Source organism: Pseudovibrio exalbescens, from assembly GCF_028737195.1.
GTDB classification, from domain to species: domain Bacteria; phylum Pseudomonadota; class Alphaproteobacteria; order Rhizobiales; family Stappiaceae; genus Pseudovibrio; species Pseudovibrio zosterae.
Map to the genome: position 1 here is coordinate 1 of NZ_JAQZAJ010000001.1, position 230,091 is coordinate 230,091.

Consider the following 230,091-nt stretch of genomic DNA (forward strand, 5'->3'; position numbering starts at 1 on the left):
ACAATCACAAAAGCCCCCGACGCATCATGCGCGGGGGCTTTTTGCATTCCAAAACAAAAACAAAGACAATCAGCTTGAACGCGAAACCACGATGTGCGAGCGTTGCAACTCGACTTCCATCGATTTTAAAGCACTCTTTTCTATTTCCACGATCTGACAAATGATTATGCAAGCGCCCTTCAGACTTCGGCTAGACACACTCGAAATCCCTGTCAGCAATCTGGACCGGTCCCGCGACTGGTACGCCTCCGTTTTTGACCTGACGCCCACTTGGGCTGATGATCTCCATTGCCAGCTTTCTTCAAAAAATGATCTCGGGCTCCGGTTCCTACTGGTTGCAGCGGGGTGTGAAGACAGGCTTGCGTTCCAGAACGTTGCAACCGGTGTCGTTCACAGCTTTGCGGATCTGGAAGTTGATGATCTTGAAGGGTTCCACGCGGCTTTGCGGGCGAAGGGCATAACTGTGCCAGACCTCAGGGATCCAGAGTACGACTGGGCACCGAAGGGGTTTGCGCTGCAGGATCCTGATGGCAACCGTTTCGGCATCTTTTCATTGAAAAGCGATTGAGACCATAGGCAGCAGCTTTGGTTGCAAACCGACCGTGAGGCAGGAGCGTTTATGATGTGTTGGTGGGCATGCTAGCAACAATTAAAGTCTCCAGCATCAAGCAGAACAAACAGACACAAAAGCCCCCGACGCTTCCAGCGCGGGGGCTTTTTGCATTCCAAAACAAAAACAAACACCCAACAAAACATGCATGATATGCGCATTACATGAGCAGTCCAGCCATCAGGCTTGTGGGGCGGCTTTGGGCGCGCGCCGTGGTAGCCTTATCGCCGGGCCTAATCAGGCTGGCTGGGGCTTGTGCGGCCCGCGTGGGAGGATTTTGCTGGTAGCGGTTTGGTTCGTGTTGTTGTCCTTTCGACGAGCCGGCGGCCTACGTGGAAAGCGAACATTGCAAAGTCATTCGTCGTTTTATCTTGCAGCCTAACAACCAAGCTGGCGGGCAGGCCTAACCGAACTGGCACAAGATCTGATGGCGATTGCGTCGGATTTTTTTCGCCTCAACTACTGCTTCATGGAGGGGCTTGCCAAGTGGAAACAGGGTTCTCTCCATTGGAAGCTCGAGATGGTTTTGGCACTATTTTCTGTGCTGTGGCAGGGACCAGGTTCGAGCCCATCCTGTTGGTATTTAAGGGGGTAGGGCGCTTTGCTCACTGAAACAACTGTATGAGCGCCGAGTTCAGACCAGTTTGACGTGTTGAGATTCCTCATTCGCCATCGTCTGTCATCGCTTCTTCACAGGCTAATTGGCGTTTCCACAATGATTGCAAATATTCGCCTTGAAATCCGGCGCTTAGGTGGGTATCTACGCGGTCAAGGACACGTGGCCGAGTGGTCGAAGGCGCTCCCCTGCTAAGGGAGTAGGCCCGGAAGGGTCTCGAGGGTTCGAATCCCTCCGTGTCCGCCACTTGCCCCCGCGAAAGCGTTCTCCCGATCCGGCTGCGGCCGGATTTTTCAGTTGTATTCGGGGGTTATGCGGGAGGGGCTGAGCACTGGCCCCGGAGCCAGAAGCCTCGGAAGCGGTCTCTCCGGGCCGATATTCTCTGGACCTGATGACTGCGCCGATTTGGTGAATTTCTTATAAGTCCTTGTAAGAGAGAAAGAAAATCCAGCGTCGGAAATTGCTTGGATTGGGGTCGCGTTAGCGTCTGTTACGACCGGTTTCGGAATTTCTCAGGCCATGGCCCGTTCGAGCCTTTGCTTCCGACGCTCCCAATCGGGCATCACCTTGTCGAGAAGGTCAAAGAACGCCGCCCCGTGATGAGGCTCGGCCACATGGCAGAGTTCATGGGTGATCACGTAGTCAATGGCGTCGACAGGGGCCTGAACCAGACGACGATTGAGTAGCAAACGTCCGGCCGGTGACATGGACCCCCATCGCTGCCGGGTCTGGCGTACGATGAGACCCATCGGCCTGAATGCCTCGGGATCCGGGAACAGACCGAGACAGAGTTCGATCCGTTCCGGAAACTTGATGTGGGCCCGGTCCCGGTACCATGCCTCGACCAGTTCGCGTGTCACCTCCGGCCTGGTCGGTCGGTGAGTCTGCACGACGATGAAGCCGCGGATCAGCTTCACGCTTTCCTGAACATGCGGGACGACCTTCAGCCGGTATTGGCGCCCGAGGTAGAGATGAGTCTCCCCTGCGACGAACCTGCGCTCCGGCGTGCGCGGCAGGAACTGGGAGAAGTACCGCTGCTGCCTTGTCACCCATGCCGCGCGCTTCCGCAGCTTGGCTTCGATGGCGTCTAGTGTCGCGTCCTCCGGGGCCGCGATCACCACCGACGCATCCGGCTCGACGGCGATTTCCAGTGTCTTCCTCCTGCGCCGGACAATCTCGTACTGGATCTCCTGTTCGCCGTACCGCAGGCAGTGCAACTCCCGTGTCATGCCGCGAACCGGGCCCGCGCAAGATCCATAATCTTGAGTTCGAGATCGTCGAGCACTTCTACGGGCAGGTCGATGTCCTTCTCGTCGCGCAGGACATCGAAGAAGTAGTCATCAATGGCGTTGCGCAGATTGTTCTGGGCCACCTCATTCGACCAGATATCCACGATCAGGTGCGATTTGATGATGTCGATGATCTGTTGAGCGATCGCTGCGACCTCGACGCCGGTCACTGAATCATCGCCCTTGGTCTTGAGCTGACCATCTAGGACGCCGAAGAAGGCCTGCGCATCCTCATCGCCCCTAATGCTCTCCGGAACATCCCGCCCCCGATCCTTGCGGGCCACCTTGCTCGCGAGATCCACGACACTGTTGAGGTATTCGCGCTCGGAGAGCCGCTTTTCGCGGTAGGCCCGGATGGTCTCTTCGAGCAGCTCGGAGAACTGTTTGTAGAACGTCGGGTCCTCATCCATCTTCTCGGTGATTGCCCGCCGGGTCGCACTGGCGATGCGATCGGCCTTTGAGGCCTCGGAAACCCCCGTTTCCTCGATGACAGCCTTAAGCGCGTCGGGATCGTTGATGTTAACCACCTCGATGATGGTCTCCGCCGGCATTGCCACGACGTGGTCATCAAGGAGCTTCTGGATCTTCGGCTCGAACTCGCGGACATCGACCGTCTCCTGGTAGCGGAGCTGGACCGAGCGCTTGAGTTCGGAGAACTGTTTCCAGTCGCGTTTCAGGGAATCGATCTTGGCCTCGTCAAAGACGTCGAAGAGCTTGTCGGACGAGAGCAAGATGTGCAGGCACCGGCTGAAGGCTTTGAGGCGCGCGTAGAACTCGTGCCGTAGCGCCTCATCGGCGAGGTGCTGTTCGAACTGCTCCATGTCCTTCTTGTTCCGGACAGGCTTGAACAGGTCCCAGAGCTGGTCGTGCAGCTGGGGCAGCTTGCGGATTTCCTCGCGGACGTCATGAACCGTTCCGGCGAGGTCGGCCGCCTCGTAGCCTTCGAAGGCGCTGTATGTCGTCAGCGCACTGTCCAGCTCGCCCAGCAGCCCCTCATAGTCGACGATGAAGCCGAACTGCTTCTCAGTGCCGCCGTCTTCATACAGCCTGTTCACACGCGCAATTGCTTGCAGGAGGTTGTGCTCCTTCAAGGACTTGCAGACGTAAAGCACCGTGTTCCGAGGTGCGTCGAAGCCGGTGAGGAGCTTTGAGACGACGATCAGGATCTCCGGATCGCCGGAGCCCTTGAAGGCATCGATGATCTGTCGGTTGTACTCGTCCTCGGTCTTGTACCGCGCCATCATCTTTGACCAAAATTTCCGCACGAGATCCTTCGATTCTTGATCGACCTCCTCGTTGCCCTCGTTCTCGTCCGGCGGGGAGATGACAATGGCACTCGAGACGTGGCCGATCTCGTCGAGAACCTCCTTGAAGCGGACCGCCGCCGCCTTAGACGGGGCAACGAGCTGCGCCTTGAAGCCGGTCCCTTGCCAGTGCTGGCGATAGTGCTCGGAGATGTCGAAGGCCTTTGCTTGGATGGCCTGGTCGGTCTTGGCCAACGCGTCCATCCGAGAGAACTTGCGCTTCAGATCGCGCTTCTGGTTTTCGGTCAGCCCCTCGTTGATCTTGTCGAACCATCGGTCGATGACGGCACCCGAGACCTGCTGCTCGACAAGCCGCCCTTCGTAGAGCAGCGGCACGATGGCGCCGTCGGCGATCGCCTCGTCGATGGCGTAGCGGTGGATTAGCCGCCCGAAGGTCGACAGCGTGTTCTTCTCCTTCTTCAGCAGGGGCGTGCCGGTGAAGCCAAGGTAGCAGGCCTTAGGCAGAAGGCGTCGCATCTTGGCGGCGAACTGGCTGTGGCCGCCGTAGCGACCCGTCTGCGTCCTGTGGCTCTCGTCGATCAGCACGAAGATGTTCGGATCGCCGTCCGCCAGCTTGCTATGCTTCAGCGCAGTGTCGAACTTGTTGATGATCGTGGTGACCAGCGGAGCCTTGTTCTGGACAAGCTCCAGTAGGTGAGACCCGCTCGTAGCACGGACTGGCTCCAGATCGCAGGACTTGAAGGTGTCCTTGATCTGCTTGTCGAGATCGTCACGGTCCGTGACGATGATGATCCGCGGGTTTTCGATGCTGCGTTCGAGGGCGAGCGATCTCCCCAGCATGACCATTGTCAGCGACTTGCCTGAACCTTGGGTGTGCCAGATCACGCCGCCCTTGCGCGCGCCGCTGATATCGTGCTGCTTGACCGTCTCGACCGCGCGGCGGATTCCGAAGAACTGCTGGTGGCGCGCGACCTTGCGAATGCCGCCATCGAACACGGTGAAGCGGCGGATGAGATCGAGCAGCCGCGCGGGTCGGCACAGCGCGTACACCGTCCGATCTTGAACCGTGACCGCGCGGTCTCCTTCTGCCTCCATTGAGTCGAAGTAGACGCGCGCGCCGACGAAGTCGCCAGAAAAGATCGAGTCTTTTTCGGCCGCCGCAAGGACGCGGTTGGCGAAGGGCGCAATGGCCTCGTCGGTGTCTTCCTCGTCGCGCCATTCGGCCCAGAATTTAGACTTGGTCCCGACCGTCGCATAGCGCGCGCTGTTGCGGTTCATAGAGACCAGCAGCTGGGCGAAGTGGAAAAGCTGCGGGATGTTGTCTTCGTTCTGGTAGCCAATCAGCTGGCTGTCCGCCTTCTTCAGGCTTTCGGTCGGCCGCTTATTTTCGATCACCAGGATTGGAATACCATTCACGAAGGCAACGATGTCGCAGCGCTTGGTCTGGCTGGACGCGGTCCTCTCCACCGAAAACTCGGCAGTCACGTGGAAGACGTTGTTCTCAGGCTGGTCCCAGTCGATGTAGCGGAATGAGTAGCTCTTTGAGTCGCCGTCGATGGACTTCGTGATCGTCGTCCCGAGTACGAGCGTGTCGTAGATGTCCTGGTTCGTCCCACGGAGCCCCTTCAAACGGTCCGGCGTGGGTTTGAGCCGCCGCATCGCCTCGTGCGCGTCCTCAAGGTCAAAGCTGTATTCTCTTCCCCGATGCGTGAAGCGGTTGATGCGCATCAGCTGGTCGGCGAGCACGTCATCCAGCACCACGTTCCGCAGGCGCCCGCCGCGCAGGCGAAGCGCCTCCTCCTGCGACAGTGGGGTGAATCCAAGCGCAACCAGCAACTGAAGTGCTGGGACTTGAGATTGGTGTTTTTCGGCGGCGTTGAAGGTCATTTTCCGGTCACCACGAATTGCTTGAAGCCCGAGACGAGCTTTTCCGCCTGCTTCTGGGTGAGACCCCGTTTGCAGAACTGAGTGACACGCTGGGTATTGCCTGAGACCACATTGCGCTTGCTGCAGGTCACATCGAACTTCCCGCCTGCCACTGGCAAGATTGAGTGCGAGAATTCGTATGTCCCGCATTTGCCGACTTCGTTGCTGGATGCATCGACGGTCCAGTGCCCAGGGTAATCCAGCTTTTCGAGCGCGCGCCGCATCTCAAGAGCGCTGGTGTGCCGCTTGGCCGGATCGGGATGGACGGCCTTGAGGATGACGCGACGAACGGCTGCCGGGATGTGGCACCCGAAGTCCTTTGCCTGAAGCAGCTTCCCCGATGCGATGTCCTGTTCGTACTGCGTCGATCCGATGCTGGCGCGGACTGCTCGCAGGTGGTCCAGATGGATCAACAGCCTCGCCAGGGTCATCCCGACTTGGAAAATTTCCGAGCTGACGCCGATATTTCCTGTGGCCACGACCTCTGGTGCACGGTGAAGGACATAGGCGTTCGGGGCCGCAACCGGTGCGCCGTTGGACGAAACGCCAGTGATCCCGTAGTCGGACAGCATTGCCTGTTGCTGGGGCCCCAGCAGGATGTTCCCGGGCTTGATGTCGTTGTGATAGAAACTGCGGGCGTGGAGATACTCCAGCCCCTGCAGGATATCCCGCGCGATCCGCAGGACGGCAGGGAGAGGCAGATAACCAGACGGGTTCGCCAAGGTCTCGACCGAACCGTTAGGTTGGTAGTCCATGGCGAGGATAACGGCATGATCCCCGGCCACGGGAACAACATCGGCCTGGTGGATGTACACGAGGTTGTTGTGTTCAAGGCGGTTGCCGATCTGGGCTTCGCGCAGCCGCTCGTCGACCGACACCCCCGGCTGGAGGACTTTCACGGCATACTCACGCTGCACAGCGACGTCATGCGCGAGCCAGACCTCTCCGAAGCTGCCTGCACCGATCTTGCTGACCAGATGGTACTTGTAGAGGTTCATGCCGGGGCTGAGGGTTACGGGAACAAGCTGGTTCATGGGTGACGCAGCCCCCACCATGCTGCATTCACAGCGTCAGCCATCTTGGTGTCCCAATACTTTTCGGTCTTGCCGACACGGCTTTCTGCGTGCCGCTTGGTGTCTTTGCTGGTCGTCCCCATCGAGCCATAAATCTTGATTTCGACCGGGATGTCGCGATGGGCGCAGGCGAGGACGACAGCCGCGTCATTGTAGGCCGAACGGCGCTTTGCCTTCGTGTCCTGGCGAGTGAATTCGTTTTGCTTGATCATCACCTTGTTGATGCCCGGGTGCGCATCAAAGACCGCCAGAAGCTCGCGGTACATCCAGTCCAGCCGCTCGGCATCCGCATCCTCGGTGATTGATGCGGGGACAGATAGCTTGTTGTCGCTGGTGGCGTTCTCCAACACATAGGCCCCGCCAACCTCCGACACGACTGCGTACCGAGGGGCTTTAGGGTCGCCGCGAAATCCAAGAACCTTCATGCCAATTCCTTTTCTGAATTCACCCGCCACTCGCCCGTCAGCAGCTTTTGCATGAGGCCGCGTTTTTGCAGGGTGACCGCTTCAATCTCGCGCTCGGTCGCGGCGAGGTCGTCGCGTGCAGTGTTCAGGACGGCGGCGATGGCTTTCTGCTCGTCCAGCTCCGGCAATGGTAATTTCAGCGCGGCTAGGTCGTCGTAGTAGGTCCGTTGGCGCACGCTGCCGGAACCGCCGCTGTTGATGTAATGGGCCCACCAGGATGTTTTACGCAGGTGGTCGAGGTAATCGGGGTCGAGGCCATCGGCATTGCAGGCGAAGACGACATAGTCGGGGCTTACCAGCACCTCTTCATCGCGCTCGTTCATCGCGATGGAACCAACATTGATACGCATCGGATTGTAGGCGAAGGCGCGCGGGGGAAGGCGCTTGTAGCGGCTGATGTCACCGGCAATCGTCTGTTCGCGCATGGGTATGACGCCTTGGGCCTTGGTGACCCCCATTACGTAGTCGCGGCCGAGCCCCTTTGCCCCGTTTCGGGTGATCAGTTCATGTGTGACAGCGGCAAGGCGTGTCGGCACCCAATTGCGGCGCTGGTCGTCGAGGCGCAACACGCCGAAGAGCATCGCGTAGCGAAGTGCACCCAAGCGCTTGTCCTTCGCCGCGCGGAGAGTGGCGAGCTTTTCAAGCGCCTCGTCCCATGTCTTCAAGATTGCGGCAATCATGCGCTGTTCGGGCAGTGAAGGCAAAAGAACTTCCACATCTGAAAGGTCAGGCGCATGAATATGGACGACGGAATGACCTTTCCCGAAGCGAGCCTTTTGCCTGCATGCATGTTCAGAGTTTAGCGCGTGGGCGAGAAAAATTGGATCTTGGCCATGTTCGCGAAGAACTACAGTGTCACCACCTACGTAAGCTGGTTCCGGCCCAGTGTATGCAACAGCCTTGCCTATCTCGTGGAGTGTTTCCCCAGAAGCCGCAAAAACAATGTCTCCAGTTCTCAGGACCTGCGCTGCCGATGCGGCTTCGTGCAAAACCCGTGATTTGAGGCAGGCTGTCGTGTTGCCGTAAGTTGAGTAGATTTCTCCATAGCGCAGACACGGATAGCCATCTTCCGACAAGTCAGAACGGGAAATCCCCTTGCCTTTTAGGAATCTGCCAATCTGGCCGAGTCGAACCAACATCGTATTATCTGCCAATTGATCGTTGCCGTCATTGACGTCGTCGTCATGCATCAACACCGAGCTCCTTCAGGTATCCGGCCATTTTCACCCGGACGTCCGCCAGGTCGGCTTCGATCCGCAGGATGTCTTTCTGCACAGCCGCGACGTCGATTTCTTCCTCCGGCTCGAAGGTGTCGACGTAGCGGGGGATGTTGAGGTTGTAGCCGTTCTCGGCGATCTCCTCAGGTGCCGCCAGATGCGAATACCGCTCGACCTCGGCACGGGCGCCGTAGGTCTCCAGCACCTTGGCCACGTGTGCCTCGTCCATAACGTTCTGGGTCTTGCCCGGCGTGAACTCCTTGCTGGCGTCGATGAACAGCACATCGCGCCGCTCCGCGTTCGCACCGCCTTCTTCGCGGGAACGGTCGAAGATCAGGATGGCGACCGGGATCCCGGTGGTGGTGAACAGGTTGGCCGGCAATCCGACGACGGCGTCGAGCAGGTTCTCCTCGATCAACTGCTGACGGATGCGCCCCTCGGCCCCGGCCCGGAACAGCACGCCATGCGGCACGATCACCGCGACGCGGCCGGACTGGCGCTTGGCTATCTCGATCATGTGGGTGATGAAGGCGTAATCGCCCTTGGACTTGGGCGGCACACCGCGCCAGAAGCGGTTGTACTGGTCGCCGGCTGCGTCCTCCGCGCCCCATTTGTCGAGCGAGAACGGCGGATTGGCGAGCACTACGTCGAAGCGTTGGAGGTGGTCGGCCTCAACAAGCGCCGGGCTGTTGAGCGTGTCACACCATTCAATGCGGGCCGCGTCCGTTGCATGCAGGAACATGTTCATCCGGGCCAGCGCCAGTCAGCTGTGGATGACGCCGACGGCGCGCGATCACAAGGACGGGGCGACGACATTGGCGAACACGCCTGTGAACGGCCTGCTTGGCCGCCAGGTCCTGGCAACGCCGACGGTTGGGAGCGATATCTCCGAGCCGCGCCGGACGCTGAACCCAGCATTCGTCGAGGCTCTGATGGGCTGGCCCACCGGGTGGACCGCCTTCGGCTCTGCGGCAACGGCGTGGTCCCATTGGTTGCCGCGCATGCGCTCCGAACTCTCGCGGCTCAATTGCTGGCCGATGGATGAGGTGGCGACATGAAGCAATCGCGCCTCATGTCGCTGATCGAGTCCATCGCCAACGTTGCCGTCGGCTACGGCGTCGCGGTCATCACGCAGATCCTGATCTTCCCGGTGTTCGGGTTACAAACGACGCTCGCGCAGAACCTGAAAATGGGCGCGATCTTCACCGTCATATCGATAGCGCGGTCCTTCGCCCTGCGGCGGGTGTTCGAGGCGATACGAATGCGATGCGCCAAATGAGCAACCGCCGCCCCGGTGGGACGACGGTCATCTGTGTGTTGGACCGTGTGCGTCAGTCGCGGATAGCGTAGACGCGGCCTCGTCCGTCAACCTTTTCCGAGGTGATCGTCAGGCCGAGCTTCTTTTTCAGCGCGCCGGACATTGCCCCTCTCGCAGTGTGAGCTTGCCAATCGAGTGCCGCCATGATCTCTGCGATGGTTGCGCCGTTCGGCGCGCGCAGCATGGCGACGAGGGTGGCCTGCTTGGTGCCCTCGCGCGGCGTGCGGGTCTTGGGTGCTGTGTCCTCGGTCGGTTTGACCTGCGCGCTGTCAGTCTCGATGCCGATGGCGGCGAGGCCTGTGTCGGTGGCGATCAGCGTGATGCCGTGGCCGTCGCCGGTCTCGCGCCAGACATGCTCGCCTTTGCGCATGTTGGCATCGACCTCTTCGAGGAAGCCTTTTGCAAGCATCGCGCCGACCACCTTGGTGGCGGCCCCGCCGCGCAGGCTGTCGGGCAGCGGCAAGGCGATATGGCCGTCGCGTTGAGATGCGGCGCTGAGAATGATGGCTTGGGTGTCGGTGAGTTTGGTCATGTTTGCCTCCGGGTCTAAGCCGCGCGGGATGCGGGACTCTTCTACCGAGGCGAGCCCGCCGGTTGGCGGGCCGTAGGCGGCGAGTGGCGGCTCAGTCGTCGCGCGCGATCAGGGCAAGGAGGACGGCCGCCATGCCGCCGAGGTATTCACTGCGGCGAAACACGATCTCGTCGATCTCGCTCGCGGTGTTGATGGTTGGGTCGACCTGAAGGTCGCTGCCGATGTGCGGCATCAGGCGGGTGGCTTCGCGGTTGTAGCGCTCTGCAAGCGTGCTGGTCATCGGGTTCACTTCGCGAATTCGCCTTCGCCAAAGGCGCTGTCGGTGATGCGCTTCAAGAGGCTCGCGTAGTGCTCGAGGCTGCCAACGGTGGCCCAGCCGATCTCGTCGGGGTGGCAGTTGAAATGTTCGTCGCTGAAGCTCTGGAGCCGGGCGAGCATCTCGTCGATTTCGGTCTTCTTGCCGATGAAGGCATTCAAAGCCGCCTCTTTGTTGCGGCGTGCCTTCTCGGCGCGAAGCTGATGGCGGGGCGTTGTCTGCGGGTTCAGGCGGGTCATCGTGGCGGCTCCGTGGTGAGTTGCATCGTTTTCGTAGGACCACGTTCGCTCTGGTGCGGAGGCTTATCAACTACATAAGCACATGATTTTGAATGATAATCGGAGCGCGACATGGAGGGTCTGAGCGAGCGCCAGTATGCCGCCCGCGTCGGTCTCTCACGCGGAGCCATCCAGAAGGCCAAGGCAACGGGACGCGTGGTTCTGCATTCCGATGGCAGCATCGACGCGGAGGCCAGCGATGCGTTGCGTGCGCAGGCGACCGACCCGTCGAAAACCCGAAAGGCGCCGAAGGCGAAGCTCAAACCCGTGTCGGAGGCCGCAGTCTCGGCCGTGGGCGAAACGCTACGCGAGCAGGGAATGGCCGCACCGCAAGTCGGCAGCGGCACCACGTTCCTGCAGGCAAAGACGGCCAATGAGGTTCTGAAAGCGCAGGAACGCCGTCTGAGACTGCAGAAGTTGAAAGGCGAACTGATCGACCGGGCTCGCGCGCTGTCGCTGGTCTTCCGGCTGGCGCGGCAGGAGCGCGACGTTTGGGTCAACTGGCCCGCACGGGCGGCGGCTTTGATGGCGGCTGATCTGGGCGTCGAGCCCGCCGCGATGCAAAAGGTTCTGGAGAAACATGTCCGTGCCCAGCTCGACGATCTTGCCGAGGTCCAAGCCGATCTCCGGTGAGGACGACTTCGATGGCGCGGCCGAAATCCTGCGTGCCTGGAGTGAAGGCCTCACGCCGGATCCGGACCTGACGGTTTCGCAATGGGCGGATCGGCACCGGATGCTCTCAGGACGGGCATCGGCCGAGCCGGGGCGGTATCGCACCGCCCGCACGCCCTACATGGGCGAGATCATGGACCGGCTGTCGCCCGGCGATCCGACACAGCGGATTGTCTTCATGAAGGCCGCTCAGGTCGGGGCGACCGAAGCGGGTAACAACTGGATCGGCTTCGCGATCCACCAGGCACCAGGGCCGATGCTCGCCGTCCAGCCCACTGTGGAACTGGCGAAACGGAACTCGCGGCAGCGGATCGATCCGCTGATCGACGAAAGCCCGGAGCTGCGGGAGCGGGTCAAACCGGCGCGCTCGCGGGACGCGGGCAATACGATGTTGTCGAAGGAATTCGCGGGCGGCATCCTGATCATGACCGGGGCGAACTCGGCGGTAGGTCTCCGCTCGACCCCGGCGCGCTACATCTTTCTGGATGAGGTCGATGCCTATCCGGTCTCGGCCGACGAGGAAGGCGATCCGGTCACGCTGGCCGAAGCCCGGTCCCTGACTTTTGCCCACCGACGCAAGGTTTTCCTGGTTTCGACGCCAACCATTCGGGGACTGAGCCGGATCGAACGGGACTTTGATGCCAGCGATCAACGCCGGTTCTTCGTGCCTTGTCCGCATTGCGGTGCGATGCAGTGGCTGAAATTTGAACGGCTGCGCTGGCAGAATGGGCAGCCGGAAACAGCGGAATATCACTGCGAGGGCTGCGACACGCCCATTGACGAACATCACAAGACGGCCATGCTAGAGGCTGGCGAATGGCGGGCGACCGCCACGGCAGCGGATCCCAATACCGTCGGCTACCACCTCTCGGCGCTCTATTCGCCAATCGGCTGGCTCAGCTGGGAGCGGTTCGTGCGGGCCTGGGACGCGGCTCAAGGGTCGGACGAGGCGATCAAAGCATTCCGCAATACGATCCTTGGCGAGACCTGGGTTGAGACCGGAGAAGCGCCGGACTGGCAGCGGCTCTACGACCAGCGTGAGCGCTGGACATCCGGGATGGTGCCTGCGGGCGGGCTGTTCCTTACCGCTGGGGCCGACGTGCAGAAGGATCGGATCGAGGTCGATGTTTGGGCCTGGGGCCGTGGGCTCGAAAGCTGGATCGTCGATCACATCGTGATCGAGGGCGGGCCCGACCGGCATGAGGCCTGGGCCGACCTGACCGATCTGCTCAGACGGACATGGCCGCATGAACGCGGCGCGCATCTGAAGATCGCGCGGCTCGCCATCGACACGGGCTACGAGGCCCCGGCGGTTTATGGCTGGTCGCGGGCTCAAGGATTTGCACAAGTCTCGCCGGTCAAGGGCGTGGAAGGGTTCAATCGGGCAAGCCCGGTGTCGGGGCCGACCTATGTGGATGCGACCGAGGGCGGCAAACGTCTGCGTCGGGGCGCGCGCCTCTGGACCGTGGCGGTGTCGACCTTCAAGGCCGAGACCTATCGCTTCCTGCGGCTCGAACGGCCGACCGAGGAGGACATTGCCGCCGGGGCGGCGTTCTCGCCCGGCACGGTGCATCTGCCGCATTGGGTCGAAAACGAATGGCTGAAGCAGTTCGTGGCCGAGCAGCTGGTCACCGTGCGCACGAAGCGCGGCTTCGCAAGGCTTGAATGGCAGAAACTGCGCGAACGCAACGAGGCGCTGGACTGCCGCGTCTATGCCCGCGCCGCCGCCTGGATCGCGGGCGCGGATCGTTGGACCGACGAAAAATGGCGTGACCTCGAGGATCAGCTTGGGGTCGCCGACGTCTCTGCGGATCCCGCGGGACAGATCAACAGACAAGCACCGACATCGCAGGGCAAACGCAGATCTGACTGGCTCGGGCCGCGCGGAGGGTGATTTTGAACATGACGGACTGGACGGAATCCGAGCTTTCGGCGCTGCGCCGTGCCTACGCCAGCGGCACGACTCGGGTCAGCTATGACGGGAAATCCGTGGATTACGGCTCGGCCGAAGATCTTCTGGCCCGGATTCGCACCATCGAACGCGCTATCGCCGGGACGGCAAGACCACTGCCGATCGCCGGCCTCGCGAGCTTCTCGCGTGGAGACCGCTGATGTCGGCGAACTGGTTTGACCACGCCATAGCCTCGGTGGCACCGCGCACGGCGGCCCGTCGAGTCCTTGCCAGGCAGGCCTTCGAAACCCTTACGCGGGGATATGATGGCGCGGCCAAAGGGCGGCGGACCGAGGGCTGGCGCGCGCCGGGAACTTCCGCCGATACCGAGGTTGGCGTCGCCAAGGCGCTCTTGCGCGATCGCATGCGTGATCTGGTGCGCAACAATCCGCAAGCGGCGAAGGCCGTGGCGGTGCTGGTCAACAACATTGTCGGCGCGGGCATCATGCCGCGCGCCGCCAGCGGCAATGACAAACTGGATCGAAAGGTCGATGCGCTCTTCGCGCAATGGTCGGACACGGCCGATGCCGACGGCCAGCTCGACTTCTATGGTCTGCAGACGTTGATCTGCCGCGAAATGGTCGAGGCGGGCGAAGTGTTGGTGCGCCGACGTTTGCGGCGGGCGAGCGATGGTCCGCCAGTGCCGCTGCAAGTGCAGGTGCTGGAGGCCGACTTCCTTGACGCCACGAAATCCGGCGCGCTCGGCGCAGGACGGCTGGTGCAAGGGATTGAGTTCGACCCGGTCGGCAAGCGCCGGGCCTATTGGCTGCATGCCGAGCATCCCGGCGACGCCTATGGCGCATTGCAGAACGGGTTGAAGAGCCGTCCGGTCCCAGCGAGTGAGATCGCCCATGTGTATGAAAAGCAGCGCACGCAGGCACGCGGCGTTCCCTGGGGCGCGCCGGTGATCCGCAGCTTGCGCGATCTTGACGACTACGAAGTGGCCGAACTGGTCCGCAAGAAGACTGAGGCCTGCGTGACCGCCATCGTCTTCGGCGACGAGGAGGCGCAGCAGGGCATCGCGCCCGCGGTGGTCGACGCCGACGGCAACCGGGTCGAGCAGTTCGAGCCCGGGCTCATCGCCTATGCCCGCGGCGGCAAGGACATCCGATTCAACCAGCCCGCCGCCACTGGCGGCTACGGCGAGTACAAGCGGGCCAGCCTGCACACGATCTCGGCCGACTTCCGGGTGCCCTACGAGCTGCTGACCGGGGACCTGTCCCAGGTGAACTACTCCTCGATCCGCGCCGGGCTCGTGGAGTTCCGCCGAATGATCGATGCGGTCCAGTGGCAGCTCTTCATCCCGATGTTCTGCGCGCCGGTATGGCGCTGGTTCACGGAAGCCGCATGGGCGGCGGGGCGCATCCCGACGCCCGACGTGCCGGTGGAATGGTCGCCGCCGAAGTTCGAGGCGGTCGATCCGCAGAAGGACGCGATGGCGGACCTGCTCGCCATCCGCTCCGGCACGATGACGCTGGCCGAGGCCATTGCCCGGCAGGGCCGGAACCCCGACGCGGTGCTGGCCGAGATCGCGGCCACGAACGCCAAGCTCGACGAGCTTGGCCTCGTGCTCGACAGCGACCCGCGCCGCGTCACCAAGACCGGCAGTGCGCAAGCCAATGCGCCGGCGGACCCCGCGACCGGTCCGGACGACCAGGAAACGGACGCTGCCTGACGAGGATCCATCCATGGAGCAGACGATCGAACTGCCGGCGTTCCGCCGGTCGGCGGAGCTTGCGCCGAACAGCATCGACCCGGAGACGCGCAGCGTCGAGGTGATTTGGTCGACCGGCGCCCGCGTGCGGCGCGCCGCGCTCTTCGGCGAGCCGCATGACGAGGAGCTGAGCATGGCGCCCGGGCATGTGCGGCTCGAGCGGCTGAACGCGGGCTCAGACATATCGAAGGATTGAAACTCCGCTTTTTCGAACGTAGACTTCTTACAGCGCGAGAAAGGTGTTCAATATGGGTTTCCTCACGGATCACTGGCAGGTTATTTTCAGCGGAGTTGGAACTGCTTTTTTAGTTGCAATTGTTGGATACCTATTGAGACGAAGAAGACGTGACGAGCTGGCCGGCTCAAACCAAGATGCCAAAGCTGGCGCTGGCTCTCAAATCGTTCAGGCAGGCCGAGACGCCCAAGTCGGGGATTCTGGTAAAAAGGAGTAGCTTGATGTCGCAGTCAGCTAATGCCGGACATAGCAGCACAATCGTGCAGGCTGGCAGGGATGCAATTCTGGGTATCCCAAAGAGTCCTCCCAACATCCGACTAGTAAGGCTCGAGATCGATGATGATCAAACACACGGGACACTTCGGCAGAAACTAAATGTGATACTGAAGAACAATGGAGACTATTCTGCTTTCCTGCTTCGCGGGAGCCTGATCTGCTCTGGCAGCGCTACCATAAGGCTTTGTAACCAGATTGGAATGCAGTTCAGTTTGAGCAAGGCTGACTGGACATATGATGTTGACATAGATTCTGTTGATCCATCATTTGTAGGCCACCACTCCATAGAACCGAACGAAGTAGTGAATTTCAACGTAATGGTTGCTCGCGAGTCAGGTGGACATGAGCCAACCGTCTATCGAGCGCACCTAAAGTTTGATTTTGACGAGGGAGACAGCCTTGAGACGGATGATTTTCACCTAATGATATCTGGCCCTGTCGTCTGGCAGGGTGGCTTTCAGGCGAACGGACCATCGCCAGACGAGTGGGGAAATTGTCAAGCTGAAAATGTCCGCCGACTTCGTGAAATAGGTTTCGATTATCGCGATCATATTCATCCCGAATCCAGAAAGTACGTCGAAGCGGTTGCTCCGGGGATATTTGACGACGAATAGTCGATACCTACAGATAGTCCTTTGGATTTACTTTGGCGGCCAAAAAATCGCGCAAGCCCCCGCGGCCTCTCGCGCGACGAGGTGGCGACGCGGGCACTCCACTCGACCTCGGACTTCCCCGAGATCCTCGCCGCCGTCACCAACAAGACGCTGCGCCAGGGCGAGCCATTGTCCGCCATTGGTCCAAGGACAATGGCGAGCGAGGCCTATCCCCGGACCTTCATGCTGTTCTGCCGTCAGGTGCTTGCCACCGACTTCAAGGCGATGCACCGGGTCCAGCTTGGCGAGGCCCCGCAGCTGCTGGAGGTGAGCGAAAGCGGCGAGTTCAAGCGCGGGACGCTCGGCGAGAGCAGGGAGAGCTACAAGGTCAAGACCTATGGCCGGGTGGTCGCGATCACCCGTCAGACGCTGATCAACGACGACCTCGACGCCTTCACCCGGATCCCGGCGATGTACGGCAACTCCATCGCGCAGCTGGAGTCGGACGTTGTCTGGGGCATCATCACCGCAAACCCGGCAATGGCCGATGGCAACGCGCTCTTCCACAACAGCCACAAGAACCTCGCGGGCACCGGCGCAGCGCTCGACGTAAGCAGCGTCGGTGCGGCCCGCGCGGCGATGGCCAAGCAGACGGGGCTGGACAAGAAAACCGTCCTGAACGTCCGTCCCGCCTTCCTGATCGTGCCCGCGTCGCTCGAACTGAAGGCCGAGCAGCTGGTCGCGCAGAACCTCGTGCCCGCCGCGACCTCCAGCGTCGTGCCGCAGTTGATCCGCACGCTCGCGCCCATCAGCGAACCGCGCCTCGACGCGGCCAGCGAGACCGCCTGGTATCTGGCGGCCAGCCCGAACCAGATCGACACCATCGAGTACGCCTATCTCGAGGGTCAGCAGGGTGCCTATATCGAGACGCGCAACGGCTTCGATGTCGACGGCGTCGAGATCAAGTGCCGCCTCGACTTCGGCGCCAAGGCCATCGACTGGTGCGGTCTTTACAAGAACCCCGGTGCGTAACCGGTTCCCATGCTGAACCCTAACACGTTGGCGGTCCTGATGGGCCGCCCTTCGTCATTCCACGAGGGTCCCCATCATGAAAAACTACGTCCAGCCCGGCAGTACGATCTCCCTGACCGCACCCTATGCTGTGACCTCCGGCGATGGCTTGCTCGTCGGCTCCATTTTCGGCATCGCCGCCGGAGACGCCGCCCTGAACGATCCTGTCGAAGCCGCCCTGACCGGCGTGTTCGACCTCACCAAGGTTGGCTCGCAGGCCTAGACCGTGGGCGCGAAAGTCTATTGGGACGACACCAATAAGCGCACCACAAGCGTGGCCACATCGAACACATTGATCGGCGTTGCAACGGAGGCCGTGGCCGGCGGGGCCGGTGACACCATCGGCCGGGTGCGCCTGAACGCGAGCTTCTGATGACGGCGTTTTCCGCCATCGTTGATGCACTGTTCTCAGATCCCAACATCGGGCGTGAGGCGGTCTACACCTCCGATGGTGGTGCGCCCGTTCTGGTGCGCGTCGTCTCGCGGCAGGCTGATGCAATCACCGACTTCGGCGATGCGCGGCTCTGGTCCGAAACAACTCGGCTCGACCTAAGCGTGGCCGATGTCGCGAACCCGCGGCCCGGCGATCGGATCGAAATCGACGGTGATGCCTTCCTCATCCAAGGCGAGCCCGTTCGCGACCGCGAGCGGCTCGTCTGGACCGTGGACCTGCGCCCAGCATGAAGTTGAAACTCGACATCACGCCCGATCTCGTCGCTGCCATGGCAGCCGAGGTGAAGGCGGGCGAGAAAGCTGTCACCGCAGCGATGCGCGAGGCCGGGACCGGGTTGAAGTCTTCGTGGCGGACCCAGGTCACTGGCGCAGGTCTCGGGCGACGGCTCGCCAACTCGATCCGCAACCAGACGTTCCCGCGCACAGGCGAAAGCCTTGATGCCGCCGCGCTGGTCTGGTCCCAAGCTCCGACCATTGTCGGGGCCCACGACACTGGTCCGCTGATCCGCTCGAAAGATGGGTTCTACCTCGCGATCCCGACCGAAGCAGCAGGTCGAGGCCTGCGCGGTCGCCGGATCACCCCTGGCGAATGGGAGCGGCGGCGCGGCTTGCGCCTGCGCTTTGTCTATCGCCGCCGAGGTCCGAGCCTGTTGGTGGCAGACCGCGCCCGGATCAACAAACGTGGTCAGGCGGTGGCCTCGCGCTCGAAAACCGGCCGCAACCAGGTCACCGCGCCGATCTTCCTGCTGGTGCCGCAGGTCAAGCTGCCCAAGCGGCTGGATCTCGACCGCGATGCCGACAGGGCGCTCGACAGCGTGCCGGGGCTGATCGCGGCGAATTGGGTGGAGCCGAAGATCGTTTGAAGGAGGGCATCTCGGTGTTTCACCTCATTGGCGGGAAATGGACTTCAGCCCAAGAAGCACCGCCGCACCGATCATGAAGCTTCCGCCAATTCGCTCAATCCAGACCCGTGCACTGCCTTTGAACCGTCTGACGACCCATGTCGACCCGAGGCCATAGGCAGAAAGAAATAGTCCGTCCATGACGATGTACGTCGCGGACAAGATCAAGAACTGAGGCCAGAAAGGAATATCTGATACAATGAACTGGGGAAAGAGGGCGGCAAAGAAGACAACAGCTTTCGGATTTGCCGCAGAAGTGAGGAAGCCCTGAAGCCATAGGTTTTTGAGTGAAATCTCTTTCTGCGATCGCTGCGCGACAGTCTCATCTGGTTTAGCGCGTCGGATCATCCGCACACCCAACCAAATCAGATACGCAACCCCCGCCCATTTGATAACTGTGAGAGCTGTTGCGGATGCTGCAATAATCGCGGCAAGACCCAAGCCCGCCGCCAGCATCTGCAAGGCATTTGCCGAAAGATCACCTGTTGCCGTCGCAAGCGACCGGCGGAAGCCATGAACACCACTATTCGTTAGCATTAGCAGTTGACTTGGCCCCGGCGTGCTCATCAACGCGAGAACAGTGACCACGTATAATGTCCAAGTTTCAAATAGCATAAATCGGCTTCCCTTTTTGTTTTTGACTATTGATCTGAACAGCCGCCATTTCAATTCGTAAGCACGCTGCGCAGGCATTGTAAAGCTTCGCTGCGTCGAGTCAGTCTGAAAGGTATGGCCCACAGGCTGACGTCTTTCGTACCTGCAACATAGCGAAAGTCAAATGCCCACCCCACGCGAAACCATCCTCGCCGCGCTGCACGCGCGGCTCTCAGCGCTGCCTGCCACGGTCCTGCGCGGCGAGGTGCTGCCCGAGCGCGTGCCGACTGATGGCCTGCTAATCCTGCGCGATGGCGAGCCGGGAGAACCCGAGGTGACGCTCTCGCCCCTGCGCTACCACTACCAGCACCGCGCAGAGATCGAGGCGGTCATTCAGGGCACCGTCCGTGACGCCGCCTTCGACGTGCTGACCGCCAGCATCGGCACGAACATCGCCGCCGACCGCACGTTGGGCGGGTTCTGCGACTGGGTCGAAGCCGAGGCTCCGCGCCCCGTGGACTTACCCGTCGAGGGCGCGGCCAGCCTGAAGGCCGCGGTCATTCCGGTGGTCTTGCATTACTCAACTGACGACCCGCTTGGGTGAACCTGCGGCCAGCCTGAGGGCCGCGTTCGGCGGGACGACAGTCCACTGGACTGTCGTCTGATCCGCCTCACTCCCGGTGGTTCTGCACTATTCTACGGCTGACCCACTGGCCTGACCCAACCGATCAAAGGAGACGAATATGGCACGAGCCCAAGGGGCGCGGGCGCAGATGGCGCTTGCGTTCGAGACGACCTATGGAACACCGCCGGTGGGCGGTTTCACCAAGATGCCCTTTGCCAGCACCTCGCTGGGCGCAGAGCAACCGCTGCTGAACTCGGAGCTGTTGGGCTACGGCCGCGATCCGCTGGCGCCGATCAAGGACGCGGTGACGGCGGACGGCGATGTCGTCGTGCCGCTCGACGCCGAGGCCTTCGGGTTCTGGCTGAAAGCAGCCTTTGGCGATCCAACCACGTCCGGCACCGGCCCATGGACACACGAGTTCCAATCAGGCGCGTGGACGCTGCCCAGCATGTCCATCGAGACTGGCATGCCCGAGGTGCCGCGCTATGCGATGTATTCCGGCTGCGTGCTCGATCAGATCAACTGGCAGATGCAGCGGTCGGGACTGTTGACCGCGACCGCGCGGCTGGTGGCGCAGGGCGAGACGGTTGGAACGACGACCAGTGCAGGCACGCCTGCCGCTCTCGAATTGCAGCGCTTCGGCCATTTCAACGGGTCGATCACTCGGAACGGCTCCGCCCTCGGCAACGTCGTCTCGGCCGATATCACCTATGCCAACAACCTCGACCGCATCGAGACCATCCGGTCCGATGGCCGCATTGATGGGGCAGACCCCTCTATCGCCGCGCTGACCGGCTCCAACGAGGTCCGATTTGCCGATCAGACGCTGGTGACACAAGCGATCAATGGCGATCCCTGCGAGCTCGAGTTCGCCTATGTGCTGCCCTCTGGCGAGAGCTTTACCTTCACCGTCCACGCCGTCTACCTGCCGCGTCCGCGCATCGAGATTTCCGGGCCGCAGGGCGTGCAGGCGACCTTCGACTGGCAGGCCGCTCGCGACAGCGTTGTCGGCCGGATGTGCACGGCCACCCTCGTGAACGACGTGGAGACCTATTGATGCTGACGCTTGATCTGACGAACGCACCGCGCTGGCATCACCTCGCGCCCGGCGTCCGGGTGCAGCTGCGCCCGCTGACAACCGCCCTGATGGTGGCGACGCGGAGCGATCCCGCCGTGGAGGCAGTTCCGGAGGATGCCTCCGACGAAGAGCGGGCGGTCGCATTCGCCAAGGCGCTTGCCCGCCGCGCGGTGCTCGCCTGGGAGGGCATCGGCGACGCCGACGGCGACGCGATCGATCCGGGCCCCGAGACCATCGACGCGCTGCTCGACGTATGGCCGATCTTCGAGGCCTTCCAACTGACCTACGTCTCGAAGGGCCTGTTGCTGGAACAGGAAAAAAACGCCTCCGCGCTCTCGCCGAATGGTCCTTCGGCGGGGGCGAGCGATACTGCCAAGCCTGCGCGCAAGCGTGCGAAGACTGCCCGGCGCGGCTGAACCGGCCATTTACCCATGACGGCTGGCAGGTCTGGGATCTGGTCGGGCGTCTAGGCGGACAACTCCGCGTGTTGCCCGGCGCCGTCGTCGGCTGGGACATGTCCGCCGCGCTCGCGCTCGGTAGCGCCCTCGGCGTGCCGCCGCTCGCAATGGCCGAACTGCTTCCCGTCATCGAAGCGGTGATGGTGGCCAAACTCAACGAACAGATGGAACGTCCCGATGGCTGAAAAGCGTGTGTCCGTCCGCCTCGCCGCGGTCGGCGGGCGACAGGTGAGCGCCGAACTGGAAGGTGTCGGCGAGGCCGGCGCGCGCGGCTTCGGCCGTCTCAGTCGCGAGATGGAGGCGGCCAACGCCCGGCTCGCAGGTTTCGCACGGCGGGTGCGAGTTGCGGCAGCTGCTGCGGTGGCTGCGGCCACGGCGGCCGGCGTTGCAATGGTCCGCTCTGGCCTGCAGACGGTGGATGCGCAGGCCAAACTCGCCCAGTCGCTCGGGACCACCGTCGCCTCGATCCAGACGCTCGAGCGGGCGGGCGAGTTGGCGGGCGAGTTGGCGGGCGTGTCGATGTCCGGCATCGAGCAGGCGACGAAGGATCTGACGCGACGGCTGAGCCAGGCTGCCGCCGGGACCGGTCCCGCCGCCGACGCGCTCGACCGGCTGGGGCTCTCGGCGTCCGACCTGCTGGCCCTGCCGCTGGACGAGCGCGTCGGCGCGATCAACGCCGCAATCGAGGACTTCGTGCCCGCCGCCGAGCGTGCAGCCGTGGCAGGCCAGCTCTTCGGCGAGGAAGGCTCCATCGCCATCTCGCGGATCGACACGGCAACGTTGCGCCAGGCCACAGAGGACGTTCTCGCTTTCGGTGTCGTCGTGTCGGAGCAGGATGCCGACCAGATCGAGCGGAAGAACGATGCCATCTCAAGGTTGGGGCTGATCTGGCGGGGGCTGCGACCACGGCGATGTTCTTCGATTTGAAGGCCGATGCCGCCTCCGGCATGCAGAGCGCAATCGAGAGCGTGGTGGCTTTTGGCAACACGGCCGCGAACACTTTTGAGGGTGCCTATGAGGCAATCAAGGCGATCTGGGGAATGCTGCCCGCCGCCATCGGCGATCTCGCGTTTCAGGCGGCGAACAGCCTGATCGACGGTGTCGAAGCGATGCTGAACGGCGTTGTTTCTCGGATCAACGGCTTCATCGGCGGCATCAATCAGGGGCTGGAAGCGCTCGGGTCCGAACGACGGATCTCGATTATCCCGGATCTTGAGCTGGGCCAGATTGAGAACCGCTTCGAGGGTGCTGCGACTGCCGCGACAACTGCCGCGCAGACGGCGTTCGACCGGGCCTTCGAAGAGAACCCGCTCACAGCCCCCGATCTCGGGCTCACCGAGGTGGCCAATTCTGCACTGGCGACAGCCAACACGTATCGCGGTGCAGCGCGGGATTTGGCAGAAGGTGCGCGTGCGCCACTCGTCAGCTGGCAGGCGCTGCGCGATGCGGTGCGGGGCAGCGATGACGATGGCGCCGATGCGCTGACCGAAGCCACCGACGCGGCGGCGCGGTTCGAGACAGCCCTTGGCGATGCCGGACAGGCGGCCAAGGGTGCGGGCGCAGCGGTCGGGGCTGCAGCGGCCGCCGCCGAACCCAATACCGAAGCCGCCGTCACCGGCTGGCAAGCGGTCACCGCTGCACTTTCCGACTATGCCAGCAAGGCGCGTGAGATCGGCGGAGATATCGGACAGAGCCTCGTCAGCGCGTTCCAGTCGGCCGAGAATGCTGTCGGTGAGCTCGTGAAGACCGGCAAGCTGGATTTCCGCGATCTGGTTACCTCGCTGCTGGCCGATCTCGCCAAGCTTGCGGCGCGTCGGTTCATCCTGGGGCCGATCGCCAATGCGCTTTCCGGCGCGCTTGGCGGCGCGGGTGGTATCTTCGCGAACATCCTGCATGCGGGCGGCATGGTTGGATCGGGCGGGCCTTCGCGCATGGTCCCGGCCATGGCCTTCGCCGCCGCTCCTCGCATGCATTCAGGCGGCGTTGCCGGGCTGCGCCACGACGAGGTGCCCGCAATCCTGCAGCGTGGCGAACGCGTGCTGTCACGGCGTGAGGCGGAATCCTATGGCGGAGGCGGCGGTGTGAATGTCACGATCATGGCCCGTGACGCAGAGAGCTTCCGGCAATCGAGGACGCAGGTCGCGGCGGACATTGCCCGCGCCGTTTCCCTCGGGCGGAGGGGCATGTAATGGCGTTTCATGAGGTCCGGTTTCCCGACAATATCAGCCGGGGCGCACGCGGCGGGCCGGAACGCCGCACCCAGATCGTCGAACTCGCCTCGGGCGACGAGGAGCGCAACGCCAGTTGGGCCAACTCGCGACGCCGCTACGATGTCGCCTACGGCATCCGCCGCGCCGACGATCTGGCCGCGGTCGTTGCCTTCTTCGAGGCGCGCAACGGTCGCCTGCACGGGTTTCGCTTCAAGGACTGGGGCGATCACAAGTCCTGTCTGCCTTCAGGAACGCCATCGCTGACCGATCAGTCGATTGGCACCGGCGACGGCGCGACCACCGCCTTCCAGCTGGTGAAGCGCTACGCCTCGGGCAGCCAGATATGGACCAGAACGATCACCAAGCCCGTCGCTGGCACGGTGCGCGTCGCCCTCGATGGCGCCGAACAGTCGGGCGGCTGGTCCGTCGACACCAAGACCGGTGTTGTCACCTTCAGCGCCGCGCCGGGCTCCGGTGTCGCGATCACCGCAGGCTTCGCATTCGACGTGCCCGTCCGCTTCGACACCGACGCGCTCGATGTAACGCTGGATCTCGAGCGGCTCGGCTCGATCACCTCCATCCCGCTTCTGGAACTGCGCCGATGAAGACACTTGATCCCGCCCTGCAGGCCCATCTCGACGAGGGCACGACCACGCTCGCCTGGTGTTGGCGGATCAGTCGCGCCGATGGCGTCACCTTCGGCTTCACCGACCATGACCGGACGCTGACCTTCGATGGCACCGATTTCGAGCCCGAGAGCGGGCTGACGGCGTCCGAGGTGCGCTCGGGCTCCGACCTGTCGGTCGACGCGCAGGACGCCGAGGGCGTGCTGACCTCGGACCGGATCACCGAAACCGACATACTCGATGGCCGCTGGGACAACGCCGAGGTCGAAGTCTGGCGGGTAAACTGGGCCGACACCGGCCAGCGCGTATTGATGCGGCGCGGTGCCATTGGCCAGATCCGGCGTGGGCGGTTGGCCTTCGTCGCCGAGGTCCGCTCTCTCGCCCATGTGCTGGGCCAGACGGTCGGGCGGACCTTCCAGGCGACCTGCGATGCCGCGCTCGGCGATGCGCGCTGCGGCGTCGATCTCGAGGATCCGGCCTTCAAGGGGACGGGCGCCGTGATCGATCTCCTGCGCGACCGGGCCTTTACCGCGTCGGGGCTCGGCGTCTTCGAGGCCGGCTGGTTCACCTTCGGCACGGTCGAATGGACCGGCGGCGCAAACGCGGGACGGCGGTCTGAGATCATCGCACATGACCTGACTGACGGTATTGCGCTGCTGACGCTTCTGGAAGCGCCGGTCCGGTCCATCGGGGCCGGTGATGCTTTCACCATTCGTGCAGGCTGCGACAAGCGTATCGAGACCTGCGGCGCGAAGTTCGCCAACACCGTCAATTTCCGGGGCTTCCCGCATATCCCCGGCCAAGATGCGGTGCTGCGCTACGCCACGAAGGACGGCGGCCACGAGGGGGCCGTACTGTGAGCGCCGATTCCGAGCGCGTCATCGCCATCGCGCGCTCCTGGCTCGGCACGCCGTATCACGATCAGGCCAGCCTTCGGGGCGTGGGTTGTGACTGCCTCGGCCTCGCCCGGGGCGTCTGGCGCGAGGTGGTGGGGCCAGAGCCGTTCCCGATCCCGCCCTATAGCCGCGACTGGGGCGAAACCGGGCTGCGCGAGGTTCTGGCGGAAGGCGCGCGCTCCATGATGATCGAGGTGTCGCCCGCCGAGGCCGGTCCCGGCGCGCTGCTCCTGTTCCGGATGACGCCCCGCGCCATCGCCAAGCATGTCGGGATCCTGACCGGGCCCGCCACCTTCCTTCACGCCTACGAGCGGCTCGGCGTGATCGAGGAACCGCTCACCCGATCCTGGCGGCGACGTATCGCCTTCGCTTTCTTGTTCCCGCAACGCTGAGACCCCGACATGGCCACCCTCGTTCTCGGTGCCGCTGGCGCCGCCATTGGCGGTTCGATCGGCGGTGCAATCCTTGGCGTCAGCGCCGCCACAATCGGTGGCTTCATCGGCTCCACCATTGGCTCGGTTGTCGACAGTTGGATCATCTCGTCTCTGGCGCCGACCCAGCGGATCGAAGGTGCGCGGATGGACAATCTGCGCATCACCTCTGCCACCGAAGGGGCGGCGATCCCGCGGCTCTATGGCCGGATGCGGATCGGAGGCAACATCATCTGGGCGACGGCCTTTCGCGAGGAGACAAAGACCACCACACAGGGCGGCGGCAAGGGTGGTGGGGGTGGCGGCAAGGTCAAGACCACCGAATACTTCTACTATGCCTCGTTCGCCGTTGCGCTCTGCGAGGGGCCGATCACGGGCATTGGCCGCATCTGGGCCGACGGCAAGCTGCTGGACACCGCCGGGATCACCTGGCGCTGGTATCCGGGCGACGAAGGCCAGACGGCCGATCCGCTTATTTCGGCGAAGATGGGCGTGGACAACACGCCAGCATATCGCGGCATGGCCTATGTGGTCTTCGAGGAACTGCCGCTCGGCAACTACGGCAACCGCCTGCCGCAGCTCTCCTTTGAGGTTTTCCGCCCGCTCGCCGATCCCGACACCGCCGACATGGTTGTGGCGCTGGACCGGCTGCAGGCCATGGCGCCTGCGGTCGAGAGCGTCAGTCTCGTCGTGGCCTGGTTCGGCGACGACCTGCGCGCGGGATCCTGCAAGGTGCGGCCGGGCGTCGAGGTGTCGGCCAAATCTACCACACCGGTCAGTTGGTCGGTGAACGGCGTGAGCCGCGCCGGTGCCTTCCTCGTCAGCCGCGACGAGCAGGACCGCCCGGTCTATGGCGGCACGCCCGCCGACTTCGCTGTCGTGCAGGCGATCCAGGAGATGAAGGCGCGTGGCCTGCGCGTGACCTTCCATCCCTTCATCCTGATGGACGTGCCGCCGGGCAACACCCTGCCGAACCCGTATTCCGACAACGCCGCAGAGACCGGTCAGCCTGCGTTCCCCTGGCGGGGGCGGATCACCTGTTCGCCAGCGGCAGGGGAACGCAGGTCGCGGCGCTGTTCGGCGCGGCGACGCCTGCAAGCTTCAGCATCTCGGGTCAGTCGGTTTCGTGGATCGGGCCTGCGAGCGACTGGGGCCTGCGGCGCATGGTGCTGCACTACGCGCATCTCTGCGCGGCGGCGGGCGGGGTCGATGCCTTCCTGATCGGCACCGAGATGCCGGGGCTGACGACGATCCGCTCGGGGGCCAGCACCTATCCGGCGGTGCAGGCCTATCGGGATCTGCTCGCCGATGTCCGCTCGATCCTCGGAGCCGGGACGAAGATCGGCTATGCCGCCGACTGGTCGGAATATTTCGGGCACCAGCCGGGCGACGGCAGCGGCGACGTGTTCTTCCATCTCGATCCGCTCTGGGCCGATCCGGAGATCGATTTCGTCGGGATCGACAACTACATGCCGCTCTCCGACTGGCGCGACGGGTTCGAGCATGCGGACGCGGCGGAGGGCTGGCCCGCAATCTACGACCGGGCCTACCTGCAGGGGAATATCTCGGGCGGCGAGGGCTACGACTGGTTTTACGCCAGCGCGGCAGATCGGTCGGCGCAGGCCCGGACGCCGATCACCGATGGTGCGGCGGCCAAACCATGGGTCTTCCGCTACAAGGATCTCCGCGCCTGGTGGTCGAACGCGCATTACGACCGCCCGGGCGGCGTGGAGAGCGGGACGCCGACGGCATGGGTGCCGCAATCCAAGCCGATCTGGTTCACCGAGCTCGGATGCCCGGCCATCGACCGCGGCACGAACCAACCCAACGTCTTCTTCGACCCGAAATCCTCCGAGAGTTTCACGCCGCATTTCTCGCGCGGCTGGCGGGACGACGCGATCCAGCGGGCTTATCTTGAGGCGACCTATCTCTGGTGGGGCGATGCCGCGAACAACCCGCTGTCCTCGGTCTACGGCGGCCGCATGGTGCATGTGCCGGAATGCGCCGCCTGGACATGGGACGCGCGGCCCTATCCGTTCTTTCCGGCGCTGACCGATGTTTGGACCGACGGCGCGAATTGGCGGCTGGGCCACTGGCTGACGGGGCGGCTGGGCGCGGTGTCCCTCGCCGCACTCGTCCGACACCTCTGTCTGCGCGCCGGGCTGCCCGAGGCGCGGATCGATGTCTCCGGCCTCTGGGGCGCGGTCGAGGGCTACGCCATCGGCGCACTCGAGTCCCCGCGTGCGTCCATCACCACACTCGCGCGGCATTTCGGCTTCGATGCTGTGGAGACCGAGGGCGTGATCCGCTTCATCATGCGCGGTCGGGCCTCCGTCGCCACCCTCGCGCCAGACGATCTGGTGGCGGCCCGCGAGGCCGACGTGCTGGAACTTACCCGCGGCCAGGAGACCGAGCTGCCGCAGGCGCTGAAATGGCAGGTGGCGCGGGCGGATGAGGACTACGACGCCGCCCTCGTTGAGGCGCGCAGGATCACGGTGGATACGACGCGGATTGCCTCGGAGAGCTTTCCGATGGCGGTCCCGCCCGAGGAAGCCGAACGGCGCTGCCGCCGCGCGCTGATGCAAGCCTGGACCGGGCGCGAGACAACTGCATTCCGCCTGCCGCCCTCGCGGCTGGCATTGGATCCAGCAGACGTCGTGACGCTGGCACATGACGGGAGGCACATTCCGCTGCGGTTCGTCTCCATCGCCGACGCAGAGGCACGCGGGATCGAAGCGGTCCGCCAGGATCGCGAGGCCCACGACCTGCCGCCTGGATCGCCACGGCCCTCATCGCTTTCGCAAACCGTGGTGTTCGGCGCACCCGAGGTGGCGCTGCTGGACCTGCCGCAACTGACAGAGGATCAACCCGCGCATCGGCCCTTCGCCGCAGCGCACGCCGTTCCCTGGCCGGGCGAGATGGCGGTGTTCCGCAGTCCCTCTACCGATGGCTTCGAGCTGCTGACGACATTTGGCGTCCGTGCTCGGATCGGTACGCTGGTCTCGGATTTCTTCGCGGGCCCGACTTCGCGCTTCGATCTTGGCAATGCGCTGGTGATCGATCTGCACTCTGGCGCACTGGAAAGCGTTACCGACCTGACGCTGTTCGGCGGGGCCAATGCGCTGGCCATCGAGAGCGCACCCGGCACGTGGGAAATCGTGCAGGCCGGCGTGGCAGACCTGATTGCGCCGGGCCGTTATCGAATGATGCGCCTGCTTCGTGGCCAGCGCGGCACGGAAACGGCCATGGCTAATCCGGCTCTTGCAGGCGCTCGAGTGGTAGTGCTCGACGAGGCCCTTGCGTCCCTCCCGATCGCCGAGGCCGATCTCGGGCTACCGTGGAACTGGCGCATCGGTCCTGCAAGCCGGTCTGTCAGCGACGAGACATATGTCGCGGCCTCCTTCAACCCGGTTGGCGTGGGTCTGCGGCCGTTTTCAGTCGCCCATGTCGAGCAGCCATGGCGCAAACCACGTGCGACGGGCGATCTGACCATCCGCTGGACGCGCCGCTCGGCCCTGGCGGCACGCTCGACATCCGCATCTACCAGCTCTCCGCTCTCGTCGGGCGGGGCGCACCAAGAACCGTCACCCTCACGTTCTGAAAGCCATCCCATGTCCGACGCCACGACCAATCTCCTGCTGCCCTACATCCTCGCGGCGCAGGCCCAAAAGCACGTCACCCACAACGAGGCGCTGCGGGTCCTCGACGGGCTCGTGCAGCTCTCCGTCCTAGACCGGGACCTGACCACGCCGCCCGCCAGCCCCGCAGATGGCGAACGCTACATCGTCGGCTCTGGCGCGACGGGCGATTGGGCGGGCTGGGACCTGAACGTCGCGCTCTGGACGGACGGGGCATGGCTACGTTTGCCGCCGCGAACCGGCTGGCGGGCATGGGTCGAGGACGAAGGCATGCTGCTGGTCTACGATGGGTCCGGCTGGGTCGGGACAACCCCGGCATCGCTGCAGAACCTTGCGTTGCTTGGGGTCGGCACTACGGCGGACGCGTCGAATCCGTTCTCGGCCAAGCTGAACGCCGCGCTCTGGACGGCGAAGACCGTGGCCGAGGGCGGCACCGGCGATCTGTTCTACACCATGAATAAGGAGTCGTTCGGCGACGATCTCGGCCTGACCCTGCAGACCGGCTTCGTGACCAAGGCGCTGATTGGCCTCTTCGGCTCCGACCGCTTGCGTCTTGCGGTCTCGGCCGACGGCAGCACCTTCTTCGACGGGCTCAGCGTCGACAACGCGAACGGCATCGTCGATCAGCCGCAATTGCCGCGCTTCAAGGCGTACACCAACTACGACAACTATGTCGGCGTCGGGAGCTGGACGAAGATCGGCCTCAACAACACCGACTATAACGATCAGGGTGCCTTTGATGCCGGGACCAACCTGTTCACAGCGCCCGTGGACGGCACCTACCTCTTCGGCGCGACGCTGCTCTACAAGGTCAATTCCAGCACGGCGGCTCGGATGCGCGGGCGGCTCGTACTGAACGGCGCCACCGAAATCCGGGGCTCCTATGGTGAAATCAGCAGCGCGCATGTCTCGGAGGCCACGGTTCTACGGCTGCAGACGATGGTGCCGCTGACGGCGGGCGATAAGGTTGAGCTCCAGGGTTATTTTCGCGCACAGGATGGGTATTTCGCGTCGGAACACACATCATTCTGGGGAGCGAAAGTAGGCTAGGCGAAGGTTTGAGAAGACCGTCGCCGGAAAAGCCGTTGTCAGCCTTTTACATAAGGTTGCGTGCATAAAAGTGATTAGTATACTAGAAACTAGTGTAAAGTCCGTAGAGGGCAGCGGGTCTTTTGGGGCCAGGCGCAACTTTGCGGCGTTTAATGGGGTGATCAATCTTGGAGACCAAACGCGCACTTTGCTCCTCCTGTGACATCTACTGTCAGGTCGCGGTCGATGTGGAAGATGGTTCTGTCAAGCGGGTGCGCGCAACTGACCCGCGACCGCTCAAGGCCAACATCTGTATGAAGGGCGTGCACGCTCCCGCCGGTTTTCGCCATCCCGACCGGGTCTTGCATCCCTTGCGGCGGGTGGGCGCGCGTGGGTCTGGTCAATGGGAGCAGGTCACTTGGGACGCGGCGATGGACGACATCGCCGAGCGCCTCAAAGCCATAATCGACCATTATGGGCCCGAGGCGTTGGCCGTGTCCACCAGCCAATGGAACACCCAAACAGAAAGTGGCGCGGGACGCCGGTTCATGAACCTTTTGGGCACGCCCAATTGGATCTCAGGCGTGGCGTTGTGCGCAGGGAACACAGCCGCAATCAATCGCATGGTCTATGGCTGGTTTCCCTATCCGGACTATCCCAATACGCGCTGTATCGCATTGTTCGGGCATAATCCGCGCCAGCATTCCTGGACACCGGTTTACAACGCGATCCGGCGCGCGCAGCAAAAGGGGGCCAAGCTGATTGTGCTGGACCCCAGGCGATCCGAAAACGCCGAAGCCGCAGATATCTGGCTGCCCCTGCGCGCCGGGACAGACGCCGCGATGGCCTTTGGTTGGCTGAAGGTCATTCTGGACGAAGGTCTGTATGATCAGGATTTTGTTCGGACCTGGACAGTGGGTTTTGAGGCGTTCCGCGACCGGGTCGACACGTTTCCCTTGGACCGGGTTGCCGAGATCACCGGGGTGGAGGCAGAGCGCATCGCAGAGGCGGCGCGGATGTTTGCCACCAACACACCCGGTGTCATCCCTTGGACACCAATCACGGATCAACAGCGCAACTCCACCTCGGCCATTCGTCTGCACTGCGCGCTGCGCGCGCTGACGGGATCGCTCGACGTCCCCGGCGGCGAGGTCTTACACGGGTTTCACCCGCAGATCATCTCGGAAAGCGCGTTGGAACTGCATGAGGCACTGTCGCCCGAACAGAAAGCCAAACAGCTTGGGTCGCTCACCCATCCGGCCTTTACCTACCGGGGCACTGAGGCTTTGCGAGGGCCGACCAAACGTGTCTGGGGTCATGAATATGCGAACCTCGTGTCGGGCAGCTATATGGCCAACCCCACCGCTGTGTTTCGTGCGATGGAGGAAGGCGACCCGTATCCGGTCAAGGCGTTCATTACGCTGGGCAACAACACATTGATGAGCTTTGCCAACATGTCTCGGATCGCGCGGGCGCTGCAGAACCAAGACCTAATCGTCGCCGTAGAGCATATGAAAACACCGACAGCCGCGCTTGCTGACTATATTCTGCCGGGCGATGCCTGGACCGAACGTTCCTGCCTGTCAGATGGGTTTGGGTGGACCGCCATTCAGCGCCCAAGCCAAAAGTCGGTCGAGCCACCGGGCGAATGCCGATCGGTCTATGACTTCTGGCGCGAACTCGCGGTGCGGTTCGGGTTTGAGGCGCAGTTCCCATGGGCAACGAACGAAGCGATGCTGGATCATCGGGTTGCCGGCCTTGGCATGTCATTTGACGAATTTGCCGAGCAGCACGCCTACCACATGGCGCCGCCACAATTCCGAAAATACGAGACAACAGGGTTTGCCACACCATCGGGCAAGGTCGAACTGTGGTCGAGCGTGCTCGAGGATTTGGGCTTTGACCCGTTGCCCTATTGGCGCGATCCCCCGGCCCGACCGCAGGGATATCCACTGGACTTGTTTTTCGGGATGCGGGACGATCCCTTTTTCCAAACTGGGCATCGGCATGTGGCCGCCTTGCGTGAACGCGTGCCAGAGCCGCAAGCCTTTGTGACACCAGAAGATGCCGCAAAAGCGGGGTTGGACGCGGGCGACTGGGCCTATGTTGAAACGCCAGAGGGCCGCGTGCGGTTGCAAATCGCGCTGCGCGATGACTTGCCAAATGGGTTGGTACGGGTGCCCCATGGCTGGTGGAAGCCAGAGCGCCTTCCAACGGACGCTCTCAGTGGCGCCTGGGATCATGCGGATGCGCAGATCTGTCCCGACGATGAAGACAACCTCGACCAAGAACAAGGCATCCCGCATCTGAAGGGGTTGCCATGTCGATTGAAGAAAGCCGAGTAGCAACATGCCAGTGACACATGCAGATCTGCACCATGCCATCATAAACACCATCATCGAAAGGGGGTGGGCACCCTCGATAGATGAGTTGTCGACGCTGCTCGATGCCGACCGACAAGCCGTCGTCGTCGGGCTTCGCGCCCTGCAAGATTACCATGGTGTTGTCCTGCATCCCCACAACGACGAGGTATGGGTCGCACACCCATTCTCCACGGTTCCGACAGGTTTTCTGGTTCGCGCAAGGGGCAAGGAATGGTGGGGGAATTGTGCATGGTGCTCGCTCGGAGCGGCCGCACTGACCGGTCCGGACGTGACGATCACAACTGTACCGGGATTTGATCGGTCACAAGTTTCCCTGCGGATCGAAGGCAATACTCTGTTGGACACCAACTATGTCGTCCACTTTCCAACCCCGATGGTGCGGGCATGGGACAATGTGGTGTCGACATGCACGATGATGCTGCTTTTCGATGACGAACCCGCTGTCGACACGTGGTGCGCAAAGCACGGGAAACAGAAAGGCGACGTTCGACCGATCAACCAGATCTGGGAGTTTGCCCGCGAATGGTACGGACGGCACAACGACCCTGACTGGAAGAAGTGGACCCCCACAGAGGCTGCGGACATCTTTGCCCGCCATGGATTGGATGGTCCGATCTGGGAGCTTCCCCTGGAAGGCGAGCGGTTTTAGGCAGACGCCGTCATGTGAGAAGCATTCGCCATTTTTGCACGACAAGAGGCGCTTTTGAGTCCGCGTCGACTGTTTTGATGCTCATCAGCGCAAAACGCTTTCCACTCTTGGTCGTGATGACCTGATCGGTCGTTGCGATCGCTTGCAGTTTGGTGCCTGGCTTGATGGGTTCGAGTATGCGGATGTTTTCCAGCTCTGCACCGATCAGGGGGCGATCACCGAGTGGTTTGGCGTCAACCACGAGCCGCATGGTGAGGCTGAGCACCTGCCACCCGCTTGCGACAAGTGTTCCGAAAAAGCTCTCTTGTGCTGCTTTGGCATCCAGATGCATCGGCTGAGGGTCGTAGAGTTCAGCGAAGGTAACACAATCCTCGAAGGATAGTGTCGCAGTTGCTGTCCAGATCGGCTCTCCTACGGGGAAATCCTCGGCGGTCGCATTCACCTCAGCCATGCATCTTTGCTCCTTTTGTGATCTTGTCCACGATCTTCTTGTCGGCGCGCAGGGCGACGCCGACGGTATTGCTTTCTGAGGCGCCATGCTCGGAGAAAACGGCCCGATTTGCGTCGTCATGCCCAGTGGTAAACATCTCTTCTATGTACACAGCAGTCGGCACATCTCGATCATTTGCTCGGTTGCGGATGTTTGTGAGGACATTGGCAGCACCAGTCAAAACAATCACTGGCTGGATCGACAGCGCAAGATGGTCGCGTTGATCAGCATCGGTATACTTCTGCCCAATGATATCTGGATTTGCCCCTGCGATGCCGCTCGCAAGAAATGCAGTCACGTTGAGTTTTTGCCATGTTTGCAAATCATCACGGACGATAATGGCGATTTTTGTGTCGAACATTTGTGTTTCTTTCAAAGATTAACTCTGGAGATTTCGGACAGGCTGCCTCTCACGGTTTCTGCGGAGTCCCCAAGTGCCGCGTCCATCTCTTCATTCAGCTCGTCCATCGCCTGCTGAAGCTGCGGCAACAGGATTGTGCCAGCTTCACCGAGGTGGAGAAGATAGACCCGACGGTCTTCCGTTGATCGTTCCCGACGCACCAGGTCTAGCTTTTCCAAGCGATCAAGGACGCCGACGATTGTCGCGCTGTCGATCATCAAGGCTTCGCCGATATCTCTGGATGTGCTCTCGCTGCGCTCAAAGATTGCCTGCAGTACGGCAAACTGGATCGGCGTCACGCCAAAGGGGGCAAGTTTCTCACGAGTGTATTTGGCGATGGTTTTCGCCGCGGAGCTCGCGAGGAAGCTTATGCATGTTTGGATCATGTCCATATCATCACTTTGCTTGCATACTAGACATTTGCCAATTTGCCAGCAAGGTACTATTGGTTCTTTTGACATGCAAGACGCCCCTCTCGCGAACCAAGGAAAGTGACTGTTGTGGTGAAACTTCCGAACGAACAGACTACCAGATCGCTTTCTGATGACCCTCGGCCGGGCATCCTGATGATCGCCGGGTTTGGTGATAATTCATCCATGTATGATGCGCTGCACGGTACCGAGTTGGCGAAGGCGTACTGCCTGGTCCCATTTGACATGCCTGGTTTTGGAGCGCCGGCCTTGAGGGGCCGCACATCGCTGCACGCTCTGTCAGAATGTGTACTGATTGAGGCTCGGCGCAACCGCGCGCACATCATAATGGCGCATTCGGTTGCATCGGTTGTGGCTGCAAAGGCGGCGGCAGCGTCAAACGGAGACATAAGCTGCATATTGTCACTCGAAGGCAACCTCACGGCCGACGACGCCTATTTTTCGGGGACCGCCGCAGATTATGACGGCCCGGAAAAGTTTCGGTCTGCCTTTCTGTCACGGCTTGAGCTTATGGCAAAAGAGGACGCAATTCTTGCGAGGTACCGGCGCGAGGTCGAAAGCGCTGATCCGGTCGCTCTGTGGGAGCTCGGCTGTGATGCGCGCCGCTATTCTGAAGCGTGTGTTCCAGGTGAAGAGCTTCAATCGGCGGCGCTAGTACATTACTTCTACAACCCAGTTAACTGCCCCCAAACATCCATATCATGGTTGGAAAACAACGGGATGCCGCGATCCATACTGGCGGATGCATCGCATTGGGCCCCTATAGACCAGCCAGATCCTCTTGCGCGACAAGTGACCAATTCCTTGGAGCGGCTTCTCCATTGATGCGGGTCAGTAGGCCTGCGGCTCGCGCCACATGATCCAATATGTGCGACCTAGAAGCGGCTCATAGCACTCTGTGGCGTGATTGAACCCCATACGGCGATAGAACGGCAAGCTCTTGCTGTTGAAGGTCTCCAGGTAACATAGCCTGTTCTGCTGATCCGCGCTGGCAAGTGTCGGCTGCAAAAGCCGCGCAGCCATCCCTCGACCTTGAGCCTCCGGCTTCACCGCTAGGATCGACAGATACCAAGCCCGACTGAGCGTCGCGGGGACGCGCTCGTACATGGCTTTTGAGATCGCAGTGTATGTCGCTGCGCCATCGTTCCCCAAGGTGGCGTACAAATTCTTCTGGAAAGCTTCCTTTACGTGTGTAGTTCCTTCAAAGAGGGCCGGTTTTTTCCAAATCGCAGCGCCATTGCTTCCCTCGACGACGCACAGTGTCTCAGGATCCTTGGACGAGAGAGGGATGGTGAAGTAATTCGATAGTATCGCCGTGCGTTCGGCCTCATCCTTTGCCGATCGAACTATAGCGCAATAAAATGGGTCGTGCATGAAGGCACGTGCTAGCGCGGATGCAAGGTCACTTGTGTACACGAAGGTGGCTTTCTGCATTATGGTTTTGATGTCACTGGCGTACCAAGCACCGATTGGGAGCGCCACTGAACTTGGAGGCAATTGATCACGCCGGTATTGGACTGCCGTGGCAGGGCCAATCGCTCAAACGGCCACATATTTATTGGACCGAACGACTGCTCACAACAGAATAATCCTGCGCGACGTTTGACCTACTGAAATTGGGCTGTGCACCCGCGAAGCTTCGTCTGCACAGCCCGAAGATCAGATGAGCGGTAGACCAACGGCCTTGCGACCTTCGGCGTTCTTCAAGGAAAAGTCCCCGCCATCTTGCGCGCGCGCGGCATCCGTTGTCAGCCAGGCGACGGCTTGTCCGACCCATTCCGCAGGAATATGCGCCTCCCAATCGAGTTGGCTTACGGGGTTGATGCCCGAGGATTTGATGGACCGCTGCATGTCCGTCGCAACTGTTCCGGGGCTCAGGCCCACGACATTGACTCCCTTGGGCGACAATTCCTTGTGTGCCGTCCGCGTCAGACTCAAGAGCGCCGCCTTGGTGGAACAGTAGTGGGACCAACCCTCCAGTGCCGAGGTGGCTGCACCGGACGAGATGTTGATCACAAGGCCCGAGCCCTTTTCCACCATGCCGGGCACCACAGCACGCAACATGTGGAAGGCGCCCTTCACGTTGACATCCACCACCTTGCCCCAGGCAAGCGGGTCTGCGTCTTCGATCCGGGCAATCGGGTCAATCAGCCCTGCGTTGTTCAGCAGAATGTCGACGCCGCCAAATGCCTCCTTTGTGCGCGTCACAGCGGCAATGGCCTGGTGCCAGTCTGCAACATCGCAGGCTATCCCGATGGCCTGAGGTCCGATTTCGCCTGCAATACGGTCCACGGCGCCGCCTGAGCGGGCAGCCAATGCAACATTGGCTCCAAGGGATGCAAGGTGACGCGCGGTCGCCTCGCCAATGCCACGGCTTGCCCCGGTGATCAGGGCGGTTTTTCCTGTCAAGTCGATGTCTTGATTCATTTTCTTCTGTTCCTTTGCTTGTTTCAATCTTCTGCTGCCGCGACCACACGTGCCCTCAGCAGCACTTCGGCACCTACGGCATCCTGTCCGATGCCAACGTCATGGGTCAGCCGCAGGATCACCCCGGTGATGTCTGCCTCGCCGCGCCCGTCCGCGATGTTCAAGGTGCCGCTGAGGACAAGCGGCGCCGCTATGTCGCGCAGTGTCAGGGTGCCGTTCACGTCCAAGGCGCCGGTGTCGGGCGACCAGTCGAAACCGGTAGCCGCAAACACGGCTGTGGGATGATCCTCGACTGACAACCAGGTGGTATCGCCCAGGGCTTGTGCACGCGGGTCATCGACTGACACGCTCTGCATGTTGATCTCGACCCGCAGGCTGGCATTGCCCGGTATTGCAGGATCAAAATCGATCTCGGCGGTCCAATCGGCGAAGGCGCCGACAATTTCGGACCCGCCCAGGTCGATCACGAATTCAAGGGCGCTTTCATCCCGTTCCATGATCCAGAGCGGATCGGCTGCCGCCCCCGACAGGGTAGCGGCCGCGGCAAGGATCCCGATCAGCGTTTTGCGAATGCGCGTCATTGTCGTGTCTCCGGGTTTGGAAGGATGGGCAGCATCGCGTGCAGCGTGCCGTCACGATCCAGGAGGTGATGTTTCAGGGCGGCCAGCGCATGGAGCCCTGCAAGGCCAAGCAGTGCGTAGCCGCCCAGCCTGTGCAGGGTTGCCAACACCGCCTCCCGCTCCGCGCTCGGGCCGACCGGGTGGGGAATATTAACCAACCCGAACCACAAGGTCGGCAAGCCAAGCGGAGACGATGCCGCCAGCAGCCAACCTGTGATCGGCATCGACAACATCAGTACGTAAAGCACGACCTGCGCCGCACCTGCCGCCAGCTGAATGGGCAAGGGATGGTCGTGATCGGGGCCGGATACCCGCAGCGCAATCCGGAGCCCCAACCGCATCAGAATCAACGCGAACAACGTGATCCCGATCGACTTGTGAAGCTGATAGGCCTGATAAAGCGGCACGCCCAGCACCTTCACGGTGTAGTCGCCGGTTGCGGCGGCATGTTCTTCCGCCGCAACCATGAGCAAACCAGCCCCGACCATGACCACAAGCGCAAATGCGATCCCCCAATGCAGCGCAATCAGCCAGACCGGCCAGTTGTCATTTGCGGGGCGGCGGGTCATTCGCTTGGCCCTGTGAAGCCTTCGACGCGGCCCCAGTTGCAGGGGATGTTCGTGTCAGGTGCACCGTCGCATTGCACGAGGTCGAACCGCGCATCCAGCGTCACGACAAAGCCCGTGGGTGAGCCGAGAAACGCGATGAAATCCATCCCATGGTCCAGGCGCATGATCTCACCGGTGGCGTGAAAACCAACGACTTCGATCTCGTCGTAGTTGGGGATGAATTCAGGGTAATTGCGCCGGTTGACCATCTCGAAGTCCAGCTCAACAGGCGCTGTAACTCCAAGCATCTCAAGCTCGCCCTCAAGAATGCCGGTCGTGGGTGTCAGCATTTGAACTGCGCTGGAGGTGAAGGTGATCTCGGGATGTACGTCCACATTCAGGTAATCCTGATTGCGGATGTGATTGTCCCGGCCGATATGGTTACTGTCGACGGAGGCCGCATTGATGGTGAAGGTGATCTGCGAATTCGCTGGGTCGGCCTCATCAATCAAGAAGGTGCCGTCAAATTCGTTGAACCGTCCAACAGTGTTGGCCATGTTCATGTGATCGATTTCCCACCCGATGTAGGCGTGGCCAAGGTCGAGGGTCCAAGCGACGGGTTCGGCGTACGCAGTTGAAGCAAGCATTGCAGCGGCAGCTGCCGTAAGAGCAGTTTTGCGGATCATGTGATGTTCCTTTATATATGGGGTTATGCGGCGCGATCGGCCGGGTGGGTCCAGGCCAGAGGTTTGACCGGATCGTCGAGCTCGGTATGAGCGAGCGCGTTGGTGAAATTGCTCAGGAGTTTGGTGGCGAGACCTGTCAAGACTTCAAGCGCCTGCCGCTTGTCGAAACCGGCATCGAGGAAGACCTGAAGACGCTCGTCACCGATATGTCCGCGGCTTTCAATAAGCTCACGGGCGAAGGTGCGCAGGGCTTCCAGCTTTGTGTCGGAGATTGGCGTGCCCTCGCGCAGGGCTTCGATTACATCATCGGGCATCTTTGACATTTGCATCAGCATTGAGTGACCGGCGGTACAGTAGTGACAGCGGTTCTCGAAATTCGCCGTTTGCATCACCACCTGTTGTTCTAAGGGGCTAAGCGTCGTTTCTTCGGCAAAGATGCGAAAGGTTTCGAGATACGCGCGATAGGTGGCGGGGGCTTCTGCCATCACCTGATGGAGCTTCGGAAAGAAGCCGTAGGCCGCCATTGAGGCGTCGATGAGCGCCTGGCTTTCCGCAGGAGCAGTATCTTTGGAGTGATAGGTGAATTCGGTCGTCATGTTTTTATCTCCAGTGAGGGGGGTAGGTTTCTGCGACGCCAGGAAGGGCGCTCATGCGTTTCATCCAGGCCTTTAGCGATGGCCGGTCTTCAGAAAGCCGCGCAACGGGTTCTGGTGGCGAGGCGGATTTCACGACGCCGCGCGCGATCCAGTGGAGGGCCGGATAGAGCCAGATGTCATTGGCCATCGGTGCGTCTCCCCCAAGAAAATCGGTGCTCTCCAGGGTCTCTGCGATGTCATCTGCCGCCGACAGAAGCGCGTCGCGGTCCGCGTCGGGCAGCGGGCGATTGCGCAACAGCGATTGTGCGGTGCTCGTCACTGCCGGTCGGAGATCCACTTCCATCAGCATGACATCTTGCCAGACCCGTGCTGCGCTCTTGGTATCGTCGCCCCAGATCGGGCGGTCCGGAAAGGCGCGGTCCAGCCAGGCCAGGATGGCGAGGCTTTCCCGCAGCGCCACGTCACCCATGACCAGCGTCGGGACCTGTCCTTTCGGGTTCAGCGCAAGGTATTCAGGTGCCCGGTTCTCGCCATTTTGAACGTCCAGCAGGCGATGATCGAAAGGCACTCCTTTCAGCACCAGGGCCAGCATCACCCGCCAGGCAGGCGGGCTGCCCGAGATCCAGTAGAGCGTGAGGCGGCTCATCGTTCAGGCCGCGAATTGAGCGTCAACTTGGGCCAGTGCTTCGACCGCACTCGCGGATACGGCCGCGTCATCCGCAGTCGTGCCCTCAACAGAGAAACTGGTGACCGACGTCAGGCCAATGAAGTTCAGCAACAGTGTGAGGTAGGGGCGCATGAAGTCATAGCTTTCCAGCGGCCCGCCCTTGGCATAGCCCACCGCACCATAGGCATAGGCGACATAGACCGGCCGGTCGGCCACAAGCCCGCCGAACTGCCCATCTTCATAGGAAAAGGTCTGGTTGATCCGCACCACGTGATCCACCCAGGCCTTCAGCGCCGAGGGGACGGAGAAATTGTAGATGGGTGCCGAAATCACGATGGTATCGGCGGACTTGAGCTCTGAGATCAATTCATCCGAGAGGCTCAATGCAGCGCGCAGGTCGTCGGTCAGCTGTTCAGGCGGTGTATAGAACCCGGCAATGGTCTCGTTCGAGATATGCGGAAGGGGCGCGATGGCCAGATCGCGGATGACCACCTCGGCGTCCGGTTCCTGAGCTTTCAGGTTCTTGACGATCTGGTCGGCCAATTCGCGGCTGCGAGAGCCCCCATTGCCGGGCCGTGCAGAGCTGTCGATGCGAAGAATTCGGGTCATGTCGATGTCCTTTTTGACGTGTTGAGGCCGATATGGCCCATGCGCGACTTGCGAAAAACATGCCGAAGCGCCAATCTGTCGTGCGAGATCTGCATGAATGGTGACCTCATGGACGACCAACTTCTCCGGATAACCCTTCTGGTTGCGCGCACCGGTTCTTTCGCCGCGGCTGCGCGGGAGACGGGTGTCGATCCGTCCTCTGTCTCCCGCCAGGTTGCCGCGCTGGAGCAGGTACTTGGCATCCGGATTTTTGACCGCACCACGCGCCGTCTGGACTTGACCGAGGCCGGGAGCATCTACCTGGATCGCGCTTCGCCCGCCCTTGAGGCGATGGACGAGGCCGCCGACGCGGCACGCGATGTCATGTCGGAACCATCCGGGCTCTTGCGGGTTACGACCTCGGTCGCCTTTGGCGAGCGCTGGCTGTTGCCGCGGGTGGCCAGCTTTCGCACGGAATATCCGCGCATCGATCTGGACTTGGTCCTAACGGACGCTGTCACGGATCTTGCGCGCGAGGGGATCGACCTCGCGCTTCGTTTGGGCCGTCGCCCCGATACTGGCTCCATGGTTGCCGCCAAACTATTTGATACACGCTACCGCGTGGTAGCATCCCCGGACTACCTCGTTCGTGCTGGACATCCCGATACGCCTGAGGAGCTCGTCGGACATGATGGATTGCTGTTTCGTCTGCCAAGCTTTCGTACCGTGTGGCACTTCCGGAGCAGAACGCGTGATAACTCATATGATGCGTTGCCGCGCCCGACGCTCACAATATCGAACGCCCTGGCGCTGCGCAGGGCGGCGCAGGCAGGGTTGGGCGTGACATTGCTCGCGGACTGGACAATCGATGAAGACCTGAAACGAGGTCTCCTTGTCGATCTCTTTCCAGATTACGAGGTAAGTGCCGTCGGGTTCGATACCGCGGCTTGGCTTGTATACCTCTCGCGAGAGTATGTACCGGCCCGCCTACGGGTGTTCATTGACCATATCAAAAACAGTTCTGCGGTCGGGCAGGTCAACAACACCTCAGCCTGAAGTGTGCGAGGCGGAGCAGCCCGGCTAAGAAAACCGGGAAAACGCCTCTGCAATAGCGGACATGGTTGATTTGATCCGTGGCACGTTGCGAAGCTCTTCATGAGTCAACACCCAGGCTTGTTCGCTTGGCATGTTCCCGAGATTTCGAAGAGCCGACAGATCACCGCGCTGTTCGACATAGGCACAAGGTAGCCGCGCCACCCCCATACCCTCTGCAACGAATTTTGCCTGAGTGATCATGCTGTCCACGCGAGCGACAACACGGCCCTTGGGGTCGAAGTCGTCAATAATCCCGTCATTCGCCGTAAGACCTTTGGGCAGGTTCCAAGAAAGCCAGTCAAAACCGCTGGTTTGTTGCGCCCATTTTCCCGTGCCGTATACCGCCGTTCGAATGGGGCCCAACCGGCGCCCCACCAGCCCTTCGTTGGGCGCATCCACAAGCCGGACGGCGATGTCGGTCTCCCGTTTTTCGAGACTGAGATATGTGTTGCCTGGTCGCATATCGAGCTGCACTTTCGGCAACTCCGACAACATACCGGTCAGTTCCGGAGCAATGAGCTCAAAGGTGAAGTCGGTCGCTGACACCTTCACGACGCCGGAGATTTCGTCTTCTTCCGCCGCCCCTGCGAGAGCCTGGTTCACACCACCTTCCAACCGTCGCGCAAGGTCGACCAGATCGTCGGCCACCGGGGCCAGGACGACACCACCCTTGATGCGCTCGACCAGTTTGATCCCAAGCGTCTCCTCGAGCTTGCGTATGCGCCTTGGAACGGTGGTCGCATCCATCTTTAGCCGTTCGGCAGACTGATTGACGTAGCCGGTCTCGGCCAAGGCAAGGACCAGTTTCAGGTCGTCCCAGTTCAAAACATCGCTTGGTCTCATGCACTTAGTTCCATGCTGCGTAGATGCAGGTGAGCCTGCAGTATAGTGCGTTGCTGCATCTTTGGCTAGGTGAGAAGTTGATCACAGGCCAAGGACGGCCAGCAAGCAATCGAAAGGAAATCACCATGCCTGTCATTCGTGTCACCGTTCCAGGAAACGCCTGGAGCAAGGAAGAGAAAGCCGAAATCGCGTCGAAGCTGACCGATGGCCTCGCCAACGTGGCCGAGACCTCTGGCAAAGGCGACATCAAGCAATTCATCACCGTCCACATCCTGGAAGCCTCCGAAGGTGGCTACGCGATGGGCGGAAACGTTATCGGCTAAGCGGAAGCTCGGTTCATGAAAATCGCAAAAACCGTAACTGTGAACGCCTCGGCCGACCGTTTGTGGGAGATTCTCGGGACCGAGTACCTCCATGCAGGACGCTGGGCGAGTGCCGTTTATCACTCATCTGGCAAGGGTGACGCCCGCATCGAGGGCGCGCCCGCCGAAGGCCGCGTTTGCCAAACGAGCCTTGGTCCGTTCACCGAAACCATCGAAGAGTTCGATCCAGAGCAGCGTTTCGTCGCTTACTCGGCGACAGGCGACAAGATGCCTGGCTTCGTCAAAAACCTAACGAACTACTGGCGTGTGAATCCGCTGGGGCCAAATAAGTCCAGCGTTCAGATGGAGTTGACTGCGGACATCGCGTTCCCTTTCAACATCCTGATGGGGCCAATGATGAAGATGCAGTTCGGCTCGGTCGTCAAACATATCATCTCAGAACTTAAGCACTACGCCGAAACCGGAAAACCACACGCTCGTAAAGTTAAAGCCGACGGCTCCAAGAAAGCACGCCAAGCGCGCGCTGCGATGGCCTGAAGCCAGAAAGGAAGAACGACAATGACACTGTTCTCAAAAGAACTGATCCTGGCTCTCGCAATCAGTGCCGGTGCCGTCCTGAGTGCGCAAGCGCAGCAGATGCCGACCGTGGAAGCCGAGCGTATGGCGACCTTTGGCGCGTTGGCGGAGTTTACATCCTCGGATGCCGTGACCCATTACATGTATGACACGGGCTATGTGGGCGGCTTCGTCAATGCTCCCCTGCAGACCGTGCAGATGCTCCACTTCGAGGCTCCGGTCGACGACGTCTGGGAATGGGTCGTCAGCGGAAACGACGAATGGGCGATGGCCATCGAGACCCTGACCTGGGATCACAGCGGCTCGGCCTTGCCCGGGGAACTCGGCGTCGGCTCTGAACGCGTCTGTGAATTTGTCGGTGGCCAGGGCACCGCTTATGAGCGCGTCTTCGCGGTCGAAGAGAACCGCCTGTTCGCCTATGATCTCGATGCCGAACGCTCCACGGTCCCGCTTCCGATCCGCGACTTTTTCGTGATCTGGACCCTCGAGGAACAGGACGCAGGCGGCGTGCTCGTGACCTCGCGCATTTACTACCACGAGGCGCAGGATATGGGCGGAAACGCCGCTGCCGCGGTGGTCGGCGCGCTAACCAACGACTTCAAGAACTTCGCCAACATCTACGGTGGTACGTACATCACGATGTGAGGCACAAACGGCGCGGCGAAAACATCGCCGCGCCTCGCTCTTCGGGAGGTTCAGCATGCTCAAACTAGCCACAATTACGCTCTTGGTTGCGGTTCCGAATGCCGCTTTGGCCGAGAATTGGGTGATCGATTATTCCTCTTCGTCGATCGAGTTTTCGATAGAAACGAGCAGCGGTCTCGTGACTGGAGACGTACAAAACTGGACGGCCGACATCGAAGCAAGCGGCATGGAATTCGCATCCGCTCAGATCGACGCAGAACTTGACCTGACATCCATTCAGACGGACTTTCCGCTCGCTGACCCGATCTTGCGCTCTGAACCTTGGTTGAACTCGGAGGCATTCCCGAATGCGCGGTTCGTTTCGTTGTCCTTCACCGTTGGGAATGCTCCGACCGCAGGTCTTTTAACCGGAGAATTGACGATCAAAGGCGAGACCAGACCGTTTTCAGTGCACGTAAACTGGACGCTGGAGGGGCGGATGGTTGTGGCTGAATTGTCCGGCGAGTTGAATAGGCTGGCTTTTGGCATCGGGGACGAGGCAAGCGTTGCCCTTGCGGAGTCAGTTGTTTGGATCGAGGGGCACTTAGAAGCGGAGCGCCAGTGACAAAACCCATGCATACAAGCAATTAGTTGTATTAGATTTGGTTTCCCCAACCCTTTCCTGACGCCGAGTTCAGTTACCGCCCAAAATACATCGAGACATGCCAAACGGACTTTGGGCAATGCGCGTGCCCAAAGGGAATGAAAGCTCCAATCATCGGTACGGGGAAGGTCGCCTTTTGCCCGTTTTGATTAGCAATCGCTTGTTGCGCAATCGGCCAGCCGTAACCCCCATTATTTCAATGAAAGCAATGATTTAAAGTGGAGAGAAGGTTCGACACCAGTCCCTCTCTCTCCGCCATTTCCCAAACATCGATAGTCTTTTCGCAGCAGTGGTCCAACGCTAGCGCGTTTGGATGTTTATGGTGCCATTCCAACTGGTCGTGCAGCACCATTGACCCCCTTAGTTTTTCATAGTCTGACGACGCTGGCAGATTTTTTGATCGCTATGAGCTGCTCATGGCTGTTATGACCGCATGTTTGCTTGGACGGTTGGATACCCGTTTACGCCATTTTCGAAAACTTGATGGTTTCAAGCTTCGGCGCATGAGGACGATCACCTCTTTTTCGCTGAGGCCATGGGCGCGTTTGATGGCGTCAAATGGCACATCATCTTGCCATGCCATCTCGATGATTTCCGAATGGTAGGCGTCTTGATCCGCTTTTCTCATTGCGACTCCGTGTTCCTGCAGTTTCCCGTTGAGAAATAGGGGAGCGCGGCTGAGATTCCAGTCTTTCCTCTAATTTGCTGGTCACAGTGTATTTCTACGTCAAGGATAAAGAAAAGCGGGGCGCCAATCTCAATAGCCTGCTAAATTTGCATTACGTTAACGTAACTTAGAAAGCTTATTCTTGTAATATATTCATCGGTTCGCTACCATCATTTTGCCTTACTCAACGGTAATTTTGCCGCGCCGGTCAATCTTGGACTTGGTTGAGGTAAGACTTGGCTAAAAGGTGGGAAATCACGCAAATGGCGAGGGTGCCTTTGTCGAAGCAGTGGATACTGAGCCTACCAAGCTGCGCTCTGGCGCGGATACTTCATGGCTTTGGCATGCTCAATTGTTTCCAGCGCCATGTTGTGCTGTCGCGTGCCCTCTTGGTGGTGTGCTGCGCCTTGTTGGCAGGCTATGGGGCACCAACGCTCGCACAAACCGATGATAAGCCGCTACGGATCGTTACGCGCAACGGACCCAGCCTTGAAGGCCCTGCCATTCGGCATGGAGAAGTTTTTGAACGGGATACCGGAATGGCGACTCAGGTCGAGGGCATTCCGTTTCGTGAACTCTACAATGAAATCATGATGGGGTTCATCTCCGGCGTGAACGAGGCCGATGTCATGTTGGTTCCCGCGCCTTGGGTGCCCGATTTCGCGCCGTTTCTTGCAGATGTGCCCATGGACCTTATTGCGAGTAACGCCGTTCGCAGCATTCACCCTGCCTATCGCGAGGGCCTGATGCGCTGGAACCGGCGTTGGCTTGCCGTGACCATCGATGGCGACCTGCACATGGGGATTTATCGGCGCGATCTGTTTGAGGATCCAGAACATCGATTGGCTTTTCAGGGAGTACATGGGCGGCCACTGTCGCCGCCGGAAACCTGGACGGAGTATCTTGAAATCGCGCGGTTCTTTCATGGCAGAAAGGACCAGCAGGGCAACACGCTTGCCGGGTCTCTGGAGGCTTACTTGCAAGGTGGACAGCGTATTTGGTTCGTCATCAGCCACGCTGCGGCCTATGCCAGTCATCCGTCCTATTCGGGAACGCTGTTTTTCAATCCTCGCACGATGGAGCCAGCGATCAACTCGCCCGCATGGCAACGAGCGGTCTCGGAGTATGCCGAGTTGATGAGCCTTGGTCCGCCAGATCTGGCTTGGCTCGGGAGCGGGGATGTGCGCAAGCGGTTTTCTGAGGGTAAGGCGGCAATGGCTGTAGATTGGGCAGACATTGGCGTGATGGCGGCCACGCTAGAGGGCGGTGTTGGGTCTGAGAACATAGGTTTTTTTGAGCTGCCTGGGTCAACATCTGCATGGAACCCCATAACGGAACGGTGGGACACGCTGGCCTATCCCCGACAGGTGCCGTATCTCGCGTTCGGTGGCTGGGTTGCCGTCGTCCCAGAGACCTCCCAGAACAAGGAGGCGGCTTGGGATTATATCAGCCATTTCAACTCACAAGAAAACAGCATGAAGGACATGCTCGTTGGCGATTCCGGAATAAACCCATACAGGCGTGAACACATCGCGGATGAAACGGTCTGGTTCGATCTCATGGGAGAGCAGGCGGCTGAAGACTATCTGGATGTGCTGCGTTCGTCTCTGGACGCGCCACAGCTTGCGTTGGAGCTGCGCATTCCGGGATACCGTGCCTATATGCAGGCACTTGATCTGCAGATTGAGCGGGTGTTGCGCAGCGAAGCGACTGTTCAGGAGGCGTTGGATTTGGCTGCTGCGCAGTGGGATCAGATTACGGATCGCCTTGGCCGTGACAGTCAACGTCGTCACTACATATCAGCCATGGGGCTGACGGGGAGTTTTCCGTGAACCTCACCGGTATAAAAGCGCGACTTACCCTCATCATTGCCATTGCCAGCCTCGCGGTGCTGATCGCAAGTGGCACGGCGCTATGGACCATCGGTGACATTCAGGGTGAAGTCAGCGAGATTACCGAGAAAGAGTTTCCCCGTACCGCCAGCGCATTGACACTGGCACGCATTGGCGAGCGCCTTCAGCGCCACGGCGAAAGCCTCATGACAGCGGCTGGCTCTGATGACCGTGACACCATTCAAAACTTGATCGGCGCGGACCTTTCTGCCATGCGCAGCCAGCTTGTCTTGCTGCGGCAGTTGCTGCCGGATTTGCGAGGTGCGGAGGAGCAATTGGTTCTTCTGTCCTCTGACCTGGCATTCAACTTGACTTCCATGCGGCAGAACCTGGAGACACAGACTGAGCTGGAACTGAGTGTGCTTTACAAGCGCGCCCAATTGATGGACCAGAAGGAGGGGATCCTTCAAGTGCTGGGGCCCTCCGTTCTGGCGATCAATGCAATCGTGACTGCAACCGACGCGCAGAGCGCCGAGGTCCTGACAAAGGCGATTTCCAGTCAAGACGCGCTTTTGACTTCCGAGCGCCTTATCAACTCGCTGATGGTGCAGGTTCTGCTCGCCGAGCGGGCCACCAACGCTGAAGAGGTGCGCCAGCGCAGTTTGTCCTACCAGCGTACGCTTCAGCAGTTTCTGAATTCTGTTGGTAACCTGCCCAAGGGGCTGAAAGACCGGGTGCAGAGGCATCTTGGTGTGTTGGAGAGCCAAACCACTGACGGCAGTATCTTCGACATCAAGACACAGTTGCTCAGCACAGTGGCGCTCCTGCAGGCCACCATCGATCAAACGCGAGGCCTTGCCACCGCTTTGGACCAGGAGGTGGACATCCTTCTTGCCAATGATCAGCGGTCCATCATGGAAACATCGGGACGTATTTCGGATCTGTTTGTCACGCACACGGTTCAGTTTCTCATCAGCAGCCTGCTCATTGTGCTTTTGCTGGTTGTCTTGGCGTATTCCTTGATCGCCCGCCCGATCGTAAAGAACGCCATGGCACTGACCAGAGCGATGACACGCATTGCCAGTGGGGAGCCTGATGTAACCATCCCCGGTCTACAGCGCAAAGATGAGATGGGTGACATTGCGCGCGCTCTTTCGGTGATGAAAGACACGATCGCGCGCATACATGGGCTGGACAAGGAGCTGGCCGAGCAAAGCCAGCTTCTCATCACTACGCTCGACACCATGACGGATGGGTTCACCGTTTATGATGCCAATGCGGAGCTGGTGGCATGGAACCCGCGTTTTCTCTCGCTCTACAATCTGCAAAGCAACATGATTTCCGCCGGCACGCCCATTCGTCAGGTCCATGCCTCACTGGCACGGCAGGGAATACGGGTTTTCGAGCTGCACGGACCGGAGACGGACTATCCAACTGTTGCGCGTTCCCGCATGTTGGTGCCAAAGCAGTTTGAGCTTCGGGCCCCCAGCGGACGGATTATCGAAATGCGCAGCACCCCCATTCCCGATGGGGGGCATGTGACCATTCATTTGGATGTAACCGAGCAAAGGTCTGCAGAGGAGCGGGTGCGTCAGGCCCAGAAGATGGAAACCGTTGGCGAGTTGACCAGCGGTCTGGCCCATGAGTTCAACAATATCCTTGCGGTCATTGCAGGCAACCTGAACATCATTGAACGCGGGTTGAGTGATGATCCGCGCCTCAAAGAGCGGGCACACAAGGCCATGGGGGCCGTTGAGCGTGCAACCATGCAAGTTGAGCGCTTGGTGATGTTTTCCCGCCGGCAGAAGCTGTCTCCGGAGGATGTAGAGATCAATGAACTCATATCCGGACTGGTGCAGCTGTTCCAATACTCCTTGGGGCCAGACATTGAGGTGGAGACCGAGCTGGAAGCGGATCTTCCAATGATCAGGGTCGATCCTGTCCAGTTGGAAAACGCGCTGATGAGCCTTGCCGTCAACGCCAAGGATGCCATGGAGAAGGGGGGCACGCTCACCATTTCCACCGCCACGGGACCGGATAACTCGATTGAGATCACCGTCGCAGATACCGGAATCGGCATTTCTGAGGAAGCCCTTCAAAAAGTGATCAACCCGTTCTTTACCACCAAGCCCGCAGGCAAGGGCACGGGCCTTGGGTTGAGTATGGTCCATGGGTTCGTGAGCCAGTCTGGCGGCTCCATTGACATTACAAGCGAGCAGGGCAAGGGCACCAAGGTTCTGATGCGGTTTGGGGCCTCTCTTGAGCATGTGAGCCAGCCCGGCATTGATGTCCGCACACCACGCGGTCAGGGGGAACTGGTGCTCGTGGTCGACAATGATCTGGGCGTTCTGGATGTGACGGCAGCTCAGCTTGAAGCGCTTGGCTACAACGTGGATACCGCAACGGCTGGCGAAGAAGCATTGGCAAAGCTCAAGGCAAATCCGGAGTTTAAGCTGCTTTACAGCGAAGCCATGCTGCCGCGGCCATGGGATGGCGAAGCGCTGGCAAAGGGGGCAAAGGGCCTCAATTCTGATCTCGCCATCCTTCTGACCAGTGCAGAACTAGGGGCACTGGACCACGTTCCCCATGAGTGTTTGCAAAAGCCCGTTCCAGAGCGCGTGCTGGCCCGTGCGGTTCATGACCAAATCCGCAGGAAGGCGTCCCAGTCTTCTGCCCATCAGACCTGAAGCCGTTTTCCTTTAACGTTCCAGAGGTCATGGTCGTTTGTCTTGTTTTGGGACAGAATGGCCGCGTTCTGAGCCAACCGCCGTCTGGCTCCAGTCTCCTCTGCTGAATCGCGCGTGTGTTGTTGAAAAGGCCTTGATAACGCGAGGTCAGACCGCTTTAGTCCACTCTTCCTATGCGTGCAAAAACAGCGTTTGAAGACGGGTGCTTACTGGAAATTAAGGGGATTTGGTTATCTGGCAAAACGACAGCGCTCTCAGGCCATTAAAATTTTACTCGATTCAGAAAAACGCCGTTGGGCTCATGGTTTATGAGAAATTCTCCCTGTCATCGAAATGAAATTTTTCTCGATAAGTGCTTGTACGTGAGGGGCATATGGGATGACACAAATCTTACACGGCAAAATAGAAAAAACTCGTCATGAACCTGTAATAAATCTATGGCTTCTCGTGGCCTCAAGTTAATCACCGGTTAGGAAATTGTTGTGATCAAGTTTGAGGCCGTAAGAAAAGAATTCGGGAACCACGTTGCCGTACAGGGTGCGTCTTTTACTGTCGATAAGCCTCAGATGATAGGGATTATTGGACGCTCCGGTGCTGGCAAGTCTACGCTTCTGCGTATGATCAACCGCTTGACACCGGCCACATCCGGCCATGTCTACGTTGATGGTCGCGATGTTCTGGCTCTCAAAGGCAAAGAAAAACGCCGCTGGCAGCGCGATTGCGCCATGATCTTCCAGCAGTTCAACCTGGTGCCTCGTCTGGATGTTCTTACCAACGTGATGCTGGGTCGCCTCAACGACCACGGCACGATCGCAAGCTGTCTGAAGCTGTTCACCAAGGAAGAGCGCATGCAGGCACTGCTCAAGCTGGAGCGTCTGGGCATTGCGGAAACGGCCCTGAAACGCGCCGAGCACCTGTCCGGTGGTCAGCAGCAGCGTGTGGCCATTGCCCGTGCGTTGATGCAGAACCCGCAAATGCTTCTGGCCGATGAGCCGATCGCCTCCCTCGACCCGATGAATGCACAGGTCGTCATGGATGCGCTCAAGGCCATCAATACGGAAGACAAGCTGACGGTTATTTGCAACCTGCATACCCTCGATACCGCTCGGAAATACTGTGATCGCGTCATTGGGATGCTGCATGGCGAAATCGTCTTTGACGGCACGCCTGATGGCCTGACAACAGAAGTTGCACGGGAAATCTACGGCGCTGATGAGAGCTTTTCCGAAGCAACCACTTCTACTGCGCTGAATGTCGGTCCGACATCAGCCGTCGCCTGAGAATTGCCAGCCCGCAGGATCACTGCTTGCGGGTAGGGCACGCCTTTGCAGAGGCGTTACTGAACTCATATCGAGTAAACTTGGAGAGCTGTTCAATGAAATTCGCTGTTAAACTTGCTGCAGTTGCTGCTGTCAGCATCGCCGCTCTTGGTTCCACCGGTGCAATCGCCGCTGAGCCAATCACAGAATTCCGCATCGGTCTTCTGGGTGGTGAGAACGAAGCAGACCGTCTGCGCAACAACCAGTGTCTGGTTGACCGTTTTGAAGAGCTGCTGGGCGTTCCAGTCAAGCTGTTCCCAGCAGCGGACTACGCTGGCACCATCGAAGGCCTGAAGGGCGGCAACCTGGACTATGCTGAGCTGGGCGCATCCGGTTACGCAGCTATTTACCTGGCTGATCCGAAGGCTGTTGAGCCAGTTCTGACCACCCAGCAGGTTGATGGCGCAACTGGTTACCACTCCATCATGGTTTCCCGCGCAGACTCCGGCATCGAAACCCTGGAAGACATGAAGGGCAAGCGTCTGGGTTACGCTGATCCTAACTCCACTTCCGGTTATCTGGTTCCTTCCGTCGCTTTCGACCAGATGGGCCTGAACGCTGATGAGTACTTCGCGTCCGCTACGTTCTCTGGTGGTCACGAGCAGAACGTTCTGGCTGTTGTAAACGGCGACGTTGATGGCGGCGTTACCTGGTCTTCCGGCGTTGGCGAGTGGGAAGAAGGTCACACCTCCGGTAACCTGCGCAAGATGGTTGACAAGGGCATGATCGACATGACCGAGCTCAACGAAGTATGGCGCTCTCCGCTGATCCCTAATGGCCCGCTGGTTCTGCGCAGCTCCCTGCCACAGGACGTTAAGGACAAGGTCGTTGCTTCTTTGAAGGCAATGGTTCAGGACGACCCAGAGTGCTTCTACTCCGCACAGTCTGGTGAGTTCGCTGACTACGTAGAAGTTGACCACTCCTTCTACGAGACCATTGTTGAAGCACGTCGCCGCAAGATCGAAGCTGCGAAGGCTAACTAATCACAGTTTGGAGGGAGCGCCGCGTTTCTCGCGGCGCTCCTTTTGTATCTGGCCTTCGGGCCATTTTCTTTGTTCTCAGGAGGTTTCCGGTGGCTCTAGTCAATGCGTTCAACGCATCGCCCCACCTTGCCGAAATTGAAAAGGCCTACGAGCAGGTTGCTCGTCAGCGCACCACCTATACATTCCTGCTCTTGCTGGTTTGTCTCGTGTCAATCGTTGGTGGTTTTTACGTTGCAGAGGAGGCGAACTCCGGCAGCTTCTGGGGAGGGATTAGCAGTTTCGGGGATTATCCCTATGACATCCTCGCAGGTGCCTATGAGCGCGGCTGGGGTCTGTTTTCTCTCGTTGTAAAGTACTTCCCATTTCTGGTTGAAACGCTGAACATTGCGCTGGTCTCAACGCTGGTCGGCTTTTTCTTCAGCTCCATCCTGAGCTTCTTTGCAAGCCGCAATCTGATGACCAACAGGGGCGTCGTTTTTGTCGTACGCCGTGCACTCGACATTACCCGTGCGTTTCCTGAGCTGGTCATTGCATTGATGCTGGTTCTGATCTTCGGCCCATCTCCCATTGCTGCGATCATGGCTGTGACCTTCCACACCATTGGTGCGCTCGGCAAACTGTTTTCTGAAACCAATGAAAACGCGGATATGAAGGCCGTGGAGGGCTTGAAGTCTGTGGGCGCGAACTGGGTGCAGCAGATGCGCCTTGGTATCTTGCCACAGGTTCTGCCGAACTTTCTTTCCTATGCACTCCTTCGCCTTGAGATCAACGTTCGCGCCTCAGCCATTCTTGGCTTCGTAGGCGCTGGTGGTCTGGGTGCTGAGCTGAAAATGGTGGTGGACTGGAACTACGGCGCCGACATTTTCGTGATCATCGTCATGCTGGTCTGCGCGATTACCGCCATCGATTACTTCTCTGGCTGGTTGCGTCGCAAGCTTATCGGCACATCAGGTACGCTTTAAGGGCTTTTGAAAAATGACAACTGTATCTGGTTTCGAACAGGCCCGACTTGAAGAACAGTACCCGGGCGTAATTGAAAAGCCATGGTCCAAGCGCATCTTGGGGCCGGCCATCACCGTTGGCATCCTCGGCTATCTGGTCATTTGCTTCTTCGCGTTTGACGTGATGGGCGTCATGCAGAAGGCGCGCATGGACATGGCGCAGCTTTATGCGCTGGACTCCTATGCCCACAAGGACCATGCCAAGTTCACTTTCCGCAAGCCTGAAGAAGGCTTCGAGTTGTCTTTGGAGGGCACGCGCCGGGCACGTTATGAAACGCCGCCTGCGTGGTTCCAGTCAAACGGTGCGGAAAGCACCATTGATCTGGCAGAGGATGGTACCGTTTCTTTCGATGGTTCGTCCATTTTGACCTATTATCATCCAGAGTACGCCGAGCCATTCCGCTTCAAGGTTGGCAATAACGAATATCCGGTCTATCTGGGCAGTGAGGCTCCTGAGTGGCTCAAGGACAGCGGCAAACAGATTGACGCCCGTCCGAGCCTGCACAGCCGCATCTGGATTACGCGCAGCAAGCTGGAAATCCACCGCTATGAAGCAGGCTGGGAAGACTTCTGGTTCGGGTTTCATTCACCGCTCAAGGGAATGAGCCTCGGGCAGATTGTCTCCTTGTCCGTGTCTGGTGATCGCATTGATCCGGACATGTCGAACCTGAGCTTCATTGCCTCGGAATTCTGGTACAATCCGGACTGGCAGCACGGTGACATTTTCTACGCTCTGCTCCAGACCCTTGTCATGGCTGTGGTTGGCACCTTGGTCGCTGGCATCATTGCACTGCCTTTGGCTTTTGCAGCGGCGAACAACGTGAATCCGTTTGGGTCCATTCGCTTTGGGTTGCGGCGCATCTTCGACTTCTTGCGCGGTGTGGATACACTCATCTGGTCTTTGATCTTCATCCGCGCCTTTGGGCTTGGCCCTCTGTCCGGTACTTTTGCGATCATCTTTACGGACACCGGGACCTTCGGAAAGCTGTTCTCTGAAGCCATCGAGAACGCAGACCGTCGTCAGGCGGAGGGTATTCAAGCAACGGGTGCTTCGCCAGTTCAGAAGTATCGCTTTGGTGTCTTCCCGCAGATCCTGCCTCTCTTTGTTTCGCAGATGCTGTATTTCCTGGAGTCCAACACGCGTTCAGCAACCGTAATTGGTGCCTTGGGCGCTGGTGGTATTGGCCTCAAGTTGCTTGAGACCATGCGTACCCGCCAGGACTGGGAAAACACCGCCTACATCATTGTGCTGGTGATCGCACTGGTGATCTTGATGGACAACATGTCCGGCTGGCTGCGTCGCAAGCTTATCGGCGGCGCCGAGGGATAATCGTCTCAAACCAACCCTTTACGCAAAGCCCGCGGAAGTTCTCTTCTGCGGGCCTTTTGCATTTTAGGGAAGGGTTTAGGAGTTCGCCAACCAAGTTTCTATCGGAGTTGTTAAGGGGATCGTTGTTACGTTGCGTCAACGCGCAATCAGACCAGAAAAAGAGCGCGGTTCACAGGTGCCGCTCCAATATGGCTACAGACTGCTGTCCTCCAGATATTGAAAGCAAGAAACGCTTCAAGAAAAACGGCCTACTGCTGGGTATCGGCTTGGCCGTATTTGCAGCTGTCGTTCTTTTGCAAATAACAATGGTGGCTCTTGTCCAGGTCTATGCGCATGAACGGGCCTACAGAGCTTTGCTTGATACACTGCGCTCGGAGCTGGTCGTGGCTCTTCGTGTTGTTTCTGGAGAGGGGCGTCTCCAGTCTTTTCTGACCAGGCTGGATGAGCCCGGTGGCCTTTCGGTCAATGCACTGGATGGAGCTGTAACGATCAGGTCCTTCCCCTTAAGCTGGGAAGAACTCAGGGCAGGTGACAGCTTCGAGATCAACGGTTTGCTGTTCTCGCCATTCAATGAGTTTCACATGCACTCGTCATTGGATATCGAAACGTGGTTAGGGCATCACCATGAGGAAGACCCTTTTCACCACAGTGTTAGCGCAGGTTTTCTCCCGCCAGCCATGACGCCATCTGAAGTACTGCAGCGTCAGTTGGCAGAGCGGATTACAACCAGCCTACGCTTTGTTCAAAACGTCCAAACATTTGATGGCAATGCCCAACTCCTGGTCGCGGCCATTTTGCCTCTTGAAGAGCCCGTGGCAATCACAATCGAGGACAGTCTGGAGGCGGGGTTTATCTGGAATGAAGAGTTGCAGACGCTCTACATTCTTTTTGGCTTGTCCTATTTCCTTCTGTTCGTGTGTTGTCTGGTTTTGTTTAAGGCAAGGCTCACTCAGGAACAGATGGCCTTGGTCGATTTGAGTGCCGAGTGTGACACGAAAGGTGCCATGTTGCTCCAGCAAGCGGAGGATGCTCGGCTTCATGCATCCCAAGTGAACTCGGTGCTGAGCAGCGTTAGTGACGCAATCCTGACATTGGATCTTGAGGGCCGCATTGTCATGGCTAACCGGGCGGCTCTCCTGTTGTTTGAAACTGACAAGAATGAGATCGCCGGAACACAGATTGGTCAATGGATCAGCCCGAATAAGGTTGACCTCAGCGACCTGTTTGCCAATCGTTTGACAGAGGAGCAGGAGAAAGACCTGTTCGTTCATCCGCAGCAGATTGATCTGGAACAGTCGGACGGCGGCTTGAAACACATCGAAATGATCGTCAGTGACTTTTTCCAGCGAGACGGGCGCCACTTCTCATGCGTGCTGCGCGACGTCACTGAACGAGTGGAGGCTGAGCAAGAAGCCGCTGAGGCGCAAAACCGGCTATATCAGGCGATCAATCACCTTCCGGATGCCTTTGTGCTCTTCGATCAAGAAGATCGTCTCTTGATTTGCAATGATCGCTATAAGGAAATTTACCGCAGCAGCGCAGACCTTTTCGTCGCGGGTAATACCTTCGAACACATTGTGCGAACGGGGGCTGAACGGGGCCAATATGATCTGGATGGCATGAGCGTGGATCAGTGGGTCGAACAGCGCATGAAGGACCATCAACATGCAAAAAACGAGGTCATTCAGCGCTTGAATGACGGCTCTTGGGTGCGGGTCAGCGAGCGGAAAACGCCAGATGGGCTAACGGTCGGGTTCCGAAGCGACATCACGGAACTCAAGCGTCATGAGGAAGCTGTCCTTGCGCGTGAAGCAGAGTTGCGGTCCATTTTTACGTCGGCGCTTGATGCGATCATCGGCATCGATGAAAACGACCAGATCATCGAGTTCAACAAGGCTGCCGAGGTGTTGCTGGGCCACAAGCGGGAGGATGTTCTCGGGCTGGAGGCACATCGGCTGTTGTTTCCTCGTCAGGAGTGGCAGAACTACCTCATGGTGGTTAGTGCGCTGAAGCGTTTGCAGGGTGATATGACCTCTGGCAACAGGCGTGAAGCGACCGTTCTTGACCGTGATGGAAATGAAATTGCAGTAGAGCTTTCCATGAACGTGGCGCAGGTGCCATCTGGAAAGCGTTTTTACGCTTTTCTTCATGATGTGCGGGCACGAATACGCGCCATCGAGGAGCTCCAGCAAGCGAAAGAGGTTGCTGAGAATGCTACTCAGGCTAAAACTGCATTTTTGGCCATGATGAGCCACGAGATCCGGACACCGCTTAGCGCTGTCATTGGCTTCCTTCAGTTGTTGCAGGCGGACAAGCTTAGCGCGAAGCAAGCGGACTACGTAAACACCTGTGTGGAGTCTGCCGAAGCCCTGCTGAAAATTCTCAATGATATTTTGGACCTATCGAAGCTTGAAGCTGGGAAGCTGGAGTTCAAGGCAGAGCCTGTCGACATTGGTGAAGTGGTGGAGCAGGTGCAGGACTTGTTGCTGCCCCGTGCCCAAGAGCTTGGTTTGCAGCTGAATGTGGATGTGTCTGATGACGTGCCGCAGTTGGTTCTGACGGATCAGGGCAGGGTGCGCCAGCTCTTGATCAACCTCACGAATAACGCATTGAAGTTCACCCCGCAGGGGCATGTCACCATTCGCGCAGAAAGCCATCGACAGCCAAGCGATCCGAAGAACTGTTCCATACGGCTGTCAGTCATTGATACGGGCATTGGTATTCCCCGTGAGAAGCAGCAGAGCATCTTTCACCAGTTTGCGACCATCGATAGCGAGCAAGCCCGCAAGACGGATGGCGTCGGCTTGGGCCTTGCCATTTGCCGGGAGCTGGTGGAGGGCCTTGGTGGGCGCATCGGTTTGCAGTCGGTTCCGGATAAAGGGAGCGTTTTTTGGGTTGAACTTGACGTGCCGCTGTATGAAGGGGAAGCCGACCCGGTTTCGCCTCCGGCTGCTGAGCCCGCGTTGATCCCGCCGCCCCGACACACGGCGGAGCAGCTCATCCAGGGAAAGCACTTCTTGATCGCTGAGGACAGCGAACCAAATCGCATCGTGCTGGCCAAGCTGATTGAAGCCTTGGGAGCCCGCGTTGAGCAGGTCGAAAACGGCCAGCAGGCCATCGATGCGTTGGAGAACTCAATTGAAGATCCTTTCGATGCCGTTTTCATGGATGTTTCAATGCCGGTCCTTGATGGGATCGCGGCAACACGGGCCATTAGAGGGCGGCCGGATTTGTTGTCGTCCATACCTATCGTTGGGCTGACAGCCCACGCGGGGCAGGATGACCACAAGCTCATGTATGCAGCAGGTTTCACGACTGTCTTGACCAAGCCAATCAAGAAACAGGCCATTGAAGAGGCGCTACAGAAGCTGTTCATCAGCCAGATGGAAAGGGCGCGAGAACGGAAGCCCGGCCCGCCGCAACCCGTTACAGCGTTCAGTCTTCCGCAGCCGTTGCGCCGACCCACGACGCGGGGCGCAGACGATCCTGCGTTGCTGACGCCCGTGCAAACCAAGGAGGAATTGTCCCTCAGGTCGTTTGAGCGGCTCCTCAACTCCTTTGATGAGAGCATTCGCTTCAGTCGCAGTCTGCTGAACTCACCGCGGATCGACGTGGCAGAGGTGGAAACCCTGTGTGATAGCGTGGAGCAGCTTTCCGAAGCGACGCAGGCTGAAGGGCTCCATTTGCTGGCCAGCAAGCTCCACGAGCAGACGACTCAGGCCGCTTCCGGGGAACAGGAAGCTCTTTCGTCCGCAACGATGGATATCTGTCGCAATTCACTGTTTGCGCTCTCCATGGCCCTTGAGCAGGCGCGCAGCCGGCTCATCGGCAAAACCACCGAGCACCCGCCCACTGAAGAAAAGTTCAACGGTCCTCAGCAATCCATTGGCGAGCGCTAGGCTCTCTTTTCGTTAATCGACATTCGATCCAGGCTCTCATTGGAGTGGCCTTTCTGCTCTATAGACCTCCTGCAGACCCTGAGGCTTTCGAGCTTGTGGATCTTTACGATTTGGACAGGGTTGCGCTGGGGGAGTATTGCGCCCTCGGCGGGCAAGTCAAAATGGTTAATAGATGAAACAAATTTCTTTAACTTGTGGCCGCTGCACCCTCTGTGTTGTTTTGAGAGTGAAAGCACACTGCGGTTATTAGCCTCTCTGTTTTATCAGTGTAATTTAAACTCCCTCGGTTTATGAGCGGCTGTACCTTTGGCGAAAACTTCGGGTTTTCACAGGTGCCCCAGACAATACTTCAATTCACTTCAATAAAACTGAGTGGGTCAAACACCCTTCCAAACGCCTATGCGTGGTGGTCATGCAACCTGTGTCTTTCGCGCCACTCTTAAAATCCAGTTGCAAAAACTGCTGGTTCCGGTTCTTCCATTTCTCCATGACCGTCACTACACATAGGCTTGCAAGACGACCAGCGCATCCTTTGGTTGCGTCGGTGAAGAGGTGGGGACCTCGGAACTTAATGGGCAACTTGCACATCGAAAATCAAGACAAGCACATGCGCCTCATGGGCCATTGCATTGTCCTGCCTATTTGAAAGTTTGGAAGGTCGATATGAACTTCAAGGCACTTGCTCTTGCAACAGCCTCTGCTGCTGTTGTTACCTCCGCTTCTGCTGCGGATCTGCCAGTTGTGGCTGAGCCAGTAGACTACGTACAGGTTTGTGACGCATACGGCTCTGGCTTCTTCAAGCTGCCAGGCAAAGACACCTGCATCCGCGTTGGCGGTCGTGTTCGTGCGCAGTTTATCTCTGATAACCTGAACAATGACGCAAACTACGAAGACAACGATTCCTACGTTCGTGGTTACGTTCGTCTGACTTCCATGACCGACACCGAAATCGGTCTGATCAAGACCTACACAGAGATCTACTCTCAGTGGGATGAGGCAGGCGAAGGCGAACTGAAGACCGACGACGCTTACATCCAGTTCGGCACCCAGTACGGTGACCTTCTGATCGGTTACGCAGTTTCCAACTTCGACACCTTCACCGGTTCTACCGATATCGGCATTGTTGACCGCAACATTTCCGATACGGACACGCTGCAGATGACTTACACCAAGTCTCTCGGCAACGGTCTGACCGCTTCCCTCTCTCTGGAAGATTCTTCCTACCGTGAAGGTGGTGAGAACGAGTACGATGTTGTTGGTGGTCTGAAGATTTCTCAGGGTTGGGGCTTCGCACGTCTGGTTGGTGCATACCACCAGGTAAACGACGACATTGAAAACAACGGCGTTGGCGCTGTCGGCATCGTTGGTAACGAAAAAGACGGTTTCGCTATTGCGGGTACCGTTGGCATCAACCTGAACATGCTGGCTGAAGGCGATCAGCTCGTGTTTGCGGTTAGCTACGCAGATGCAGCTGGTCACTATGTCAACATCGACAGCGACTACCTGGACGGCACCAAGGATTCTTGGGATGCGAAGGGCTACGATGCGTTTTCTGTAGCGGCTGGTTTCACCCACTACTTCACACCTGAAGTTGCTGGTTCCATCGATGCGTCTTACCTGATGGTTGACGACGCTGATGATTACGAGCGCATTGCAACAACTGCTGCACTCGGTTGGTACCCAACCTCCGGTCTCGTGATCGCGGGTGAAGTTGGCTACGTCAATCAGGATGACGACAAGAACTCCTTCGATGCGAATGGCAACGACCACGACTACCGCGTTGGTACTCGCATCCAGTACACCTTCTAATCAGATCCTCAGATCCGATGAGAAAAAGGCGGCCTTCGGGTCGCCTTTTTTGTTGCGCTGTTGAGATGCAGGGAAGGGGAGCTATGAGGGCGAAGTGTGTGAACGCTTGCTCTGCGGGTTTTGGAGGCGGAGGCGGCGGTGCTTAGGCGCTGTATGGTGGCATTTCTACCAGTTGGAGATCATCATTGCTCGTAAGGCGCAGTAAAAGATGATTCAAATTCATTCGATGAAATGCGCATATCATTGGAGTTACCCAGCGGTGATTCCATCAAACTTCCCCGTAATATAAATCTAGAGTGTATTTATATAGTTGTGCTTTAATCGAATATTGTAATCTGAAGTTGAAAATCAAGTTGTTGTTCTTGTCAGTAATTATCGTGGGTTGAGCTTATCGGTTATCCATCAATTAACTATGTTGTTACTCTGCAACACTCATATCTGGCGTGCCAAATCTGCCTATAAATATTGAAGTGAGTGGTTGCCCTCAAAATGTGTGTGAGGCATCAATGTGTCTGCGAGGTGAAAATATCTAATCAATTGTGTGGGGGAAGGTTACTCACTCATTGATCTTTTTCGGGGACTCGCAGGGGCCATTCGGGGACACGCTCTTTTTAAATAGCGATGCGAAATGCGCCCTCTATTTGCAAACGGACTTATAGAGGTCAGGAATTATGAAATTGAAAGCTCTTCTGCTTGCGACTGCTGGTGTAGCTGTTGCAGGTTCCGCATCTGCTGCTGATCTGCCAGTCGTGGCTGAGCCAGTAGACTACGTACAGGTTTGTGACGCATACGGCGCAGGCTTCTTCAAGATCCCAGGTAAGGACACCTGCCTGAAGATCGGTGGTCGTGTTCGCGCTCAGTTCGTGACAGACAACCTGAACTCTGATGTCGATTACACAGACAACAGCTCCTACGTTCGCGGTTACCTGTACCTGACATCCATGACCGACACTGAAATCGGTCTGATCAAGACTGTGACCGAATTCCAGAGCGAGTGGGAACAGGATGCAAACGGCAACAGCAAGGTTGACGACGCTTACATCCAGTTCGCAACTCACTACGGTGACTTCCTGATCGGTCGCACGACCTCTCAGTTCGACACCTTCACTGGCGCAACTGATCTGGGCATCGTTACCCGTAACTTCTCTGATGCAAGCGTGCTTCAGGTTGCTTACAACAAGTCTCTGGGTAACGGTCTGACCGCTTCTCTGTCTCTGGAAGACTCTTCCTACCGTGCTGGTGGCGCCAACGAATATGACGTTGTTGGTGGTCTGAAGCTGTCTCAGGGCTGGGGCTTTGCTCGCGTTGTTGGTGCATACCACCAGATCGACGACATCGCTCCGACTGACGAGCAGGACGGCTACGCTGTTGCTGGTACTCTGGGCATCAACCTGGACATGCTGGCTGCAGGTGACAAGATCGTATTCGCTGCGACCTACGCAGACGCTGCTTCTTCCTACGTGAACGCGGAAAACGTCACTTGGGATCGTCTGGGTTACGACGCTTACTCTGTAGGTGCAGGTTTCACTCACTACTTCACGCCTGAGCTGGCTGCTTCTGTAGACGGTTCTTACCTCTCTGTAGAAGACGCAAGTGATTACACCCGCGCGGCTGTGACCACCTCTCTTGGTTGGTACCCAGTTTCTGGTCTCGTAATCGCTGGTGAATTCGGTTGGGCATCTGAAGATGATGACGTTGCAACCTACGATGACGAATACCTCCTCGGTACTCGCATTCAGTACACCTTCTAATCTGATCTTTCAGATTTGATTTGAGATGGGCGAGTCGGCTGACTCGCCCATTTTTTTGTTTTTTGTCCGCCAGCCCTTCTCTGTGCCTGTGGAACAATACCTTGGCTCGAACTCTTTTGATCGGGCCTCACGATTTCTCTTTCTAAAGAGCAGTAGACCCCTAAAAATACGTAGCTACACTTAACAATTGCTGCTTGGAGAGCTTATTGTGTGATATGGATCACACTTTATTATGGATTATCGATTATTTCTCCTTAAGTCTTTGAGAATAAACGATAAAATTGTGTGCTTCTTTCGCCACACTCCCCTTTGATAGTGTGGCTTCAGTGCCGCTCAAACGTGGAGGCGCGTTGCTCAGCGACGCGGATGGGAGCATTAAGAGTGCCACAAGCTGATTGCATGTATCTGCCCTATGGCCGCGAAGGTTGTGGCGGGCAGGTCGGGGGCGACGGCTTGAAGTAGGGCACTTGGGGAAACGCTCGTCCACACAGCGCATTCACCGGCCCTCTATCAGTAATTTGAGACTCATAGAGGTCAGGACACATGAAACTTAAAGCAATTTTGCTTGCAACTGCTGGTTTTGCTGTTGCAGGTTCCGCATCCGCTGCTGATCTGCCAGTAGTAGCTGAGCCAGTTGATTACGTACAGGTTTGCGACGCATACGGCGCAGGCTTCTTCAAGATCCCAGGTAAGGACACTTGCATTAAGATCGGTGGTCGTATCCGTACTCAGATCATCTCTGACAACCTGGACGACAACAACGATGAAACCAAGTACGAAGACTACGAAGCGCTTGCTCGTGGTTACCTGTACCTGACTTCCATGACCGACACTGAAATCGGCCTCATCAAGACTTTCACTGAACTTTATAGCCAGTGGGATGAAAACGGTGGTGAGCGCGCACGTGTTGGTGATGCTTACATTCAGATCGGTACTGACTTTGCAAACGTCTTCATCGGTCGTGATGCATCTCAGTTCGATGGTTTCACCGGTGCAGTAGATATCGGCGTTATCGATCGTAACTTCTCTGACCAGTCTACCCTACAGTTTGCTCTGACCAAGTCTCTGGGCAACGGCGTATCCGCAACTGTAGCAGTGGAAGATTCTTCTTACCGCAATGGTAGCGACAACTCTATCGACTTCGTTGGTAAGGTTGGCATCTCTCAGGGTTGGGGTTCTTTCGAAGTTGCTGGTGCAACCCACGCAATTGCTGACGAAGCATCCTTCAACGACAGTGATGGCGATGCTGTTGCGACTCTTCGCAAAGACGACAGCACTGGTTACGCAGTTCGCGGTACGGTGACCTTTAACCTGGACATGATTGCACCAGGCGATGCATTCGTATTCCAGGCAGCTTATGCTGATTCCGCTGCAAGCTATCTCAATGCTTCTCTGTCAGATGAAGCATTCGACAGAGCTGGCGCTATTCGTTCTGCCGATGCTGCTATGCTCGACGTACTCGGCGCAAAGGGCTACTCTCTGGTAGCGGCGTTCAGCCACTACTGGACTCCAGAAATTGCGACCACCATTGATGGTTCCTGGATGAGCCTCGAAGCTGACTACAACAACAACGGTTTTGACTTCGACGCTGACATGGATCGCTGGGCAATTGATGCTTCCATCGGTTGGTACCCAGTATCTGGCATGGTTGTAGCGCTGGACGCAGGTTTTGCGAGCACTGACTACGACGTCGAAGGCGAAGATCGTGACTTCGACGAAGCCAAGATCGGTGCACGTGTACAGTACACCTTCTAATCTGACTTAACGGTCTGATTTGAATGAGCGGAGGCGCATCAGCGTCTCCGCTTTTTTTGTTTTTGGGTCCGTTTTTCCCGTGCTGACTATCCACAGAGGTGTGACGGCGATCACATTGTCTGTGCTTTGTAATTGATTGGTTGTAGCGGCGTGGGGACGTCAGCTGAATGCTCACCTCTGGTATGTCATTCCTTCCCGAAATAATCGATAAAATAAATAATAATATCATAGTCTTAGGTGGAGGCGTGTTTAGGTTTGGTGTCATCCTGTTACGGTGATGTACTTAGGGTTGCGCACTCCAGGATTGTACGTTTTGAAGAGTTTGACTGGGGTGTGACAGGCGCGAAGGGGGCTGTTTAAGTTGTGTCGAAAAAGACACAGCCGAATATCACTGATTTCTAATTGAGTTCTTATTACGAGATACAACCTTGCGGCTCACAGCGCCGTGAGGCATCAACAGTGGCGTTGGCGCTAGACGAAGCGTTTGGATCATTTCACCGGGGGCGGTGAGGGGTTGATCCAAACCACCAGCGACAACAGGGGTAAGAGGAAGTGAAAGCCTGCTCCAAACAGTGCTTTCAAGAACTTCTTCAACACAAATTAGAGACTCTTTAGAGGTCAGGACACATGAAACTTAAAGCACTTCTGCTTGCAACTGCTGGTTTTGCTGTTGCAGGTTCCGCATCCGCTGCTGATCTGCCAGTAGTAGCTGAGCCAGTAGACTACGTACAGGTTTGCGACGCATACGGCGCAGGCTTCTTCAAGATCCCAGGTAAGGACACCTGCCTGAAGATCGGTGGTCGTATCCGTACTCAGTTTGTTACTGACAACCTGCAGGATAACGAAGGTGAAAAGTACGAAGATTACGACGCATACGTTCGTGGTTATCTGTACCTGACTTCCATGACCGACACTGAAATCGGCCTGATCAAGACGTACACCGAGTTCTACAGCGAGTGGGATGAAAAAGCTGCGGGCACTTCAAAGGTTGGTTCTGCATACGTTCAGATTGGTGCGTCTTTCGCTGATATCCTGATCGGTCGTACAACTTCTCAGTTTGACGGCTTCACCGGTGCTGTTGATGTTGGTGTAATTGGCCGTAACTGGTCTGATGAATCCACTCTCCAGATTGCTCTGACGAAGTCCTTCGGCAACGGCGTAACTGCTGCTATCTCTGCAGAAGATTCTTCCTACCGTGATGGCGACACCAACTCTGCTGACTACGTCGGTAAGATCGGTATCTCCCAGGGTTGGGGTGCATTCGAAGTTGCTGCTGCCCTGCACGACACTGTAAAGGGTGCTGAAGACAACTACGGTTACGCCATTCGTGGTACTGCAACCATCAACCTGGACATGATTGCTGCTGGCGATAAGTTCGTATTCCAGGCTGCATACGCAGATGCCGCTTCTTCTTACCTCGGCAAGTCCACTGCTGCATGGGATGCAGCTGGTCAGAGCGCTTGGGCACTGGGCGCTGGCTTCACCCACTACTGGACTTCAGAAGTTGCAACTTCTATCGACGGTTCCTACCTCACCAACGACGATGCTGACTATGACCGTTGGGCAATCGATGCTTCCATCGGTTGGTACCCAGTTTCCGGTATGGTTGTAGCTCTTGACGGTGGTTTTGCATCTGAAGATGCAGCTGGTGTAGACACCGACGAAGCCAAGATCGGTGCTCGTGTACAGTACACCTTCTAATTTGACTTAACCGTCATTTAGATCGGGAAGGGCAGGCCTTTGGTCTGCCCTTTTTGATTCCGGGTTGGACGGAAGCGACTGCAAGGCCGATGGATCAGGCCGCGCGGGGCCATCCCAAGGCAAGATCAACTCTGGTTAACGAAGTGTTAAGCCCTTGTTGCGCAGGACCTATCTGCGGTTCTTCGTTGACCGTTTTTCTTCAAGTTATTGATTTGAATGCGCAATTTTTCAGGGCGAGGGCGCTTTTGGAAGTCCCTAAGCAAATTGCACTGCATACTATTCGGGAATGGATTGCTCTCTACAGGGCAAATAAGCTGAGGGTGTGACGCTCGACACAGACCAACTACATGAAGTGGTCATATAACAGCGCATAAGATTTCTCTGATTGGAGTTTGGTGTCCTGACCTTCCAATCAGTCTCTGGCCCGGTGGTTCCAACCCACCGGGCTCCCCCTGACTACCCCTCAGGGGCCCTATAGGAGGCGCCTCATTCGCCTGGTGTTCGCGCCGGGCTTTGTCCGTTTTGTGCCTCCCAATGGCGCGCCTTGCCTCCCACACATGGTCTTGCTTGCCGGGCGCTAGGGCGTTTGCTCTGCGCTCCTGTTCCCTTTTGGGGGGCGGAGCGGGGAGCTGCACCGTGCCTTTGGTTGCCTCCGCTATTCCATTCCCTCAATTCTTGGTGCTGGTCTTGGGCAGTCTGAAACCTGCCCCCTTGCGTTTGATACTGTAAGGTCTCAGGGGCAACCGCTGGACAGCGCGCACCGCCCAATCCCGTGTCGGCGGCCATTTACCTCTTGAACCTTTTGGCAATTCAACCACCTACGCTCCCGGCCTTGTCTTGGCAGTACCGTTTCACCTTGAAAGAACGTGCCCTCAGTATCCATGGGCTGTTTCCGGTGGCTACGGAAAAGCCTCTAACAGATGGCCTCCCTTCATTTGCAGGTCCCGCGTATTTCAGCCCTCAATCTGCAGAATTGTTTGAATTGCCCATTGTCGCAATTGTCTAGCTGTTCGCTGCTGATCTTTTTCAGTCAGTCATTTTGCAATTGATTTTTTTCTCCGCCGCTTTCTCCTGAGCGCTTTTTACTGCTCTCAAGGGGAGTGAAAGCCGGAGAGGGTCTTCCAGAGAGGGCACTGGGATGTTTCGTGGAACGATTTTTTTGCCGCTAGCCGTTATTGGTTTGGGTTCACATGCGGACGCTGCAGATCTAGCGCCATTCCCGCCCGTTGTTGAGCCGATTTCATATGTTCAGGTTTGCGAGCGCTATGGTGCTGGCTATTTCGTCATTCCGGGAACCGAGACCTGCTTGCGCGTGGCGGGGCGCATTCGCACCGATGTCCAGTTTCAGGATTTTGGCAGCCGCCCCAGCAATTGGTCACAGCGCGATGAGAACGATGTTCGTTTTCGTGCAAGGGCTTATGTGTATCTTGATGCCTTTACAGAAACCGAGTTCGGCTTGTTGCGCGCCTACAGTGAAACAAGGTTCACCAGCGACAGCGATACAGTTCGCGATGATGACGAAGATGACACACTGGTCGATCTGGAGGTTGGCTACATTCAGTTCGGTGGGTTCACCTTTGGCCGCACGCAGTCTTTCTTCGATTTCTTCACGGGTGCCACCTACGGCGCGGTAGACCGGAACTTTTCCGATGACAAAACGTGGGTCGCAGCCTACACCGCCTCGATGGGCGGTCCGGTGTCCTTCTCAGTGTCTGTTGAGGACATTTCAGAGCGGGTGAACGGCACATTCGACGCCGTCACGGACCTTGATGGTTCCGGTGGTAACCGTTGGCCAGCTGGCGTTGTTGCGCTTCGCGGCGCGGACAGCTGGGGCTCTGCCCAGGTCTCCGCTGCCATTCAGGAGGCCCGGCCTCTTTCTGCTGCGGCAGACAGTGAAATGGGCCTTGCTTTCGGCGCAGGGGTGATCTTCAACTTGCCGATGCTTGCTCAAGGTGATGCGCTTGCCTTGCAGGTTCAGTACGCAGAGGCCGCCATGTCCTACATCGGCGCGACCGATGTCTTCGATAGTTACTACGACGGAACAAGAACCAGAAAAACAAAGGGTTTTGCCCTGTCAGGTGGCTTCACGCACTACTTCACACCGGAAGTGCGAACAGACTTTGACGCCAGCTATGCACAGGTAGATACGCCGCGCGGTGCCCCACAAAACGACTACACGCGGTATGCACTCGACTTTGATGTGGCGTGGACGCCGGTTCCAGGCCTGGAGTTCGGCGTGGACATTGGATACGCCAATATCGATCCCGACAATGAAAAAACCTCGGAAGAAGCGAGTGCCATTCTTCGTGCTCAAAGAACCTTTTAAGGTAATGCGTCTGGTTTCTTTGACCGAAGTTTGATGAGGGGGCTGGGCAACCAGCCCCTCTTTTCGTGCTTAAAGTTCTGCCAGAAAGCGTTCAATACGCTCTTGAACCGCCGCGCCCCAGAGCAAGGGGGCATGGCCTTCCTGTGCCACTGTGTGCATGTCCATTTCCGGGTGGCGCTCCTGCATGGCCTGCGCGGTGCGCTCGCTCAGGAGCGGCGAGTTGGAGCCCCTGATCAAGAGGTGAGGCAGGTCCTTCAAGCCGTCAAACAGCGCCCACAGGTCCACCTCTGGTGTGGCTTTGGCCGTATCCATGAGCGCGTCTTTCAAATGCGCGTCATAGGAAAGGCGCAGGCCTTCAGGCGTTTCCTCATAAAACTGACAGGCGGCGTCCAGCCAGTCCTGATCGGATAGGGCGGTAAAGCTCTGGGCATACAAAGATTTCAGCCGCGCTACAGCTTCCTCCCAATTGGGTTCGGTCATCTTCGAACCAACAGAGTTGACGATCCACTGCAAGGCGTTCTCGGGCAGTTCCGGACCAATGTCATTCAGGATTGCGCCTTTCAATCGGCCTTTGTGGCGGTAGCCAAACGACATCGCGTGCAGGCCGCCTCGGGACGTGCCAAGCAGCACATAATCCTCTATGCCTAAAGACGTGAGGCCAGCTTCAATGTCCTCTGCCTCTTGCGGAAGCGAGTAGCTGGTGTAATCCGCCGCATACTGGGACAAGCCCCGCCCGCGATAATCCATGGCCACCACGTAGTGGCCCTGATCGCTGAGATGTTTGGCAACACGGTAAAAATCGCGGGTGTTTCGGGTCAGTCCGGGCAAGCAGACCACGGGGAGTGTGCCCGGTTTTCTCTCGCCCCATGTGTGTGCGGAAAGCATCAAGCCGTCATTGGCGGTCCAGTTGTGATGACCGGCGCCTTCCAGCTTCAAAATGGAATGGTTTACCTGCAATTGGTCGCTCATCTCGCCTCCTATGCACACCAAGGGTGTGATCACGCCAGATTAGTCTAAAACCACTGCGTGCAGGCTAGATGACCTTTGGGTGGATGTCGCCTGAAAAAACTTAACGCGCTTAACCTCGCGTCAAGTCCATGGTGATGGCCAGAGGTTTGTTTTCCAGCTTCAGGCGGTACATTTGCAGGTTCTCGGTGATGCGCTGCACATAGCTGCGGGTCTCACCGTATGGAATGAACTCAACCCAGTCGACCGGGTCGACGCGAGGGTCACGGGGGTCGCCAAACCGTTCAATCCATTCATAAACCTTGCTTTTCCCAGCGTTGTAGGCAGCAAATGTGAGAATGTAGGAGCCGCCGAACTCTTCCACCAACTCGCCAAGATGGGCTGCGCCCAAAGTGGCGTTGTAGGCAGGATCGGAGGTCAAACGCGATGTGCTGTAGGAAAGGCCAATGTTGCGAGCGGTGGCCCGTGCAGTTCCAGGCATCAGCTGTAGCAAACCCAGCGCACCGGCGTGGCTCTTCGCCTTCGGGTTAAACGCGCTTTCCTGGCGGGCAATGGCGTAAACCATTGGCTTTTCAACGCCGTGCTTGATTTGTGTTTTTGCCGGGATCGCATTGGTCGGATAGGCGAGGGAGCTTGCAGAAGGGCGCGTATCGTAGGCGATCTTGCCCACCATCAGGGCCCACTGGTGCAGCTCCTTGGCTTCTGCCATTTCCGCCAGCAGGCGAACTTGCGTGTTGGTTGGTAGGTGTTCGGCCAAGTGCTTGTAAAGCAGCAGGGTATCGTTGTGGTGGCCTGCTGCGTCCATGCGGCGGATGGCGCGCACCATGTCATTGTTGTTGAAGGCAGCGCGTTCAGCAGCACTTATCTGCGGCACATTTTGCACTGGAATTTGGTTGATGCTGAGCTTTGCCAGCGCCAGTTGGCCATAATAAGCGGTATGGTAACTTCCCGCTTTCTGGTAGGTCGCAATGGCGCCAGTGCGGTCGCCTTCAGCTTCCTTGCAGCGCGCCATCCAGTAGTAGGCGCGAGAAAGCGTGATCGGCGTTTCAGCGACCTCTGTGATCTTGCGAAAATGCTTTTCCGCCCGGCGTGGGTCCTTCAAGAACTGCAGAGCATACCATCCGGCGTGCCATTCGGCCTCGGTAAACTCCAGCGCGGATTCGGCGGCGTGTTCGGCGGCAATCTCATAGGCCAGCTTCGGCTTGCCAGCTTCCACCATTTGTCGGGACACCACACGGCGGTGGTTCCACCAAGCATCCGGGTCATACAGCTCATCTGCATCCGTTGGGGCTTTTTGCAGCAGCTTTGCCGCTGTGTCATAGTCGCCCCGAGAGCGGGCAATGCTGATCTTGGCGTAAAGCGCACCGGCCTCATTGCGCATGGAGCGGGGCAGATTGGTCAACAGCCGTTCGGCGTTCTTTTCGCCGCGAATTTGAGCAACGCGGGCCTTCACATAGGCCTGCTCGTCGCGAGAAAGCTTGGACACGAAGCGCAGAGCACTGTTCGTGCGCTCCCGGTAGAGGAACATTTCAACGCGGGCGCGATAGTCTTCGCGGGTCAGCAGGCGGGCGAAAGTCGTGCCTATGTCCTTCTCCAAACCACCTTCAAGAAGCTCTTTGTGCCAAATGGGGCGGATCAACTGCCGAGCCGCGCCATTGTTGCCAACGGCCAGCTGCGCCTTCGCGAGAGCGATCTTGCCCAACATGCTCTCAGGTTGGGTGTTTCCGAATGCTGCGATGATGTCGCGGGGCGGCAGATTGGAAGCAGACAGAGAGGCTTCTGCGCGGGCGCGGGCAATCTTGGGTGATGGCCAGTGCGGCGCAGAGGCCGCAAAATTCGTGATGTACTGTGTTGGAACGCGCGGTCCACCGGCAACCATCAGTCGCCAGTCGATGATGCGGCGGTCCAGATTGTCTGGCATGCGGTTGCGGGCGTTTATGGCCTGTTCAATGCGGCCCTTTTTGATGTCGTCCAGAACGGCATCCAGCTGTGTGGCCGGTGTTGTGGCGTCGGGCACGTTCCACTGCTGGTTCTGCAAGATTACTTGAGACTGCAGTTGCTGCTGCGGGGTGGCTTGCGGGCGGATCTGATTCCGGTCGATCAACGCCATGGGCTCGGAAGCAGGGGAGGTGGCGGCACCAAATCCCGGCTTGGAGCGCGGTCCACCGTTCGCGGCATAGGCGGACACATAGGGCGAGCCCGCAGTGGTGCCTTGCGCTTGTGACACGGTTTGCTTGAAGGGGTTTGGTGCCGGTGTTTGGGAAACGTAGTGCTGCGAGGCTTCCACCGTTTGAATGGTGGCCGCACCCGCCAAAACGAAGGCAGCGGTGCTCACGCTTGCAAGAAAAACTCTAGTCATGGGCATCGGTGGTTGGCCTTATGGTCGCTGAACTCAAAACACTTGGACCCTTCTCCCCACAAAAAGGACCAATCTTCAATTCCCCTTTATAGAAAGCAAGTGCCATAAAAATGGTAAATGAAGGTTTAATTGTGGCTCGTTGCCGCTAGGTGTTTTTGCTTGTGTTCGAATAATAAAATAGCGGAGAACTAGGCAAACGAATCTTATAAGAGATTGCGTTGACCATTGATGAAGGTGTACGGGCTAAGTATGGTGGCTCGCCCAATATCAATCGTGGGTCACATTTGGGAATTTATTTGACTGCTATCCAACGAGGAACCTGAAATGTTTAAGGGATCAATCACCGCACTTGTCACTCCAATGAGGAATGGTGCCGTGGATGAGAAAGCTTTCATGGACTTTGTGGATTGGCAGATAAAACAGGGCACCCACGGCCTTGTGCCAGTGGGGACCACCGGTGAAAGCCCAACCCTGTCTCATGACGAGCACAAGCGCGTCATTGAGATGTGCATTGAAGCTGCAGCAGGGCGCGTGCCGGTGATGGCTGGTGCTGGTTCCAACAATCCGGTTGAAGCAATCGACTTTGCCAAGTTTGCCGAAGCAGCAGGTGCCGATGGCATTCTGTCCGTGACGCCATATTACAACAAGCCAAATCAGGCGGGTCTTAAGGCGCATTTCAAGGCAATTGCCGCTGAAACCAAGCTGCCGGTCTTCATCTACAACATTCCGGGGCGTTCGGTCATCGACATGACTGCCAACACCATGGCAGAGCTTTTCAAGGAAGTGCCGAACATTGTCGGGGTGAAGGATGCGACGGCGCATCTTGATCGCGTGTCCGAGCAACGTCATATGTGTGGTAAGGATTTCATCCAGCTGTCTGGCGAAGACATCACGGCTCTGGGCTTCAATGCTCATGGCGGTGTCGGCTGTATCTCCGTAACGTCCAACGTTGCGCCAAAGCTCTGCAGTGAGTTCCAAGAGGCAACGCTTGCTGGTGACTACGCCAAGGCGCTTGAGATCCAGGACCGCTTGGCACCTTTGCACCATGCGCTGTTCATCGAGCCAAATCCGACCGGCGTGAAGTACGCGCTGTCGCTGATTGGCAAGATGGAAAACGAACTGCGCATTCCGCTGGTTCCTGTTTCGGAAGAAACACAGGTCAAAATCCGCGCGGCGATGGTGCATGCAGGTCTGATCGACTAATGAATTCGGGCCGAGCCATGGTGTTCGGCCCAACACACTCAAGGAAGAAGAATGGCTGCCCAAAAAGGGGGGGCTCCCGGGCGCAAGGTTGTTGCTGAAAACCGGAAAGCCCGTTTCAACTACGAAATTGAAGAGGTATTCGAGGCCGGTCTCGAACTCAAAGGCACCGAAGTAAAGTCTCTGCGTCAGGGGAAAAGCAACGTGGCAGAAAGCTATGCGGCTGAGTACGGCGGAGAGATGTGGATTTACAACCTCTATATCCCTGAGTACACGCAGGGAAACCGCTTCAATCACGAACCGCGTCGTCCACGTCGCCTTCTCATGCATCGGCGCGAGATCAACAAGCTTGCAGGTGCTGTTCAGAAGGAAGGCAAGACCATCGTGCCGCTCAAAGTCTACTTCAACGAGACTGGGCGGGCAAAACTCGAGGTCGCTCTTGCCCGCGGTAAGAAGGTTCACGACAAGCGCGAAACCGAAAAGAAGCGCGACTGGAATCGTGAGAAGCAACGTTTGCTCAAGACAGGAGGATAACTCTCCGGCTTGCGAGAGTTATCCCCGTCTCGGCATTTCCCAGCGCTTTTGAGGATAGTGGGGCATAACATGGTCACGGTTGCGGTTGCTTCCAAAAACCCGGTCAAGGTTGGGGCAGTGGAAGAGGCCTTTCGGGCTATGATGCCCAAGGCCGAGCTGGAGTTCATCGCGCTGGATGTTGAGAGCGGTGTGCCGGACCAGCCCATTGGCGATGAGCAGACCCGTCTGGGTGCAGTGACGCGCGCAATAAATGCCAGTTTCATTCAAACCGACGCAAATTTTTGCGTTGGCCTTGAAGGCGGCATCGCGACCGTAGACGGGCAGGCCTACACCTTTGCCTGGATGGCAGTTCTGGCACAAAATCAAGAACTTGCGACCAGTCGCTCTGTTATGCTGCCGCTGCCGGCTTCTGTCATGGAAAAGGTGAACGCCGGCATTGAACTTGGTCATGCAATCGATGAAGTTTTTGGAACGACCAACATCAAGCACAAGGGCGGGGCGTTTGGAATCTTTACCGAAAACCGTCTGACGCGGCAGTCTGTTTACGTGGACACGCTGGTGTGTGCGTTGTTGCCCTTTACCAATCCGGCATTTTCCGTCAGATAAGCCTGATTGTTTTATTCCCGTTGGATTTAGGGGAGCGGGCTGAAGTATCCCCTTAACGGCTGTCAGCGCAAATTACCGTCAGTTGAGCGTATGAGTGGAACTGGCGGACGTGGAAGCACTTTTCCTGAAAGTTCTGAGTGTTGTCTTCCCGGTGGTGTTCGTTGGCGGGGCAGGGTTTTTCATTGCCAGACTGCGGATCCCCTTTGATGTGAAGGTGGTCAACAGCATCGTCTCAAACTTGGCAATGCCCTCGCTTGTCATGTCGCACCTTGCCGCACAACACATTTCGTTTGCTCAGTTTTCTCAGATGATGCTGGCGGCCTTGGTCGCCTTGTGCTGTTTCATGGGGCTGGGCTTCATCTTTCTGAAGGTGGTCGGGTTTCCGGTGCGCACCTACCTGAACGCGCTCACCTTTGCCAATGTGGGCAATGTGGGCCTTCCCATCGTCTACTTTGCATTTGGCAGCACGGGCCTTTCCTATGCGTTGGCATTCTGGGTCGTGGTCGTGCTTGGGTTATTCACGGTGGGCACATGGTTGCCGCAGCACTCTATCACCTTCAAGCGGGTGCTGACGGCGCCCAATATCTATGGTGTCATCATCGGCCTCACGTTCATGGCAATGGACTGGTCGTTCCCTGCGCCGCTGAACAGTGCTTTGACCCTTTTGGGTGGAGCATGCATTCCGCTCATGCTTTTGACCCTTGGCTTCAGCATTGCCAGTCTGAACTACGACATGCTGATCACAGGGGCTTTGATCGCAGTTTTCCATCTTGTGGTGGCCATTTTTCTGGCATCCGGACTTGTTCAGCTCTTCGGCTTCACCGGTGCTGCGAAAGGTGCCTTTGTCCTTGAAATGCTCATGCCGAGTTCGGTCTTCGCGTACCTCATGGCAGAACGTTATGCCCCTGAAACCGCTGGGCACGTTGCCAGTGTGGTTCTGTTTTCAACCCTGTTTGCAATGCTGTCTTTGCCCGTCGCCCTGGCTGTCTTGATGAGGTGAGTCCGGGTGCCGATGCGAAAAGAGCCCGGGGATACCGGGCTCCTTTGGCTTATAGATCGTTGCCGCCAAACTTGTTGCTTCGCGGGAAGCCGTTGGGCGGTAGGCGGCCCGCTTGTCCCCGGTCGCCGTACCAGTCCTGAAGCTCTTCAAGCGTTCTGCTGAAGGTCCGTCCGGAGCTGTCGAGCCAAGTCAACCCTTCGCCGCCTGGGAATGTCTTCGCGTCGGAAATGCCGCCATCACGATAGCGCTGCAAGCGCACGCCCCGGCCGCGTGTCATTTCCGCAATCTGGGCCAATGGGAACACCAGAAGTTTGCGGTTCATGCCGATCACTGCCACGTGGTCACCGTTTACAGGAACGCAGAGCTTGGCTTCACTCGGTGCCGTAACATTCAGAACCTGCTTACCTTTTCGGGTGTTGGCGATCACGTCTGCTTCTTTCACGATAAAGCCCCGTGCCTCATCGGTAGAGATCAGCAGTTTGCGTTCAGGTTTGTGGACGAAGAGGCTCAGGATGTCCTGCGCTTCGTCCATGTCCACCATCAAGCGCACCGGTTCGCCGTGGCCCCGGCCACCCGGCAACTTGTCCGCGCCAAGCGTAAAGAACTTGCCGCCGGTGGTGAACGCGAGCAGCTTGTCCGTGGTCTCGGCATGGAAGGAGAGCTTGAGGCTATCCCCCTGCTTGAAGGTGAGGGTAGAGACGTCTTGGACATGACCTTTCAGAGCCCGGATCCAGCCCTTTTCAGAGAGGACAACCGTAATTGGCTCCTTCTCGATCATGGCCTGCTGGATGTCTTCCAGATCGTGGTCATTGGCATTGCCGAAGTCGGTTCTGCGTTTGCCGAGTTCGGTTTCCGGACCGTAGGCCTTGCCAATTTCTCCCACAAGCTTGGAGACGCGGTTCCAGAGTTTCTTGTCGGAACCGAGCAATGAAATCAGGCCATCGCGTTCCTTGGAAAGCTTGTCGTGCTCCTTGCGGATTTCCATTTCTTCGAGCTTGCGCAGAGAGCGCAAACGCATGTTGAGGATGGCTTCGGCCTGAACTTCGGTCAGTTCGAAAGCCTTGATCAGTTCGGCCTTGGCGTCGTCCTCTTCGCGGATAATGCGGATAACTTCATCAAGGTTCAGGAACGCAATCAGATAACCATCAAGAACTTCAAGGCGATGGTTGATCTGACCAAGGCGATAGTTGGAGCGGCGAACGAGAACTTCTTTCTGGTGTTCCAACCATTCCTGCAGAACAGCCTTCAGGCTCATGACCTTCGGCACAACGCCCTTCGAGAGCACGTTCATGTTCAGGGAAAAGCGGTTTTCCAGATCTGTCAGCTTGAAGAGCGAGGCCATCAACAGTTCTGGATCCACATTCTTGTTCCGAGGGATCAGAACGAGGCGCACATCCTCAGCAGACTCGTCGCGAACATCTTCCAGAAGGGGCAGTTTGCGTGCCGTCAGAAGCTCCGCGATTTTTTCAATTAGTCGTGACTTTTGAACGAGATAGGGGATCTCTGTTACGACGACCTGATAGGTGCCGCGGGTGCCTTCTTCCTTGTACCACTTTGCACGCACACGGAAGCTGCCACGGCCCGTCTTGTAAGCCTCCAGAATGCTGCCTTTGTCGTTGACAATGGTGCCGCCCGTTGGGAAATCCGGGCCTTTCACAAACTGGAGGAGCTCTTCGGTTTCAGCTTCAGGCTTGTCGATGAGGAACCGACTGGCCTCGCACAGCTCGTAGACGTTGTGCGGTGGGATGGACGTCGCCATGCCCACGGCAATGCCGGTAGAGCCGTTTGCCAAGAGATTTGGGAAATTGCCTGGAAGAACAACGGGTTCCTTATCAAGGCCGTCATAAGTCTCCCGGAAATCGACTGCGTCGTCGTCAAGGCCATCCAGAACCCGCTTGGCCACATCGGTCATGCGTGCTTCGGTGTAACGCATCGCCGCAGCGCTGTCGCCGTCGATGTTGCCGAAGTTTCCCTGACCGTCGACCATTGGGTAGCGAACGGAGAAGTCCTGAGCCAAGCGAACCAGCGCGTCGTAGATCGCGGCGTCACCGTGCGGGTGATATTTACCCATCACATCACCGACCACGCGGGCGCACTTCTTGAAACCGGCTCCCGGATCAAGTTTCAAAAGGCGCATGCCATAAAGGATGCGGCGGTGAACGGGTTTGAGGCCGTCACGGACATCCGGAAGAGCGCGGTGCATGATCGTGGTCAGAGCGTAGGAAAGATAGCGCTCCTCAAGCGCGTCCTTCAACTCGATCTGTTCAGGGGCGTCGTCGCCAGTCAGTTCTTTTCCCATGGAAAATGGGTTAGCGCGTGTACCCTAAACTGGCAATGGTTCTGCTGCAGTGACCCACGGAAAACTGCAGGAATTGGGGATTTCTGGATGGAAACTACCTAGTGTGAGGCGGTGGTAGGCACCACCTTCAATCAGGAGGTGGCGCTGACTTGGCTTCGAGGGAGCTGACGAAGTTATCGCGGGCTACGGGCCAGGTGAGGCCGCGCGGTTCAAAAACCCACTTGAACAGGAAGTAGCCTGTCATTTTGAAGGCGCAGTTGATGTCTGCCGCCGAAAGATCCTGTGTGGATGCTGCACGCATCTCTGAGGCTTTCAGGAAGTCGGGAAGCGGGAAAAGCTTGTCGCGGTAAGGTTCTCCCGCGCTGCTGCACACCGCCCGGCCAGAGCGGGGCGAAACCCAAATCAGATCATCGGTTTGTCCCGTTGCGGCGCATTCCGTCAAATCAAGGCCAAAACCGAGTTCATTGAGGAGCAATAGCTCAAAGCGGGCGATCAGTGCGCCGGCGAGGATCGGATCTTCCAGATTGTCCAGCGTCACATCAAGAGCATGGAACAGCTGCGGATGCGGATCGCGTTCAGGCAGTAACCGGAGCAGGGCGCACATGGACTGCAGGGCATGTATCGACAGCGCCTCCTGCATCAGGTGAGCCGCGCGCAGGTGTATGGGTTCGGCGGAAAAATTGCCCAGATGCTCATCGAGCCGGGCCCGCCATGTGAGGGAGAGGTGGTTGCCCAACTGCAGGGCAGGCTGTTGGCGGCGGGAGCGCCCGCCGCGCACGAGACCAAGGCATCGTCCTCTATCCGGGGTCATGACCTCCAGAATGATGTTGGAGTCGCCATGTTTGCGTGCTCCGATAACGATGCCTTCTGCGGTCCATTGCATCTCGCAGGTGTTCCTTCCGGCTTAGTTGGAAGGAAAGTCGAGGCCCATGTTGCGATAGCGCTCTGGGTCATCCGCCCAGTTTTCACGGACTTTGACGAGCAGGAACAGGTGGATTGGCACCTCAAAAGCCTCGGCCATTTCCTGGCGGGCATTTTGCGAAATGGTCTTGATGGTCTGGCCACCTTTACCAAGCACGATGCTCTTCTGGCTGTCCCGTTCCACGAAGATGGTTTGCTCAATGCGCACGGAGCCATCGGGCTTTTCTTCCCAGCTGTCGGTTTCTACAGTTGAGATGTACGGCAGCTCCTGATGGAGGCGCAGGTAGAGCTTTTCGCGGGTGATTTCGGCTGCAAGCATGCGCAGTGGAATGTCAGAGGCCTGATCTTCCGGATAGAGCCATGGGCTTTCCGGCATCCGGTCGCCAAAGTACTTCAAGATATCGGTGGTGCCGCTGCCCTTGAGGGCCGATACCATGAACGTATCGTCGAAGATTGTGTACTCGTTGGCTTTTTTGGCGAGCTCAAGCAGCTTTTCACGCGGTGTCAGGTCGATCTTGTTAAGGATCAGCACCTTCGGCAAGCGGATGTTCTGGAGCTCTTCCAGTATCTTCTCAACGTCGCTGTCGATACCCCGTTTGGCATCGATGATGACCGCAACGATATCGGCATCACGAGCGCCGCCCCATGCGGTGTCGACCATCGCGCGTTCAAGGCGGCGCTTTGGGGTGAAGATACCCGGTGTGTCAACGAAAACGATCTGAGCCTCGTCTTGCATGGCGACACCGCGGATCATGGCGCGGGTGGTCTGCACCTTGTGTGTGACGATGGAGACCTTGGTGCCAACAAGCTGGTTAAGCAGTGTTGACTTGCCTGCGTTTGGAGCTCCGATCAGCGCCACGAAGCCTGCACGGGTATCGTTTTGCTGTTCGGAGAGGGCTTTGAAGACAAAGCCGTCGTCATTCGGATCGTTTTCGTTGTTCGTCATTGTGTCTCTTAAGAGTTCCAAACGCCTTCGCGGCGTAAGATCAATTCGGCAGCTGATTGTTCAGCAACACGTTTTGAGGCGCCGCACGCTTCACCCGGATCAACACCTTCCACGGTGACGCGGATGTTGAATACGGGGGCATGGTCCGGGCCTGAGCGGTCTACCACTTCATAGATCGGGGTAGGGCGTCCCTTGGACTGGGCCCATTCCTGCAAGGTGGTCTTTGCATCCCGCAATGGTCCTTTATAGGATAACATGCGCCCTGCAAAGTGAGTGTTTACAAACTTGTTTGCGGCTTCAAATCCGCTGTCCAGATAGATGGCAGCCAGAATGCTCTCACACATGTCAGCCAGAAGCGCTGTCTTGCCACGCCCGCCGCTTTGGCATTCGGAATCGCCAAGGCGCATGTGATCGCCAATCTTCAGCTCGCGCGCTACTTCAGCACAGGTCTCTTTCTTGACCAGCTGATTAAGCCGTCTTGCCAGCTCTCCTTCTTCCGCATGCGGGAAATGTTTTTCCAACATGGTGGCGACTGACAATCCAAGCACACGGTCGCCCAAGAACTCCAGACGTTGATAGCTCTTTAGCGGCGCGTCAGAAGCGGGAAGGGCGCTGGCATGCGACAGCGCCTTCTCCAACAGGGATTTGTCCTTAAAACTGTATTGGATCCGTTTTTCAAGAGCTTCGTCGGATACCTTTTTCTTTCTTGCGTTCATCGTTTGAACTCAGAGTCTCCAGTACGTCTGCGCACTGAACGCTAGAGCGTATCGCCCAAGCGGTCCCAGCGAACTGACCAAGGCCATTTCCAGACCATCCATGCGGGGGTTCCCTCCTCAATAGAGAAGAAGATGATCTCGGCGCGGCCAACAAAGTTTTCGTAGGGCACGTAACCAACTGCGTCCAAGACCCGGCTGTCCGCCGAATTGTCGCGATTGTCCCCCATCATGAAATAGTGACCCGCTGGTACTTTATAAATACCCGTGTTGTCGTTTGCGCCATTTTGCGTCAAATCCAGTGTTTGGTAGCTGACGCCATTTGGCAAAGTTTCGAGAAAACGCGGCACGCGGCGGGTGTTTCCGAAACGGTCTGTCTCGACGAAATCGTCCATACGCTCCCGTTTTACCGGGATGCCATTGATGTTCAGGACGCCGTCGATCATCTGGATCTCGTCGCCCGGTAGTCCAACTACCCGCTTGATGTAGTCGGTGGCGTTGTCTGTCGGCAGTTTGAACACGGCGACGTCGCCCAGCTTTGGCTCAGCGCTCCAAATGCGACCTGAGATTGGTGCCAGACCAAATGGGAAAGAATAGCGGCTGTAACCGTAGCTGTACTTGGAAACAAACAGATAGTCACCAATCAGCAGAGTGTCCTTCATGGAGCCGGACGGGATGTTGAATGGTTGAAACAGGAAGGTGCGGACAATCAACGCTAGCAGCAATGCCTGTGCAATCACTTTAATAGTCTCGTAAATGCCGCCGTCCTGGGCCTTTGTCTTGTTGGACACGCTCATTTCAATCCTTATTGCGGGAGGTATCACCAAGTTCAGAGTATCTTGGTGAGTCGATGCAAAACAATGACAGAATACTTGATGGCACTCTTAGCCTTTTGAAAGGCACTGTGCAATGTTCCCTCAACTTTTAACTGGGACTGGACGCGGCCAATCCAGTGGCCAAGCTGTCATGACAACAAAGGCTTGGGCGAGGGGATAGTCATCTGTGATGGTTAATTCGATGTGAGGCAGAAAACCTTCCGGAACCATGGCCTCAAGCCGCGCTTGCGCGCTGCCGACCAGCTCGATGGTGGGTTTGCCTGATGGGAGGTTGACGACACCCATCTCCCGCCAGTTGACGCCCATGCGAATGCCGGTGCCAAGGGCTTTGGAGCAGGCTTCCTTGGCTGCAAAGCGCTTGGCATAAGAGGCTGCCCGTTGGGCGCGTTTGTCTGACTTCTCGCGCTCTATTTCGGTAAATACGCGGTTTGTGAAGCGATCTCCAAAGCGTTCCAGTGTCTTTTCGATGCGGCGGATGTCGCAAAGGTCGCTGCCAATTCCAATAATCATGGGTCGAGGCTCCTCGATGGGCCAAAATGCATGTTCTATAAAAGGTAAGGGGCCGATAGGGTGGTTGCTAGTCCTGTTCTGTTTTCACAGCAGAGGCAGCCTTCTCGCGATGCAGCTTTGCAAAGGCGGCTGCTTTCTGGCGGAGTTGCAGACGGTGGCGACGCGTTTTCTGGTAGGCGGCCACGGAAAATCGAACAACCACATAACAGGTGACACCCGCTACGATGCCCAGAGGTATGCAGCCCACCAGCATTGGCTTGATCAATGGCCACAGGGCATCAAGAGAGTGTTCCAGAAACCCCTTGGACATGACAAGGGGGTGGTGAGACATGTGGGCGGGTTCCCCGTGCAGGACGAAGGTGCCCAGTTTGTAGGTGGAGGCCCAGATAAACGGGAAGGTGAGCGGGTTGCCCACTGACGTTCCCAAAGCTGAAGCCAGAATGTTGCCACCGATGATGAAGGCAATGGCTGCGGCGATGAGAAAGTGAAAGCCGATTAGCGGGGTGAAGGACGTGAAGGCGCCTGCCGCAAAGCCCAAAGCAATGGTGTGAGGGCTGGCGCTCAGGCGCAGCACCCGCTTCGAGAAGTACTTGACCGAACGCAACCAGCTGTGGCGCGGCCACACGGCAACGCGCAGTCGCTCCATATGGCTCGGGTTCTTTCGGCGTTTAAAGAGCATTCGTTTTACAGTCCAAAGCTTCGGTCTCGATCCTACCCTGACACCGGATTGCCGATGCTAATGGCGGGAATCGCTTGCAGCTGTGCTGGGATCCTGTCTGCAGGATATGCCGGAACAGTCAAATCTATCAGTGAAACCAAAGGCAAATCCAGATTGGCGTCCCCGGCGGACCTGTCGATCAAGCAGCACACACCTACAGCTTTCATTCCTAAGCTTTCTAAAGCGTGAATGGCCTCGCGACTTGAAGCGCCTGTGTTGACAACATCCTCAACAACCAACAGGCGTGCCCCTCGTGTCAGGTCCGATCCGATGAGCTTGGTCTGACCTCCATCCTTTTCCATCCAGGTGGAAATCAGATCAAGTTGTCGCGCCAGTTCGTATCCCAAGACCATGTTCGCCCGGCTGATGGATACGATATGGTCAAACGGTTCCACCGAACTGACGCGGAGCTTTCGCTCAAGCTCTTGACAGAGCCTTTGCAGATGACACGGGTACATGAAGAGGCGGGATCGATCAATCAGAGTAGGACTGCGTAACCCCGAGGGCAGGATGAAATGTCCTTCTGAAACTGCTCCGGTTGATCGCAGTGTATCGAGGACTTCATCCCGCGTCATTGTCATCCGACCCATCCTTCTTCTTGTTGTTATGCTAGCCGTTGACCCTCACTGCCTTTGAGACGTTGGGCTTGGACCGCAGATGATTAAGGATCCTGTTGAGGTGCTTCAGATCCCACACTTCCAGATCGATCAGCATCTCGTGGAAGTCCGAGGCCTGCCGGATCATCTTAAGATTATCGATGTTTCCTGAACAATCACTGATAACCTTGGTGATGGTGGCAAGGGAACCGGGCTCATTTACGGCGAACACGCTAATTTGAGCGGGGAACCGTTCTGGTGCATCAGGGTCGATGTCCCAGCGCACATCCAGCCAGCGATCCGGCTGATCATCAAACTCCTTCAGATCCGGCGACTGGATTGGATATATGGTAATTCCGACGTCCGGCGAGAGAATGCCCACAATTCGGTCACCCGGAACTGCGCCGCCGTTCGGAGCAAAGCGGACTGGAAGCGAGTTGGTCAGGCCGCGAATTGGCAGAGAGTTGGCGCTCTCATTGCCTGCCTCGGGGATCTTGAACTTGACGGAGGCACCTTCGCTGACTTCAAACCAGCCTTCTGAAGCGGAGCCGGCCGGCAGGACCTCAACAGCGCGTTCGGCAATGCCGTCCGTTTCCGCATCTGGGTAAAGCGTTGTCAGGACGCTTGAAGCGGAGACCTCACCGCGACCTACGGCGACGATCAGGTCCTGAGTGGTTTCCTTATCGAAGTGGGCAAGATAAGGCTCCAGCTCTGCTTCGACGAAGTGCTTTTCACAGCGCTCAAAGGCGCGTTCCAGAATGTGCTTTCCAAGGCCGCCATACTGCTTTTTCGCGGAGGCGCGTGTGGCTCTGCGAATGGCTGCACGCGCTTTGCCGGTAACGGCGATGTTCTCCCAAGCAGGAGGCGGGGTTTGGGCCTGAGAGCGCACAACCTCGACTTCGTCACCGTTGTTGAGTTCTGTTACCAGAGAAGTGATGTGACCATTGACTTTGCAGCCGACGCAGGTGTTGCCGATATCCGTATGAACGGCATAGGCAAAGTCGATAGGCGTTGCGCCTTTGGGGAGCGCGATTAAACGCCCCTTCGGCGTGAAGCAGAACACTTGATCGTGGAACAGTTCAAGCTTTGTGTGTTCCAAAAACTCTTCCGGCGTATCACCTTGCGAGAGCATGTCGATCGTAGAGCGTAACCAGGCATAGGCGCGGCTGTCTGTCGAAAGCTGCGAGATATCTCGGCCACCCGTGACGCCGTCCTTATAAAGCGCGTGGGCTGCAATGCCGTTTTCATTGATACGGTGCATGGCGTATGTGCGGACTTGAAGCTCCACACGTTGGCGCTTGGGGCCGACCACAGTTGTATGGATCGACCGATAGTCGTTCTGCTTTGGGGTTGAGATGTAGTCCTTGAAGCGACCGGGAACGCAGGGCCAAGCTGTATGGACGACACCCAGGACCCGGTAGCAAGCCTCAACCGTCGTTACGATGATCCGAAAGCCGTAGATGTCTGAGAGCTGTTCAAAGCCGAGTGACTTTTGCTGCATCTTGCGAAAGATGGAGTAGGGGCGCTTTTCGCGGCCACTGACCTCTGCCGTGATACCGCGTGCAGCCAGGCGTTCCTGAAGATCGGTTTCAATGTCTGCAATAAGGCTTTGGTTCTTCTCGCGAAGCTGGCCCAAGCGCTCTTTGATCGTTTCAAAGGCCTCAGGGTAGAGGGTCTCGAAAGAGATGTCCTCCAACTCCTCACGCACTTCCTGCATCCCCATACGGCCTGCAAGCGGAGCGTAGATCTCCATGGTCTCTTCTGCAATGCGGCCGCGTTTGTGCTCCGGCATGTGATGCAGGGTGCGCATGTTGTGAAGGCGGTCGGCAAGCTTCACCAGTAGCACGCGCACATCATCAGCGATCGCGAGCAAAAGTTTGCGGAAGTTTTCCGCTTGCTTGGCCTTGCGAGATTCAAGATCCAGTCGCTTGATCTTGGTCAGGCCGTCAACCAGCTTGCCGATCTCCTCGCCAAACAGCTTGTCGATCTCGGCTCGGGTGGCATCCGTGTCCTCAATGGTGTCATGAAGGAGCGCAACAGCGACTGTTGCGTCGTCCAACTTCATGTCGGTGAGGATCGCTGCGACTTCGAGTGGATGAGAAAAATAGGGGTCACCAGACGCACGGGTCTGGGAGCCATGCTTTTGCATGGCATACACATAGGCCTTGTTGAGGAGCGCTTCATCCGTGTTCGGATTGTAACGGCTTACGCGCTCAACAAGTTCGTACTGACGCATCATGTTGGGGCCGCTCAAAAAATTTCAAAAGCTTTGGCCGGCACCGGAAAGAAAAGGCGCCGACACTGCCGGCGCCGACATCAAGCTACTCTATAACTTAATAGTCGTCGGAACGCTCTGGTGGGACAAGACCTTCAAGGCCTTTCAGCAGATCTTCTTCCGTCATGCGGTCGAATTCCACTTCGTTGTCGTCAACAGCGTTGATCTGCACTGCCTGCGGGTTGGATGGAACCATTGGGGCAGTTTCGGCTTCAGGCTCATCCACTTCAACGAACTTCTGAAGGGAATGGATCAGGTCTTCTTTAAGGTCTTCGGGGCTGACGGTCTGTTCAGCAATCTCACGAAGCGCCACAACTGGGTTCTTATCGTTATCGCGGTCGATCGTCAGCGGGGAGCCGCTGGAAATCATCCGGGCGCGATGGCTGGCAAGCAGCACGAGCTCGAACCGGTTTTCGACCTTGTCGATGCAATCTTCGACGGTCACGCGCGCCATGCGAACACTCCATTTTTGAGGAAAATTAGTTGGCCACTCATAATTGGCTTTTTTCCGATACGCAAGACCTACAGGTAGTCTTTTGCCTAGAATGGCTAAAAATCATCATTACGTCAACGTATCCGCGCCTTTGTGAATGAGTGCGATATATGTGAAACTCACTGATCTAAATGGTTATTTGACGCAGGGTTTTGGAATTGAAGATGTAGGGCAGTGCTACTTGAGCGAGTTTCATCGATCCCAAGGTAAAGGTTGGCGGGATCAATCAGTAGAAATTAGGCAATTTTGAGATTTTTGGCTTGGGAAGCCACGGTTCCTGTTAATTTTAACGAGTATCGATCTATAAATTTTATTTAGCCTAGATTAGGGTCGACTTCATGAGTCGGAAGGCATTGGCCAAATTTTAACAGGTGCCGGATTATCTTCTGCAGCAAGTAAAACATGTGAAAGTGTGTGCGCAAGCTTTGTCTTGTTGTGGCGACGAAGATGAACGGTAACTGCGAGAGTTAAACTAAATATAATCCCATTTATTTCGGCAGTATTTTTGCTCGTAATTTTTGGGTAGTATGTGGTTATTCGTATTTTAAATTGTGGCAGTGGTTACTGTGCAGCGGAAAGGTTAAAAACAAAATGTTCGATCCCCGCGAGAAGGTTGCTTTATTTATTGATGGCGCAAATCTTTACTCGACTGCGAAGGCGATTGGGTTTGACATCGATTATAAGCGACTTTTGAAGGAATTTCAGGCTCAGGGCTATTTGCTCCGGGCTTACTACTATACTGCTCTCGTTGAAGAGCAGGAATACTCTTCTATACGTCCGCTGATCGATTGGCTTGACTACAACGGCTATAAAGTCATTACGAAGCCGGTCAAAGAATTCGTGGACTCCACCGGTCGCCGCAAGATCAAGGGCAACATGGACATCGAGCTGGCAGTAGATGCCATGCAGATGGTGGATCATGTAGATCACATTGTACTGTTCTCTGGCGATGGTGACTTCCGTTCGCTTGTTGAGGCGCTGCAGCGTAAAGGCCGTAAGGTATCTGTTGTTTCCACACTTCAGACCCAGCCGCCAATGATTGCAGACGACCTTCGCCGTCAGGCAGACCACTTCATCGAGCTGGCGTCCTTGATGCAGCGCGTCGGCCGCGATCCGAATGAGCGTCCTCCTCGGGTAGAGGAAGACGATATGGACGACGACTACTAGGACACGATCGAGGGTTGGGCTTCCCAATGACCCTTGAAAGGAATTACAAGGAGCCGCGTGCGGGATGTAGAGCCTGTACGCGGCTCTTTGCGTTTCGGCGGGAGGTCGCAGCGCAAAACCCAGAATGGTTCAATGCCCCTGTTCCGGATTACGGCGCCTCAAAGCCTCAGCTGATTGTGGTTGGGCTTGCGCCCGGCCTGAAAGGCGGGAACCGGACCGGGATCCCATTTCAAGGCGACTTTTCCGGGCTATTGCTTTCAAGAGCCTTGGTGGAGGCCGGACTTGCACGCTACCGTGATGAGGCTGCACCCGGGGGCGGCATATGGGCGGACCATGTACTCATCACCAATATCGTTCGATGTGTCCCGCCACAAAACAAGGTAACCGCGCAGGAGATCAAGAACTGTAACCCGTTTTTTGTGCGCATGCTGAAAGCCCATAGAAACGCCTCGGCATTGTTCGCGGTTGGTCGGCAGGCTCATGATGCGATCTTGCGTGCTTATGGGGTGCTGATTTCAGCTTGTCCGTTTGCGCATGATTGTGAGTGGGATTTGCCGGATGGCAAGCGGCTGTTCAGCAGTTACCACTGCTCGCGCTATAACATTCAAACTAAGCGTTTGTCTGAAGAAGAGTTCTGCAGGCAGCTGAAGAAAGTCGCGACCTATATAAGGGCGCAAGACACCGAATTCTAGTTTATTTGTCGTCGGGTGGGTCTACGCGCTGCCAGCCATAAGCGCCCAGATGTTCCTGGGGTTGGAAGCGTTCTTTGTACTTCATCTTTGGCGAGCCATCGACCCAATATCCCAGATAAACGTAGGGGAGGCCAAGTTGCTTGGCGCGGACAATGTGGTCGAGGATCATGAAGGTGCCCAAGCTGAGTGCAGTTTGCTCGGGATCGTAGAACGAATACACCATGGACAGGCCGTCGCACATGCGGTCTGTCAGGGCAACGCCCAAGAGCGGCCCTTCGCCTGCGCCAGTGATGAATGTGTCGGGCCCTCGGCGGCGATACTCAATGACGGCCGTGTTCACGTGGGTGTCTTCCACCATCATGGAATAGTCCATGACACTCATCTCGGCCATGCCACCGTCGTGATGGCGTGAGAGCAAGTAAGACCTGAAAAGGTCGTACTGTTCCGCGCTTGGGCCTGCGGGCAGTTCCGCGCCAACCAGGCACTGGTCGTTTTTCCAAAGGCGCTTGAAGGACTTGGTCCATTTGAAGTCATCCACGCACACGCGCACAGAAATGCAGGCTCTGCAGTCTTCGCAGGCCGGGCGATAGGCAATGTTCTGTGATCGGCGAAAGCCGCCTTGTGTCAGAATGTCATTCAATGAAGCCGCACTTGGGCCAACGAGATGCGTGAAGACCTTTCGCTCTTTGCGATCAGGTAGGTAAGGGCAATCTGAGGGAGCCGTCAGGTAGAACTGAGGGTTATCAAATGGCTGTCGTGTCACGCAACCGCTCCGGAGGCCAAGTATTCATTCACAGACTATAATACCATGGCGCGATTAATGAGAAGGTCAACCATATGATAACTGCAAGGGGTGTTCCAGCAATTATGAAGTCACTGAATCTATAGTGGCCCGGTCCCATAACAATCAGGTTGGTTTGATAGCCAATCGGCGTTGCAAAAGAACAGTTCGCCGCCATGATCAGGCAGACGATGAAGGGTTCTACAGGGGTGCCGGAACGATGGGCCATATCAATGGCAATGGGTGTAAAGAGCACCGCTGTTGCATTGTTGGACAGAAGATTGGTCAGCACAGCCACCACTGCAAAAAGCAGGGAAAGCAGGACTGCGGGCGAATAGCCGTCTGCCAATGTCACCAGATAGGCTGAGATGAGCGAGGCACCGCCTGTTGCCTCCAGTGCCAGCGACGATGCGATCGACGATCCAATCAGCATGAAAATACGGCTGTCGATGGTGCGAAGGGCCTGACGCACATTGAGGCAGCGTCCGGCAATCATGCCGAATGTTGCTGCAACGGCGGCAACAACAATCGGCACCATGCCCGTGACTGCAAGCGTAATCATGGCGGCGAAGATGCCAAGGGCGCGGCGGGCATATCGGCGTTGAGGCACTTCAACTGTCGACCAATCGAGAAGAAGGACGTCACGATTGCCGCGCAAGCGATTGATGTTTTCCCGGTTGCCGCCGATCAGCAGTACATCGCCCGACTCCATGCGGATGTCGCTCATGGGCATGCGCGGCATACGGCTGCGGCGCTGAAGGCCGGTAACCACACAACCGGTTTCTGCTCTAAAGCCAGCCTGAGAGATTGTACGGCCAATCAGACGGGAGCCCGGTGCCACCACTGCCTCAGCCAGAGCAAGGGTTCCGGTTGGAATGCTGCTCGTCTCCCGCTCGGGAGTGTCTTCATCTGCAGAGGTTGGCTTCAAGAGTGGCTGGCGGTCGCTCAGGGCGCGGGTGAGGGTGCTGCGCGTAGCTGCCACGATTACCGTGTCACCCGGGCTCAGAACCACGTTCTCGAATGGGGGAAGCAGAGGGCGCTCGCCGCGCTGAACGAGGCGGACAGTCATGTCCTTGAGTTCCGGGAAGAGACCTGCAACGGCTTTGCTGCCCACCAGAGGATGCCCAAAGATGATTGGAATTTGCGCAATGAACTGTTTGCCGCTTTGGCCTTGAAACTCTTCTGCCATGGTTTTGCGCGGTGTAAGGATGCGCGGCAGGATGAAAAGCACATAAATGGAGCCGACAGCAGCGAGCATGGCTCCCAGCTGCGTGAAGGTGAAAAACTCGATCTGTACTTCACCGGTCTGGTTGGCGACATTTGCGACGAGCAGGTTGGTGGACGAGCCAATCATGGTGGTCATGCCGCCGAGGATCGTGATGAACGACAGTGGCATCAAAATCCGCGCAGGCGAGGTGGCGTGCGCTGTTGCGATGGCCGTCAATATGGGCAGTACCATGACAACAACAGGCGTGTTGTTGAGAAAGGCGCTCATGGCTCCCACAAGGATCAGCAGCGGGCTGGCCGCCAGCCATTTGCGATGTCGCGTTACATCGAGAATGAACTGAGAAGGCTTTTCCAGAGCATCGGTCTGAAACAAGCCCTGACCTACGATCAACAGCGCGATCACTGTGATGAGCGCCGGGTTCGCAAAGCCTTGAAGGAAGTCCGAGACCTCGAGAGTCTTTCCTTGAAACTCTTGGGGGAAAATCAAAAAGAGAAGCATCAGGGCCACGACCTGGCCCAGTGCAATGATCTCAATGGAGAACCTTTCCGTGGCATACAGCACGATTGCTGTGCCAATGATCAGAAAGGTCAAGATCATCGGTATCTCAGAAAACCCCATTGCATCCCCGTGTTTCGAGTCATCGACCCCTATTCCTAGTTGGTAATGGGAGCGAGGTCACGAACCAAGTTTTATGAGATGGTCGAGGGTTTACCGTCTTTCCACTGAGGAATTTACAATCACGCTGCCAAGGATCATGTCATGCAGCAAGCGTTTGCGGTCACTGAACAGAGAAATCAGCAGGATCAACGGGGTGAGCAGGGCGACCGAAAACCAAAACAGAAGGGCATGGATGGCCGCGAAAAGCGGATAGGGCTTCATCCCGTTGGTAAGACGCATCTCAAGGCCCATGGCGCGCATGCCAGGGGTGGCTGCATTGGGCCCGCCCAATGTAAAGGCGGTGTAGCAAAGAGCGACTGCCTGCCAAATGATGGGCAACAAAAGCCATGCCAGACCCAGTGTGAAGATCCCGAGTAGGAACACAAAGACTGAGGCGATGGTGGTGAGGATCAAAATGGCAATGACATCAATAAAGAATCCAAACATCCGCCGGGTCCGAACGCCTGAAAACAGCGCTGGACTTGTATACGGATCGTATGATGGGTTGGCAAAAATGTCCTGGTTCATCCTGCGCTCTTAAAATCGATAATGCTGCCGTTACTGTCACAGGTAATGGACATGCGCCCCTTTTTCAACGTGAAGCGATGAGTAAATGCTGGCTCAACCCTTTAGTTTCTAAGGTCTGCGCTTGCGAGATGGGCAACGTTGATGCCGTTGTCTTCCAGCGCCTTGATGATTGTGGCCGCATGGGTGCTACCGCGGGTCTCGATTGTGACGTCTAGCGTAGCGCCTTTTGCAGGGACATCGAGAAACAGTCGGTGGTGGGAGACCTCCAGAATGTTGCCACCGAGGCCCCCAATAAGCGTCGAGATCTCGCCAAGGATGCCTGGACGATCCGGTATGGTGCAGCGGATCGAGATGATGTTGCCGCTGCGTACCAGCTCTCGGAGCATGATGGATGTGAGGAGGCGTGGATCAATGTTTCCGCCACACAAGACAAGCCCGACTTTCTTGCCTCTAAACCGCTCAGGCTGCGCCATGACGGCCGCAAGACCTGCCGCCCCAGCCCCCTCAGCGATGGTCTTTTGCTGTGTCAGGTAGGCGTTGACGGCTTGCTCAATTTGGGTTTCGGAGACGAGGATGATGTCCTCGACCAATTCAGACGTGATTTCCTTGGTGAGCGCGCCAACACGGCGCACGGCAATCCCCTCAGCAAGTGTATTGCCGCCCGCGGGGCGCTCTTTGCCGGACAGTGCATTGTGCATGGAGGGGAACAGGACGGCTTCCACACCGATGATTTCGATGGAAGGCTTCTTTGCCTTGGCGGCAATGGCCATGCCCGAGATCATGCCGCCGCCGCCGATGGGCACAACCAAAACATCAAGTTCGGGCATGTCCTCAAGCATCTCGAGGGCAATGGTTCCCTGACCAGCAATCACATATGAATCATCGTAGGGATGTACCCATGTGTAGCCGTGCTCTTTGGACAAGCGGTCCGCTTCCTCGCGCGCATCATCAACGGTTTCACCAGCGAGAACGACCGTGGCACCATAGTTTTCGGTGGCGGCAACTTTGACATGCGGTGTGTTCAGCGGCATGACGATGACCGCTGGTATGCCCAGTCGTGTCGCATGAAGCGCAACCGCCTGTGCGTGGTTGCCTGCCGACATGGCAATGACGCCTTTGGCGCGTTCTTCCGCGCTCAGGCTGAGGAGTTTGTTGAGCGCGCCACGTTCCTTGAAGGCATTGGTATCCTGCATGTTCTCGTACTTGACGAAAATGCTTGTGCCAGTGATCTCATCCAGGTGGCGCGCTGGTAACAATGGCGTGCGCAGAACTGCGCCTTCAATCGCCTTTGCAGCGCGCTCGATGTCTTCAAGGGTAACGGGCAGGGACATGGCACAGTTCACATCTGTTGGAAGTGAGGACGGGCCATCAGGCCCGCCATAAATAATGGAGAGAGGCTTGTTCAGCCTTTGAGCTTTTTGGCTACTTCCAGCGCGAAATAGGTCAGGATGCCATCAGAACCTGCGCGTTTGAACGCCAGAAGGCTCTCCATCATGGCGCGCTCATAGTCGATCCAACCATTTTGTGCGGCTGCGCAAATCATCGCGTACTCCCCGGAGACCTGATAGGCATAGGTGGGGACGAGGAAAGTGTCTTTCACCCGGCGGATGATATCAAGGTACGGCATGCCTGGCTTGACCATGATCATGTCGGCCCCTTCCTGCAGATCTAGCTCGGCTTCGCGCAGGGCTTCATCCGTATTTGCGGGGTCCATCTGATAGGTACGTTTGTCGCCCTTCAGCATTGCGTTGGTACCAACGGCATCTCGGAAAGGGCCATAGAACGCTGAGGCATACTTCGCAGAGTAGGCCATTACCTGACGATCGTCGAAGCCGTTTGCATCCAACGTCTCGCGAATGGCACCGATACGGCCGTCCATCATGTCAGATGGGGCGATAACGTCGGCACCTGCTTCAGCCTGCACGAGCGCCTGGCGGCATAGCTGCTCGACTGTTTCGTCGTTGACGATAATCTCACCGCGCAACAAGCCGTCATGCCCATGACTGGTATAGGGGTCGAGGGCAACATCGGTAACCAGGCCGACGGGAATGCCTTCATCCTTGATGGCGCGCAGGGCGCGACAAATCAGGTTGTTGTCGTTTAGTGCCTCGGTGCCGTCGTCGTCACGCAATTCATTTGGTGTGTTGGGAAAGAGCGCCAGCGCTGGAATGCCAAGTGTGGCGGCTTCCTCAGCGGCCTTGACCGCTCTGTCAACGGTATAGCGTTCGACGCCCGGCATGGAGGAGACAGCCTCGGTTGCGTTGTTGCCATCCATCAGAAAAATTGGCCAGATCAAATCGTTCACTGTTACCTCGTTCTCGCGGACCAGTCGGCGTGACCAGTCACTGGAACGATTGCGTCGCATGCGGCGGCCGCCAAGTACGGACGCAACGTTGGGAACGTGAGGAGTATTGATCTTATCTGCCATTGAAATTCACCGTTAAGAACCTTTTGGGGCCCGGCGAGGCGAAACGCTATGCCGTCTCAGTCGGGGATAGTGTTTTTGCAGATAACATAGGCTGGCGGTAGGATTCACCTCAAAACCTCCCTTTTTTCTGCAAGTTCGATCATTTTTTTCCAGCAAGCTCAAATTATTCTCTCGTGATATATGTGCTGCTATATGCGAATTGACGCAGTGCCACTGTGCGCGTACCGATTGCGCAAGCTATAGAAAATGCTGATCTATTGTAGTTTGGGAGGGCTGCAACTATGGATTTTCAACTGACAGAAGAACAGCGCGCCATTGTTGATATGGCGTCCAGTTTTTCCGCCGAAGAATTAGCTCCATTTGCCAAAGAGTGGGACGAGAACTCTTTCTTTCCGGTCGAAACGCTGAGAAAGGCTGCCGAGTTGGGCATGGCAGGTCTTTACGTTCCTTCAGATGTTGGCGGTTCTGAGCTGGGGCGTCTGGATGCGGCTTTGATCTTTGAAGAGCTTTCCAAGGGATGTACCTCCACCGCAGCTTTTCTTTCCATCCACAACATGGTGGCGGGAATGATCGACAAGTTCGGAAATGAGGAGCTGCGTCAGCGGTTCTTGCCGCAGATGTGTAGCATGGGCATGATCGCAAGCTACTGCCTTACCGAACCGGGATCTGGTTCCGATGCCGCAGCGCTGCGCACCCGCGCTGTTCGCGATGGCGACGAGTATGTTCTGAACGGGTCCAAGGCGTTCATCTCTGGTGCTGGAACTTCTGATCTTTACGCGGTGATGGTGCGCACGGGCGAGGAGGGGCCGGCTGGGATCTCCTGTGTGATTGTTGAAAAAGGAACGCCGGGCCTCAGCTTTGGTGCCAATGAGCACAAGATGGGATGGCGCAGCCAACCAACGGCGCAGGTGAACTTTGAGGATTGCCGTGTGCCAGTCGCCAATCGTATCGGTGAAGAGGGGGGTGGCTTCAAGATCGCCATGATGGGGCTCGACGGCGGGCGGCTTAACATCGGCGCATGCTCCTTGGGTGCCGCTCAGGCCTGTTTGGATCAGGCAATTCAGTATATGGGGGAGCGTAAGCAGTTTGGCCGCAATCTAAACCAGTTCCAGGCGTTGCAGTTCCGCATTGCGGATATGGCAACGGAGCTGGAGGCGGCGCGCCTGTTGCTGTACAAGGCGGCGTCGTTGCTGGATCAGAAAGATCCATCCGCCACCAAAATGGCTGCAATGGCCAAACGCCTTGCGACCGACACGGGGTTCAAGGTGGTCAATGATGCGCTGCAGCTGCATGGCGGGTATGGCTACCTGAAAGACTATCCTCTGGAGCGCTATCTGCGCGATGTTCGCGTGCACCAGATCCTTGAAGGCACCAATGAGATCATGCGTCTCATTATATCCAGAGAGATTTTCCGCGAAGCTCAGTAAGTGAGTCTCTTTGCGGATCTGCTTTAATCAAACAACGGAGCTTGAATGACTATGACTGATGAGGTCCTTTTTGAGCGAAAGGGCCATGCTGGTCTTATGGTGCTCAATCGTGCGAAAGCGCTGAACGCCCTGACCCATGACATGGTTGTCGCCATGCACAACCATTTGACTGAATGGGACGCGGACCCAAGTGTTCGCCACATCATCATCAAGAGCAACAGCGACAGAGCCTTTTGCGCCGGAGGGGACATCCGTCAGGTTGCCAAGGCCGGACCGGAAAAGGCTGCAGAAACGGTTCAGTTCTTTGCTGATGAGTATCGTCTCAATGCGGCGATGAAAGCCTGCAAGACCCCATTGGTTGCGCTTATCGATGGCATTGTTATGGGGGGCGGTGTTGGCATTTCAGTGCATGGGCACTATCGCGTCGGATCGGAGAAGACGCTGTTTGCCATGCCTGAAACCGGTATTGGCTTCTTCCCGGATGTGGGCGGCGGATACTTCTTGCCGCGATTGCCCTATGCGCTGGGCTATTACTGCGCGCTCACGGCAGAGCGCCTCAATCAGGCCGACTGTTGCTGGGCAGGCATATTGACCCACGCCGTGCCAGCGGAAAAGTTTGAAGCTCTAGAGGCGGCCCTTTGCGCGGCTGATAATGTCGAATCCGTTCTGGACGAATACGGTGTTGAGGCGGGCCATGCGCCGATCTCCGACAAAGCTCAAGTCATCGAGAGCTGTTTTGGCGTTGATACCACTGCTGGCATCTTCGAGGCGTTGAGCCAGCTGGAGGCAAGCAGCGATGACGATTTTGCGCGCAAGACGCTCGACACCCTCGGGGGGCGCTCGCCCACCAGCATTGAGGTTGCTTTCCGTCAGTTGAAACGCGGCGCAGAGCTTTCCATGAACGATTGCATGATCATGGAATACCGGATTGTGTCGCAGATTTTGCAGGGGCATGACTTCTATGAGGGCGTGCGCGCAGTGCTTATCGACAAGGATCATAGTCCAAAATGGCGTCCAGAGCGCATGAGTGAGCTAAATGAGGTTGAAATTGAAGCGCATTTCATGCCACCCAAAGGAGGCGATTTGACTCTCTAGGCCGACAAGGCCTTTCAACTGGGGCCATTAGGAACAGGCTTATGCGAAATACACTGGAGCACATGGTTCGCAGAGGACCCTCCTTCACGGAGATGTTGCATGTGTACCTGCGCCTGATGGCTCTCATCATGCTGGGTGCGGGACTCATACACTGGGCCCGCATCGTTGGGGCTGAGAGTTGGAGAGGCCTCTACTTTCCCGATATGCCGACCGAATGGCAGAGTGCAATTGTGTTCTTTGCCGTTCTGGACCTGATTGCCGCTATTGGCCTGTGGCTGCTCGCCAGCTGGGGAACGGTCATCTGGCTGTTTCGTTCATTGTGCCAGGTCGTGATGCACACGGTGTTCGCTGAGACTTTCGCGCGCCGACCCTACGAGATCGCTTTTTATATGGCCGCTATCGCCCTTTATCTGGTCCTTTTGTACCTCTCCGAGAGATTCGGAGAAGAGCAGGCCAAGCGCTCCTGAACTCCCCGTATTCTGCTAAGGTAGGGCTGCACAGGATAAGTGTTTGTGCTGACACTGCACCTATGCCGTGAATAACAAGCTTCGGACAATTTAGGGGAGGTAAATATGTCTGGTGACTTAAGGAAGATTGCGTTCATTGGTCTTGGGAACATGGGCGGTCCGATGGCCATCAATCTGGTCAAGGCTGGCCATGAGGTGACAGGTGTCGACCTATCCCCAAGTGCGCAAGAAGCCATAAAAAAAGCAGGGGGAATATGTGCGCAAAGCATAAGTGCGGCTGTTAAAGAAGCCGAAGTTGTTGTTACCATGTTACCTGCTGGAAAACACGTAGATGCCGTTTATCGCGGTGAGGATGGTGTTTTGAAGCATGCAAAGCCAGGCACACTTCTGATTGATTGCTCAACCATCGATGTGGAGAGTGCTCGGAAAGTGGCGGAAGCTGCGCATGAGGCCGGAATGCATATGATTGATGCGCCGGTTTCCGGGGGAGCAGTTGGGGCAGCAGCTGGAACCTTGACCTTCATGGTCGGCGGTTCTGATGAGGCTGTAGAACAGGCACGTCCACTCCTTGATGTTATGGGGAAGTCGGTCGTGCATGCCGGGGACGCCGGCGCTGGGCAAGCCGCCAAGATTTGTAACAACATGCTGCTTGGCATTTCGATGATTGGAACGTGCGAGGCATTCTTGCTGGCAGAGAAACTGGGTTTGGATCCTCAGAAGTTGTTTGACGTGGCTTCAACTTCATCCGGTCAATGTTGGTCTTTGACGAGCTACTGTCCGATACCGGGTCCAGTTTCGACATCGCCAGCGAACAATGATTACAAGCCTGGCTTTGCAGCTGCGATGATGCTGAAGGATTTGCACCTTGCTCGTGAGGCCGCTGATTCCTTTGGAGCCGAGACCCCCATGGGGCATCGTGCAGCCGAGCTCTATGAGCAGTTTTGCAACAGTGATGGTGAAAACCGCGATTTCTCCGCAATAATACAGTTCCTTCGCGGCGGATCGTAAACGAATGGTTACCCGGGTGTGTGATGCGCACTGTGAGAATTAAGGGATCATTAAGTGTATCTCTTAAGCGGTTCTTAGAGCCGGTGGGGTAAATTTGCTTCAAGTGCGGAACAAAAATACGACTTGCACGGCAATATGGACATGAGGCGCAACCAAATGGTGAACACAAATAGGGCAGTCGAAGTCCTGCCGCAGGAAGAAGAGAAGGCTGAGTTGAAGCCTGCTTATCTTGAGGCACTCACACTGATTGAACGACTGCACCGTCGTCTTCTTGACGTCATCAAGGATGAATTTGATCGGATGGGACGATCAGATGTAAACAGCGTACAGGCTCTGTTGCTGTTCAACATCGGGGATTCCGAATTGACGGCAGGCGAACTGCGCACCCGTGGCTACTATCTGGGTTCCAACGTTTCTTACAATCTTAAGAAGCTTGTCGAAACTGGGTACATCAATCACGAACGCTCTCGCATGGATCGTCGTTCTGTGCGCGTAAGTCTGACCGAGAAGGGCAGAGAGATCGCGCAGATTGTTGATGACCTTTATGGCCGTCATGTCCTGTCTATCGAGCAGGTCGGGGAACTTGGCACCGAGAACCTTGTCGAGCTCAATCGCTCCTTGCGTCGTCTCGAGCGTTTCTGGACAGACCAGATTCTCTATCGCTTGTAAGCGTTGGATCACACACCCCATTCAAAAACGTCGCCTCCATCAGGCGGCGTTTTTGTGTTTGGAGCATGAGGCGCAGCACGACAGATGCGTTGCGCTGGAACTTGCCGGTGTGAATGTTGGGCGAAAGGCGTCAAACGGACATGAAGCAGCCATATTGAGCTGGCTTTTTCTTCAGGTATCGGGCGCACTGGGGTGTTTCGCGCCCACTTGTTGTTATCACGCGGTTGCAAAATCCCTTGGACCATGCCACGAGCATGGAGCCGGAGCAGGGGCCTAACATGAATGCTCCAGCCGGGGACGTGGTTACCAAATCCTTAGAAACCATCGGGTATGCTGGATTGGTAGCCGGTATTAAAGAAATTGGAGAGCTATTCGTGTTGAGCCAGATCGACCAAACTCGCCGATCCAGACTCATTTCTCTGCTGTGCGGGGCTGCACTGGCAATGAGTGCTGGCGCTGCTGTTGCGCAGGTAAATTCAGGTGTGCCGAACAGCCTGGGAAATGACGGATTTGCGCCTGCTGCTGAGCTGCCTTCTGGACAGCTGCAGTTTGTTGACGGTACCGAGTGGCAGGATAGCTTTGATAGGGGCTCTGGAAAGCTGGCGAAGCTGGACTTCCAAAAGCCCAGCATCACTCTGGAGACGGCAGACTATCTGCGCGGTGCAATTTACAAGTATCAGCAGATCGTCGTGAATGGCGGCTGGCCGCAGGTACCGGGCGGCACAAAGGCCATGCGGATGGGGATGCGCCATGACAATGTCATTGCGTTGCGCCAACGCCTCATGGTTTCAGGCGATCTGGCACAGTCCGCTGGGCTGTCCAATACCTTTGACAGCTATGTGGATTCGGCGGTTCGTGCCTTCCAGTTACGCCACGGCCTGACACCAGATGGTGTCGTCGGTCAGGATACTCTGGACGCCCTCAACGTGTCAGCGGATGCGCGTTTGCGCCAGCTTCAGACCAATCTGGAGCGGGTTGAGGAACTGGCGCCAAAGCTTAAAGATCGCTATGTGATGGTGAACATTCCGGGCGCCTCCATCGAAGCGGTTGACCATGGACAGGTTCGTTCACGCCACACCGCCGTGGTTGGCAAGATCGATCGGCAGACTCCGATTGTGAATTCGGCCATTCACGAGTTGAACTTCAATCCGTATTGGACGGTTCCGGTCAGCATTATCCGCAAGGATCTGATCCCGCGTATGCAGGAAAACCCGAACTACCTGGCGGAAAACCGCATTCGTATCTTTGATTGGCATGGAAACGAGCTGCAGTGGCAGGACATTGACTGGGGCACTGACGAGGCGACGCAGTATCGCTTCACGCAGGAGCCGGGCGACGGCAACTCCATGGGCACCATGCGCATCAACTTCCATAACACCCATCAGGTCTATCTTCACGACACACCAGAGCAATCGCTGTTCGGCAGCGGCTATCGCTTCCATTCCTCAGGTTGCGTGCGCGTTCAGAACGTGCGTGAGCTGGCAACCTGGCTGTTGTCCTCCACCACGCCTGAGTGGGACCGGTCTCGGGTGGATGATGCGATTCGCAGCGGTGAACGTCTTGACGTGAGGATGAAGAGCAAGATTCCACTGCATATGGCCTATATTACCGCTTGGGCGCAGGCCGATGGTGTTGTTCATTTCCGCGGTGATATTTACAACCGAGACGGAATTGGAACCGGCGGCACCGACACAGCGGCGATCAATGTAAATTGATCTGGCGAAGTGCCGCGGAGTTCCGCGGCATTTTTGTTTGGGGGCGTGTGTGAGCAAGCCAAGTACAATCTTTTTCGAACTGCATCAGGTTGGCCGATATGTGAAGGTGAGCGCCATCTGCGCGGACACTGGTACGGAAGTGTCTGTTGTGGGCGACCCCAATGCCTCGCAGGCACAACTAAAAGCTTTGGCAGCTCAGAAACTGAAACGCCGTTTGGAACGGGATCAGAAGAGCTGAAGGCAAATATGGGTGAACACCGGCCCAATCATGCTCTATGTAGTCTCTAGACCCTTGGTTTGCGTGGTTTCCTGTGGTAGCACGTGTGCTCCCAGCGCAAGTTGAAAGCGCCCGGGGTGTTGGCGGTTTGGCTCCTGACCCCGCCATTTAGCGACACCAAAGATATGAGGCCTTACAATGTCCCTGACGGATAACACAGTCAGTACTCCACTGTACCCAGACTTCTTTACAGGTTCATTGGCCGACGGCGACAAGGAAATCTTTGAGGCGATCAACCTGGAGCTCTCTCGTCAGCAGAATGAGATTGAGCTGATCGCATCTGAGAACATCGTCTCGGCTGCAGTCATGGAAGCCCAAGGCTCCGTGATGACCAACAAATACGCTGAGGGCTATCCGCGTCGTCGCTACTACGGCGGTTGCGAGTATGTCGATATTGCTGAAGAGCTGGCGATCAGCCGCGTTAAGGAATTGTTTGGCTGCGAGTTCGCCAATGTTCAGCCAAACTCTGGTTCGCAGGCTAACCAGGCGGTTCTGATGTCGATGGCCAAACCGGGCGACACACTGCTCGGCATGAGCCTTGATGCTGGTGGTCACCTGACGCACGGCGCGAAGCCCAACATGTCCGGTAAGTGGTTCAATGCTGTTCAGTACGGCCTTGATACATCCACTGGCCTGATCGACATGGACGAAGTTGCCGCTCTTGCGCGTGAACACAAGCCTGCGATCATTATCGCCGGTGGTTCTGCCTACTCCCGTCAGATTGACTTTGCTGCGTTCCGCGCAATCGCTGATGAAGTTGGTGCCTATTTTTGGGTTGATATGGCGCACTTTGCTGGTCTGGTGGCTGGTGGTCAGCACCCATCTCCATTCCCGCATGCCCATGTGGCAACGTCTACCACTCACAAGACCTTGCGTGGTCCGCGTGGTGGTTTGGTTCTGACCAATGATGAGGCCATCGCCAAGAAGATCAATTCTGCGATCTTCCCGGGTCTGCAGGGTGGTCCGTTGATGCATGTGATTGCCGCGAAGGCTGTCGCATTCGGCGAAGCGTTGCGCCCGGAATTCAAGACCTACGCCAAGAACGTTGTGGAGAATGCGCAGGTTCTGGCTGAAACTCTGCGCGAAGGCGGGCTGGACATCGTTTCTGGCGGCACGGATACCCACCTGATGCTTGTGGATCTTCGCCCGAAAAACCTGACGGGTAAGGCCGCCGAGAAGTCTCTAGGCCGTGCGAACATCACCTGTAACAAAAACGGTGTACCGCTAGACCCTCAGAAGCCAACGATCACTTCCGGGATTCGTCTTGGAACGCCTGCTGGCACCACTCGTGGGTTCGGTAAGGAAGAGTTCCGTGAAATTGGCCTCTTGATCACTGAGGTTCTGGACGGGCTGCGTGAAGCGAACAGCGACGAAGGCAATGAAGCTGTTGAGCTGGCCGTTAAGGAAAAGGTGGTCAAGCTGACCAGCCGTTTCCCGATTTACGGCGGCTGATAAGAGCTTAAAAAGACTGGTATTTAGGGGAGGCACACGCATATGCGTTGTCCATATTGTGGTGGCGAAGATACGCAGGTAAAGGATTCTCGGCCGACCGAGGATAATACTGCCATTCGCCGGCGCCGTGTTTGTCAGACATGTGGCGGGCGTTTTACAACGTTTGAGCGCGTGCAGCTGCGTGAGCTGACAGTGATCAAGCGCAATGGACGTCGTGTGCCTTTCGACCGGGAGAAGTTGATGCGTTCGGTGCTCATCGCAACGCGCAAACGCCCGGTGGAGCCAGAACGGATCGAGCGCATGGTGAGCGGCCTTGTCCGCCAGCTAGAAAGCTCAGGAGAAAGCGATGTGATGGCCGAGGATATCGGCCATCTCGTCATGGAAGGCCTCAAGGCGCTGGATGATATCGCGTATGTGCGGTTTGCGTCGGTCTACAAGAACTTCCGCGAGGCCAAGGACTTTGAAGCTCTTCTTGATGAATTGAGCGATGCAGAGTCAGACCCTTTACTTATGCCTAGAAGAGATTAAGTGTACCTAGTCGTTACTCTGTAATCGTATGAGGTACCAGCTTTGCCGGATACAGCTGTTGAGCGCGAGATCGCCGACGGACCTATGACCCGCGCATTGGATGAGCAGTTTATGGCTGCTGCGGTGGCATATGGTCGGCGCGCGCAAGGACGCACCTGGCCCAACCCGCCTGTTGGCGCGGTTATAGTAAGGCAGGGACCTTTTGGGCCCGTAGTTGTGGGACGGGGCGCGACCATGCCCCCGGGCGGTCCCCATGCTGAAGTTGTGGCGCTGGAACAGGCTGGAGACGCGGCGCGTGGCGCTACAGCCTACGTCACACTTGAACCTTGCGCGCATCAGGGGCGTACCGGGCCCTGTGCTCTTGCCCTCGTAAAGGCCGGTATCTCCCGCGTTGTGTACGGTATTGCCGATCCTAATCCGTTGGTAGGTGGCAAGGGACATGGCATCCTGCAGGAAAATGGAATTGCGGTGACCTCAGGCGTTCTGGAGAAAGAATGCCGTGAAGCAGTGCAGGGCCATTTGGCGCGCGTGGAAAAAGGCCGTCCGCACCTGATGCTGAAGATGGCAATTTCTGCCAATGGCTACATCGGTCAGACTGGGGAAGGGCAGCTTGCCATCAGCAGCGCGCTGAGCAAACGCCTGGTGCATGGTTTGCGTGCCCGATTTGATGGCATCCTGATTGGCATCGGGACGGTTCTTGAAGACGACCCGGAGCTGACTTGCAGATTGCCCGGAATGATAGGGCAGTCTCCGGTGCGCATCGTCCTCGACAGCCAAGCGCGTTTGCCGCTCGATTCCAAGTTGGTCAAGTCATGCCGTGAGGTGCCGCTCTGGGTTTTGACCGGCGAGAATGCATCGGATGCTCGTGTGAGTGCGCTCGAACGCCTTGGTGTGACCGTCATCAATAACGACTGTGTACGTAATGGCCACGTGTGCCTTGATACGGTGCTCTCCGCTCTCTACATGCGGGGTCTGTCTCAAGTTCTTGTCGAAGGGGGCGCCCACATTGCTCGCGCGATGCTCGATGAGAAAGTCATTGACGAGGCCATCATCTTCAAAGGGCAGAGCGTTGTCTCTGGGACCGGAATTCTGCCGTTCCTGGACGAGGGCGTGGAGGCTCTGGACAAAACTGGACGGTTTGACCGCAAACTTGAGCGGTATAGCGGTGGGGACGCCGTGCTGCACTACCGTGCGAAGTAAGGAGATCACATAAGTGTTCACTGGCATTGTTACCGATCTTGGCAAGATCACATCCGTGGAAAAGGTTCCTGCGGGGCTTAAGTCCCGTATCGCTTGTTCATACGAGGCCAATGGCATCGCTATTGGCGCATCCATCGCGTGTGGTGGTGTGTGTCATACAGTGATTGCCAAGGGTGTTGAGGACGGCAAGACCTGGTTTGAAGTGGAATCGGCTACGGAAACCCTGCAGCTAACCACTGTTGCAGGCTGGAAAGCTGGCGATAACATCAACTTGGAGCGCTCTCTTGCCATGGGCGATGAGCTGGGCGGGCACTTGGTCCTTGGGCATGTAGACGGTACCGCGACCATCATTGAGCGCACTGAACATCCTGACAGTGTGTATCTTAAGTTCGAATGCGCTGAGGAATTCGCAAAATTCATCCCCAAAAAGGGGTCGGTATGCCTTGATGGAACTTCGCTTACAGTGAATGAAGCGGATGGTAACACATTCTCGGTATTCCTTATCCCTCATACTCTGTCAGTGACCACCTGGGGCGATCGAAAGGTGGGCGACAAAGTAAACCTTGAGGTTGATATGATGTCGCGTTATGTAGCGCGGCTCGCAGAATTCACAGCGTGATTTGAATGCCGCAACTGCGGCATCAAATTGTCTGGACAAACTACCCGAGACGTGGTTCCTGACCACAAGTTTCACAAGTCTAGTAGAGAGAGCACCGTCATGAGTGTCATTCCACATATCCTCGTTATTGAGGCCCGGTTTTATGAAGAGCTAGCGGATGCACTTTACGATGGAGCCGAAGAGGTTCTGGAGCGTGCTGGCGCGAAAATCTCTCGTTTGGCAGTGCCTGGCGTACTGGAGATCCCATCTGCGCTGTCCATGGCGCTAGCGGCCATGGAAAACGGCGATGCGGATTACGACGGTTTCGTGCTGCTCGGCTGCGTGATCCGTGGTGAGACCACGCACTATGACATTGTGAGCAATGAGTCTGCCCGTGCCATCATGGAACTGACCATTGATGCAGCGGTGGCTGTCGGCAACGGCATTCAGACAGTTGAGAATCAGGAACAGGCTTGGGCTCGTGCGAGCGCAGACAAGAAGAATAAGGGTGGTGGTGCAGCAGAAGCGTGCCTCGCGATGATTGGTGTGCGCGACCACTTCGGAGTTTGAAATTAGGTCTATGACTACCGACGACAATAACAAAAACGAAATTGAAGTTCGTCCAGCGAACAAGCGAGGCGCAGCGCGCCTCGCAGCCGTTCAGGCCCTCTATCAGATGGAAGTTGGCGGCGCGCAGATGAATGACGTGCTGGGCGAGTTTGAAGCATTTCGCCTTGGCAAGGAAATGGATGGCGACCAGTACCGTGATGCGGATCCGGCATGGTTCCGTGATCTCGTGATGGCCGTGATCGATGATCAACGTGTGATCGATCCACGCATCCATCAGGCACTGTCTGATGATTGGCCGCTTCGCCGCATTGATGCGACGCTGCGCGCGATCCTGCGCGTGGGGGCTGCTGAGCTCTATCGCAAGAAGGATGTGCCTGCCCGTGTGATCATCAATGAGTACATTGATGTATGTAAGGCGTTCTTCGAGCAGGATGAGACACGTCTTGTAAACGGCATCATGAACCGTCTGGCTCGCGAGCTGCGTCCTGAAGAGTTCGACGACGCTTCAAAGAGCGCGTAAGTTTATGGTGGAGCGAAGGCTTGGCGAATTTGAGCTGATCGAGCGCTATTTCGCTCCACTTGCTGATGGCGCAGGGGCCGCGGGCCTCAAGGACGACGCCGCGGTCTATACCCCTCAAGATGGCCACGACATTGTTGTCAGCAAAGACATGTTGGCCTCTGGCGTCCATTTTTTCCCTGAAGATCCTCCCGCTGCAATTGCAGCAAAGGCGCTGCGGGTAAACCTGTCGGATATTGCGTCCAAGGGAGCACGTCCCACAGCGTACGCGCTTGGACTCGGGCTTGCCTCAGATGTCGATGAGCACTGGATTGCCGAGTTTTGCAAAGGCTTGGGGGAGGACCAGAGGACCTATGGAATCACCTTGCTTGGTGGAGATACCATCAAGACAGGGGGGCGAATGGTGCTTTCTGTAACCTTCTTTGGGGAACTCCCCCGTGGAAGCACGGTACGTCGAACATCCGCCTCTGAAGGCGACTATATTTATCTTACCGGGACCGTTGGAGATGCTGCTCTCGGCCTTCAGTTGCGACTGAGTGCAGAGCGTGCAGGGCAGATTGGGCTTTCCGAGGACGATGCGGATTTTCTGCTGAACCGGTATCTGCTGCCACAACCGCGTGTGGTTGCTGCAGATGCTGTTAGGCAGTTTGCGTCTGCCTCCATGGATGTGTCGGATGGGCTTGCAGCTGATCTTGAGCATATGTGCAAGGCGGCAGACCTATGGGCTCACGTTGAGTTGGACCAGCTTCCATTGTCACGCGCGGCTGGCAACTGGGTTGCAGCTAAACCTTCTGACATTACGACGGTGATCACTGGCGGTGATGACTATGAGCTGCTTTGTGCCGTCGCTCCTAATCACGCAGAAGGCTTTGAACGCGCTGTGAGCAAAGCTGGTGTGCCCGTGACGCGAATTGGTAGATTTGTTTCGCCCGAACCCACTGATCCTCGTGTTCAGTTCCTCAGTTCTGAGGGCGTTTTGGACCTCCATGGCGTGAGCGGTTATCGGCACGTTTAGCCTGAAGTCTACTTAGTTTTCCCAATAAGAGGGTTGTTGGTTCCTCGTTTAGGGGTAGTGTTCTCTTCCGTAGAGGAGAGAACTGGATGACGACAACCACTGAGTCTGCGGGCACCATCGACGATACTTTGGCCCGTCGCAACGCGCTTTTGCTTTCTGTGGCGCAGGCCTTGGGTGGTTCATCCGCGACGATTGTTTTTGCAACGACGTCTATTCTGGGTGCGAGCCTTTTGGGTGCGGACAAATCTCTCGCCACACTTCCTGTAACTGCGTTCGTGCTGGGAACGGCGCTCGGCACCTTACCCGCCGGGCTAATCATGCGCCACTTTGGGCGGCGAGTCGGCTTTTCCTTTTCCATGCTGTTGGGCTTTGTTTTTTCCCTGATTGCTGCACTTGCAGCCTACTATGGGCACTTTTATCTCCTGTGCTTCTCAACGCTCGGCACAGGGTTGGTGGCAGCATTTGTCCAGCAATTCCGCTTTGCTGCTGCTGACACAGCGAGCGATGGCTTTAAGCCCAAAGCGATTTCTCTGGTGCTCGCCGGAGGCATCCTGGCCGGAGTGATCGGACCACAAACGGTCATTTGGACCAAAGATTTGTTTGAGCCTTTTCTGTTTGTCGGCACTTACTTGGCGCAGGCGGTTTTGAGCCTCATTGCGTTTTTTGTTGTAGTGAATGTCAGGGTTCCATTGCCGCCAAAGCGCAACTCGGTTGGCCACAAGCAGGGTAGGCCGCTCTCGTACATCATGAAGCAGCCAAGCTTTGTGGTTGCCGTGCTCTGCGGAATGATCAGCTATGCGATCATGAGCTTGGTGATGACGTCTGCGCCACTTGCAATGATCGCCTGCGGCCTTACAGAAACGGATGCAGCGCTCGGCATACAATGGCACGTTGTAGCCATGTTCGGTCCGTCCTTCATTACAGGGAATCTGATCACCAGATTTGGTGCCCTGAAAATAATGGGAGTTGGATTCGGCCTCTATCTTTTGTGTTCCATGGTTGCGCTGACTGGATTGGAGCTCTGGATCTTTTGGAGCTCTCTGGTTTTACTTGGCCTTGGATGGAATTTTTCTTTCGTTGGCGCTACTACATTGCTTACGCAGACATATCGGGATGAAGAGCGCAACATGGTTCAGGCGTTCAATGACTTTTTAGTATTTGGTCTTGTCGCAATTTCTTCATTCTCATCCGGGAAGCTCTTGCATTCATTTGGCTGGGAAACCGTGAACACTATGGTGTTTCCGTTTATTGCAGTGTGCCTTGTTTCTTTGATCTGGCTTGGTCTTAGACGTAAAACTGAAAGTATAGCCTGAGCAAACCGTTGTAGGTGTACGTGCTGTCAACATACGTGTTACCTAGGACTACCCCATAAAACGTTATTGACGGATAGTGCCTGCCATATACCGTCTTACTACGCATAACTCTGTAGGGAAAACGGTACTTGATTTGCTGAAATACACACTATTAAAGTAGCAATCTAACCCTAGGGGAGGGTAAATGGCTGAACTTCTAGTTACAATCGTATGCGGCGTGCTATCTGTCGTCTACGGCATCTGGGCGATCCAGAGCGTGATGGCAGCTGATACAGGTAATGCGCGCATGCAGGAGATTGCTGGTGCGATTCAGGAAGGCGCGCAGGCCTATCTGACACGTCAGTACACCACCATTGCGCTTGTGGGCGTCGTAATTTTCATAATTGTCGCTTTTCTGCTGTCAATTCCTGTGGCGATCGGTTTTGCGATCGGCGCAGTTCTCTCCGCTGCCGCTGGCTTTATTGGTATGCTGGTCTCTGTTCGCGCGAACGTGCGGACCGCGCAGGCCGCTAGCCAGAGCCTAGCAGCGGGTCTTTCCATCGCATTCCGCTCTGGTGCGATCACCGGCATGTTCGTTGCCGGTCTGGCGCTGTTGGGTGTGGCTGTTTACTATCTGATCCTGACGGAAGTGATGGGCTTTGAGGGCACTTCCCGTGCAGTGATCGATGCGTTGGTTGCGCTCGGTTTTGGTGCGTCGCTGATCTCTATCTTCGCACGTCTTGGTGGCGGTATCTTCACCAAGGGTGCCGACGTTGGCGGTGACCTCGTAGGTAAGGTTGAAGCGGGTATCCCGGAGGATGATCCCCGTAACCCTGCCACCATCGCGGACAATGTGGGTGACAATGTCGGCGACTGTGCTGGTATGGCAGCCGACTTGTTCGAAACCTATGCGGTGACACTGGTTGCGACCATGGTTCTGGCGGCGATCTATTTCGCAGGCTCAGAGATGCTTGAGGCAGCCATGCTGTATCCGCTGGTGATTTGCGGTGTTTGTGCTGTTGCTTCGATCGCCGGTACCTTCTTCGTGAAGCTGGGCCAGTCCAACTCCATCATGGGCGCGCTCTACAAGGGTTTCATTGCAACGGCAGTGATCTCGTTGATCGTTCTTTATCCGGTGACCATGTGGGTGTTCGGCGGTATGGACACCGTTCTGGCTCTGCCAAACGGCATCCAGTTCACACCGATGTCATTGTTCCTGTGTGGCGTTTCTGGTCTTATCGTAACCGGCTTGATCATCTGGATCACCGAGTATTACACCGGCACTGGCTTCCGTCCTGTTAAGTCCATTGCAAGGGCTTCTGAAACCGGTCACGGGACCAACGTGATCCAGGGGCTTGCCATCTCGATGGAAGCAACGGCTCTGCCAGCCATCGTGATCATCGCCGGCATCATCGTAACCTACCAGCTTGCTGGCCTGTTCGGCATCGCCATTGCGGTTACCACCATGCTTGCGCTTGCTGGTATGGTTGTTGCGCTCGATGCATTCGGCCCAGTGACCGATAACGCAGGCGGTATTGCCGAAATGGCTGAGCTTCCTGCTGAAGTTCGCGACACCACTGATGCCTTGGACGCTGTAGGTAACACCACAAAGGCCGTGACCAAGGGCTATGCAATCGGTTCAGCGGGCTTGGGTGCGCTTGTTCTGTTTGCAGCCTATACGGAGGACCTGAAGTTCTTCGCAGCAAACAGCGATAGCTTCCCATACTTCGAAGGCATCACACCTCAGACGCTCGACTTCTCCTTGTCCAACCCGTACGTGGTCGTCGGCTTGTTCTTTGGTGGTCTGCTGCCATTCCTGTTTGGCGGTATTGCAATGACCGCTGTGGGCCGTGCAGCGAGTGCGGTTGTGGCGGAAGTTCGTCGTCAGTTCAAGGAAAAGCCAGGCATCATGAAGGGCGAAGAGCGTCCTGATTATGGCCGTGCGGTGGACATGCTGACCCGTGCCGCAATCCGCGAGATGATTGTTCCATCTCTGCTGCCTGTTCTGTCTCCAATCGTATGCTACTTCTTGATCTACGCGATTGCAGGGAAGGCCAATGGCTTTGCTGCACTTGGCGCAATGCTGCTCGGTGTGATCGTTACCGGCTTGTTCGTGGCTCTGTCCATGACCGCTGGTGGCGGCGCATGGGACAATGCCAAGAAGTACATCGAGGATGGCAACTACGGCGGTAAAGGGTCTGAAGCGCACAAGGCGGCGGTCACCGGTGATACTGTTGGCGATCCCTACAAGGATACAGCAGGTCCAGCTGTGAACCCGATGATCAAGATCACCAATATTGTGGCTCTGCTGCTGTTGGCTGTTCTGGCGCACTAATCGGCGCGTTTCAAAAAGAACCATAGAGTTGGAAAGGCGGTCCAAGGGCCGCCTTTCTTTTTGGGCTGAGCAACAAAATTACGTCCGTTGGATAGCTGCAGCAGGGCAGCGACCCTTGAGAGGCTCCCCGGTGAATAAGGGCAGTCATTGTCGGCCCGCTTTTGAGGGCAAAAAAAATCCTGGTGGCACATACTACCACCAGGACCTTTGTCTTCTCGGTATGCTGAGGCGTATCAGAGGCCCAATGTTGGGTTCTGAGCGCCGCGCAGGATCTGTGTGAGGAAGCCGTAGTCAGCACCGCCGGTGCGTGTCTTGCGGTTCAGGTAGTCGATGACCCGACCGTCTTCCATACCGAAGTTACCAATGTCGCGAACGAAGCCATCGTCATCAAAGTAGACTGCGACGACGCGTTGGTCGATAACTTCAGGTGCCAAAAACGCTGTGGTCTCTGTGGTCTGGGAAATGTAGTAGTAGGCGTCGCCGTTGAGATTGGACGTTGTGGACGGGGAGCCGAGCAGCAGCTCAACCTGCTCACGACTGGAGCCAACCTGAATCTCTGAAAGGGCGTCCGGGGAAATCACCTGGCCGTGGTTCAAGGTAGTGGTGAAGCAGCCCCCAAGCGGCATGGCCAAGCAAGCAAGGAGTGCCGTACGGCGAACAAATGCAAACATTCCAAACATCCCGTTAGCTTGCAAACCTTGGTGTGCCCCCGTTCGCAAGCGCATTAAATTTTCCTTGTTTTTGTGCCTAACGCGTGGCACGCAACAAAGCAACTCCGGATCGCAAAAGAGGTCCCATGATCTTTGGCATTTTTAGGCGCCGCGACGATTCGTCAATTCGCAGTGTTTACGAGCAAATCGTGGCACAAGCGCGCCAACCCTACTTTTATACAGATCTTCAGGTGCCCGATACTGTTGAAGGGCGCTTCGAGATGATCGTTTTACATGCCTTCCTCGTTTTTCACCGATTACGCAACCAAGGGAAAGAGGCCCAAGACTTCTCACAGGGAGTGTTTGATCTTTTTTTCCAGGATATGGATCAAAGCATGCGTGAAATGGGGATTGGCGATGAGGGCGTGCGTCGTCGCATAAGAGCCATGACCGAGTCGTTTTATGGCCGTTCCTCCTCCTATGCTGAAGGGCTTTCCAGTGGAAACCGCAGTATTCTGGCTCAGTCCTTGCTCAAAAATATCTATGGTGGAGCCCAAGAGGTTATTGCAGCAGATCGTCTAGTAGACTACATGCAGCACTCCTTAGATGTTCTGGGCGAATTATCAGAGGACGAGATCCGAAAGGGACGCGTTGCTTTCGCCGCGCCCGACACGCTCGCCGGAAAGAAGCAGTAGATCATGAGCATTGCACCTTATCCTTGGACTTATCCATTCGATCTTCCAAAACTAGGGGATAAACCGGTTTCTTTGGTGCTGGAATTGGATGACGCCACAAGAAACGCGTTTTTGGAAGCTTACCAACTACTCGAGCTGCCGAAGTTCAAGGCTGAGTTGGAAGTTCGGCGTTGGCGCAAGAACGGTGTCGCAGTTCGGGGAACTGTCGTAGCCAAAACGGTTCAGGCCTGTGTTGTGTCTTTGCAGCCGGTGTCTGGCGAGGTGGATGAGAGCTTCGAGCGGACCTTCTTGCCTGAAGACGATGGGTCGAAGCGGCGCAAGACTGAGGATGAGGATCTGGAAATCGAGGTTGACTTCGATGCTGAAGATCCGCCTGAGACTTTTTCCGGTCGCCAATTGGACCTTGGTGCCATTGTTTGTGAGCAATTTGCTCTGGGGCTTAATCTTTACCCTCGGGCGGAGGGTGTGCATGTTGATGAAGCTTACGCCCCAAGCCCGGAAGATGAGTTGGAAGATGAAAAAGAGCCTTCTCCTTTTGCTGCTCTTGAAGCGCTCAAGAAGGATTTGAAGGACTGAAACGGGCTGAGGCGCTTTAAAGAGAGGTTGCGCGAGACGGCGAAAAGGGTATCTTGCGCCCGCGCGCTGCTCCAGTAACCCAATCGCACAACATGTCTTCAAGGCCATTTTCGGTGCAGCAATTGCCTATCATGTAACGGGATTTACAACAGCATATGTCTGAAAAGATCAGAATTTCAATTGACGCCATGGGGGGCGACGACGGCCCTGACACGGTCATTCCGGGAGCTGCCATCGTTTTGGAGCGCTGCCCCGATATTGAATTCTTGCTGTTCGGCGATAGCGCGGTCATCGAGCCCATGCTTGAGACCTATCCGCGATTGAAGGAAGCATCCACCGTTCACCACAGTGAAGTGGCCATCGAGATGGATGAAAAACCCAGCCAGGCCCTTCGCAAGGGGCGCGGCAAGTCATCCATGTGGAAGGCCATTGCTGCCGTGAAATCCGGTGAAGCGGATGTGGCGGTCTCCGCGGGCAATACGGGCGCCTTGATGGCTATGTCCAAGTTCTGCCTGCGTACCATGTCGGACATCGAGCGTCCGGCAATTGCGGCGATCTGGCCGACCATGCGTGGCGAGTCCATCGTTTTGGATGTTGGGGCCACAGTCGGGGCGGATGCACAGCAGCTGATCGATTTTGCCATTTTGGGCGGCGCCATGGCGCGCACCATTCAAGGCATCAACAAGCCAACTGTTGGTCTTCTCAATATTGGCGTTGAAGAGGTGAAGGGTGTTGAGGAAGTGAAGACCGCAGGGCGTATGCTGCGCGATCTTTCTCCGCCGAACCTCAAGTATATCGGATTTGTGGAAGGGGATGATATCGGCAAGGGAACTGCCGATGTTGTCGTCACCGAAGGGTTTGCGGGCAATATTGCTCTGAAGACGGCAGAAGGCACGGCCAAACAGCTGGCGGGCTATCTCAAATCTGCCATGTCCAGAACCATATTCGCAAAAATCGGCTACTTGTTCGCCAAGGGTGCGTTTGATCGTTTGCGTGCGAAGATGGATCCGCGCAAAATGAACGGCGGGGTATTCCTTGGTTTGAACGGCATCGTCATCAAGAGTCATGGGGGAACCGACGGGGAAGGGTTTGCTTCTGCCGTCGAGCTTGCCTATGACATGGCTAAAAATGAACTCATAAAGAAGATCTCCGAAGACATCGGGGACTACCATCGAGGCAAGATTACTGCTGTCGATGACGGACTGGAAGGTTAACCGTGAACGCTATTCGCTCTGTAGTTCTGGGCTGCGGCAGCTATCTGCCGGAAAAAGTTCTTCGCAACGCCGATCTCGCCGAGATGGTCGACACCTCCGACGAGTGGATCGTTCAGCGCACGGGAATCCACCAGCGTCACGTGGCTGCCGAAGGAGAGTTTACCTCTCACATGGCCATCAAGGCTGCGCAGCGCGCGCTTGAAAACGCTGGTGTTGATGCAGATTCCATTGATCTGATCATTCTGGCGACATCTACGCCGGACAATACTTTTCCAGCATCTGCAGTAACCGTTCAGGCCGGTCTGGGCATTACCCATGGCATGGCGTTTGACGTTCAGGCGGTGTGTTCTGGCTTCGTGTACGCCGTAACGACTGCTGATGCTTACTTGCGTGGCGGCCTTGCCAAGCGTGCGCTTGTGATCGGTTCTGAAACATTCTCTCGTCTTCTGGACTGGGAAGACCGCACCACTTGCGTTCTGTTCGGTGATGGAGCAGGCGCAATTGTGCTCGACGCTCAAGAAGGCGCACCGGATGTGAACGAGAGCGGTGTACTGACTTGCAAGCTGCGCTCGGATGGGCGCCATAAAGAAAAGCTTTACGTGGACGGCGGGCCTTCATCTACACAGACCACCGGGCACCTGCGCATGGAAGGCCGTGAAGTCTTCAAACATGCCGTCGGCATGGTGACGGATGTGATCGAGGATGCTTTTGAAGCAACTGGCCTGACAGCTGATGACCTGAATTGGTTTGTTCCGCACCAGGCGAACAAGCGCATCATCGATGCGTCTGCCAAAAAGCTGGGTATCGCACCGGAGAAGGTTGTAATCACCGTTGGCGAGCACGCCAACACATCCGCGGCGACCATTCCGCTTGCGCTTGATTCTATCGTGCAGGCTGGAAAGGTGAAGAAGGGCGACCTGATTATGCTTGAAGCCATGGGTGGTGGCTTCACTTGGGGCGCGGTTCTTCTACGCTGGTAAACATATTGCCCCCAGAACTCACTCTGGGGGCGCTTCCCTTCGCATAAGCTGTTGACCAACGCGAGGGAAGACAATACCGTATCCCCTTGAGAACTATCTATATTCCCCAAGGACCTGTGTGGCGAAGGAGGGTACTATGGCTGGTCATACGGTAACCCGTGCTGATCTGTGTGAAGCTGTTTACCAGAAAGTTGGTTTATCTCGGACTGAGTCCGCTGAGCTAGTCGAAAAGGTGCTCTCTGAGATTTCGACCAGCCTCGAAAAGGGCGATTCCGTAAAACTCTCTTCGTTTGGTTCTTTCGTGGTTCGCTCCAAAGGGGAGCGTATTGGCAGAAACCCGAAGACGGGTGAAGAAGTTCCGATCTCTCCGCGCCGCGTTATGGTCTTCAAGCCAAGCAACGTCCTCAAGCAGCGGATCAACGATGCGCTTGTCGAGGGCGAGTAAGCGCATCTTGGCCGTCCAGCCTCAGTAAATAGCGAAAATCACCGTGCAAAAAAGCGCTGACGCCTTCCGTACAATTAGCGAAGTGGCAGAGCATCTTGATCTGCCACAACACGTGCTGCGTTTCTGGGAAACGCGGTTTACGCAGATCAAGCCTTTGAAACGAGGCGGTGGACGTCGTTATTATCGGCCTGAAGACGTTGAGCTTTTGGCTGGAATCCGCCATTTGCTCTACGGTGAGGGCTACACCATCAAGGGGGTCCAACGCATCCTGCGCGAGCAAGGTGCTCGGTTTGTCATGGACATAGGGCAGAACCCTGATGTGCATTCTGCAGTTGGAATTGCGGGTCTCCAACAGGCCAGTGATGAGGGCGAAGAGCAGACTTACCAGCCAGTGGCTGCACAAAGAGAGCCTGTCTACACTGCGCCAGAGCCGGAAAACAACGAGCCCAACGACGATGATCTGTTCTTTGAACGGGAGGAACAGGCAGGGGCTGCTGGTACTTACGCGGAACAGCAAGAGGAAGATGAGCCGCTTCCTGCTGGGTTGCTGCCAGATGATGACCAGTCTGATACCCCATCGCATGCACCGACAGCATTGAAGTTCATGGATCGCTTGCGCGGCGGGCAGCGAGAGCCTTCAGATGATCCGGGCAATATGACCAAGGAAGAAATCCGGCTCCTGCAATCAACGCTCTTTGAACTTCTGGAGTGCAAGCGAATGTTGGATCAGACCCGCTAGGGCCGGTTTACAACGCAGTAACATGCCCGATCAGCAGGACCACAACTAGACTTGTGATTCGTATCCGGAGCGTGAGATACCGTTCCGCGATGACACCTTCCTTGGCTAGATGAAAATCAACTAAAAGCAAGCCTGCAAAAAGCACTGCGAGTGCTGAAAGCGCTAGTGCGCCCGGAAACACAAGAACGCTGATCCAAATAAGCAGAGCGGCACAGTTTGACAGGATTGCTATGTTTGCGCCGGTTTGTTCGCGATCAGCTATGAAAAAGCCCCAGTGGCTTCCCGCGATGAATGAGGCGATGACGGCGCCATAAATCAGGCTGACAGTGGTTGGGGTGCCGATCAGAGGTAGCTCGGCAATTCCCAACCACGCGGCCAACATCATGGCTGCGAACGGCAGAGAACCTGCGTAAGTGAGGGCGTTGATCAACTTGGTGTGTTCGGTCATTGTTTCGATAGTTTCGTGCGGCGGCAGCGTTCAGAGCAATACTTTACATCTTCCCAGCAGCTTTTCCATTTTCGCCGCCATGCGAATGGTTTGCCGCAGGTCTTGCAATCTTTTTGCGGTAGGTGCGGTTTGCGATGTGCCACTTTAGGTGTCCCCTTTGATACGCCACTAGAAATGGGTCAGAGAAAAAAAGCCTCAAGGAAACTGAGGGCTGCATTGGGTTCAAGCACCTTTGTTTCGCTCTGATTGGCGGTTGATTGAGGTCATAACTGGTTGAATGCGCGGTGCCTTTGCATAGAATGCAACAATGTCTCAGATACTTGACCGCACCAGCGACCTTGTCGTCTTCACTGCGATTGTTGATCGTGGTTCCATTTCCGCCGCTGCCGAGAGCCTTGGCGCTGCGCCATCTTCAATTAGCCGTGCTTTGACACGCCTTGAGGAACGGGTCGGTGCGCGTCTCATAAGACGCACAACGAGGCAGCTGGATCTGACACGTGAAGGGCGACAGTTCTACGACCGTGTAGTGCGCATCCTCTCTGATCTTGAGGAAGCAGAGAGCGAAGTACGTGACGGCTCAAACGCGGTGGGCGGGTGCTTGCGTGTGAACTCTTCGGTGCCGTTTGCCATACACCAGCTCATACCGCGGCTAAAAAACTTGCGCGCCCGTCATCCCGCGCTCCAAGTAGACTTGATCATGACCGATGCCATGGTGGACCTGATCGCAGATCGTGCTGACGTGGCTATTCGCATAGCGCCACCTCAGGACAGCACCATGTACATGCGCTCGCTTGGTGAGTGTTCGTTGTGTCTTGTGGCCTCTCCAGAGTATCTGGAAGAGAAGGGGACCCCGGCAACCATAGGTGCACTCAAGGAACGGCATGAGGCAGTTCAGTTCATTGGGTTGCCGTCGCTCAACAACTGGCAAATCCGGAATGCGGCTGGGCAAATTGAGACGGTTCGGTTGCCAAGCAAGGTCGGCGCGAACAACGGAGAGGGTGTGCTGGCCCTCGTGCGGCAAGGCCATGGCATTGGTTTGCTCTCGTCATTTCTGGTCAGAACAGACGTTCAAGAAGGGCGGTTGGTGTCTTTGTTGGCCGAAGACGTTGCCAATGCAAACCAGCAGATCAGTGCGGTATACACCGAGCGGTCGCAGAATTCAGCGCGTTTGAAGGCTTTTCTGGATTTCTTGAGCGAAGAGTTCGTGGGAGATTGGGCCGCTTGCCCAGCAAAGTGCCAATAGAATTGGTGCTTGTTTGTGAGTTGAAAACCAAATGTCACATGGAGTTTTGGTTTTAATGGTCGGGTAGGCCGGATTTGAACCGACGACCCCTTCACCCCCAGTGAAGTGCGCTACCAGGCTGCGCTACTACCCGTCCATGCCAAAACCATCCGGTGTTTACAGGTTTTGGGCCGCTAAAAAAGCTGCGGCGATGCATGGGTTTAGTTACCTGCTTCCCTCGATTTGATCAAGACAGAAGATTTGCCACCATGCGATCCTAGTGGAAAACGCCATGCCGCTTTGAGCGCAGCTTCAGTGGCAATCAGGCTCCACATGCCGCCCAGTAGCAAGAAAAAGTGGCGCCAGTGGTTTGTGTCAATGATGAGCCCAACAAGAACATGAACCAGGAATGCTGCATAGAAACATACGACGTATTTCTGGTAGGGGCGGGGCTGAAAAATGAGGGCAGTCGCTTTCCAAAGGGTGATGCCGATGAGCGTTACATAGGCAAACCCGCCAAGCCAGCCGTACGTCGTGAACCCTTTGAGGTAGACGTTGTGCTCTTCTTCGGGGAAGTAGTCAGTGAAGGCGCCGATGCCAAGACCCAGGGGGCGTTCGGTGACCATTTCAAAGCCAAGAATATGGCGCGCAAAGCGGCCAACGCGGGCGCTGTCATAGGAGTGCACCAGTTTGGCGCGCTCGAAGAACATATTAGCGATCTCATCAATGCTCAGGGCAATGGCAAACAACAAGACGGCGGCAATAAACACAAGGCCCAAAAGGCCGAGCATACGGGTGCGCCGTCCCTTTCGGGGTTCATTGATGAAGACGAGGAGAAACACCAGTCCGCCCGACAACACCAGCATGCCCCAAGCCGCGCGAGAAAAACTCAGGAAGATGCCCAGAACCAGCACCATGAGCAGTGCCAGACGGAAGAGCGAGGTCTTCAGTGGCTTTGTGAGGATGTCATAGGTGAGAAACAAAGCGGGCAGCAGCAGGAACGGGCCATAAACGTTTGGGTCTTTAAACGCTGCTTTCGCCCGCCCATACCGCGTGAAGAGCTCGTAGGCGTTTGGTAACAGATCCAGGTATCCAACAATGCCTGCACATGCTGATAGAACGCCTGCAAATATGTAGGCGCGCTCCAGCGTCTTCATGCGGTTCAGGTCTTTGGTCAGGAGAGCTGCATAAAGAAATGCGGAGAGGACTAGAAAGGTGGAAATGGCAATGTAGCGGGTGGCAACGCCCAGATCTCCAGAAACGGTGATTGTGAGCATTCCGCCCGTGATCCACATGCCCAACAGCAAAAGGAGCGGGGTGTGGCTGCGCCTCAGTTCCAGGCCGGCAAACGCGTAAAGACCAACCAATCCAAGCACCATCAGGTCATAAGGTGCTGGCTCGACCATCACCATCCCACTGACGGAAATCAGCAGGAAAAGCGATAGCCGGACAATCGCCTCCAATGGGATCCGCAGAACCCAATGCCCGCTGCGACTGCCAGCGTCCATATGGTTGGCGGCATGGGTCAATACGCGTTCTCTGTATTTAGCAAACTGATGGGTGTGCGGAAGAGGATGTAAAGGTCGAAAAGGACCGACCAGTTTTCGATGTAGTAGATATCGTGCTCGACACGCTTCTGGATCTTTTCTGCCGTGTCGGTTTCTCCACGCCAGCCATTGATCTGCGCCCAGCCTGTAACGCCGGGCTTCACCTTGTGACGGGCAAAGTATCCATCCACGACTTGCTCGTAGAGCTTGTTATCAGCCTGGGCGGACAGGGCATGAGGGCGCGGACCCACAAGGGACAAGGAGCCGCTCAGGACGTTGAACAGCTGTGGCAGTTCGTCAATGGAGGTCTTGCGAATGAAGCGGCCGATCTTGGTCACACGGCTATCGTTCTTGGTGACAAGTTTGCTGGCATTGGTGTCCGTCTGGTCCGTATACATGGACCGAAACTTGAATACCTCGATCAGTTCATTGTTAAAGCCGTAGCGCTTTTGCCGAAAGAGGATCGGCCCAGGGCTGTCCAGTCGTATGGCTATCGCTGTCACGATCATTATGGGGGAAAGGCAAAGCAATGCGATTACCGCGAAGGTCAGGTCAAAAATGCGTTTGAGGATGGTGTCCCAGTCGGTGATCGGCTTTTGGGCCACGTCAACGAAAGGCACGGTGCCCACAAAAGAAGACGCGCGATTGCGGAACTGCAGCTTGTCGGCGTGGGCAGACAGGCGAATGTCGACGGGAAGCACCCAGAGTTTGCGCATGAGCTCAAGGATGCGCTGTTCTGCCCGCATTGGGATTGTCACCAGCAGCATGTCGATATGTGCGATGCGGGCAAACTCAACCAGGTCGGAAACGGTGCCAAGCTTCGGGTAGCCAGCCACCGAGGGCGGGGAACGATCGTTGTTGCGATCATCAAAGATGCCGCAGATGTCGATGTCGTTGTGGGCATGGCGTTCAAGTTCGGCGATCAGTTCTGCCGCTGCATTGCCGCCGCCGATGAGAACGGCACGCCGGTTGAGGCGGCCTTCGCGCATCCATCTGCCAACCAGCAAGCGAAGCACAACCCGGCCCGCAATCAGGCCCGCCAAGCCAATCACAAACCATTTGGAGAGAAGATCAACAGGGATCTTGTCAGCTGGAACGACCAGAAGGGCCAAGGCGAACAAACCGGCAAACACCAGCGCCCACGACACCGCGGCACGCATGACTTGTTCAAGACCGCGGCGCATGATGGTCGGCTGGTAGAGATCTGCGATCTGGAACAAGACAAGCGCCATCAACGGTGCAGCAGCGAGGGCGAACAGTGTGTTGGTATCTGGAACAAGGTCACCCTGTGAGATCACAAAGGCGGCAAAGCCACTGCCGACAACGACCAGAGCATCATAGAGGCGCGTTGAACCATCGAGCACCTTTCGTGAGATCGTGTCGTGTTGAAGGCTGGCCGCGACCTCAAGCGCCTCAGCAGAAAGGTGAGGGTGTTGTGGCAGAGATTGAAATTCCTCTGGCAGCAAGGTGCGGGCGCTCTGGGGAAAGTCGGTATGTGTAGTCATTTTGCATCGACCTTTGGGTGAGCTCAGGCGTGGCGACCGCTCGCAGCGCGGGAGCGGCGGGCCTGCGTGTGCGCTTCTTGGGAATGAAGCGGCGGATGGTAGAGCGTGGTTATCTCTTCAGCCATGCGGCTGGCATTGAAGCGTGTGTGAACCGAATGCTTCAAGTCATTGAGTTCTTTTAGATATGCTGGATCGCGGCGGGCGGCGTGTTCCATTGCTGTTGCAAGTTGCTCAACGCTTCCCGGCGGGACGAGAAGGTGCTCGTGACCGGCGTAGACTTCTGGAATGCCGCCGACATTGGTGGCTATGAGCGGTTTCCCCGCTGCAATCATTTCGAGAACTGCATAGGGAAATGCTTCTGCTCGGGATGGCATGACGCCCGTCTTGCCAAGACGGAACGCTTGGGCGGCCGGGAGACGCCCGTGGAAGTGAACATGCTCGTCAAGTTCGAGATCCGCAACCTGCGCCTTGTAGGCATCCATGTCAGGGCCATCGCCAACGATAGCAAGAGTGTGGTTCTTACCGGTTCGCTGATTAAGCAACTTCAGCGCGTTAATCAGAACGTCTGTCCCCTTCAAGTCGCGAAGTTCGCCGAAGTATAGAAAATCTTCTGCCTCAGAAAGGCACAGGGTCGGCTCAAACTCGCGTTCATGCAGGCCGTTATGGACAATTTTAAAGAATGAGGATGGATCACCCACCTTGGAGCGGTAGGTTTTCTCTTCAGAACGAGAGACAAAGCAAATGGCATCTGTGAAGGGCCGCAGCGCTTTCTCCAGGCCAAGGTAAATCCGGCCCTTGAGAGCAGTGCTGTCAAAGTGCAAGCTGCCGCCGTGGGGGCTGTAAATACGCTTGAGTTTGCCTTTGCGCCCTGCGGACAATGTCCCGGCAAGGCGGGCGTAAACGCCGCCCTTGGCGCCGTGACCATGAACCACATCAGCCTTGATCAAAGACAGCGTTCTCATTGTTTTTAAAAGCGCAACAGCGTCGTTGGGGGAGACGGAACGCGGCATCGGGAAGCGGTACACACCGAGTTGGAACTGACAGGCATGTTGGGCGAGTGCCTGCTTGGCACTTTCACCGCCTGTTTCGCTGTCACAGATCAGCCCGACAGCATGCCCCATTCGGGCTTGCTCACTAGCGAGGTCCAGAACATGACGAAATGCACCTCCAACGGGCGCGCGCAAGCAGTGCAGAATCCTGAGCTGTGATGCGCTCATTCCCACCTCCACAATCGACCAGACCTGCAGCAGTGGCCTAGCCATTTCTCATTAGATAAAATTATCTAATCCAGATAAGTGGGATTCGCGTTAAAAGAGAGGGATAACAAACGGTAAACGTGTGTCTGATGCACTTCAATGGTGTTGTGGACGCTGCGTCAGAACAGGCGCTCGCGGATGTAGAGCGTGTCGCCGGGCTTCAGTGGATCCGTGATTGGTACGCGCCCCTGAAGAATTTCACCGTTCATTTGCCGGGTGATGTCGACATCAAGTTGGTTTGCGCGGGCCGTAAAACCGCCTGCTGTTGCGATGGCGTTTTGCGCTGTCATGCCAGCAATGTAAGCGTACTGACCGGCATTCCGAACTTCGCCCATGATGAAAACCGGTCGATACTCTGCCACTTCCACAGAGACGTCGGGCTCGCGAATAAAGCCGTTGCGCAGCTTTGCTTCAATGGTGTTTGCCAACTGGGCTGGTGTTTTACCCTTGGCCTTTAATGTGCCGATCAGCGGCACGGACATGTTGCCGGTCTGATCAATGCTGTAGGTGTTGGAAAGTTCCGGTTGGCCGAAAACGGTGACGCGTACGCGATCACTTGTCTCAAAGGTGTAGGGCTGAAGAAGACTCTCATGAAATGCTTCGGGAGGCTGCCGGTAACCACTGCACCCACCCAGCACAACCGCGCATAGCGCAAGCGCAAGCGCAAGCAATTTGTTCTTCATTGAAGCGTCCCCACGGAAATTACTGCAGATTTTGGCGTTTCAGGGTAAATATTCTCTAAATGAAGCTGTTCGTTGCCCCTGACTTATCAGGGAAATTCTTGCCGAAGTCTAAACCTGAGATAAATATTTGGCGCTTTTGTTTAACTGATTGGTTACCCTGTTTATGCATTGTTTTACACGTGAGTTTTTTGCGTATGTAACGAGGGTTCCACAGTGCCGCAGGAAGATGTTTTTCTGGATATGAGTATCCTGCTGAAGAAAGTTTTCAGGGCCATGCTCTGGCTTCTTCCTCTCTCTGTGCTGGTGGGCCTTTGCGTTCTCGTGGCATCTCAGTTTCTTCCCGTTAAATACACCAGTGAGTCTCGTGTTCTGATAGACACGGCCAATCTGGTCTATCCCAGCAGCAATGGCGCGGGGGAGAGCGAACGGGCACTTCTTGATGAGCAGGGCATTGTCAGTCAGGTCCAACTCATGAACTCTCGCGATCTCGCGCGCCGGGTTGTCAAGGAACTCGATCTTACGAGGGATGCAGGTTTTGTCTCAGAAAAAGAACCAGGCTTGAGCGAACGCCTCCTTTCAGCTCTGGGCGTGTCTGCTGGCAACGAAGAAATCAGCCTTGAAGAACGCGCTCTTGAAAAGCTGATGAAGGGACTTGAAGTCTACCGCGTTGATGGTTCGCGTGTGATTTCTGTTGCGTTTACAGGAAAGGACCCGGAGCTGGCAGCGCGGATCGCAAATGAAGTCGTCAGCCAGTATCGGTCCTTGCAAAATGCTGCCAAGCAGGAAGCCAACGCAGATGCAGCACAGGCACTGGCACCGCAGGTGGAACGCCTGCGCCGGGACGTTGAACAGGCTCAGCGCCGGGTAGAAGAGTTTCGGGCAAGCGCTGACCTGCTGATGGGTTCTGAAAACCGGACGCTCACACAGCAGCGCATGACCGAGCTGAGCTCGCAGGTGTCTGATGCGCTGGCTCGTCAGTCTGAAGCTGAAGCGCGTGCAGATCTTATTCGCGGTCTTTTGCAGAACGGCGGAGATCTGGAAACGGCCTCTGAGGTTCTGAGTTCTCAGCTCATCCAGCGTTTGCGTGAGCGACAGATCGAACTGCAAACCCGCATTGCAGAGCTTTCGACCACGCTTTTGCCAAACCATCCGCAGGTGCGCTCGCTGCGTTCTCAGTTGGCCGGTTATGACAATCAAATCCGTGCGGAAGCCGAGAAGATCATGCAAGGGCTTGAGAACGAAGCCAAGGTTGCCCAGCAGCGGGTCGCTGATCTGAATGAGAACCTTGATGAGCTGAAAACGCAGGCGGCCCGTTCCGGGGCTGATCAAGTGCGCTTGCAAGAGCTGGAGCGTGAGGCTCAGGCAAAAGCGGAGCAACTCGGTTCAGTTCTGACGCGCCTGCGTGAAGCGGAGGTTCTGCAAGGTGCTGGCATCCTGAATGCCGACGCGCGTGTCATTTCCCGTGCTACTCCGCCCATTCAGCGCTCGGGTGTAAAGCCTACGGCGTTGGCCGCGATCTTCGCTTTTGCAACTCTGTTCTTGGGGACGGTTTTTGTCATTGTGCGGGCGCTGGTCAACGGTGATGTGCTGCGCCGTGAGCTTTATACAGTTCCGGCCGTTTCGTCGGCTACGCCTGTTGTTGCCAAAGGTCTTGAGAAAACCCGCCCGACTGAAACAGTGGTTGAAGCTGTGGTCCGGTCCTACGCGAATGAAGAACCGGCTGTTGAAGCCGAGCCTATCGAAGCCGTTGAGGCCACCTCCGAAGAGGGTGAACTGGCAGCTCCAAAGGAAGAGCAGGTCGTTACCGCTCAGCAGGAGCGGAGCGCAGGGCAGGCGATGAGAAATGCCGTTGCAAGTGCAGGCGGTGCTGTCCAGCGTATCGTCGTGTTGAGTGTGGATAGTTCAAAGCTGTCCAATCAAGTGGCATTTGAATGTACGCGGCGGATTGCGAAGTCTGGCATCATGCCGTTGTTCCTTGAGGTGCGTTCCGAGGTTGAAGAACACGACGCGCTGACGGTCGACGTTGAAGTTGAACTGGCTCTGCCGACAACTCGCGATATTGACGGGCCTGGCTTTGCTGAGTTGCTGCAGGGCTCTGCGGCTTTCACCAAGGTGATCCATCGTGACCCTGTTTCCCGCGCGCATGTCATTCCCGCGGGTGAAGCACCGATTGGCGATGATGTCGTCATGGGTGGGCGCTACGACCTGATCATGGAAGCTCTTGACCTGACATATGATGTCATCGTTGCGGATATTGGCTTGATTGAGCCAAGCTTGATCAGCGCTCAAATGCTCTCTGAAGCTGACCGAGTGATTGTAGCTACCGATGGGTCTCCGGCTGGACCAGAGTTGGAGCGTGCGCTTTCAGTTTTGGAAAAGCACACGGATGCGCCTGTCGAAGTCGAGTGCATCAAGAATGTTTCTGAGACCGGGCGCTTGTCTTCGGATATGGCGGCATAGAGCCGGAAGAGGGGCGGAGAGGGGTTAAAGCCCCATCCGCCTGAAAAAACCACGCATCTTCTTGTAGGTTCGCCAAAAGCCCGGAGACTTTCGAAGGTGGCGCTTCACTGCCAGTTTGAGATCCCAATAAGATGCGATCAGTGCGCCGCCGGGCGTTAGGGGCGTGATCCAGTCACACAAGTAGACTGGTTCAGCCCAAGCTTTTTTGAAGCGCTCTTCTCCAAGCCCCATGTCAAACACCTGAAGACCGCGATTGCACATGTCTTCGATAACAGCATGCATGAGGTGATCGCCTGGGCTAAGTGCCAAATGCGCGTCCATCCGGATGGAGGTGCAATAGCAGTAGTATCGGCCACCAAGGATCAGCCCAAGAACAGTGGCTATGATTTCACCATCGAGCCTGAGTGTATGGACAACAGGTTCATAAGCGCGCCTGTGGTTGTCGCGGCATTCCAGCGCAAAGACTTCATGGAGATATCGTTCGTGGCATGAACTGCGAAACGCGGTGGGAACGCCCGTTTTTTTCTGGCGCACCCAGCGCTGATCGATTGTTGCTTGCACGGCTTCCTGGTGGCCTTGGGCTGTTTGCTCCGCTCCAATGGCAAGGGTGCCTGAGGCTTCCAGTTTGCGACGTTTGGCGGTCAGTTTCTTTCGGGCCGCCTTGCTACGTCTGGCGGCATAGAAACGCTGGAAGTCGCGTTCAAGCTTAAAGGGAAAGATCGGGTTGGTGCTGCGGGCCATGTGTTGGCGCCATAGCGGGAATGGTCTGCCATCAAGTTCTTCAGGCATGTTACGCAGGCAGATGATATCGACGCCTGCTGCGCGCAATGCGGCCTCAATGCGAGGGAGAAGATTTATTGATCGGTCAGTGCCTATGAGAGCTGACGACCATGTGCCCGTGTTCTGATTGTTGTAGCATTCACCCATCCAGCAGGCGACTGTCTGCCCCCATGTGTGATGTAGCGCAATCGGGAGCAGAAAAGCGGGTTGACCGTCAAGTCGGCCGATAAGGAAGAGCCCACGCACTGCACCTTCTGACGGGGCAATTTTCTCAAGCCAAGGTATGACCCAAGCGCTGGAGCTGTAGGCGCTTTGTGCGGCCTTGTTTTCTAGTTGATGCCAATAGGCTGTCGCTTCTTGTAGGGACCATAGCAGTTCGATCTCCAAACCAGAGATTGGAGATGCATCTGGCGCTTGGTCGGCCTCATCTGAGGCTTGGTCAAGAAGTATGCTCACCTGGGCCATCAGTTTAAAACACTAGGAAAATTTTAAATCTATTCGGCGAACACTCTTAAACGAACAATTGTAAATAATTACTAATGAAATACTCAGCATCAGGGTTGGTACCAAAGAATGAATCGGCGCGACAAACTGATTGCCCTTGCTGGGCGTTTGCTCTCCATATCTGGTCTTGGCAAGGTGCTGGCACGACCTACCAAGGGAATGGGGGTGATCTTTACCTTGCACCGGGTCCTGCCGGAATCAGATCGTCCGTTTCAACCCAATGGCATGTTGGAGGTCACACCAGAGTTCCTGGAGGCAATGATCCTTCAAGTTCGAGAAGAGGGGCTTGAGTTTGTCTCTCTCACTGAGGCCATGGAGCGGTTGCAGTTGGGCGCGCGCTACACCGGGCCTCGGTTCGTTGCGCTGACTTTCGATGATGGCTACAGGGACAATCTTGAGATCGCTTATCCTGTTCTCAAGCACCACGGCGTTCCCTTCACCGTTTTCATCACAAGCGGTTTTTGCGACCGGTCCTCTGAGATCTGGTGGGTGGCGTTGGAACGTCTCATTGCGGATATGGATGTATTTGAGCTGCATGACGATGTTCTTTTAAGCTCATATCCCTGTTGCACGGTCGAGGAGAAGCAAGCGGCCTTTACTGAAGCGCGACACTTCCTGATGAATGAGGTCGATGAAAATGCCCAGCGACGTATCTTGAGAGCGACCGCCGGCTACTATGATTTTGATCTGAAAGCTCTGTGCGAGGAACTGGTTCTTTCATGGGAGGAACTGAGAGAGTGGGGCAATGACCCACTTGTTTCCTTCGGCGCTCATACAGCAACACATGCGGCCCTTGAGCGTCTGGACGAGACGCAGCTGAAACAGGAAGTCCTTGGCGGTGTTGACCGGATGGTTGCAGAGCTTGGCATGGCGCCCAAACATTTTGCCTACCCCTATGGTTTTGCGGGGGCGGCTGACCAAAAGGCTTTCAGTGTGTTGCGGTCCCTTGGCTATGATTGCTGCGTAACGACGAGGCCGGGCATGATCAAGGCATCCCATTATTCCGGGCGGGAGCAGCTGCCGCGGGTCTCTTTGAACGGCTACCATCAAAGCCGCGAGATGGTTTCGCTTTTCCTCACGGGACTGCCGTTTGCGTTGTACAATCTCGTTTCAAAGCTTCGCGGCAAGATCGCCTGATCTGACCTATAGGTCAGACCATTGACCCAGTTTTGCAGTTCCACCAAGACACCTAAGTCTGCCCACTATATGCTTTTGCTTATTTGGGAGTTTAGGGAGAAGGCAAATGCCTCAGATCGGTGATGTTGTCATCCTAGATGGCGTTAGAACAGCAGTGGGTTCCTATGGCGGTAGCCTTGCATCCATGCGGCCCATCGAGACCGGAACGCTGGTTGCCAAGGAGGCGATCCAGCGCTCGGGCGTTGAGGCTGCTGAGGTAGATCACGCCGTGTTTGGTCATATCGTGACCACGGGCGATGAAGATGTGTACTTGTCGCGCGCTGTTGCGCTGAATGCAGGCATGGCTGAGTCATCCAAGGCCATGAACGTCAACCGACTTTGCGGCTCCGCAATCCAGTCCATCGTCAGTGCGACCCAGCTTCTTGCCCTTGGCGACAGCAAGATTGCGCTTGCCGGTGGTGCAGAGAGCATGAGCAATGGCGTCTACTTTCTCGACAAGGCCCGCTTCGGCTATCGCATGGGCCACGGCGAAGTGAAGGACATCATGCTCGCCGCGCTTCATGATCCGTTCAAGAAGGAGCACATGGGCATAACGGCAGAGCGTATTGCAGATCGTTATGGCTTTAGCCGTGAAGAAATGGATGCGTATGCTGTAGAAAGCCATGTTCGTGCGAAGAATGCCATTGAAGCAGGTTACTTTAAGGACCAGATCCTGCCCGTTTCCGTTAAGCAGGGTCGCAAGCAGTTCGTTTTTGATCAGGATGAACATGTGCGCTTCGATGCCTCGCTCGAAGGCATGGCCAAGCTCCGTCCAGCTTTCAGGAAAGAAGGTTCTGTGACTGCGGGCAATGCGTCTGGCGTCAACGATGGGGCAGCCGCTCTTGTGCTCTCCACCATGGACGAAGCCTCAAAGCGTAATCTCAAGCCGCGTGCTCGTATCGTTTCCTACGGTTTTGGAGGTGTGGACCCTGACGTCATGGGCCTCGGCCCCATCTGCGCCGTGCCTGAGGCCATGGCGAAGGCAGGCCTTTCGGTCGCCGATATGGATGTGATTGAGTCGAACGAAGCGTTTGCGGTTCAGGCCATGGCAGTAGCCAAGGATCTGGAGTTTGATCCGGCCAAGGTAAACCCAAATGGTGGCGCAGTTGCATTGGGCCATCCCGTTGGTGCTACCGGTTCCATTATCACGCTCAAGCTCTTGAGTGAACTGGAGCGGACCGGAGGGCGCTACGGCCTTGCGACCATGTGCATTGGTGGCGGGCAGGGCATTGCTCTTATCATTGAGCGCCTGGGATAACTCTCGGGACTGGCGGAGCGTGCCCGTTGGTGGTGCGCTACGCCAGTTCTTTGCTTTGCCTTACTGCTGTGTATCGGTGGTCTTGTACATCCACTTGATTATGAAGGCCGCGGGTACGGTCCATATAAGACCTGCAATTGCAAAGAAGACAAATTGAAGGGCCCAATGTTTGCCCTGCATGGTGATGTCGCCGATGACCATTGCCACAAAGCAGTAAACCACCACAAACGTCACCAGAAAGACCATCCCAATAAAGCGCCTAAGGCTGCTTGGCATTTCCATGCTCCCCTATGCCGACTTTACTCAGGGCTGCTGAGCTCGTGCCGACTGTTTTCTTGGCTATAAGACCATTTTGCAAATGGTGATTACGAAAAATCCCTTATAGCCTGTCTCGAGATCCTAGGTGGCCTATATAGCGAAAAAGATCAAGCCGACAGACAAAAACGAATGAAAACAGCTTCATATTCACACGATCCGCTGGGTGAGCTGGAGCGCAAGCGGCGCCCGGTCAGATACTGGCTTTACGCGATCTGCTTCATGATCCTTTGCATGGTTGTGGTCGGCGGTGCGACACGCCTGACGGAATCAGGTCTCTCAATCACGGAGTGGAAACCCATCCACGGGGTCATCCCTCCGCTCACGACTGAAGAGTGGCTGGAGGAACTGGAGAAGTATCGTCAAATCCCAGAGTATCAGCTCATCAACAAGGGCATGTCTCTTGAGGAGTTCAAGTTCATCTTCTGGTGGGAGTGGGGGCACAGATTGCTCGGAAGAGCGATCGGCGTCGCGTTCTTTGTGCCATTGGTGTTTTTCTGGTTGCGCGGCAATCTCGAGCCATGGCTCAAGCCGCGGCTGGTGGTGGGCTTCTTTCTTGGTGGGGTGCAGGGCGCCATTGGATGGTGGATGGTTGCCTCAGGGCTCGTCAATCGCGTTGATGTGAGCCAGTATCGCTTGGCGATCCATCTTACGCTCGCTTGTGTCATTTTTGGCTATCTGCTCTACATCGCCCGGCTTCTGGCTCCAACACAGCTATCGCAGAGGGTAGAGGAGCGGCAGGCTGACGTGAGCAACTTTGGTTTGGCATGGTTCATCATGCTGCTGGTCTTCGCTCAGATCTTTCTGGGCGGCATTGTTGCCGGTTTGAATGCGGGGCTTGCCTACAACACATGGCCCTTGATGGATGGCGAGTTCATTCCCGATGGTCTTCTCATCATGAGCCCTTGGTATTTGAACTTCTTTGAGAATGTTCTGACCGTTCAGTTCCAACACCGCATGATGGCCTACTTCCTTACCGCCGTCATTGCCTATCAAACTGTACTGGTGCTGCGGGCTTCGACCAGTTCAGGGCTTAAGCGCAATGCCGTGTGGCTCGTTACTGCCATTGCGGTTCAGGTGCTCTTGGGTGTTTTGACAATCCTGAGCAATGTTGAGCTATACCGCGCATTGGCGCATCAGGCAGTTGCGGTGTTTGTTCTCGGCTTTGCGGTTGAACAGGTATGCCTCATCCAGAAGGAACGCGCCGGCATGAAAAAGTCGCCCGAAACGTTGAAGGCGATATCAGCCTGACGCCAGCACATGTGGCAAATAGAAAAGGGCGGCCCTAAGCCGCCCTTTGACCTCCGGAGAGATCCGTGTTTTTAAAGCGCAGACAGGGCCTGATTGAGGTCTGCGATGATGTCTTCAACATCTTCAATGCCAATAGAGACACGAACTACGTCCGGGCCTGCACCTGCGGCTGTTTTTTGTTCATCCGTCAGCTGGCGGTGTGTGGTGGAAGCTGGATGAATGACCAGTGAGCGGGTGTCGCCGATGTTGGCAAGGTGGGAGAACAGCTCAAGGTTCTTTACGAGGTTCACACCCGCGTCGTAGCCCCCTTTAAGGCCGAAGGTGAAGACCGCACCAGCGCCTTTCGGGCAATACTTCTGCTTCATCGCATTGAACGGGTCGTTCGGCAGGCCTGCATAGGATACCCACTCAACAGCGGAATGGGTCTGCAGGAACTCGGCAACCCTTTGGGCGTTGTCACTGTGACGCTGCATGCGCAGGGCCAGCGTTTCGATGCCGGTAAGGAGATTGAACGCGTTTTGCGGAGAGATTGCTGGTCCTAGGTCGCGAAGGCCAAGAACACGGCAGCAGATCGCAAAGGCGATGTTGCCGAATGTCTTGTTCAGGACAACGCCGTTGTACTCTGGGCGTGGTTCGGTAAGCATTGGGAACTTGTCTGATGCGCCCCAATCGAATGTGCCGCCGTCAACAATTGCGCCGCCCATTGAGTTACCATGGCCGCCCATGAACTTGGTGAGGGAGTGGAGGACGATATCCGCACCATGTTTGAGAGGCTGACACAGGTATGGGGTTGCCATTGTGTTGTCGACGATCAGCGGTACGCCTGCTTCATGTGCGACCGCCGCAATGCTTTCGATGTCCATGACAACGCCGCCCGGGTTGGCAAGGCTTTCGATGAAAATCGCGCGGGTGTTTTCGTCAATTGCAGCCTTGAAGCTTGCTGCATCAAGGTTCTCCGCCCACTTCACACCCCAGCCGAAGTTCTTGAAAGAGTGTGTCAGCTGGTTGATGGAGCCGCCGTACAGACGCTTTGCCGCAACGATGTTGCAGCCCGGTGCCATCAGGGAGTGGAACGCGAGCAGCTGAGCTGAGTGACCCGATGCCACTGCAAGCGCCGCTGTTCCGCCTTCCAGAGCTGCCACACGCTGTTCGAGGACGTCGGTGGTTGGATTGGTGATACGGGTGTAGATATTGCCAAAGGCCTGCAGGCCAAACAGCGCCGCTGCGTGGTCCACATCATCAAAGACGAACGATGTTGTTTGATAGATCGGCGTAGCTCGCGCGCCGGTTGTTGGGTCAGGCTTGGCACCTGCGTGTACGGCAAGTGTGTCAAAGCCCTTGGATTGATCGCTCATTGAATGTCCTCCGTTAAGACCGAGAGATGATGATGGCCCTATGGCGAGCACAGACGTTGGAAAGTCCGTTCTGCATGAGTGTTTTACACTCTTGTGTTTAGAAATCGCCGTGGGGACTATGCCTATAAATGCGTAGCATTTGCAAGCGCTGGCGGGAACCGCGCAGCAATTTCTAAGGCTTTGAGAACTCAGCTAAAGGTTGAGCTCAGCTTCATCAGAAAAAAGCCCCACCATTTGGCGGGGCTGTGTCGTTTTGGGTGACGCTTTTAACGCTGCTAGGCAATTTCTAGGCGCTTGATCTCGATCTTTGGACATCTATCCATGACGACTTTCACACCTGCGTCTTCAGCCTTCTTCGCAGCCTCTTCGTTGATGATTTGCAGCTGCATCCAGATCGCCTTCGGCGGTGCTGCGAGCTCCAGTGCCTCATCGGTGACAGCGCCAGCAGCTTCCGCATTCCGGAAGATATCAACCATATCGATGGCTTCAGGTACCTGGGCAAGCGAGGCGAGAACATCCATTCCCAACAGCTTCTGGCCAGCAAGGCCCGGATTAATTGGATAGACCTTGTACCCTTTGCTCTGAAGAAACTTCATGACTTCATGGCTGGGCCGGTCTTCCTTGGCGCTAGCACCAACCAAGGCAATGGTTTTGGTGTCTTTCAGGATCTGTCCAATAAAGTCGTCGCTATAAGTCAGTGTGCTCATATGTTCGTTCCGTATCCCTGTCTGAAGAGGTGCCTTTGGACTAGCCGCAGTGGTCAGCTATCACGCCATTCTGGTTTGCGCTTTTGCAAAAAGGCGTTGATGCCTTCTTCCGCGTCACCTGCAAGCATGTTCTGCGTCATGACTTCTGAGGCATATTCATAGGCCTCACTCAATGGCATTTCCAGTTGGTGGTAGAACGCTTTTTTACCGATCGAGACGGTATGTGCCGACTTTGCGGCAATTGTCTCTGCGTACTTTTGTACCACCACTTCTAGATAGTCGCTTGGAATGATGCGGTTGATCAGGCCAAACTCTTTTGCCGTTGAGGCGTCAACGCTTTCGCCGGTGAGCAGCATTTCCATTGCTTGCTTGCGTGATACATTCCGGGAAAGGGCGACCATGGGGGTGGAGCAGAACAAGCCAATGTTCACGCCGGGTGTGCAGAACGTTGCCGTGTCAGTTGCAAGAGCTAAGTCGCAGGAAGCCACCAGCTGACATCCGGCCGCAGTGGCTACGCCCGTTACTACAGCGATCACGGGTTTGGGCAGCTCGACGATCTTTTGCATCAAAGCAGCGCATTTGTCGAAAGTCTCTTGGTAAAAGGTGGCACCCTTGTCTTCTTGTGCGCGGGCTGCGGTCAGCTCCTTCAGGTCGTGACCAGCACAGAAAACCTTACCCTCAGCGCCAATGAGAATAACCCGTACGTTGCTGTCGTGCGCAGCTTGGTCCAGCGCTTGTGACAGGGCTTCCATCATCTCATGGGACAGGGAGTTCATTCTCTCCGGGCGCTGCATTACGATGCGAAACACACCCTCATGCAGGAGTGTTGCAACTGGTGCTTTCGTTTGCTCAGTGGATACCTCGGTTGCCTCTTCGGTCATTGGCATTTACCCCCTAATGAAATGATTGTTGCCCGCAATCTATCGGCGTTTGTTGCTGCTGCCAAATATCGTTTTGCTATGTTCAAGGGCTAAACTGTCTGCTCTCCCAAAATACGCCCTTTGTTTGACTGGTGTAACTACGTAGATTTTGTCATAGCTAACATTGTCGTGGGAGGAGGGGCTCATGGACCACCAACTAATGAGCGCTGAAGAGGTGACACGTTTTCTGGATAACGTGTTTCCTCAGATGCATGCTCAAGGTCGCATTTATCAGGTCGAGGCCATTGAAGATAAAAAAGCTGTTGTCCTCGTGACGGCGGGTGAACAGCAGCTGCGACCGGGTGGGACCGTTTCTGGTCCAACACTGATGACGCTTGCAGATTTTGCGAGCTATGCGGCAATTTTGGGCAACGTCGGGCCGAAGGCGCTCGCGGTGACAACCAATCTCAACATAAATTTCCTGCGAAAAGCAGAGGCGGGGGTCCTTGTGGCAACCTGCCGGATCATCAAGCTCGGAAAACGCCTTGTCGTGACTGATTGTGAAATCATGCCACAAGGGGGCGGCGAGATGATTGCCCACGCGACGTCGACCTACTCAATTCCTCCTCAGGAGTGAACGAAGCAGGGCGGCTGTACTCACCATAAACCTGTGTAGTCTGCTCGGTTGAATTGACCACGGTTTAACTATGGTAATCAGAATCACGTTTGCTGCTCTAGTAATGAGTATGGGAGATCCTGCCGGTTTTCGGCATGGTGAGTGGGCGTAGTTTTTGAGTTATGAGTACAATCTGGCGTTTCGGAGTGCGTATGGCCTTTTGGCCGTTTCGTGCGGTTTCCTGGTCTGCAAGTGGCCTCTACATCCTCTTTCTGGCGCTGAATGGCTTGCTGGTACTGGCCATGCCGTTGGTTTGGGATCTCTATATCCCTGAGGTGCCCCGTTACATGGCGGCATTCCGCGAGACATGGTTCTACCAAGAAACAGAAATTCTCAGCATGCCAGTGGTGTTTTCAACGCTGGTGTTCTTCAATCTGGTTCTGGCAAACAGCTTCACGACAACGGTGATAGGTAAGGGTAGCTGGGGGCTCTACATGCCGGTGTCCTACATGCCGATATCGTGGTCAGAGTTCCGCATCATGTTTCGGGGTGCGAGCTATTATCTGGCAGTTTTTGCATTGGACTGGATGGTTCATGACGCACCGTTTAACGCAGCGCTTCAGCAAGTAGCTGCGGTAGCCAGCGGTGTGATGGGCTTGTTTGTCTGAGGCCCAGAAGCCAGCGAAGGCAATGTCAGTTGGCTGGTCGGTCAACAGTATTGCTTGGTGCGTTTAGCAATGCAGTTGGGCAGCCTTCATGAAGGTGGCGCAGAATAGGGCTGTTCAAAGACATGTCACAGAGGGCCCAAATCTGCTTCTTGCCAATGCGCAGGCAAGTATGCTCGCCAATCTCAATCCGCTGCCCGCGATTGGTGCAATAGCATTCCGGATAGGAGTAGCCCTCTTTGGCAGGCGGCGGGCGGAAGATTTCTGCCGTCGCCGGGGCAGTGGACGCAATGAGGCACATGATGATGAGATGTCTCAGTTTCATCCGCATAGCTTAGCGCAGATTGCCCATGAAAGCCTACTTCACGATTTATGGAGTGTGATAACGGGTAAGGAATTAGGGGGCCCGTAGGTGGATAATGCCTCCAGAGGGTGTCAAAACGCATGGAAAAAGTGTGGTATTATAATACCATTTTTATAAGATGCTGATTTTAAATGGTTTTCGTTTGGGTACTGTTGAAATTTGTGCTTGACGCTCTGTCCGTTTGCGCGTATCACCCCATCCCGAAGAGGCACTCTGCTCTCGGGCGTTTCCAGTGCCTTGCCTGAATTTCAACTGTCCAACACGGTACAGAATAATGAAGACTCACTCTACCAAGGTGGCAGAGGTCGAGAAAAAGTGGATCTTGATCGACGCTGAAGGTGTTGTCGTTGGCCGTCTCGCGGCTTTCGTAGCAAACCGTCTGCGCGGCAAGCACAAGCCGACCTTCACACCACACATCGACGATGGCGACAACGTCATCATCGTGAACGCTGACAAGGTCGTCCTGACCGGCAAGAAGTACGAGAACAAGAAGTACTACTGGCACACAGGTCATCCAGGCGGCATCAAAGAGCGTACCGCTCGCGCAATCATCGAAGGTCGTTTCCCAGAACGCGTTCTGGAAAAGGCTGTTCAGCGCATGATGCCAGGTGGCCCACTCAGCAACAAGCAGCTGAAGAACCTGCGTGTATACGCTGGTAGTGAACATCCGCATGAAGCTCAGCAGCCTGAAACGGTTGACGTTAAGAGCATGAATGCCAAGAACGCAAAGAGGGCTTAATTTATGTCTGAGCTGCAGTCCCTAGAGGAACTGGGCGAAGCAATCGCCCCAACTGAGAACGACGCTCCTGTTCACGTTCAGAAGCTGGACGCTCAGGGCCGTGCCTACGCAACCGGTAAGCGTAAGGACGCAATCGCGCGTGTATGGATCAAGCCAGGCACCGGCAAAATCACCGTGAACAAAAAAGAGTTCAACGAATATTTTGCTCGTCCAGTGCTTCAGCTGATCCTGCGTCAGCCAATCATGCTGACTGACCGCGATGGCCAGTACGACATCACCGTCACCGTAACCGGTGGTGGTCTGTCCGGTCAGGCTGGTGCTGTTCGTCACGGCATCTCCAAGGCTCTGACCCACTACGAGCCAGAGCTGCGCAGCATCCTGAAGAAGGAAGGCTTCCTCACACGCGATAGCCGCGTTGTTGAGCGTAAGAAGTACGGCCGTGCAAAGGCACGTCGTTCCTTCCAGTTCTCCAAGCGTTAAGCTTCAAGAACTCTCGCAGATTTTCAAAAGGGCACCTTTCGGGTGCCCTTTTTTGTTGGTGCTCTCAAGATCAGTTTGAGAGAGCAGCATTCAGCCAGCTTTGTATGTCGGCAATGAGGTTCGGTAGGGCGGACGTGTTGTCATCCCGCTGGAAGTGGTGGCCCATGCCCTCATAGGCGAGATAGGTGATGTTGGTAGCGCCTTTGTGGCGGAGTTCAGAGATCATTTCGCCCGTGGCAGCAACATCTACATTTTTGTCTGCTGTACCTTGTACGATCAGGGTGGGGGTGCCCACGTCGCCCAGTATTTCCAGCTGATCGGCACTGAGGACCGAGTGCCACCATCTGTATCCATGAAGGCTCATGGATACCGGAAACGGCTTTCCCTCCAGGACTTGCGCCGCAAACTGGTTGAAGCCTTGTTTGGCCTGCTCATAGGCGTGCTCAGGCATTCCGGAATTTTTCATGCTCGCGAGCACATCATCTTTGAAAAAACGTCCGCCACCGTTGAGTGCTACGCTTGCGGACACATAGTCTGCTCTTGCAGCAATGATGTTCGCAATGACAGCGCCTTCACTTCCCCCCAATAGGACAATGTTCTCATAGGTAGCTCTTTCCGCGAGTTGATCGAGCACTTTTAGGTAGTCGGAAGTCCGCTGAGCGAGGCTATCATTCTGCAAATAGGCAGCGGGGCAGTCCTCCCTCTCGCCACTGCGATCCCATGGAAGGTGCGATGTAATGCCATATTTCTCAATGGTCAGAACATCTGCACCGGGTAGAACCTCTGAGAACTTTTGATTGATCAGGGTGTTGTGCGCGACGCTGTTGCAGTCAGAGCCTTGTATCAAAACAAGTAGGTCAGCCTTGGCTTCCTTCTGGCTGCGTTCCAGATACATCGTGATCTGTGAGCCATCTTCTCGCTTCAGATCCAATTCAGTGGCCGCGGTTGCTGAGACGGTAAACAGTGCCGCGGTTGCTGAGACGGTAAACAGTGCCGCGAAGGCGGAGGCCGCAGCGTGCCAATGGCGTTTCATGGGAACTCACTATGTTGCGATGACGTTTTACGGAAGTGATTCAAATCGAAATGTAGCTAGAAGTTGTGCTCGGAATGAGGTCAGTGTTTTGGTGGGTATTACATGCACTAAAACAGAGGAAATATTGCGGTCTTCATTCTGTCCATCGGGTTTCACTCCAATAATCGGGAGTATTTTGTTGCTCCGAAAGCTGGCAATACTGATAGGGTATGAGGTTGTATAGCGCGGAGAGCATATTGCGTCGGTTTTTATCCGCTTTGGTTTGGGCTGTTGCGTCTCAAGGGCACTCCCGCCGTCTGGTGGAGTACTGCTTGAAGCTTGACCCGGAGAACACGGCCGCGCTCAGGCAGCTTTATCTTATGGTTCATCCTGAATCCCATCTTGTGTCCAAGTTTGAGAGCGGTCTTTTACTAGGCCTGGAGAGTGAGCGCTTCGCAGCTCTTGCCGAGAGGCATCACGGGGAGACACGAGCTGAGATTTTTCAGGATCTCGTCTATTTTGCGCACTGCCCTGAGTCCATGCAACGTCCGGGATACTTCGTTGAAGTTGGGTTAGGCGATGGCGTGAATTCCTCCAATACCTACTTTATGGAGCATACGTTGGGATGGCGTGGTTTGCTGATTGAACCCAATCCAACTGTGACGGAGGCAATTCGTAGTCGCCGCATTGCGCCACTTGATCCGCGTGCCGCATGGCACACAGACGATGAAGTGATGGAGTTTCTTGCTGTGGAAGGGGTTCAGCTATCTACCTTACTGCCCTTTGCGGAAGATGATCATCACACGCGTACTGGAAAGATCATGGAGGTTCAAACGGTTCGTTTGGAAACGGTCTTGAAAGAAAACAATGCGCCTGATGCAATAGATTTCTTGAGCGTCGACACCGAGGGAAGCGAGATCCACGTTCTGGAAGGCATTGATTTTGCTCGCCGAGAATTTGAGTTCATATGCGTTGAGCATAACTACGTCCCGGAAAAGCGGGAGGCCGTCGCACGCTTCTTGAACGAGCGCGGCTACAATCCCGTATGGCCGCATCTGTCCAAATTCGATGCATGGTTCATCAATCGAAAACTGCAGAAAAATTGAGTGTCAGGAGCGGGAGATGGCGTTGGTCTTTTTCGCCGTGGTTGGCGAGTTGTCGTTTTCCGGAGTTCTAAGCCATGACTTGTAAACCGGGTGAGCGTTTTGCATCTCGCCGTAAAGCTTCACCATTACATTGAGGAAGGTGAATTTCGCTCCGTATGTGAGCAGGACGCCCGCGATTGTCATGGTGATCTCGTTTCCGACTGCACCAATGATTGCCATTAGAAAACCAAGGCCTGACAGAAGGGATAAAGCTATCGCTTTGCCATTGATCTTTGCAGGGATTGGAACAGCACGCTGATTGAGCCAAATCCGCTCGCCGAAGGTCGCTTTTGCGTGCCAAGTATCCGTGCGCCTGGGGGGATTGAACAAGCGTGGATTAGCCCACAACCAGAACACAACCGCCAGCAACATGGCTGTCGACCACACCCAGCCGACAGTGGTGTGAAGCCAGATGGCTGCAACGAGGACCGGAAGTGTAGCTGCGCGAGACCATACGCTCCATCCGCTTGCGTGGCGTTCCCAAGTCCTGTCGTTCATGCCGAGTAGTTTGATTTGCCCGACAGGGAGCTGTTGTTTGCTTTTGTCAAAAGGCTGCTTGGGGGCGCGCAACACCAGAAGAACCTCATCTTTAAACTATGCTCGGCGGGTGCCGTTGGATGGAAGCCCCGCGCATAACGCGGGGCAATTGCCTCTAGGCCCTTACCTTAACATAGCTTCCCGGCGCGTCCTCCAAAATTTTGGTACGTCTTGCGCCCGGTTTGCGGGCTTTCACCAGAGTGTCGTCCTGAGTCTGGATCCACTGCTGCCAGTGGGGCCACCATGAGCCGGGATGTTCATCTGCCGAGTCGAGCCACGCGTTGATGTCTTCCATAAGGCCTTTGTTGGTCCAGTACTGATACTTGTTCTTAGCGGGTGGGTTCACCACCCCGGCAATGTGGCCGGACCCTGCGAGTACATATTCGACCGGGCCGCCAAAACAATGAGAGCCTTTAAGGACTGACTTTGCCGGTGCGATGTGATCCTCTCGGGTGGCCAGATTATAGACCGGAACAGACACGTCTTTCAGGTCAACTTTCACCCCGTCAATCTCCAGTTCGCCCTTTGCGAGATTGTTCGTCAGATAGCAGTTTCTCAGGTAGAATGAGTGGTTTGCAGCTGGCATGCGGGTGGCGTCGGAGTTCCAGTAGAGCAGATCAAACGGGAAGGGCTCCTTGCCGCGAATGTAGTTATTGATCACGTAGGGCCAGATAAGATCGTTGGAGCGAAGCATGTTGAAGGCGGTCGCCATTTTACTTCCGTCCAGATACCCCTGTTTGTTCATGCGATCTTCAAGGACCTTGATCTGATCCTCATCCACGAAGACCTTCAGGTCTCCGGCATAAGTAAAGTCAACCTGAGTTGTCAGGAAGGTTGCGCTGGCGATACGTTCTGCCTCACCCTTGTGGGCCAGATAAGCGAGCGTGACAGCCAGCAAAGTGCCGCCCACGCAGTAGCCGACGGCGTTTACACTGTCTTGCTGGGTGGTCTTCTTGATTGTATCGAGCGCCATGAAGATGCCTTCCTTCATGTAGTGCTCGAAGCTCTTTTTCGCCTGACGTTCGTCCGGATTGACCCATGAGATCACGAAGACCGTGTGGCCTTGTTCCACCATCCATTTGATGAATGACTTCTCCTCATTCAAATCCAGAATGTAGTACTTGTTGATCCAAGGTGGCACGACAAGGAGAGGGCGCTTGAACACTTGCTCGGTTACAGGTTCATACTGAATAAGCTGGCACACGTCGTTCTCGGCAATCACCTTGCCGGGGGTGTTTGCGACGTTCTTGCCGATCTCGAAGCTGGTAGGGTCAGACTGGCGCAGCTTTACTTCGCCGTTGCCTGCCTTGATGTCTTCCGTCAGCAGCTCCATTCCGCGTACCAGATTTTCACCGTTGCAAGACATGGTCTCACGCAACAGCTCTGGGTTGGTTAGGATGAAGTTGGAGGGCGACATGGCGTTGGTAATCTGGCGGACATAAAATGCAGCCTTGTGGCGGGTGTGATCGTCAAGGTCCGTCGCGCCATCGACAAGGTGTTCCGCCCATTCTGTTGTCTGAAGATACATCTGTTTGACAAAGTCAAAGAACTGGTTCTCGTCCCATTCTGTGTCTTTGAAACGCTTGTCTCGAGGGGACGGGGAGATGGCAGGTTGCGATGGTTCCCCGGCCATCCGTTTGAGCGTATTGTTCCAGATCTGCATATAGCCAGCCCACAATCGTGTCTGGGCCTCAATAGCGCGTGCCGGATCTTTCATCCAGTACTCGCCGACCTCGGCAAGTGTCTTTACTGCCAACCCCAACTCTTCCGGGGTTTCGTCTCGCACCTGTCCTTTTTCGCGCGGCTCAAGATATGCTGCCAGCGCTTTCCCGCCTTGCTCTGCGATCTTGGTCAGATTGCGCGCAAACTCCTCGGGGTTATTAAAAATGTATTGCAATAATGGATTGTTCTGCTCGTTGGACATCTGCTTCGATTTTCCCCATAGCCAACTGCCTCACGTAAATGCGGGTGCTATTCCTCCCTTGCCGCGCAGGAATGAGAACGCGCGCACTGTCGGTATTCCGAAACTGAGTGATCTTCTTCTTTTTATAATGCCAAATTATAGGGGCTTTGACGCAAAGATGCGATTTGCTTTTAGTTGAATGTTCCGGAGCGTCGATGGGAATGGGTGCGCAGTAGACACATGGTTTACAGGCAAATGGACTTCATTTCTCGTCTGTTAGGTATATTTATCGATTATAAATATTTGATGCGTATTTTATGTAATTGGTTGCTTTGAGACGTTTGCACTTCCCATCAGTCTAGGGTAAGAGCATGACGTCTGTTTGAAGGGTTGCAGAAGTTAATAGGCATCACCTTTCAGTGTAAAATCAAAAACAAGTTTGGTCTGCGGGGAGACCACGTGGTCCTCAAAGGTAAAAAAACGCAATGAAACGTGTGTGCAAACTCCTGCCAGTAATTGGCCTCCTCAGCTTGCTGGGCGCTTGTGCGTTTGGCGAGTCCATGACTGTTTATGAAGCGTTGGAGCCAACAGCTGCACAACGAGCTTCCGTGTTATCCGACGAGCAGCGCGCAACGCTGATGTCCCAAGAGCAGCGTTTGGCCACTGAAAGCCAGCTCCTTGCGATTTCTGCAGAGAACAAGCGCCGCGCTCAAGAAGCACAAACACCTACCTCCGATATTGAAGAGCTGAAGGCGATTGCATCCCAAGGAAGCGAAGCCCAGTAGGGGATGGTTTAGTTCACCTGCTAAGAACTAGCCTTTTGTCTTATGTTCTGCAAACGCCCGCCTTTGTGCGGGCGTTTGCGTGCTGATATATTGAAAAAATGCTGCTGGAAGAACGCTAAAAGCCATGCAAATCTTCCGTACACCTGCTACATACCTGCCCATCAGCTCAATGATTCAAGCGATGATTTGCCAGTCGCAAGGAAACAGATACAGAAAGTGAGGCTCTTGGCATGGACGACTTTCACAAGACTCGCAGGCTTCCGCCCTATGTCTTTGAACAGGTCAATCGTCTGAAAGCCAAGGCGCGAGCGGGTGGCGCTGACATCATCGATATGGGTATGGGCAACCCCGACCTGCCTACTCCAAAGCACATTGTCGAAAAACTGACCGAGACGGTTCAAAACCCGCGCACGCATCGTTACTCCGCGTCCAAAGGCATCCCTGGTCTTCGCCGTGCACAAGCTGCCTATTACGGCCGCCGTTTTGGAGTAAAGCTGGACCCAGAAACACAGGTCGTCGCGACCCTGGGGTCCAAGGAAGGTTTTGCTAACATGGCACAGGCCATCACCGCACCGGGTGATGTCGTGCTCGTTCCAAACCCAAGCTATCCCATTCACGCCTTTGGTTTTTTGATGGCAGGAGGCGCGTTGCGCTCCATTCCCGCTGAACCGGGCCCAGAGGTTTTTGAGGCGCTTGAGCGCGCAGTCATTCACTCCATTCCCAAGCCCATAGCTGTGGTGTTGTGTTATCCGGCCAACCCGACCGCTTACTGCGCGGATTTGGAATTCTACCGAGATGTGGTTGCTTTCGCTCGGAAACACGAAATCTTTGTTCTTTCCGACCTTGCCTATTCAGAGATCTACTTCGGAGACACCCCGCCGCCATCAATTCTGCAAGTGCCGGGTGCAATGGATGTGGCCGTCGAGTTCACATCCTTGTCGAAGACGTTCTCCATGCCTGGATGGCGCATGGGTTTTGCCGTCGGCAACGAACGACTTATTGGTGCTTTGGCCCGCGTTAAGTCCTACCTCGATTATGGAGCGTTCACGCCTATTCAGGTTGCAGCCTCTGCTGCACTGAATGGTCCTGAAGACTGCATCGTCGAAATGCGGGAGACTTATCGCAAGCGCCGCGATGTATTGGTTGATGCCTTTGCACGTGCTGGCTGGGCCATACCTGCGCCGGAAGCGAGCATGTTTGCTTGGGCTCCCATTCCTGAGCAGTTCCAAAAGTTTGGCTCGCTTGAGTTTTCCAAGCTGCTCATTGAGAAAGCCGACCTTGCGGTTGCGCCGGGTATTGGCTTTGGTGAGCATGGCGAGGGTTTTGTGCGTATTGGTCTTGTCGAGAACGAGCAGCGCATCCGGCAAGCTGCAAGAAACTTGCGCCGCTTCTTTGAAACATCTTCTATCGGCCATAACAGCGGTACCGAATAAGATACTAGAAAAACGCTAAGGATAGAGGCTTAGACAATGCAGAATTGTTTGCGGGTGGGCGTAGCAGGTTTGGGCACCGTGGGTGCTTCTGTTGTGCGCATCGTCAAAGCGAAAGCCAAACAACTCGAAAACCGCTCTGGACGTCCCATTGAAGTCACGGCTGTAAGTGCACGCAGTCGGTCAAAGGATCGCGGGGTCGACCTTTCCAATCTTGAATGGTTCGACGATCCGGTCGCGCTCGCCAAGTCTTCCTCCATCGATGTTTTCGTGGAACTCATCGGTGGAGACAGTGGTTCAGCCGAGGAGAGCGTGCGGGCGGCGATTGAAGCGGGCAAACATGTGGTTACGGCCAACAAGGCCCTGCTCGCAAAACATGCGGTTTCTCTTTCCCGTTTGGCGGAAGAGAAGGGCGTGAGCTTGAATTATGAAGCAGCGGTTGCTGGCGGTATTCCGATTGTGAAGACCATGCGTGAAAGCCTTGCGGGCAACTCTGTTTCCCGCGTCTATGGCATCATGAATGGGACTTGCAACTACATCCTAACCCGCATGGAGCAGGAGGGGCTTTCCTTCGCTGAATGTTTGGCGGATGCGCAGCGTCTTGGATATGCAGAAGCTGATCCAACCTTTGACATTGAGGGTTTTGACACAGCACACAAGCTGTCCCTGCTGACAAGTCTTGCATTTGGGTGTGAGGTCGACAGCGAATCCATCTACGTGGAAGGCATCACTTCCATCACGACGGAAGATATTCAAGCGGCCGATGAGCTTGGCTATCGTATCAAGCTCTTGGGTGTGGCGCAGCGAACGGATACAGGCGTTGAGCAGCGTGTTCATCCAACCATGGTACCCAAGCACTCAGCGATTGCACGCATTGATGGTGTGTTGAACGCGGTCGCTGTTGATGGCGATGCGGTGGGCGAGGTTGTGCTGGTCGGGCCGGGCGCGGGCGGTGATGCAACCGCCTCATCGGTTATCTCTGACATTGCCGATATTGCGCGCGAAGATGGCATGCCCGTCTTTGGACAAGCCGCGAAAACTCTAGAGCCCTATACGAAAGCGCGGATGCGCTTGCATGAAGGTGGGTACTATATTCGCCTTGCGGTGGATGACCGTCCAGGCGCATTCGCTGTGATTGCGCAGCGCATGGCGGAAAAGAACATTTCACTTCAATCCATTGTGCAGAACCGCCGCGAACCTGGCTCACACGAGGCAGGAGCGCTGGAAACGGCGGAGCCCCAGCCGGTCATTCTCATCACGCATGAGACCACTGAGCTGGCCATTCGCGAAGCGTTGGAACTGATTGCCGCTGAAAAGGTGACAGTAGGCGCTCCGCAGATGCTGCGAATTGAAAAACTGGACTAACGCTGGTGCGAGAAGCGCTGGTGATCTGAACTTGAGGGTTTAAATGGCTGATAGTCAAGCGGACGATGATTTCGTAATGGATCGCATTCTGACGCTGGAACTGGCACGTGTAACTGAGCGTGCAGCAGTTTCAGCTGCAAGACTGCGGGGTCGGGGGGACGAAAAGGCCGCAGACCAGGCTGCAGTGGACGCTATGCGCCGCGAGCTCAATCAGCTTCCAATTGATGGCACCGTGGTTATCGGTGAAGGGGAGCGTGACGAGGCGCCAATGCTCTATATTGGCGAGAAGGTGGGAAACAAGAACGGCGACAAGGTCGATATCGCGCTTGATCCGCTGGAAGGTACCACCATTTGTGCGAAGAACATGCCGAATTCCATCGCGGTAATCGCGATGGCACCAGAGGGCGACCTTCTAAACGCACCGGACAGCTACATGTCCAAGATTGCGATCGGCCCGGGTTATCCTGTTGGTACGATCAACCTTGACGATCCAATCGAGAAGAATCTGGAGCGTGTAGCCAAGGCCAAGGGCGTTTCCGTTTCCGATGTTACGGTTTGCGTGTTGGACCGTCCACGTCACGCCAAGCTCATCGACGACATTCGTGCAACCGGCGCTTCCATCTATTTGATTGGTGACGGTGACGTTGCAGGCATCATTCACACCACCAATCCGGAAGAGACCGGTATCGACCTATATGTTGGTATTGGTGGTGCTCCAGAAGGTGTTCTGGCTGCTGCAGCCCTGCGCTGCATCGGTGGTCAGATGGAAGGTCGTTTGGTCATCACCCGTGATGAGCAGGTGGAACGTGCCAAGCGAATGGGCATTGACGACATTAATCGCAAGTACACCCTGGAAGAAATGGCTGGCGGCGACGTGATCTTCGCGGCAACCGGTGTTACGGACGGCAATTTCCTCAAGGGCGTCAAGTTCGGTCGCAACCATATCACCACCCACACGGTTGTGATGCGTTCCACTACGGGCACTGTGCGCTACATCTCTGCGCAGCACTCCCATCTGGACAAGTTTCATCTAGACTGATTTTCACCAGTCTTATTCAACAGGTTCAGCGGGCGGACCCTTTGAGTGTTCGCCCGTTTGCTTTTTTGACCGGAATCACCACAGCCTGATAGTCATGACAGCGACCAGTCTAAGCGATGCAAACGAACGACGGACCGTTCTTGGTGTAACCCGCTCTTCAGCAGGGCGCATTTGGCGAGAGCGCATTGATGGCACACAGAATGCGCAAGCGCTTGCGTTGTCTCAGCGCACCGGCCTGCCTGATGTAGTGGGGAAGGTGCTGATCGGGCGCGACGTTGGTCTTGAAGAAGCAGATCGCTTTTTAGACCCGTCCCTCAAGGATCTGATGCCGGATCCTTCCAGCCTGCAGGATATGGACAAGGCAGCAACCCGGATCGCTGATGCGCTGCATGCCGGAACACCGCTTGCAGTCTTTGGCGATTATGACGTGGATGGCGCAACATCTACGGCGCTTTTGCTACGCTATTTCCGTGCGTTGAATGTCGAGCCTCAGTTCTATATTCCAGACCGGATCATTGATGGCTACGGCCCGAATCCAACAGCGATTTCGCAGCTCCATGACGGTGGTGCGCGCCTTTTGATCACAGTTGACTGCGGCAGTACCTCGTTTGAAGCTTTTGACGAGGCGCGCCGTGTGGGGCTGGAAGTGGTGGTTATTGACCACCATCAGGTGGGTGAAACCTTCCCGGATGTTACCGCACTGGTGAACCCAAACCGTCAGGATGATCTGTCTGGTCAAGGGCATCTCGCCGCCGTCGGCGTGACCTTCCTGTTCCTGGTGGCGTTAAACCGCGAACTGCGCAAGCGTGGGGTAACCAACCTTCCTGACCTGATGGCCCTGTTGGATCTGGTCGCTCTGGGGACTGTATGTGATGTGGTGCCTTTGAAGGGCCTGAACCGCGCTTATGTGGTCAAGGGGCTTCAGGTCATGCACCAGCGTCGCAATGTCGGCCTTGCCGCTCTTGCCGATATCTCCCGCGTGAATGGCAAACCAACGCCGTATCATCTTGGCTTCATGCTTGGTCCACGAATCAATGCTGGAGGGCGCATTGGAGATTCCGCGCTTGGAGCGAAGCTGCTTGTCAGCGGATCTCGTGAAGAAGCAGAGCACATCGCAGCAACGCTGGAGCGCCTCAATCAGGAGCGTCAGGCAATTGAAGCGATCATGCTTGAGGAAGGTGAAGGTCAGGCTTTTCAAAAACTTGATGCCAATGGAGAACCGCCAGCCATCCTTCTTACCGGGGCAGACAACTGGCATCCGGGCGTAGTGGGTCTCATTGCTTCCCGCCTCAAGGAGCGCTATCGCCGTCCATCCTTTGCCATTGCATTTAATGAAGAGGGAGTAGGCACAGGCTCAGGACGCTCAATCACCGGTGTGGATCTGGGTGCAGCTGTGAGAGCGGCCGTTGAAGCGGGCTTGCTGGAGAAGGGCGGTGGTCACGCCATGGCTGCCGGCCTGACAGTAAAACGAGAGAAGCTAGCCGAGGTTGAAGCATTTTTGTCCGCTCAGTTGTCAGAGGCGGTTGGCATTGCCGCTCAGGATCATGAATTGACCATAGATGGTGTGCTTGCACCGAGTGGAGCAACTCTGGACCTTTTGGAAACACTTGAGCGTGCGGGCCCTTACGGGGCATCTCACCCGGAACCCATCTTTGCTTTTCCCTCAGTGAGAATTAAGTACGCGGATGTTATTGGAAAAGGTCATGTTCGTGTGACAATCGCTACCAATGATGGAGGGAATCTGAAGGCAATTGCGTTCAAGGCTGAAGATCAACCTCTTGGGCGGGCTTTGCTTGAGGCACGGGGCAAGAACCTTCATTTGGCTGGTGTGCTCTCCATTGACACGTGGCAAGGGCAGGCGAAAGCCCAGTTGCGTATTCTGGATGCCGCAGATCCAACAACATCAACTTTGGCTCGCATGACGGGTGGGCTAAAGTAAGCGTATCGTGTTTTTCAGTACCCATGAGTAGCGTTTACGTATCTCTCTCCCCAAGGCTTAGGGAAGCGAGATATGAAGCGTTGATTTCGTTTATGCTCTGGACCTTACTGGTAAGGTTGATGGCAGACTCATTTTCGGCGTTCAATGGAGTGAACGCCGCACGCTAGGGGGCACTATGGAACAACCCAGAGAGATCGAGACATCCGGCGGGCTCGGGCTGGGTCTGGCACTTGGCGGGGCAAGTGGCGTGATTTCCATCCTGTCGGCGGCAGCATCTTCGCATGGTGTCGGCGCGCAGCTGCTCTCCACCATCTCGCAGATGACCATGCTTCATGCTGGCGCATTTATCGCTCTTGGACTTGCACTGGCATTCACTCGCTCAAGATTGCTCGGATTTGCACTGCTGATCATTTTTGCCGGACTAGGGCTCTTCTGCGGTGATCTGGCCTTCCGGTTTTTCTCCGGAACACGGCTGTTTCCCATGGCAGCGCCAACGGGTGGCTTCATGATGATCATGGGGTGGCTGTTGGTTTTTCTGGTCGGTCTGGCGCGGGTCTTTGGCGTCTCCGGCAAGTCGAGAACCTAAAAAAAAAGCGAGAGGGGTGGGGCCCAGCTCGCTTTAAAGTTTGGTGCATCAGTAGAGGCGCGGACAAGTCAGCGCCCGGATGTACCTTGCAGATTCTTACTTGCGCGAGGCTTAAGCTGGCACCTCGGTTTCCGCGAGACCGCGCCCCTTTAGAAGGGGCTCAATGCTTGGCATTTTGCCACGGAAATCCAGATAGGCTTGTTCTGGAGACTGCTTTCCACCCGCTGAGTAGATGGCGGTCAGAAGGCGCTGCGCGGTTTCCGGATGGAACGGATCACCAGCTTCCTTGAATGCTTCGAACGCATCTGCATCCATTACCTCAGACCAGATGTAGCTGTAGTAGCCAGCCGAATAGCCATCGCCTGCAAACGCGTGGGCTAGGTGCGGCGTGCGGTGGCGCATGATGATCTGTGATGGCATGTCTATGCGCTCCAGCACCTCCTTTTCGAAGGTTTGCGGGTCAAGGTCATCCTTTGCTTCGCTATGGATCGCCATATCAACCATCGCAGTTGCAAGATACTCCACTGTTGCAAAGCCTTGATTGAAGTTTGCTGCCGCCAGCAACTTGTCCAGAAGAGCCTGTGGTATGGGTTCTCCTGTCTTGTAGTGAACGGCAAAACGTTCAAGAACCTCTGGCTCTGACAACCAATGCTCATAGAGCTGAGAGGGGAGTTCCACGAAGTCGCGAGACACGCTGGTGCCCGAAATCACCGGATACGTTACGTCCGAGAGCAAACCATGGAGCGCGTGGCCGAACTCGTGAAACAGAGTACGGGCATCGTCAAAGGTCAGCAGGGTCTGCGCGCCTTCGGGGGCCTTCGAGAAGTTCATGACGTTGACGATGATGGGCGCGACATCTCCGTTGGTGCGGTGTTGTTTTCGGAATGCACTCATCCAAGCGCCGGACCGTTTCGAAGTGCGGGCGAAGTAGTCGCCAATAAAAATGCCGCGATGGCTGCCATCAGCGTTCAGCACTTCGTAAACACGGATGTCGGGGTGGTAGCGGTCCACATCGCTGATCTCCTTAAAGGAGATGCCAAACAAGCGGTTTGCTGTGTAGAAGGCCGCCTCAATCATCTTGTCGAGTTGGAAGTAGGGTTTGATCTCTTCCTCGTCCAGCTCGTGTTTCTTCTGGCGCACCTTTTCAGAGTAGTAGCGCCAGTCCCAAGGAGCGATTTCCAGGTTATCTCCTTGTGATTGCGCCATTTCCTGAAGGTCCGCTGCTTCTTCAAGGGCGCGAGCGCGTGCTGGCTTCCAGATGTTCTCCAGAAGGTCAGTTACCGCGGCAGGTGTTTTTGCCATGGTGTCGTCCAGCTTGAACGCAGCAAAACTGTCAAAACCGAGCAGTTTGGCTCGTTCCTGGCGCAGGGCAACAGTTTCCTTGATAATCTCCAGATTGCTGGTGTCGCCTGGCTTTTCTCCGCGGCTGGCCCACGCTTTGAATGCGGTCTCGCGCAAATCGCGGCGTTTTGAAAACTGCAGGAACGGTTCAATGGAAGACCGGGAAAGGGTGATGACATAGGCACCTTCGTCTCCCCGCTCGGTCGCTGCTTCCTTGGCAGCATCAATGAGGAACTGAGGCAAGCCCTCAATATCTGCTTCGGTTTTCAGAACCAGCTTGTAGTCTGCTTCGTCAGCCAGAACGTTTTGCGCAAACTGAGTACCCAGTGTGGCCAAGCGTTGCGTGATTTCGGCCATGCGTTTTTTTGAGGCCTCATCAAGGCCTGCACCCGCGCGTGTGAAGCTGACCATATAGCGTTCGACAACACGTTTTTGTTCTGCATCAAGCCCCATAGAGCCAATGTTGTCGGAGAGGCTTTTGATGCGGGCAAAGATATCCGCATTCAAAAGGATCTTGGAGCTGTGCGCCGCCAGTTTGGGAGCTACATCGCGCTCCGTTGCCTGAAGTGTGGGATTGGTATGAGAACCGGAGAGATTGAAGAAAACAGAAGCAACTTGAGTGAGTTCTCGGCCAGCTGTCTCTAGCGCAAGAATGGTGTTCTCGAAGCTTGGTGCATCGATGTTTGCTGCTATGGCAGCAACATCTTCTTCCGCTTTCTGCAATGCCTCATCAAAGGCTTTGGAGAAGTCATCGGAGTTGAATTTTGAAAAGGGAGGGAGACCAAACGGTGTATCCCACTCTGCAAGCAGGATGGAGCTGCCTTCGCTCATTTATATTCTCCGGAGATTTGAAATTCTTACCCGGTGAATATGGTTGTGTGACCCCGCGCCGTAAAGAGCAGGCGCGGGACCTCCCTGAATTTTGTGGGCGCTCCTACACCGCTTAAAAAGAGAGCGTTGTAGACGTTTTCGCCGTTGGCGCGGGCACGGGCCCCATGCTTTGTGGCAGTTCGTCCACGGGCGCTGCCAGTGTCATGACCCAGAAGTTGCGGTAGGTGCCGTCTTTCCGGTTGGTTCGCGCTATACCCATGTGGGTTACATTGGGGTTGAGGAGATTTTTGTTGTGGTCTTTCGAGTTCTTCCACCCGTTCATGGCCGCTGTGATGGAAGCGTAGCCAGCGCCCAGATTTTCTGCGCCTGCGGCTGACAGATAACCGTTGGTCTGTGTTCGGCGCATCAGACTGCCGCCAGTGTGGCGACTGGTCTTGAGAGAGTCGCGTGAGGCCACATGATCGGCCATTTCTTGGGAGACTTCTTTCAGGTGTGGGTCGAGCTTCAAGGCCGCCAGCCCGTGCTTTGCGCGCCATGCATTGGTCTGTTGCAGGGCCTCCTGGTCGTTCACGGAAACCCGATAGATCTCCGGGGCGTCGCCTGTCAGCCCGGAGATGGACGAGCATCCACCAACAGCGGCCAAACTCAGTGCTGCGGCCAGCCACAGGGCGGCTGTGCGTGAACGGCGTGGCACGCCATCGTATTGTCTCATCGCTTTTGTATACCTCAGATTGTTCGGGGTGCCCGCAATCTGCTCCCCAATTTTGAGCGGAGTGACAGTTCTCCCACAAAAGTGGCGGGAAAATGGGAAGCATGACACTGCCTCAAAACAAGAGGGATGGTCCTCAGGCTTTTCCAAGTTATTCACTGATTGAAGAAAAAGCTTCGACATTTAATAAAATGCCACAGGATGCAGGTTTTATGTGCCTGCTGCGAATCTTTAGACATTATTTACGAAGTGTCGTTGCGGCCGGGCAGGCGTATTCTAAGCCATGTGTTTAGAGTTGTAAGGGTAGCGTTTATGATAGGGGCGAAAACCCAGGAAGCCGCGCCACATCTTGGTGGTGGCGATGAGGTACACAAGGCACCCCGCAGTTTGAGGGTGGTGGGCGCGCGTGCTTTTGCTCCTTTGGTGCTCCTGCTGCTTTGCTTGGCCGTGTTCCTGCCAGGGCAGATGTCTGTACCGCCACTTGACCGTGATGAGCCGCGGTTCACGCAGGCCACCAAACAGATGGTTCAGTCCGGCGACTACGTGAACATCAAGTTCCTTGATGAGCGTCGCAACAAGAAACCCGTTGGCATCTATTGGCTGCAAGCAGGCATGACGAAGCTGACGGGATACGGCGCTGAAGCTCCCATCTGGGTTTACCGTCTTGTTTCTGTACTTGGTGCAACGCTGGCGGTTCTCTTTACCTATTGGGCCTGTATGGCATTCATGTCATCACCTGCTGCATTTACTTCTGCGGCATTTGTGGCCCTGACCTTTATTTTAACGACAGAGTCACGGCTCGCAAAAACCGATGCCATGTTGCTCGCCACTGTTGTACTGGCGCAAGGGGCGCTCGCTCGTATCTGGCTTGCGCGCGCCAAAGACACGTTTAGCAGGTGGATATATCCGCTCGTGTTCTGGATAGCGCTTGGCGCAGGCACCTTGATCAAGGGGCCGATTATCCTGATGGTCTCTGGCTTTACTGTTGCCGGTCTGTGCCTTTTCAAGCGGGAAGTGGCATGGCTCAGGCGCCTACGCCCAATTCTTGGGCTTCTTCTGCTGTTGGCTATTGTGTTGCCTTGGCTGGTGGCCATCTACATCGCAACAGATGGGGGCTTTTTCGCTGACTCCATTGGTCGCGATATGCTTGGGAAGGTTGCGACGGGGCAGGAAAGTCATGGTGCGCCGCCTCTAACGCATTTGGCCGCGAGCTGGGTCTTGTTCTGGCCTCTATCTGCTTTCCTTCTGTTGGCTTTGCCGGGTATTTGGCGGGAGCGGAAGACGGATGCCATAGTCTTTGCTGCCAGTTGGCTGGTGCCAACATGGATCGTATTTGAACTGGTCTCTACCAAACTTCCGCACTACACCATGCCTGCGCTGCCAGCCGTGGCTCTCGCCGTATGTTTCGTTCTCATTCACAAGCTGGAACTGCCAAAGCGGGCGGGGCTCTATTGGGCCGCGACGCTCTTGCTGGCTCTCGTTCCGGTTCTTGTGGCAGTTGGCAGCGTTGCGCTTCCCATTTTCGTGAATGCCTGGCCATCGCCTCCCGGCGTGATTATTGCGGTAATCGGCGCTCTGTTTGGATTGATTGCAGCGCGGGAAATGAAGCGGCGCCATGTGTTCAAGGCGTTCTGGCCTGCGGCGGCTTCATCAATCTTCATGTTGTTTGGCTTCTGGGCTTTCGTTGGTCCGGCTTTGGAACCGATCTGGCTTTCGCCTCGTCTGGTCACGCAGATTGAGGCTGCCACATCCTGCGAAAAACCGCAGGTGATTACAGTTGGGTTCAATGAGCCGAGCTATGTTTTCCTTCTAAACTCAGATATAACCCTAGGGAATGCGAGTGCTGCCGCAGAATTCCTGAATGACGACGCTGGAGACGGATGCCGAGTGGCCACCGTTGAAAGCAAGTACGCTGTGCAATTTGAAGACGCTGCCAGACATCTTGGTGTGAAGCTCGAAAAAGCAGGGGCTGTTTCCGGACTGAACATCAACGGTGGTGATCAACTTACCATTGGGGTCTACGTTAACGGGGGATAGGGCGATTAGCATCGGGGCAGGAGATGAGAGTGCACCTTACCTTCGCAAGGAGCTAAGGGGGACTTCGCAGGGCGGTGCGCGTGCCAAGGCTTTTGGCCAAGCCGCTTCTTGGGGCAAAGCGGTTCTGGAACGCATGCGCCTTCAGTTCAAACAAGTCTTGAGTTTGATGAGGTCACGACGCGGGCGTGTTTCCCGATTGCGTCGTCCGCTGCCTGAAGGGCATAAACCTCAGGATCTGGCCGCAGTTCTTTTGATGCTCGTTGGTCTGTCGATCGTGCTGTTTGATGCCATGGTGCCACCGTGGCTGGAGCAGATGCCCGATGGCTATGGCCCGTTATTCAGGCACATAACTGATTTGGGCAAGTCCGACTGGATGCTTTCCATAAGCGGTGTGTTGTTCTTGGCCGTTTTGGCTCAAAACCATGCTGTAATGGCAATGCGTGCGCGCCTTGGTGCCCATATAGTGATGACCTACGCTGGCTTTGTTTTTGTCAGTGTACTCGGCAGCGGCCTGTTGGCCGTCATCTTGAAGTGGAACATTGGTCGGGCACGTCCGAAGCTCTATGAGACCGTGGGACCAGTCCACTTTGACCCCTTCATCTGGCATGGCAAATTCACCAGCTTGCCCAGCGGGCACTCCACGTCGGTTGCCGCCTGTGCGGTTGCGCTGGCTCTTATTTTCCCAACCTATCGGCGCTTGATACTGGTACTTGGGTTCTGGGTTGCTTTCAGCCGCATTATGGTTGGGGCACATTATCCCAGTGACGTGATTGCAGGCGTTCTGCTTGGGGGCTGTGTGTCCTATGCAATCGCGCGCTGGATGGCCCGACGGCAGATCGGGTTCAAGTATTGTTCTGATGGGAACATCGTTCCTGCGTTCGGAAGCACTTCGATGGCATTGGGGCTTTCTGCATTTGCAGAGCACGTGCGTACGCCATCCAAAGAAAAGTCCAAGACCAAAACTGCACAGTAATTGGCTGCTCCCATTGGAGGACCAGTCTGACAGAATACAGGAATATTGTGATGAATGGCGGAAGAACGCGGGGGGCGCCTGAGATCAGCGTGGTCATACCTGCGAAGGACGAGCGGGACAATCTCCCCATCTTGCTTGATGAAATTGCTGCAGCACTTCACTCCCATCAATTTGAAGTACTGGTTGTCGATGATGGCTCGACCGACGGAACCGGGGAGGTTCTCAAGGATTACGGTAGGGAAAACACCTTCCTGCGTGTTTTGCGGCATGATCGTTCCGGCGGGCAAAGTTGTGCGGTACGCTCCGGTCTGTGCCACGCGCGTGGTGCCATCATCATCACGATTGATGGCGACGGCGAAAACGATCCTGCCTACATGCCTGAACTTCTTGCTGCCTTGAACGCGGGCGGTGAGACTGTTGGTCTGGCCGCAGGCCAGCGGCTGGGTCGCAAGGCCAGTCTTTTCAAGCGTTATGCTTCCAAGGCAGCCAACAAACTGCGCGGGGCGATGCTAAAGGACAACACCCGCGATAGCGGCTGCGGTCTGAAGGCCATTCGCACTGATGTGTTCAAGCGCCTGCCTTACTTCGACGGATGGCACCGATTTTTGCCTGCTTTGGTTATCCGTGAGGGTTTTGGGGTCGTTCACGTGGATATCGTCGACCGTCAACGCCGCCATGGCGTTTCAAACTACGGCATTTGGGATCGCGCACTAGTCGGGATCCTGGACCTTTATGGCGTATGGTGGCTGCGTAGACGTCGCCGTTCCTTGCCGTCCATCAGCGAAGTTGAAATCGAACGGCCTGCCGTACAGAGCCGAGAATTTGCGGAGCAGGCTTAGTGTTTGAGAGCATATGGAATTGGCTGTACGAGGTTTTCGTCGTACGCCTCGATTTTTGGATGTTTTGGGGCCTTGCTGCCCAAGGCATGTTCATGATGCGCTTTCTGGTGCAGTGGTTGGCCTCTGAGAGGGTCGGCAAGTCAATTGTGCCGATTGCCTTTTGGTTCTTTTCCGTCGGTGGGGGGCTGTTGCTGCTAACCTACGGCATCGCGCGTAAGGATGCGGTAATTATCCTCGGTCAAGGGCTCGGTCTGGTAATTTATTTCCGCAACTTACGTCTAATCTATAAAGAAAAGCGCAGAGATCCGAGTTTCTAAGCAATTTTTGATCTCTCGCATGTTGAAACAGGCCCGTCGTAGAAGCTCTCTTCGGCGGGCTTTGTATTTTTGCGTATTTTTTGTGCAGGTACTACGTGGAATCTCGGAGAGAGTTCGCATTTATGCCGTAAATGCTTACGCCACAATTATTGATAGTTTGATTCAATCAAGACTTATTTATAAATATTCTATTACTGCATAAGTAATACATTTGGTCTTTGAAAATCATATTGTTGGTGTTGCTAATATTGCATTGCACAACACCTGTGCAGATGATGATTTAAAAAAAGGCAATCGCCTCATAAAGCACTCAAATAACTTAACTGTGAGGTTTGTCTCCTAAAGTTCGACGTTCAGGCTAGCCATTTCCTCTTGACCGATCCTGAAAAATGTCATCGAATGCTTTCACAGGGGCAGTTGAAGCCATTGGGGGGCTTTAAGGGTACTACCTCGTATTCCCGGTCTTTGGCCTTTGGTCTTTGGCCTGCTGCGTCTGCCAAAATGCAAAAGCTAATAATTGGACTAGAGAAGAGGCCCAATTCTATGAAAAGCAACATCCTTCCAGTAGCACTAAGTGCCGCCTTCGGTCTGGCCGCAATGACAGCCGCGTCTGCGAGCACTCTAGAGGAAGTAAAAGAACGGGGAACGCTAAACTGCGGTGTATCAACTGGCCTGGCTGGTTTCTCGCAGATTGACGATGCTGGTGATTGGCAGGGGTTTGACGTTGCAGTTTGCCGTGCAGTGGCTGCCGCAGTTCTTGACGATCCATCAGCTGTTCAGTTCGTACCGACAACAGGTAAGACACGCTTTACTGCACTCGCTTCTGGCGAGATTGACATGCTGGCGCGTAACACCACCTGGACCTTCAGCCGTGATGCTGACCTTAAGTTCACATTCATTGGCGTGAACTACTACGACGGTCAGGGCTTCATGGTTCCAAAGGAGCTAGGCGTTGAGTCTGCCAAGGAATTGGACGGTGCAACCGTTTGTATCCAGACTGGTACGACCACAGAGCTGAACCTTGCCGATTACTTCCGCAAGAACAACATGTCTTACGAGCCAGTGCCAATCGAAACCAACACTGAGGCTCGTCAGAATTACCTTGCAGGCGCATGTGATGTGTACACCACTGATGCGTCCGGTCTGGCTGCCAGCCGTTCCAGCTTCGAAAACCCGGCAGATCACGTGATCCTTCCAGAGATCATTTCCAAGGAGCCGCTTGGCCCGCTCGTTCGTCATGGTGACAACGAATGGGAAGACATCGTTCGTTGGACTTTGAACTCTCTGATCATCGCAGAAGAAAAGGGCATCACCGCAGCCAATGCTGACGAGAAGAAAGCCGCTTCGACTGCACCAGGTGCCGACACCGAGATTGCACGCCTGCTGGGTGCGGAAGGTGAATACGGCGCAATGGTCGGCTTGGACAACGAGTTTGCTCTCAGAGCAATCAAGGCAGTGGGCAACTACGGCGAGCTGTTCTCCCAGAACCTGGGTGAAGACACCAAGATTGGTCTTGCTCGTGGACTGAATGCTCAGTGGACTGATGGCGGCCTGCTTTACGCGCCTCCATTCCGTTAATCTGACCTGAAAAAGAGGGCGCTGTTGCTGCAGTTGGATGCGGTTGCAGCGCCTTTTTTCTAAGAACAACAAAGAAGAGCGGACAGCTGATGAGCGTAGCGACCTATTCTCCGGAGGAGAAGTTCCGACTCGGGATGCTGTGGACGGATTCTCGCTATCGGTCCACCACCATTCAAATCATCGCGTTGTTTATCGTGATGCTGCTTGGTGCGTACCTGATTAACAACATCATTACCAACCTTGCCGCCCTCGGTAAGGATTTCAATTTCAGCTTTTTGTTTGAGCCGGCCTATTACGACATCAATCAGCGGCTCATCGAATACAACTCACGCTCGCCGCACTGGATGGCAGCCGTTGTTGGCATATTGAACACGCTGCTTGTGGCGGTGCTCGGGTGCATTCTTGCTACCATCATCGGTGTGATTGCAGGCGTCCTTCGCCTCTCCAAGAATTTTGTGATCTCGCGGCTTATGTCCGTTTACATTGAGGTGGTTCGCAACATTCCTTTGCTGCTGCAAATCCTGTTGCTTTACGCCATCTTTATTGAAGTGCTGCCACGTCCGCGTGCCAGTGAACCCATGCTTGACGGCATGGTGGTCGCGACAAACCGTGGTTTTTACATACCCTCTCTGGTTCTTGGCGAAACTGGCTGGATTGTTGTTGCAACCTTCTTGGCGTCACTTGCCGCCATCTGGGGTTTCCGTCGTTGGGCGCACAAGCGTCAGGAAGAAACTGGGCAGATCACGCCTGTTTTCCTGATCAGTCTGGCGATTTTTCTGGTTCCAACCACGGTGGTCTTCTTTGCTCTTGGGTCACCCATCTCTCTTGAGACGCCGGAGCTGAAAGGCTTCAATTACCAAGGGGGTATTCATTTGCGTAACTCGTTGGTTGCTCTGTGGCTAGCGTTGTCGATCTATACCGGTGCATTCATCGCGGAGATCGTACGTTCGGGCATTCAGGCAATCAGCAAGGGGCAGACTGAGGCAGCCTACGCTCTGGGCTTGCGTCCAAACCGGACCATGAACCTGGTGATCCTCCCGCAAGCGCTCCGCGTCATTATTCCGCCGCTCATCAGTCAGTTCCTGAACCTGACAAAGAACTCTTCGCTTGCGATTGCAGTAGGGTACATGGACGTGACCGGAACGCTGGGCGGCATTACGCTGAACCAGACCGGCCGAGAAATGGAATGTGTGTTGTTGCTGATGGCTTTCTACCTGACGGTCTCCCTAACCATTTCAGCGGTGATGAACAAATACAACGCCTCTGTGAAGTTGAAGGAGCGCTGAGATGACAAAAGATAGCTCCATTGCTTTTGTTCTCAAAGAGCCGAAGGAAGCAGAGCCGGCGCCAATTGCGACCACGGGTGCACTGGCGTGGACACGGGAGAACCTGTTCTCATCTCGGCTCAACACGGCTCTCACAATCCTGTCGCTGCTCTTCTTGGCATGGATGATACCTGGGCTCGTTCAGTGGACATTTGTTGATGCGGTGTGGTTCGCCAATTCGATTGATGAATGTCGCCAGCTGTCGCCCGGAGGGGCCTGCTGGGCAGTTATCACGGCGCGCTTTGATCAGTTCATGTTCGGGTTCTACCCCGAGGAGCTGCGCTGGCGCCCGGTTTTGGCATTCGTTCTGCTCGGTGTAGCTCTTTTGCCGGTGCTGTGGGATGCGGTTCCCGCTCGCAAGCAATTGTTTTTCTTCTCCGCCATTTATCCGCTTGTGGCGTTCGCGCTGCTGTGGGGCGACGGCTTCATCTTTGAACGCGTAAATTCCAGTGATTTCGGTGGCTTTCTGCTCACCATGATCATTGGGGTAACCGGTATTTCGTTCTCACTGCCGATCGGGGTGTTGCTTGCCCTTGGGCGTAACTCGAATTTGCCGTTCATCAAATTGATTTGCGTCACGTTCATTGAGTTCATTCGTGGGGTGCCGCTGATCACGCTGTTGTTTGTTGCGTCCACGTTGCTGAACTATCTGCTGCCACCGGGAACCAACTTCGACATCATCCTGCGTGTTCTCATCATGGTGACGCTGTTTGCTTCTGCCTACATGGCTGAGGTGATCCGCGGAGGTTTGGCAGCGCTGTCCAAGGGGCAGTATGAGGCCGCAGATGCCCTTGGTCTGACCTACTGGCAGTCCATGTACCTGATCATTTTGCCACAGGCCTTGAAGATCTCGATTCCGGGAATCGTGAATACTTTCATTGGTCTGTTCAAGGACACCACGCTGGTTTCCGTGATTGGCCTTTTGGATCCGCTGGGCATTATTCAGCCGATCCTTGCGGATTCCACATGGAATGGTCTGGTTGTTGAACTCTATGCCTTTGTTGGGCTCGTCTTCTTCGTCTTCTGCTTTGCAATGTCCCGATATTCCATGTATCTGGAACGCAAGCTAAGCGCCGGTGATCGTCACTAACGGTCCGGACCAGAGGAAGAACAAAAAAGAGATTTGGAGAAACAAGAATGAGTGAAGCTAATCTGACTGAAGTTCAGGCTGATCGCTCAAAGATGCAGATTTCAGAGACTGAAGTTGCTATTGACATCATCGGTATGAACAAGTGGTACGGAGACTTCCACGTTCTGCGCGACATCAACCTTCATGTCATGAAGGGCGAGCGTATTGTTATCTGCGGTCCGTCTGGTTCCGGCAAGTCCACCATGATCCGCTGCATCAACCGTCTGGAAGAGCACCAGAAGGGCAAGATCGTTGTAGATGGGATTGAACTGACCAGCGACCTGAAGCGCATTGATGAAATCCGCCGTGAAGTTGGCATGTGCTTCCAGCACTTCAACCTGTTCCCGCATCTGACCATCTTGGAGAACTGCACTCTGGCTCCGATCTGGGTTCGCAAGATGCCGAAGAAGCAGGCGGAAGAGGTCGCCATGCACTATCTGGAGCGCGTGAAGATCCCTGAGCAGGCCAACAAGTATCCTGGTCAGCTGTCGGGTGGTCAGCAGCAGCGCGTGGCAATTGCCCGCTCCCTCTGCATGAACCCAAAGATCATGCTGTTTGATGAGCCGACCTCTGCACTTGACCCGGAAATGATCAAGGAAGTGCTTGATGTGATGGTTGGGCTGGCGGAAGAGGGCATGACCATGCTCTGCGTCACCCACGAAATGGGCTTTGCGCGGAAAGTGGCAAACCGCGTGATCTTCATGGACCAAGGGCAGATTGTGGAGCAGAACGAGCCTGAGGAATTCTTCACCAATCCTCAGCACGAACGCACGCAGCTGTTCCTCTCTCAGATCTTGCATCACTGATCTCAACGAGACGCTGTAATGACGATATGGAGCCCGGCGAGTTGCCGGGCTCTTTGCATTTACGGATGCTGTGGCGTCAGAAGGCAGTCGATGCCGTGGACTGCAATCCGCTTCAGTTCTAACGCGCTCGCGCCCGCACGAGCCCGCAAGCTGATCCCATTGAGAAGTATGCCGAGCAGATGACCGACAAGTGGGCGTTGTTCCTCCGGGATCGTTGGGGCCGTGCGGTTATCCTCTTGCAACAGCACCGCGAATTTGGCGTCCAGCTCCGAAATGATTTTCTGAAGAGCTGTCCCGATCGCCGCAGAATGAAGGGTTTCAGCGGGGGCCGTACAAGCCACGAAGCATCCCGGATTTGCATCGGCTTTGGCCTCAGTCACAGCCAGTCCCGCAGTATAGATTGATATGGCCCCGTTGAAGATGTTTATCAGTCCGGTTCTCAGGTCAGGAGCCTCTTCAAGGGACTGTTCTGCCATGGTGGACATGCTTTTTGCAAAGAGCTCCAGAGACGCAATGTACATGTCCTCCTTGTTGCCAAAGGCAGCATAGAGACTTGGCCTGTTGATGCCCGTTGCTTTGGCAATGTCATCAAGGCTTGTGGCGGAAAAGCCGTTCTCCCAAAACAGATCCTTGATCTGCTCCAGAGCTTTTTCCCTGTTGAACTTTCGTGGTCGGCCCCGCGACTTGTGTTCCGTCATTTATGTACCGTTTCGCAAATTAATTTGATTGGTGCTTATTATTATGCGAAACAGTACATAAATTTGATGGAGATGAGAAGGACAAACAGTGTCGATCAATCAAATGGGCACACTGGCCTGGGGGCGTCGAGAAGGGCGGTATAGTCGTGGTCGGCTGACACGTCTTGAGCGTCTCGCCCTCGTGCGAAACATGGCGCATCTGCAACTCATCGAGCTTGGTGATCTTTTTCGGAGAAGGCTTGGGCTGCTGCAGCCTGAGCGGGCGCTGCTAGAGGAATTGTTGCCCAAGAAGACCGCTCTGGTGGATGATGCGCTTAGTCTGGCCAAAGAGACACATGCCGAGGCTTTGCTTCACCACAGTTGGCGCACCTACTTGTTCGGGGCGTTGCTTGGCCGCCATGCCGGGCTGAACTATGATCCAGAACTGTTGTTTGCCTCGTGTATTTTGCATGATCTGGGAATTTCCTCAGACCGGGACACGCATCCAGAAGAGTGTTGCTTCGCGGTGAGTGGGGCGGAGCGCGCATGCTCCCATCTTGCTGCCAAAGGCCATGATACGGACAAGGTGAACCGGATAGGGGATGCGATGGCCCTTCACCTGAACGCCTATGTTTCAAGCCGCCTTCATGGTGCAGAGGCTCATTTGGTTTCGCGTGGTGCCGTTTGTGACTTGTTCGGCGCAGGTGTCCGGCGGCTTGCGGGAGCGTCAGTAGATGAGATCATGCTTCGCCACCCACGGGAAGGTGTTGTGGATGCTCTCGGTTTTGAAACTTTCCGTCATCTGCCAGGTACTCGCGCTGCGGTCATGACCGCGTTAGCCGGTGGCAATGCGCCCAAAACGCCGTTGGATCGCTATGGTAGCTAGCGTAAAGAAAAAGCCTCGCAGATACAAAGCTCTGCGAGGCTTCTCTATCAATTTGATTCTGGCAAAGAGCTATGCGCTGCCCGTTGAAATTGGGGTGTCCTGCCGACTTCCCCATTCGGCCCAGGAGCCATCGTAAACAACGTGGTCTTCGTGGCCGATAAGGGTGAGCCCGAGGGCAATACCGGCAGCGGTTACACCAGACCCGCAGGTGCATACGGCTCGTTTGTTGGCGTTGATACCCGCATCATGAAAAATTTTCTTGAGGTCCTGGGGGGACTTGTAGGCACCATCAACCAACAGCTCGGCAAGCGGAACACTCTTGGCACCTGGCATGTGCCCTGAACGCATACCTTCGCGCGGCTCTGGCTCTTCTGCCGTGAACCGGCCACGGCCACGGGCGTCAACGATCACACCATCGGCACCATTTACCACGTCTTTTACCTGCTCAAGATCATAGACTTTTGAGGTGTCCAGCATGCCCTTCAATGTACCTGGTACAGGAACATCGAGGGTGTCTGAAAGAGGGCGACCTTCGGCACGCCACTTGGGCAGGCCACCATCGAGAACGTACACCTGCGTCAAACCAAAGATGCGCAACATCCACCAGGCACGGGGCGCTGAGAAAATACCTGCTGCATCATAAAGAACCACAGTCTTGTCGTTCCCAACACCAAGAGCGCTTACTTTCTCGGTGAACTCTGCATCGCTAGGCAGCATGTGCGGGAGATCGGTATTCTGATCGGCGATATCCTCAATGTCGAAGAACTGGGCGCCGGGAATATGGGCTACAACAAACTCTTGTTTTGCATCTCGCCCTGATGTTGGCAGATGGAACGAGGCGTCAAGCACTACAAGATCTGGCCGAGACAGGTTCTCAGCTAGCCAGTTGGTCGTTACCAGTGGGGTTCCGGGCATTGATCAATCCTCCAGTTCTATGCGCACCCGGCGGTTTTGGCGGCCCTTTTTCTCCAGCTTGGAAATTCGGAGACGACCGATCTCGTTGCTGTGAGAGACATGGGTGCCACCGCAAGGTTGCAGGTCTACGTGTTCTCCAATTCTTATGAGGCGAACACGGCCACTGCCAGTCGGTGGTTTTACGCTCATGGTCTTGACGAGATCTGGGTTGGCGTTCAGCTCATCCTCTGTGATCCATTCAAAGGTAACTGGGTGATCCTCTTCCACCAGTGCCTGGAGTTTGGCGGTGAGTTCTTCCTTGTCCAGCGTGGCCTCGGGAATGTCGAAGTCAAGCCGTCCTGTGCCCTCTGAAATTTGCCCGCCAGTTACTGGGTAAGGCAACACAACGGACAGAAGGTGGAGGGCGGTGTGCACCCGCATGTGCTTGTAGCGGCGCTGCCAATCAAGATGCGCAATGAGCCTTTCACCAACCTGTGGCGGTGTTTCACACTCAGCCAGTTGATGTGCAATGACGTCCTTGGTCTCACCATATAAGGTATTGATGACCTTCAGCTTTCCGCCATTTTCCAGCTCGAAGCTGCCAGAATCGCCAGGTTGCCCTCCGCCGGTTGGGTAGAAACAGGTTCGATCGAGGATGACCAGACCGTTGTTTGAAACCGCGGTCACGGTCGCCTCGCAGGAACGCAGGTAAGGTTCATCTCGGAATAAAGGTTCTGTCATGGCTCACCTTGGCAAACGCTTTGAAATCACGAAGAGATTAACGGTTGACGTCAAGTGGTCAATGGAGATGGCTTCAACTGGGCTGTGGTTTGCCTCAAAGAATTGGCGAGAACAGTTTGGCGGCCTGACACAGAATACGGAAAACATAGCGGCGGCTTCTCAGTTCAGCGAGGCCGGTCTGGCGGGCGTGGTCAAAGTCTGTGCGCAACATACGTGCGGTGTCGTCAATCATCTTGGCTCCGGTGAACCAGAGAGTGATCTCGAAGTTGATGTTGAAGGACCGGTTGTCAAAGTTGACTGTACCGACACCTGCAAGCGCATCGTCCACCAGAATGACCTTCTGATGCAGGAAGCCTTTTTGATAGCGATAGACTTTGATGCCGTGGTTGATGAGGTCATCAGCATGGGCATAACTTGCGAGCCAGACCAGCCGGTGGTCCGCCTTTTCGGGCAGCAGAATACGCACATCGACACCGCGCAAGGCGGCTGCGTAGAGGGCCGTCAGTATCTCGATGCCTGGCACGAAGTAGGGACTGACAATCCAGAGGCGTTCGCGGGCACGGGAGATGGTCTCCATAAACGCGATGGCGCAATCCTCCAACGGATCTGCCGGGCCTGTGGGCATAACCAGAACCGGCTGATTGCCCGGCGTTTCCAGTTCATCTGGAAGAGCCAGATCAATGGGGGCGCCCGTGGCCCATTGCCAATCCTCGGCAAACGATAGGGCGGCAGCTATGGTGGCAGGTCCAGAAACGCGAACATGGGTATCGCGCCAGTGCCCAAACTTGGAGGAAAGCCCCAGATACTCCCGGCCGATGTTATGCCCGCCGACCCAACAGGTCTTGGCGTCTGTGACGACAACCTTGCGGTGATTGCGGTAGTTCAGACGCATGGGGCCCAACAGGCGGAGAAGTCTGTGGCGCTTGTTGAAGCCGCTCACCTTTATCCCCGCGCGCTGCAGGCGGCCCACATAGTCATATGACAAATTACGGGAGCCCACATCGTCATAAAGGAAGTACACAAGCACGCCCTGCCGGGCTTTCTCCACCATCGCATCGGCCAGCGCCTGACCGACTTCATCATCTTTGACAATGAAAAACTGAACGAGAACAAAGTGTTCAGCCTGCCTGATCCCATCAAGAATGGAGTTCAGCATGGCTTCTCCGTCGATCAGGAGCTTGCAGTCATTTCCCTTCAAAAATGGCAGGGGGGTAATGCGGTTGTGAACGGTCCACGCCTCGTTGGCTTCATAATCAATCAGAGCGCCGTGACGCTTGTTGATGTCTTGCTCAAAGGAGCTGAGGCCGCGCTGGATTTCGCCATAATCGTCAAAGCGTTTCCAAGCGAAAATGAGATACAGAAAAGCAGTGGGGAAGGGTAGGAAGAACAGAGAAAGCAGCCAAGCGATGGTGCCTGAGGACGTGCGGCCCCACATGATTTCTCGGGCTGCACACACCATGGACAGGCCGTACACAAACGCGGTGATAAAGGCAATAATCGTGACGGTGCTAAACAAGGTATCCATGCGATGCAACTCCTGACCGCATGGATAACACATTCATCGGTTTAGGAAAGATCCGAAACCTTGGGTTTTAGACTAAGCTTGCTCGGAGATGAACGGGACGGGAATATCTACCTTGCGTTCCATCCATTTTGGGACGGGCAGTTCCTTAGAGCGCAGGAATTCCGGGTTGAACAGCTTTGACTGATATCGGGTGCCGTAGTCACACAAAATGGTGACAATGGTCTTGCCGGGCCCCATTTCTTTTGCCAGTCGAATGGCTCCTGCGACATTGATGCCGGATGAGCCGCCAAGACACAGACCTTCATGCTCGAGAAGGTCAAATACGATCTCAAGTGCTTCTGCATCAGGGATCTGGAAGGGGATATCTACGGGTGCATTTTCCAGATTGGCGGTAATACGCCCCTGACCAATCCCCTCAGTGATGGAAGAGCCCTCGGACTTGAGTTCGCCATTCTTGTAGTAGTTGTAGATCGCCGCTCCCATGGGATCGGCAAGACCGATGGTGATGTCCTTGTTCTTGTCTTTAAGGCCTCTGCCTACGCCTGACAACGTGCCGCCTGTGCCAACGGCACAAATGAAACCGTCAATCTTTCCATCGGTTTGCGCGTAGATCTCTGGGGCGGTCGTGACAATATGGCCGTCTCGGTTGGCGGTGTTGTCAAACTGGTTGGCCCAGATCGCGCCATTGGGTTCTGTCTTGGCCAGTTCCTCTGCGATCCGGCCTGAAACCTTGATGTAGTTGTTGGGATTGCGATAGGGCACCGCAGGCACCTCGATGAGCTGTGCCCCTGCCAGGCGCAGCATATCTTTCTTTTCCTGACTCTGTGTTTCGGGAATAACAATGACGGTGCGAAAACCCAGTGCGTTGCCCACAAGGGTCAGGCCAATGCCGGTGTTTCCGGCGGTGCCTTCCACGATCACACCGCCCGGTCTCAATCTTCCGGAGTTAATTGCATCTTGAATGATGAAGAGGGCAGCGCGGTCCTTCACCGATTGTCCCGGGTTCATGAACTCTGCTTTTCCGTAGATATCGCAACCTGTTAGCTCGGATGCCTTGCGGAGTTTGATCAGGGGAGTGTTTCCAATGGCGTCAATCACTGAGCTTCGGGCGGTCATGAAAAGCCTCGTTTTACTGGCAATGGCTATAGAACTTTACTCAGAAGCTAAGGGTTTGTGCGATCAGGAACAAGCTACGCCCTGTCAAGATTAGAGTGATCTTGGAAATTTGAACTAATTAGGGTCTGGTTTTTAGGATCAAAATCTCTGAGAAAACAAAAAGAACCCCTGCGGCGAAACAGGGGTTCTATTGAGGAGAGGTCCGGTCTGTTGTTTTTATTAGTTGACCAGTGAGACTAGGGCCTTGCTCACTGTCTCTCCAATTTCACCCGCACGCACCATGAAGGACTGACGATGGATCGGGTGTGGGGCCTTTTCCTGAACGAATTCGACCTGAACGTTGGTTTGCGTCGTTTCATGCGTTTTTTGCGTTACAACGACTTTTTCTGCGTTCGTTTGCAGGCGGGCTTGGTCTTTCGCTACAGTCGGGGCAGTCTTTGCGAGTGGAACCTCAACCTGCATGACAGTTACAACAAGTGCACGGCCATCGGGGAGCAGGTGTGTTTCGTTTTCGTTGATCCGGGAATCGTACACGACCTCACCATGGTCATCGATTAACTCGACCCAGATTTGCTTTTCGTTATTAAGCTCCACTTCGCCGACCCAGATGGACAGTTCACTGTCCAGTGGGTCGTCGCTTCCACTGCCGGGGGCGGGGGCAAGGGTTACATCGAGGTAATCCTCCGGCATGGAATAGGTAACGGCGCGATCAGCCTTTGCGGCTTTGTTTGTTATGGTGGTGGCACTCGACGCCGAGGTGTATGCGGCTCCCAATCCCACTCCTGCCACCAGGAGAAAGGCGAGTGCGGCGGTACTCACAAAGCGCTTTGCTTTGATTGGGATCTGGTAGTTCAGATGGGTATTCAACACGTGACCCTCCGCAATTCTTATTTTTAACCGCTAAATTACCGCGGCTTTGCGTTAGGAGAAGCCTAAACAAGTCAGGAATGAAGGCTATAAGACCACGATTGTATAAATATCCCGTTTCGCGCTAGCGTTACTAAACGGTAACCGACGCAATTCTTAACAAATACCTAACGAAATGGATTTATTGCGGAAATTAGCCCGTAATTTCACGTTGTTGATTGTTTGGGATAACGGGGAAAGGCACCTCACGAAAACGTGATCGGCCAAAAACAGTCACAAATTTGTCTGCTGGGTCAAAAAAGTGGCTCCCCGGGCCGGATTCGAACCAGCGACCAAGCGGTTAACAGCCGCTTGCTCTACCACTGAGCTACCGGGGATTACCCAATCATTCTAGCGAATGATTATCTCCATCAAGGAGAGATGCAAACGGGGGAGTGGCTCCCCGGGCCGGATTCGAACCAGCGACCAAGCGGTTAACAGCCGCTTGCTCTACCACTGAGCTACCGGGGATCATTGCGCCTTGTGAGCGCGCCGTCGCCGTTTGCGTGAGGGGGTTTGTATAAAAGCCGGTTCGATTTGCCAAGCCCGTTTTTGCAAAAAATCGGGAGTTTGTGGACAGAACCAACACTTTTGTTGTGAGCGTAGGAAAGGGGCGTTCGAAAAGGGCAGAAAACCGCCATTTGCCAGCGCTGTGAATTATTTAGGTTGTGAAGAGATTGATTGACAAGCGGCATTTGCGCAGTGCTACTTAGTCCCTATCAAAGGCTTCCAGTTCTGTTGTGCAGTTGAGCGGCATTAAGCTCTGCGCGCCTCAGATGAAACGGGAATGCGGCATCACGGGTTAATTACCGTTAACTGACGTGTTGGTGAGCCGCAGCTGCCCCCGCAACTGTGAGCGATTTGGGTTCTTCACCATGTCACTGGCCTATCCGGCTGGGAAGACGAAGCAACCCGATAAGTCGCGAGCCAGGAGACCGGCTGGAGCTTCCATATCTCTTAACTGCTGTCGGGTGGACGGCAAGGAGCGCCAGACGATGATGAATTGCCGGTCGGGGCTTTGCCCTCGCGCCTTCGCGAATGCTTATATGGCCCTTTATAGAAAGGGCGGCTGATGAGCGATCTGAAAGTTTCTGAAGCTACGACAACCACGCGGCCGCGACACCTGCTGGTAACTGGCGGGGCGCGCTCTGGCAAAAGCAGCTATGCTGAAAGCTTGATCGAGCGATCGGGGCTGAGCAAGGTCTACATTGCCACGGGACAGGCTTTTGATGCCGAGATGCGCCAGCGTATTGAGCGGCATCAACGCGATCGGGGCGATGGGTGGACCACCATTGAAGAACCAATTGCCTTGAGTGATGTGTTGCTTCGTGAAGCGCGGCCTGATCGGGCGGTGCTGGTGGACTGCCTGACGCTGTGGCTCTCCAATCTCATGCTTGAAGATCGGGACACCAGCGATGCGGCGGCCCAGCTTGGTGCCAGCCTTGGCTTCCTGCGCGGGCCAGTGGTGTTTGTGACCAACGAAGTGGGGCAGGGTATTGTTCCCGAAAATCCGTTGGCGCGGCGCTTTCGCGATGAAGCCGGACGCCTCAATCAGCACATGGCCAGTCTTTGTGATCGGGTGGTGCTTGTTGCTGCCGGACAGCCTGTTCAGATCAAACCTTCCTTGCATCCGGAGATCCGTCTGTGACCTATTCCTTTTCTGCTGCCAAACCAAAGATCCCTGCCGTCATTGTGACCGGGTTTCTTGGGGCAGGCAAAACCACCCTCGTGCGCAACCTCTTACAGAACGCCGAGAACATGCGCATAGCGCTGATCGTCAATGAGTTTGGCGAAATGGGATTTGACGGGTCACTTGTAAATGGGTGCGCTGACCCGGACTGCAGCGCCGACGAAGTGGTGGAGCTGGCCAATGGCTGCATTTGCTGCACGGTGGCAGACGACTTTCTGCCAACCATGGAAATGCTCCTGAAGCGTGATCCTGCGCCGGATGCCATCCTAATTGAAACCTCTGGTCTTGCTCTGCCGCAACCATTGGTGCGGGCGTTCAACTGGCCAACGGTGAAGCCAGCGGTGAGCGTGGATGGTGTGGTGACCGTGGTTGATGCTGCGGCTCTTGCTGAAGGGCGCGTCGTGGGAGACGAGGCGGCATTGGATGCCCAGCGCAAGGCGGACGAGTCTTTGGACCATGAAAGCCCTGTTGAAGAGCTTTTTGAAGATCAGCTGAAATGCGCGGACCTTGTGGTGATCAACAAGGCGGATCTTGTTGATGAAGACGTGCTTGCCCGTATCAAGGAGAAACTGGGCCAGCGTTTGCGGCCTGCCGTCGAGATGGTGGCAGCGGAAAAGGGAAACCTGTCCTTGCAAGTGCTGCTGGGCCGGAATGCGCAGGCCGAAGACAACATGGAAGGCCGACAGGCGCATCATGAAACCCACCACCATCATCAGGATGATGATCACGACCACGACCACGACCATGATCACGAACATCATCACCATGACCACAGTCACGATGACTTTGTGAGCCATGTGGTGCGCGCGCCGACCTATGGCTCTCTCGGTTCAATTGAACAGAGCGTGGTCAAAGCCATGGCGGTGAAAGGTGTGCTGCGCATCAAAGGCTCGGTTGCGGTGGATGGCAAAAAGGCTCCTGCCATGGTGCAGGCGGTCGGCCCTCGTGTTGAGGCATGGTTTGCTGCGGGCACTGAAGGGGCGGGACAGTTGGTTGTCATCGGCCTTGCCGACTTCGATCAAGCGGCTGTTCTGGAGGCTCTTGGCGCACAGGAACTGGTCTAACCCATGCATATTCTCGCAGGTCAAGCGCGTGGGATAGACGAGCAGAACGAAGCGGTGGATCTGGAACAGGACCCCGCTGACATTCTGTTTCTTTCCGCGGCGGACACGGAGCTGGCACTGATGACTAGTGCCGTGCAGCAGTGCGCGCCTTGTTACAGTGTGCGGGCGGCCAGTTTTCTGGCGCTTACCCACCCCTATTCGGTGGATCTTTACTGTGAGCGGACTGTTCAGGGTTCAAGGCTTGTGGTGTTGCGCCTGCTGGGCGGGGCGCATTATTGGAACTATGGGCTGGAACAGCTGGAGATGCTGGCCAGACGCGGCGTGATCGACCTGGCTGTGATGCCGGGGGATGACAAGTGGGATGAGGTGCTGGCAGCCCGTTCCAGCTTGCCGGTTGGCGTTGTAAAGCGGCTGTGGCGCTACTTTGTTGAAGGTGGGCCCGCCAATGTGTCTGCAGCGCTTGAGTATGCTGCCAGCTTGAAGGGCTTGCTGCCGGGCCTTGATCCCAACATGGTTGCTGAGCCGCGTCCGCTCCCCAAGTGTGGCTACTACGCCTCTGGTATGGAGTTCCCAACTCTGCGGGAGATTACCGCGCGTTTTGATGGGGAACGACCGGTGGCCGCCTTGGTTTTCTACCGTGCGCTTTATCAAAGCGGAGCGCTGGCTCCTGCAGATGCGCTCATTTCAGCTTTGCAGGCTCAAGGGCTGAACGTGTTGCCGCTCTATGTGAGCAGCTTGAAGGATGCAGAATGCGCCGCTGTCGTGCAGCAGAGCTTTGATGCGGTGAAGCCAAGTGTTGTGCTCAACGCTACAGCGTTTGCACTGAGCAAGGCCGGTGCACAACACTTTGAGACCATTCTTGATGCGCCGGGAGCGCCTGTGCTGCAAGTGGTGTTCTCCTCTATCTCGCAAGGCAGCTGGGCTGAGAGCACGCAAGGGCTGTCGCCGCGGGACCTTGCCATGCATGTTGTGTTGCCCGAGGTGGATGGCCGCGTGCTGACCCGTGCTGTTTCTTTTAAAGAAGATGGCGAGAAGGACCCTTTGACCCAGTGGGCGCCGGTTCGGTTTGCGCCCAAAGACGACCGAATTACCTATGTGGCTGCGCTTGCGGCCAATTGGGCCAAGCTGTCAAAGCTGCCTGAAGGCAAGCGGCGCGTGGCGCTGGTACTTGCCAATTATCCCAATAAGGATGGTCGCTTGGCCAATGGGGTGGGGTTGGACACTCCGGCATCTTGTGCGGTGCTTCTGGCCGAGATGAAGGCGGCCGGTTATGACGTTGGGAGCGCGCCGCTCTCAAGTGCCGAACTGATGGCACTGCTTTCTGAAGGGCCAACCAATGCGCTGGAGGGACGCGGTGCCCGTAGAGCCGGTGAGACGCTGAGCCTTGAGGCTTACATGCGCTGCTTTGCTCAGCTTCCGATGGACGTGCAAAGGGCTGTTCGCGCGCGCTGGGGTGGCCCGGAGTGCGACCCCTATGTGGCGGGGGGCGAGTTCCGCTTGAGCCTGCATCGATTTGGCAATGTGGTGGTGGGCATTCAGCCAGCACGTGGTTACAACATCGATCCGAAAGCGACCTATCACCACCCGGATCTGGTGCCGCCGCACAATTATTTTGCCTGGTACTTTCATGTGCGTAGCGAGTTTGGTGCTGATGCCGTTGTGCATCTCGGCAAGCACGGCAATCTGGAATGGCTGCCGGGCAAGGCGCTGGCGCTCTCCGAAAGTTGCTTTCCCGAGGCGGTGCTGGGGCCGACGCCCAACATCTATCCGTTTATTGTGAACGATCCGGGAGAAGGGGCGCAAGCCAAGCGGCGCACGGCAGCGGTGATCATTGATCACCTGACGCCGCCGTTGGCGCGGGCGGAGAGCCATGGCGTTGCCAGTGAAATGGAAAACCTGCTGGATGAGTTCTATCAGGCCAGTGGGGTGGACACGCGCCGCTGCGACGTGCTTGCCAAGGAGCTGCTGGATTTGGCGGCCACCCACGGCCTTGATCTGGATATCGGCCTGACCAGCGACATGGACGAGGAAACACGTCTTGCCCGGCTTGATGCCCATCTGTGTGACCTGAAAGAACTCCAGATCCGGGATGGGCTGCATGTGTTTGGGCGCAAACCTGAAGGCCGGCCTTTCGACGAAATGAAGGTGGCATTGCTGCGGGTGCCAAGAGGGCAAAGCGCCAATGATCAGAGTCTGTTACGGGCGCTTTCAAAGGATCTGATTCAAACAGAGTTTGATCCGTTGTCCTGTGATTTTGCTGGGGCCTATACCGGGCCCAAACCGGATTTTCTGGCGAAGCTGAGCGGTGATCTTTGGCGGTCCAACGGGGATGCGGTGGAGCGGCTGGAGCTGCTTTGTCTGAAACTGGTCACGGGTGAGTTGCCAGTGCCAGAAGGGTGGCAGGCAACCTCTGCGGTGATGGAAGGTTTTGAGAAAGAGATTCTGCCAAGGCTTGCAAGCTCTTCTGAACGTGAGGTGAGGTCTGCGTTGCGGGCGCTGGGCGGCGGCTTTGTCGAGCCGGGGCCATCGGGTGCGCCCTCGCGTGGTCGACCGGACGTGTTGCCGACGGGGCGGAACTTCTATTCGGTGGATGTGCGCGGTGTTCCCACGCAGACCGCATGGCAGATCGGCGCTCGCAGTGCTGAAGCCTTGATGTTGCGCCACTTTCAGGATGAAGGCGAATGGCTGGATACGCTGGTGCTTTCCTGCTGGGGAACGGCGAACATGCGCACCGGCGGAGATGACATTGCCCAAGCGCTGGCGTTGATTGGCGCGCGGCCCATTTGGGAGCCCGGTTCAGGACGGGTGACCGGGTTTGAGGTGGTGCCTTTGTCGGAGCTGCAGCGCCCCCGTGTGGATGTGACGCTTCGGGTCTCCGGTTTCTTCCGTGATGCGTTCCCGCAGCTCATGCATCTGTTTGATCAGGCTGTGGGTGAAATTGCGCGGCTGGAGGAACCGGAAGAGGCCAACCCATTGGCCGCGCATGTGCGCAAGGATGCGCTCAAGTTGCGAGCCGAGGGACATGATGAGCAGAGCGCTTGGCAGCGTGCGGCTTTCCGTGTGTTTGGCTCCAAACCCGGCGCTTATGGGGCAGGCCTGCAGGCCTTGATTGATGAGGGCATCTGGTCAGACCGTGCAGACTTTGCGGAGGCGTTTGTGGCATGGGGCGGATATGCCTATGGCGTTGCAAGCGACGGCGTAAATGCGCCAGCGGAGCTTGAAAACCGTCTCGGCGCAGCAAGGGCCGTGGTGCATAACCAGGACAACCGGGAGCATGACCTTCTGGATTCCGATGACTACTACCAGTTTGAAGGCGGGCTTTCGGCCTCCATTGAGAGGTTCAGCGGAAAGGCGCCGACGGTTTACCACAACGACCATTCACGGCCAGAGCGGCCTGTCATCCGTACGCTGTCAGAAGAGATTGGGCGCGTGGTGCGGGGTCGGGCGGCAAACCCCAAGTGGATCGCGGGCGTGATGCGCCATGGTTACAAGGGGGCTTTCGAAATGGCTGCCACCCTTGACTACCTGTTTGCCTTTGGCGCGACCACCAACGCGGTGAAAGACCATCACTTTGACCAGTTGCATGAGGCTTACTTTGAAAACGATGAAGTGCTGGCATTCCTGCGCGAAAGCAATCCGGCTGCTCTGAGAGAGATGGCGCTGCGGTTTCAAGAGGCAATCGAACGCGGACTTTGGGTGCCACGACGCAACAGCGTGCATGTGAACCTTAAAGAGATAACGCGCGCCTGACGGCGATACAACACGAAGGGGAACCCCATGGCGGTGAACAAAGAAGACATGAGCGAAGCGGAGCTGGACGCCCGTCACGCTGAAAAGATGCGCAAGAAGAAAGCGGCGCGCGACAAGATCATGGAGACCAAGACCATCGAGAAAGGTCTGGTCATCGTGCATACGGGTAAGGGCAAGGGCAAATCTACCGCCGGGTTCGGTATGGTGTTTCGAACGCTGGGCCACGGTCATCGTGTGGGCGTGGTGCAGTTCGTCAAGGGGCGCATTGAAACGGGTGAGCGCATGGCGCTGGAGCGCTTTGGCGATCAGGTGACCATCAAGCGCATGGGCGAGGGCTTTACCTGGGAAACACAGGATCGCCAGCGAGACATCTCGGCCGCGCGGCAGGCCTGGGATGCCGCCAAGGAGCTGATCCTTTCAGGCGACCACAAGCTGGTATTGCTGGATGAGCTGAACATCGTGCTGCGCTATGACTACTTGCCGCTGGATGAAATCGTGCGCTTCTTACGTGATGAAAAGCCCGAGGACGTGCATGTGATCGTCACCGGTCGTAATGCCAAAGAGGAACTGATTGAGATCGCGGATCTGGTGACCGAGATGACGCAGATCAAGCATCCATTCCGCTCCGGGGTGAAGCCGCAGGAAGGCATTGAGTTCTGACGGGTTCGTGCCGAATGCAGTAAGTTTTCAAGCGACTTTGGGGAAGCTCCCATGGAGGAGCTTTCCTACTTGCTTGTTGTTCAGCGGTATTGAACTATTCTACCTTTAAAGCGGCAAGTGCAGCTGATCTTTAGTTTTCCAGGCTATTGCACATATTGTGTTATAGAACACAGTTGGCTAACCTCTCATCGTGGTAACACCATCCGAATTATTGGATTGAAGCCGTTCACTCCGTTGTCGGGCTGCCGGGCACACTCAACAAAATAACTGCTTTTACTGATGTCAGAGCAAAGGCTCTGCATGGCGAAAAACTGCGGAAACATGCGTTTTGTGACAGTTTTGTGCGCCTTAAGTAATCGTTGTCGAGCGGTGCTGCCCGCTTGATGTAAAAGGTTAAAATTCTAGTGGTTGATTCATCAGTTGGCAGAGCGCCGGAAGAATATTTCTCATTAAAATGGGGATATGCAACGATTTTGTTCCTGTGTGTGGTGCTGGGAACGTCTGCGTTGGCGGCCTATACTTCCCCGCAGACATGGTGGGGTGCGCTGGAAGAAAACGGGCCGGTTGAATTACTGAGTGTTGTATTGTGGCTGTGCGTGTCACTGGCCGTGTTGAGCCGGTGCAAGCTGGACACGATCGGAACGTCTGTCATGGTGACATTCGTGGCTTTTGCGGCGCGCGAGGCGGATCTGCACAAGGCATTTTCCTCCGACAGCTTCTTCAAGCTGCGGTTCTACACCTCTGGCGAGTTTGGGCTCGAACAAATGCTGTTTGGCATTGTCGCGGTCGTCCTGTTGGCGGTGATTGCCATTTCCGTCTTTGCCTTGTTTCGCTTCATATTCCTGCGTGGGGGCTGGCGTACAGCATTTGGTCAGGTGATGGTTGTGGGGGCGGGGTTGCTCCTTGCAACGAAAGCGGCGGACAGGCTGCCATCCATTCTGCGCGTGGACTATGACCTCCAGATCGGGCCAGAAATTGCGGCGGCTCTGCGGGCATTTGAGGAAACCGGCGAGCTGATGGTTTCCTTCCTGTTCCTTGTGGCTTTTGCCTGGTTCAACAAGACGGCAAGGTTTAATGGCCGGCCGCTCCGATCCGGCAAATAACCGGCTCTTTCTCACGGGCTTTCAGGAACAAGGTTGTGCTGGGCGAGGCTCGGCACAATCGAGCGAACTCAACGCCGGAATTATGGGTTCGCGTTTGCAGGCCTTTTGGAATAAGGCATTGAATATTCATGGCAGTTGTCAGACCATAGGCCTCCAACGAGGCGGGAAGACCCATGAAACTGTTTGATGCCAGACTGCGAAACATGAGTGAAAAGCATGCTGATCTTGTTCGGCGCTATGAACTGTGGCGAACCGTGATTGAGTTTCTTGCTGCGCTGCTGTTCGTCATCGGTAGCGTCTTGTTCTTTTTCGACAGTCTTGTTTTTGCCGGAACCTGGTTGTTTCTCCTCGGTTCCCTCCTGTTTGGGGTGCGCCCAACCATTCGCTTGCTGTTGGAATTGCATCTGACGCGCTTGCCGGTGCCACAAGAGTTCCGGCCTTATGGTGCTGAACCGGAAACACAAAGCTGATGGGTGCCTCAGGTAAACGCCAAGCAGCGGTGATGATCCAAGGCACGGGCTCCAATGTGGGCAAGAGCGTGATTGTGGCGGGCTTGGCACGCGTGTTCGCCCGCCGGGGCCTCAGGGTTCTCCCATTCAAACCGCAGAACATGTCCAACAATGCAGCCGTAACTGCCGAGGGCGGCGAGATTGGCCGCGCTCAGGCTCTGCAGGCCTTTGGTGCGCGAGTTGCGCCTTCCATACACATGAACCCGGTGCTCTTGAAGCCGGAGAGCGACAGCGGATCGCAGATCATCGTACAGGGCAAGCGCTTTGGGACCTTGAAAGCGCGTGAGTTCGGAAAGCAGAAGGGAACTTTGTTTCCCTATGTTCAAGAGAGCTTTGAGCATCTTGAGCGGGACGCCGACCTGATCCTGGTGGAGGGTGCAGGGTCTCCGGCAGAGATCAACTTGCGGGCTGGCGATATCGCAAACATGGGCTTTGCTGAGGCCCTGGATGTACCGGTGATCCTTGCTGGTGATATTGATCGAGGCGGGGTGATTGCCTCTGTCGTTGGCACATCTGTGGTGATTGAACCTTCTGAGCGCAGGCGCATAAAAGCGTTTTTTATCAATAAGTTTAGAGGTGACCCTTCACTTTTTGATTCCGGTTTGACAGAGATTGAAAACCGCAGTGGCTGGCCGAGCCTTGGTGTGGTGCCCTGGTTTCAAAAGGCGGGTGATCTGCCGGAAGAAGATGCGCTTGGCCTTGATGACAAGCGCGGGCAGGGAAAACTCAAAGTGGTGGTGCCGGTGATCAGCCGCATTGCCAACTTTGATGATCTTGATCCCCTTCGGCTTGAAGAGGATGTGACGCTCCGCCTGATCTATCCGGGCCAAGCACTGCCGGGGGATGCTGATCTTGTTTTGCTGCCGGGTACCAAGTCCACCATGGGGGATCTTGCATTCTTGCGGGCCCAAGGCTGGCACATAGACATTGCTGCCCATGTGCGCCGTGGAGGCCGGGTCCTCGGCATTTGTGGGGGCTATCAGATGCTTGGGCGGGCAATCAGTGATCCGAATGGCATTGAAGGGCCTGCGGGCACCATTGACGGGCTTGGCCTGCTTGATGTGGAGACAGTGCTTACAGCGGAGAAACAGGTGGTGGCTCAGACAGGTACGCACCTTTCTAGCGGTGAGGCGGTGTCGGGCTATGAGATCCATATTGGACGGACGGCAGGGCGCGATTGCGCGCGGCCATTCTTGATCCTGGGCGGTCACGAGGATGGCGCGCAATCTGCTGACGGGCAGGTTGCTGGCACATACTTGCATGGCCTGTTTGGTTCAGATGGTTTTCGCGCAGCGTTTTTGAAAGGCTTTGGTGCGCGCTCCACGCTTGGGTATTCGGCCAAGGTGGAGCTGGCGATGGAGGCACTGGCTGATCATCTGGAAGAGCATCTTGACTGCGACCGCATTCTTGAAATTGCTCGGTCCCGTGTGGGTTAGGAACGCTTCCAGACCAAGAACTGATTGTTGGCGGGCATGGCGTGATCGGCAACAAGGGTAAGGCCAATGGCCTCGGCAAGGGCGTTGACCGCTTCGAAATCACGAATGCCGCCGCCGGGAAACGTTTCCTTCAGCCAGCCATCAAATTGCTCGTTGCTTTGCGTTGTGAACGCGCCCTCGTATTTGTAGGGGCCATACAAAAACAGGTGGCCACCGGATTTCAACGTGCCATCGACACCTTGGAAGAATGCTTCGACCAGGTCCCAAGAGATCACATGGATGCAATTGCAGGCGTAGAGCGCGTCAAAGTGTTGCTTGAAGAGGTCGTTCTGAGTGCTCCAAGGCAGAGCGGAGATGTCAAGCGCGCGCGGGCTCATGAGGTTCTCTGGTTGCTCTTCCAGCTCGAAACGGGCGGAAATGCCCTGCAGGTGGTGAGGCAAGTCCGTGGGCTGCCAATTGATTGCTGGCATGGCCTTGGAAAAGTGGAGAGCGTGCTGGCCGGTGCCACTGGCAACTTCCAGAACTGTCGCCCCTTCTGGCAAATGCTTCAGAAGCTTCTCCAGAATGAAGCCCTTGTTGTTGTCGGCGGCTTTGTTAAATGGCAGCACGATTGGTTCCTCAAGCGGTTGGTGCGGCAGAGATCTTGCTGCCAAGATAAGCGCTTATGCGCTTGAAGCAATGGGCAGGAGACCTAACGCCAGTGCGGCTTGATGAAGGTTTTTGAGCCATCAACATAGAACTTGACGTGGTTAGAACGGAATGGACAGGGCCGCCAGAGCCAGCACCTGCACACCGCAGGCAAAGAACATGACCTTGAGCGCCTTGGTGATGTCTTCATGGCTGGCGGACTTGCGGCCCATTTCGTTCATGTAGGGATCGTCAACCGAGTAGCTTGCATAGTGACGCGGCCCTGCCAGTGCGATACCCAATGCGCCCGCCATGGCGGCTTCTGGCCAGCCGGCGTTGGGAGAGCGATGCAGCCCAGCGTCGCTCATCATCACGGAGAAGGCCTTTTTCGGCGCGGTGCCAACGGCAAAGGCGCCGACGCAGATGAGCAAGCCTGCAAGACGTGAGGCGGGCAGATTGACAAGGTCATCCAAACGGGCGCTGGCCCAGCCGAACTCCTGATAGCGCTCTGTCTTGTGGCCGATCATGCTGTCGGCGGTGTTGATGGCTTTGTAGGCCAAAATGCCCGGCAGTCCTAAAAGCGCGAACCAGAAAACGGGGGCAACCACGCCATCGGAGAAGTTTTCAGCGCATGATTCAATGGCGGCACGGGAGACGCCAGATTCGTCCAACGCCTGCGGGTTGCGGCCCACAATCCGTGAGACAGCGGCGCGCCCCGCCTCCAGCCCGTTGGTGCGCAGGGCATCGCGCACGGCGGCAACATGTTCGTAAAGGCTTTTCTGGGCGATAAGGATCGCGCCCAGCGCGGCGATGAGAACTTCGCCGAAGGGAATTTCTTCCAGCAGGTCTTGCAGGATATAGCCAATGGCAAGGGCACCCACAGTGAGAGAACCGGTAAGCAGCAGGCCATTGAGGCGGCGCACCTGAGACGACAGATCATTGGTGTTCAGGCGCTTGTCGGTCCAGTCAATCGCCTTGCCAATGACTGTGACCGGATGGGGGAACCGTTTCCAAAGCCAATCCGGGTCGCCCAGAAGGGCGTCCAGAAGCAACGCGAGCACCACGATCCAGAGCATATGGTCGAAGAAGATCATGTGGAGCGGTCCTCAAGGTTTGTAGCTGGTCAGGGCAGTTTCCAGGCGCTGCCAATGGGGTTCTGAAGCGGGGCGGCCCAGGCGCAGCCACGTCTTTGAATAGTCGAAGTGCCGCGTCCAGATGTGCTGGGCGGCCAAGTGGGCATGAAGGGCCTCGGCATCTACCCCAGAAATGAGCGAGAAGAGCGGCGTTCCTCCCTCGCGCACCATACCGCAGGATGCAACCAGTTTTTCAAGACGGTGTGCTCCCGCAACAAGCTTGTTCCGCATCTCCCGGCGCCAGATGTCATCTCCAAGCGCTGCCGTGCCGATCTTCAGCGCTGGGCCAGAGACAGCCCATGTGCCCAACCTTTCCTTCATGGCTTCACACAGAGGGTGAGAACCAATCATGAAGCCCAGACGCAAACCCGCCAAGCCATAGAATTTACCAAAGGAGCGCAGTACCACCACTGGCAGGTCGGTGAGGTGAGGGAGCAAGCTGGCCTTTTCCAGGCAATCGGCAAAGGCTTCATCGACAATGAGCAGACCGCCGCGCGCACTCAGCTGTTGTGCAGTGGCGAGCAGCGCCTCAGAACCATAGAGCGTGCCGGTGGGGTTGTTTGGGTTGACAACAACCGCCACGCGAGCTGCCTGCGGGAGGTGCTCAAGTGAGGGGGCTTTCATAACCGTGTGTCCGGCACTCGCCCAGCTTTCCTCATGGGAGGCGTAGGTGGGAGACAAAGTGGCTACGGTGGTGCGCTCGACCAGATAAGGGAGCTGCGAGATGAGGGCCTGTGTGCCCGGCGCCGCGACCATGGCAAGGTGGCTTGGAACCTCATAGGCGCGGCGTGCGGCGGCAATCAGGTCGCTTTCTGCCTTGGAGGTGGGAAGGCTGGCCCAGTCTGCCTGCGCAAGGTGGCCAGCGGTGGGATAGGCATGCGGGTTGATGCCGGTGGAAAGATCCATCCAGTCTTGTTCCGTCCCGCCGTAACGGGCGATGGCCTCGCTCAAATCACCGCCATGACGCATTGATAGTCTCCTTGTGGCCGACCCGTTGGGTTTAGCGCAAATACCGTTAAATCCCTAGCACGTAGCTTGTGATTGGCGGGGATTACCAGTGCTGGGAGGAAGGGGCAAAGGGGCCTTGGTCGCATTCCAGACTTGACCTCAAGGGGGGAATGGCTTCATAGAACATATAGAGAACAAAAAGCCGCTTTCGCCAAGACTGATGGAACCCAAAAGGCACCATGACCTCACGCCGACCGCAAAGACCGATGGATTTCGACCGGGAAGATCTGCTCAAGCAGCTTGGTGCCATTCGCCAGCAGCTCATTGAAGTGCGCACCACGTTGCGGCCGCGTTCCGGCCTTGCGCGCTGCGTTGACGGGGTGGTGGACGAGATCGATGAGCTGGCCTTGGTGCTGACGGGAAAGCGGGAGTATTTCCATGCGCCTGGCGCGGCGGCGCAGATGCGCGGCAAGTGATTGTTTGAAAGGCTGCGCTAAGCTTTCAGCGGGGTTTTGGTTGACAGGGAGGGCGTTAGACCTTTTCCTTGGCGTTGGCAGGTGGCCGAAAACCTGCCCAACAAAACAGGCCTTGCTGCTTGGAGGTTAGAGCGCTGGGCCAGACTCCGAAAAGGAGCGCGCAACGCCATGCCTCAAAGTTCCATTAGCGCACCGGTTGCCGCACTAGCGGTTGTGTGCAGCCCTCTTGTATCCGCCGCCCGCGAGCCAGGCCTGAGTGATGCCCACCGCGAGGCTGTGAAGCAAACGATCCTCAACTGGACGCAGGCTCTTCTCAAGAACGATTTTGATACATGGCGCGGCTATTGGTGTGAGGAAGCCCTTCAGATGGCACCGCACCTGAAAAGGCTGATTGGCCTTACAGCCATGGAGCTGATGTTTGAAAACAAGGCCCACTGTGACCATCGGCTCTTTGACCTTACCGATTGGGCCGTTACAGGGCGTGGAGAGCTTGCGATTGCTGCCAATCAACTGACATGGGCCGATGACTGCGGTGAAACTCAAACCGTGAAGCAGGTTATCGTGTTGCGCGGGAGAAAAGAGGATGGTTGGAAAGTGGTGGCTCTGTCCTTTGGTGAGGTGAAAGCGGGCAGCGGCTTTACCTTTTGAACACCACAACGGCGAAAACAGCCTCACGCCATGAACCTTGAGGGCGTCATCGGAGGACGCGCAGGGGCAGGTCGTCTGCTTTTGTTGCCCGATGATGAAGGGAACATGCCGTGATTTTTCGCCGGTTCAAGCAGTATGCCGCGGTCGCCACCGTCGGTGGCAGTATCATGGTGTACGCCGCTCTTGAAGGCCCCCCCCTCGTGACAATGGCGCTTGAATCTGTTGCTGTCGCCGGGCTTTTCGGTATGGCGCAAAATGTTTTACCGCAAGACGCTCAGGAGGATGGCCGCGAGATCCTGAAGGACATGCTTCACCTTGCCGCGCAGGTGGAGGGCGACGATGACGATGCGCTGGCGGACCTTGAAGCGCACGGCGAGAAGCTTGCCTTGTGGCTGGTGAGCAAAGAGGGGCGCAAGGCTGGCGGAAAACTGCTGCATTGCCTGAGTGCAAGCACCCAAAAACACCCAGAGACGTCACCCTAGAGCGATGGCATGCCACAAAGAGTGATTGACGCTGCGTAATCTGACGCCATAGTGTCAAACCATCCTGAAATACTCATGCAAATCTGCGTGAGGCAAAACAATGAAGAACATGGATGGCGCACACCAGACGGAACAGTCCAGCAGTATTGGTGTCTGGGTGGTCTTGCCAAAGGCGGCGAGCGAAAGCCTCTGTTTCCGAACGATCAGCAAGGGCGCGCGCGCTCGTGGCGGCTCAAGGCAGGGGTGAATCATGGATGTGAAAGCGCCCCTTGGCCCTGCGGTGCTCTGCGAGTGGTTTGCTGGCGTGTTCTTTAGGGAGTTGAGCCTGGAGCAGATGCAGATTTATGGGCGGGGCGGGTTCAAGGACCTTGCTGCTGAACTGGAAAAAGCCATCGGACTGCCAAGCGCTGGGCCGCTTGAGGAAATCAAGGGTGATATAAAGCGGTGGCAGCACTCCCCCTCAGCAGAGCTGGAGCTTGCAACGGACTTCGCATCACTGTTTCTGGCAAGCGGGCCGGGCGCGCCGTTGCCTTATGCGTCCTACTACACAACCAAGGGGCGGTGCCTGTTTGACGCGCCTCACGAACGCATGCTGGAACGGCTGGAGACGGCTGGCCTTGCCATGCTGGGAGAATGCAGGGAACCTGCAGACCATCTTTCCTTGCAGCTGAGCTATTTGGCGGAGCTTTATGCCTCAGATCAGCCCCTCGAAGCGCCGGGGGCGTTCATTGCCTCTGAGATGATGGAGTGGGTGCCGCTGTTCACGGGCGATGTTGCCCGCACGCCGACAAAGTTTGGCTTCCACAAGGCCAGCTTGAAGCTGCTGAATGCTTTCCTGAAGCAGGAAGTGTAAGCGATTGGGCAAGATGCGGCCTTTGGCGGAACGTTGTTCCGATTATGCCTTAGGTCAAAGCTTCTAGCAGAAAATTTTTCTAATAATCTGAGTTGGCCAATTGGATTCTTCGGTTATCTCTGAGTGCGGTTCGAAGCAATACGGGGTGCCTTTGAACATGCATGAGGTTTGCAAAATGAATATCGTAGAAACGGCTGACATGTGGGTCATAAGCGCAAAGAAACGCTTGTGTATTCACGATATCAAGGATGTGTCTCCGGGCCTTACTGCGCAGATCGAAGCAGAGATCGACCGGTTCGGTCTTGAGGTGGCTGGGCCTTGGGTGTTCATCTCTCACAACCTGCCAGAGAACGGGCGGGAGCTGTTTGACTGGGAGATGTGCCGACCAATCAGGAAACCGGCGCGGTATGACGGGGCGCTCACTGTGAGGCGGTTGGAGCCGGTGATGGCGGCCTCAACGCGCTATCAGGGCACCATGCAGGGCCTGTTTACCAAGGGCTACGGGCCGCTCTTGAAGGACATTTCGTTCTCGCGCCATGTGATCTCGGGTGAGAGCCGGGAGGTCTATCACAGTTGGAGCGGGCAAAAGGGGCCTTACCACGAAATCGAGATCCAGTTCGTGCTCTCCTACTAAACGGGCGATGGCGTACTGGGTGGCAACGGAGAGGAGATAAAGGGGCAGGGCCCCTTCATCTATCGTGATCAGTGACCTTTACAGGAAGGAAAAATCATCCTGATGCAAGTCAGCGATGTTTACATCTTTGAGGGTGATTGAACTGTCCCCATCGATTGTGATCACAGTATTGGCACCTTGATCTTCGGCTGCCGCGATGAGGGCAGTGAAGTCGGTGAACATTGAGCTGTCGATCTCAATCAAATCCTCGGAACCTGCTCCGGCGACAAAATCTGTAATCACATCGTGTCCAGCTTCGTCAGACGCAAACAGGAACGTGTCGTTGCCTTCACCGCCAGTCAAAGTATCGCTGCCAAGCCCGGCATCTATTATGTCGTTGCCGCCATTTCCGACAATGACATCGTCCGCGTTACCACCCAGAAGGCTTTCCGCAGAATCGCTTCCGATAACTTCGAGAGGCGCACTATCGAAAGTCTCAATGACAGGCGGCGTCTCTGACGGCTCATAGACTGTCCCATCCGGCCCAACGTAGTTGCCATCTGCATCTGGTGTGAAGATGTAAATTGAGCCTGAATCCTTCCCTTTGTCGTCGTCATACCTTGCGCTCACGACGACTACACCGTCTTCATTGATGGAGACTGATGAACCGAAAGCATCAAAAGGATCGCCATTGATACCATCAAACGCTCTCAGAACAATCTGCTTGTATCCATTGTTGTCATCGGGAACAAAGATCGAGGCTACATCATTGGAGCTTGCCACGATGACCCCTCCGGAGTTCACATCTAGGTCGTAATTGGCACTTGCAATTCCGCTAAGCTTGGTCACCGAATAATTGCCAACATCATCAGGCTTATAAACGTAGACCGACTGGTTTGTACCAACGACTATTGTACCGTCGTTCAGTGCCTCGCCATTACAGGCGATCGAACTTCCAGCCTCAGGCAAACGTAAGCGCATTTCAGCATACTGCCCTTCAGCGTTTGGTGTGAAAACCCGCGCCAGATTATTTGGGCCATCCTTTATGTATTGTGCCGAGGTTATGATAGTCCCGTTTTCATTCATGTCCATAAAGCCGCCGAAGCCGAGGTGTCCGCCGCGAAACGAAGAAACGAGCTTGGTTTCGATGTAGTCACCCTCACCATTTGGCGTGTAAACATAGATCTTGTCGGAGTTAGTAGACACCGCTATAACGCCTGCTTCGGTCATGGAAAGGCCGCGAACGCCAATAGCATCTCCCGTGCGGCCATCGGAAGGTGTTAGTTTTGTGGATGTATAACTGCCAGTTTCGTCAGGTATGAAAACGTAGATCGATCCAGAGGATACTCCATTAACCGTATCGCCACTCGCTGCTACAGCTATTGTCCCGGTGCTGTTTACTGCAGTGCGAACACCAAACCAGTCACTCGCTGCTCGGTCAGCCGCAATCAACTTGTTTTCTGTGTAGTCACCGTCGCTTGTTGGCGTGTATACGTAAATGGAACCTCTTTTTCCATCATCGCTCGGCGATCCAACAACAACAACGCCACTGTCGTTAATTTGCGCATCCCTGCCGAACATGTCGCCTGTAGTTGCGTCAGAGGCGACAATCTTGGCGGGGCTTGCTGCACTCTCACTCTCGCCTTGGATGGTCACGGTCACTGTTTCAGTGGAACTTGATCCATGATTGTCTGTCACAGTGTATGTGAATGTGTCGGTGGCCAGTTCTCCGTGATTCAAGGCATCGAACTTGCCGTTTGGATCATATGAAAACGTACCATCTTCTTTGATTGTCACCGTTCCAAGTGTGCCCGTGGTGTCAACTTGCAAACTGTGGCTATCGTTGGTGTCGGGGTCAGTGAAGCTAGGCGCAATGTTGATTGCTGTTTGTTCGTCTGTCTGCGGTGCTAAGGCCACCGCTACTGGACCATCGTTTCGGCCGGTCAGTGTTATTGTAACTGTGGAAGTTGAGCTTTCGCCAAAAGCGTCTGCTACTGTGTAGGAGAAAGTTTCGATCGCGGTCTCACCTGCTGCGAGATGGTCGAACGCGGTTCCGGGATCATATTGGAACATGTCATCTGATGTAACTATGCCCGTTCCAAGCATTCCTTCGGTGTTTAGAACAAGTGTGTGAAAGTCTGCCAGATCAAGGTCTTCAAAAAAAAACGCGGATTGTAGCTGCGCCATTCTCGTCTGTTTGAACTGCCACAGGATAGGTTTTAGGGGCGTTGTTTAGCATTGCCTAAACTCCAAGAGATTATTGCCGAGGCACCCTAAGGTTGCGTGGCTTGCGCGGAGCTTTACTTGAGTATGCAGGCATCACATGGAGAGGCAGTCCCGATAGCAGGCTGATCAGTTTTGCCGTTTAGTCATACGCCAAAGCTCAATGACCATAGGTCAGAGCATGACTGATTGATCAGCAAAAAATTAAGGGGAGAAGAGTGGAGGCCTCTGCCGGAATCGAACCGGCGTACACGGATTTGCAATCCGCTGCGTCACCACTCCGCCAAGAGGCCGCCGTTGTGGTGTGGAGTGGCTTTTCTGACATTTGGCGGAGATAGTCAAGCGTCCATCAGAAAATATCGCCCCAGAATTGTGAAAAACCTACGGGGCTCAGGGGTTTTACGGCGTTTGTTGCAGCGGTGTGACGTCGGGTTTTGTTATGGCGGCGATGGCTGCGAGGGCTTGCAAAAAACTTATCCCCCTAACTGGGGCGACAGGCACAGTGGAGGGCATCGGTTTCATTCTCAGCGGGGCTTGGTCATGTCTTCTTCTGCGCGCCTTGGTTTGCCTTTCATCGCGTCCTCTCAGGCGCAAAAGCATGTCACTCACAATGAGGCGCTGTTTCGGCTTGACCAACTGGTCTCCTGCGCGGTGGAACGGCGCGACCTGAGCGCGCCACCAAGCGCCCTGGAGGGGCAGGGCTTCATTGTGTCGGCCAATCCCGTGGATGCTTGGGCAGGGCGCGAGGGGCAGCTTGCTTTCTTTGTTGACGGGGCGTGGTCCCTGCTGGCCCCGGTCGAGGGCCAGCTGGTTTACATCGCCGCAGAAGAAGCGCTTGCCGTTTATGGCAGGGAAGGCTGGACGATCATCAGCGCGCCTGCGGGCCTTGGCGGCATTTTGAGCGTTGGTGGTGGCGGAGGAACCAATCTCGGGGTTGGGGGGGATGGGCCTGCGGAGCGGCTTCAGGTGTTCGGCAACAGCATTGTCGCAACGGCTCCCGCAGGGGCGCATTCGGGCTTCCATGTGGTGGAGGAGCTTCTCTCCGACCTTTCAGGCAGTGTGGTGGAGACGTCAATCCAGTTTCCGGACAGAGCCATCGTGCTTTGCGTTTCAACGCGCACCGTAACCGCGGTGAGCGGTGCATCCTCGTATGACTGTGGCATTAGCGGGGAGACATCCAAGTTCGGTGGTTCATTGGGCGCTGCAGAAGGCGCGACCAATGCAGGGGTGATTGGCCCACAAGCCGTCTACAGCCCCACACGGGTGAGACTGACGGCAAACGGCGGCAGCTTTACGGGCGGGGCCGTTCGCGTGGCGCTGCACTACTTTTTGCCGCAGGTGCCGCTAGCCTGACGGTCCGGCTGCGTCGCTCTGTCCTGCAGTGGTTACCGACGAAAGAGAGGGGCATATTGGTAAAAACGCTTCATTTTTGGCAGTGCGCGTGCTTGTATTTGCGTGCATGGGGCGATATGCACCTACCAGCTTATCCGATTTGAAAATGAGGACGTTATGGCCGACTACGTGCAGTCCAGAACCCGCATGGTCGATAATCAACTTCGCACCAATGACATTACAGATCTCCGCATTCTGGATGCTATGGGGGAAGTGCCTCGCGAGACTTTCGTGCCGGAAGAGCAGAAGTCCATCGCCTATATCGATGAAGACATCCCCATGAACGGTGCTGGCCTGCGCAAGATGCTGAAGCCGCACATTCTGGGCAAGCTGCTGCAGCTGGCAAGCATCGCAAAAGATGATGTGGTGCTGGTGGTTGGCGCTGGCACGGGCTACAGCGTGGCGATTGCGTCCAAGCTCTGCGATTCCGTGGTGGGCGTTGAGCAGGACGAGGCCATGGCCGCCGAAGCTTCTACCATTCTTGCCGATCTGGGCATCGAAAACGCTGCCGTGATCGATGGCGAGATGCGCCAGGGGTACGCCTCGGACGCGCCATACGATGTGATTGTGATCGACGGGTCGGTCGAATCGATTCCTTCTGCGCTTTTTGACCAGCTTAAAAACGATGGTCGTCTGGTGGCAATCGAGCAGTCTGGGCCAACAGGCGAGGCGAATATCTACTACAAGACACAGGAAACTGTGAGTTCTCGATTTGCCTTCAATGCCAGTGGCGCCCCTCTGCCGGGTTTCGAGAAGCCAAAGAGCTTTACATTTTAACGGAGTAGAATCTGCGGAGGGGACCAAAACCCGCAGATTTACAGTTAATGCTTTGTAAAGAAATCGCGACGCATCCTTGCGAAAGTCGTGGAGAAGCGGACATCCTGTAGTTTGCGTGAAGTCCGACTCGTGCAAATCAAGTACAAACAGTGTTCGACCTGTAAGTTTTGCCAAAAACTTCGCGATTGTTGCTCGTTCGCCTCAGCACTTGTTTTTTTTGCGGAATTCGAGTGTCCTCGGGTTCCAGACCGCGGATGTGAACAGTATACGTTGGTCGCAGGTGTTGGAATTAATTGGTTCGAGGCAGCGGTAAAGCGTTGCACCTGACTTGAGGCTGTAAAAGTGATTTCTAAACGACTTCTGGCGACAGTAGCAGGCGCGTGTTTGATGGTTTCGGCATCTGCCGTACATGCGCAATCCATTCGCGACGCACTGTCCGCTACATACCAAAACAATCCGACACTCAACGCCGCTCGCGCTCAGCTGCGTGGCGTAGATGAAAACGTACCTCAGGCTCTGGCCGGTTGGCGTCCATCCATCACCGGCTCTGCGGCTGTAGGCATGGTCAACCAGTCTGATCAGGGCTTCACGGGTGGCGGTTTCTCCGACACGACGGTCGCCGTTCAGGTGGTTCAGCCGTTGTTTCGCGGTTTCCGAACAGTGAACTCAACCCGGCAGGCGGAAGCGATTGTGCGGGCACAGCGGGAAGACCTGCGTGTGACCGAGCAGACCGCCTTGTTGCAGGCCGCAACGGCGTACATGGACGTGATCCGGGATACCGGTATCGTGGCGCTGCGCCGGAGTGACTTGAAGTTCCAGGAAGAGCTTGTGCGGGCCTCCAAGGACCGCTTCAGCGTGGGTGAGGGCACTCGTACAGATGTTGCGCAGGCGGAAGCCGGGCGCGCGCGTTCTCAGTCCGCTTTGAACACCGCACTGGCGAATCTGAATACAAGCCGCGCGGTTTTCCGTCAGGTGATTGGTGTCGATCCAAAGAACCTGAACCCACGTTCCAACGTTGCCAGCCTCTTGCCGAAGTCTGTGAGTCAGGCAATTGCGGTCGGTCAGGAAGAGCATCCTTCCATCATGTCGGCGCTTCACTTCGTTGATGCCGGTATCTTTGCGGTCAAGACTGCGGAAGGCACCTTGCTGCCAACGGTGAACGTGGAGGGTAATCTTTCAAGCAATTACCGCAGCTCCAATGGTCGTTCATTAGGTGGCAACGGCACCACCAATACGGCGTCCATCTTCGGCCGCGTGACTGTGCCAATCTATCAGCAGGGTACCGAGTACTCCGCGATCCGTCAGGCCAAGGAAGAACTCGGCCAGACCGAGATTCTGGTTGACGTGGCACGCGACACGGTGCGCGCGCAGGCGATCTCTTCTTGGGGCCAGCTGAACGCATCGGAAGCATCGATCACTGCAGCTCAGGCTGAAGTGGCTGCTGCGACGCTGGCATTGGAAGGTGTTGTTGAAGAGCAGCGCGTTGGTCAGCGGACCACACTTGATGTTCTCGACTCGCAGAGCGATCTGGTAGATGCGCGTGTGACCCTGATTACCGCACAGCGCGACAAGGTTGTGGCAGCCTACGCACTCCTAAGCTCTGTTGGCCGCCTGAACTACACCCACCTTGGGCTGACCGTGCCGCAGTATGATCCGCGAGAGCACTATAACGCGGTGCGTGACAAGTGGATCGGCTTACGTACGCCGGATGGCCGCTAAGGGCTAATTGATCTCAATTGAGATGAGGGGGGCGTAAGCTCCCCTTTTTCTTTTGGAAAACCTTGAGTAATCCTCGGGTTTTCTGTGGGCAGAGAAGCTTTGAACTCTGTCGCGTGGTGTTCATCAAGGGTCTATATCCCTTAATATTAATTGATGATTAATTGTTGGCGCTCGAGTCGTATGTTGCAACTTCGAGCCATGTTTTCTCACGGAACGAGGGGGATGCCATGGGAGAAGCTTCGAAGACCCAAGAGCCTTCCATGGAGGAGATTTTGAGCTCTATTCGAAAGATTATATCTGAAGAAGAGACAGACTCCGGAGCTGGTGATATGGATTTGGAAGAGGGCAAGGATCTGTCTCAGGACGATCTGGACAAGCTCTTTGATTCCCCGGGTGGTTTTGGTTCGGACGATGATGAACCGGAACAGGAAGTGGATTCGGTTGATGATGTTCTCGAGCTGACCGAAGACGCGGCTGTTGAGGAAGAAAAGCCGGAGATGGACCTGGTAAAGGGCATGCCGGAAACTGCGGATGATGATCGCGGTGATATTTCCTTCGACGGTGCGCCGGAAGTGGATGCCGACGACATTCTGGAAACCGTTGAGCAGAAGGTAGAGGCGGCTGCGCCAACACTGCTTTCTGAAAGCGCCAATCAGGCAGTTTCCTCTGCCTTCAATGGGTTGGCGAACACCGTGCTCTCTCAGAATGCACGAACCCTTGATGATCTTGTTGCGGATATGCTGCGGCCCATGCTGAAATCATGGCTGGATCAGCACCTTCCCGATATGGTAGAGCGTCTCGTGAAACAGGAGATCGAAAGGATCTCCCGCGGTCGCTAATCAGGCGAAAACGAAATGACCTGAAAGCGCTGCCGGCCGGTGGCGCTTTTTTATTGCGATGGGAGTTGGCTTTACCGGCTTACACCGGTTGACTTCGGAACTGGCTTCCGATTTACACCATGCAGACCCCGCAAGTGGAAGAAAAGAAGTATGCTGGATAAAACCTATGAGGCGGCCTCTGTTGAGCCGCGGATTTACGAGACCTGGGAAAATGCAGGTGCTTTCAAGGCCGGAGCAGGAGCAGACGACGGTGCTGCGACCTATTCCATCGTGATTCCGCCGCCCAATGTGACAGGCTCACTTCATATGGGCCACGCACTGAACAACACTCTTCAGGACATCATGGTTCGCTACCAGCGCATGCGCGGTCGCGACGTTCTGTGGCAGCCGGGTATGGACCACGCTGGCATTGCAACGCAGATGGTTGTTGAGCGTCAATTGGCTGCCAATGGCGAGCCTTCTCGCCGCGATCTGGGCCGTGAAGGTTTCATTGAACGCGTTTGGCAGTGGAAAGATGAATCCGGCGGGATGATCTTCAATCAGCTCAAGCGCCTTGGTGCGTCCTGTGACTGGTCCCGCGAGCGCTTCACCATGGATGAAGGCCTGTCCAAGGCTGTTCTGGAAGTCTTTGTTTCGCTTTACAAGGAAGGCCTGATTTACAAGGACAAGCGCCTTGTAAACTGGGATCCCAAGCTGCTGACCGCGATTTCCGATCTGGAAGTTGAGCAAAAGGACACGCAGGGCAACATGTGGCACTTCCGCTATCCATTGGCGGATGGCGTGACCTACCAGTTCCCGATTGCGTTTGATGAAGAGGGCAAGGCAACCGAGTTCGAGACGCGCGACTACATCGTGATCGCGACCACGCGTCCTGAGACCATGTTGGGTGATACGGCCGTTATCGTTCATCCCGATGATGAACGCTTCAAAGACCTGCAGGGCAAGGACATAATCCTGCCGCTGGTTGGCCGCCGTATTCCGATCATTCCTGATGACTATGTTGAGGTTGAAACCGGCACTGGTGCCATGAAGGTGACGCCTGCGCACGACTTCAACGATTTTGACATCGGCAAGCGCCATGACCTGCGCATGATCTCCATCATGGATCGTGAAGCCAACATCATTCTGGCGGAAAATGCCGACTTCCTTGAAGGCGTTGAGGCTTCTGACGATCTGAAGGCCACCATCGAGGCGCTGGATGGCGTTGAGCGTTTCGCTGCACGCAAGCGGATCGTTGAAATGCTGGAAGCCAAGGGGCTTCTGGATGAAGTTGTAGACCATGCGCATATGGTTCCGCACGGTGATCGCGGCGGTGTTCCAATTGAACCGATGCTGACCGATCAGTGGTATGTGGATGCAAAGACGCTGGCACAGCCTGCGATTGCGTCCGTTCGGGAAGGGCGAACCAAGTTCGTTCCGGCCAACTGGGACAAGACCTACTACGAGTGGATGGAGAACATTCAGCCTTGGTGTATTTCCCGCCAGCTTTGGTGGGGGCATCGCATCCCTGCATGGTATGGTCCTGAAGGCAAGGTCTTCGTTGAAAAGTCTGAAGAAGACGCTCTGAAAGCTGCTGAGAGCTTCTATGGCAAGCCTGTGGCGCTGATGGACATCAACGATGCACTTGCAGCCCATGAGGCTGGTGAAGGCGAGAAGGTGGCCCTTTACCGCGATGAGGACGTGCTTGACACTTGGTTCTCTTCTGCACTGTGGCCGTTTTCTACCCTCGGTTGGCCAGACAAGACCCCGGAACTGGCCCGGTACTATCCCACCTCAGTTCTGGTGACCGGTTTTGACATCATCTTCTTCTGGGTTGCCCGGATGATGATGATGGGCAACCACTACATGAAGACCGAGCCGTTCGACACGGTTTACATCCACGCCCTTGTCCGCGACGAGAAGGGGCAGAAGATGTCCAAGTCGAAGGGCAACGTCATGGATCCGCTGGAGCTGATCGATGAGTATGGCGCTGATGCGCTGCGCTTTACGCTGGCTGCAATGGCGGCGCAGGGCCGGGACATCAAGCTGGCAACCAGCCGTGTGGCGGGTTATCGCAACTTTGCAACCAAGCTCTGGAACGCCTGCCGCTTTGCGGAGATGAACGAATGCAAACGCGTTGAAGGTTTTGATCCGGCTCTGGCAAAGCAGACCGTGAACCGCTGGATCGTGACAGAGACCAGCCGCACGATCCGCGCGGTTACCGAAGCCATTGACACCTATCGCTTCAATGATGCGGCAGGTGCAGCTTATCGCTTCGTCTGGAATACCTTCTGTGACTGGTATCTGGAACTGGCCAAGCCGATCTTTGGCGGTGCTGACGAAGAAGCAAAGGCAGAAACCCGTGCTACAGCGGCTTGGGCGCGTGACGAGATCCTGAAGCTGTTGCACCCGTTCATGCCGTTCATTACCGAAGAGCTTTGGGCGCGCACGGTTGAAGCGGAAGGTTCTTCCCGTGAAGGGCTGCTGGCGCTGTCTCGTTGGCCTTCTGTTGTTGGCGAAGATGAGAACGCTGCTGCGGAAATCAACTGGCTGATCGACATGATCATGCAGATCCGCAGCGTTCGCTCCGAGATGAACGTTCCAGCAGGTGCGAAGGTGCCTGTGGTGCTTTCAGGTGCGTCTGAACTGACACAGAACCGCTTGAAGATCCATGAAGCTGCGATCATGAAGAACGCGCGTGCAGAGACTGTATCGGTTGCAGATGAAGCACCGAAGGGGTCTGCACAGATTGTGGTTGGTGAAGCCACGGTCTGTCTGCCGCTGGCGGGCGTGATTGATCTGGATGCCGAAAAGGCGCGTCTTGAAAAGGATCTGGGCAAGATCGATGGTGAGCTGATCAAGATCACCAAGAAGCTTGAAAACCCACGGTTCGTTGAAAAGGCCCCGGCAGAGGTTGTCCAGGGTGAAAAAGACCGCGTTGTGGAGCTGACTGAGCGCAAGGCCAAGACCACTGAGGCACTGGCCCGCTTGGCCGCGCTTGCCTAAGTCAAGCGGTTTGTTCCGATAGATAATAAGGGCGCCGGTAATTCCAGCGCCCTTTTTGTTTGGCCTGCTGTCAGGCTGCGGACCGGCCGTTGCCACGCTTTTCCCGCGTGGTTTCATCATTCCCTTGGGTAGCAGCGCCGTCCTCCAATGGATCGCCATACTCCATGCCTTGATTGGCATAGGTGGGGTAGGGCAAGCGATTGCTCGCACGCAGCTCCTGGACCGTATCTTCGGCAGCTTTTTTCAGTTTTACATCCAGCCCGGTATCCTTGGTGAAGTAGGCGGTGGTGGATGGGAAGGCGAAGCCTGAGCCGTTCTTCTCGACGATGAGGAAGATGGCAAAGAGGATGTCCTCCTGAATAGCCAAGAAGTCTTCATAGCCGGGCTTCAGGATGTTGGCGGCGATCTCCACATTCAAGGATGAATCGCCATAACCCACAAAGCGGACGCGGACCGTGCTTTCGAGAACCTGAGGGTGGGCGCAGATGTACTCGCGGATTTCCATTAGTATGTTGCGCAGCTGGTCCGGGCTTGTCTCGTAGCGAAGGCCGATTTCCTGAAGGAGGTACGTGCGATCGCGGCGGGAGTAGTTGATGATGCGCATTTTGGCCAAATCCGCATTGGCTACGGTGACGAGGGTTCGGTCTTTGGCGCGCACGCGCGTTGAACGCACGCCGATGTTTTCAACGGTACCGGAGAACTCGCCAAACTTACAGAATTCACCCACGCGAACCATTCTATCTGCATACAAGATGATTCCGCCGATCAGGTTCTCAATGGTGGGTTGAGCTGCCAGAGCAACTGCCAGACCACTGACGCCGAGGCCTGCAATGACGCCCAGAAGAGGGATGCCGAGACGGGTTGCACCATAAGCCAGCACGCCCATGACTGCGACCATGCCAATGGCTCGGAAGCCCGTGCGGATGATGCTTACATCCAGAGCTTCAAGGTACTTGGCCCGCTTTTGGGCGAGAACAAACTCCGAAATGGCGGAGATGAACTGATAAGTCAGGATGGCAATGAGGATCCATGAGACGGCTTCAATGGTCAGTTCCATCCCGATCATGACCGAACCGCCAATGTTGATTTCTTCAATGGCCGCGTATCTGAACGCTTGAACTGCGAGGAGAACCAAGACCGGCATGATCATGTAGAACAAGCGGCGGCGAATGGGGGTGCTCGGCGGGGTCAGACGGCGGTGTACGTAGCGAAGCCCTGCCAACACAAGGAATAGCCCCAGCCCCACAATGACAAGTGCGATCCACTGCCATGTGGTTTGCCCTTCATAAACTTCGAACAACCATGGTTCTCCGCCTTCTATGAAGGTGTACCAAGCTGGGGGAAGAAATTCACCGGGGCTTGTGGTGTAGAACGTGAAGAAGTCCGGGCTTGCGCTTTGAAGTGCTGGTAAGTCTTTGATCTGATTGTACTGTGTGACGATAAGAGCGACGGTTTCTGGCGCAAACAAGTATCCGCGATCCGGCACATTCGCCAGCGTGATCTGGGTGTGAGGCAGCGTCCACTTTTCTGGCAGCCCTTCCTGCAGGTAGTCATAGGTGCCTGCCTGCTCTCCGGGCACTTTGTCCGGGGCCGGAAGCGGGATGCGATCCAATACCTCCTTCATGAGCATGGCGTACTCAAGAGAGGTTTGATTCCTGGTGGCGGTGGGAAGCTGTGACCAGTCAAACACGCTCTTTGCCCGAGAAAAGAGCAGCTTTGCCAGATAAACCTGCTCATCAATCTGCTCTCTGCTCAGCGACGGTTCAGCGGTTTGCCGCAGGTGCTCTATGTTGGCCTCATAGGCCGAAATCACGAGATCATTTGCCGTTGCCATGACGGTAAGAAAGCTCTCCAGAGTGGCACGAGGAGAGCTGGTGTCCAAGGGAGCCAGAGGGTATTTTTTCAACCAATAGTCGGCGTCCAAAGGCAGAATATAGGCATCTGAGCGGTCTTCCAGTTGACTGCCCAGCTTGAGCGGCTGCGGACCTTGAACGGCGGTTGTCTCTTGAGCCAAACCCAGGCAGGTTCCCAAGTAAATCAAGAGGCTGGCAGCAAGCGTTGTACAGGCTGCAAAGACCCTAGCGCCTTGAGCAATTTTTGAGTTTGCCATGGGTGGCCCCCAGTGTTCGTTGTTTAGGGCCAGCATCCAAAACGATGGTTCTCAAATGCTTACCTCATCACCCCTGAAATGTTAGGGGTGGCGGGTATCCGGGCGGGGTGCCCGCCGTTCAGTTCACCAACAGGTAGATTGCAGCTGGCTTTTTGCTGAGATTTTGATTGCATTACTGAGTGATGGGGTTGTGCCACAGAGCTGGGAATAAACCGCGATCTTGGAAATTAGCCATAGCTTTGCCCAATTCCGACCTTTTCGAGCGGCTAATGGTTTGCTACAGCCTAGAGGCGATATCACTGCTGAATCACGAGTTTTCCGGATCAGGATAGAATGACGTTCAAAGTTTTGCGCCGCCGTTTATGTTCCACGGCCTTTGTGGCTCTTGCAGCTCTCGGTTTTGGGAGTGTTGTGACATTGGACGACGCGCGTGCCTCCAAAATAGAGAACCCGATTGCCGTTTTTAATGGCTTGGACAAGATCACTGGCCGGATCATTGATTTTGACGTCTACATTGGCGAGACCGTTCAGTTTGGTGCACTGCAGGTGACCCCGCGCGCTTGTTTCACCCGGCCTGAGACAGAAGCGGCAAAGACCACTGCTTTTATCGAGGTGGACGAGGTGACGCTGAACAATGAAGTGCAGCGAATTTTCACGGGCTGGATGTTTGCCGCGAACCCCGGTGTTCACGCCGTTGAGCACGGCGTCTACGATATTTGGCTGGTGAACTGTAAGCGATATTCGGAAGTGCCGCCTCCTGAGGGCTATAGCGGCCCCCCCGTGGCCGACGCGCCGGAGTATGATCCATTGGCAGGGGATGACTTCATAAGCTCCGGGAACATTCCAATTCCGCGTCCTAATCCATTCTTGTGATAAACAAAACCGGGCCAAGTGCCCGGTTTGTCGTTTGTGGTGGGTGCAAAGAGGATCAGTAGGGGCTGTCAATCAACTCCAGCGCCCGCGCACCAGTAATCTGGGATGGCTCTGAGAAGAAGTTGGCCGGCTCCTGAAGGGCTGTGTCCAGAAGCTCATTGTAGACATCGCGCGGGATCTCCAGCGCTCCGAACTGTTGCAGGTGATCGGTCACGAACTGGGTATCGAGCAGAGTGAAGCCACCTGCCTTCATACGAGCGACAAGATGAACAAGGGCGATCTTGGAGACATCACGCGCGGTTGAGAACATGCTCTCCCCAAAGAACACGCTGGCAAGGCACACGCCATAAAGCCCACCGACAAGCTTGTCGTTCTCATAGACTTCTACTGTGTGGCAGTAACCCATCTTGAAGAGTTCGCCGTACAGGCGGCGTATCTCTGCGTTGATCCAGGTGCGCTTGCGGCCGGGCGCAGGACTTGCGCAGCCGTCTATGACACCTTGAAAATCTTGAGAGGCGATGACCTTGAAGCGGTCAGATTTCACGGTGCGTCTCAGACGCTTAGGAACGTGAAACCCTTCGAGCGGGATGATCCCGCGTCTTTCGGGCTCGACCCAGAACAAATCCGGGTCGTCAGCCGATTCAGCCATAGGAAAAACGCCGCACGCATAGGCCTTTAGCAATACGTGAGGCGTGATTTCCAAATGCACATGATCGTGCCGGGCTGCCATGTGACCTCGTCGACTAGTTAAGCTATTAACTATTTGCTGTCTTCGAGGAACTTTTCAAGCCAATGGATGTCGTAGGCACCGTTTGCGATGTCCTGATTGTCCACGAGCTCAGAGAACAGCGGCACGGTTGACTGGATGCCATCCACTACGAACTCACCCAGACACCGGCGCAGTCGCATCATGCATTCCACACGGCTGCGGCCATGGACGATGAGCTTGCCGATCAGGCTGTCGTAGTGAGGTGGGATCTTGTAACCCTGATAGACGCCTGAATCCACGCGTACGCCCAGACCACCTGGTGGGTGGTAGTAGGTGATGGTGCCTGGAGAGGGCACAAAGGTGCGAGGGTTTTCAGCGTTGATGCGGCATTCGATGGCATGACCTTCGAAACGAACATCCTCCTGATTGATGGAGAGTGTTGCGCCAGAGGCAATGCGGATCTGTTCGATCACCAGATCGATGCCGGTCACCATTTCAGTTACCGGATGTTCCACCTGAAGACGGGTGTTCATTTCGATGAAATAGAACTCGCCGTTTTCATAGAGAAACTCGACGGTACCTGCGCCGCGGTATTTCAGCTTGCGCATTGCTGCGGCACAAATCTCACCGATTTCCTGGCGCTGAGCATCGTTGAGGGCAGGAGAAGGACATTCTTCAAAAACCTTCTGGTGGCGGCGCTGCAATGAGCAGTCGCGTTCACCGAGATGAATTGCGTTGCCATACCCGTCGCCCAGAACCTGAACTTCGATGTGACGTGGCTTGCCGAGATACTTCTCCATGTAAAGCGCGTCGTCACCGAAGGCAGCTTTTGCTTCGGAACGTGCAGTGGAGATGGCCGTGTCCAGCTCTTCTTCCGTGCGCGCCACTTTCATGCCGCGGCCACCGCCGCCTGCTGCAGCTTTTACCAGAACCGGGTAGCCGATTTCGCGGGCCAGCGCATGCACGTCATCTTCTGAGGTGATGCCGCCGTCTGAGCCAGGAACAACTGGAATGCCCAGTTCCTTCGCGGTGGTCTTGGCCTGAATCTTATCGCCCATAACCCGAATGTGTTCGGAGGTAGGGCCGATAAAGGTGATGCCGTGCGCTTCAAGAATTTCCGCAAAGCGGGCATTCTCGGAGAGGAAGCCATAGCCCGGGTGTACTGCATCGGCGCCAGTGATTTCACAGGCGGCCAGAATTGCAGGGATGTTCAGGTAACTGTCACGGGCCACAGGGGGCCCGATGCAAACACTCTCGTCAGCCAGTCGCACATGCATGGCGTCCTGGTCGGCTGTGGAGTGAACGGCAACGGTTTGAATGCCGAGCTCTTTACAGGCGCGCAGGATGCGAAGTGCGATCTCGCCGCGGTTTGCGATGAGAATCTTTGAAAACATAGCGTTTCGCCCGTTATTCGATGATGACGAGTGGTTCGCCGAACTCTACTGGCTGACCATCTTCAACCAGAATGGCTGTTACCTTACCGGACTTGGTTGCCGGAATCTGGTTCATGGTCTTCATGGCTTCGACGATCATGATGGTTTCGCCTTCGCGAACGGAGGAGCCAACCTCAACGAAATTGCGCGCGCCTGGCTCTGGAGCCATGTAGGCGGTGCCAACCATTGGGGAGGTGACTGCGCCAGGATGGTTCGCAGGATCTGCAGAAACAGCCACTTCAACCGGCGCTGCTGGTGCCGGAGCCGCAGCAGCTGCTGCTGGTGCCACGCTACGAGCTTCAACGGTGATCTGGCGTGCAACGCGTACACGTAGGTCTTTCTGTTCCAGTTCGATCTCTGTCAGATTGGTTTCATCCAGAAGAGTCGCAAGCTGACGGATCAGATCCTGGTCAAACTTTGTTTCTTTCGTCATCGTTTCTCATCGTCCAGTTCGTGACGTCCGGCTCTGCGTAAAGCCAAGGACCATTTAAATAGCATTCAGGCGCCGCACGAGGGGCGCCACTCTCAAATCAGCAGGCCGGTCAGTTTTAGGACAGCGTCATCCAATAGACCCATGATGCTCTGCTTTTACCCTGTGCTTTACTTTCCTCTCGCACTGCGAGCGCTACACGGGGCATGAACTCTCGTTGAAGTGGTCAGCAGGACTTTCCCGTGCCATTCCAGCTTCACTCAGTATCTTGGCTGCCAATTTGTGAGGGATATGCTGAACAACTAAGTCTTTCTTTAGGCAGTAACGGAATTAGTGCCTGAAAATACAACAGAGTCTGTGCCCAAGCCTACGGGGCGCGAATCAGCGCAACTCCCTCTTTAGGTCAACCTCGATTTCATGGGGCTGTTATAGAAGTTGATCGGACAGAGGAAAAGGGTTTTGTCTGTCCGATCATAAGCAAGAGCAATATTTCCCGCTAAAACTTGCGGAAAAAACACCTACGGGTTGTTCCTAGTCCCGTGCGTCTGCAATTTTTTCTTTCAAGGTCTCATAGCCAACTGCGCCAATGACAACCTCGTCGCCAATGACATAAGAGGGCGTGCCGCTCAGACCAAGCTGATTGGCGATCTCGAAAACCTCTTGGAAAGTAGCCTGTACTACACCGGATTCCATGGAGTTGGTGAGGTCAGTTTCGCTAATGCCAAGGGTGAGGGCAATCTGCATGGCTGTGTCGCCGGAAGCACGAGATTGCTGGGTGAGCAAGCTGGTGTGAAAGTCCTCGTACTTTTCTGGCGCCACATCGTTGACGGCGATGGCAACCTGAGCTGCCTCCATAGAAGGTTGGCCGAGAACCGGAAATTCCTTCAAAACGACGCGGAGGTTGCTGTCCTCTTCGATCAAACGAAGCATGTCACTCATGGCGCGCTTGCAGTAACCGCAGTTGTAGTCGAAGAACTCAACGAGGGTCACATCGCCTTCAGGGTTGCCCAGTACCACCTGATTTTCAGAGTTGAAGATGATGTCTGAAAGCGAGGCGACGGCTTCTTTCTTGGCCTCTTGTTCAGCGGCAACACGGCGCTTTTCAAGTTCAGTGAGAGCTTCCGTGATGATCTCCGGATTCTCAATGAGGTATTCGCGGATGATTTTTTCTACATCGGAGCGCGTCTCGACAGTCTCTTGAGCCTGCGACACGGTGGTGATTGCAACCAGGGCCGTGAAGGCAAGTCCCAAGGTTCTGCAAGTGGATTTCAGCATAGTTTCTCCTGTGCCCCCGCAACTGGCGAGCGGCCTCACTGGTTCAACGAATCTTCGAGTACCGATTATCTAAGTGCTCTGTCTACCTTATAAGACAGAATGTCATCAGCCTGCTGCCAAGACGGTGAACCGGTTTTCAATTGTTTTTGAGCGCGGGCCGCATAGCGTTGAGCCGCACGAACATCGCCGCGCGCCATCAAGCCCCTTGCTGTTGCCAGATCCGCCATGGCCGGACTGCCTGAGCGGGCATGGGCGATGGCGAGCTGCTGGTAGCCAACAGGGGAGTATGGGTCTTTCTGCAGTGCGGCTGTGAGCAACCGGCGTGCTTCCGGCAGGTAGTCCTTTCGCTCCGAAGCCACCATGGCAAAGCCGAGCCAAATCTCGAAATGCGGATTGCCCGGGAACATGGAGAGCGCCTTACGGAACGGGGCGACCGCCTGTTCCGGACGACCGCCTTCCAGCAGAGCTTGTCCCTTAAGCTCGTGGAAGTATGGGTTCTGCGGCATCTGTCTTATTAGCGCATCGATCTGCGGTATGGACTTATTCAAACCATCAGCGCGCATGGACGCGATTGCGCGGGCGTATTGCGCTGGCAAGGACTTGTCCTTGCGCGGATACTGCCGGTAGACGGTGTTGCGGTGACTGGTGAAAGCAAGAAGCTTGGCCCGGACCATGTCATGTTTGAACTGCAGGTGCTCCGGATCTTGTTTGTTGAAATACCTGCTGTTTTCAGCCTTCTCCTTGAGCGCGTTGAAGCGCTGGCGCGGCATCGGGTGACTGATGGCATAGGGATCGGCATGGCGTGCGGCAAACAGAGACTGATCTGCCATGCGCTCAAAGGTGGTGAGCATGCCCTTGGCGGATTGCTGGGTCCGCTCCAGATAACGCAGGGCTGCCTGATCGGCTGCGGATTCTTCTGAGCGGCGATAGGCCAGGAACGTGCGCTGACCAAGTGCGCCACTGCTCATGGCTGCTGCGGCACCGCCACCTGCCACGTTGGAGTTACCGGTTGAAGCCCCGGCAGCTGCGGCCCCCACACCGAGGATCATGCCAATTACGGAAATGATTTCCGCATTGGCGGCTGCCTGACGCATGCGCACAAGGTGATTGCCCGCAATGTGGCCTGTTTCGTGGGCGATCACGCCGATTACTTCTGAAGGCGTTTTAGCTTCCATGAGCACGCCAATGTTGATGAACATGCGGCGTGAGTCGGGAACAAAGGCGTTGAAGCTTTTGTCATTCACGAGAATGATGTCCACCTGACCTTGAGGCAGGCCAGCCACACGAAAAATGGGCTTGGCGTATTCGCGCAGCAGGTTCTCTGTTTCCGCATCGCGCACCAAAGGAAGTTTTCGGCTCTGAGCTTGAGCTGGGGCCACCAACAGGTGCGGAAGAAGAATGGCAGTGGCAGCTACTGTTGCAACAGACTTCCTTGCGACGGACGTAGCTGTAGCGCGACGAGACCTTGGCCGGTTAAGGTTCGAAAAGAATCGTTTCAGCAAGAGTGTGCCTTTCGACGTAGCGCAGCAAAACTAAGGCAGTTTATGTCGTAAATTCCCGAATAGTTCGTGTAACCCTAGAGCATCCAACGACGGCGGGATTTTGACAAAGCATAAATGAGATCAATCTGATCTCCAACAATACAGAGGTAATGGGACTTGGCAATTTTTAAACCGTCAAATCGGAGTGAGGTCGCCCCTTTTATTGCCATGGATGTGATGGCTGCGGCCAACAAGCTGGAAGCGGAGGGCGCACGCGTTCTGCATATGGAAGTGGGGCAGCCGGGAATGCCTGTCCCGGACCATGTTCGGGTGGCTGCAGAGGACGCATTGGCGAGTGGCAAGCTTGGCTATACGGAAGCGCGGGGAATGCCCATCTTGCGAAATGCGTTGATCAAGCACTACGCAGAGCACTATGGCGTGGACGTTGCAGATGAGCGGATTGTGGTGACCACCGGCTCCTCAGCCGGGTTCAATCTGGCTTTTCTGGCAGCATTCGATCCCGGAGACAGGGTTGCGTTAACGGCCCCCGGATATCCGGCATACCGCAATATCCTCAAAGCACTTGGTCTTATACCCGTTGAAATTGAGGTGGGACCCGAGACCCGCTGGGCACTCACGCCAGAGCACATCGAAAAGGCTCATGCAGAGGCGCCGTTGAAAGGGGTCTTGGTAGCAAGTCCCGCCAATCCGACAGGCACCATGATGACCCCCGAGGCCTTGAAGGACCTTGTTGAGGCGTGCGAGGCAAAAGGCATCTGGTTTATCTCCGATGAGATCTACCATGGCCTTTCCTATGAAGTGCAAGAGGAAACGGCACTCAGATTTTCTCAAAAAGCGATCATCATCAATAGCTTCTCCAAATACTACTGCATGACAGGCTGGCGTATCGGCTGGATGATCTTGCCAGAGGAGCTGGTCAGGCCCGTTGAGCGGATTGCCCAGAGCCTCTACATTTCTGCGCCGCAGCTTTCTCAGATTGCGGCAGCCGCCGCTTTTGAAGTGAAGGACGACCTTGAACGCGTCAAAGCGGTTTATCAGGAAAATCGCGCCATTCTGCTGGACGGGTTGGCAGCAGCCGGATTTGACGAGGTGATGCCTGTTGATGGGGCATTCTACGCCTATGTGGGCGTGCGTAAATTCTCCAATGACAGTCTCGATTTCTGCAAGCGCATGCTGGAAGAAATTTCTGTGGCCTCGACGCCAGGAGCGGATTTTGACCCGGCGCACGGTGCGGGATACATGCGTTTCTCATTTGCCGGACCGACTGAGGACATCAGGGAAGCCATGACACGCCTGAAGTCGTGGACGGCAAACTTCTGATTGCCAGCGCGTGATGGAAATAAAAAGGGCGGCACGAGGCCGCCCATTTTGTTTTGCGCTTCAATAGCTGCTTAGAAGAAGGAGCGGCGCTGCCACCAACCTGTGCGGCGCGGGGCATCCTTGTCCATTTCAACCGACTCGTCCGGGTTCAGCTTTTCGCTTGTCACCACAGGCTGAGCAGGGGCTGACTTGGCTGCAGGTTTAGCAGCCACGGGCTCTTCCTCTTCAGAGACGACTTCGGCCAAGATTGGCTCCTGAGCCTTAGAAGGGGTCGCCTCTTCCTTTTCTTCTTGGGCCTCAACAGGAGCTGCTTCGGCCTCGACAGCTTGTTCTTCGGCGATCGGAGCTTCCTCGCGAGGCGTCTCAGAACCTGCTTCAACACCTTGCGCTGTTTCTACGGTCTCAGTCTCAGCTGTTTTAGCAACTTCTTCCGCTTCTTCAGCCTTTAGAGCGCCTTCGTCATCTGAAAATGCAGAAGCCTCGGTATCAGCCACAGCCGCTTCTTCAAGCGGGGCTGCTGCTGCGGTTGGTGCTTCCTCAGACGCCGGCTCCTTGATTTCGATTATCTGAACACTTTTTGCTTCAGCCTCTGGAGAGGCTTGTGCAGCAGGTTCCTCAGCAGTGGCAGCACCTTTACTGGCATCAGTCTGTTCTGTGGTTTCTGCGGCCTTTTCAGCTTCCTCTGGACTGGCATCCACCTGTTCAGTTGCCTCAACGACTGCAGCGTCCTCGGCACCTTCAGAGTTTTCTGAGGATGCGTCATCGTTGCCATCTGCGGCTTCCAACTCGCCATCTTCTTTACGATTGCGGCGACTGCGGCGTCCACCGCGACGACCACGGCGACGGCGGCGACGACGGTCGTATCCGTCTTCATCTTCGGAGCCGTCTTCGTTGCCATCCTTTGCTTCGGTTGCTTCGGTTGCTTCGCCGTCTGCAGAGGCTTCTGAATCCGCTTCCTGCTCTTCGCTTGCCTCGGCCTCATCGCCTTCAGCTTGCACTTGATCCTGATCGCGTTTGTCACGGCGACGACGGCGACGACGACGACGGCGACCGGACTTTTCTTCGCGGTCTTCTTCTTCTTCGTTGGTTGCCTCTACTTCAGCTTCTTCGTCCGCTTCGATGTCTTCGTAGTCTTCAACAGGCGGCAGAGCATCCTGCTGAACGGACACTGGCATTACCTGCGGGCGAGGGGACACGGAGACCGGCTCTCCGCGTTCCAACGTGAAGTGCTCTCCGGTCACGCTGTCATCTGCCTGAACAGTGATGCGCGGTCCAAAACGCTGCTCAAGAGAAATGAGGTGATCGCGTTTGTGGTTCAGCACATAGAGCGCCACTTCAGTCGGCGTGCGGATAATCAGGTCATGGCTGGCATTGCGCAGCAGCTGCTCTTCAACAGAGCGCAGAATGTGCAGAGCCAGAGATTCCGTGGAGCGCACAATGCCGGAGCCGCGGCAATGCGGGCAAACCACGCTGGAGCTCTCAAGAACGCCGGTACGCAGACGCTGGCGTGACATTTCCAAAAGGCCGAAATGCGAAATGCGGCCAACCTGAATGCGGGCACGATCTGCCTTCAGGCATTCTTTCAGCTTGCGTTCAACGGCGCGGTTGTTGCGACCTTCTTCCATATCGATGAAGTCGATGACCACAAGGCCAGCAAGGTCGCGCAAGCGCAACTGACGTGCGATTTCCTCTGCCGCTTCCATGTTGGTGGCGAGGGCAGTGTCTTCAATGTTCTGTTCGCGGGTTGACTTGCCGGAGTTCACGTCGATGGAGACCAGAGCTTCAGTCTGGTTGATGACAATGTAACCGCCGGACTTCAGCGTAACCTCTGGCGAGAACATGGCATCGAGCTGTGCTTCAACGCCGAAGCGATTGAAGACAGGCACCACATCCCGGTAGGGCTGAACATTCTTGGAATGGCTCGGCATCAGCATCCGCATGAAGTTCTTGGCTTCACGGTAAGCTTCTTCGCCAGCGACCAGAACCTGATCGATGTCCTTGTTGTATAGGTCGCGAATGGATCGCTTGATTAGACTGCCTTCCTCGTAAACGAGGTTCGGTGCCGTGGTGGACAGTGTCAGTTCACGAACGTTTTCCCAAAGGCGCATGAGGTATTCGAAGTCGCGGCGGATTTCCGCCTTGGTGCGACTTGCACCTGCTGTGCGCAAGATCACGCCCATACCAACTGGCACGCCCAGATCCTGAGCGATTTCCTTCAAGCGCTTGCGGTCGGTCGGTTTGGTGATCTTTCTAGAGATCCCGCCACCGCGATCCGTGTTTGGCATCAGGACGGAATAGCGACCTGCCAGAGACAGGTAAGTGGTAAGAGCTGCACCCTTGTTGCCGCGCTCTTCCTTTACCACCTGAACCAGCAGAAGCTGACGGCGCTTGATAACTTCCTGAATCTTGTAGTTGTCGCGCAGACGGCGCGCACGCTCTGGAGCGATGTCGAAGTCGTCGTCACCGTCACTGTCGTTTGAGCTGATTTCTTCGGCGTCGTCGGATGAACGGGCTTCCTTTTCGTCACCACTGCGGCCTTTGCGCGAGCGACGGCGGCGGGAGCCACGGGAACGGCGACGGCGATCGCCGCGCGCCTGAGCCTGCTCAGCGTCACCATCTTCGTCGTCTTCGTCAGACGCTTCATCGTCGTCGCTGTCATCTGAATCATTTGAAGATGAGAGGGCTTCAGAGGAGCTGTCATCTTCAGCTGCATCAGCACTGTCGGAGGATGTCTCATCATCATCAGAAGAGTCAGACCCAGACTTTGCTGTCGGCGCGGACTGGCTTACTTCGTCTTCGTCAGACGTGGTATCGGTCGCTTCAGAATCGGAGCTGTCGTCATCATCATCGTAGGACGCACCTTCCGGCACGATTTCTTCGATGCTGTCCTCATCGTCATCATCTGGCGCATTCAGATCGCTGTCGTCATCCAGCGCGTCCTCATCCTCAGACATGTCCTCAGTGATGACGTCATCGTCCTGATCGCTACGCCGTGCAGCAGAGCGCTTACTCTCCTCGCGTTCTTTTTCTTCACGTTCCCGGCGTTCGCGCTCACGCTGATGGGCCGCAGCTTCTTCAGCAAGCTGGCGTTCCAATGCTTCGCGATCAGCCTTGGGGAGCTGGTAGTAGTCAGGATGGATTTCGCTGAAAGCCAGAAATCCGTGTCTGTTTCCCCCGTACTCAACGAATGCGGCCTGAAGAGAAGGTTCTACTCTTGTTACTTTGGCCAGATAAATATTGCCGCGCAGTTGTTTCCGGTTGGCAGCTTCAAAGTCGAATTCTTCAACCCGATTTCCGCGTACGACCGTCACCCGGGTCTCTTCCGGGTGGGTCGCGTCTATCAGCATCTTGTTTGCCATGAATGCAGTTCTCCACGACCCACCAGACTGGCCGGCGCAAACGGCGCTCGAGCCTTAACGTGCTGTTGTGGGTCGCTACTTTGTCGATGTTAAAAACTGAAGGGGAGGATCGGCGACGCGCTGCACTCAACAGACCGGTTGGCACGTCAAAACGAGCCCTGGTATCTGTCTTCAGTGTTTTCAAATTGGCGCGCATCTTGTGCAACCGTGTCCTCAAAGATCTCATTGGGTTGCCGATCAGACCAATGTCCTGACCCGCAAACTGGTTGGTGCCGAACGTTCCGCACCACCTACAGGGGTGTCCTGAATTCTGACGGGTCCAAAGGAAGGGCAGTGCCCTCGCTCCCCCGATCAGATCCGGGACTGTTATCTACAAGTTTTTGCAGGTCATTTGCCTGCAAACTTTCTAAATTCCATCTTGCCATCTGGCGGCTTGGTCCAATCCCCTTAGGTGCCTCAGAGTTATTCTTTCTGCCTAAGGTCTTGGATTCGCGGCCAAAGGATCACTTCCTTTTCCCATGCGCCAAGAGCGGTTTCAAGGTCTTGAATGCTCCTTAACGTGAGAATGATTGCTCCAAATTACGGGAGGCAATCAGAAACCTGACATGTTCTTTTACGATCAGGAGAGCCACTTGGCAAGATTGGGGAAATCGAACTCAAAGTTTGACACAGACCTTTTAGTAGGGTGTTAAGGAGCGAAAAGGCGGCTACCCGTTATTTTATCGAGGTTAGCCACATTTTTGCGATCTCTGAAAGTTAGGGTGCTGCCACTTTAAATCGGGCAGCCGCTAGAGGTGGACGTGTGCGGCTTGTGAGGAGGGGATTGTTGATCTCACGCCTAGCATCCAGAGGGTGTAGTGCAATAAACGGTGCCATTTTAAGGCAGACCATGCTTTTTTTGGCTCTATTATTGGCTTTTCTGACTGTTTTTTCCGGTGCGGCCGACGCGCTGGAGCCGCCGGAGCGCGCCAAGGTCGTCGACGCTCGGGTAGCCGGTGACAACGTGCGGACACGGTTCATTATCGATATGGATCGTGAGATCGCGTATCACGTTTCATTTATTGCCAATCCGAACCGAGTGATCATTGATCTGCCGGAAGTTGAGTTTGATTTCCCTGAGGAATTTGAAGCCGAGGGGCGGGGACTCGTGGAATCCTGGCGTTATGGACAGGTTTTTGTTGGTCGCTCTCGCGTCGTTCTAGACCTGACTGGCCCGGTGAACCTGGACAAGTCCTTCCTTCTGCCGGGCGTTCAAGATCAGCCTACGCGCCTTGTTTTGGATCTGGTTGAGGCGGATCAGGCCTCGTTTGAAAAACAGGCACAAGAATTCGCGCTTGGTATGCGGCCGCAGCACAGTGGAAAATCAGATCGGGCTGTAAAGACCGCCGCAGAGAAGTCCGATCGCCCGGTCATCGTGATTGATCCTGGGCATGGCGGTATCGACTCTGGCGCAGTAGGGGATAACGGGACGCTGGAAAAGACAATCGTCCTGCGGTTTGCCAAGTTTTTGAAAGAGAAGCTCGAAGAGGAAGGTAACTACACCATCCATCTGACGCGGGATGATGATCGATTCATTCCGCTTCGTGGCCGGGTTAATATCGCGCGTGAGCTTCAGGCCGACCTGTTTATTTCCGTTCACGCTGATTCCATTTTGCGCGGGGCGTCCACGACCCGAGGCGCGAGCATCTATACGCTGTCTGAACGGGCCTCTGACCGATTGGCCGAGGCGCTGGCTCAGCGCGAAAACCGGTCTGACCTTCTGGCGGGTGTTGATCTTTCCGAAGAGCCGGATGAAGTGGGAGATATTCTTGTGGATCTGGCGCGGCGTGAGGCGAAGAATTTTTCCATTCATTTCGCCCGGCTGGCGGTTGAGGAACTCAAGAGCGCCACAAAGCTGATCAATAATCCGCTTCGGTCTGCAGGATTTCAGGTCCTGAAAAGCTATGATATCCCCTCGGTTTTGATCGAGCTTGGGTTTCTTTCCAATTCGTTAGATGAGAAGATGCTAGGCTCTGATGAGTGGCGCGACAGGGTGTCATTTGCTTTGGTGCAGGCCATAAATTCTTTTTTCAAAGCGCGCATTGCACAGAATGTGCAGCAGGATTAAACAGTTGTGCGCTTTGTGCCGCAAAAGCAACGCCTCAGCATTGCCATATTAAGGCGCGATGAGGGGGCATGAAGCTGAACTCTAAAAGAGCGGTAGGTGGGGCCTGCAACTCGAAAAATGAGTAGACCCGCTGCTGAGGTCAGCTACAGAGACACGCACCAGACCACTGCGGGATTTGGAGACGAGCCCGAAAGATGAAGTTTTTAGTTAGAGCCTTCGGATATTTGTTTGGCGTAGCTGCAGTATTCGGCTTGATTGCTGCTGCTGGCCTATGGATTTATCTGAACAAAATGTCCGAAGATCTGCCCGACTTTACAGCGTTGCAGACTTATGAGCCGCCGGTAATGACCCGTGTCCATGCCACGGATGGCCAGCTGATGGATGAGTTTGCGCGTGAGCGTCGGCTTTTCCTGCCAATCCAGGCTATTCCTGATCGGTTGAAGCAGGCTTTCATTTCGGCAGAAGACAAGAATTTCTACCAGCATATGGGGATCGATCCTCAGGGCATTGCGCGCGCGATTGTGACCAACCTGCGCAACCGTGGCTCTGGTCGCCGTCTTGTTGGTGCGTCCACCATTACACAGCAGGTGGCAAAGAACTTCCTGCTGACCAGCGAAGTTTCCTATGAGCGCAAGATCAAGGAAGCATTGCTGGCGCTGCGTATGGAACAGACTTATTCCAAGGACCACATCCTTGAGCTTTACCTCAACGAGATCTACCTCGGTGTGGGCGCTTATGGTGTGGGGGCCGCATCCCTGATCCTCTTTGACAAGTCAGTTCATGAGCTGAACCTTGCGGAGATGGCTTACCTGGCCGCCGTGCCCAAAGGGCCGTCCAACTATCACCCGTTCCGCTACCGGGACCGCGCCATTGAGCGTCGTAACTGGGTGATCGACCGGATGGTTGAAAACGGCTATGTGGATCCGCAGGAAGCTGCAGAAGCCAAGGCGATGCCGCTCGAAGTGAAGCTGCGCGAAACGGGCACTCGTTTGAAGGGTGCAGAGTACTTCTCTGAGGCCGTACGCCGAGAGCTTGCCAGTCGCTATGGTGAAGAGCGGCTTTATGAAGGTGGTCTTTCTGTTCGCACCTCGCTTGACCCGAAACTGCAAATTCTGGCTCGCAGGGCGCTCAAGGAAGGCCTGTTGAAGTTTGACCGTTCTCGTGGCAAGTGGCGCGGTCCGCTCACAACGTTGGAAATTACCTCGAACGACTGGGGGCCAGAGCTCGCCAAGGTCGAGCGTCTGGACGATGTTCCAGAGTGGACAACCGCAATCGTACTTTCCACTTCCAATGAGAATGCCATCGTCGGCATTCGCCCTGAGACCGTTGCTGGTGGAAAGCTCTCTACCGAACGACTGCGCACTCGCCTTTCTCTGGAGGACATGAAGTGGGCACGAGTTGACGGTCGGGCACCGCGGAATGTTCAGGAAGTGCTGAAGCCGGGCGATGTGGTTTACGTCGAAAAGACCGGTGGTGACACCTATGAACTGCGCCAGGTGCCTGAAGTTTCCGGTGCACTTGTTGCCATGGATCCCAACTCGGGCCGTGTGCTGGCAATGGTTGGTGGTTTCAGCTTCGACCAGAGCGAGTTCAACCGCGCAACGCAGGCATGGCGTCAGCCGGGTTCGGTGTTCAAGCCATTCGTTTATGCAACTGCACTCGATAACGGCTATACGCCTTCTTCCGTGGTGCTGGATGCGCCGGTTGAAATCGAGCAGGGGCCTGGGCTTGGTGTTTGGCGTCCGCAGAACTATGGCGGCAAATTCTACGGCCCGTCCACGCTGCGCACCGGCATCGAGCTTTCGCGTAACGTGATGACCGTGCGTCTTGCTCAGGACATGACCATGGATCTCGTGGCGCAGTACGCCAAGAGTTTCGGTATTTATGACAACATGATGCCGGTACTTTCCATGTCTCTGGGTGCTGGTGAAACAACATTGATGCGCATGACCAATGCATATTCGATGATTGCCAACGGTGGTCGCCGTGTGCAGCCGACCCTGATTGACCGTATTCAGGATCGCTATGGACGTAACATTTACCGCAGTGATCAGCTTGTATGTGACGCCTGTGCCGTTTCTGACTGGACCAATCAGGAAGAGCCAGAGTTGATCGACACGCGTGAACGCGTTCTTGATCCAATGACGGCATACCAGATCACCTCCATGATGGAAGGTGTGGTCCAGCGCGGTACGGCAACATCCGTTAAGGCAGTTGGGCGTCCAGTTGCAGGCAAGACCGGTACGACCAACGATGAGAAAGATGCTTGGTTCGTGGGCTACACGCCTGAGCTGACTGTTGGTGTTTATGTTGGTTATGACACGCCCCGACGCATGGGGCGGGGTGCAACAGGTGGCCAGATTGCAGCGCCGATCTTTACGGCCTTCATGAAGGACGCTCTTGCGAACACACCGCCAATGGAGTTCAAGCTGCCTGCCGGTTTGCAGTTGATCCCGATCAACCGCCGTACTGGTCTTCGTGCCAATGCTGGCGAACCGGGCACCATTCTGGAAGCCTTCAAACCAGGTACAGTGCCTCCGGACAGTTATTCCGTGATTGGTTTTGAAGATGAGATTGGTACCTACAGAACCCTTTCTCCTTCTGCCGTGGAAGCGGTGACCGTGGGTACGGGCGGTCTTTATTAGGCCGAAAAACCACCAGACAAGATTGCAATGCACTTGGAGGGCGATTAATGTCGCCCTCCAGTCTTGTGAGCTAGACTCTAACTTCTTCAAATAAAACAGTGAGGTATCCGATGCGCGCCGAGATGGAGGCCATCGTTGACGAAATCAAGCAGGCCGTAAGCCTGCTGAGGAGGCATCTTTGACTGGGACACAGCGCTTGTCCGTCTAGATGAACTCAATGCTCTTTCCGAGAATCCGGACCTTTGGAATGACCCGAGCAATGCCCAGAAACTGATGCGTGAGCGTCAGCAGCTTGATGACAGCATTTCTGGTATCCGGAAGCTGCAGCAGGATCTCGCCGACAATCAGGAGCTGATTGAGATGGGTGAGATGGAAGATGACCAGTCGGTGATCGACGAAGCGGAAGCTGCTTTGAAAGAGATGCTGACCTCCGTCAACAAACTGCAGCTTCAGTCGCTCTTGTCCGGTGAAGCGGATGGAAACGACACCTATGTGGAAATCAACTCCGGTGCGGGCGGTACTGAAAGCCAGGACTGGGCCAGCATGTTGCTTCGCATGTATCGCCGTTGGGGCGAGCAGCAGGGCTACAAAGTCGAGTTGATGGAATACAACGACGGTGAAGAGGCTGGCATCAAGTCTGCAACGCTTCTGATCAAGGGCGAAAACGCGTACGGCTGGATGAAAACGGAAGCCGGTGTTCATCGTCTGGTGCGTATCTCGCCGTATGACAGCAATGCCCGCCGCCACACCAGCTTTGCGTCCGTCTGGGTATACCCGGTGGTTGATGACAGCATCAACATCGAGATCAACGAAAGCGAATGCCGGATTGATACATACCGGGCATCAGGTGCTGGCGGTCAGCACGTGAACACCACCGACTCCGCGGTACGTATTACACACTTGCCGACGGGCATCGTAGTGCAGTGTCAAAGCGAGCGATCTCAGCACAAGAACCGCGCTACGGCTTGGAACATGCTGCGAGCTCGCCTTTATGAAGCGGAGCTTCAGCGCCGCGAAGAAGAGGCGAACAAGGAAGCTGCTTCCAAGACTGACATCGGGTGGGGACACCAGATTCGGTCTTATGTCTTGCAGCCCTACCAGCTGGTCAAGGACTTGCGCACAGGTGTTGAAAGCACCGCGCCAGGGGATGTTCTCGATGGGGCTTTGACACCGTTCATGGAGGCAACGCTCGCGCAGCGCGCCTTTGGCACGGGTGAGAACGTCGTTGAAGACATCGAGTAAAGCTCGGTTGATCCTCAATAGATCCAAAAAAGGCCCCGCTTGGGGCCTTTTTTAGTTGGAAGGGATTAGCTTCCCAATATTCCTTCGAGGCGTTCTCCAGCCTGAATAAATGGCATCGGATCAACCGGCGCGTTGTTGATGCGGGTTTCATAATGCAGGTGCGGCCCTGTTGAGCGGCCGGTATTGCCGACTGCGCCAATCATGTCACCAGCATACACATTGTCGCCCTTGTCGACGAAGATCTTGTGCATGTGAGCAAAGCGCGTCGTCATGCCATTGCTGTGCTTGATTTCAACAGACTTGCCGTAACCGCCGCGATAACCGGAATAGGTGACCTTTCCATCCGCAGGGGCGCGGATGGGCGTACCTACGGTTGCCTTGAAGTCGACGCCGGTGTGCATGGCGGGGCGCTTCAGGAACGGGTCCATACGTGCGCCAAAACGGCTTGTGATGCGAGAAGTGGATAGGGGAGCGGCAAGTGGCAGTTCTTTGAGTTCAGCTTTAAGCCGATGACGCCATGCTAGAGCCTGCTCGGTCTTAGTGAGGAACGTGTCGAAGTCTGCGCCGGGCAGCGGCACATAAGGCCCACCAACTGAAGCCTGCTCAGCGGCAGGAACATCGACTTTCAATGAGCTTGCGACGCTTTTCATTGAGTTCAGGTCAGCCTGTGCGAAGGCGAGCACAGCTGCCAATACGGCCTTGCTCTCGTCGATCTGACCTTCGAGTTGAAGTTCCAGGCTGGAAAGCTCTTCCAGATCCTTCTCGACTTTTGGTGATGGTACCGCGGTTGGTGCCATGGCAGCGCTTGCTGCTGGCACACCAGAGGTGGTTGGCCGCAGACCGAGGAGAGCACTCGGGTTCTCAAGTGGTACGGGTTCACCACCAACAGAGTCTTGCAGACCATTTTCAGCGAAGGAGATAACGGAGGCCTGAACAGAACTCGGTTTATCACTGGAGGTCGGCTTGCGAATGGGGATCGGACTTTGCACGAGGGATGCGATTTCCATCCCACTGTCTTTGGCCAAAGCCAGAATGCGGGTGAGTTTGTTTTGGCGTTCCTGAAGCGCGGCCTGTCGGGAGCGGATATCCGTAAGGCTTTCACTTGCCCGGTGCTCTGTAATTTGTTGCTTTGAGTTTAGTGTCTCTATGCGGCCACGAAGACGCGTGATTTCATCTTCGTATGAGCGGCGCAGTTCGGTTTCCTTCATGACGGTGGTTGTCAGCATTTCGTCGCGCATCATGAGGTAGGCGGTAGCTGAAAAGTAACCGATGGAGAACACGAGGAGCGTGGTGCCAGCTATGACGGCGGTTGCCGGATGTAAGGTAAATGCCTTCTCTCCGCGAGGCGTTTTGAGAATGACGTAATGCGGAATCTTCTGCCCGACTCGCTTCTTTTTCCGTAGCGCAGAAAGCATTGATTATCCTTACAAACTAACTGGTATCACTGGCTCTTGACTGTTCTCCATTTAAAGGGGTTATGGTTAATAAAGGCTAACCTAGGGGTGTCTATCCGGTAAGACGGATGAGGGGGCGGTAGAATCCGGGCGTCAAACCAGCCTCTGAGCGTGCCCTGTCATTGAACGGCGGCTTGAGTGGTCCTTTGAAGTGTTCGCGAACAAGTTCATGGAACTTCGGTTCCGGTTTGATGCGTTCACGATCGCACATGAAGCGGAACCATTTTGCGCCAAAGGCCACGTGCCGTTTCTCATCTCTGTAGATGACTTCAAGCACCCGCGCCGTTTCCGGATCGCCGCTACTGCGCGCCTTCTCAATCATGGGCGGAGTAATGTCGAGGCCGCGCGCTTCCAGCACCAATGGTATGATTGCAAGGCGGGCGAGCAGGTCATGCTCGGTGGATTGGGCCGCTTGCCACAAGCCGTCATGCGCGGGCAGATCTCCATAGCTGGCACCAATCGAGGCCAGATGCTTTTCCAGCATGGTGAAGTGTTTGGCTTCTTCCAGTCCCACCTGAACCCAGTCATCAAAGAAAGAGCGCGGCATTGGTACGCGGCAAAACCGGCCCAAAAGGTCCCAGGTCAAATCAATGGCGTTGAGCTCAATGTGGGCGAGGGAGTGAAGCAGGGCCAGTTTGCCAGCTTTTCCACCCATGGCCCGCTTGGGCATATCGCGGGGCGGCAGCAACACCGGCTTGTCTGGTCTGCCCGGACGATTTGGCATGTCCTTGTCGAGGGCGGACCTGTGCAGGCCCAGCCCTCCGGAAAACCACTTTTGCGCCACCTCGTAAGCCAGTGAGGCTTTCTCACTAGGGTCGGTAGCTGCAACAATGGCGCGCGCCCCGGATTTCAGCGATTGAATGCTCTGCTCCGGAGCGGTTTTGAGTGTATGCGTCATGTACTTGATTACTAGAGAGATTTAACAGCTTCCAGCACGGCTTCAGCGTGTCCGGGAACCTTTACCTTACGCCAGATCTTGGAGAGGTTTCCATCTGCATCCACGAGGAACGTGGAGCGTTCCACACCCATGTACTTTTTCCCATACATATTTTTTTCGACCCAAACCCCATAGGCTTCGCAGGTTTTTGTTTCTGGATCTGAGGCCAACGTGATTGTCAGCTCATGTTTTGCCTTAAACTTGTCATGCTTGGCTGGTGTATCGGGCGAAATTCCGACAATTGTGGCACCTTGAGCTGCGAAGTCTTCTGCAAGTTGCGTGAAGGCGATTGCTTCTTTGGTGCAACCCGGTGTGTCATCTTTCGGGTAGAAGTAGACAACAACCGGTTTGCCTTTATGGTCAGCCAAGGTGATCGTTGCGCCGCCGTCCGTTTCCAGTGTGAAATCTGGTGCCGGGGCACCTTCGGTTAGAGCCTCAGTTGTCATCATGCATCTCCTCAAGAGGTGTTGATCGGGAGTAATCCTGATCGCGATTATTAGAAGTGTGTCATGCAGAAGTCAGCATGCACAACCTATCGTTAGCTGGTTATCATCTGGATCGATTCGAGTTTTTTTCAATCGGGCCGAAACAAGGAATTTAACGCTGTTAAAGAGGCTAGGCAGAAGGCGGGAAAGGATACAGCGCCAGAAAAAAGCCAGTTGGCGCCGACGGGCTCTCGTTGGCATTGGTGCGATCCTGATCGTCCTCGTGGTTGGGTTTGTTGTACGTGCCGCTTCCGGGCCAATCAATATGGCCTTTTTGGTGGAGTGGGCTCTGGGCCAGTTGGAAGACGGCCCAATCAACTTGCAGGTAGGGGCCGCGCGGTTGGATCTTTCATCCGGCGAAGCGGTCATCATTCTGGAAGAATCTGTGATTTCGGTTGCGGGCACCTCTTCAGCAGAGGTGTTGTTGCCGCGCACGGAGATCGATGTCAGCCTTGTCAGCTTGCTTACCGGCAACGTGGAGGTAACGGGGGTACGCCTTGACCGCCCAAGTGCTGATCTGTTTATCGGAGGCCGCAGCGCACCGCTGCCAAAACTGCAGAGCCAGGTCGTTGCCATCGACAAGTTCAGCATCCTGCTAGCGGAAGAACTCAGACGCCGTAACCTGCAAAGCGTCACGGTGACCAATGGCGCGGTGACGATCAGCAGCGCTACCGGCGAGTTCAACGCAGACGGAATTGATGCCGTTTTTGAAGTGCTTGACGAGGTTTCCTTTCAGATTGAGTCAAGTCTTTCGGGCGAACAGGGCCGTTGGTCTTGGAACATGCGGCGGAAGGTCTCTCCGGAGACGGGTGAGCGGTCCATTTCTGTCGAGATGGACGGTGTTGCCATCGGTGATCTGCTGCCCAGTAATGTGGACCTTCCGCTCGACAAGGGGCGGGGGACGCCGCTTTTCGCAAATGCCGAGGCTGTGTTGACGCCCGCGGGTTCCTTCAAGGAGGCCGAATTGCGGCTGCGAACCGGTCGTATTCGCGTGCATCTGACAGATGCGGATGTGAACCTCGACGAAGTATTCATCAGCTTGAAGGTGCTGCGAGACGAGCCTGAAATCCTGATCGGGCGTTCTTATTTCGTGCGTGGGCAAACGCGCGCTGTGTTTGGTGGTGTAGTCAATCCCCCAGCCTTTTCGGGCGCGCCTTGGACCTACTCACTTGGTTCGCGGGAGGTCGTCGTTGCGCCAAGCGACGTGAACGCACCGCCGACCATTTTCATTGACGCTTATGTCGATGGACGCATCGACATGAACCAGAAGACCCTATTCATTGATGCGGCGCGCCTGTTGGGCTTGAGTGCTGACATCAACGTGGCAGGGTCTTTGTACTTCGGGGATGATGGCCCCTGGCTGGCCTTGTCATTGGTTGCACCGCGGCTGACGGCAGCGCAGGTTCTGCAATTGTGGCCTGTTCCTGTGGTGGCAAAAACGCGTCATTGGTTGGTGGAGCACATAAAAGCCGGTGCCGTTGAGAACCTTCGGCTTGATTTAGGACTCGGGCCCGCTTCTTTTGATGGCAATCCGGACAACCGGGGCTGGGTTGGCGATGCCGTTACAGCCAGCTTTGACATCAACGATGCGGCGCTTGCCACTCTGGATAGCTTACCGATCGCTTCGAACCTGAGCGGCACTGGACGGATCGAGAATGAAACCCTGATTGTGGAAGCCAAAGACGGTGAGTTCCGCATGCAGGATGGCAAGATCATCCATGTCGATGAGGTAACTTACAAGACACTGAACCTTGCTTTGAGGCCTGAGCGGTCTCACGATCTGTCCTTGGTAATTGATGGGGCCGCTGCTGATCTTGGTGTGTTGGTCAATGCGGAGCCGTTCCGGGCGCTTGAGCGCCTCAAGCTCGTCCCCAGCGATTTGACTGGTGCTGGCAAGCTGAAGGTCGAGGCCGCGTTCCCGGTACAAGACGACATCAGCTTTGATGACGTCGTATGGCGGGCAGAGCTTGAGACCAAAGGGTTTTCCAGCAGCCGCGAGATTGGTGATCAGATTATCTCTGAGGCTGATCTGGTTGTTGTTGCAAACAAGGAGTCCGTTACCGTTCAAGGGGCCGGCAAGCTGAACGGCCTTCAGGCACAAATTGATCTTGAAAGCCCGATGGACGGCGTGGAAGGCCATTCACGGCAAGGCATTGTGCTTGATGCAACGGTTGATGCGCTTGCTGAGCAGGGGCTCGATCTTTCACAGTTCCTGAGCGGGCCACTTCAGATTGAGCTTTCAGAGGTTGATGGGACAAAGGTGTATCGTCTGAACCTGACGCGCACGACCATCAATCTGGACCCCGTTGGATGGACAAAGGCTTCTGGCGTGAAGGCAGAGGCCCGTTTTCGCATGTTGGAATCCGACAGCGGGCGCACCATTCATAACTTTGCGCTGCTATCGGACGGCGTGGAAATTCGCGGAAATGCTAAACTCAGCAATGATGGCGAGTTGGAATTTGCCGATTTCTCGCAGTTCAATCTGCGCCCGAATGATGAGGTTGAAGTCAGCATTCGCCATGATGCAAGGCGCGGATACGACGTTGATGTACGCGCCCAACGCCTTGACGGGCGCGGTATACTCAAACGCTTCAAGTCCGCAGGCACAGGTGAGGCCTCAAATGCCAGTTCAGGCGCGGATAGCAATGAACCCCTTCGGGTGAATGTTCAGCTTCGCAATGTCACTGGGTTTGGCGGTGTGTTGGCGAGCCAGCTGGACGGCACGATTTCTCTTCTGGGCGATACCCTTCAGAGCATGGATCTTTCGGGGCAGACCTCGCAGCGAAATCCGTTCAAGTTTGACCTCAAGCCGTCAGAGCGGGGCAAGCGCCTGTCTCTCAATGTACAGAATGTTGGGGAACTGTTGAAGTTTGCCGACCTGTTTGCCCGAATGCGCGGTGGTTTTGCGTTCGGTCAGGTGGATATGCCCGCAGAGCGGCAATGGCAAGGCAATGTCGTCATCAAGGATTTCTCGATTACGGAAGATCCAGCCATTCAGGCTTTGGCGAAGTCACGCCAGCGCAATTCAGCTTATCGCCGTGGCGAACCTGATTCAGCGATGTCGACTGTTGCCAGAAGTGGAGAGGCGTCCTTCAACCGCATGGGCATAGAGTTCAACCGCAATGGAGATATCCTGTATCTGACACGTGGTGTGCTCGCAGGTGCCATTATTGGCGGTACTGTTGAGGGGACAGCGAACCTCTCTTCCAAGCAGCTGGACATGACCGGTACCTTTGTACCTGCCTACAGCATCAACAACTTCCTCTCGAAAGTTCCGATCCTTGGACTGGCCCTCGGTGGAGGCTCCGGTGACGGTGGCTTGTTCGGTGTGACCTACAAAATGACGGGGAGCTTTGAGGATCCTAAGTTCACCATCAACCCGGTTTCAGCGATCGCACCCGGTATTTTCAGGAAGATCTTTGAGTTCCAATAGGTGAAGCGTTCAGAAAATGAGTCATGAAAAAAGGCCAGTCCATTGAGTGGACTGGCCTTTTTGTGATTCTGGGTTGCCGCTTGGCTTAGGCCGGGCGCATCAGAACGTGCTTTTTCTTGCCCAGCGACAGCTTGATGATGCCGTCCTCGGTAAGGTCCTGCATGGTCAGGACGCGCTTTTCGTTGGTCTCTACCGCATCGTTAATGCGCACTGCAGAGCCTTTCACGTTGCGGCGGACCTCACCATTCGACTGGCACAAGCCAGCTGTGACGTAGGCGGAGAGAAGCCCGATACCCGCTTCAAGATCGCCAGCCGGAACCTCGACGGTTGGCAGGCCTGCTGCGCTTTCACCTTCTTCAAAAGCTTTGCGAGCGGTCTCGGCAGCAGCTTCAGCGGCTTCACGGCCATGTAGCAGAGCTGTAGCCTCTGTCGCCAAAATCTTCTTGGCTTCGTTGATCTCAGCCCCTTCCAAGGCGGCGAGGCGGGAGATCTCGTCCATTGGAAGAATTGTGAAGAGCTTCAGGAAGCGCTCCACATCGCTGTCTTCCGTGTTGCGCCAGAACTGCCAATAGTCATAGGGAGACAGCATGTCCGCGTTGAGCCAAACAGCGCCATCGGCGGTCTTGCCCATCTTTGCCCCCGAAGCGGTTGTGAGCAGCGGTGTGGTGAGCGCAAAAAACTCCGTTTCGGTCATGCGGCGGCCGAGATCCACGCCGGAAAGAATGTTGCCCCACTGGTCAGAGCCGCCCATCTGCAGTCGGCAGCCTGTGCGGTTGAAGAGTTCCACGAAGTCATATCCCTGCAAGAGCATGTAGTTGAACTCGAGGAAGGAGAGGTGCTGCTCGCGTTCCAAGCGCAGGCGCACGCTGTCGCGCTGGATCATTTGGTTGACGGAGAAGTGTCGACCCACATCCCGCAGAAATTCCAGATAGTTCAGTTTCAACAACCATTCGGCGTTATCGAGCATTACAGCGTCGGTAGGACCATCACCAAATGTCAGGAACTTTTCGAAGACTGTTTTGATGCCAGCCTTGTTCGCCTCGATGGTTTCGTCAGAGAGCACCTTGCGGCTTTCGTCCTTGCCAGTTGGGTCGCCGACGCGTGTGGTGCCACCACCCATGAGGGTGATTGGACGGTGACCCGTCTTTTGGAACCAATAGAGCATCATGATCTGCACCAAAGAGCCCACATGCAGGCTGGTAGCGGTGCAGTCGAAGCCGATATAGGCGGTTACGGTTTCGCTTGCGAGGAGCTTGTCCAGCCCGTCGGCATCGGACAACTGGTGAATGAAGCCTCGCTCATCGAGGACCCGCATGAATTCGGATTTATAGTCGCTCATTTCCCAAACCTGTTTTGCAAAGACGTGACCAGCCTCCTCGGGCGTAAGTCGTTGTGCGTTCTATAAAGGAGAATGTTTTGGGTTGCATCCGTTTTTGCGGCCAGTCCAACGGTCTGCCCGGCAAAGCTTTCCCAATCTCGAAGAGTTTCCAAAATGAGATCTAGTATGTTTCAAAATGATAGAGGTTGGCTCCATATTGACCACGTTAAAATGACCAATTGTTTCTAATGGAAGCTCTGAAACTGATTCTGCGGAATTTGGGCTGTGAAAAAATGTTGAGGCAACTTCGAATTATTCGCCAGACTGAAGGGGGATGAGCCTGATATCCGGCATAATCTCAGGATAAATTGCAAGTTGCCGGAGCCGGCAAAAATAACGTTGTGCGCTTTGCAATTTATCTTTGAAATATCAGCGCTTTGGCGGTCTAGTTCAACTCATGTCGTGGCCGAAACTGCGCTTCAAGCGCTCGCCGCAAATCCAGACAAGGGGATACAAAATGAAAAAGAATTGGGCACTGGCAGCGACCGCTTTGGTAGCTCTGACTATTGCAGGTGGCGCTCAGGCAAAAGAGTGGACAAAGGTGCGGATTGCAACCGAAGCCTCTTACCCTCCGTTTGCATACACCACGCCTGCAGGTGAGTTGGCTGGCTTTGAGATCGAACTTGGCAATGCCATGTGCGAAGCAGCCAAGGTTGAATGCGAGTGGTTCCCAGTGGATTGGGAAGGCCTCATTCCTGGCCTGATCGCGAACAAGTATGATGCAATCATGGCTTCCATGTCTTCAACTGAAGAGCGCAAGCAATTCATCGACTTCTCCGAAAAGTACTATCAGACCCCTCCAGGGATCGCAGTTTTGAAAGACAGCGATATTGCGGAGGCAACGCCAGAGGCTCTTGATGGGCTGTACCTTGGTGTTCAGGTAGGTACGACCCACGCGATCTTTGCTGAAGAGAAGTTCGAAGGTTCTTCCATCACAACCTACCCAAGTGCAGACGAGTACAAGCTCGATCTTGAAGGGGGCCGTGTAGACGCGGTGATCGATGACGTTGTTGTGCTGTCTGACTGGCTGAAGTCTGAAGATGGTGCCTGCTGCAAGCTGCTTGGCACAATGGCACCAGTCCCTGAAATTCATGGTGAAGGCGTTGGCGTTGGTATGCGTCAGGGCGAGGCGGAGCTGAACGCACTGTTCTCCAAGGCCGTGAAGGACCTGCGTGAGAGCGGGAAGTATCAGGAAATCGCCGCGAAGTACTTCGATTTTGACGTATATGGCGAATGATCTGAAATTGCGCGTGTAGTCATTCTAAAAAGGCGGTGGGTGCACCGCCTTTTTTATTGGGTGCTGGCCATGAGGTGATTGAGTGCCAGCGCGCGCTTCTTCGTATCCTTGTTGCGCCCGAACATCTCCAAGATGCTGATCATTTCTGTCAGGTCCGGCACCCAAAGCTCAAAATGACCGGCGCAAAAGCGTTGCCGCGTTCTCGGGACCAAAATGTGCCACCCTTCCTTGGTGGCAACAGAAAAATCTCCCATGAACTCCAACGGGATCGGCGCTTCCAATTTCAGGAAAATTTTGGAGCGAAAACGGTCGGAGCACCGGTCAGCAACGTTGGGCAAATTGAGGCGCTGCTGCAATGCTACTGCATCTCGTTCGGACAACAGTACATCTACGTCTTTCAGTTGGACAGGAACGCCATGAAGGAGCAGCCCCGCGCCTCCGATGATCCACCAGGGATCCTGACAATGCTTGAGGAGGACAGGGAGGCGGGAAAAGGCTTCTATCTGTTCAGGGGCGAGCATCAGGTATTGTTTCCGCCTCGTTGGGAACTCGACCGAACTTCAGCAAATTCCCATGCGGATCGTGAATGTAGAACTCTTTCATGTTCCAAGGGCGCAGTTCAAAGCTCGATAGTCTGGGCTCTGAAGCCCCATCTTTTGAAAGGCCCGCTTTGGTGAACTCCTGGTAGAGGTTATCTATACCTTGGCCGCGGACATAGAGGCTGGAGTTGTTGCAGATTTCCTTATTGCGGCAGAGCCAGAAGTGGATCTCCCAGGTCTTGCGGCGCAGGATCAATGTGTTCTGATCCTCATAGATGACACGGTCGAAGCCAAGCATGCCTTGATAGAAGGTTTTGGTCTCGGAAAGATTTAAGGACGGTAAGTTGGGAAGGACTTCAATTTCCTGGTCAGCTGTCTGGTTCAATATGATTGCCCTTCTGCATGAATTTGTAGGTTGAATACCTTAGGCGCGCGTCGCGAAATTTGATAGGGCGCAGCAACAATAACACCCCAGGCCACGGAGGGCAGGGTGGGCAGAACATGATAGCAAGTAAAGAAAAACCCCGCTCCCTTCTCGAAGGGAAAGCGGGGTTGTTGTCGTATTCAGGTTGCTGGAGCGCTCGTCAGGTTTGGAAAGCTTGCTTAGGAAGCTTTGTGTGTGCAGCTCTCAGTTGAACCATTTTACTCAAGGCAGGAACACTGCCAAGCAATATACGTACTTGAATTTCTGTTTCTGCTGCCGTCGCACTAGAGGTTTCTTCGTGGTGAGCGTTTTAGTGCTCTAGCAGCTGACGTCGGTCTGGTGGTGTCATTCTCTAAACCTCCCGTCTTATAGATTTGATGTAAGTGGCCCAGACGGGGTTTCAAGGAACTGTAATATTTCGTGAACGAAAAAGTTCTGATCACATCCTTGAATGCTGTGGCGCACCTCATTTGAGGAGATTGCCTCTGCAGGGCAAAAAGTCAAAGACCTCCACCAAAGGTGGAGGTTTGAAACGCTTCGCTTGGACCACTAAAAGTGGTTTTGCTAGCGTTTAATAACTCATATTGAACAGGTCGGCGTAGTCGCTTGCCTTATCCTGCTTTTGTTGATTTTGGATATAGCGTCTAACGACCTGTTCTTGATAGCCCGTGGTCGAGACGAAATATCCCCGCGCCCAAAAATGATAGCCTTTGTAGCGCCGCTTCCTTGCATACTTATTTGCGACATAAAGCGCCGTCTTACCTTTCAAAAATCCCACAACATGCGAAACAGAATATTTCGGCGGGATCGAAATCAGCATGTGCACGTGGTCCGGCATCAATTCGCCTTCTTCAATCCGGCAACCTTTTTGCAGCGCCAACGTGACAAAGCGGTCTTTAAGCTCTCGCCGCAACTCACCATAAAGCCGTTTCGTTCGGTACTTACTCGAAAAGACAACGTGATATTTACAGTCCCAAGTACTGTGATTAAGGTGGTCCGTATCCATAAAAAACCTCCCTGCTTGCTTCTTTTAAAACCACGCCAATGGTCCAAGCAGGGAGGTCTCTTACTGAAAATGTAGAACGCGTCCAGTCCTCCACCGAAGGTGGAGGTTTACTTGGATGCAAGAAAAGCGGCTTAGACAAGCCGCTTTAAAGTCGATGCGGGTCAGTCAGCCCGGTCAGAAGCTGAAAACCTGAGTTGTTTCTTGCCTGAATCGTGTGACGCGTACGTGACGATTGTGCTCGTGGATCCATGCTTTTGGGCGAGCCGTCAAGGCGCTTTGGATTTGATCTCATTCGTGCGGTGAGAGCAAAACTGTCTTGCGGCATTGCCGACTTATCTCAGTGCTTTCATGTTGTTAGATGAATGCAGCGCCACCAACTGGCGACTTGATTTTGCCGCAGGCAGCAGGAGATGACTATGACACTTGAAATGCCCGTACTGGGTGCCGGTACGTTTCGTCTAAAAGGTGATGATGCCTATAACTCCGTGATCATGGCGCTTGAAGAGGGCTATCGTCATATCGATACGGCGCAGATCTATGAGAACGAAGAGGGTGTGGGGCGGGCTCTTTATGACAGTTCTGTTCCCCGTGAGGAAATCTTCTTGACCACGAAGGTCTGGATCGATCGTCTTTCCAAAGACGCCTTTCTTCCGAGCCTGCATGAAAGCTTGGCAAAGCTTCAAACTTCCTATGTGGACCTGTTATTGATCCATTGGCCGTTGAAGGACGATCGTGTTTCCATGACTGAGTACCTTGGTGAATTGAAGAAGGCGAAGGATCTCGGCTTGGCCCGCGAGATTGGGGTTTCCAACTTTACGGTTGCTCAGGTGGAGGAGGCCGTTAGCATCTTGGGCAAGGGTGTTCTCTTCACAAACCAAATCGAGGTGCATCCGTTCTTGCAAAACCGGAAGGTGAGGGAAGCAAGCGAGGCGCTTGGCCTCAAGGTGACCGGTTTCATGCCTCTGGCCGTCGGTGAAGCCATCACCAACCCAACAATTGTTGCGATCGCCGAAAAGCATGGGGCCACTGCTGCCCAGGTGACCCTTGCCTGGGTGCGCCAAAACGATATGGTGACCATTCCTTCTTCGACTAAACGCAAGAACCTTGAGGCCAACCTCAAGTCACTTGATTTGACACTAGATGCAGATGATTTGGCTCAGATTGCGGCTCTGGATGAGGGCAAGCGCATCGCCGATCCGGATTTTGCTCCTGAGTGGGACTAACCGGCCTGCCGGTGGGAAGCGCAATAAAAAAGGCCGGGCGATCTGCCCGGCCTTTCGATATCTAATCAATGGATGATTAGACGGAGTAGTACATGTCGAACTCAACTGGGTGTGGAGTCATTTCGTAGCGCATGACTTCTTCCATCTTCAGTTCGATGTAGGCATCAATCTGGTCGTCATCCATGACGCCGCCTGCCTTGAGGAAGTCACGGTCTGAATCCAGAGCGTCAAGAGCTTCACGCAGAGAGGCTGCAACGGTTGGGATCTCTGCGAGTTCTTCCGCTGGAAGATCGTAGAGGTTCTTGTCCATGGCGTCGCCTGGGTGAATCTTGTTCTTGATGCCGTCGAGGCCAGCCATGAGCAGAGCGGTGAACGCCAGGTATGGGTTGGCGGTCGGATCCGGGAAACGAACTTCCACGCGCTTTGCTTTTGGAGAGGACGTGAACGGGATACGGCAGGATGCAGAACGGTTACGAGAAGAGTATGCCAGCAGAACTGGAGCCTCGTAACCTGGAACCAGACGCTTGTAGGAGTTGGTGGAAGCGTTGGTGAAAGCGTTGACTGCCTTGGCGTGCTTCAGAACACCGCCAATGAAGTACAGGGCGTTTTCGGAAAGGTCTGCATACTGGTTGCCGGCGAAGGTTGGCTTGCTGTCCTCCCAGATGGAGAAGTGACAGTGCATGCCGGTGCCGTTGTCACCGAAGACTGGCTTCGGCATGAAGGTTGCGGTCTTGCCGTAAGCGTGCGCGACCTGATGAACCACGTACTTGTAGATCTGCATGTGGTCAGCCATGGAGGTCAGCGGCTGGAACTGCATGCCGAGTTCGTGCTGAGCTGCGGCCACTTCGTGGTGGTGCTTTTCAACGACGACACCCATTTCGGTCATCACGGTCAGCATTTCAGAACGGATGTCCTGACAGCTATCGATTGGTGGCACTGGGAAGTAGCCGCCCTTGGTCCGTGGACGGTGACCGAGGTTGCCGCTTTCGTACTCGCTGTCCATGTTGGACGGAAGTTCAGCGGAATCCAGCTTGAAGCCGGTGTTGTATGGGTCTGCGGAGAAGCGAACATCATCGAAAATGAAGAATTCCGCTTCAGGGCCAACAAACACGGTGTCACCGGCGCCGGATGCCTTCACATAAGCTTCAGCGCGCTTTGCGGTCATGCGTGGGTCGCGGTTGTAGCCTTCGCCGGAGATTGGGTCCAGAACGTCGCAGAAAATGGACATGGTGGACTGCGCGAAGAATGGGTCAACGTGCGCTGTATCCGGATCCGGCATCAGCATCATGTCGGACTCGTTGATGGCTTTCCAACCAGCAATGGAGGAGCCGTCAAACGCGACGCCTTCAGCAAACATGTCTTCGTTGACCTGAGAAACGTCCATTGTGACGTGCTGCATCTTACCGCGTGGATCGGTGAAACGCAGATCAACAAACTTGACGTCTTTTTCCTGGATTTCCTTCAGGACTTCGCTGGCCGTTGTCATAACGTCCTTACCCCTTGTTACGCTTCTAGTTTCGTTTGGATGAGCTCGCCCGTGGTTTGTTCTGGAGTGATGCGCGACCACTCAGCTCCTCCCTTGGGCGAAAGTTGAAAATTAGACTGCTTCTTCGCCTGTCTCGCCGGTACGAATGCGAATGGCTTCTTCGATGTTAGAAACAAAGATCTTGCCGTCACCAATGCGGCCGGTCTGAGCAGCGTCGCGAATGGCGTCGACTGCCTTTTCCACCAGATCATCGGTGAGCACGATCTCAACTTTTACCTTCGGGAGGAAGTCGACCACATATTCGGCGCCTCGGTAAAGTTCCGTGTGACCCTTCTGTCGGCCAAAGCCCTTGGCCTCAGTCACGGTGATACCCTGGAGGCCGACCTCCTGAAGCGCTTCTTTCACCTCATCAAGTTTGAAGGGCTTGATAATCGCTTCGATCTTTTTCATGGCCGTACATTCTCTCCGTTTTGTGGCTTCACCTGAACTGTTCTTTCACATTTTGTCCAGAGCGTGTTCAGGCGATCAGTGCCTAGGCAAAATCACTTTCTGCAATCGATGCTAACGTTGTTTGCAGGAAGTGTGCCAGTTTGGCGAGAGCTACGAAAAACGCTCGTTTATCGGGCAATTGGACGGTCTTGAACCAAGGGCTTCACCGTAGGCTTATTTGAAATTGATGATATTCTGTGCTCTGTGATTAAAAACTAATCACATTTACCGCTTAAATATCATGCGACGGCTTGGCGGCTAGCTCTTGCCGGGTGGTGGTTGTAAGGTAAAGGCAATCCACACGTAGGAGGGTATCATGCGTCTGATCTCACTCGATCACATTGTACTCACCGTGCATGACATGGATCGTGCCTGTGCCTTTTACAGAGAAGTCCTTGGTTTGGAAGAAGTCGTCTTCGGCGCGGGGCGGAAGGGCTTTCGGTTTGGCATGCAAAAAATCAATCTTCAACTTTCAGAGCATGCACCTTTGCCCAAGGCAGGACGAGAGACGCCGGGATCGGCGGACATCTGCTTGCTCGTCGACAATATTGAAGAGGCGATCGAGCATCTGAATGCAAATTCAGTGAAAATAGAGGAAGGGCCAGTCTACCGAACGGGTGCAAGATCGCCATTGCTTTCCATATATGTACGAGATCCTGATGGAAACCTGATCGAGCTGGCCCAGCCGCAAAATGTGGTGCTTGGGCAGCACACAGACTGAAAGGCACCTGAGAATGCATGAGCTCCTTGTACCGACTGAAATGGCAAAAGCCGATCGTCTGACCGTTGAGGGCGGCCGGTCGGGCCTGGAGCTTATGGAAAAGGCGGGGTTGGCGGTTGCCAATGCTGCTGGCCGACTTACCACCTACGAGCGCCGGGTGATCTTGTTGGCTGGTCCGGGAAACAATGGGGGGGATGCCTTTGTTGCTGCCCGGCACCTAAAGCAGCGTGGGTTCGTGGCCGAGGTGTTCTTGCTCGGACGTGCTGACAAGCTGAAAGGCGATGCGCTTGAAGCCTATCAATCATTGCGGTTGGATGTGACGCCTATTGCCGATCAAATGCCGCCACTTTCTGAGCTCGGGCCTTACGATCTGATCGTGGACGGTCTGTTTGGTGCTGGTCTTGATCGGCCGCTGGAAGGCGTGTCACTGGAACTGGTTGCGGCCATCAACGCAAGTGCGGCACGCGTTCTTGCCATCGATTTGCCGTCGGGCCTCGATGGCAGGACGGGTCAAGTGATGGGTGATGCCGTTAACGCAGATGCAACCATCACCTTCTTCAGAGGAAAGCCAGGTCACTACCTGTTTCCCGGACGCGGCCTTTGTGGCGCATTGAATATCTCCCAAATCGGCATTCAGGAGACCGTGTTTCCGGAAGTCGCTATTGATGCCTTTGTCAATACGCCGGAGTTATGGGCTGCCGCGCTTCCTGAGCCGCAGGTGGATGGGCACAAGTATAACCGCGGTCATCTTGTGATTTACAGCGGAGACGAGTTTCATACGGGGGCTGCCCGCCTTGCTGCGCTTGCCGGTCAGCGCGTCGGGGCAGGACTGACCACGGTGTTGGCACCTACGCCCGCCGCCCGCATTCATGCGATGCATCTCAGTTCGGTCATGGTGCGCCCCAGCGACAACCCGAAACAGTTCGAGGACCATCTCGGGGACATACGTTTGAATGCCGTTGTCATTGGGCCGGCGGCCGGAGTTGGCGAGGTAACCCGAAAGGCGGTTCACTTCAGCATCACACGTGATCGCCACGTGGTGCTGGATGCAGATGCGCTCACAGCGTTTGCCGGAGATAGTGAGGGCCTAGCAGGTCTGATCAAGGGCGCGCACGGGCAGCAGGTGCTTACACCGCACGAGGGAGAGTTTGCGCGCCTGTTTCCGGATATATCCGCAGATCGCTCCCTTTCGAAAATAGAGAAGGCCCGTGTTGCTGCAGAGCAGAGTGGGGCAATCGTTGTTTTGAAAGGCGCGGATACGGTCGTTGCTGCACCCGATGGCCGTGCGGCGGTCAATACAAATGGAACGCCGTGGCTGGCAACAGGCGGGTCGGGGGATGTCCTGGCCGGCATCATTGGTGGATTGTTGGCTCAAGGGGTTTCCGGTTTTGAGGCGGCAGCCATGGGCGTTTGGCTTCATGGCCGCGCGGCGGAGTTATGCGGACCGATGCTTGTGCCGGAGGAGCTTATTTCACAGCTGCCTGCAGCCTATGCATCTGCTCAGGTTTGAGACCCTTAAGTCGCGGGGACACTGTGATTTTCCATTTGTAAGACGCCATAACTGTCAAAAAAATGGGATAAAGTGAGAGATGCAGGAAAACTAAGCGGCTAAGGCGGTTGACTTCCTCGCGGCTAGCAATTAGTCAGCACCCAACGTTGCGGCTGTGGCGAAATTGGTAGACGCACCAGATTTAGGTTCTGGCGGGAGACCGTGGGGGTTCGAGTCCCTCCAGCCGCACCAAACCCCCGGTATTACGGTGTGCAACTCGACGACAACCGTACCCTATCGGAAACTTAAAAAGTTGAGGGCGTTGTCAAAGTTCGGTTGAAAGGCCTCCGGTTTTTGGGTGGTTTGTTGCAGAGGGCAGCGTGGTCCCTGCAAAATTTGTTTCCCCTAAAATGGATTGGTTCTTTCTCTGAGCCGAAGGCAAATCACAGCGGATTTGCTGAGTGCACGTTCTAGATTAAGGACGAAGACAAGTACCATGCAGGTAACAGAAACCCTGGCTGAAGGCCTGAAGCGCGAACTGAAGATCGAAATTCCAGCATCTGATCTGGCTACTCGCCTTGATGAATACCTTGTTGACATGAAAGACAAGGTTCGCATCAACGGTTTTCGCCCAGGTAAGGTTCCTCTCGCACACCTCAAGAAGCTTTATGGCCGTCAGGCCATGGCTGAGCTTTTGAGCAACCTGATCAACGAGACCTCCAACAAGGCCATCGAAGATCGCAGCGAAAAGCCAGCTCTGCAGCCTGAAATCGATCTGCCAGAAGAAGACGCTGAGCGCGTCCTTGCTGGCGAAGCAGATCTGAACTTCACCATGAAGTACGATATTCTGCCAGAATTCGAACTGATCGACTTCTCCACTCTGGAACTCGAGCGTCCGATCGTAGAAATCGCTGACGAAGAAGTTGACGAGCAGGTTAAGCAAATCGCAGAGAGCAACCGCTCTTTCGACGCTCGCGAAGAGGGTGCTGTTTCCGAAAACGGTGACCGCGTAACAATGTCTTACCTCGGTAAGATCGACGGCGAGCCATTCGAAGGTGGTGCTGACGAGAACGGCCAGTTGGTTCTGGGCTCCGGTCAGTTCATTCCGGGCTTTGAAGAGCAGCTCGTTGGCCTCAAGGTCGGCGATGAGAAGGTCGTTGAAGTGTCTTTCCCTGAGGAATATGGCGCACAGCACCTTGCCGGTAAGGCCGCGACCTTTGATGTTGTGATCAAGGAAATCGCAGCTCCGGGTGAACTGAGCATCGACGATGACATGGCGTCCAAGCTCGGTCTGGAGTCACTCGACAAGCTGAAGGAAATCATCCGCAGCCAGATCGAAAGCCAGTACGGTGCAGCGACCCGTCAGAAGGTAAAGCGTGCGCTCCTCGACAAGATGGACGAAGCTTACTCTTTCGATCTGCCGGAAAAGCTGGTGTCTACCGAGTTTGACGGCGTTTGGCGTCAGGTTCAGGCTGACATGGAGCAGACTGGCAAGAGCTTTGAAGACGAAGACACCACCGAAGAAGAAGCAAAGGCTGAGTACCAGCGTATTGCTGAGCGCCGCGTGCGCCTCGGTCTGGTTCTCTCCGAAGTTGGCGAAAAGAACAACATTCAGGTAACTGACGAAGAAGTTCAGCGCGCTCTTTACGACCGCGTACGTCAGTTCCCAGGTCAGGAACAGCAGGTCTTCGAATTCTACCAGAAGAACCCTCAGGCCTTGGCTTCCCTGCGCGCCCCAATCTATGAAGAGAAGGTTGTGGACTTCATTCTCGAGCTTGCGAAGATCACCGACAAGGTTGTCTCCAAGGAAGAGCTTCTGAAGCAGGACGAAGACGAAGCATAAGCTTCTGACTGTTGAAATCATGGAACGGAGGCTCCACATGCTGGGCCTCCGTTTTCTTTGGCAGCCTGCCTACTATGGGGGCTCCATCAATTTTCTGGGAGCGAATGCTGATTACCTGAACCGCTAGGTTCACGTCGGCTTTCAATCCCTTTAAGAACAAAGCGACATACCTTATGTTGGGTCTGTCGCTTTTTTCGACTCACAGAACGATTTCAAGTCCTGCCTTATTCGAAGGGGCAGGGGAGCTGCCGGGTGGCGGCTCTTGCAACACAATGGATGACGCATGACCGATCCTGTAGAGTACTTCACGAACAGTCTGGTGCCGATGGTTGTGGAGCAGACAAACCGGGGCGAGCGCGCCTACGATATCTTCTCCCGTTTGCTGAAAGAACGCATCATCTTTGTTACCGGGCCCGTCGAAGACACGATGGCCACTCTGATCTGTTCGCAGCTGCTCTATCTGGAAGCGGAAAATCCGAACAAGGAAATTGCGCTTTACATCAATTCCCCGGGTGGGATTGTGACTTCCGGTCTGGCTATTTATGACACAATGCAGTTCATCAAGCCGAAGGTGACCACTCTTTGCATTGGTCAGGCTGCCAGCATGGGTTCATTGCTCCTGGCAGGTGGTGAAAAGGGAATGCGCTTCTCGCTGCCAAACAGCCGCGTCATGGTTCACCAGCCTTCTGGCGGTTTCCGTGGTCAGGCCTCCGATATCATGCTGCATGCACAAGAGATCCTCAAATTGAAGCGTCGCCTCAATGAGATCTACGTGGAGCATACCGGTCAGACATTGGAAGCTGTAGAAGAAGCGTTGGAGCGCGATAACTTCATGACAGCGAATGAGGCTCAACAGTTTGGTCTCATCGACAAGGTCATTGAGAACCGCGACAGCCTTGCCAAGTCCGAGGAAGAATAAGCACCGAGTTTGATCGTGGCACATTCTTTGCTGCAATTCGTCAACACCTAAATGAGGTGTCTCAGAATGGCCTTAAAGGATTGTTGATTTTTACGGTCAAACTATCGGTTAATTGATCGTTGCGTTAGGGTTTCTGAATGTTCTTACTGGATCGATGCGGTGAAACAAGCTAAGTCAGTAAGAACACGCCGTTTACCCATCAATGGCCGGCGATCGAATAAAGTTCAAGAAGGGGACTGGGTCCTCGAAACTATGCGGGGTTATAACTCATGAGCAAAGCTAGCGGCAGCGACAGCAAGAACACGCTTTACTGCTCGTTTTGCGGAAAGAGCCAGCATGAAGTTAGAAAGCTCATCGCCGGGCCAACCGTCTTCATCTGCGATGAATGTGTCGAGCTGTGCATGGACATCATTCGGGAAGAAAACAAATCTTCCTTGGTGAAGACCCGCGACGGAATTCCAACTCCCCAGGAAATCAGTGGTGTGCTTGATGATTATGTGATCGGCCAGAGCCGTGCCAAAAAGGTACTGTCTGTGGCTGTTCATAACCACTACAAGCGTTTGAACCATGCGGCGAAGAACAACGATGTTGAACTCGCCAAGTCAAACATTCTTCTGGTTGGGCCAACTGGCTGTGGTAAGACCCTTCTTGCCCAGACGCTGGCTCGCATTCTGGACGTACCTTTCACCATGGCGGATGCCACGACCCTGACTGAAGCGGGTTATGTCGGTGAAGATGTTGAAAACATCATTTTGAAGTTGCTTCAGGCCTCCGACTATAACGTCGAGCGAGCTCAGCGCGGCATTGTCTACATCGACGAAGTGGACAAGATCACCCGTAAGGCAGACAACCCATCCATCACCCGAGACGTATCAGGTGAGGGGGTGCAGCAGGCGCTCTTGAAGATTATGGAGGGTACCGTTGCATCGGTGCCGCCACAGGGTGGCCGAAAGCATCCTCAGCAGGAGTTCCTGCAGGTGGACACCACAAACATTCTCTTTATTTGTGGTGGCGCGTTTGCGGGTCTGGACAAGATCATTTCCGATCGCGGCCGTTCTACTTCAATCGGCTTTGCAGCGACCGTTATGGCGCCAGATGATCGTAAGACCGGTGAACTGTTCTCCGAGCTGGAGCCGGAAGATCTTCTGAAGTTTGGTCTAATTCCGGAATTCGTTGGTCGTCTTCCTGTTATTGCGACCCTCGAAGATCTTGATGAAGAAGCTCTGGTTACCATTCTGCAAGAACCTAAGAATGCTCTGGTCAAACAGTACCAGCGCCTGTTCGAAATGGAGAATGTTGAGCTCAGCTTCCATGATGATGCTCTAATCTCGATTGCACGAAAGGCGATCGAGCGCAAAACCGGTGCTCGCGGACTGCGATCCATCCTTGAGGCCATTTTGCTTGAGACCATGTACGAGCTGCCTGGTTTGAAAGGCGTGAAGGAAGTGGTGATCTCGTCAGAGGTGGTCGATGGCAAAGCGCGTCCGCTTTACATCTATGAAGACCGTGCCGAGACATCAGCAACCAGTGCTTGATAAGGCCGCAGCTTACTAAGAAATTTGCAGACGGGCGGCCTTTCTTTGAATGGTC

General features: G+C 55.9%; 210 protein-coding genes, 6 tRNA genes, 2 pseudogenes and 1 riboswitch. Of the genes and pseudogenes, 130 read left to right on the forward strand and 88 right to left on the reverse strand.

Translation table 11 applies throughout. The features are described from left to right. Positions 1-160: 160 nt before the first annotated feature. Together PUV47_RS00005 and PUV47_RS00010 are read left to right on the forward strand one after the other, a co-directional pair. A complete protein-coding gene (locus tag PUV47_RS00005; RefSeq protein WP_274216387.1) occupies positions 161-568 on the forward strand; it encodes a VOC family protein in 408 nt (135 codons plus the stop codon). Positions 569-1,382: 814 nt separating this feature from the next. Further along, positions 1,383-1,472, forward strand: a tRNA-Ser gene (locus PUV47_RS00010). Positions 1,473-1,738: 266 nt separating this feature from the next. Here PUV47_RS00010 and PUV47_RS00015 read toward each other — a convergent pair. The 6 genes and pseudogenes from PUV47_RS00015 to PUV47_RS00040 form a co-directional block, all read right to left on the reverse strand. Next, a complete protein-coding gene (locus PUV47_RS00015; protein ID WP_274216388.1) occupies positions 1,739-2,455 on the reverse strand; it encodes a M48 family metallopeptidase in 717 nt (238 codons plus the stop codon). Next, on the reverse strand, positions 2,452-5,667 hold the full coding sequence (locus PUV47_RS00020; protein WP_274216389.1) for a type I restriction endonuclease subunit R: 3,216 nt from the start codon (positions 5,665-5,667) through the stop codon (positions 2,452-2,454). The genes PUV47_RS00015 and PUV47_RS00020 overlap by 4 nt, the downstream gene beginning before the upstream one ends. Next, positions 5,664-6,740 carry a serine/threonine-protein kinase gene (locus tag PUV47_RS00025; protein WP_274216390.1) on the reverse strand — a complete coding sequence of 359 codons (1,077 nt, stop codon included), beginning with the start codon at positions 6,738-6,740 and terminating at the stop codon, positions 5,664-5,666. The genes PUV47_RS00020 and PUV47_RS00025 overlap by 4 nt, the downstream gene beginning before the upstream one ends. Continuing rightward, positions 6,737-7,204, reverse strand: coding sequence for a hypothetical protein (locus PUV47_RS00030; RefSeq protein ID WP_274216391.1), 468 nt, complete (start codon positions 7,202-7,204; stop codon positions 6,737-6,739). Before PUV47_RS00030 ends, PUV47_RS00025 begins: the two co-directional genes overlap by 4 nt. After that, entirely contained in the window at positions 7,201-8,433 is a 1,233-nt protein-coding gene (locus PUV47_RS00035; protein WP_274216392.1) for a restriction endonuclease subunit S, read from the reverse strand. Before PUV47_RS00035 ends, PUV47_RS00030 begins: the two co-directional genes overlap by 4 nt. Beyond that, positions 8,426-9,220 (reverse strand): annotated as a pseudogene (locus PUV47_RS00040) (N-6 DNA methylase); the annotation flags it as partial. The pseudogene PUV47_RS00040 and the gene PUV47_RS00035, both read right to left, overlap by 8 nt. Positions 9,221-9,275: 55 nt before the next feature. Here PUV47_RS00040 and PUV47_RS00045 point away from each other — a divergent pair. Then, positions 9,276-9,518, forward strand: coding sequence for a hypothetical protein (locus PUV47_RS00045; protein ID WP_274216393.1), 243 nt, complete (start codon positions 9,276-9,278; stop codon positions 9,516-9,518). Further along, positions 9,515-9,739 carry a DUF7220 family protein gene (locus PUV47_RS00050; protein ID WP_274216394.1) on the forward strand — a complete coding sequence of 75 codons (225 nt, stop codon included), beginning with the start codon at positions 9,515-9,517 and terminating at the stop codon, positions 9,737-9,739. The genes PUV47_RS00045 and PUV47_RS00050 overlap by 4 nt, the downstream gene beginning before the upstream one ends. Positions 9,740-9,791: 52 nt before the next feature. Here PUV47_RS00050 and PUV47_RS00055 read toward each other — a convergent pair whose 3' ends face one another. The 3 genes from PUV47_RS00055 to PUV47_RS00065 all read right to left on the reverse strand — a co-directional run bounded on the left by PUV47_RS00055 (position 9,792) and on the right by PUV47_RS00065 (position 10,865). Next, positions 9,792-10,310 (reverse strand): DUF3489 domain-containing protein, encoded by a 519-nt coding sequence (locus PUV47_RS00055; RefSeq protein ID WP_274216395.1) that lies wholly within the window; start codon positions 10,308-10,310, stop codon positions 9,792-9,794. Positions 10,311-10,401: 91 nt separating this feature from the next. After that, positions 10,402-10,590 carry a hypothetical protein gene (locus tag PUV47_RS00060; RefSeq protein WP_274216396.1) on the reverse strand — a complete coding sequence of 63 codons (189 nt, stop codon included), beginning with the start codon at positions 10,588-10,590 and terminating at the stop codon, positions 10,402-10,404. A 5-nt stretch (positions 10,591-10,595) separates the two neighbouring features. Further along, complete coding sequence (locus PUV47_RS00065; protein WP_274216397.1) at positions 10,596-10,865, reverse strand: hypothetical protein; 270 nt, start codon at positions 10,863-10,865, stop codon at positions 10,596-10,598. Positions 10,866-10,976: 111 nt separating this feature from the next. On the opposite strand from PUV47_RS00065, the gene PUV47_RS00070 reads away from it, so the two are divergent. From PUV47_RS00070 to PUV47_RS00115, 10 genes and pseudogenes are all read left to right on the forward strand, one after another. Continuing rightward, on the forward strand, positions 10,977-11,537 hold the full coding sequence (locus PUV47_RS00070) for a hypothetical protein (RefSeq protein WP_274216398.1): 561 nt from the start codon (positions 10,977-10,979) through the stop codon (positions 11,535-11,537). Further along, the gene (locus tag PUV47_RS00075) at positions 11,491-13,470 is read left to right on the forward strand and encodes a phage terminase large subunit family protein (protein WP_274216399.1); all 1,980 of its coding nucleotides are present in this window, start codon (positions 11,491-11,493) and stop codon (positions 13,468-13,470) included. Before PUV47_RS00070 ends, PUV47_RS00075 begins: the two co-directional genes overlap by 47 nt. An 8-nt stretch (positions 13,471-13,478) precedes the next feature. After that, positions 13,479-13,688 (forward strand): phage head-tail joining protein, encoded by a 210-nt coding sequence (locus PUV47_RS00080; RefSeq protein ID WP_274217401.1) that lies wholly within the window; start codon positions 13,479-13,481, stop codon positions 13,686-13,688. Continuing rightward, positions 13,688-15,202, forward strand: coding sequence for a phage portal protein (locus tag PUV47_RS00085; RefSeq protein WP_274216400.1), 1,515 nt, complete (start codon positions 13,688-13,690; stop codon positions 15,200-15,202). Before PUV47_RS00080 ends, PUV47_RS00085 begins: the two co-directional genes overlap by 1 nt. 13 nt (positions 15,203-15,215) lie before the next feature. Next, positions 15,216-15,437, forward strand: a complete 222-nt coding sequence (locus tag PUV47_RS00090) for a hypothetical protein (protein WP_274216401.1) — start codon at positions 15,216-15,218, stop codon at positions 15,435-15,437. A 260-nt stretch (positions 15,438-15,697) separates the two neighbouring features. Beyond that, positions 15,698-16,366: a hypothetical protein gene (locus PUV47_RS00095; RefSeq protein WP_274216402.1), complete on the forward strand. Its 669-nt coding sequence runs from the start codon at positions 15,698-15,700 to the stop codon at positions 16,364-16,366. Between the two features lie 81 nt (positions 16,367-16,447). Further along, the gene (locus tag PUV47_RS00100; protein ID WP_274216403.1) at positions 16,448-17,377 is read left to right on the forward strand and encodes a Mu-like prophage major head subunit gpT family protein; all 930 of its coding nucleotides are present in this window, start codon (positions 16,448-16,450) and stop codon (positions 17,375-17,377) included. A gap of 76 nt (positions 17,378-17,453) precedes the next feature. Next, positions 17,454-17,789 (forward strand): annotated as a pseudogene (locus PUV47_RS00105) (DUF2190 family protein). After that, positions 17,789-18,100 (forward strand): head-tail joining protein, encoded by a 312-nt coding sequence (locus PUV47_RS00110; RefSeq protein WP_274216404.1) that lies wholly within the window; start codon positions 17,789-17,791, stop codon positions 18,098-18,100. Before PUV47_RS00105 ends, PUV47_RS00110 begins: the two are co-directional and overlap by 1 nt. Further along, the gene (locus PUV47_RS00115) at positions 18,097-18,732 is read left to right on the forward strand and encodes a DUF6441 family protein (RefSeq protein WP_274216405.1); all 636 of its coding nucleotides are present in this window, start codon (positions 18,097-18,099) and stop codon (positions 18,730-18,732) included. Before PUV47_RS00110 ends, PUV47_RS00115 begins: the two co-directional genes overlap by 4 nt. A gap of 24 nt (positions 18,733-18,756) precedes the next feature. On the opposite strand, the gene PUV47_RS00120 is transcribed toward PUV47_RS00115, so the two are convergent. Beyond that, positions 18,757-19,464, reverse strand: coding sequence for a LysE family translocator (locus tag PUV47_RS00120; RefSeq protein ID WP_274216406.1), 708 nt, complete (start codon positions 19,462-19,464; stop codon positions 18,757-18,759). An 85-nt stretch (positions 19,465-19,549) separates the two neighbouring features. On the opposite strand from PUV47_RS00120, the gene PUV47_RS00125 reads away from it, so the two are divergent. The 13 genes from PUV47_RS00125 (at position 19,550) to PUV47_RS00185 (ending at position 33,389) form a co-directional block, all read left to right on the forward strand. Beyond that, positions 19,550-19,969 (forward strand): hypothetical protein, encoded by a 420-nt coding sequence (locus tag PUV47_RS00125; protein WP_274216407.1) that lies wholly within the window; start codon positions 19,550-19,552, stop codon positions 19,967-19,969. A gap of 139 nt (positions 19,970-20,108) precedes the next feature. Then, positions 20,109-21,047 (forward strand): phage tail tube protein, encoded by a 939-nt coding sequence (locus tag PUV47_RS00130; protein WP_274216408.1) that lies wholly within the window; start codon positions 20,109-20,111, stop codon positions 21,045-21,047. Further along, positions 21,047-21,484: a hypothetical protein gene (locus PUV47_RS00135; RefSeq protein WP_274216409.1), complete on the forward strand. Its 438-nt coding sequence runs from the start codon at positions 21,047-21,049 to the stop codon at positions 21,482-21,484. The genes PUV47_RS00130 and PUV47_RS00135 overlap by 1 nt, the downstream gene beginning before the upstream one ends. 71 nt (positions 21,485-21,555) lie before the next feature. Then, the gene (locus tag PUV47_RS00140) at positions 21,556-21,711 is read left to right on the forward strand and encodes a DUF7697 family protein (protein WP_274217433.1); all 156 of its coding nucleotides are present in this window, start codon (positions 21,556-21,558) and stop codon (positions 21,709-21,711) included. Continuing rightward, positions 21,704-22,453 carry a hypothetical protein gene (locus PUV47_RS00145; RefSeq protein WP_274216410.1) on the forward strand — a complete coding sequence of 250 codons (750 nt, stop codon included), beginning with the start codon at positions 21,704-21,706 and terminating at the stop codon, positions 22,451-22,453. Before PUV47_RS00140 ends, PUV47_RS00145 begins: the two co-directional genes overlap by 8 nt. Continuing rightward, positions 22,438-23,715: a phage tail tape measure C-terminal domain-containing protein gene (locus PUV47_RS00150; protein WP_274216411.1), complete on the forward strand. Its 1,278-nt coding sequence runs from the start codon at positions 22,438-22,440 to the stop codon at positions 23,713-23,715. Before PUV47_RS00145 ends, PUV47_RS00150 begins: the two co-directional genes overlap by 16 nt. Then, a complete protein-coding gene (locus PUV47_RS00155; protein WP_274216412.1) occupies positions 23,715-24,341 on the forward strand; it encodes a DUF2460 domain-containing protein in 627 nt (208 codons plus the stop codon). The genes PUV47_RS00150 and PUV47_RS00155 overlap by 1 nt, the downstream gene beginning before the upstream one ends. Further along, on the forward strand, positions 24,338-25,222 hold the full coding sequence (locus PUV47_RS00160) for a DUF2163 domain-containing protein (RefSeq protein ID WP_274216413.1): 885 nt from the start codon (positions 24,338-24,340) through the stop codon (positions 25,220-25,222). Before PUV47_RS00155 ends, PUV47_RS00160 begins: the two co-directional genes overlap by 4 nt. Then, entirely contained in the window at positions 25,219-25,650 is a 432-nt protein-coding gene (locus PUV47_RS00165) for an NlpC/P60 family protein (RefSeq protein WP_274216414.1), read from the forward strand. Before PUV47_RS00160 ends, PUV47_RS00165 begins: the two co-directional genes overlap by 4 nt. A gap of 9 nt (positions 25,651-25,659) precedes the next feature. Further along, a complete protein-coding gene (locus tag PUV47_RS00170; protein WP_274216415.1) occupies positions 25,660-26,910 on the forward strand; it encodes a hypothetical protein in 1,251 nt (416 codons plus the stop codon). Then, complete coding sequence (locus tag PUV47_RS00175; protein WP_425313732.1) at positions 26,796-30,377, forward strand: baseplate multidomain protein megatron; 3,582 nt, start codon at positions 26,796-26,798, stop codon at positions 30,375-30,377. The genes PUV47_RS00170 and PUV47_RS00175 overlap by 115 nt, the downstream gene beginning before the upstream one ends. 167 nt (positions 30,378-30,544) lie before the next feature. Then, positions 30,545-32,701 (forward strand): molybdopterin-containing oxidoreductase family protein, encoded by a 2,157-nt coding sequence (locus tag PUV47_RS00180; RefSeq protein ID WP_274216417.1) that lies wholly within the window; start codon positions 30,545-30,547, stop codon positions 32,699-32,701. 4 nt (positions 32,702-32,705) lie between these two features. Continuing rightward, positions 32,706-33,389 (forward strand): alkylmercury lyase family protein, encoded by a 684-nt coding sequence (locus tag PUV47_RS00185; protein WP_274216418.1) that lies wholly within the window; start codon positions 32,706-32,708, stop codon positions 33,387-33,389. Positions 33,390-33,399: 10 nt separating this feature from the next. On the opposite strand, the gene PUV47_RS00190 is transcribed toward PUV47_RS00185, so the two are convergent. Genes PUV47_RS00190 through PUV47_RS00200 form a run of 3 tightly spaced genes read right to left on the reverse strand, consistent with a single transcriptional unit; the run spans position 33,400 to position 34,665 of the window. Then, the gene (locus tag PUV47_RS00190) at positions 33,400-33,840 is read right to left on the reverse strand and encodes a MaoC/PaaZ C-terminal domain-containing protein (protein ID WP_274216419.1); all 441 of its coding nucleotides are present in this window, start codon (positions 33,838-33,840) and stop codon (positions 33,400-33,402) included. Next, positions 33,833-34,240, reverse strand: coding sequence for a DUF2000 family protein (locus PUV47_RS00195; RefSeq protein ID WP_274216420.1), 408 nt, complete (start codon positions 34,238-34,240; stop codon positions 33,833-33,835). The genes PUV47_RS00190 and PUV47_RS00195 overlap by 8 nt, the downstream gene beginning before the upstream one ends. A gap of 11 nt (positions 34,241-34,251) precedes the next feature. Beyond that, a complete protein-coding gene (locus PUV47_RS00200; protein WP_274216421.1) occupies positions 34,252-34,665 on the reverse strand; it encodes a MarR family winged helix-turn-helix transcriptional regulator in 414 nt (137 codons plus the stop codon). Between the two features lie 114 nt (positions 34,666-34,779). On the opposite strand from PUV47_RS00200, the gene PUV47_RS00205 reads away from it, so the two are divergent. Then, positions 34,780-35,535, forward strand: a complete 756-nt coding sequence (locus tag PUV47_RS00205) for an alpha/beta fold hydrolase (RefSeq protein WP_274216422.1) — start codon at positions 34,780-34,782, stop codon at positions 35,533-35,535. Between the two features lie 6 nt (positions 35,536-35,541). Here PUV47_RS00205 and PUV47_RS00210 read toward each other — a convergent pair whose 3' ends face one another. From PUV47_RS00210 to PUV47_RS00245, 8 genes are all read right to left on the reverse strand, one after another. Next, positions 35,542-36,084: a GNAT family N-acetyltransferase gene (locus PUV47_RS00210; protein WP_274216423.1), complete on the reverse strand. Its 543-nt coding sequence runs from the start codon at positions 36,082-36,084 to the stop codon at positions 35,542-35,544. 285 nt (positions 36,085-36,369) lie between these two features. Beyond that, positions 36,370-37,137 (reverse strand): SDR family oxidoreductase, encoded by a 768-nt coding sequence (locus PUV47_RS00215; RefSeq protein ID WP_274216424.1) that lies wholly within the window; start codon positions 37,135-37,137, stop codon positions 36,370-36,372. A 23-nt stretch (positions 37,138-37,160) separates the two neighbouring features. Next, positions 37,161-37,718 carry a YceI family protein gene (locus PUV47_RS00220; protein WP_274216425.1) on the reverse strand — a complete coding sequence of 186 codons (558 nt, stop codon included), beginning with the start codon at positions 37,716-37,718 and terminating at the stop codon, positions 37,161-37,163. Continuing rightward, positions 37,715-38,326 carry a cytochrome b gene (locus PUV47_RS00225; RefSeq protein ID WP_274216426.1) on the reverse strand — a complete coding sequence of 204 codons (612 nt, stop codon included), beginning with the start codon at positions 38,324-38,326 and terminating at the stop codon, positions 37,715-37,717. The genes PUV47_RS00220 and PUV47_RS00225 overlap by 4 nt, the downstream gene beginning before the upstream one ends. After that, positions 38,323-38,991, reverse strand: a complete 669-nt coding sequence (locus PUV47_RS00230; RefSeq protein WP_274216428.1) for a YceI family protein — start codon at positions 38,989-38,991, stop codon at positions 38,323-38,325. The genes PUV47_RS00225 and PUV47_RS00230 overlap by 4 nt, the downstream gene beginning before the upstream one ends. Before the next feature lie 23 nt (positions 38,992-39,014). Further along, positions 39,015-39,587, reverse strand: coding sequence for a carboxymuconolactone decarboxylase family protein (locus PUV47_RS00235; RefSeq protein ID WP_274216429.1), 573 nt, complete (start codon positions 39,585-39,587; stop codon positions 39,015-39,017). A 4-nt stretch (positions 39,588-39,591) separates the two neighbouring features. Further along, on the reverse strand, positions 39,592-40,233 hold the full coding sequence (locus PUV47_RS00240) for a glutathione S-transferase family protein (RefSeq protein WP_274216430.1): 642 nt from the start codon (positions 40,231-40,233) through the stop codon (positions 39,592-39,594). A gap of 3 nt (positions 40,234-40,236) precedes the next feature. Next, positions 40,237-40,863 carry an FMN-dependent NADH-azoreductase gene (locus PUV47_RS00245; protein ID WP_274216431.1) on the reverse strand — a complete coding sequence of 209 codons (627 nt, stop codon included), beginning with the start codon at positions 40,861-40,863 and terminating at the stop codon, positions 40,237-40,239. Between the two features lie 93 nt (positions 40,864-40,956). On the opposite strand from PUV47_RS00245, the gene PUV47_RS00250 reads away from it, so the two are divergent. Next, positions 40,957-41,898, forward strand: a complete 942-nt coding sequence (locus PUV47_RS00250) for a LysR family transcriptional regulator (protein WP_274216432.1) — start codon at positions 40,957-40,959, stop codon at positions 41,896-41,898. A 24-nt stretch (positions 41,899-41,922) separates the two neighbouring features. Here the strand turns inward: PUV47_RS00250 and PUV47_RS00255 are convergent, their stop codons facing one another. Then, on the reverse strand, positions 41,923-42,780 hold the full coding sequence (locus tag PUV47_RS00255) for a LysR family transcriptional regulator (RefSeq protein WP_274216433.1): 858 nt from the start codon (positions 42,778-42,780) through the stop codon (positions 41,923-41,925). A gap of 125 nt (positions 42,781-42,905) precedes the next feature. Here PUV47_RS00255 and PUV47_RS00260 point away from each other — a divergent pair, with 125 nt between their 5' ends. From PUV47_RS00260 to PUV47_RS00275, 4 genes are read left to right on the forward strand one after another with little or no spacing between them, the layout of a single operon-like run. Next, on the forward strand, positions 42,906-43,103 hold the full coding sequence (locus PUV47_RS00260; protein ID WP_274216434.1) for a tautomerase family protein: 198 nt from the start codon (positions 42,906-42,908) through the stop codon (positions 43,101-43,103). A 15-nt stretch (positions 43,104-43,118) separates the two neighbouring features. After that, the gene (locus PUV47_RS00265) at positions 43,119-43,640 is read left to right on the forward strand and encodes an SRPBCC family protein (protein ID WP_274216435.1); all 522 of its coding nucleotides are present in this window, start codon (positions 43,119-43,121) and stop codon (positions 43,638-43,640) included. Between the two features lie 21 nt (positions 43,641-43,661). Next, positions 43,662-44,324 (forward strand): SRPBCC family protein, encoded by a 663-nt coding sequence (locus PUV47_RS00270; RefSeq protein ID WP_274216436.1) that lies wholly within the window; start codon positions 43,662-43,664, stop codon positions 44,322-44,324. 55 nt (positions 44,325-44,379) lie between these two features. Next, on the forward strand, positions 44,380-44,928 hold the full coding sequence (locus tag PUV47_RS00275; protein WP_274216437.1) for a YceI family protein: 549 nt from the start codon (positions 44,380-44,382) through the stop codon (positions 44,926-44,928). Between the two features lie 442 nt (positions 44,929-45,370). Here the strand turns inward: PUV47_RS00275 and PUV47_RS00280 are convergent, their stop codons facing one another. Continuing rightward, entirely contained in the window at positions 45,371-45,595 is a 225-nt protein-coding gene (locus PUV47_RS00280; protein WP_274216438.1) for a TIGR03643 family protein, read from the reverse strand. 302 nt (positions 45,596-45,897) lie between these two features. Between PUV47_RS00280 and PUV47_RS00285 the strand changes: the two genes are divergently transcribed. From PUV47_RS00285 to PUV47_RS00340, 12 genes are all read left to right on the forward strand, one after another. Next, positions 45,898-47,466 carry an extracellular solute-binding protein gene (locus tag PUV47_RS00285; protein WP_274216439.1) on the forward strand — a complete coding sequence of 523 codons (1,569 nt, stop codon included), beginning with the start codon at positions 45,898-45,900 and terminating at the stop codon, positions 47,464-47,466. Further along, complete coding sequence (locus PUV47_RS00290) at positions 47,463-50,153, forward strand: PAS-domain containing protein (protein WP_274216440.1); 2,691 nt, start codon at positions 47,463-47,465, stop codon at positions 50,151-50,153. Before PUV47_RS00285 ends, PUV47_RS00290 begins: the two co-directional genes overlap by 4 nt. Positions 50,154-50,635: 482 nt before the next feature. Beyond that, entirely contained in the window at positions 50,636-51,433 is a 798-nt protein-coding gene (gene phnC / locus PUV47_RS00295) for a phosphonate ABC transporter ATP-binding protein (protein ID WP_274216441.1), read from the forward strand. A gap of 95 nt (positions 51,434-51,528) precedes the next feature. Next, on the forward strand, positions 51,529-52,455 hold the full coding sequence (gene phnD / locus PUV47_RS00300; RefSeq protein WP_274216442.1) for a phosphonate ABC transporter substrate-binding protein: 927 nt from the start codon (positions 51,529-51,531) through the stop codon (positions 52,453-52,455). A gap of 89 nt (positions 52,456-52,544) precedes the next feature. Then, the gene (gene phnE / locus PUV47_RS00305) at positions 52,545-53,417 is read left to right on the forward strand and encodes a phosphonate ABC transporter, permease protein PhnE (protein WP_274216443.1); all 873 of its coding nucleotides are present in this window, start codon (positions 52,545-52,547) and stop codon (positions 53,415-53,417) included. A gap of 13 nt (positions 53,418-53,430) precedes the next feature. Then, on the forward strand, positions 53,431-54,786 hold the full coding sequence (phnE, locus tag PUV47_RS00310) for a phosphonate ABC transporter, permease protein PhnE (protein ID WP_274216444.1): 1,356 nt from the start codon (positions 53,431-53,433) through the stop codon (positions 54,784-54,786). A 188-nt stretch (positions 54,787-54,974) separates the two neighbouring features. Beyond that, positions 54,975-58,685, forward strand: a complete 3,711-nt coding sequence (locus tag PUV47_RS00315) for a PAS domain-containing hybrid sensor histidine kinase/response regulator (protein WP_274216445.1) — start codon at positions 54,975-54,977, stop codon at positions 58,683-58,685. A 663-nt stretch (positions 58,686-59,348) separates the two neighbouring features. Further along, a complete protein-coding gene (locus PUV47_RS00320; protein ID WP_274216446.1) occupies positions 59,349-60,494 on the forward strand; it encodes a porin in 1,146 nt (381 codons plus the stop codon). 671 nt (positions 60,495-61,165) lie between these two features. Next, positions 61,166-62,245, forward strand: a complete 1,080-nt coding sequence (locus tag PUV47_RS00325) for a porin (protein ID WP_274216447.1) — start codon at positions 61,166-61,168, stop codon at positions 62,243-62,245. 543 nt (positions 62,246-62,788) lie between these two features. Beyond that, complete coding sequence (locus tag PUV47_RS00330; protein WP_274216448.1) at positions 62,789-64,000, forward strand: porin; 1,212 nt, start codon at positions 62,789-62,791, stop codon at positions 63,998-64,000. Between the two features lie 627 nt (positions 64,001-64,627). Next, positions 64,628-65,701, forward strand: a complete 1,074-nt coding sequence (locus PUV47_RS00335) for a porin (protein ID WP_274216449.1) — start codon at positions 64,628-64,630, stop codon at positions 65,699-65,701. A gap of 1,138 nt (positions 65,702-66,839) precedes the next feature. After that, the gene (locus PUV47_RS00340) at positions 66,840-68,027 is read left to right on the forward strand and encodes a porin (RefSeq protein ID WP_274216450.1); all 1,188 of its coding nucleotides are present in this window, start codon (positions 66,840-66,842) and stop codon (positions 68,025-68,027) included. 69 nt (positions 68,028-68,096) lie between these two features. On the opposite strand, the gene PUV47_RS00345 is transcribed toward PUV47_RS00340, so the two are convergent. Both PUV47_RS00345 and PUV47_RS00350 read right to left on the reverse strand, forming a co-directional pair. Further along, entirely contained in the window at positions 68,097-68,996 is a 900-nt protein-coding gene (locus PUV47_RS00345; protein WP_274216451.1) for an alpha/beta fold hydrolase, read from the reverse strand. A gap of 109 nt (positions 68,997-69,105) precedes the next feature. Beyond that, the gene (locus PUV47_RS00350) at positions 69,106-71,352 is read right to left on the reverse strand and encodes a transglycosylase SLT domain-containing protein (RefSeq protein WP_274216452.1); all 2,247 of its coding nucleotides are present in this window, start codon (positions 71,350-71,352) and stop codon (positions 69,106-69,108) included. 324 nt (positions 71,353-71,676) lie between these two features. On the opposite strand from PUV47_RS00350, the gene dapA reads away from it, so the two are divergent. The 4 genes from dapA (at position 71,677) to PUV47_RS00370 (ending at position 74,692) form a co-directional block, all read left to right on the forward strand. Further along, positions 71,677-72,555 (forward strand): 4-hydroxy-tetrahydrodipicolinate synthase, encoded by an 879-nt coding sequence (dapA, locus tag PUV47_RS00355; protein ID WP_274216453.1) that lies wholly within the window; start codon positions 71,677-71,679, stop codon positions 72,553-72,555. Between the two features lie 51 nt (positions 72,556-72,606). Next, positions 72,607-73,086, forward strand: a complete 480-nt coding sequence (smpB, locus tag PUV47_RS00360) for an SsrA-binding protein SmpB (RefSeq protein ID WP_274216454.1) — start codon at positions 72,607-72,609, stop codon at positions 73,084-73,086. A 69-nt stretch (positions 73,087-73,155) separates the two neighbouring features. After that, positions 73,156-73,692, forward strand: coding sequence for an inosine/xanthosine triphosphatase (gene yjjX / locus PUV47_RS00365; RefSeq protein ID WP_274216455.1), 537 nt, complete (start codon positions 73,156-73,158; stop codon positions 73,690-73,692). Between the two features lie 94 nt (positions 73,693-73,786). Next, positions 73,787-74,692: an AEC family transporter gene (locus PUV47_RS00370; protein WP_274216456.1), complete on the forward strand. Its 906-nt coding sequence runs from the start codon at positions 73,787-73,789 to the stop codon at positions 74,690-74,692. A gap of 49 nt (positions 74,693-74,741) precedes the next feature. Here PUV47_RS00370 and parC read toward each other — a convergent pair whose 3' ends face one another. The 10 genes from parC to rpoZ form a co-directional block, all read right to left on the reverse strand. After that, complete coding sequence (parC, locus tag PUV47_RS00375; RefSeq protein WP_274216458.1) at positions 74,742-76,991, reverse strand: DNA topoisomerase IV subunit A; 2,250 nt, start codon at positions 76,989-76,991, stop codon at positions 74,742-74,744. A gap of 127 nt (positions 76,992-77,118) precedes the next feature. Further along, a complete protein-coding gene (gene recO, locus PUV47_RS00380) occupies positions 77,119-77,874 on the reverse strand; it encodes a DNA repair protein RecO (protein WP_274216459.1) in 756 nt (251 codons plus the stop codon). A 21-nt stretch (positions 77,875-77,895) separates the two neighbouring features. Beyond that, positions 77,896-78,858: a GTPase Era gene (era, locus tag PUV47_RS00385; RefSeq protein ID WP_274216460.1), complete on the reverse strand. Its 963-nt coding sequence runs from the start codon at positions 78,856-78,858 to the stop codon at positions 77,896-77,898. A gap of 8 nt (positions 78,859-78,866) precedes the next feature. Continuing rightward, positions 78,867-79,574, reverse strand: coding sequence for a ribonuclease III (gene rnc, locus PUV47_RS00390; RefSeq protein ID WP_274216461.1), 708 nt, complete (start codon positions 79,572-79,574; stop codon positions 78,867-78,869). A 41-nt stretch (positions 79,575-79,615) separates the two neighbouring features. Then, complete coding sequence (lepB, locus tag PUV47_RS00395) at positions 79,616-80,368, reverse strand: signal peptidase I (RefSeq protein ID WP_274216462.1); 753 nt, start codon at positions 80,366-80,368, stop codon at positions 79,616-79,618. Between the two features lie 120 nt (positions 80,369-80,488). After that, positions 80,489-80,917, reverse strand: coding sequence for a holo-ACP synthase (gene acpS, locus PUV47_RS00400; RefSeq protein ID WP_274216463.1), 429 nt, complete (start codon positions 80,915-80,917; stop codon positions 80,489-80,491). A gap of 67 nt (positions 80,918-80,984) precedes the next feature. After that, a complete protein-coding gene (locus PUV47_RS00405; RefSeq protein WP_274216464.1) occupies positions 80,985-81,596 on the reverse strand; it encodes a DUF2062 domain-containing protein in 612 nt (203 codons plus the stop codon). Between the two features lie 32 nt (positions 81,597-81,628). Continuing rightward, positions 81,629-82,216: an orotate phosphoribosyltransferase gene (gene pyrE / locus PUV47_RS00410; protein ID WP_274216465.1), complete on the reverse strand. Its 588-nt coding sequence runs from the start codon at positions 82,214-82,216 to the stop codon at positions 81,629-81,631. 28 nt (positions 82,217-82,244) lie between these two features. Continuing rightward, entirely contained in the window at positions 82,245-84,470 is a 2,226-nt protein-coding gene (locus PUV47_RS00415; RefSeq protein ID WP_274216466.1) for a RelA/SpoT family protein, read from the reverse strand. A gap of 94 nt (positions 84,471-84,564) precedes the next feature. Continuing rightward, entirely contained in the window at positions 84,565-84,960 is a 396-nt protein-coding gene (gene rpoZ / locus PUV47_RS00420; protein WP_274216467.1) for a DNA-directed RNA polymerase subunit omega, read from the reverse strand. Between the two features lie 630 nt (positions 84,961-85,590). Here rpoZ and PUV47_RS00425 point away from each other — a divergent pair. Then, a complete protein-coding gene (locus PUV47_RS00425) occupies positions 85,591-86,166 on the forward strand; it encodes an NYN domain-containing protein (protein WP_274216468.1) in 576 nt (191 codons plus the stop codon). Positions 86,167-86,192: 26 nt separating this feature from the next. Continuing rightward, entirely contained in the window at positions 86,193-86,858 is a 666-nt protein-coding gene (locus PUV47_RS00430) for a uracil-DNA glycosylase (protein ID WP_274216469.1), read from the forward strand. Position 86,859: 1 nt separating this feature from the next. Here the strand turns inward: PUV47_RS00430 and PUV47_RS00435 are convergent, their stop codons facing one another. From PUV47_RS00435 to hemB, 5 genes are all read right to left on the reverse strand, one after another. Beyond that, a complete protein-coding gene (locus PUV47_RS00435; protein WP_274216470.1) occupies positions 86,860-87,621 on the reverse strand; it encodes an arginyltransferase in 762 nt (253 codons plus the stop codon). A gap of 28 nt (positions 87,622-87,649) precedes the next feature. Then, a complete protein-coding gene (locus tag PUV47_RS00440) occupies positions 87,650-89,464 on the reverse strand; it encodes an SLC13 family permease (RefSeq protein WP_274216471.1) in 1,815 nt (604 codons plus the stop codon). 111 nt (positions 89,465-89,575) lie between these two features. After that, entirely contained in the window at positions 89,576-89,971 is a 396-nt protein-coding gene (locus tag PUV47_RS00445) for an RDD family protein (protein ID WP_319620939.1), read from the reverse strand. Between the two features lie 182 nt (positions 89,972-90,153). Beyond that, entirely contained in the window at positions 90,154-91,383 is a 1,230-nt protein-coding gene (locus PUV47_RS00450; protein ID WP_274216473.1) for a threonine ammonia-lyase, read from the reverse strand. Positions 91,384-91,454: 71 nt separating this feature from the next. Next, positions 91,455-92,480 (reverse strand): porphobilinogen synthase, encoded by a 1,026-nt coding sequence (gene hemB / locus PUV47_RS00455; RefSeq protein ID WP_274216474.1) that lies wholly within the window; start codon positions 92,478-92,480, stop codon positions 91,455-91,457. 281 nt (positions 92,481-92,761) lie between these two features. On the opposite strand from hemB, the gene PUV47_RS00460 reads away from it, so the two are divergent. The 16 genes from PUV47_RS00460 (at position 92,762) to PUV47_RS00535 (ending at position 108,645) form a co-directional block, all read left to right on the forward strand. Continuing rightward, positions 92,762-93,907, forward strand: coding sequence for an isobutyryl-CoA dehydrogenase (locus PUV47_RS00460; protein WP_274216475.1), 1,146 nt, complete (start codon positions 92,762-92,764; stop codon positions 93,905-93,907). Between the two features lie 45 nt (positions 93,908-93,952). Continuing rightward, positions 93,953-95,002 (forward strand): enoyl-CoA hydratase/isomerase family protein, encoded by a 1,050-nt coding sequence (locus tag PUV47_RS00465; RefSeq protein ID WP_274216476.1) that lies wholly within the window; start codon positions 93,953-93,955, stop codon positions 95,000-95,002. Positions 95,003-95,043: 41 nt separating this feature from the next. Then, positions 95,044-95,469 (forward strand): DUF6163 family protein, encoded by a 426-nt coding sequence (locus PUV47_RS00470; RefSeq protein ID WP_274216477.1) that lies wholly within the window; start codon positions 95,044-95,046, stop codon positions 95,467-95,469. 105 nt (positions 95,470-95,574) lie between these two features. Continuing rightward, the gene (gene mmsB, locus PUV47_RS00475; RefSeq protein ID WP_274216479.1) at positions 95,575-96,477 is read left to right on the forward strand and encodes a 3-hydroxyisobutyrate dehydrogenase; all 903 of its coding nucleotides are present in this window, start codon (positions 95,575-95,577) and stop codon (positions 96,475-96,477) included. Between the two features lie 156 nt (positions 96,478-96,633). After that, positions 96,634-97,146 carry a transcriptional regulator LdtR gene (gene ldtR / locus PUV47_RS00480; RefSeq protein WP_274216480.1) on the forward strand — a complete coding sequence of 171 codons (513 nt, stop codon included), beginning with the start codon at positions 96,634-96,636 and terminating at the stop codon, positions 97,144-97,146. 278 nt (positions 97,147-97,424) lie between these two features. Further along, complete coding sequence (locus PUV47_RS00485; protein WP_274216481.1) at positions 97,425-98,861, forward strand: L,D-transpeptidase family protein; 1,437 nt, start codon at positions 97,425-97,427, stop codon at positions 98,859-98,861. A 49-nt stretch (positions 98,862-98,910) separates the two neighbouring features. Further along, positions 98,911-99,099: a DUF6898 family protein gene (locus tag PUV47_RS00490; protein WP_274216482.1), complete on the forward strand. Its 189-nt coding sequence runs from the start codon at positions 98,911-98,913 to the stop codon at positions 99,097-99,099. A 177-nt stretch (positions 99,100-99,276) separates the two neighbouring features. Then, positions 99,277-100,590 (forward strand): serine hydroxymethyltransferase, encoded by a 1,314-nt coding sequence (gene glyA, locus PUV47_RS00495; RefSeq protein WP_274216483.1) that lies wholly within the window; start codon positions 99,277-99,279, stop codon positions 100,588-100,590. Positions 100,591-100,632: 42 nt separating this feature from the next. Beyond that, a complete protein-coding gene (nrdR, locus tag PUV47_RS00500; RefSeq protein ID WP_274216485.1) occupies positions 100,633-101,118 on the forward strand; it encodes a transcriptional regulator NrdR in 486 nt (161 codons plus the stop codon). 42 nt (positions 101,119-101,160) lie between these two features. Further along, on the forward strand, positions 101,161-102,318 hold the full coding sequence (gene ribD, locus PUV47_RS00505) for a bifunctional diaminohydroxyphosphoribosylaminopyrimidine deaminase/5-amino-6-(5-phosphoribosylamino)uracil reductase RibD (RefSeq protein WP_274216486.1): 1,158 nt from the start codon (positions 101,161-101,163) through the stop codon (positions 102,316-102,318). Positions 102,319-102,331: 13 nt separating this feature from the next. Next, positions 102,332-102,937, forward strand: coding sequence for a riboflavin synthase (locus PUV47_RS00510; RefSeq protein ID WP_274216487.1), 606 nt, complete (start codon positions 102,332-102,334; stop codon positions 102,935-102,937). Positions 102,938-103,036: 99 nt separating this feature from the next. Beyond that, a complete protein-coding gene (gene ribH, locus PUV47_RS00515; RefSeq protein WP_274216488.1) occupies positions 103,037-103,486 on the forward strand; it encodes a 6,7-dimethyl-8-ribityllumazine synthase in 450 nt (149 codons plus the stop codon). Positions 103,487-103,496: 10 nt separating this feature from the next. After that, a complete protein-coding gene (gene nusB, locus PUV47_RS00520; RefSeq protein ID WP_274216489.1) occupies positions 103,497-104,006 on the forward strand; it encodes a transcription antitermination factor NusB in 510 nt (169 codons plus the stop codon). A gap of 4 nt (positions 104,007-104,010) precedes the next feature. Beyond that, the gene (thiL, locus tag PUV47_RS00525) at positions 104,011-105,018 is read left to right on the forward strand and encodes a thiamine-phosphate kinase (RefSeq protein ID WP_274216490.1); all 1,008 of its coding nucleotides are present in this window, start codon (positions 104,011-104,013) and stop codon (positions 105,016-105,018) included. A gap of 86 nt (positions 105,019-105,104) precedes the next feature. Then, complete coding sequence (locus PUV47_RS00530) at positions 105,105-106,331, forward strand: MFS transporter (RefSeq protein ID WP_274216491.1); 1,227 nt, start codon at positions 105,105-105,107, stop codon at positions 106,329-106,331. A gap of 184 nt (positions 106,332-106,515) precedes the next feature. Then, positions 106,516-108,645 carry a sodium-translocating pyrophosphatase gene (locus PUV47_RS00535; protein WP_274216492.1) on the forward strand — a complete coding sequence of 710 codons (2,130 nt, stop codon included), beginning with the start codon at positions 106,516-106,518 and terminating at the stop codon, positions 108,643-108,645. Between the two features lie 233 nt (positions 108,646-108,878). Here the strand turns inward: PUV47_RS00535 and PUV47_RS00540 are convergent, their stop codons facing one another. Beyond that, the gene (locus PUV47_RS00540; protein ID WP_274216493.1) at positions 108,879-109,316 is read right to left on the reverse strand and encodes an outer membrane protein assembly factor BamE; all 438 of its coding nucleotides are present in this window, start codon (positions 109,314-109,316) and stop codon (positions 108,879-108,881) included. Positions 109,317-109,441: 125 nt separating this feature from the next. On the opposite strand from PUV47_RS00540, the gene PUV47_RS00545 reads away from it, so the two are divergent. From PUV47_RS00545 to PUV47_RS00570, 6 genes are all read left to right on the forward strand, one after another. Further along, entirely contained in the window at positions 109,442-109,990 is a 549-nt protein-coding gene (locus tag PUV47_RS00545; protein ID WP_274216494.1) for a ubiquinol-cytochrome C chaperone family protein, read from the forward strand. 3 nt (positions 109,991-109,993) lie between these two features. Next, complete coding sequence (locus PUV47_RS00550) at positions 109,994-110,566, forward strand: YceD family protein (RefSeq protein ID WP_274216495.1); 573 nt, start codon at positions 109,994-109,996, stop codon at positions 110,564-110,566. Positions 110,567-110,721: 155 nt separating this feature from the next. Next, entirely contained in the window at positions 110,722-111,780 is a 1,059-nt protein-coding gene (gene plsX / locus PUV47_RS00555; protein WP_274216496.1) for a phosphate acyltransferase PlsX, read from the forward strand. Positions 111,781-111,782: 2 nt separating this feature from the next. Next, positions 111,783-112,760: a beta-ketoacyl-ACP synthase III gene (locus tag PUV47_RS00560; protein WP_274216497.1), complete on the forward strand. Its 978-nt coding sequence runs from the start codon at positions 111,783-111,785 to the stop codon at positions 112,758-112,760. A 136-nt stretch (positions 112,761-112,896) separates the two neighbouring features. Further along, entirely contained in the window at positions 112,897-113,205 is a 309-nt protein-coding gene (locus PUV47_RS00565) for an integration host factor subunit alpha (RefSeq protein WP_274216498.1), read from the forward strand. A gap of 43 nt (positions 113,206-113,248) precedes the next feature. Next, positions 113,249-113,944 (forward strand): MerR family transcriptional regulator, encoded by a 696-nt coding sequence (locus PUV47_RS00570; protein WP_274216499.1) that lies wholly within the window; start codon positions 113,249-113,251, stop codon positions 113,942-113,944. Positions 113,945-113,951: 7 nt separating this feature from the next. Here PUV47_RS00570 and PUV47_RS00575 read toward each other — a convergent pair whose 3' ends face one another. Both PUV47_RS00575 and PUV47_RS00580 read right to left on the reverse strand, forming a co-directional pair. Continuing rightward, positions 113,952-114,392 (reverse strand): DUF3429 domain-containing protein, encoded by a 441-nt coding sequence (locus PUV47_RS00575; protein WP_274216500.1) that lies wholly within the window; start codon positions 114,390-114,392, stop codon positions 113,952-113,954. Then, a complete protein-coding gene (locus tag PUV47_RS00580) occupies positions 114,389-114,535 on the reverse strand; it encodes a DUF2256 domain-containing protein (protein WP_274216501.1) in 147 nt (48 codons plus the stop codon). The genes PUV47_RS00575 and PUV47_RS00580 overlap by 4 nt, the downstream gene beginning before the upstream one ends. A 164-nt stretch (positions 114,536-114,699) precedes the next feature. On the opposite strand from PUV47_RS00580, the gene PUV47_RS00585 reads away from it, so the two are divergent. Next, a complete protein-coding gene (locus tag PUV47_RS00585; RefSeq protein WP_274216502.1) occupies positions 114,700-115,635 on the forward strand; it encodes a LysR family transcriptional regulator in 936 nt (311 codons plus the stop codon). 56 nt (positions 115,636-115,691) lie between these two features. On the opposite strand, the gene PUV47_RS00590 is transcribed toward PUV47_RS00585, so the two are convergent. The 5 genes from PUV47_RS00590 to PUV47_RS00610 all read right to left on the reverse strand — a co-directional run bounded on the left by PUV47_RS00590 (position 115,692) and on the right by PUV47_RS00610 (position 120,605). Further along, positions 115,692-115,768, reverse strand: a tRNA-Pro gene (locus PUV47_RS00590). Between the two features lie 67 nt (positions 115,769-115,835). Then, complete coding sequence (locus PUV47_RS00595) at positions 115,836-117,143, reverse strand: O-antigen ligase family protein (RefSeq protein WP_274216503.1); 1,308 nt, start codon at positions 117,141-117,143, stop codon at positions 115,836-115,838. Further along, positions 117,140-118,666 carry an undecaprenyl-phosphate glucose phosphotransferase gene (locus PUV47_RS00600; protein ID WP_274216504.1) on the reverse strand — a complete coding sequence of 509 codons (1,527 nt, stop codon included), beginning with the start codon at positions 118,664-118,666 and terminating at the stop codon, positions 117,140-117,142. The genes PUV47_RS00595 and PUV47_RS00600 overlap by 4 nt, the downstream gene beginning before the upstream one ends. Positions 118,667-118,689: 23 nt before the next feature. Beyond that, a complete protein-coding gene (locus PUV47_RS00605; protein ID WP_274216505.1) occupies positions 118,690-119,883 on the reverse strand; it encodes a glycosyltransferase in 1,194 nt (397 codons plus the stop codon). Between the two features lie 158 nt (positions 119,884-120,041). Further along, entirely contained in the window at positions 120,042-120,605 is a 564-nt protein-coding gene (locus tag PUV47_RS00610) for a polysaccharide biosynthesis/export family protein (protein ID WP_274216506.1), read from the reverse strand. A 240-nt stretch (positions 120,606-120,845) separates the two neighbouring features. Here PUV47_RS00610 and PUV47_RS00615 point away from each other — a divergent pair, with 240 nt between their 5' ends. After that, on the forward strand, positions 120,846-123,065 hold the full coding sequence (locus PUV47_RS00615; protein ID WP_274216507.1) for a GumC family protein: 2,220 nt from the start codon (positions 120,846-120,848) through the stop codon (positions 123,063-123,065). Positions 123,066-123,089: 24 nt separating this feature from the next. Here the strand turns inward: PUV47_RS00615 and PUV47_RS00620 are convergent, their stop codons facing one another. Next, on the reverse strand, positions 123,090-124,301 hold the full coding sequence (locus PUV47_RS00620; RefSeq protein ID WP_274216508.1) for a GNAT family N-acetyltransferase: 1,212 nt from the start codon (positions 124,299-124,301) through the stop codon (positions 123,090-123,092). Between the two features lie 117 nt (positions 124,302-124,418). Here PUV47_RS00620 and PUV47_RS00625 point away from each other — a divergent pair, with 117 nt between their 5' ends. Both PUV47_RS00625 and bktB read left to right on the forward strand, forming a co-directional pair. After that, positions 124,419-125,486 (forward strand): polysaccharide deacetylase family protein, encoded by a 1,068-nt coding sequence (locus PUV47_RS00625; protein ID WP_274216509.1) that lies wholly within the window; start codon positions 124,419-124,421, stop codon positions 125,484-125,486. Between the two features lie 106 nt (positions 125,487-125,592). Further along, positions 125,593-126,783 (forward strand): beta-ketothiolase BktB, encoded by a 1,191-nt coding sequence (gene bktB / locus PUV47_RS00630; RefSeq protein WP_274216510.1) that lies wholly within the window; start codon positions 125,593-125,595, stop codon positions 126,781-126,783. A gap of 60 nt (positions 126,784-126,843) precedes the next feature. Here bktB and PUV47_RS00635 read toward each other — a convergent pair whose 3' ends face one another. Further along, positions 126,844-127,059, reverse strand: coding sequence for a DUF2842 domain-containing protein (locus PUV47_RS00635; protein ID WP_274216511.1), 216 nt, complete (start codon positions 127,057-127,059; stop codon positions 126,844-126,846). A 171-nt stretch (positions 127,060-127,230) separates the two neighbouring features. Here PUV47_RS00635 and PUV47_RS00640 point away from each other — a divergent pair, with 171 nt between their 5' ends. Then, a complete protein-coding gene (locus tag PUV47_RS00640; RefSeq protein ID WP_274216512.1) occupies positions 127,231-128,349 on the forward strand; it encodes a COX15/CtaA family protein in 1,119 nt (372 codons plus the stop codon). A 71-nt stretch (positions 128,350-128,420) separates the two neighbouring features. On the opposite strand, the gene PUV47_RS00645 is transcribed toward PUV47_RS00640, so the two are convergent. From PUV47_RS00645 to PUV47_RS00655, 3 genes are all read right to left on the reverse strand, one after another. Further along, positions 128,421-129,704 carry an O-acetylhomoserine aminocarboxypropyltransferase gene (locus PUV47_RS00645; RefSeq protein ID WP_274216513.1) on the reverse strand — a complete coding sequence of 428 codons (1,284 nt, stop codon included), beginning with the start codon at positions 129,702-129,704 and terminating at the stop codon, positions 128,421-128,423. 275 nt (positions 129,705-129,979) lie between these two features. Then, positions 129,980-130,411: a CoA-binding protein gene (locus PUV47_RS00650; RefSeq protein ID WP_274216514.1), complete on the reverse strand. Its 432-nt coding sequence runs from the start codon at positions 130,409-130,411 to the stop codon at positions 129,980-129,982. Positions 130,412-130,464: 53 nt separating this feature from the next. Further along, a complete protein-coding gene (locus tag PUV47_RS00655) occupies positions 130,465-131,292 on the reverse strand; it encodes an enoyl-CoA hydratase (RefSeq protein ID WP_274216515.1) in 828 nt (275 codons plus the stop codon). Between the two features lie 184 nt (positions 131,293-131,476). Here PUV47_RS00655 and PUV47_RS00660 point away from each other — a divergent pair, with 184 nt between their 5' ends. Together PUV47_RS00660 and PUV47_RS00665 are read left to right on the forward strand one after the other, a co-directional pair. After that, positions 131,477-131,908 (forward strand): PaaI family thioesterase, encoded by a 432-nt coding sequence (locus tag PUV47_RS00660; protein ID WP_274216516.1) that lies wholly within the window; start codon positions 131,477-131,479, stop codon positions 131,906-131,908. A 191-nt stretch (positions 131,909-132,099) separates the two neighbouring features. Beyond that, on the forward strand, positions 132,100-132,555 hold the full coding sequence (locus PUV47_RS00665) for a hypothetical protein (protein WP_274216517.1): 456 nt from the start codon (positions 132,100-132,102) through the stop codon (positions 132,553-132,555). 25 nt (positions 132,556-132,580) lie between these two features. On the opposite strand, the gene PUV47_RS00670 is transcribed toward PUV47_RS00665, so the two are convergent. Continuing rightward, positions 132,581-132,877, reverse strand: coding sequence for a hypothetical protein (locus tag PUV47_RS00670; RefSeq protein ID WP_274216518.1), 297 nt, complete (start codon positions 132,875-132,877; stop codon positions 132,581-132,583). Positions 132,878-133,190: 313 nt separating this feature from the next. On the opposite strand from PUV47_RS00670, the gene rplM reads away from it, so the two are divergent. Next, positions 133,191-133,655 (forward strand): 50S ribosomal protein L13, encoded by a 465-nt coding sequence (gene rplM, locus PUV47_RS00675; protein ID WP_274216519.1) that lies wholly within the window; start codon positions 133,191-133,193, stop codon positions 133,653-133,655. A gap of 3 nt (positions 133,656-133,658) precedes the next feature. Continuing rightward, entirely contained in the window at positions 133,659-134,135 is a 477-nt protein-coding gene (gene rpsI, locus PUV47_RS00680) for a 30S ribosomal protein S9 (protein ID WP_274216520.1), read from the forward strand. A 70-nt stretch (positions 134,136-134,205) separates the two neighbouring features. Here the strand turns inward: rpsI and PUV47_RS00685 are convergent, their stop codons facing one another. Beyond that, complete coding sequence (locus tag PUV47_RS00685; protein WP_274216521.1) at positions 134,206-135,168, reverse strand: alpha/beta hydrolase family protein; 963 nt, start codon at positions 135,166-135,168, stop codon at positions 134,206-134,208. Positions 135,169-135,404: 236 nt separating this feature from the next. Between PUV47_RS00685 and PUV47_RS00690 the strand changes: the two genes are divergently transcribed. Next, the gene (locus tag PUV47_RS00690; protein WP_274216522.1) at positions 135,405-136,253 is read left to right on the forward strand and encodes an FkbM family methyltransferase; all 849 of its coding nucleotides are present in this window, start codon (positions 135,405-135,407) and stop codon (positions 136,251-136,253) included. 3 nt (positions 136,254-136,256) lie between these two features. Here the strand turns inward: PUV47_RS00690 and PUV47_RS00695 are convergent, their stop codons facing one another. Together PUV47_RS00695 and PUV47_RS00700 are read right to left on the reverse strand one after the other, a co-directional pair. Continuing rightward, positions 136,257-136,790: a DUF6653 family protein gene (locus PUV47_RS00695; protein ID WP_274216523.1), complete on the reverse strand. Its 534-nt coding sequence runs from the start codon at positions 136,788-136,790 to the stop codon at positions 136,257-136,259. Between the two features lie 154 nt (positions 136,791-136,944). Then, complete coding sequence (locus PUV47_RS00700) at positions 136,945-138,753, reverse strand: PHA/PHB synthase family protein (RefSeq protein ID WP_274216524.1); 1,809 nt, start codon at positions 138,751-138,753, stop codon at positions 136,945-136,947. Between the two features lie 464 nt (positions 138,754-139,217). Between PUV47_RS00700 and PUV47_RS00705 the strand changes: the two genes are divergently transcribed. The 6 genes from PUV47_RS00705 (at position 139,218) to PUV47_RS00730 (ending at position 145,876) form a co-directional block, all read left to right on the forward strand. Beyond that, positions 139,218-139,517 (forward strand): hypothetical protein, encoded by a 300-nt coding sequence (locus PUV47_RS00705; RefSeq protein WP_274216525.1) that lies wholly within the window; start codon positions 139,218-139,220, stop codon positions 139,515-139,517. Positions 139,518-139,747: 230 nt separating this feature from the next. Further along, a complete protein-coding gene (locus PUV47_RS00710) occupies positions 139,748-140,950 on the forward strand; it encodes an LL-diaminopimelate aminotransferase (protein WP_274216526.1) in 1,203 nt (400 codons plus the stop codon). Positions 140,951-140,986: 36 nt separating this feature from the next. Continuing rightward, positions 140,987-142,312 carry a homoserine dehydrogenase gene (locus PUV47_RS00715; RefSeq protein ID WP_274216527.1) on the forward strand — a complete coding sequence of 442 codons (1,326 nt, stop codon included), beginning with the start codon at positions 140,987-140,989 and terminating at the stop codon, positions 142,310-142,312. Positions 142,313-142,355: 43 nt separating this feature from the next. Beyond that, a complete protein-coding gene (glpX, locus tag PUV47_RS00720) occupies positions 142,356-143,351 on the forward strand; it encodes a class II fructose-bisphosphatase (RefSeq protein WP_274216528.1) in 996 nt (331 codons plus the stop codon). 94 nt (positions 143,352-143,445) lie between these two features. Continuing rightward, complete coding sequence (recJ, locus tag PUV47_RS00725) at positions 143,446-145,290, forward strand: single-stranded-DNA-specific exonuclease RecJ (RefSeq protein WP_274216529.1); 1,845 nt, start codon at positions 143,446-143,448, stop codon at positions 145,288-145,290. Between the two features lie 175 nt (positions 145,291-145,465). Further along, positions 145,466-145,876, forward strand: a complete 411-nt coding sequence (locus tag PUV47_RS00730) for a DUF423 domain-containing protein (RefSeq protein ID WP_274216530.1) — start codon at positions 145,466-145,468, stop codon at positions 145,874-145,876. A 111-nt stretch (positions 145,877-145,987) separates the two neighbouring features. Here PUV47_RS00730 and PUV47_RS00735 read toward each other — a convergent pair whose 3' ends face one another. After that, positions 145,988-148,048, reverse strand: coding sequence for a M3 family metallopeptidase (locus PUV47_RS00735; protein WP_274216532.1), 2,061 nt, complete (start codon positions 148,046-148,048; stop codon positions 145,988-145,990). Between the two features lie 112 nt (positions 148,049-148,160). Continuing rightward, positions 148,161-148,760, reverse strand: a complete 600-nt coding sequence (locus PUV47_RS00740) for a CAP domain-containing protein (RefSeq protein ID WP_274216533.1) — start codon at positions 148,758-148,760, stop codon at positions 148,161-148,163. Between the two features lie 309 nt (positions 148,761-149,069). Between PUV47_RS00740 and PUV47_RS00745 the strand changes: the two genes are divergently transcribed. The 8 genes from PUV47_RS00745 (at position 149,070) to PUV47_RS00780 (ending at position 157,761) form a co-directional block, all read left to right on the forward strand. Beyond that, on the forward strand, positions 149,070-150,794 hold the full coding sequence (locus PUV47_RS00745; RefSeq protein WP_274216534.1) for an ArnT family glycosyltransferase: 1,725 nt from the start codon (positions 149,070-149,072) through the stop codon (positions 150,792-150,794). A gap of 166 nt (positions 150,795-150,960) precedes the next feature. Beyond that, positions 150,961-151,767, forward strand: a complete 807-nt coding sequence (locus tag PUV47_RS00750) for a phosphatase PAP2 family protein (protein ID WP_274216535.1) — start codon at positions 150,961-150,963, stop codon at positions 151,765-151,767. 50 nt (positions 151,768-151,817) lie between these two features. Beyond that, positions 151,818-152,606 (forward strand): glycosyltransferase family 2 protein, encoded by a 789-nt coding sequence (locus tag PUV47_RS00755; RefSeq protein WP_274216536.1) that lies wholly within the window; start codon positions 151,818-151,820, stop codon positions 152,604-152,606. A gap of 59 nt (positions 152,607-152,665) precedes the next feature. After that, positions 152,666-152,923: a lipid-A-disaccharide synthase N-terminal domain-containing protein gene (locus PUV47_RS00760; RefSeq protein WP_274217402.1), complete on the forward strand. Its 258-nt coding sequence runs from the start codon at positions 152,666-152,668 to the stop codon at positions 152,921-152,923. Between the two features lie 543 nt (positions 152,924-153,466). Then, the gene (locus PUV47_RS00765) at positions 153,467-154,501 is read left to right on the forward strand and encodes an amino acid ABC transporter substrate-binding protein (RefSeq protein ID WP_274216538.1); all 1,035 of its coding nucleotides are present in this window, start codon (positions 153,467-153,469) and stop codon (positions 154,499-154,501) included. Between the two features lie 89 nt (positions 154,502-154,590). Beyond that, positions 154,591-155,787, forward strand: coding sequence for an amino acid ABC transporter permease (locus PUV47_RS00770; protein ID WP_274216539.1), 1,197 nt, complete (start codon positions 154,591-154,593; stop codon positions 155,785-155,787). A 1-nt stretch (position 155,788) separates the two neighbouring features. Continuing rightward, positions 155,789-156,916: an amino acid ABC transporter permease gene (locus PUV47_RS00775; RefSeq protein WP_274216540.1), complete on the forward strand. Its 1,128-nt coding sequence runs from the start codon at positions 155,789-155,791 to the stop codon at positions 156,914-156,916. A 47-nt stretch (positions 156,917-156,963) separates the two neighbouring features. Beyond that, positions 156,964-157,761 carry an amino acid ABC transporter ATP-binding protein gene (locus tag PUV47_RS00780; protein WP_274216541.1) on the forward strand — a complete coding sequence of 266 codons (798 nt, stop codon included), beginning with the start codon at positions 156,964-156,966 and terminating at the stop codon, positions 157,759-157,761. A gap of 59 nt (positions 157,762-157,820) precedes the next feature. Here the strand turns inward: PUV47_RS00780 and PUV47_RS00785 are convergent, their stop codons facing one another. After that, positions 157,821-158,459, reverse strand: coding sequence for a TetR/AcrR family transcriptional regulator (locus tag PUV47_RS00785; protein ID WP_274216542.1), 639 nt, complete (start codon positions 158,457-158,459; stop codon positions 157,821-157,823). Positions 158,460-158,547: 88 nt separating this feature from the next. Here PUV47_RS00785 and PUV47_RS00790 point away from each other — a divergent pair, with 88 nt between their 5' ends. Continuing rightward, positions 158,548-159,324, forward strand: a complete 777-nt coding sequence (locus tag PUV47_RS00790) for an HD domain-containing protein (RefSeq protein ID WP_274216543.1) — start codon at positions 158,548-158,550, stop codon at positions 159,322-159,324. A 69-nt stretch (positions 159,325-159,393) separates the two neighbouring features. Here PUV47_RS00790 and sseA read toward each other — a convergent pair whose 3' ends face one another. The 7 genes from sseA to PUV47_RS00825 all read right to left on the reverse strand — a co-directional run bounded on the left by sseA (position 159,394) and on the right by PUV47_RS00825 (position 164,977). Next, positions 159,394-160,239 carry a 3-mercaptopyruvate sulfurtransferase gene (gene sseA, locus PUV47_RS00795; protein WP_274216544.1) on the reverse strand — a complete coding sequence of 282 codons (846 nt, stop codon included), beginning with the start codon at positions 160,237-160,239 and terminating at the stop codon, positions 159,394-159,396. A gap of 3 nt (positions 160,240-160,242) precedes the next feature. Then, positions 160,243-160,959: an alanyl-tRNA editing protein gene (locus PUV47_RS00800; RefSeq protein ID WP_274216546.1), complete on the reverse strand. Its 717-nt coding sequence runs from the start codon at positions 160,957-160,959 to the stop codon at positions 160,243-160,245. A gap of 94 nt (positions 160,960-161,053) precedes the next feature. Continuing rightward, the gene (cls, locus tag PUV47_RS00805) at positions 161,054-162,484 is read right to left on the reverse strand and encodes a cardiolipin synthase (protein WP_274216547.1); all 1,431 of its coding nucleotides are present in this window, start codon (positions 162,482-162,484) and stop codon (positions 161,054-161,056) included. A gap of 72 nt (positions 162,485-162,556) precedes the next feature. Further along, positions 162,557-163,600, reverse strand: a complete 1,044-nt coding sequence (locus PUV47_RS00810) for a cysteine synthase A (RefSeq protein ID WP_274216548.1) — start codon at positions 163,598-163,600, stop codon at positions 162,557-162,559. Positions 163,601-163,819: 219 nt separating this feature from the next. Next, entirely contained in the window at positions 163,820-164,470 is a 651-nt protein-coding gene (locus tag PUV47_RS00815; protein ID WP_274216549.1) for a hypothetical protein, read from the reverse strand. A gap of 299 nt (positions 164,471-164,769) precedes the next feature. Continuing rightward, positions 164,770-164,844 (reverse strand) — tRNA-Asn (locus PUV47_RS00820). Positions 164,845-164,902: 58 nt separating this feature from the next. After that, positions 164,903-164,977 (reverse strand) — tRNA-Asn (locus PUV47_RS00825). A gap of 270 nt (positions 164,978-165,247) precedes the next feature. Beyond that, positions 165,248-165,464: riboswitch (cobalamin riboswitch) on the forward strand. Positions 165,465-165,578: 114 nt separating this feature from the next. On the opposite strand from PUV47_RS00825, the gene cobU reads away from it, so the two are divergent. From cobU to PUV47_RS00860, 7 genes are all read left to right on the forward strand, one after another. Then, a complete protein-coding gene (cobU, locus tag PUV47_RS00830) occupies positions 165,579-166,154 on the forward strand; it encodes a bifunctional adenosylcobinamide kinase/adenosylcobinamide-phosphate guanylyltransferase (RefSeq protein WP_274216550.1) in 576 nt (191 codons plus the stop codon). Next, the gene (gene cobW, locus PUV47_RS00835) at positions 166,151-167,260 is read left to right on the forward strand and encodes a cobalamin biosynthesis protein CobW (protein ID WP_274216551.1); all 1,110 of its coding nucleotides are present in this window, start codon (positions 166,151-166,153) and stop codon (positions 167,258-167,260) included. Before cobU ends, cobW begins: the two co-directional genes overlap by 4 nt. Before the next feature lie 3 nt (positions 167,261-167,263). After that, positions 167,264-171,010, forward strand: coding sequence for a cobaltochelatase subunit CobN (gene cobN / locus PUV47_RS00840; protein WP_274216552.1), 3,747 nt, complete (start codon positions 167,264-167,266; stop codon positions 171,008-171,010). Between the two features lie 27 nt (positions 171,011-171,037). After that, on the forward strand, positions 171,038-171,670 hold the full coding sequence (gene cobO / locus PUV47_RS00845; protein ID WP_274216553.1) for a cob(I)yrinic acid a,c-diamide adenosyltransferase: 633 nt from the start codon (positions 171,038-171,040) through the stop codon (positions 171,668-171,670). 404 nt (positions 171,671-172,074) lie between these two features. Beyond that, on the forward strand, positions 172,075-172,773 hold the full coding sequence (locus PUV47_RS00850; RefSeq protein ID WP_274216554.1) for a hypothetical protein: 699 nt from the start codon (positions 172,075-172,077) through the stop codon (positions 172,771-172,773). A gap of 173 nt (positions 172,774-172,946) precedes the next feature. Beyond that, positions 172,947-173,243, forward strand: coding sequence for a YrhK family protein (locus PUV47_RS00855; protein ID WP_274216555.1), 297 nt, complete (start codon positions 172,947-172,949; stop codon positions 173,241-173,243). Then, complete coding sequence (locus PUV47_RS00860) at positions 173,243-174,718, forward strand: cobyric acid synthase (protein ID WP_274216556.1); 1,476 nt, start codon at positions 173,243-173,245, stop codon at positions 174,716-174,718. Before PUV47_RS00855 ends, PUV47_RS00860 begins: the two co-directional genes overlap by 1 nt. On the opposite strand, the gene PUV47_RS00865 is transcribed toward PUV47_RS00860, so the two are convergent. From PUV47_RS00865 to cobD, 3 genes are all read right to left on the reverse strand, one after another. After that, complete coding sequence (locus PUV47_RS00865) at positions 174,715-175,371, reverse strand: DUF938 domain-containing protein (protein ID WP_274216557.1); 657 nt, start codon at positions 175,369-175,371, stop codon at positions 174,715-174,717. The two genes, PUV47_RS00860 and PUV47_RS00865, sit on opposite strands and share 4 nt — an antisense overlap. Before the next feature lie 96 nt (positions 175,372-175,467). Further along, on the reverse strand, positions 175,468-176,439 hold the full coding sequence (gene cbiB / locus PUV47_RS00870; RefSeq protein ID WP_274216558.1) for an adenosylcobinamide-phosphate synthase CbiB: 972 nt from the start codon (positions 176,437-176,439) through the stop codon (positions 175,468-175,470). A gap of 12 nt (positions 176,440-176,451) precedes the next feature. After that, positions 176,452-177,447 carry a threonine-phosphate decarboxylase CobD gene (gene cobD / locus PUV47_RS00875; protein WP_274216559.1) on the reverse strand — a complete coding sequence of 332 codons (996 nt, stop codon included), beginning with the start codon at positions 177,445-177,447 and terminating at the stop codon, positions 176,452-176,454. Between the two features lie 218 nt (positions 177,448-177,665). Between cobD and PUV47_RS00880 the strand changes: the two genes are divergently transcribed. The 6 genes from PUV47_RS00880 (at position 177,666) to PUV47_RS00905 (ending at position 180,519) form a co-directional block, all read left to right on the forward strand. Then, complete coding sequence (locus PUV47_RS00880) at positions 177,666-177,902, forward strand: hypothetical protein (RefSeq protein ID WP_274216560.1); 237 nt, start codon at positions 177,666-177,668, stop codon at positions 177,900-177,902. A 168-nt stretch (positions 177,903-178,070) separates the two neighbouring features. After that, positions 178,071-178,550: a hypothetical protein gene (locus tag PUV47_RS00885; protein WP_274216561.1), complete on the forward strand. Its 480-nt coding sequence runs from the start codon at positions 178,071-178,073 to the stop codon at positions 178,548-178,550. A gap of 110 nt (positions 178,551-178,660) precedes the next feature. Continuing rightward, the gene (locus PUV47_RS00890) at positions 178,661-179,032 is read left to right on the forward strand and encodes a hypothetical protein (protein WP_274216562.1); all 372 of its coding nucleotides are present in this window, start codon (positions 178,661-178,663) and stop codon (positions 179,030-179,032) included. 100 nt (positions 179,033-179,132) lie between these two features. After that, positions 179,133-179,279 carry a hypothetical protein gene (locus tag PUV47_RS00895; protein WP_274216563.1) on the forward strand — a complete coding sequence of 49 codons (147 nt, stop codon included), beginning with the start codon at positions 179,133-179,135 and terminating at the stop codon, positions 179,277-179,279. 3 nt (positions 179,280-179,282) lie between these two features. After that, positions 179,283-179,885, forward strand: coding sequence for a molecular chaperone TorD family protein (locus PUV47_RS00900; RefSeq protein ID WP_274216564.1), 603 nt, complete (start codon positions 179,283-179,285; stop codon positions 179,883-179,885). Positions 179,886-180,060: 175 nt separating this feature from the next. After that, positions 180,061-180,519, forward strand: a complete 459-nt coding sequence (locus PUV47_RS00905) for a hypothetical protein (RefSeq protein WP_274216565.1) — start codon at positions 180,061-180,063, stop codon at positions 180,517-180,519. Positions 180,520-180,597: 78 nt separating this feature from the next. Here PUV47_RS00905 and PUV47_RS00910 read toward each other — a convergent pair whose 3' ends face one another. Together PUV47_RS00910 and PUV47_RS00915 are read right to left on the reverse strand one after the other, a co-directional pair. Then, on the reverse strand, positions 180,598-182,685 hold the full coding sequence (locus tag PUV47_RS00910; protein ID WP_274216567.1) for a VCBS domain-containing protein: 2,088 nt from the start codon (positions 182,683-182,685) through the stop codon (positions 180,598-180,600). A 255-nt stretch (positions 182,686-182,940) separates the two neighbouring features. Beyond that, a tRNA-Cys gene (locus tag PUV47_RS00915) sits at positions 182,941-183,014 on the reverse strand. A gap of 247 nt (positions 183,015-183,261) precedes the next feature. Between PUV47_RS00915 and PUV47_RS00920 the strand changes: the two genes are divergently transcribed. The 5 genes from PUV47_RS00920 (at position 183,262) to PUV47_RS00940 (ending at position 190,433) form a co-directional block, all read left to right on the forward strand. Then, complete coding sequence (locus tag PUV47_RS00920; RefSeq protein ID WP_274216568.1) at positions 183,262-184,074, forward strand: DUF2793 domain-containing protein; 813 nt, start codon at positions 183,262-183,264, stop codon at positions 184,072-184,074. 156 nt (positions 184,075-184,230) lie between these two features. Continuing rightward, positions 184,231-184,890, forward strand: a complete 660-nt coding sequence (locus PUV47_RS00925) for a protein-L-isoaspartate O-methyltransferase family protein (protein ID WP_274216570.1) — start codon at positions 184,231-184,233, stop codon at positions 184,888-184,890. A 387-nt stretch (positions 184,891-185,277) separates the two neighbouring features. Beyond that, positions 185,278-186,609, forward strand: a complete 1,332-nt coding sequence (locus PUV47_RS00930) for a TolC family outer membrane protein (RefSeq protein ID WP_274216571.1) — start codon at positions 185,278-185,280, stop codon at positions 186,607-186,609. Positions 186,610-186,836: 227 nt separating this feature from the next. Continuing rightward, positions 186,837-187,448, forward strand: a complete 612-nt coding sequence (locus tag PUV47_RS00935; protein WP_274216572.1) for a PopZ family protein — start codon at positions 186,837-186,839, stop codon at positions 187,446-187,448. A gap of 150 nt (positions 187,449-187,598) precedes the next feature. Further along, positions 187,599-190,433 carry a valine--tRNA ligase gene (locus PUV47_RS00940; RefSeq protein WP_274216574.1) on the forward strand — a complete coding sequence of 945 codons (2,835 nt, stop codon included), beginning with the start codon at positions 187,599-187,601 and terminating at the stop codon, positions 190,431-190,433. Positions 190,434-190,503: 70 nt separating this feature from the next. Here PUV47_RS00940 and PUV47_RS00945 read toward each other — a convergent pair whose 3' ends face one another. Further along, positions 190,504-192,543 (reverse strand): mechanosensitive ion channel family protein, encoded by a 2,040-nt coding sequence (locus PUV47_RS00945; RefSeq protein ID WP_274216575.1) that lies wholly within the window; start codon positions 192,541-192,543, stop codon positions 190,504-190,506. A gap of 333 nt (positions 192,544-192,876) precedes the next feature. Here PUV47_RS00945 and PUV47_RS00950 point away from each other — a divergent pair, with 333 nt between their 5' ends. Beyond that, positions 192,877-193,416, forward strand: a complete 540-nt coding sequence (locus PUV47_RS00950; protein ID WP_274216576.1) for a DUF2155 domain-containing protein — start codon at positions 192,877-192,879, stop codon at positions 193,414-193,416. Positions 193,417-193,471: 55 nt separating this feature from the next. Here the strand turns inward: PUV47_RS00950 and aat are convergent, their stop codons facing one another. The 5 genes from aat to PUV47_RS00975 form a co-directional block, all read right to left on the reverse strand. Beyond that, entirely contained in the window at positions 193,472-194,146 is a 675-nt protein-coding gene (aat, locus tag PUV47_RS00955; protein ID WP_274216577.1) for a leucyl/phenylalanyl-tRNA--protein transferase, read from the reverse strand. A gap of 29 nt (positions 194,147-194,175) precedes the next feature. Next, positions 194,176-195,519 (reverse strand): acetyl-CoA carboxylase biotin carboxylase subunit, encoded by a 1,344-nt coding sequence (accC, locus tag PUV47_RS00960; protein ID WP_274216578.1) that lies wholly within the window; start codon positions 195,517-195,519, stop codon positions 194,176-194,178. A gap of 13 nt (positions 195,520-195,532) precedes the next feature. Next, on the reverse strand, positions 195,533-195,991 hold the full coding sequence (accB, locus tag PUV47_RS00965; RefSeq protein WP_274216579.1) for an acetyl-CoA carboxylase biotin carboxyl carrier protein: 459 nt from the start codon (positions 195,989-195,991) through the stop codon (positions 195,533-195,535). 528 nt (positions 195,992-196,519) lie between these two features. Beyond that, positions 196,520-197,263, reverse strand: coding sequence for a DsbA family protein (locus PUV47_RS00970; protein WP_274216580.1), 744 nt, complete (start codon positions 197,261-197,263; stop codon positions 196,520-196,522). Positions 197,264-197,328: 65 nt separating this feature from the next. Continuing rightward, the gene (locus PUV47_RS00975; RefSeq protein WP_274216581.1) at positions 197,329-198,642 is read right to left on the reverse strand and encodes a M48 family metalloprotease; all 1,314 of its coding nucleotides are present in this window, start codon (positions 198,640-198,642) and stop codon (positions 197,329-197,331) included. A gap of 330 nt (positions 198,643-198,972) precedes the next feature. Between PUV47_RS00975 and PUV47_RS00980 the strand changes: the two genes are divergently transcribed. Further along, entirely contained in the window at positions 198,973-200,085 is a 1,113-nt protein-coding gene (locus PUV47_RS00980; protein ID WP_274217403.1) for a pyridoxal phosphate-dependent aminotransferase, read from the forward strand. A gap of 71 nt (positions 200,086-200,156) precedes the next feature. Here PUV47_RS00980 and PUV47_RS00985 read toward each other — a convergent pair whose 3' ends face one another. Further along, complete coding sequence (locus tag PUV47_RS00985; RefSeq protein ID WP_274216582.1) at positions 200,157-203,444, reverse strand: Rne/Rng family ribonuclease; 3,288 nt, start codon at positions 203,442-203,444, stop codon at positions 200,157-200,159. An 889-nt stretch (positions 203,445-204,333) separates the two neighbouring features. Here PUV47_RS00985 and PUV47_RS00990 point away from each other — a divergent pair. The 3 genes from PUV47_RS00990 (at position 204,334) to prfB (ending at position 209,438) form a co-directional block, all read left to right on the forward strand. Next, positions 204,334-205,551, forward strand: a complete 1,218-nt coding sequence (locus tag PUV47_RS00990) for an N-acetylmuramoyl-L-alanine amidase (protein WP_274216583.1) — start codon at positions 204,334-204,336, stop codon at positions 205,549-205,551. 194 nt (positions 205,552-205,745) lie between these two features. After that, entirely contained in the window at positions 205,746-208,196 is a 2,451-nt protein-coding gene (locus PUV47_RS00995) for a penicillin-binding protein 1A (RefSeq protein WP_274216584.1), read from the forward strand. Between the two features lie 110 nt (positions 208,197-208,306). Then, positions 208,307-209,438 (forward strand): peptide chain release factor 2 gene (gene prfB / locus PUV47_RS01000; RefSeq protein WP_274216585.1). Its coding sequence is split into 2 segments (ribosomal slippage): positions 208,307-208,375 and positions 208,377-209,438, totalling 1,131 coding nucleotides; the frame shifts between segments, so codons are not numbered across the junction. 65 nt (positions 209,439-209,503) lie between these two features. On the opposite strand, the gene PUV47_RS01005 is transcribed toward prfB, so the two are convergent. From PUV47_RS01005 to bcp, 3 genes are all read right to left on the reverse strand, one after another. Beyond that, positions 209,504-210,853 carry a M23 family metallopeptidase gene (locus PUV47_RS01005; protein WP_274216586.1) on the reverse strand — a complete coding sequence of 450 codons (1,350 nt, stop codon included), beginning with the start codon at positions 210,851-210,853 and terminating at the stop codon, positions 209,504-209,506. 91 nt (positions 210,854-210,944) lie between these two features. Then, positions 210,945-211,790: a ferritin-like domain-containing protein gene (locus tag PUV47_RS01010; RefSeq protein WP_274216588.1), complete on the reverse strand. Its 846-nt coding sequence runs from the start codon at positions 211,788-211,790 to the stop codon at positions 210,945-210,947. Between the two features lie 11 nt (positions 211,791-211,801). After that, positions 211,802-212,278 carry a thioredoxin-dependent thiol peroxidase gene (bcp, locus tag PUV47_RS01015; RefSeq protein WP_413697779.1) on the reverse strand — a complete coding sequence of 159 codons (477 nt, stop codon included), beginning with the start codon at positions 212,276-212,278 and terminating at the stop codon, positions 211,802-211,804. A 259-nt stretch (positions 212,279-212,537) separates the two neighbouring features. Between bcp and PUV47_RS01020 the strand changes: the two genes are divergently transcribed. After that, entirely contained in the window at positions 212,538-215,747 is a 3,210-nt protein-coding gene (locus PUV47_RS01020) for an AsmA-like C-terminal domain-containing protein (protein ID WP_274216589.1), read from the forward strand. An 85-nt stretch (positions 215,748-215,832) separates the two neighbouring features. On the opposite strand, the gene tyrS is transcribed toward PUV47_RS01020, so the two are convergent. Next, complete coding sequence (gene tyrS / locus PUV47_RS01025; protein ID WP_274216590.1) at positions 215,833-217,086, reverse strand: tyrosine--tRNA ligase; 1,254 nt, start codon at positions 217,084-217,086, stop codon at positions 215,833-215,835. 496 nt (positions 217,087-217,582) lie between these two features. Here tyrS and PUV47_RS01030 point away from each other — a divergent pair, with 496 nt between their 5' ends. Continuing rightward, entirely contained in the window at positions 217,583-218,362 is a 780-nt protein-coding gene (locus PUV47_RS01030; protein WP_274216591.1) for a transporter substrate-binding domain-containing protein, read from the forward strand. 53 nt (positions 218,363-218,415) lie between these two features. Here PUV47_RS01030 and PUV47_RS01035 read toward each other — a convergent pair whose 3' ends face one another. The 3 genes from PUV47_RS01035 to tnpA form a co-directional block, all read right to left on the reverse strand. Then, entirely contained in the window at positions 218,416-218,883 is a 468-nt protein-coding gene (locus tag PUV47_RS01035) for a hypothetical protein (protein WP_274216592.1), read from the reverse strand. After that, positions 218,870-219,286, reverse strand: coding sequence for a bleomycin resistance protein (locus PUV47_RS01040; protein WP_274216593.1), 417 nt, complete (start codon positions 219,284-219,286; stop codon positions 218,870-218,872). Before PUV47_RS01040 ends, PUV47_RS01035 begins: the two co-directional genes overlap by 14 nt. Before the next feature lie 610 nt (positions 219,287-219,896). After that, complete coding sequence (gene tnpA / locus PUV47_RS01045; protein ID WP_274216594.1) at positions 219,897-220,331, reverse strand: IS200/IS605 family transposase; 435 nt, start codon at positions 220,329-220,331, stop codon at positions 219,897-219,899. 416 nt (positions 220,332-220,747) lie between these two features. Between tnpA and dkgB the strand changes: the two genes are divergently transcribed. Beyond that, complete coding sequence (gene dkgB, locus PUV47_RS01050) at positions 220,748-221,554, forward strand: 2,5-didehydrogluconate reductase DkgB (RefSeq protein WP_274216595.1); 807 nt, start codon at positions 220,748-220,750, stop codon at positions 221,552-221,554. A gap of 76 nt (positions 221,555-221,630) precedes the next feature. Here dkgB and glnA read toward each other — a convergent pair whose 3' ends face one another. Together glnA and PUV47_RS01060 are read right to left on the reverse strand one after the other, a co-directional pair. Beyond that, complete coding sequence (gene glnA / locus PUV47_RS01055) at positions 221,631-223,040, reverse strand: type I glutamate--ammonia ligase (protein WP_274216596.1); 1,410 nt, start codon at positions 223,038-223,040, stop codon at positions 221,631-221,633. 111 nt (positions 223,041-223,151) lie between these two features. Continuing rightward, positions 223,152-223,490 (reverse strand): P-II family nitrogen regulator, encoded by a 339-nt coding sequence (locus PUV47_RS01060; protein WP_274216597.1) that lies wholly within the window; start codon positions 223,488-223,490, stop codon positions 223,152-223,154. A 355-nt stretch (positions 223,491-223,845) separates the two neighbouring features. On the opposite strand from PUV47_RS01060, the gene PUV47_RS01065 reads away from it, so the two are divergent. The 6 genes from PUV47_RS01065 (at position 223,846) to clpX (ending at position 230,036) form a co-directional block, all read left to right on the forward strand. Then, positions 223,846-224,250: a VOC family protein gene (locus PUV47_RS01065; RefSeq protein ID WP_274216598.1), complete on the forward strand. Its 405-nt coding sequence runs from the start codon at positions 223,846-223,848 to the stop codon at positions 224,248-224,250. A 13-nt stretch (positions 224,251-224,263) separates the two neighbouring features. After that, positions 224,264-225,760: an NAD(P)H-hydrate dehydratase gene (locus PUV47_RS01070; RefSeq protein ID WP_274216599.1), complete on the forward strand. Its 1,497-nt coding sequence runs from the start codon at positions 224,264-224,266 to the stop codon at positions 225,758-225,760. Positions 225,761-225,908: 148 nt separating this feature from the next. Then, positions 225,909-225,991 (forward strand) — tRNA-Leu (locus PUV47_RS01075). Positions 225,992-226,235: 244 nt separating this feature from the next. After that, entirely contained in the window at positions 226,236-227,582 is a 1,347-nt protein-coding gene (gene tig, locus PUV47_RS01080; protein ID WP_274216600.1) for a trigger factor, read from the forward strand. Between the two features lie 283 nt (positions 227,583-227,865). Beyond that, entirely contained in the window at positions 227,866-228,501 is a 636-nt protein-coding gene (gene clpP, locus PUV47_RS01085) for an ATP-dependent Clp endopeptidase proteolytic subunit ClpP (protein WP_274216601.1), read from the forward strand. A 269-nt stretch (positions 228,502-228,770) separates the two neighbouring features. Next, positions 228,771-230,036, forward strand: coding sequence for an ATP-dependent Clp protease ATP-binding subunit ClpX (gene clpX, locus PUV47_RS01090; RefSeq protein ID WP_274216602.1), 1,266 nt, complete (start codon positions 228,771-228,773; stop codon positions 230,034-230,036). Positions 230,037-230,091: the final 55 nt, after the last annotated feature.

Excerpts from the sequence above, each read along its gene's own strand:
- PUV47_RS00005 (WP_274216387.1), top strand. The coding sequence starts at position 161 with ATGATTATGCAAGCGCCCTTCAGACTTCGGCTAGACACACTCGAAATC.
- PUV47_RS00015 (WP_274216388.1), bottom strand. The coding sequence starts at position 2,455 with ATGACACGGGAGTTGCACTGCCTGCGGTACGGCGAACAGGAGATCCAG.
- PUV47_RS00020 (WP_274216389.1), bottom strand. The coding sequence starts at position 5,667 with ATGACCTTCAACGCCGCCGAAAAACACCAATCTCAAGTCCCAGCACTT.
- PUV47_RS00025 (WP_274216390.1), bottom strand. The coding sequence starts at position 6,740 with ATGAACCAGCTTGTTCCCGTAACCCTCAGCCCCGGCATGAACCTCTAC.
- PUV47_RS00030 (WP_274216391.1), bottom strand. The coding sequence starts at position 7,204 with ATGAAGGTTCTTGGATTTCGCGGCGACCCTAAAGCCCCTCGGTACGCA.
- PUV47_RS00035 (WP_274216392.1), bottom strand. The coding sequence starts at position 8,433 with ATGCATGACGACGACGTCAATGACGGCAACGATCAATTGGCAGATAAT.
- PUV47_RS00050 (WP_274216394.1), top strand. The coding sequence starts at position 9,515 with ATGAAGCAATCGCGCCTCATGTCGCTGATCGAGTCCATCGCCAACGTT.
- PUV47_RS00055 (WP_274216395.1), bottom strand. The coding sequence starts at position 10,310 with ATGACCAAACTCACCGACACCCAAGCCATCATTCTCAGCGCCGCATCT.
- PUV47_RS00060 (WP_274216396.1), bottom strand. The coding sequence starts at position 10,590 with ATGACCAGCACGCTTGCAGAGCGCTACAACCGCGAAGCCACCCGCCTG.
- PUV47_RS00065 (WP_274216397.1), bottom strand. The coding sequence starts at position 10,865 with ATGACCCGCCTGAACCCGCAGACAACGCCCCGCCATCAGCTTCGCGCC.
- PUV47_RS00070 (WP_274216398.1), top strand. The coding sequence starts at position 10,977 with ATGGAGGGTCTGAGCGAGCGCCAGTATGCCGCCCGCGTCGGTCTCTCA.
- PUV47_RS00080 (WP_274217401.1), top strand. The coding sequence starts at position 13,479 with ATGACGGACTGGACGGAATCCGAGCTTTCGGCGCTGCGCCGTGCCTAC.
- PUV47_RS00085 (WP_274216400.1), top strand. The coding sequence starts at position 13,688 with ATGTCGGCGAACTGGTTTGACCACGCCATAGCCTCGGTGGCACCGCGC.
- PUV47_RS00090 (WP_274216401.1), top strand. The coding sequence starts at position 15,216 with ATGGAGCAGACGATCGAACTGCCGGCGTTCCGCCGGTCGGCGGAGCTT.
- PUV47_RS00095 (WP_274216402.1), top strand. The coding sequence starts at position 15,698 with ATGTCGCAGTCAGCTAATGCCGGACATAGCAGCACAATCGTGCAGGCT.
- PUV47_RS00110 (WP_274216404.1), top strand. The coding sequence starts at position 17,789 with ATGACGGCGTTTTCCGCCATCGTTGATGCACTGTTCTCAGATCCCAAC.
- PUV47_RS00115 (WP_274216405.1), top strand. The coding sequence starts at position 18,097 with ATGAAGTTGAAACTCGACATCACGCCCGATCTCGTCGCTGCCATGGCA.
- PUV47_RS00120 (WP_274216406.1), bottom strand. The coding sequence starts at position 19,464 with ATGCCTGCGCAGCGTGCTTACGAATTGAAATGGCGGCTGTTCAGATCA.
- PUV47_RS00125 (WP_274216407.1), top strand. The coding sequence starts at position 19,550 with ATGCCCACCCCACGCGAAACCATCCTCGCCGCGCTGCACGCGCGGCTC.
- PUV47_RS00130 (WP_274216408.1), top strand. The coding sequence starts at position 20,109 with ATGGCACGAGCCCAAGGGGCGCGGGCGCAGATGGCGCTTGCGTTCGAG.
- PUV47_RS00135 (WP_274216409.1), top strand. The coding sequence starts at position 21,047 with ATGCTGACGCTTGATCTGACGAACGCACCGCGCTGGCATCACCTCGCG.
- PUV47_RS00145 (WP_274216410.1), top strand. The coding sequence starts at position 21,704 with ATGGCTGAAAAGCGTGTGTCCGTCCGCCTCGCCGCGGTCGGCGGGCGA.
- PUV47_RS00150 (WP_274216411.1), top strand. The coding sequence starts at position 22,438 with ATGTTCTTCGATTTGAAGGCCGATGCCGCCTCCGGCATGCAGAGCGCA.
- PUV47_RS00155 (WP_274216412.1), top strand. The coding sequence starts at position 23,715 with ATGGCGTTTCATGAGGTCCGGTTTCCCGACAATATCAGCCGGGGCGCA.
- PUV47_RS00160 (WP_274216413.1), top strand. The coding sequence starts at position 24,338 with ATGAAGACACTTGATCCCGCCCTGCAGGCCCATCTCGACGAGGGCACG.
- PUV47_RS00170 (WP_274216415.1), top strand. The coding sequence starts at position 25,660 with ATGGCCACCCTCGTTCTCGGTGCCGCTGGCGCCGCCATTGGCGGTTCG.
- PUV47_RS00185 (WP_274216418.1), top strand. The coding sequence starts at position 32,706 with ATGCCAGTGACACATGCAGATCTGCACCATGCCATCATAAACACCATC.
- PUV47_RS00190 (WP_274216419.1), bottom strand. The coding sequence starts at position 33,840 with ATGGCTGAGGTGAATGCGACCGCCGAGGATTTCCCCGTAGGAGAGCCG.
- PUV47_RS00195 (WP_274216420.1), bottom strand. The coding sequence starts at position 34,240 with ATGTTCGACACAAAAATCGCCATTATCGTCCGTGATGATTTGCAAACA.
- PUV47_RS00200 (WP_274216421.1), bottom strand. The coding sequence starts at position 34,665 with ATGATCCAAACATGCATAAGCTTCCTCGCGAGCTCCGCGGCGAAAACC.
- PUV47_RS00210 (WP_274216423.1), bottom strand. The coding sequence starts at position 36,084 with ATGCACGACCCATTTTATTGCGCTATAGTTCGATCGGCAAAGGATGAG.
- PUV47_RS00215 (WP_274216424.1), bottom strand. The coding sequence starts at position 37,137 with ATGAATCAAGACATCGACTTGACAGGAAAAACCGCCCTGATCACCGGG.
- PUV47_RS00220 (WP_274216425.1), bottom strand. The coding sequence starts at position 37,718 with ATGACGCGCATTCGCAAAACGCTGATCGGGATCCTTGCCGCGGCCGCT.
- PUV47_RS00225 (WP_274216426.1), bottom strand. The coding sequence starts at position 38,326 with ATGACCCGCCGCCCCGCAAATGACAACTGGCCGGTCTGGCTGATTGCG.
- PUV47_RS00230 (WP_274216428.1), bottom strand. The coding sequence starts at position 38,991 with ATGATCCGCAAAACTGCTCTTACGGCAGCTGCCGCTGCAATGCTTGCT.
- PUV47_RS00235 (WP_274216429.1), bottom strand. The coding sequence starts at position 39,587 with ATGACGACCGAATTCACCTATCACTCCAAAGATACTGCTCCTGCGGAA.
- PUV47_RS00240 (WP_274216430.1), bottom strand. The coding sequence starts at position 40,233 with ATGAGCCGCCTCACGCTCTACTGGATCTCGGGCAGCCCGCCTGCCTGG.
- PUV47_RS00245 (WP_274216431.1), bottom strand. The coding sequence starts at position 40,863 with ATGACCCGAATTCTTCGCATCGACAGCTCTGCACGGCCCGGCAATGGG.
- PUV47_RS00250 (WP_274216432.1), top strand. The coding sequence starts at position 40,957 with ATGAATGGTGACCTCATGGACGACCAACTTCTCCGGATAACCCTTCTG.
- PUV47_RS00255 (WP_274216433.1), bottom strand. The coding sequence starts at position 42,780 with ATGAGACCAAGCGATGTTTTGAACTGGGACGACCTGAAACTGGTCCTT.
- PUV47_RS00260 (WP_274216434.1), top strand. The coding sequence starts at position 42,906 with ATGCCTGTCATTCGTGTCACCGTTCCAGGAAACGCCTGGAGCAAGGAA.
- PUV47_RS00265 (WP_274216435.1), top strand. The coding sequence starts at position 43,119 with ATGAAAATCGCAAAAACCGTAACTGTGAACGCCTCGGCCGACCGTTTG.
- PUV47_RS00270 (WP_274216436.1), top strand. The coding sequence starts at position 43,662 with ATGACACTGTTCTCAAAAGAACTGATCCTGGCTCTCGCAATCAGTGCC.
- PUV47_RS00275 (WP_274216437.1), top strand. The coding sequence starts at position 44,380 with ATGCTCAAACTAGCCACAATTACGCTCTTGGTTGCGGTTCCGAATGCC.
- PUV47_RS00280 (WP_274216438.1), bottom strand. The coding sequence starts at position 45,595 with ATGAGAAAAGCGGATCAAGACGCCTACCATTCGGAAATCATCGAGATG.
- PUV47_RS00285 (WP_274216439.1), top strand. The coding sequence starts at position 45,898 with ATGGCGAGGGTGCCTTTGTCGAAGCAGTGGATACTGAGCCTACCAAGC.
- phnD (WP_274216442.1), top strand. The coding sequence starts at position 51,529 with ATGAAATTCGCTGTTAAACTTGCTGCAGTTGCTGCTGTCAGCATCGCC.
- phnE (WP_274216444.1), top strand. The coding sequence starts at position 53,431 with ATGACAACTGTATCTGGTTTCGAACAGGCCCGACTTGAAGAACAGTAC.
- PUV47_RS00315 (WP_274216445.1), top strand. The coding sequence starts at position 54,975 with ATGGCTACAGACTGCTGTCCTCCAGATATTGAAAGCAAGAAACGCTTC.
- PUV47_RS00320 (WP_274216446.1), top strand. The coding sequence starts at position 59,349 with ATGAACTTCAAGGCACTTGCTCTTGCAACAGCCTCTGCTGCTGTTGTT.
- PUV47_RS00325 (WP_274216447.1), top strand. The coding sequence starts at position 61,166 with ATGAAATTGAAAGCTCTTCTGCTTGCGACTGCTGGTGTAGCTGTTGCA.
- PUV47_RS00330 (WP_274216448.1), top strand. The coding sequence starts at position 62,789 with ATGAAACTTAAAGCAATTTTGCTTGCAACTGCTGGTTTTGCTGTTGCA.
- PUV47_RS00335 (WP_274216449.1), top strand. The coding sequence starts at position 64,628 with ATGAAACTTAAAGCACTTCTGCTTGCAACTGCTGGTTTTGCTGTTGCA.
- PUV47_RS00340 (WP_274216450.1), top strand. The coding sequence starts at position 66,840 with ATGTTTCGTGGAACGATTTTTTTGCCGCTAGCCGTTATTGGTTTGGGT.
- PUV47_RS00345 (WP_274216451.1), bottom strand. The coding sequence starts at position 68,996 with ATGAGCGACCAATTGCAGGTAAACCATTCCATTTTGAAGCTGGAAGGC.
- PUV47_RS00350 (WP_274216452.1), bottom strand. The coding sequence starts at position 71,352 with ATGACTAGAGTTTTTCTTGCAAGCGTGAGCACCGCTGCCTTCGTTTTG.
- dapA (WP_274216453.1), top strand. The coding sequence starts at position 71,677 with ATGTTTAAGGGATCAATCACCGCACTTGTCACTCCAATGAGGAATGGT.
- smpB (WP_274216454.1), top strand. The coding sequence starts at position 72,607 with ATGGCTGCCCAAAAAGGGGGGGCTCCCGGGCGCAAGGTTGTTGCTGAA.
- yjjX (WP_274216455.1), top strand. The coding sequence starts at position 73,156 with ATGGTCACGGTTGCGGTTGCTTCCAAAAACCCGGTCAAGGTTGGGGCA.
- parC (WP_274216458.1), bottom strand. The coding sequence starts at position 76,991 with ATGGGAAAAGAACTGACTGGCGACGACGCCCCTGAACAGATCGAGTTG.
- recO (WP_274216459.1), bottom strand. The coding sequence starts at position 77,874 with ATGCAATGGACCGCAGAAGGCATCGTTATCGGAGCACGCAAACATGGC.
- era (WP_274216460.1), bottom strand. The coding sequence starts at position 78,858 with ATGACGAACAACGAAAACGATCCGAATGACGACGGCTTTGTCTTCAAA.
- rnc (WP_274216461.1), bottom strand. The coding sequence starts at position 79,574 with ATGAACGCAAGAAAGAAAAAGGTATCCGACGAAGCTCTTGAAAAACGG.
- lepB (WP_274216462.1), bottom strand. The coding sequence starts at position 80,368 with ATGAGCGTGTCCAACAAGACAAAGGCCCAGGACGGCGGCATTTACGAG.
- acpS (WP_274216463.1), bottom strand. The coding sequence starts at position 80,917 with ATGATTATTGGAATTGGCAGCGACCTTTGCGACATCCGCCGCATCGAA.
- PUV47_RS00405 (WP_274216464.1), bottom strand. The coding sequence starts at position 81,596 with ATGCTCTTTAAACGCCGAAAGAACCCGAGCCATATGGAGCGACTGCGC.
- pyrE (WP_274216465.1), bottom strand. The coding sequence starts at position 82,216 with ATGACAATGACGCGGGATGAAGTCCTCGATACACTGCGATCAACCGGA.
- PUV47_RS00415 (WP_274216466.1), bottom strand. The coding sequence starts at position 84,470 with ATGATGCGTCAGTACGAACTTGTTGAGCGCGTAAGCCGTTACAATCCG.
- rpoZ (WP_274216467.1), bottom strand. The coding sequence starts at position 84,960 with ATGGCGCGCGTGACCGTCGAAGATTGCATCGACAAGGTCGAAAACCGG.
- PUV47_RS00425 (WP_274216468.1), top strand. The coding sequence starts at position 85,591 with ATGTTCGATCCCCGCGAGAAGGTTGCTTTATTTATTGATGGCGCAAAT.
- PUV47_RS00430 (WP_274216469.1), top strand. The coding sequence starts at position 86,193 with ATGACCCTTGAAAGGAATTACAAGGAGCCGCGTGCGGGATGTAGAGCC.
- PUV47_RS00440 (WP_274216471.1), bottom strand. The coding sequence starts at position 89,464 with ATGATCTTGACCTTTCTGATCATTGGCACAGCAATCGTGCTGTATGCC.
- PUV47_RS00445 (WP_319620939.1), bottom strand. The coding sequence starts at position 89,971 with ATGTTTGGATTCTTTATTGATGTCATTGCCATTTTGATCCTCACCACC.
- PUV47_RS00450 (WP_274216473.1), bottom strand. The coding sequence starts at position 91,383 with ATGTCCCTGCCCGTTACCCTTGAAGACATCGAGCGCGCTGCAAAGGCG.
- hemB (WP_274216474.1), bottom strand. The coding sequence starts at position 92,480 with ATGGCAGATAAGATCAATACTCCTCACGTTCCCAACGTTGCGTCCGTA.
- PUV47_RS00460 (WP_274216475.1), top strand. The coding sequence starts at position 92,762 with ATGGATTTTCAACTGACAGAAGAACAGCGCGCCATTGTTGATATGGCG.
- PUV47_RS00465 (WP_274216476.1), top strand. The coding sequence starts at position 93,953 with ATGACTATGACTGATGAGGTCCTTTTTGAGCGAAAGGGCCATGCTGGT.
- PUV47_RS00470 (WP_274216477.1), top strand. The coding sequence starts at position 95,044 with ATGCGAAATACACTGGAGCACATGGTTCGCAGAGGACCCTCCTTCACG.
- mmsB (WP_274216479.1), top strand. The coding sequence starts at position 95,575 with ATGTCTGGTGACTTAAGGAAGATTGCGTTCATTGGTCTTGGGAACATG.
- ldtR (WP_274216480.1), top strand. The coding sequence starts at position 96,634 with ATGGTGAACACAAATAGGGCAGTCGAAGTCCTGCCGCAGGAAGAAGAG.
- PUV47_RS00485 (WP_274216481.1), top strand. The coding sequence starts at position 97,425 with ATGAATGCTCCAGCCGGGGACGTGGTTACCAAATCCTTAGAAACCATC.
- glyA (WP_274216483.1), top strand. The coding sequence starts at position 99,277 with ATGTCCCTGACGGATAACACAGTCAGTACTCCACTGTACCCAGACTTC.
- nrdR (WP_274216485.1), top strand. The coding sequence starts at position 100,633 with ATGCGTTGTCCATATTGTGGTGGCGAAGATACGCAGGTAAAGGATTCT.
- ribH (WP_274216488.1), top strand. The coding sequence starts at position 103,037 with ATGAGTGTCATTCCACATATCCTCGTTATTGAGGCCCGGTTTTATGAA.
- nusB (WP_274216489.1), top strand. The coding sequence starts at position 103,497 with ATGACTACCGACGACAATAACAAAAACGAAATTGAAGTTCGTCCAGCG.
- thiL (WP_274216490.1), top strand. The coding sequence starts at position 104,011 with ATGGTGGAGCGAAGGCTTGGCGAATTTGAGCTGATCGAGCGCTATTTC.
- PUV47_RS00530 (WP_274216491.1), top strand. The coding sequence starts at position 105,105 with ATGACGACAACCACTGAGTCTGCGGGCACCATCGACGATACTTTGGCC.
- PUV47_RS00535 (WP_274216492.1), top strand. The coding sequence starts at position 106,516 with ATGGCTGAACTTCTAGTTACAATCGTATGCGGCGTGCTATCTGTCGTC.
- PUV47_RS00540 (WP_274216493.1), bottom strand. The coding sequence starts at position 109,316 with ATGTTTGCATTTGTTCGCCGTACGGCACTCCTTGCTTGCTTGGCCATG.
- PUV47_RS00545 (WP_274216494.1), top strand. The coding sequence starts at position 109,442 with ATGATCTTTGGCATTTTTAGGCGCCGCGACGATTCGTCAATTCGCAGT.
- PUV47_RS00550 (WP_274216495.1), top strand. The coding sequence starts at position 109,994 with ATGAGCATTGCACCTTATCCTTGGACTTATCCATTCGATCTTCCAAAA.
- plsX (WP_274216496.1), top strand. The coding sequence starts at position 110,722 with ATGTCTGAAAAGATCAGAATTTCAATTGACGCCATGGGGGGCGACGAC.
- PUV47_RS00565 (WP_274216498.1), top strand. The coding sequence starts at position 112,897 with ATGGCTGGTCATACGGTAACCCGTGCTGATCTGTGTGAAGCTGTTTAC.
- PUV47_RS00575 (WP_274216500.1), bottom strand. The coding sequence starts at position 114,392 with ATGACCGAACACACCAAGTTGATCAACGCCCTCACTTACGCAGGTTCT.
- PUV47_RS00585 (WP_274216502.1), top strand. The coding sequence starts at position 114,700 with ATGTCTCAGATACTTGACCGCACCAGCGACCTTGTCGTCTTCACTGCG.
- PUV47_RS00600 (WP_274216504.1), bottom strand. The coding sequence starts at position 118,666 with ATGACTACACATACCGACTTTCCCCAGAGCGCCCGCACCTTGCTGCCA.
- PUV47_RS00605 (WP_274216505.1), bottom strand. The coding sequence starts at position 119,883 with ATGAGCGCATCACAGCTCAGGATTCTGCACTGCTTGCGCGCGCCCGTT.
- PUV47_RS00610 (WP_274216506.1), bottom strand. The coding sequence starts at position 120,605 with ATGAAGAACAAATTGCTTGCGCTTGCGCTTGCGCTATGCGCGGTTGTG.
- PUV47_RS00615 (WP_274216507.1), top strand. The coding sequence starts at position 120,846 with ATGAGTATCCTGCTGAAGAAAGTTTTCAGGGCCATGCTCTGGCTTCTT.
- PUV47_RS00625 (WP_274216509.1), top strand. The coding sequence starts at position 124,419 with ATGAATCGGCGCGACAAACTGATTGCCCTTGCTGGGCGTTTGCTCTCC.
- bktB (WP_274216510.1), top strand. The coding sequence starts at position 125,593 with ATGCCTCAGATCGGTGATGTTGTCATCCTAGATGGCGTTAGAACAGCA.
- PUV47_RS00635 (WP_274216511.1), bottom strand. The coding sequence starts at position 127,059 with ATGCCAAGCAGCCTTAGGCGCTTTATTGGGATGGTCTTTCTGGTGACG.
- PUV47_RS00640 (WP_274216512.1), top strand. The coding sequence starts at position 127,231 with ATGAAAACAGCTTCATATTCACACGATCCGCTGGGTGAGCTGGAGCGC.
- PUV47_RS00645 (WP_274216513.1), bottom strand. The coding sequence starts at position 129,704 with ATGAGCGATCAATCCAAGGGCTTTGACACACTTGCCGTACACGCAGGT.
- PUV47_RS00650 (WP_274216514.1), bottom strand. The coding sequence starts at position 130,411 with ATGAGCACACTGACTTATAGCGACGACTTTATTGGACAGATCCTGAAA.
- PUV47_RS00655 (WP_274216515.1), bottom strand. The coding sequence starts at position 131,292 with ATGACCGAAGAGGCAACCGAGGTATCCACTGAGCAAACGAAAGCACCA.
- PUV47_RS00660 (WP_274216516.1), top strand. The coding sequence starts at position 131,477 with ATGGACCACCAACTAATGAGCGCTGAAGAGGTGACACGTTTTCTGGAT.
- PUV47_RS00665 (WP_274216517.1), top strand. The coding sequence starts at position 132,100 with ATGGCCTTTTGGCCGTTTCGTGCGGTTTCCTGGTCTGCAAGTGGCCTC.
- PUV47_RS00670 (WP_274216518.1), bottom strand. The coding sequence starts at position 132,877 with ATGAAACTGAGACATCTCATCATCATGTGCCTCATTGCGTCCACTGCC.
- rplM (WP_274216519.1), top strand. The coding sequence starts at position 133,191 with ATGAAGACTCACTCTACCAAGGTGGCAGAGGTCGAGAAAAAGTGGATC.
- rpsI (WP_274216520.1), top strand. The coding sequence starts at position 133,659 with ATGTCTGAGCTGCAGTCCCTAGAGGAACTGGGCGAAGCAATCGCCCCA.
- PUV47_RS00685 (WP_274216521.1), bottom strand. The coding sequence starts at position 135,168 with ATGAAACGCCATTGGCACGCTGCGGCCTCCGCCTTCGCGGCACTGTTT.
- PUV47_RS00695 (WP_274216523.1), bottom strand. The coding sequence starts at position 136,790 with ATGAACGACAGGACTTGGGAACGCCACGCAAGCGGATGGAGCGTATGG.
- PUV47_RS00700 (WP_274216524.1), bottom strand. The coding sequence starts at position 138,753 with ATGTCCAACGAGCAGAACAATCCATTATTGCAATACATTTTTAATAAC.
- PUV47_RS00705 (WP_274216525.1), top strand. The coding sequence starts at position 139,218 with ATGAAACGTGTGTGCAAACTCCTGCCAGTAATTGGCCTCCTCAGCTTG.
- PUV47_RS00710 (WP_274216526.1), top strand. The coding sequence starts at position 139,748 with ATGGACGACTTTCACAAGACTCGCAGGCTTCCGCCCTATGTCTTTGAA.
- PUV47_RS00715 (WP_274216527.1), top strand. The coding sequence starts at position 140,987 with ATGCAGAATTGTTTGCGGGTGGGCGTAGCAGGTTTGGGCACCGTGGGT.
- glpX (WP_274216528.1), top strand. The coding sequence starts at position 142,356 with ATGGCTGATAGTCAAGCGGACGATGATTTCGTAATGGATCGCATTCTG.
- recJ (WP_274216529.1), top strand. The coding sequence starts at position 143,446 with ATGACAGCGACCAGTCTAAGCGATGCAAACGAACGACGGACCGTTCTT.
- PUV47_RS00730 (WP_274216530.1), top strand. The coding sequence starts at position 145,466 with ATGGAACAACCCAGAGAGATCGAGACATCCGGCGGGCTCGGGCTGGGT.
- PUV47_RS00735 (WP_274216532.1), bottom strand. The coding sequence starts at position 148,048 with ATGAGCGAAGGCAGCTCCATCCTGCTTGCAGAGTGGGATACACCGTTT.
- PUV47_RS00740 (WP_274216533.1), bottom strand. The coding sequence starts at position 148,760 with ATGAGACAATACGATGGCGTGCCACGCCGTTCACGCACAGCCGCCCTG.
- PUV47_RS00745 (WP_274216534.1), top strand. The coding sequence starts at position 149,070 with ATGATAGGGGCGAAAACCCAGGAAGCCGCGCCACATCTTGGTGGTGGC.
- PUV47_RS00750 (WP_274216535.1), top strand. The coding sequence starts at position 150,961 with ATGAGGTCACGACGCGGGCGTGTTTCCCGATTGCGTCGTCCGCTGCCT.
- PUV47_RS00755 (WP_274216536.1), top strand. The coding sequence starts at position 151,818 with ATGAATGGCGGAAGAACGCGGGGGGCGCCTGAGATCAGCGTGGTCATA.
- PUV47_RS00760 (WP_274217402.1), top strand. The coding sequence starts at position 152,666 with ATGTTTTGGGGCCTTGCTGCCCAAGGCATGTTCATGATGCGCTTTCTG.
- PUV47_RS00765 (WP_274216538.1), top strand. The coding sequence starts at position 153,467 with ATGAAAAGCAACATCCTTCCAGTAGCACTAAGTGCCGCCTTCGGTCTG.
- PUV47_RS00770 (WP_274216539.1), top strand. The coding sequence starts at position 154,591 with ATGAGCGTAGCGACCTATTCTCCGGAGGAGAAGTTCCGACTCGGGATG.
- PUV47_RS00775 (WP_274216540.1), top strand. The coding sequence starts at position 155,789 with ATGACAAAAGATAGCTCCATTGCTTTTGTTCTCAAAGAGCCGAAGGAA.
- PUV47_RS00780 (WP_274216541.1), top strand. The coding sequence starts at position 156,964 with ATGAGTGAAGCTAATCTGACTGAAGTTCAGGCTGATCGCTCAAAGATG.
- PUV47_RS00785 (WP_274216542.1), bottom strand. The coding sequence starts at position 158,459 with ATGACGGAACACAAGTCGCGGGGCCGACCACGAAAGTTCAACAGGGAA.
- sseA (WP_274216544.1), bottom strand. The coding sequence starts at position 160,239 with ATGCCCGGAACCCCACTGGTAACGACCAACTGGCTAGCTGAGAACCTG.
- PUV47_RS00800 (WP_274216546.1), bottom strand. The coding sequence starts at position 160,959 with ATGACAGAACCTTTATTCCGAGATGAACCTTACCTGCGTTCCTGCGAG.
- cls (WP_274216547.1), bottom strand. The coding sequence starts at position 162,484 with ATGGATACCTTGTTTAGCACCGTCACGATTATTGCCTTTATCACCGCG.
- PUV47_RS00810 (WP_274216548.1), bottom strand. The coding sequence starts at position 163,600 with ATGACCGCCCGAAGCTCAGTGATTGACGCCATTGGAAACACTCCCCTG.
- cobU (WP_274216550.1), top strand. The coding sequence starts at position 165,579 with ATGAGCGATCTGAAAGTTTCTGAAGCTACGACAACCACGCGGCCGCGA.
- cobN (WP_274216552.1), top strand. The coding sequence starts at position 167,264 with ATGCATATTCTCGCAGGTCAAGCGCGTGGGATAGACGAGCAGAACGAA.
- cobO (WP_274216553.1), top strand. The coding sequence starts at position 171,038 with ATGGCGGTGAACAAAGAAGACATGAGCGAAGCGGAGCTGGACGCCCGT.
- PUV47_RS00855 (WP_274216555.1), top strand. The coding sequence starts at position 172,947 with ATGAAACTGTTTGATGCCAGACTGCGAAACATGAGTGAAAAGCATGCT.
- PUV47_RS00860 (WP_274216556.1), top strand. The coding sequence starts at position 173,243 with ATGGGTGCCTCAGGTAAACGCCAAGCAGCGGTGATGATCCAAGGCACG.
- cbiB (WP_274216558.1), bottom strand. The coding sequence starts at position 176,439 with ATGATCTTCTTCGACCATATGCTCTGGATCGTGGTGCTCGCGTTGCTT.
- cobD (WP_274216559.1), bottom strand. The coding sequence starts at position 177,447 with ATGCGTCATGGCGGTGATTTGAGCGAGGCCATCGCCCGTTACGGCGGG.
- PUV47_RS00880 (WP_274216560.1), top strand. The coding sequence starts at position 177,666 with ATGACCTCACGCCGACCGCAAAGACCGATGGATTTCGACCGGGAAGAT.
- PUV47_RS00885 (WP_274216561.1), top strand. The coding sequence starts at position 178,071 with ATGCCTCAAAGTTCCATTAGCGCACCGGTTGCCGCACTAGCGGTTGTG.
- PUV47_RS00895 (WP_274216563.1), top strand. The coding sequence starts at position 179,133 with ATGAAGAACATGGATGGCGCACACCAGACGGAACAGTCCAGCAGTATT.
- PUV47_RS00900 (WP_274216564.1), top strand. The coding sequence starts at position 179,283 with ATGGATGTGAAAGCGCCCCTTGGCCCTGCGGTGCTCTGCGAGTGGTTT.
- PUV47_RS00905 (WP_274216565.1), top strand. The coding sequence starts at position 180,061 with ATGAATATCGTAGAAACGGCTGACATGTGGGTCATAAGCGCAAAGAAA.
- PUV47_RS00910 (WP_274216567.1), bottom strand. The coding sequence starts at position 182,685 with ATGGCGCAGCTACAATCCGCGTTTTTTTTTGAAGACCTTGATCTGGCA.
- PUV47_RS00920 (WP_274216568.1), top strand. The coding sequence starts at position 183,262 with ATGTCTTCTTCTGCGCGCCTTGGTTTGCCTTTCATCGCGTCCTCTCAG.
- PUV47_RS00925 (WP_274216570.1), top strand. The coding sequence starts at position 184,231 with ATGGCCGACTACGTGCAGTCCAGAACCCGCATGGTCGATAATCAACTT.
- PUV47_RS00930 (WP_274216571.1), top strand. The coding sequence starts at position 185,278 with ATGGTTTCGGCATCTGCCGTACATGCGCAATCCATTCGCGACGCACTG.
- PUV47_RS00935 (WP_274216572.1), top strand. The coding sequence starts at position 186,837 with ATGGGAGAAGCTTCGAAGACCCAAGAGCCTTCCATGGAGGAGATTTTG.
- PUV47_RS00940 (WP_274216574.1), top strand. The coding sequence starts at position 187,599 with ATGCTGGATAAAACCTATGAGGCGGCCTCTGTTGAGCCGCGGATTTAC.
- PUV47_RS00945 (WP_274216575.1), bottom strand. The coding sequence starts at position 192,543 with ATGGCAAACTCAAAAATTGCTCAAGGCGCTAGGGTCTTTGCAGCCTGT.
- PUV47_RS00950 (WP_274216576.1), top strand. The coding sequence starts at position 192,877 with ATGACGTTCAAAGTTTTGCGCCGCCGTTTATGTTCCACGGCCTTTGTG.
- aat (WP_274216577.1), bottom strand. The coding sequence starts at position 194,146 with ATGGCAGCCCGGCACGATCATGTGCATTTGGAAATCACGCCTCACGTA.
- accC (WP_274216578.1), bottom strand. The coding sequence starts at position 195,519 with ATGTTTTCAAAGATTCTCATCGCAAACCGCGGCGAGATCGCACTTCGC.
- accB (WP_274216579.1), bottom strand. The coding sequence starts at position 195,991 with ATGACGAAAGAAACAAAGTTTGACCAGGATCTGATCCGTCAGCTTGCG.
- PUV47_RS00970 (WP_274216580.1), bottom strand. The coding sequence starts at position 197,263 with ATGCTGAAATCCACTTGCAGAACCTTGGGACTTGCCTTCACGGCCCTG.
- PUV47_RS00980 (WP_274217403.1), top strand. The coding sequence starts at position 198,973 with ATGGATGTGATGGCTGCGGCCAACAAGCTGGAAGCGGAGGGCGCACGC.
- PUV47_RS00985 (WP_274216582.1), bottom strand. The coding sequence starts at position 203,444 with ATGGCAAACAAGATGCTGATAGACGCGACCCACCCGGAAGAGACCCGG.
- PUV47_RS00990 (WP_274216583.1), top strand. The coding sequence starts at position 204,334 with ATGCTTTTTTTGGCTCTATTATTGGCTTTTCTGACTGTTTTTTCCGGT.
- PUV47_RS00995 (WP_274216584.1), top strand. The coding sequence starts at position 205,746 with ATGAAGTTTTTAGTTAGAGCCTTCGGATATTTGTTTGGCGTAGCTGCA.
- PUV47_RS01005 (WP_274216586.1), bottom strand. The coding sequence starts at position 210,853 with ATGCTTTCTGCGCTACGGAAAAAGAAGCGAGTCGGGCAGAAGATTCCG.
- PUV47_RS01010 (WP_274216588.1), bottom strand. The coding sequence starts at position 211,790 with ATGACGCATACACTCAAAACCGCTCCGGAGCAGAGCATTCAATCGCTG.
- bcp (WP_413697779.1), bottom strand. The coding sequence starts at position 212,278 with ATGATGACAACTGAGGCTCTAACCGAAGGTGCCCCGGCACCAGATTTC.
- tyrS (WP_274216590.1), bottom strand. The coding sequence starts at position 217,086 with ATGAGCGACTATAAATCCGAATTCATGCGGGTCCTCGATGAGCGAGGC.
- PUV47_RS01030 (WP_274216591.1), top strand. The coding sequence starts at position 217,583 with ATGAAAAAGAATTGGGCACTGGCAGCGACCGCTTTGGTAGCTCTGACT.
- PUV47_RS01035 (WP_274216592.1), bottom strand. The coding sequence starts at position 218,883 with ATGCTCGCCCCTGAACAGATAGAAGCCTTTTCCCGCCTCCCTGTCCTC.
- tnpA (WP_274216594.1), bottom strand. The coding sequence starts at position 220,331 with ATGGATACGGACCACCTTAATCACAGTACTTGGGACTGTAAATATCAC.
- dkgB (WP_274216595.1), top strand. The coding sequence starts at position 220,748 with ATGACACTTGAAATGCCCGTACTGGGTGCCGGTACGTTTCGTCTAAAA.
- glnA (WP_274216596.1), bottom strand. The coding sequence starts at position 223,040 with ATGACAACGGCCAGCGAAGTCCTGAAGGAAATCCAGGAAAAAGACGTC.
- PUV47_RS01060 (WP_274216597.1), bottom strand. The coding sequence starts at position 223,490 with ATGAAAAAGATCGAAGCGATTATCAAGCCCTTCAAACTTGATGAGGTG.
- PUV47_RS01065 (WP_274216598.1), top strand. The coding sequence starts at position 223,846 with ATGCGTCTGATCTCACTCGATCACATTGTACTCACCGTGCATGACATG.
- PUV47_RS01070 (WP_274216599.1), top strand. The coding sequence starts at position 224,264 with ATGCATGAGCTCCTTGTACCGACTGAAATGGCAAAAGCCGATCGTCTG.
- tig (WP_274216600.1), top strand. The coding sequence starts at position 226,236 with ATGCAGGTAACAGAAACCCTGGCTGAAGGCCTGAAGCGCGAACTGAAG.
- clpP (WP_274216601.1), top strand. The coding sequence starts at position 227,866 with ATGACCGATCCTGTAGAGTACTTCACGAACAGTCTGGTGCCGATGGTT.
- clpX (WP_274216602.1), top strand. The coding sequence starts at position 228,771 with ATGAGCAAAGCTAGCGGCAGCGACAGCAAGAACACGCTTTACTGCTCG.